We start from the raw sequence: 229307 nt of genomic DNA, 5'->3' as shown, positions 1-229307 counted from the left end.
CGGGTCCACATGCGAGCCTACGGCGAGATCGCGACGTCAGCGAGCCGCGCAGGCGGCCGGCCTTGCGGACCTCTCTGCCGAGAGTTACAACCGCGCGATACCGCACACGTGCAAAGCGCCAGCCGCTGTCAAGCCCCTGGGGTGGACAGCGGAAACCCCGGAACCTGCCGAACATGGATGACATGCCGCAGAAACTGCCAGAGCCGGCGAGGTCGCCGGCTGGTATCGATGCGCACCGGGAAGCCCGCTCCATCCATCAGCTGGTCCTCGAACCAGTCAGCGAGGGAGCGTGGCGGCTCTGTGACCGCGCGGTGGCGGCCAACCACGCGGGGAACGTCGTGGCCTACGTGGAAGTCGCGCCACCCGACGGGTTCGACGTCGTCTGGATCATCCCCGGTCATCGACCCGGCCGCTACCGCACGTTGGAGCAGGTCCTCACCGACGCGACCATGCTCCTCACCCGCCCGTCCGCCACCAAACCGATCCCCATCGCCCATCTCGCCCCATTCTCCACCTCCCGGACACGACAGCCCGACGCGCATCACATCAACCCCTCCGGCGGCTGAAGCCGGCGGCCGTTGCGCTGAGAACGCCCCCCGCGGATACGCGAGGGGCCTCCGTGACCCCCTTAGCAGTGCCGGCAGGGATCGTTGCGCGGCAGCTAGTCCTCCGGGCCTTGGCCGGCCCGGAATGCCTGCTCGTAGCGTCCAACGGCCTCTTCCAGGAGTTCTTCCGAGAGCCGGCCTACGGCCTGTATGTCGACCAGCAGGGGCTCATTGTCCGGCCCACGCCCCACAACGGTGCCGTCGAGCAGCCACGGGAACCGCTCGGGGTTCTTCTCCCGTAGCTGCCGATACTGGCAGACTTGGCGGGCGAGCCAGTCTCCGAGCGGCCTGGTCCACCAGCTCTCCGGATGTAGCGGGTTCACCGATAGGCCCGGCAGCTGCAGACCGCTTTCCGTGTCTATGCTCTGTTCCTGGCCGTCGTGCTCGGGCCCCTTTGAGTAGCGGACGTAGGTGGTCGCCCGCCCGCTCACCACGGCCTCCAGCTCAGTCAAGGATCGAATGATCGGAAGGGTCACCCTGCTCACGCTCCCGTCGGTCCGATTATTGGGATTCCTCGGCAGTGACGTGGTGGGGTTCCCCGACCGGCTTGGACTCGCTGGACCCGCGCTGTCGCAGGAAGATCGAGAACGCGATCATCGCGCCCACAGCGAGGAACTCGGACTGCCAGTTCTGCAGCGTCCGGTTCCAGAAGTCCGATGTGGCCAGATACTCCGCCCACCCGATCCCCTCCGGCGTGAAATCGACCACGTCTTCACCTTCTCTCGATCTGTCCTCGCAGACTGACCCACCTGCCCTCACCGCGCACCGCCCTTGACAAGGCTGCGTGATCGTCTGCCCGGCGCCGCCGGGACGGGGGCCTCGGCTCACGTTCACTTCCCACAACGCGCGGAATCCACCGCGGGGAAGCGGATCAAGTCGGCCCCTTTGAACAGCTGGCTACGCCTCGTCGCCGAACCCGTGCCACCCGGACGGAATGGCTGCGTCGTCGAGGGGTTGAGCCGGCGGCGGGGTGCGGATGAGTGAGATCTTCTCCTGCATGTATTCGACCGCCACCTCATTCGACGGCGGCGCGACATCCGAGTCGGTGGATTCAGCGACCATGTTGGTGGCCATGTTGAGGACGAAGGTCGCCTCGACCTCGTTGCCGTCCTGACCGATCGCCCGCACCGTGACCGTGTCACCGCTCTGCTGCGCGGCGAGGAGGCCGGCGTACTCGAGGAGAACATCAGCGGTCTCGTCGTCCAGGAAGACGGTCTTGTCCGCATAGGAGACGTGTTTCATCCCGCAAGGGTGGGCCGCCGCCGCCGAGGATGAGAGGTCATTGACACCCGCGACGGTCTGTGCGAGGTTCCCGCCGTGGCTGGCGTGGGCAGCGCCCCGAGCACACCCGCGCCTGGGCTGAGCCGGATGCCCCGGGGCTGGGTCTGCGTCAAGCCCCTCGGCGGAGCGGCGGGGTGCCTCGTAGACAGAACTCATGCCCGCTCCTGCCGCTTCGCTGGAACCTCCACCGCTCGCGATCGTCTCCGGCCGGGTGATCCCGGTTGCTTCTGCACCCATAGAAGAGGGCACCGTGCTGCTGCGCGGCGGCCGCATCGAGGCGGTCGGCGCCGACATCTCCGTCCCGTCGGATGCGGAGGTGATCGACGCCGCAGGCCGGTGGGTGCTGCCGGGATTCATAGAAGCGCACGCGCACGCGGGGATCCATGAGGAATCCAGCGGTGGTGCGGGCGACGACACCAATGAGTCCTCGGCGCCGGTTCTCCCGGGGCTGCGCGCGCTGGACGCGATCAACATCGAAGACCCCGGCTTCGACGATGCACTGCACGGCGGCATCACGACCGTGATCGTCAAACCTGGCAGCAGCAACGTGTTCGGCGGGCAGACGGTGGCGCTGAAGACCGCTGGTGGCCCTACAGTCGACGACCGCATCCTCAGCGACGCGGTCAGCCTGAAGTCGGCATTCGGGGAGAATCCCACGAGCGCGCACGGTGGTTCCGGCCGGACACCGATGACTCGGATGGGCATCGCGATGCTGATCCGCCAGACGTTAGAGGACGCACGGCACTACCGCGCCCGCCGGGATATCGCGGCCTCCGAGGGGGCGCCGTTCGCCGTGGACCTCGGGCAGGAGACGCTGGTCCGGCTTCTCGAGGGCGAACTCATCTGGGACGTGCACGCCCACCGGCACGACGACATCGCCTCCGCCCTGCGCATTGCGGAGGAATATGGACTGCGACTCGTGATCAACCACGGCACAGAGGCATACAAGCTCGTCGATCGCATCGCCGAGAGAGGACTGCCGGTGATCGTGGGGCCGACTCTCTCCGCCCGCACCAAGGTGGAACTGCAAGGTTCCCGCGCGTCCACACCCGCCGCGCTCACCGCCGCCGGCGTCCAGGTGGCGCTGATCACCGATCACCCGCAAGTGCCCATCCATCTCCTGCGCGTGCAAGCGGCCGTAGCGGTCCGTGCCGGTCTGGGCCGTGAGGACGCCATGCGCGCGATCACGAGCACTCCCGCCGAGATCTACGGCCTGCAAGACCGGGTGGGAAGCCTCCGACCAGGTGCCGACGCCGACGTCGTCATCTGGTCCGGCGACCCGCTCGACCTGCAATCCCAAGCGATGCACGTCATCATCGCCGGCCAGACGGCCCACCTTGCGGGCGGAGCCGCGTAACCTCCCAGCACGCACTGTGTTCCGGAAGCGCGGCCTGCCACTCAGGCACGCACGATGGCTGGGAACTCAGGGTTAAGAGAAGTAAATCGCATCGGCCAAGAAACCACGGCTGCGCACATCCGCACGGTGAGGCGTCCTCCAGCGAGCGTCGACGATTCAGTCATGAGGATGTCTGACGTATGGACGTGGCTCGCTCCTCGCGCCGGGTTGGTCATCTGTTGTCGGGGTGCCTCGGGTTGGTCCTCCTCGGGCGCGACCTGTCGATGAGTGGCATGCGAATCCGCCGCCGACGACCACTTGATGAGCTGACGGCGTGTGTGGTCTTCTGGCGGAATGTCGTTCTTTCCCACGGACCTCGAGATCTCCGAGCCTGAGCACGAGGACTTCGCTCCGCCGCCATGGTGGCAGACGCCCGAGGACGAGATCCCCTCGATCGCTGCCACCTCTCGGCTGCTAGCTGTGACCCATCACGTTGCGGTTGCGTTGATCGGCGCAGACGTCTATCGCAATGGGGTGGAGTTCCGTATCGAACGACGCCTGCGCAGGAACGGTATGCCCGCGCGCGAGTGGAACGAATCGATTGCCGTGTTTACCGAGCACTCGCCGTTCGGTGGTCGAGGAGTCGACCTGGGCCGTCTGCGCTACGGCCTGGTCCTCGGTGATGGCGAGCGGGTTCTGGATGACGCACCATACGCCGGCGGCGCTGACCCGATGTCACCGCCCGAAGGACACGCCTTGAGGCGCATGGGAAGCGAGTCCAGCGGCGGCCGCGGTTCGTTCACCGGCCGGGACCGGCTGTGGCTCTGGCCCGCACCTCCGGCCGGGCCGATCGATTTCGTGATGCAGTGGCCGGCGCTAGAAATCGACGAAACACGCGTCTTGATCGACGGTGACGAACTCATCGCACAAATCCCGCATGTCAAGCAGTTCTGGGAGTAACACCATCGCCCGAGACCGGGTCCCCTTGCGGCCTTCGCACGAATGCAAGGCGTGGGTGAGCCCGCGCTCAGGCGGTAGCCGGCGCCTTGTCGGTTGCCAAGGCGGTCGTCGCGGTGTTGGGCCAGGTGCGGGATGCGCGGCGGAAGAGGAGAAAGGAGATGCCCGTGAGGGCGATGACCATGACGGCGGCGGGCAGGCTGGCTTCGGTGCCGAAGTCCCCGCCGGTCAGCCAGGTGGGTGCACCGTCCGTGGGGCTGAGGTACATCAGCGAGGTGGACTTGGCGTCGATCCCGGAGACCTCGATGCCCCAGACATTGCCCATGACCCAGTTCCAGCCGGCGTGGATCCCGATGATGAGCCACAGCGAGTTCTGCCAGAACATGATCAGCGCTGCGGAGACGGCGTAGCCGAAGATCACGATGAACGGCAGGGGCCGCCACGGCCAGATGCCGTGAAGGACCGTGAACAGCAACGCCGGGAGAAGGATGGCCAGCCAGGCGGGGAAGCGAACCGCGTTGTTCTGGGTGAGGAACCCGCGGATGAGCACTTCTTCACTGCCACCCTGGACAATCGACGCCGCAACGAGCGCCACGACAAGCGTGAGAGACGGCAACCCGGTGAACGCGTCGTCCGGACCGTCGACGACTTCGTAGGCGCCGATCGCCCACAGGAACATGATCGGCGCCGAGATCAGCGCCGCTCCCACGAGGATGCCCACTAGGAGCTTCACAACGCCCGTGCCGGGCTTGCGGAATCCGAGCGTCTTGATGCTGCGGCGCTCGTACAGCCATACCCAGAGGAACACCGCACCGGCCATGAGTAGATCCGAGCCGAGCTCGACCCACTGCCCTTCAGCTGACCCGTCCTTCGGATCGAACACAGCGGTCAGTGCCGCGAGTCCGCCCACCTGCACGAGGAAGATGCACAGAACGGTGATGAGGTACGCCAGCCACGGGGCGGTGACCCGCTTCCCGGTGAAGGCGTCCTGGGCAAGCGGTGACTGCTTAAGAGACATCGCGGAGTCCGATCTGTGCGAGGGCAGGCGTCGCGCACCAGGGTAACGATCCAGCGAGCAAAGCGTCTCGATCACTTACGAGAACGGATGCCGGTCGCTGACCGAGCGCCACGGTGGTCTGTTTGTCGCCTGGCACCCGTCAGATCTGAACCCCTGCGTCGGCGTTGGCTGCCGTCGCGGGGCGCGCACCATCCGGCCACGCGGCCAGGCACACTTTGTTTCCCGACTGATCCGCCAGGATCCACGCGCTCGGTGCCTCGGAGTCGTCGACGATACGTCCCCCCGCCGCGACGGCCTGGGCAAGACGTGCTTCGATCTGGTCCCGCCCGAGGGACACATCGATGTGCATGGCGTGACGCAGCGACTTGGACGGATCGAGATCCTGCATCCACACCGTGGAACCTTGACCGAGCGGATCAATGCAGTTGTCCTCATGTAACGGCGCGTAGCCGAGCACGGCACGCCAGAACGGCAGGTCGATCACCGCCGGCTTCGCCGCAATCGCTACCTGGACCTCCTGCACCGCGTTGCGATCGGCGACGGCCCCCTGCTCGCGCGCAACCGCGGAGATCGCACGGGCCACGTCGAGATGGTCGCGCTCGGTACCCCACATCTCGCGAGTCAGCTTCACAGTCAGGCGATCGGACGTCGCGGTGAGCAGAGTGCGCGGCCCGAGCCCAGGCACTTCGGCCACCGCTGCCGCCAGACGCGCAGCGTCTCCAAGCGATGCCACCTTGAACACCGCGGTCGGACCGCCGTGCAGAATCGCCCAGTCGTCGACACCATCGCCCGACAGGAAGGCGAGCCAGCCGTCTTCACTCATGGCGATCACCCTACGCACACACCTGCCCACCAGGTAGTTGGGTCGCGCACCGGACTTTTCGCGGAGGAACGGAGGTCATTGACTTTTCGTCGCCGACGGTGTTCGGACCGCGACCTATGGGCGTACAACGGTCATGAACTCACTGACGCCTGGCGAATGGATCGCCCTCGCAACCCTGCTTCTCAACCTATGCGCCACGCTCATGCGCGAGGATGACCGTGACCGATGACGGGTCCGTCAGCGCGCGGTCGACGGGTATCAACATCCAACCGGTCAAGCCCGGGGGGAGGTCTTGCCGACCGCTACCGTGAGACTGCGACCGATCGCCTGTGAACACGATCGGCAGAAGGAGTGCGCAGTGGCTGACGCGCAGGCTGGTTGGTACGACGACGGTACGGGGACGATGCGGTGGTGGGACGGCCAGAGGCGACTCGTGAGCGGCGGCGGAGACCTGTCAGCCCTGACTTCCCCGCGAGGGTGCGGAGGAGTCAGCGGCTTCATCGTCATCGTCGGCGGCCAGCACCGCGATGGGCGGGATGCCGAGGAAGAGGGCAACGAACTTGCCCCAGGGTCCTACCGGATGCGAAGACTCGGGCATCGTCAACTCCTTCGTCGCAGTACCTCTGTTCCAAGCTAGCGCGTGAGTTCAGCGCTCGGTCGATCCCCGCGCGAAGGCGCATCGACCTCGCGTCTGGGCGCTGAAGAGAGCCTCCGCGTCGCAATTCTCTCGGCATACCTCTCGACAGGGTTATCGATCGACGACAACGCGAGACTGCGAGGCATCCTCGAATCACTTACTGCCCAAGCCGGCCTCACGCCCGCCAACATCGCGCAGCTCGTGGAGTGGATGTCGACACGTCGAGGGCGCACTCATCGAGCCATCGGCCGTGCCGCTCGACGCCAGGTACCGCCTTGCGCTCCGGAGTTCATACATCACGGCGGTCAATCAAGCACGCCCCCGCTGAAATCGAGGCACAGTGGATCCTCTAACGACTGAAGCAGACCGCGGGAGGGCCGTCGACCGCACGTTGATCGGCGACCTGATGATGTGGAGTCGTGAAGGTGAAGAATGAGCGGGTGCGGCAAGGCGCGGTTGGTCATGTGCGGTTGGTTGAGCATCTCGGCCGACCGGTCGTCGAGAAGCGGATGACCGACCCCGCTCGGCATGACACGGAAGTTCTCGCCCTTGGGGCGCTCGGTTGCACCGAGCTGCCGGTGCCGGAGCTCATCCAAGTCGACCGGGGATCGATCCTCATGACGCTCATGCCCGGCCAGCGCCTGGATAGTCTGACCCTCGACGCAAGACTGACGGGATTGGAGGCGTCGGCGACGCTGCTCCACCGGCTGCACGACCTGCAGCCACCACCCGGGCTACCGCCTGGCCCAGACGACGAGTCAATCGTTCGCCGTTACTCTGACGCCCCGGGCCCGCCGTTGCCTTTGCGAGTTCCGCGTACTGAACGCCTCACGTTCTGCCACGGCGACTGGACCGATGCCAACCTGCTGGCCATCGACGGCAAAATCACGGCGATCGTCGACTGGGAGCGAGCCCACCTGGGAGATCCGATCAGGGAGCTTTCCCGCGCAGCATGGGCCGCGTCACGGAAAGACCCCCGATCATTCGATCGCCTCGTCGAGCGGTACGGCGCGGACCCCGTGAAGGTCAGGGAGTGGCTCCCGATCCACGCCGCCGAACTGTGGCTCTGGTTCGCGGAGGCGGGGCCACCCGCGTATCTGGAGCAGCTCACCGCGGAACTCGAGAGCTGGCCACCCATCTGAGAACAACAACGCTCCAGACGCGGTCGCTCAGCGCTCTTCGCTCTGCCAGCTTTCCGAGCGCTCTCTGCCACTCTTTGCACACGGGACCGCGATCGTCGTCGGGCAGCCTCCTCATCGGCAAGACTCGCCGAAGCGCCTGATCGCAAAGGACCCTCGATGATCACTGTTCATCTTCGCTATGAGATCGATCCCGACAAGCTCGACGACTTCACCGAATACGGCCGGGCGTGGATCCACCTCGTCAACAAGCTCGGCGGAATCCACCACGGCTACTTCATGCCCAGCGAGGGCGACAGCGACGAAGCGTTCGCGTTGTTCACCTTTCCGTCGCTGGCCGAGTATGAGGTCTACCGGAACGCTTCGAAGACGGACCCGGAGTGTCAGGAGGCATTCGAGCTTGCACGACGAACCGGGTGTATCCGCCGCTACGAGCGTCGGTTCCTCTCGCCTGTGTTCGCTTAGCGGTGGTGCGTGAGTTGTCGCGGTTGGAGGCGATGCAATCGGACCTGGGATAGCTGCGCATCGGATAGCCAGGCCGATGAAATGCACGGTGGAGGCTCCCTTCTCGCGCCTGCCCCTAATCTCGTTTGCCGCCGTGTCGACGGACCGAACGGGCCCGCGATCACTGAGATCGTCGGAGCGGCGTGCTCGCCAAGAGTCAGACGCCAGCGACAAAGAGACTGCAGCGCACGCAGGTGCACGTTCGACGTGGGGCACGAGCGTTGAGTGGGGATCGCGATCTATAGAGAGATCCCGCGGGTATTCGAACCGTACATAAATGGGGCGGCTGGCTGCGCCGCTTGGATTCGTGCAGCCCGACGCAGTTCGGCTTCCACGGCTCGGACCGAGTCGTTGATGGTGACCTCTGTGGTCCCGCGGAGCGTCGTGTCGGCGAATTGCTGGCACGCCGCCGCGTCCGATCGACCGATCGCGATGGCCTCGTTGCGGTGTCGTCCGCGCGTGAGTCCTACGTGGAGACCGGCGGCGTCGACGTCGGGGCCGACGATGGCGGAGTCGGTGGTCGCGCGGAGCGCGTAGCTGCAGCGTCAGTGCCGCGTACTCGGCGTCCTGAAAGCGGTGCACCCGTCAGCAGCGGTGCGCACGTGAAAGCGGTGCAGCGGATGCTCGGACACGCGTCGGCCGCGATGACACTCGACGTCTATGCGGACCTCTTCGACGACGATCTGGACGCCGTTGCGGCTGCTCTCGATCGCGCCAAGCGCGCCACAGATGTTGTCAAAGTGTTGTCACGAGAAAGGGATCGAGAGTCCTGATGACTCTCGATCCCTTGTCCCGACTGGTGCCCCCGACAGGAATCGAACCTGCGACCTTTGGTACCGGAAACCAACGCTCTATCCCCTGAGCTACGGAGGCGTGCCGATTGAGACTACCATCCGGACGCCGCCGGCCCTGCCACGTCAGGGGGTCGGGGGAGTGTCGTCGAGGGGCGCGTCGGCGACGATCGCCGGCTGCTGCTCCATACGCTCGATCGCGGTCGCGACGCGGTCGGCGAGGTAGGCGTGGCCGTTCGTCGAGGGATGGTCGCGCCCGATGGGGCCCGTATCGATGACATCGAGGTAGTTGGCGTCGGTGATCCAGTCCTCCGCGATGGGGGAGATGTACCACCAGCCTCGCGCGCCGGCGAGCTCGCTGAGGTCGGCGTCGATCTCGCGCGTCGCATCCTGCACGGGCAGAACCTGCGGCGACGGGCCCAGGATCACGATGTCGGCGTCGGGGTAGCGGGCCTGAAGGGCGTCCCACGCGGCGGTGACAGCATCCCGATATCCGGTCGGATAGAGCCTGCGGTCGTTGATCGACCCCTCGACGATGATGAGGTCGGGGTCGAGCGCCGGGTCCAGCGCGTCGATGCGCTCGCCGTACGCGGGTCCGTCGAGGCCCGGCTTGAGGTAGCCGCTGCCGCGCACGCCGTTCACGACGGTCTCGACGCCGAGCTCGTCCGCCAGCAGGTACGCGAAGCCGAGCGTCGGCACGGTCGCCGCCGAGCCATACACCCACGAGTCTCCGAAGACGAGCACGCGCGCGCCCTCTTCCAGCACGAGCGGAGCCGGAGGGACGGATGCTGCGACCGCGGCCTCGCCCTTGGCGACCGCTGCGGGAGCCACCGGTTCGGGCGCCCCCCAGGGGCGGAGGACGGCCACCGCGCACACCGCAGCGACGGCCAGCGCGGCGCCCGCCAGAGGGAGCCACGGCCGCCGTGCTCGGGTGCGGCCGGGCGGGTGCATGTAGAGAGGGTATGTCATGCGTCGGCGAGGTCCGTTCACGGGGTGTGAACTGGGGAAATCAGGGGGCAGATCCTGAGGGTGGGAACCGCTTGCAGGGCACTCCCAGCAAGTGCGTGTCAACCCCGCGCGATCCTGTCCGCACGGCATGCGAGGATACTTCGGTGCAACGCGTCGTGACCGCTGAGATGGACCTCGAATTGGGGGCATCCGTCGACCTCATCTTCCAGATCGCAGCCGCTCAGGCGGTGCCGATCTCGAGCGAGCAGCTGACGTTCACGCAGGGCGATCGCGTGTACACGCCGACCGAGATCGTCGACCAGTCCGGCAGCCGTCTGCACCGCCTCACGGGCGAGCCCGGTCACCTTGAGATCCGCTACGAGGCGACCGTCGACGGGCAGGCCGCGAGCAACCGCACGAGCGACCTCGAGGCCATCACGTATCTTCGCCCGAGCCGCTACGCGCAGTCCGACGAGGTGTTCCAGCAGGCGCGTCGCCAGTTCAAGGGGCTGTCCGGCCACGACCTCATCGCCGCGGTCTCGGAGTTCGTCTCGACGAGCACCACGTACACTCCCGGCCTCAGCCAGGGCACCGACAGCGCGGTCACGACGCTGATGACCGGCCAGGGCGTGTGCCGTGACTACGCGCACGTCGTCATCGCGCTGCTGCGCGCCATGGACATGCCCGCCCGCTACGCCGCGTGCTTCGCGCCGGGGCTGCGCCCGATGGACTTCCACGCCGTCGCCGAGGCGTACCTCGACGGCGCCTGGTATGTCATCGACGCCACGCGGCTCTCGAACCGCAACTCGCTCGTGCGCATCGCCACGGGTCGCGATGCCGCGGACTGCGCGTTCCTCAGCTACCACGGTGGCTACGTGGGCCTCAAGCGCCTGCGCGTCGACGCGTGGGTGGTCCCCGAGGCCGCGACCCTCGACGGGCTCGACACTCTGCCCGAGGTGCTGCCGGAGGCCTCCGATCCCGCCGCCGACGACTTCGGCGCACTGGTGCAGATCTCCTGACCCGGGCAAGGGCCGCGCAGGCGGCGCCCGTAGACTTGACGGGCTATGAACCCCGAAGCCCTCTCCGCCGCCCTGCTCGCCGTCGTCGCCCCGCTCGCGGAGGCGCGACGACCCGGTGCTGCCGAGGGTCTCACCGCCGCCGATCTGCCGCTCGAGCGGCCGAAGAACCGCGATCACGGCGACTGGGCCTCGAACGCGGCGCTCAAGCTCGCGAAGGCCGTCGGCGCGAATCCCCGCGAGTTCGCCACCGACATCGCGGCAGGGCTTGCACAGGTCGACGGCGTCGCCGACGTCGAGGTCGCCGGACCCGGCTTCATCAACATCCGATTGGATGCTGCGGCCGCGGGCGCGCTCGCGAAGACCATCGTCGACGCGGGCGCGGCGTTCGGGACGAACGAGTCGCAGCGCGGCAACACCATCAACCTCGAGTTCGTGAGCGCGAACCCGACCGGGCCGATGCACATCGGCCACACCCGCTGGGCGGCGCTCGGCGACTCGATGGCGCGCCTGCTGCTCGCCAGCGGCGCGACGCTCGTCCGCGAGTTCTACGTCAACGACGCCGGCGCGCAGATGGATCGCTTCGGCCGTTCGGTGCTGGCCGCAGCCAAGGGCGAGCCGACGCCTGAGGACGGCTACCCGGGTTCGTACATCGACGACCTTGCGCAGCGCGTCGTCTCGGGGGTGCCCGACCTGCTCTCGCTCCCCGAGGACGAGCAGCTGCTGACCGCCCGCGACCGGGCGTACGAGCTGCAGCTCGGCGACCTGCAGGCGTCGCTCGAGAAGTTCAACGTGCACTTCGACGTGTTCTTCAGCGAGCGCACGCTCCACGCGAAGGGCGCGAACGGCGAGCCCAGCCTGGTCGACGAGGCGGTCGACCGCCTGCGCGAGCAGGGCCACGTGTTCGACGAGGACGGTGCGGTGTGGGTGCGCACCACCGACTTCGGGGACGACAAGGATCGCGTCATCCGCCGCTCCAACGGCGAATACACCTACTTCGCCGCCGACGCCGCGTACTACCTCAACAAGGGCGACCGCGGCTTCGCGCACAAGATCTACCTGCTCGGCGCCGATCACCACGGCTACGTGCACCGTCTCAAGGCGCTCGCAGGTGCCGCCGGCGACGACCCCGAGAAGGACATCGAGGTGCTCATCGGGCAGCTCGTCTCCGTCAACGGTGCGCGGCTGTCCAAGCGCGCGGGCAACATCATCGAGCTCGACGACCTGCGCGAGTGGATCGGCACCGATGCGCTGCGCTACTCGCTCGCGCGGTACCCCGCGGACTCGCCCCTGACGCTCGACCCCGAGATCCTCCGCAAGCGCACCAACGACAACCCGGTCTTCTACGTGCAGTACGCCCACGCGCGTACGCACAACGTGGCCCGCAACGCCCACGCTTCGGGCGTCGACCGCTCCGAGTTCGCCCCCGAGCTGCTGACGCACGAGACCGAGTCGGCGCTCCTCGGCGCGCTTCAGGAGTTCCCGCGCATCGTCGCGTTCGCCGCCGAGGTGCGCGAGCCGCATCGCGTGGCCCGCTACCTCGAGGAGCTCGCCGGGCTCTACCACCGCTGGTACGACAACTGCCGCGTCATCCCGCTCGGCGACGAGCCCGTCGAGCCGGTGCACCGCACCCGACTGTGGCTCAACGACGCCACCGGTCAGGTGCTGCGCAACGGGCTCGATCTTCTCGGCGTCACCGCACCGGAACGGATGTAGACATGGCCGCAGGCGACACGCAGGTCACCGAACCCCTTCCCGACGGCATGGTGCCGGCGACACCGCGGCGTTCGCGCCGCGTGTGGCCGTGGGTCGTGGCGTTCGCGATCGTCGCGGTGCTCGCGGTGGCCGCGTGGTTCGCGGCCGAGGCGATCGCCCGCCAGATCGTGACCGGCATCGTGCAGGACCAGGTGCGCACTCAGCTCTCGCTGCCGGCGGATCAGCAGATCGACGTCGGGATCGAAGGCGCCGTGCTCCCGCAGCTCATCGCCGGCACGCTGACCGAGCTGACGATCTCGTCCTATGACGTCACGATCGGCGGCCAGGGGTCCGACGCGCAGGTGACGGGAGACGTCTCGGTCGTCGCGCACGGCGTGTCCGTCCGTGACGGCGCCATCGCGAACGCGGACGCGACGGTGGTGCTCGACGAGCAGCAGCTGCGCGCACTGATGTCCAACGTCGACGGCTTCCCCGTCGACAGCCTCGGGCTGGCGGCGCCCAACGTCACCATGGAGGTCGACCTCACGCTGTTCGGCGCGACCGTCCCGGTCGGTGCGGCGCTCACCCCGTCGGCCGATCAGGGAGACCTCGTGCTCACGCCCGCGTCGCTGCAGCTCGGCGGCGCCGAGGTGTCGGCGGCACAGGTGCAGAAGACGTTCGGCCGACTCGCCGACGGCGTGGTGCGCGACTGGGACGTGTGTGTCGCGCAGTACCTGCCGGCAGGCGTCACGCTCACCTCCGTCGAGGTGACCGGTGACGTCCTGGTCGCCGACTTCGACGTCGACGGGGCCATCGCCACCGATCCCGCGCTCCAGGAGAACGGCACCTGCGCCTGAGATGGGTCGGGCGTCATACGGCGCGGGGGCCCGCAGCCGCGTGCCATAGACTGCTACCACCGCCAGGCACGTGACCCTTCCGGCCTGGCAGAGCCGCCCCCGGACTCCCGGACGGCCAGCGTCGAAGCTCCCACCGATTGGTCCCCGTGTCCGCCGACCCGCATACCCGTTCCGTCGCTCCCGTGTGGCTCGAACGCCCCGCCGACGCGAACGGGCTCCCCTCCGCGGTGTGGCCGGCGGCCGCGACCCGTGACGCCGACGGCGTGCTCGAGCTCGGCGGCATCCCCGCGACCGCGCTGCGCGAGCGGTTCGGGACTCCTCTCTACGTCGTCGACGAGGACGAGGTGCGTGCGACCGCCCGCCGCACCCTCGACGCCTTCCGCGCGGCGGCGGCGCTGCACGGGGTGCAGGCTCGCGTCTACTACGCCGGCAAGGCGTTCCTCAGCACCGAGGTCGTGCGCTGGGTCACGGAGGAAGGACTCGCGGTCGACGTGTGCAGCGGCGGCGAGCTCGCCGTCGCCCTCGCGGCGGGAGCCGACCCGGCGCGCCTGGGCTTCCACGGCAACAACAAGTCCGTGGCCGAGCTCGAGCGCGCCGTCGAGGCAGGAATCGGCTCGATCGTCATCGACAGCCTCATAGAGATCGAGCGCCTCGCCGCGATCGTCGAGCGCCGCGGAGCCAGCCAGGCCGTGCTGCTGCGGGTCAACAGCGGCGTGCACGCCGAGACGCACGATTTCCTCGCGACGGCCCACGAAGACCAGAAATTCGGCTTCACCCTGACGGATGCCCCGGCCGCTGCCGCCCGCATCCGCGAGCTCCCCGGGCTCGAGTTCGTGGGTCTGCACTGCCACATCGGCTCGCAGATCTTCGGCACCGCCGGGTTCGAGGAGTCCGCCTCCCGCCTCGTGGAGCTGCACGCCGAGCTCCGCGAGGGCGGCGAACTGCCCGTGCTGAACCTGGGTGGCGGCTTCGGCATCGCCTACACGTCCGCCGATGACCCGACGCCGATCGAGGCGCTGGCCCTGGGTATCGCGGAGGCCGTCGCGCGGCAGTGCGAGGTGCGCGGCATCCCGGTTCCGAATCTCGCATTCGAGCCCGGCCGCGCCATCGTCGGCCGCGCGGGGGTGACGCTGTACGAGGTCGGCACGACCAAGCCGGTGGCGCTCGAAAGCGGCGACACGCGCCTTTACGTGAGCGTCGACGGCGGCATGAGCGACAACGCGCGCCCGGCTCTGTACGGCGCCCAGTTCTCGGCCCGCATCGCGTCGCGCACGAGTGATGTCGAGCCCGTCCTCGCCCGGGTCGTCGGCAAGCACTGCGAGTCCGGGGACGTCGTGGTCGACGCCGAGTATCTGCCGGGCGACGTCTCGCCCGGCGACCTGCTGGCGGTCCCCGCCACCGGCGCCTACTGCTTCTCGCTCTCGAGCAACTACAACTACGTCCCCCGCCCGCCCGTCGTGGCGCTTCGCGGGGGAGAGGCACGCGTCATCGTGCGCGGGGAGACGATCGACGATCTGCTCGCCCGTGACGCCGGCCTCAGCACCGTGCACGACGGGCGTGAGTCCGCCGGCGCACCGACGGAAGGGAACGCATGACCGACTACCGCCGCCTCCGCGTCGCACTGCTGGGAGCCGGAGCCGTCGGCTCGCAGGTCGCCTCGCTGCTGCGACAGCACGCCGACGAGCTCGCCGACCGGGCGGGCGCGCGACTGGAGCTGGTGGGCATCGCGGTGCGCGACGTCGACGCGAAGCGCGACGTCGACCTGCCGCGCGAGCTCTTCACGACCGACGCGGACTCGCTCATCGTCGGCTCCGACATCGTCATCGAGCTCATGGGCGGCATCGAGCCGGCCCGCGAGTACCTGCTGCACGCGATCAACTCCGGCGCCGACATCGTGACCGCCAACAAGGCGCTCCTCGCGACGCACGGCCCCGAGATCTTCGACGCCGCCGACCAGGTGGGCGCCGAGGTCTACTACGAGGCGGCCGCCGCCGGTGCCATCCCGATCATCCGTCCGCTGCGCGACTCTCTCGCCGGTGACCGCGTCCAGCGCATCATGGGCATCGTCAACGGCACGACGAACTACATCCTCGACCGCATGGACACCGAGGGCGCCGAGTTCGCCGACGTGCTCGCCGACGCGCAGCGGCTCGGCTACGCCGAGGCGGATCCGACGGCCGACGTCGAGGGCTACGACGCCGCGCAGAAGGCCGCGATCCTGGCGAGCCTCGCCTTCCACACCACGGTGCCCCTCGATGCCGTGCACCGCGAGGGCATCACCTCGATCGACAAGTCGATGATGGATGCCGCGCGCCACGCCGGGTACGTCATCAAGCTGCTCGCCGTGTGCGAGCGCCTGACCGAGGCATCCGGTGAATCCATCTCGGTGCGCGTCTACCCGGCCCTCATCGACCGCGCGCACCCGCTCGCGAGCGTGCACGGCGCGAACAACGCGGTGTTCGTGCAGGCCGAGGCGGCCGGCAACCTCATGTTCTACGGCGCGGGCGCCGGCGGCGTGCAGACCGCCTCGGCCGTGCTCGGCGACGTCGTCTCGGCGGCGCGCCGCCACATCGCCGGGGGCGTCGGCGTGGGCGAGTCGACGCTCGCGAACCTTCCGATCGTCCCGGTCGGACGCGTCACCACGCGATACCAGATCACGCTCGAGGTCGACGACCAGCCGGGCGTGCTGGCCACGATCGCGGGAATCCTGAGCGAGGGCCGTGTGTCGATCGCGACCGTCGAGCAGACGGTCGTGGAGTCGGCCGACGGCGACAGCGGCGTGGCACGACTGGTGATCGGCACGCACAAGGCTCTCGAGCAGGACCTGAGTGAGACGGTGGACCGTCTCGCCGCGAGCGGCGTCGTCGAGCGCGTCGTCTCGGTGCTGCGTGTCGAAGGCAATTGAAGACTTTTCTGAAGGAGAACTGACATGGCACACGTTTGGCGCGGAGTCCTCCGCGAGTACGCAGATCGTCTGGGCGTCACGGATGCCTCGACCGTGGTCACCCTCGGCGAGGGCGGCACGCCGCTCCTGCCCGCGCCGGCGCTGTCGCGCCGCACCGGCACCGACGTGTGGGTGAAGTTCGAGGGCATGAACCCCACCGGCTCGTTCAAGGACCGCGGCATGACCGTCGCCGTCTCGCGAGCGATCGAGCACGGAGCGAAGGCCGTCATCTGCGCCTCGACCGGCAACACCTCCGCCTCGGCGGCCGCGTACGCCGCGCACGCCGGCATCACCGCGGCGGTGCTGGTGCCCGAGGGCAAGATCGCGATGGGCAAGCTCAGCCAGGCCGTCGCGCACAACGGGCGTCTCATCCAGATCCGCGGCAACTTCGACGACTGCCTCGAGATCGCGCGCGAGCTCGCCGACAACTACCCCGTGCATCTCGTCAACTCGGTCAACCCCGACCGCATCGACGGTCAGAAGACCGCCGCGTACGAGGTCGTCGAGCAGCTCGGCGACGCCCCTGACTTCCACTTCATCCCCGTCGGCAACGCCGGCAACTACACCGCCTACACCCGCGGCTACCGCGAAGAGGCGGAGGCCGGGGTCTCGACCCGCGTGCCGCGCATGTTCGGCTTCCAGGCCGAGGGCTCCGCGCCGCTGGTGCGCGGCGAGGTCGTCAAGCACCCCGAGACGGTCGCCAGCGCCATCCGCATCGGCAACCCGGCCTCGTGGGATCTCGCGCTCGAGGCCCGCGCGGCGACCGACGGGTACTTCGGCGCCATCGACGACGACCGCATCCTGGCGGCGCAGAAGCTCCTCGCGGGCGAGGTCGGCATTTTCGTCGAGCCCGCGTCGGCGATCAGCGTCGCGGGCCTGCTCGACCGCGTCGAGGCCGGCATCGTGCCGCAGGGTGCGCGTGTCGTGCTCACCGTGACCGGCCACGGCCTCAAGGACCCGCACTGGGCGCTGCGCAACGCCGACGGCTCGGAGGTCGAGCCCACTGTGGTCGACGCCACGACGTCGGAGGTGGCGTCCGTCCTCGAGCTGGCACCCGCGGCGGCGACCGCGTGAACGCAGCCGTCGCCCCGGCGCCGGGCCGCCGGGTGGTGGTGCGGGTGCCCGCGACGAGCGCCAACCTCGGACCCGGGTTCGACACCCTCGGCCTCGCGCTGAGCGTGTACGACGAGCTCGACGTCACGTCGCTGCCCGAGGGCGAGCTCGAGATCGAGGTCGAAGGGGCGGGTGCCGCCGACGTGCCGCGCGACGCGTCGCACCTCGTGGTGCGCGCGATCGCCTATGCCTACGAATCGGTCGGGCGACGGATGCCGGGACTCCGCCTGGTCGCCAAGAACGTGATCCCGCACGGGCGCGGCCTCGGTTCGTCGGGCGCGGCCGTCGTCTCCGGCCTCCTGGCGGCCAAAGGCCTGCTGGAGGGCGACGTCGAGTTCGGGCCCGACGCGCTGCTCGGCCTCGCGACAGAGCTCGAGGGGCACCCCGACAACGTCGCACCCGCGCTGTTCGGCGGCCTCACCATCGCGTGGGTCGACGAGGACGGTCCGCAGCACAAGAAGCTGCTCGTGCACCGCGGCGTGTCGCCGCTCGTCTTCGTGCCGTCGTTCACGATGTCGACGAAGCTCGCGCGGAGCCTCCAGCCGATGCACGTGCCGCGGGAGGACGCGGTCTTCAACGTCTCGCGCTCCGCATTGCTGATCGCGGCGCTCACGCAGAGCCCCGAACTGCTGCAGGCGGCCACGGAGGACAAGCTGCACCAGAACTACCGTGCGAGCGCGATGCCCGAGACCGACGGTCTGGTGCGTGCCCTCCGCGCCGCGGGCTTCGCGGCCGTCGTGTCGGGGGCGGGACCGAGCGTGCTCGTGCTCGCCGACGGCCCGGGGCGGCGCCTTGAAGCGGCCGCTCTCGCCGCGGCGGCGACCGACACCCCGTGGGAGGCGCTCATGCTCGCCGTCGACTTCAAGGGTGGTACAGTGAGGGAGTACGCGGAGGGTTCCACGTAAGACGTGAATCTGGCCTCCGTCGCAAATCTGCGAAACCACCGCACGGCATTCTGACCTGCCGACGTCCGCTGAGCACCCTCGCGGTCCCTCACCCCGTCGGCGGGTGTTTCGACAGGCGTGACAACTGTTCGAAACAGGCAGACGCCACCCGGCAGCGCCGTGCGATCGTGCACAATCGTTCGTTTTTCACAAGGGAGAACTCGTGGAGTCCATCTCCGAGATCCACGCCGACGTTCCGGCCGACGAGCGCGCGGAAGCGCCCGAGGGCGAGCTGAACGTCGACAGCATCGAGGCCTCGGCCGAAGCCGTGGCTGAGGAAGCCGTGATCGAGGCCGTCGTGGCCGAGGAAGTCGCCGAAGAGGCCGTCGAAGTCGCCGAGGCGGCGGACGCCGTCGCCGACGAGGCCGTCGTCGAGGCCCTCGCCGCCGAAGCCGTCGCCGAGGAGGCGGTCGCCGAGGCGATCGTCGCCGAGGAGTCGGGCGACCCCGCGGCCGCCGAGGCCGCCGAAGAAGCGGCCGAGGAGGCCGTTGCCGAGGCGATCATCGCCGACGCGATCGCCGAAGAGGCCGTCGCCGAGGCCGCGGTCGCGGACGCCGTCGCCGAGGAAGCGGTCGCCGAGGCCGTCGTCGCCGAGGTCGTGGCCGAGGAGGTCGTCGCCGACGCCGTCGCATCGGAGGCCGCCGCGGAGGCGCCCGCCGAAGCTCCGGCCGCGCCGGCCAAGGCCCCGCGCAAGCGCGCGCCGCGCCGCGCCAAGAGCACCGACGTCGCGCCGGTCGAGCCCGCCGCGGAAGCGCCCGCCGAGCCCGCCAAGGCCGACGCGCCCGCCGAGGCCGCAGCGCCCGAGGCCGCACCCGCCGAGGCCGGCGAGCAGGTCGCGGAGGAGGCATCCGTCCCCGCTGAGGCACCTGCCGCCGACGCAGAGGCTCCCGCCGAGGGCGAGGGCACCGAGCAGGCGGCGGAGGCCGAGGGCGCCGAGACGCCGTCCCGCAGCCGCAGCCGCAGCCGCAGCCGGAGCCGCAACCGCAACGCGCAGAACCAGAACGCTCAGAGCGGACAGAACGCCCAGGGCGGCCAGAACGCTCAGGGCGGTCAGAACGCTCAGGGCGGCCAGAACCAGAACCAGAGCCAGCCCGCCGCCGAGCCCGCCAAGGCCGACGCGCAGGAGGAGGAGCAGCCGGCCCAGGGGAACGGCCGCGGTCGTCAGCGCAACAAGCGCCGCAGCGGCCAGGCGACCGGTGACGAGTTCGAGACCGAGATCGGCGAGGACGACGTCCTCATCCCGATCGCCGGCATCCTCGACGTGCTCGACAACTACGCGTTCGTGCGCACCACCGGCTACCTTCCCGGCCCGAGTGACGTCTACGTCTCGCTCGGCCAGGTGAAGAAGTACAACCTGCGCAAGGGCGACGCCGTCGTCGGCGCCATCAAGCAGCCGCGCGAGGGCGAGCAGTCCAGCCGTCAGAAGTACAACGCGCTGGTCAAGGTCGACGCGATCAACGGCCTGTCGGTCGACGACGCCGCCGCGCGCGTCGAGTTCGGCAAGCTCACGCCGCTGTACCCGCAGGAGCGACTGCGCCTCGAGACCGCCCCCGAGAAGCTGACGCAGCGCATCATCGACCTCGTGGCGCCGATCGGCAAGGGCCAGCGCGGACTGATCGTCGCGCCCCCGAAGGCCGGCAAGACGATCGTGCTCCAGCAGATCGCCAACGCCATCGCGATCAACAACCCCGAGGTCCACCTCATGGTCGTGCTCGTCGACGAGCGCCCCGAAGAGGTCACCGACATGCAGCGCACGGTGAAGGGCGAGGTCATCGCCTCGACGTTCGACCGTCCCGCCGAGGACCACACGACGGTCGCGGAGCTCGCCATCGAGCGCGCGAAGCGCCTGGTCGAGCTCGGTCGCGACGTGGTCGTGCTGCTCGACTCGATCACCCGCCTCGGACGCGCCTACAACATCTCGGCGCCGACCTCCGGCCGCGTGCTCACCGGTGGCGTCGACGCGTCGGCCCTGTACCCCCCCAAGCGCTTCTTCGGCGCGGCGCGGAACATCGAGAACGGCGGCTCGCTCACGATCCTCGCCACGGCCCTCGTCGAGACCGGGTCCAAGATGGACGACGTCATCTTCGAGGAGTTCAAGGGCACCGGCAACAGCGAGCTGCGCTTGAACCGCCAGCTCGCCGACAAGCGCATCTTCCCGGCGGTCGACGTCAACGCGTCGTCCACGCGCCGCGAAGAGATGCTGCTGTCGCCCGACGAGGTCAAGATCACCTGGAAGCTGCGCCGCGCCCTGGCGGGCCTTGAGCCCCAGCAGGCCCTCGAGGTCGTGCTCGGCAAGCTCAAGGAGACGCAGTCCAACGTCGAGTTCCTGGTGCAGATGCAGAAGTCGATCCCGGCGCCCGCGAACGGGCACGGCGGTGGCCGCAGCCACGACCACGACAACAGCATCCGCTGACCCTCGATGTTCGAGTCAGTCAAGGGACTGATCGACGAGCACCGCGCGGTCCAGGAGGAGCTCTCGGACCCCGCGGTGCACGCCGATGCGGCGCGCGCCAAGCGGGTGAACCGGCGCTACGCCGAGCTGTCGCGCATCGTCAAGGCCCACGAGGACTGGGTGGCGGCATCCGATGATCTGGATGCCGCCCGCGAGCTCGCCCGCGAGGACGAGGCGTTCGCCGAGGAGGTCCCGGCGCTCGAGGCGAAACTCGCCGAGGCGCAGGAGCGCCTGCGGCGCCTGCTGATCCCGCGCGACCCCGATGACGCGCGCGACGTGATCATGGAGATCAAGCAGGGCGAGGGCGGTGCCGAGTCGGCGCTGTTCGCCGCGGACCTCCTGCGCATGTACCTTCAGTACGCCGCGTCGAAGGGGTGGAAGACCGAGCTGCTCGAGCGCAACGAGTCCGACCTCGGCGGGTACAAGGACGTCCAGGTCGCGATCAAGGGCTCCTCTTCCGACCCCGCGCAGGGCGTGTGGGCGCACCTGAAGTACGAGGGCGGCGTGCACCGCGTGCAGCGCGTGCCGGCGACCGAGTCGCAGGGCCGCATCCACACCTCGACGACCGGCGTGCTGGTGTTCCCCGAGGTCGACGAGCCCGAAGAGATCCACATAGATCCGAACGACCTGAAGATCGACGTGTTCCGGTCGTCAGGCCCCGGTGGTCAGTCGGTGAACACGACCGACTCCGCGGTGCGCATCACCCACGTCCCGACCGGGATCGTCGTCTCGATGCAGAACGAGAAGTCGCAGCTGCAGAACCGCGAGGCCGGCATGCGCGTGCTGCGGGCACGCCTCCTCGCCAAGCAGCAGGAGGAGCTCGAGGCCGCGGCATCCGACGCCCGCAAGTCGCAGATCCGCGGCATGGACCGCTCGGAGCGCATCCGCACGTACAACTTCCCCGAGAACCGCATCGCCGACCACCGCACCGGCTACAAGGCGTACAACCTCGACCAGGTGATGGACGGCGCCCTCGAGCCGATCATCGAGTCCGCGATCACCGCCGACGAAGAGGCGCGCCTCGCCGCCCTCGGCTCCGACGACTGACAGCTCGCGCCGAGACCGGGGCATCCGGCGACACCGAGCGCGACGCCACCCGCTTCCGACTCGCCTGGTGAGTTGGGGCGGAACGGGCATTCACCACCGGTGAGGCGTTGCGTTCGGGCTTCTCACGGCGCGATCTCGACGACCCGATCCTCGATCGTCAGTCCAACGAAGGAGCCCGAGGGAAGCGGCGCTGCGCGGGGGACGGATGCTGCGCCAGTAGGCTTCGAGCGTGCTCACGCTGCTCATCCGCGCATTGATCTTCCTCGTGTCGGCGGCGCTCGGCCTCATCGTGGCCGACCTGATCCTGGAGGGTTCTACCTGCATTGGAACGACTGGTGGGGGATCGTGCTCGCCGTCGTGATCTTCGCGGTGCTGCAGAGCGTGCTCGCTCCGTGGCTGCTCAAGATCACGCGGCGGCACGCCAATGCGCTCATCGGCGGCATCGGACTGCTGTCGACGTTCGTGGCCCTGCTCATCGCGGTGCTCATCCCGGCGGCGGGAATCGGCATCGACGGCCCGGTGGCGTGGATCATCGGAACGCTCATCGTATGGCTCGTGACGGCGCTCGCGACGTGGCTCCTGCCGCCGCTGTTCATCAAGAGCAAGGTGCAGGACCGCCGCGGCTGACGTCCCGTACACAGGGATTCCTCCCGATCCGCGGCGACCGCCTCACGCGGGGGGCTGGTGGGATGATGGGCGGTATGCAGATCGGCCGGGTGCCCCTCGTCGGCCGCCAGGCGGACCTCGACGCGCTGCGCGACGAGGTCGACGCCGTCGGCGCGGAAGGTCGCGCCGTCGTCGTGTCCGGCGACGCGGGCATGGGCAAGACCCGACTCCTGCGGGACTTCACCGAAAGTCTCGACGACGCGGTGGTCGTGCGCGGCGCATGCGTCGGCTCGGGTTCGGGTCCGGCGCCCCTGACGGCGATCACGGACCTCCTGCGCGACCTCGTCGACGCGCTCGGCGTCGACGCCGTGCGCGAGGCCGCAGGCCCCGGCGCCGATGCGCTCGGTGTGCTCGTTCCCGCTCTCGCCGACAGCCCCGGCGACGCCGAGCGGCTGGCCGACGTCGTGGTCGAGCTGTTCTCGCAGCTGGCCCGCACGCACCGGCTCGTCGTCATCATCGAGGACCTCCACTGGGCCGACAGCACCACGTGCGACATCGCCGCGCGGCTCGTGCGCCGGGCGGCGGCGCTGCCCCTCTTCGTTCTGCTCTCGTATCGCACCGACGACGTCGGGCGGGCCCACCCGCTGCGCCCCGTGCTCGCCGAGCTCGACCGCGCGCGCCTACTCACGCACCGGCCGCTCGCACGCCTCAGCCCCGCCGAGGTCGGCGCGCTCGCCACCGCCGTGCACGGCGACACGCTCGCACCGGGTGTGCTGAACGACATCGCCGCCCGCAGCGAGGGCATCCCGTTCTACGTCGAAGAGCTCGCGAGCTTCTCCGGCGCGCGTCTTCCGGTATCGCTGCGGGATGTCCTCCTGCTGAGATACGAGCGACTGGATGCTGAGGCCCGCCGCTTCGCGCGCGTGCTGGCCACCGGCGGGGTCGAGGTGGCGCACCCCGTCCTCCGCGACGTGTTCGACGGCGGCGAGGCGGCCCTCGAGGAGGCCGTGCGCAGCGCCGTCGACGCGCAGGTCGTCGTGATCCGCGACGATGCGTACGCGTTCCGCCACGCTCTCATGCAGGAGGCGGTGTACGCGGAGCTGCTGCCGACCGAGCGAACACGGCTGCACACGGCGTACGCCGTGGCCCTCGAGAGCTCCGCCCCCTCCGCCCGCGTGCTCGCCGACATCGCCCACCATTGGCGCGCGGCGCGGGTGCCCGACCGGGCGCTGACGGCGGGCGTCGCGGCGCAGCGCGCCGCGAGCGTCGCGTCGGCGTGGTCGACGGCGGCCGAGGCGGGGGAGCGGGTGCTCGAGCTGTGGGACTCGGTCCCCGACCCGGAGAGGATCTGCGCGATGCCGCGGGCCGAGGTGCTGCGACGAACCTCCGCCGCCCTGGTGTCGGCGAACCGCAACGATCGCGCCCTCGCGTTCGCGCGGGAGGCGGTCGCCCTGTGGCCGGAGGACGACGTCGTCGGGCGCGCGGCGATGCTCGGCGACCTCGCGACGATCGAGTTCCAGGCGGGAGTGTCGGACGGTGTCGAGAGCATCGAGCAGGCGCTCGCGATCCTCGGCGACGACCCGCGCCACGACGTGCAGCGCGCCGGTCTCCTGCTCAGCTCCGCGCGCGTCCACATGCTGAACGGCCGTCAGGCACGCGGCGCCGAGGTCGCCGCCCAGACACGCGCGACCGCCGAGGCGGCAGCCGCCGCGGGAGACCCGGCCGCGCGCGAGATCCTCGCGCAGGCGCTGCTCATCGCCGCGACCTGCCGGGCCAGTGTCGGCGACCCGGACGGTGTGAAGCTCTTCGAGGAGGCGCGCTCGCACGCGGAGGGGTTCGTCCGCGCGATGATGCGCTATTACATCAACTACTCGAACACCCTCATGCAGGTCGGCCGGTATGACGACGCGGTCGCCGTGGCGAAAGAGGGGATGGCGTACGGACGCTCTCACATCGCGGACCTCGGCCCCCTCGTGATGATCGAAGCCAACGTGATCGAGGCGCACATCTACGCCGGACGCCTGCGCGAGGCCGAGGAGCTCGGCGGACTGCTCCCACTGGTGGAACCCGGGCTGTACTCCGCATTCCTCCGGGAGCGGCTGGTCTGCCTCGCGATCTGGCGCGGGCGCATCGACGGCGCCGAGGCGGCGTTGGAGGCGGCGCGCCTCGAACTCGACCGGTTCGGCGCCTACGAGTACCAGACGCGATTCGGCATGGCGTACGACCTGGGAGAGCTGGCGCTCGCCCGCGGCGATGCGCGTGAGGCGCTGTCCCAGGCCCGCCTGGCGTGGGAGACGTCCGCCGGCGGCGTCCTCGCGCTGCCGCTGACCGCGGTCGCGGCCCGGGCCGTGGCGGCGCTGCGCGAACGCGGCGAAGACGCCGACATCGAGCCGTACCGCGCCGTGCTCGCCCGATTCGATGCCTGGCCCGTGACACCGCTCTGGGCGGCGGTGTTCGCCGCCGAGCTCGGCGAGGGCGAGTGGACCGCAGCGATCGACGCGACAGGACCCGCCTATATCCGCGCGTATGCGCGCGTGCGGTACGGCGAGGCGCTCCTGGCCGACGGCGAGCGCACCGGAGCACGCGAGGTGCTCGCGGCCGCCGCGTCGTACGCCGAGGAGATTGGTGCGGAGGGCCTCGCCACGCGCGCCCGCACCGTGATGACGGATGCTGGACTCGCAAGCGATGCTTCACGTTCGGCGCTGACCGCTCGCGAGGAGCAGGTTCTCGGGCTGGTCGCCGAAGGACTCAGCAACGGCCAGATCGCGGAACGGCTCTACATCAGCGTGAAGACCGTGTCGGTGCACGTGTCGGCGATCCTGCGCAAGCTCGAGGCGCCGACACGGACGGCCGCCGCCGCGATCTACCGCCGCAGCGCGGCGTAGGCCCGGCCGGACCCGGGCAGCGACGCGCGGCCGCAGGCCGCAGCATCCGTGTCCGGACGGTCAGATGTGGTACTCCGGCGTGGTCAGCAGTGCCCGGGTGTCGTCGCCGACGCGACGGGCGCGGGGCTTCGCGGGCACGCCGACGAGCACGCTGTCGGCGGGGGCGTCCTTGGTGACGACCGCGTTCGCGCCGACGACCGATCCTTCTCCGATCGTGATCGGGCCCAGGATCTTGGCTCCGGCGCCGACGGCGACACCGTCCTCGATCGTGGGGTGACGCTTGCCGCCCTCGCGCTGACGTCCGCCGAGGGTGACACCGTGATAGAGCATGACGTCGTCGCCGACCTCGGCCGTCTCGCCGATCACGACGCCCATGCCGTGGTCGATGAAGAAGCGGCGGCCGATCGTCGCTCCCGGGTGGATCTCGATGCCGGTGAGCCAGCGGGTGATCTGCGACCCGGCGCGGGCGGCGAAGCGGAAGTCCCGCGTCCACAGGGCGTGCCACACGCGGTGCGCCCAGATCGCGTGCAGTCCGGGGTAGAGCACGGCGATCTCGAGCCCGCCGCGGGCCGCGGGATCGCGCAGCTTCGCCGCGGCGACGTCCTCTCGGGCCCGAGCGAAGAATCCGATGCGTTCGTCGGTCATCTGGTCTCGGCCTCCGGCTCGCGCAGGTGCTCGTACAGAGCGGTGGACAGGTATCGCTCGCCGGAGTCGGGCACGATCACGACGATCCGCTGACCGGCGGCCTCCGGGCGGGCCGCGATCTGGAGCGCCGCCCAGACCGCGGCGCCGGCCGACATCCCCCCGAGGATGCCCTCGCGGGTGGCGAGCTCGCGCGCGACCCCGATCGCATCGTCGAACTCGACGTCGAAGATCTCGTCGACGACCGAGCGGTCGAGCACCTCGGGGACGAAGTTCGGCCCGATCCCCTGGATGCGGTGGCCGCCGGCGCGGCCCTCGGTGAGGACGGGGGAGTCCTTCGGCTCGACCAGGACGATCTTGACGTCCGGGTTGCGCTCCTTCAGCACCTGGCCGACGCCCGTGATCGTGCCCCCGGTGCCCGAACCCGCGACGAACCAGTCGACGCGGCCATCGGTGTCGCGCCAGATCTCCTCGGCGGTGGTCTTGCGGTGGATGGCGGCGTTCGCCTCATGCTCGAACTGGCGTGCGAGGACGGCGCCGGGAGTCTCGGCGACGATGCGCCGGGCGGTCTCGACCGCCTCGGTCATGCCCTTGTACGGGTCGGTCAGCACGAGCTCGGCGCCGAACGCCTTCAGCAGCGTGCGGCGCTCCTTCGACATGGAGGCAGGCATCGTCAGGATGACGCGATAGCCGCGCGCGGCGCCGATCAGCGCGAGCGAGATTCCCGTGTTCCCGCTCGTCGACTCGACGATCGTGCCACCCGGCGCGAGCTCTCCCGCCTCCTCGGCCGCCTCGACGAGCGCGTAGCCGAGGCGGTCCTTGACCGACGAGCCGGGGTTGTAGAACTCGAGCTTCGCGAGCACCTCCGCCCCGAGGCCATCGGTGAGCGCGTTGAGCCGAACGAGCGGCGTCTCACCGAACGCGGTCGTGATGTCGGAATGGATGCCGGGCACGTGGTGCTCCCTCGATCTCAGGCGGCGCGGACAGACGACGACGGCGCACCGGCGCCCGAACGGGTCGGGGTGGCCGGCGCGCCGTCGTGACGACTCAATCTTCGCGCAGATCCTCGTACAGCGCGGTCGACAGGTAGCGCTCGCCGAACGAGGGAACGATGACCACGATGTTCTTGCCGGCGGCCTCGGGGCGCGCGGCGACCTGCAGCGCGGCCCAGATGGCGGCGCCCGACGAGATGCCCACGAGGATGCCGTCCTGCGTGCCGACGGCACGCGCGGTCGAGATGGCGTCGGGGAATTCGACGTCGATGACCTCGTCGATGACACCCTGGTCGAGGATCGCCGGGACGAAGTTCGGCCCGATGCCCTGGATCTTGTGGGGTCCGGGCGTGCCCTTGGTGAGCAGCGGCGAGTCGGCCGGCTCGACGGCGACCACCTTGGCTCCGGGCACGCGCTCCTTCAGCACCTGGCCGACACCGGTGATGGTGCCACCGGTGCCGATGCCGGCGACGAAGTAGTCGATCTGGCCGTCGGTGTCGCGGATGATCTCCTCCGCGGTGGTCTTGCGGTGGATCTGGACGTTCGCCTGGTTCTCGAACTGGCGGGCGAGGATCGCGCCGGGGATGTCGGCGACGAGCTCCTCCGCCTTCGCGATCGCGCCCTTCATGCCGCCCGCGGGGTCGGTGAGCACGAGCTCGGCGCCGTACGCCTTGAGCAGGAGGCGACGCTCGATCGACATCGAGGACGGCATGGCGAGGACGACGCGGTAGCCGCGGGCGGCGCCGACCATCGCGAGCGCGATGCCGGTGTTGCCGCTCGTGGCCTCCACGATGGTTCCGCCGGGCTGGAGTTCGCCCGAAGCCTCGGCGGCGTCGACGATGGCGATGCCGAGACGGTCCTTCACGCTCGAGGCCGGGTTGTAGAACTCGAGCTTCGCCAGGACGTTCCCGCCGGCGCCGTTGGTGACGCGGTTCAGGCGTACCAGCGGCGTGTTGCCGAATGCGGACGTGATGTCGGGGTGAATGCCGGTCATATCGGGCCTTTCGCGGGTTCTCGGCTGATCGAGCACCAGCCTAGGGGGCGCGTTTTCCTGTGAGTCCTTCTGTGACGAAAGCGTGGACCAGCCCGGGTATCCTCGCGGGTCCCCGCCGGTTCGGTCCGCCGATCCGCGCGGCGATCACGGGCCCGCGCACGTCGCGCCGCCGGCCGGGGGAGTCGGCCTAGAGTGGATCGGTCATGGCTTCTCCCGACGCATCCCCCCTGCTTTCCGACGCCCTTCGGCGCGCCGCTGCGCGGCTGGCCCAGGTCGGCATCGCCGACCCGGCCGTCGATGCCGAGCTGCTGGCCGCCTTCGTGCTGGGCTCCGGGCGCGGGGGGGTGCAGGCCGCCGCCATCCGCGGCGACCGCCTCAACGCGCAGGACGCCGCCCGTCTCGACGAGCTCGTCGACCGCCGCGTCACACGCGAGCCGCTGCAGCACATCACCGGCACGGCCCCCTTCCGCCACCTTGAGCTGCGGGTAGGACCGGGTGTCTTCGTGCCCCGCCCCGAGACCGAGGTCGTCGCGCAGCTGGCGATCGACGCGCTGCGGGCCGCAGCATCCGACTCTCCCATCGCGGTGGATCTCGGCACCGGAAGCGGCGCGATCGCCCTCGCCATGGCGACCGAGGTGCCGCATGCCCGGGTGTTCGCTGCCGAGAACTCCGTCGATGCATTCGTGTGGACGAAGGAGAACTTCGCGCACGTCGGCGCCGACAACGCGACGCTCGCCTTCATCGACCTGGCGCACGCCTTCCCGGAGCTCGACGGCACCGTCTCGGTCGTGGCGTCCAATCCTCCGTATGTTCCGGATGCCGCGATCCCGCGCGATCCCGAGGTGCGCTTCTTCGATCCCCCTGCGGCGCTGTACGGGGGAGAGGACGGCCTCGACATCGTCCGCATCCTGAGCCGGGTGGGACTGCGTCTCGCCCACCCGGGAGGCATGATCGTGATCGAGCACGGCGAGTGGCAGGGAGAGGCGATCCGCGGGATCCTCGAGGCCGACGGCTGGCGCGCCGCCGCGACGCACCCCGACCTCACCTCGCGCGACCGCGCGACCACCGCGCTGCACCCTTGAGCGCGTCGCCGGTTCGGAGCGTTCGTCCGGGGCTTCGCAACTAGACTGGCGGGCGACATGTCCCCCATCTACGACTGCCGCGACGAGTCACAGCTGCTCACTGGCATGCGCCAGGCGCGCCAGGCCATCGGCCGCGGCGAGCTCGTCGTCATCCCCACCGACACCGTCTACGGCGTCGCGGCCGACGCCTTCGACCACGCCGCCGTCGCGCGCCTGCTCGCGGCGAAAGGCCGGGGTCGCCAGTCGCCGCCCCCCGTGCTCGTGGCCGGGCTCACGACGCTGCGCGCGCTCGTCGCCGAGGTCCCCGAGCCGATCGAGCGCCTGGTCGAGGCCTACTGGCCCGGTGGCCTCACCATCGTGCTGCCGTCGCAGCCGTCGCTGTCGTGGGACCTCGGCGAGACCCGCGGCACGGTCGCCGTGCGCATGCCCGCGCACCGAATCGCCCTCGAGCTCCTCGAAGAGACGGGGCCGCTGGCCGTCTCGAGCGCCAACCTCACGGGCATGGCGGCCGGCATCACCGCCGAGGACGCGGAGGGGATGCTGAAGGACAGCGTCGCGGTGTATCTCGGCGACGGGCCGTCGAAGACCGGCATTCCCTCGACGATCATCGACGCGACCAGCCTCGTCGTCGGCGACGAGCCGCGGGTGCGCGTGCTGCGGGACGGCGCGGTGAGCCGGGAGCAGCTCCGTGACGTGCTCGGCGACCTGCTCGAGCCCGACCCCGGCGCGGAGCCCGAGGCGGAACAGTCCGCTTCGGAGACGGATGCCGCGGCCGACGCGGCTGCGGCGCCCGAGGCGGCTGCGGCGCCCGAGGCGCCGGAACCCGACCGCTCGTGAAGCAGTACGTCTTCACGATCCTCCTCACGGCGGCCGTCACCTTCGTCCTGTCGTGGGCGGTGTGGCGACTCAGCCTGAAGTACAAGCTGTACCCCGGCATCCGCGAGCGCGACGTCCACAAGACCCCCACGCCTCGCCTGGGTGGCATCGCCATGTTCATCGGCGTGCTGGCGGCGTTCGCGGTGTCGTCGCAGCATCCGTATTTCTCCATCGTGTGGGCGCAGCCCCAGCAGATGTACGCGCTGCTCGGCGCGACCGCACTCATCGTCGTGATCGGCGTGCTGGATGACCTGTGGGACCTCGACTGGATGATCAAGCTGGGGGCGCAGTTCCTCGCCGCCGGCGTCATCGCCTGGTTCGGGCAGCTGCAGATCTACACTCTGCCGCTGGGCGGCATGACGATCTTCTCGAGCTGGGCGAGCTTCACCCTCACCGTGTTCTCGATCGTCGTCGTGATGAACGCGGTCAACTTCATCGACGGGCTCGACGGGCTGGTGGCCGGAGTCTGCCTCATCGCGAACGCCGTCTTCTTCGCCTACTCGTACATGGTGTTCCGCGACATCGGCTCGAGCAACTACTTCACGCTCTCGTCGCTGATCGCCGCCGTCCTCATCGGGGCGTGCATCGGGTTCCTCCCGCTGAACTGGAGCCCGGCGCGCCTTTTCATGGGCGATTCCGGTGCACTCATGCTCGGCCTCCTGATGGCGTGCTCGGCGATCTCGATCACCGGCAACTTCGACCCGGCGATGATCGCCGACAACGACGCCTTCGGCCGATCGCAGCTGCTGGGTGCATTCATCCCGATCCTCCTGCCGGTCGTCGTGGTGCTGCTGCCCCTGCTCGACTTCGGCCTCGCCGTGGTGCGGCGCATGAGCCGGGGCAAGTCGCCGTTCTCGCCCGACCGCAAGCACCTGCACCACCGCATGCTCGACATGGGCCACACCGACCGCGACGCCGTGCTCATCTTCTACGCCTGGACGGCGCTGGTGAGCCTGTCGGTGCTGCTGATGTACATCGGCACGACACTGCAGTGGCCGGGGGACTACCTCTTCGGCGTGTTCTACGGCATCGTCGGCATCGCCGCATGCCTCGTCGTCACCCTGCTTCCCTCGCGCCGCCGTCCGGCCACCGCGGCGCCGGCCTCCACCGAACCCGAGCCAGCACCCGAGCCCGATCCCGCGCCCGCACAGGAGGACGCCCGATGAGCACCAGCCCGAACCCCCGCACACCGGTCTCCAGCACCCCGATCCTGCGCACCGTGCTCATGTGGTCGGGCACGGTCACCGCGATCCTCGCCGTCGTCGGCGCGATCGTCGGCTTCCTCGTCGCGGGCACCACGGGCCTGTGGAGCGCGCTGGCCGGCGTGCTGGTCGCCGCGGTGTTCCTCGGCATCACCGGAGCGAGCATCCTCATCGCGAACCGCTGGTTCGGCGACCCGCTCTACGTGCCGATCTTCTTCGGCATCGTCATGGGCGGGTGGATCCTGAAGTTCGTCGTGTTCATCGTGATCCTCCTGGTCCTGCGCGGTCAGCCCTGGATCGAGCCCGCCGTCTTCTTCGTCGCGGCTGTCGTGAGCGTGCTCGCCTCACTGGCGGTCGACGTCGTCGTGATGGTGCGCATGAGGGTGCCGCACGTGAGCGATGTGGAGCTCCCGACCGACCCGGACGCGGGGGACAAGCGGGACGAGGAGTCCAGCGCGTCCTGATCCGCCACCGCGCGGATTCAGCGACCTCACAAGTTTGATAGGCTGAACGAGCGCCCGCCCACTCGCTTAGCGAGTACTTGCGGAGTGACGCTCATCGACCATCGTCGCAACGGTTCTCGACCGATGCCCCGAAGCTGGAGCCAGCGCTGTCTATTCATGCTGCGACCCTGATCGCCCCCTTTGCCACGGATGAACCGCCCGTCTTCCACGGGCCCTCGATCGATGAGTTCTTCCCTGAGGTCCTCTTCGAGCTGGCGGGTGTTCCGATCACCCGGATCCACCTCATCCAGTTCCTCGCCACGATCGCCGTCGTCGTGATCTTCTGGCTCGGCACGCGCCGCATGCGTGTCGTGCCGGGTCGCTTCCAGAGCCTCGTCGAGATGGGCCTGGACTTCGTCCGCGTCAACATCGGCGAGGACCTCCTCGGCAAGAAGGACGCGCAGCGCTTCCTGCCGATCCTCACGACGCTCTTCTTCATGATCCTGTTCATGAACATCACGGGCATCATCCCGTTCCTGAACATCGCCGGCACGAGCATCATCGCGGTGCCGCTGACGCTCGCGGTCGTGAGCTACGTCACGTTCATCTACGCCGGCATCAAGAAGAGCCCGAAGAACTTCTTCAAGAACTCCCTCTTCCCGTCGGGCGTGCCGTGGCCGATCTACATCATCGTCACGCCGATCGAGCTGATCTCGACGTTCATCATCCGTCCGGTGACGCTGACCCTCCGACTCCTCATGAACATGATGGTCGGCCACCTGCTGCTGGTGCTGTTCTTCGCGGCCACGCAGTTCTTCATCTTCGACATGGGCGGCTGGTGGTCGATCCTCGGCGCCGGCAGCCTCGCGTTCGGCTTCGTCTTCACCCTGTTCGAAATCCTGGTGGCCGTCCTCCAGGCCTACGTCTTCGCCCTTCTCACCGCGGTCTACATCCAGCTCGCGGTCGCCGAAGAGCACTGATACGGGACGGCGCTGCGTCCGGAAGACGCAGGGTCGCCCACAACCGAAAGGAAACACCCCCGTGGACGCAACTACGGTTCTCGCCGAGGTCTCCGGCTCCATCGCCACCGTCGGTTACGGCCTCGCCGCGATCGGCCCGGCCATCGGCGTGGGCATCGTCGTCGGCAAGACGATCGAGGGCGTCGCCCGTCAGCCCGAGCTGGCCGGCCGTCTCCAGGTGCTCATGTGGATCGGTATCGCCTTCACCGAGGCGCTCGCCTTCATCGGCATCGCGACCGGCTTCATCTTCGGCTTCTGATCGCCACACTCTCGTCTAAGGAGACAGGATGCTGAACGCTCTTGTCACGTACGCCGCGGAAGAGGGCGCCGAAGCGCACAACCCCCTCCTCCCCGCGTGGTACGACATCATCTGGTCGTCGGTGTGCTTCATCGTCATCCTGATCATCTTCTGGAAGGTCGCCCTTCCCCGGATGAAGAAGCTGCTCGACGAGCGCTCCGCAGCCATCGAAGGCAACATCGCGAAGGCCGACGAGGCACAGCGCAAGGCCGAGGCCGCCCTCGAGGAGTACACGGCGCAGCTCGCCGATGCCCGCAAGGAGGCCGGTGAGATCCGCGACGCCGCCCGCGAGGACGGCAAGAAGATCGTCGCCGAGGCCAAGGAGACCGCTGCGGCGGAAGCCGCACGCCTGACCACGACCGCGCACGCGCAGATCGAAGCGGAGCGCCAGACGGCTCTCGTGTCGCTGCGCAGCGAGGTGGGCACGCTCGCCCTCGACCTCGCCGGCGGCGTGATCGGCGAGACGCTCTCCGACGACAAGAAGGCTCAGGCCGTCGTCGATCGCTTCCTCGCCGAGCTCGAAGAGTCCGAAGGGGCCAAGGCGTAATGGGCAGCGCGACCACTCAGGCCCTGGCGACGACGACGGCGGCGCTGCGCGCCGCGTCGGGCGTCGACCTCGACGTGGCCGGCGAGCTGTTCGCCGTGGCGCGCGCCGTGGGCGACTCGTCGCAGCTGAGCGGCGCGCTCGCCGACTCCGCCGCGTCGCCAGAGGCCCGCCGCAAGGTCGTCTTCGACGTGTTCGGCAAGGCCGTCAAGCCTGCGACCGCATCGCTGCTGGCGACCGCCGTCGCCGAGCGGTGGTCCTCGTCCGACGATCTCGTCGACGGCATCGAGGAGCTCGCGGTGCGCGCCGCCGCGGTCGCCGACGCGAAGGCCGACGTCGAGGCCGAGCTGTTCGCGTTCTCGCGGACCGTGGCCGACAACCCCGAGCTCGAGCTCGCGCTCGGAAGCCGTCTGGGCGACGCCGCCGCGAAGGGCGAGCTCGTCGAGAAGCTCCTCGCGGGCCGCGCGAGCGCAGGGGCGACGCTGATCGCATCCTCCCTGATCCGTCAGCCCCGCGAGCGGCGCGTGCGGCAGCTGCTGGCGCGTGCCACGCGGCTCGTCGCCGACCAGCGCAACCGCGCGGTCGCGACCGTCGTGGCCGCGGCACCTCTCAGCGCGGCGCAGAGCCAGCGCCTCACGGCCGCTCTCACCAAGCGCTACGGGACGCCGGTATCGCTGAACACCATCGTCGACCCGACCGTGGTCGGCGGCGTGCGCGTGCAGATCGCGGACGACGTGATCGATGCGAGCGTCTCGTCGCGCCTGGCCGACCTCCGTCAGCGGCTCGCCGGCTGACACAGACTTCCCGCCCACGCGGAGATTTCGGGGCCGAGGCCCCTTGAACGAAGGAAAACAATGGCAGATCTCACTATCAGCCCTGATGTCATCCGTGACGCGCTGAAGGACTTCGTCGCCGCCTACGAGCCCACCGGGGCTGCGGCCACCGAGGTCGGCACGGTCGTCGACGCCGCCGACGGCATCGCCCACGTCGAGGGCCTGCCCGGTGTCATGGCGAACGAGCTGGTGACGTTCGAGGACGGCACCCAGGGGCTCGCGCTGAACCTGGACGAGCACGAGATCGGTGTGGTCGTCCTCGGCGACTTCGCCGGCATCGAGGCCGGCCAGCAGGTCACCCGCACCGGCGAGGTGCTCTCGGTGGCCGTCGGCGACGGCTACCTCGGCCGCGTCGTCGACCCGCTGGGCAACCCGATCGACGGCCTCGGCGAGATCGCCACCGTCGGCCGCCGCGCCCTCGAGCTGCAGGCGCCCGGCGTCATGCAGCGCAAGTCGGTGCACGAGCCGCTCCAGACCGGCATCAAGGCCATCGACGCGATGATCCCCGTGGGCCGCGGCCAGCGCCAGCTCATCATCGGCGACCGCCAGACCGGCAAGACGGCCATCGCGATCGACACGATCATCAACCAGAAGGCCAACTGGGAGTCGGGCGACGTCAACAAGCAGGTGCGCTGCATCTACGTCGCGATCGGCCAGAAGGGCTCGACCATCGCGGCCGTGAAGGGCGCCCTCGAGGACGCCGGCGCGCTGGAGTACACGACCATCGTCGCGGCTCCCGCCTCCGACCCCGCGGGCTTCAAGTACCTCGCGCCGTACACCGGCTCGGCCATCGGCCAGCACTGGATGTACGAGGGCAAGCACGTCCTCGTCATCTTCGACGACCTGTCGAAGCAGGCCGAGGCGTACCGCGCCGTGTCCCTTCTCCTCCGCCGCCCGCCGGGCCGCGAGGCGTACCCGGGTGACGTCTTCTACCTGCACTCGCGTCTGCTCGAGCGCTGCGCGAAGCTGTCCGACGAGCTCGGCGCCGGCTCGATGACGGGTCTGCCGATCATCGAGACGAAGGCCAACGACGTCTCGGCGTACATCCCGACCAACGTGATCTCGATCACCGACGGCCAGATCTTCCTGCAGTCCGACCTGTTCAACGCCAACCAGCGTCCCGCGGTCGACGTCGGCATCTCCGTCTCGCGAGTCGGCGGTGACGCCCAGGTCAAGTCGATCAAGAAGGTCTCCGGCACGCTCAAGCTCGAGCTGGCCCAGTACCGCTCTCTCGAGGCGTTCGCGATGTTCGCCTCCGACCTGGACGCCGCTTCGCGTCGCCAGCTCGCCCGCGGTGCACGCCTGACCGAGCTGCTCAAGCAGCCGCAGTACTCGCCGTACCCGGTGGAGGAGCAGGTCGTCTCGATCTGGGCCGGCACCAACGGCAAGCTCGACTCGATCGAGGTCGAAGACGTGCTGGCGTTCGAGCGCGAGCTGCTCGACTACCTGCGTCGCAACACGACGATCCTCGACACGCTGCGCGACACCAACGTCCTCGACGACGACACCGTCGCCGAGCTGACGAAGCGGACCGACGACTTCATCCTCGAGTTCCAGGCCGGCAAGGGCCAGGCCATCGGCAAGCCCGGCCACGAAGAGGTCGCGGCGGCGCAGGCGGACGACGTGAACCAGGAGAAGATCGTCAAGGGCCGCCGCTAAGGCGGGCCGGGGCTAGCACAATGGGCGCACAACTCCGGGTCTACAAGCAGAAGATCAGTTCTGCTCAGACGACCAAGAAGATCACGAAGGCGATGGAACTCATCGCGGCTTCGCGCATCCAGAAGGCGATGGCGCGTGTGCGCGCGTCGTCGCCCTTCGCGCGTGCCGTGACGCGTGCCGTCTCCGCCGTGGCGACGCACTCCAATGTCGACCACCCGCTGACCGTCGAACGCGAGACGATCCGCCGCTCCGCCGTCGTGATCTTCTCGTCCGACCGCGGCCTCGCGGGGGCGTTCAACTCGCAGATCCTCCGCGAGGGCCTCGAGCTCGCGCAGCTGCTGCGCGAGGAGGGCCGCGAGCCGGTGTTCTACCTCGTCGGCCGCAAGGCGGTGGGGTACTTCCAGTTCCGTCGCATGGAGAGCGCCGCGGAGTGGACGGGTGACACCGACACGCCGCACTTCACCACCGCCGAGGAGATCGCGGCGACCCTGCTCGACGCGTACGACCGTGGCGGCGAGGAGAACGGCGTCGACGAGATCCACCTCGTCTACAACCGCTTCGTCAGCATGATGACGCAGACGCCCGAGACCGTGCGCCTGCTTCCGCTCGAGGTCGTCGAGGCCGAGGAGTCGTCCTCCGCAGCGGTGTACCCGCTGTACGAGTTCGAGCCGGACGCCGAGACGGTGCTCGACGCTCTCCTGCCGGTGTACATCCAGAGCCGCGTCTTCAACGCACTCCTGCAGTCGTCGGCCGCCAAGCACGCCGCGACTCAGAAGGCGATGAAGTCCGCCAGCGACAACGCCGACAAGCTCATCACCGACTACACGCGCCTGCGCAACAACGCGCGCCAGGCCGAGATCACGCAGCAGATCGCCGAGATCGTCGGCGGCGCCGACGCTCTGGCGTCGGGCAAGTGACGCAGAAGACCACACGAAAGAGAAGAAGCCATGAGCCTCACCGCTGACAAGACCGAGACGGCGGTCGTCGGGCGCGTCGCCCGCGTCACCGGCCCCGTCGTCGACATCGAGTTCCCGCACGACTCGATCCCCGACATCTACAACGCGCTCAAGACGACGATCACGATCGACGGAGAGTCGACCGAGATCACCCTCGAGGTCGCTCAGCACCTCGGTGACGACCTCGTCCGCGCCATCTCGCTCAAGCCGACCGACGGCATGGTCCGCGGTCAGGAGGTGCGCGACACCGGCGGCCCGATCACGGTTCCCGTCGGCGACGTCACCAAGGGCAAGGTGTTCAACGTCACGGGTGACGTTCTGAACGCCGCTCCCGGCGAGACCATCGAGGTCACCGAGCGCTGGGGCATCCACCGCCAGGCGCCCTCGTTCGACCAGCTCGAGTCGAAGACCGAGATGTTCGAGACCGGCATCAAGAGCATCGACCTGCTCACCCCGTACGTGCAGGGTGGAAAGATCGGCCTCTTCGGCGGTGCGGGCGTCGGCAAGACGGTCCTCATCCAGGAGATGATCCAGCGCGTCGCGCAGGACCACGGTGGTGTGTCGGTGTTCGCCGGTGTCGGCGAGCGCACCCGTGAGGGCAACGACCTCATCGGCGAGATGGAGGAGGCGGGCGTCTTCGACAAGACCGCCCTCGTCTTCGGCCAGATGGACGAGCCGCCGGGGACGCGTCTGCGCGTCGCCCTCTCGGCCCTCACGATGGCGGAGTACTTCCGCGACGTGCAGAAGCAGGACGTGCTGCTGTTCATCGACAACATCTTCCGCTTCACGCAGGCCGGTTCCGAGGTCTCGACGCTGCTCGGCCGCATGCCCTCCGCGGTGGGATACCAGCCGAACCTCGCCGACGAGATGGGCATCCTGCAGGAGCGGATCACGTCGACGCGCGGTCACTCGATCACGTCGCTGCAGGCGATCTACGTCCCCGCCGACGACTACACCGACCCGGCTCCGGCGACCACGTTCGCGCACCTCGACGCGACCACCGAGCTGTCGCGTGAGATCGCCTCGAAGGGCCTGTACCCGGCCATCGACCCGCTGACGTCGACGAGCCGCATCCTCGACCCGCGCTACATCGGTGAGGACCACTACCGCGTGGCCACCGCCGTGAAGCAGATCCTGCAGAAGAACAAGGAGCTGCAGGAGATCATCGCGATCCTCGGTGTCGACGAGCTCTCGGAGGAGGACAAGATCGTCGTCGCCCGCGCGCGCCGTATCCAGCAGTTCCTGTCGCAGAACACCTACATGGCGAAGAAGTTCACCGGTGTCGAGGGTTCGACGGTCCCGATCAAGGAGACCATCGAGTCGTTCGACGCGATCGTCAAGGGCGAGTTCGACCACGTCGCCGAGCAGGCCTTCTTCAACGTCGGCGGCATCTCCGACGTCGAGGAGCAGTGGGCGCGCATCCAGAAGGAGAACGGCTGATCATGCCGCTCAAGGTGAGCCTCGTCTCCGCGGACGCGGAGGTCTGGTCGGGAGAGGCCTCGCTCGTCGTCGCCAAGACCGTCGAGGGCGAGATCGGCTTCATGACCGGTCACGAGCCGGTGCTCGCGATCCTCGCCGAGGGTCAGGTGCGCATCACCGAGACCTCGGGCACGAAGATCATCGCCAACGCGCAGGACGGGTTCCTGTCGATGGAAGGCGACGAACTCACGATCGTGGCCGGAAACGCCGCACTGATCTCCTGATCGACACGCATTCGCACTCGGCCGGTCCCTTCGGGGATCGGCCGAGTCGTTTCATCCGGAACCTCCGCCCCGAGCCGCACGGAGAATCATGCTGATCCTGTTGCCCCCGTCCGAGACGAAGCGCAGCGGCGGTACGGGCGCCCCGCTGGACGTCACGCGACTCGCGCTGCCCCAGTTGGCCTCGCAGCGCGAGGCCGTCGTCGCCGCCCTCGTCGCGCTCTCAGGCGACGAGGATCACGCGGCGCGCGTCCTCAAGCTCGGGCCGAAGCAACGCGACGAGGTGGCGGTGAACGCCGCGCTGCGCGAGGGGCCGTCGATGCCTGCGATCGATCGCTACACCGGAGTCCTCTTCGACGCGCTGGACGCGGCATCCCTGTCCGCCGCCGCTCGGCGCTGGCTCGGAGCGCACGTCATGGTGCACTCGGCGCCATTCGGACCGGTGGGGGCGCTCGACCGGATCCCCGCCTACCGCCTCGGCGCCGCGACGTCGCTTCCGGGCGTGCCGCCGCTGCGGCGCCTGTGGGGCACCGAGGTGACCGCGGCCCTCGCCGCGCTCGAGCCGCGTTTCGTGCTCGACCTCCGTTCCGAGGCGTACGTCGGGCTGGGCCCGGTGCCTGCGGACGTCAGGTCGCGGTACGTCCGCGTCGTGAGCGAGGGCGCCGACGGCGCCGTCCGCGCGCTCAACCACTTCAACAAGCACGCGAAGGGCGCACTCGTGCGCCGGCTCGCGGAGGATCGCCCGCGAATCGGGTCTGCCGCGGCTTTTCTGACATGGGCGGATGCTGCGGGCCTCCGCGTGCGGGAGACCGGCGCCGGCGAGCTCGAGCTCTTCGCCTGAGCTCTACGCGGTCGGCGTGCGCACCGCCGAGAAGCGGTTGCGGCGGCGCAGCGCGAAGCCGAGACGTTCGTACGCCGCGATAGCCCCGACGTTCGATGCCGCGGCGTGCAGCAGGGCGCGGTCGCCGCGCTCCTGGATATGGAAGGCGACGTCGAGCACGAGGCGCGACGCGAGGCCCTGACGGCGGTGGTCGGCGTCGACGGCGACAGCGCTGATCTCGGTCCAGCCCTCGGGGTGCAGGCGCTCGCCCGCCATCGCGATGAGGCGGCCGTCGCGGCGGATGCCGATGTACCGCCCCAGCTCGTAGGTGCGCGGTCGGAACGGACCGGGCTGGTTTCGCTCCACGATCGCGAGCATCTCGGGAGCATCCTGGGCGCCCAGGAGCACCGCCTCCGGGTCGGGGCGCGGTCTGAGCGCATCAGTCTCCACGAGCTGCACGCCCTCGCCCTGGCCGACGATCTCCCAGCCGGCGGGCACATCGCCGTCGTACCCGGAGAGCCCGATCTCAGCCCCCGGCCCGACGAGGTCGACGAGCGCCTGCCAGACCCCGGGCTCATCCCATGAGCGCACCGCGACGAAAGGCGCGACGTCTTCCGGGTAGCGGCGCACGAGGTCGCCCCCGATCGCGAACGACTCGTGCGGGCCGGTGAGCGAGTGCCACGGGGCGTTGTCGAGCACGTCGGCGTCGGCGTGCGGGGCGTCGAGGATGGGGGTGGGGGAAGGATCAGGCACCCGCCCACTCTGCGCCTGCAGCCCGGTCGCCGCAAACGGCGGGCGTCACCGCACGCAACACGCGGGCACGCCGCTGCGTCAGCGCTTCGTGTGCTCCGCAGTGCGCTCGGTGTTCTCGGCGATCGCGATCAGCGCGACGACCGCCTCGATGATGAACCTGAGCAGGATGATCGCGAGGAAGGTCACCACCGGCACCACGATGATCGTCGCGACGAGCCCCGTGATGCCCGCACCGACGTTCAGCCACATCAGCGAGATCGCGTTCAGGATCCCGCCGACGAAGTAGACGATGAACCCGATGGCGATCGCGATCAGGCCGACGAAGTAGAAGACGCTCGCGAGCCGCCGCGTGATGAAGGTGCGGAACGACAGGTCGAACAGCGCGGAGAAGAACCCTCGGCCGACGTCGTTCACCTCGCCCCGGATCGTCGGGACGCCCGTGTCGTCCGGATCGGCCGCGCGCGCGGCGTCGGCGGCGGACTGCGGCGGCAGCGGCGGGGGAGTCTGCGGAGTCTGATCGGTCATGGCGGCCCTTCGCTCGGGAGTTGTGCTCAGGCTATCCACCCGATGCATCGGGAGGCCATCCCCCGGAACCGCTCGCCAATGCTGACAGTCGGCTGAGAGCGTCGCTAGCATGTGTCGAGCGGAGCAGGGGCTCCGCGGGCGCGTGCCGACGCGTCCGAACCGACTCTCTCGGAGGTCGCTCCACAATGCTGATGGACTACTACGACGACGGCGGCGGAGTCGGGGCGCTCATCGCCTGGCTCGTCCTCGCACCATTCTTCTTCCTGCTCGCGATCGCCGGCTACGTGATCGGCTCGTGGTTCCTCATGAAGGTCTTCGACAAGGCCGGCGTGCAGGGCCGCTGGCGCGCCTGGGTGCCGGTCTACAACACCCTGATCTTCGTCAAGCTCGGCGACCTCAACCCGTGGTGGCTGCTGGTGCTGTGGGGAGGGGTCGCCATCCTCGGCTGGGTTCCGGTCCTGGGCTGGCTGCTCGGGCTCGCCGCCTTCATCTACACGCTCCTGGCCGCGTGGCGCGTGGGCCTGAAGCTGCAGAAGGAAGCCGTCTGGCTGATCCTGTACTTCTTCCTTCCCATCGTGTGGCTCGGCATCAACGCGTTCGACCGCTCGCGGTGGAACCTCGCGATCCCCGCCGCTCCGTGGGCCGGCAACTTCCTCGCCGACAAGACCGTGTGGTCGGGCGTTCCCGCCCAGGCACCGGCCGGCGGCTACCCGGCGAACCCCGCCACCACCCCCGGCTACGGCGCCCCTGCGGGCTACCAGCCCCCGGCCGGGTACACCCCGCCGCCCGCACCGCCCGCCGGCTACACGCCGCCGCCGGCTCCGTCGGCCGCGCCCGCGGCTCCGGTGCCCCCGCCCACTGCGCAGCCTCCGGCCGCCGAGCCGCCGGTGACGCCGCCATCCGCGGCCGAGCCCCCCGCGGCGACGCCTCCGGCGACCGAGCCGCCGGCGCCCGACGCGCCGAAGCCGTAGCACTGCTCGACAGCCCCTCGCCGATGGCGAGGGGCTGTCGTGTTGCGCGCGGGCGGCAGCATCCGTGTCCGGGGCTAGCGTGGAGGCATGACTTCGACTGTTCCGCTGCGCCGGGTCGGCGCGTCCGGCCTCCTCGTCTCCGCCGTCGGCCTCGGCTGCAACAACTTCGGCCGCCCCGGCACCCGCACCGAGACGCTCGACGGCACCCGGGAGGTGCTCGACGCCGCCATCGACGCCGGGGTGACCTTCCTCGACACCGCCGACATGTACGGCGGCGACCCCGGCCAGTCCGAGACGCTCATGGGGGAGGCGCTCAAGGGACGGCGAGACCAGGTCACCCTCGCCACCAAGTTCGGCCACCCCGGCCGCGACATGGGCTACCCGCCGTCGGGGGCGAAGGGCTCGCGGTCGTACATCCGGCGTGCGGTCGAGGCATCCCTCACCCGCCTGCAGACCGAGTGGATCGACCTTTACCAGCTGCACGTTCCCGACGACGACACACCGATGGATGAGACGCTCGATGCGCTCGGCGACCTCGTGCGCGAGGGCAAGGTGCGCTACATCGGGCACTCGAACTTCTCGGGGTGGCAGATCGCCGAGGGACACTTCACCGCCTTGATGCGGCACGGCGTGCCGTTCGTCTCGGCACAGAACCAGTACAGCCTCCTCTCACGAGGTGCCGAGAGGGACGTGCTGCCGGCGGTCGCGCGCTACCGCGTCGGCTTCTTCCCGTACTTCCCGCTGCACAACGGCCTGCTCACGGGCAAGTTCACGCGCGATGCCGCCCCCGCCGACACCCGCATCATCCGGCAGCGCCGCCACATCTACGACGACGCGCCATGGGACGCTCTCGAGGCGTATCAGGCGTTCTGCGAGGAGCGCGGGATCACCATGCTGCAGGCGACCTTCGGCTGGTTGCTGTCACATCCCGCGCTCTCGAGCGTGATCGCCGGCGCTACGAGTGCGGAGCAGGTGCAGGCCAATGCCGCGGCGGCCACCGCGTGGACGCCGACAGACTCGGATCTGGCGGCGATCGACGAATTCTTCCCGCCGGCCCGCGTCGCCCTCTGAGCGCCCGCCGCCGCGGCGAGCGGCGGTTCGCCGACGGCGTAGGCGCCGGACTGTCGGCGGCGTGCGCGGAGGCGTAGCGTCGCTTTCCGTGCGCGGTCCGTGAGAGCGGACGACTCCGCGCGCCGGAAAGGACCGTCGTGCTCGGAAAGCTCCTGGTGCGGTATCTGAGTCCCGCGTGGCCCCTCATCGTGGCGGTGGTGGTCTTCCAGCTCGCGCAGTCGATCGCGTCGCTGTGGCTGCCCACGCTGAACGCCGACATCATCGACAACGGCGTCGTGACCGGCGACATCCCCTACATCTGGTCGACCGGCGGCGTGATGCTGATCGTCAGCCTGGTGCAGGTCGTGTGCGCGATCGTCGCGGTGTACTTCGGGTCGCGCCTCGCGATGGGCATGGGGCGTGACCTGCGCGGTGACCTCTTCCACCGCGTCGTCGCGTTCTCGCAGCGCGAGGTCGGCCAGTTCGGGGCACCCTCGCTCATCACGCGGAACACGAACGACGTTCAGCAGGTGCAGATGCTGGTGCAGGTGTCGGCCACGCTCATGATCTCGGCGCCGATGCTCGCGATCGGCGGTGTCATCCTGGCCATCAGCCAGGACGTCGGCCTGTCGTGGCTGATGGCGGTCGCGATCCCGGTGCTGCTCATCATCGTCGGGCTGATCGTCTGGCGCATGGTGCCCGCATTCACGCAGATGCAGAAGCGCATAGACCGCGTGAACCAGATCATGCGCGAGCAGCTGAGCGGCATCCGTGTCGTGCGCGCGTTCGTGCGCGAGCGTGAGGAGCGGGCGCGCTTCGAGACGGCGAGCGACGACGTCAAGGCGACGGGCCTGCGCGCGGGCAACCTGATGGCGCTGATGTTCCCGGCCGTGATGCTGGTCATGAACGTCTCGAGCGTCGCGGTGATCTGGTTCGGCGCCTTCCAGGTGCAGAACAGCGGCGTGCAGATCGGCACGCTGTTCGCCTTCCTCACCTACCTCATGCAGATCCTCATGGGCGTGATGATGGCGACGTTCATGTTCGTCATGATCCCGCGCGCCGCAGTGTGCGCGAACCGGATCGGCGAGGTGCTCGAGACCGAGCCGTCGGTGTCGGCGCCCGTCGCCGCCGCATCCGCTCCCGCTCCCACCGGCCGCATCGAGTTCGACCATGTCGACTTCGCCTACCCGGGTGCCGAGGAGGCCGTGCTGCATGACCTCACCTTCACGGTGGAGCCGGGCACGACGACAGCCGTCATCGGGTCGACGGGCTCGGGCAAGACGACCCTGGTGAGCCTCGTGCCCCGCCTGTTCGACGTGACCGCGGGGAGCGTGCGCGTCGACGGCGTCGACGTGCGCGACTACGACCCCGACGAGCTGTGGACGCGCGTCGGACTCGTCCCGCAGCGCGCGTTCCTCTTCTCGGGCACCATCGCCTCCAACCTGCGGTACGGCGATCACGACGCGACCGACGAACAGCTCTGGGCGGCACTCGAGCTCGCGCAGGCCGCCGACTTCGTGCGGGCCATGTCCGAAGGGCTCGAGGCGCCGATCGCGCAGGGCGGCACGAATGTCTCGGGCGGCCAGCGCCAGCGTCTCGCGATCGCCCGCGCGCTGGTCAAGCGACCGGAGTCGTACATCTTCGACGACTCTTTCTCGGCCCTGGATCTGAGGACGGATGCTGCGCTGCGCCGTGCGCTCGATACGCACCTGCCCGACGCGACCCGCCTCGTCGTCGCACAGCGGGTCTCGACGATCCAGCACGCCGACCAGATCCTCGTGCTCGACCACGGACGCATCGTCGGCATCGGCACGCACGACGAGCTGGTGGAGTCCAACGACACCTACCGCGAGATCGTGGAATCGCAGCTCGCGGCGGAGGCGGCGGCATGAGCGGCCCTGGGCGGCCGACGCAGCGGATGCCGATCGGCCGCGGCCCCATGGGGCAGGCGATGGGGGGCGAGAAGGCGCGGAACTTCGGTCCGAGCGCGAAGCGCCTGCTTGCGATGCTGCGCCCGGACAGGCTGCTGCTTTTCGTGGTGCTCGTGTTCAGCATCCTGTCGGTCACGCTCTCGGTGATCGGCCCGAAGCTGCTCGGCGAGGGCACGAACGTCGTGTTCGCCGGCTTCATCTCGCTGCAGGTGCCGGCAGGCATGACCAAGCAGCAGGTCATCGACCAGCTCGTCGCGTCGGGCAACGAAGACCAGGCGAACATGATCGCGGCGATGGACTTCGTGCCCGGCGCCGGCGTGGACTTCGACCAGCTCGCCCGGATCCTGACCCTGGTGCTCATCGTCTACGTGTTCTCTAGCCTCTTCGGCTGGCTGCAGGCGCGCATCCTCAACGGTGTGGTGCAGCGCGGGATGCATCGGCTGCGCCTGCAGGTCGAGGACAAGGTGCACCGCCTGCCGCTGTCGTACTTCGACCGGGTGCAGCGCGGCGAGCTGCTCAGCCGCGTCACGAACGACGTCGACAACATCGGGCAGACGATGCAGCAGACGCTCTCGCAGGTCGTGATCTCGCTGCTGACGGTGATCGGCGTGCTCACGATGATGTTCCTCATCTCGCCGCTCTTGGCGGTCATCGCGCTCGTCACGATCCCGCTCACGATCTTCATCACGGTGCTCGTCGCCAAGCGCTCCCAGAAGCTGTTCGTGCAGCAGTGGAAGACGACCGGCGTGCTCAACGCCCGTGTCGAGGAGACGTTCTCCGGCCATTCGGTGGTGAAGGTCTTCGGCCACCAGAAGGAGGTCGAGGCGGACTTCCGCGCCGAGAACGAGGAGCTGTACCGCTCGAGCTTCGGTGCGCAGTTCCTGTCGGGCGTGATCATGCCCGCGATGATGTTCGTCGGCAATCTCGTCTACGTCGCCATCGCGGTGGTAGGGGGACTGCAGGTCGCCGCGGGGCTCATGTCGATCGGAGACGTGCAGGCGTTCATCCAGTACTCGCGCCAGTTCACGCAGCCGCTGAGTCAGCTGGGGTCCATGGCGAATCTGCTGCAGTCGGGCGTCGCCAGCGCCGAGCGCGTGTTCGAGCTGCTCGACGAGGAGGACCAGACGCCCGACGACGCCCCGGCCGACACCGCGCCGGAGTCGGCGAGCAGACTCGAGTTCGAGGACGTGTCGTTCCGCTACGTCGCCGACAAGCCGCTGATCGACTCGTTGACGCTCGCCGCGCGGCCGGGGAGCACCGTCGCGATCGTGGGCCCAACCGGCGCCGGCAAGACGACGCTCGTGAACCTCATCATGCGCTTCTACGATGTCGACTCCGGCCGCATCACGCTGGACGGCATCGACACGCGCCGTATGACCCGCGACGATCTGCGCGCACGAACCGGGATGGTGCTGCAGGACACCTGGCTGTTCGCCGGCACCATCCGCGAGAACATCGCGTACGGGAGGCCGGACGCGTCGGATGAGGAGATCGTGTCCGCCGCGAGGGCGGCCTACGTGGACCGCTTCGTGCACGCGCTTCCCGACGGCTACGACACGATGCTCGACGATGAGGCCACGAACCTCAGCGTGGGCGAGCGCCAGCTCATCACGATCGCCCGCGCGTTCCTCGCCGACCCGCGCATCCTCATTCTGGACGAGGCGACTTCGTCGGTGGACACCCGCACCGAGCTGCTCATCCAGCGCGCCATGTCGCGGCTGCGCGAGGACCGCACCGCATTCGTGATAGCCCACCGGCTGTCGACGATCCGGGACGCCGACCTGATTCTCGTGATGGAGGACGGCACGATCGTCGAGCAGGGATCCCACGGCGAGCTGCTCGCGCAGAAGGGTGCGTACTGGCGTCTCTACAACGCGCAGTTCGAGGGCGCGGCCGAGGAGGATGAGCCGGCCGACGTGCCGACGGCGCCGCAGTCGCCGCCCCCGACGACCGCGCAGATCGTGGTCGACGCCCTCGCCGAGTCCGAAGACGCGGTGGAGTAACCCACTAGGATGTGAGAACGCGGGGGCGAAGGGCTTCGGCGTATTCCGACGGGGAGGACAGGGCGTGCCCGAAGTTTCCACCCAGTCTCTCGCCGTCCCGGTTCCCGGTGGCGTGCTCGAGCTCTCCTGGGCCGCCGTAACCGACACCGGACGCCGTCGCGAGGTGAACCAGGATGCGATGTTCGCGTCGTATCCGCTCTTCGTCGTCGCCGACGGCATGGGCGGGCATGTCGGGGGCGAGATCGCCAGTGCCAGCACGATCGAGCGCCTCCACGCCGTCGCCGACAGCGGCACGGTGACGCCGAAGACGATCGAGAAGGCCCTCGCGCGCGCGGTCAAAGACATCGCGTCGCACCCCGAGGCCACCGATGAGGGGACGGGCACCACGGTGACCGGCGTGTTCCTCGACACGTCGGGGGATGCGCCCCACTGGGTCACGTTGAACATCGGCGACTCGCGCGTGTACCTGATGCGCGATGGCGCGATCGTCCAGATCACCACCGACCACTCCGTCGTGCAGGAACTCGTCGCCGCAGGACGCCTGAGTCCCGAAGAGGCCGAGAATCATCCCTATGGCAACGTCATCACCCGCGCCGTGGGGCCGAGCGACGGGGTCGAGCCCGACTACGTGCGCCTGGACGCGTTCGACGGCGACCGCTTCGTGATCTGCTCCGACGGGCTGACGAAAGAGCTCACCGATTACGGCATCCGCCATTTCCTCGAAGTGAACGCCGATCCGGCTGACGCGGTATCCGCGATGCTCGAGGCCGCGCTCGAGAATGGCGGCCGAGACAACATCACCATCATCGTGCTGGACGTAGCCCGCCGCGCCGACGGCGATTCCTCCACAGCCGAGGACTGACCCCGGCGATCCACAGATCTGGGCCGCGGCGACCCGTCGGGCGTCGGCGCGCGGTGGACTTGGCGCATGCGCTCGACCGCCCCTTCGACCTTCGCCACCAGTGGGATGCTCGACGATGAGCCGCTCGCCCTCCCCGCGAAGTGGACGCCGCCCCCGCGCCCGCCCCTGCCGGTGGTGGCCGCCATCGTGCCGGTGGTCGGCGCCGTCGCGCTGTGGCTCGTCACCGGTTCGCTCTTCTCCCTCTGGTTCGCGCTCCTCGGTCCGCTGATCGCCGCCGCGACCATGCTCGACGCACGGCGCGCCGCTCGTCGCGACGGCCGGCGCGCCGCAGCCGACGCCGTGCGCGCCCGTGAGCAGGTCGCTGCGGCGGTGGCGGCGCGACACGAAGGTGAGCGGGCGCAGCTGTGGGCGCGGCATCCCGATGTCGCCCGTCTCATCACGCGGGAGGGCGAGATCTGGCGAGGCGGCCGTGACGCGGCGCTCGTGATCGGCGAGGGCGAGCGCGCGAGCGTCGTCCGCGTGACCGGTGGGGACGGCGATACGGATGCTTCGGAGCTGCGTCGCCGCGCGGCTCGTCTCACGGGAGCACCGGTGACCCTCCCGCTCGCGGCGGGCGTAGTGGTCGTCGGCGGCGAGACGCTCGCCACCGCGGTCCAGCGGGCACTCGTGCTGCAGGCGTGCCTCGCGTTCGCCCCGGATGAACTGCGCATCCTCGGACCGCTGGGGCGAGGCCTCGACTGGATGGAAGCATTGCCGCACCGCGAGGGGCGAGGCGGATCGGCGCTCGCGGTCGTCGGACCCGGCGAGCTGGTCCCCGCGGATGCGGATCTGGTCATCGCGCGCGGCCGCTTCGGCGAACCGCTGCCGCCGCGGTGCCAGGCGGTGCTCACGATCTCGTCTCCGGACGTCGCACGACTCGAGCACGCCGGCGAGGTCGTGCCCGTGCGCGTCGAAGCGGTGGCGCGCGGGCAGGCGGAGCAGATAGCGGCCGAACTCTCCGCTCGAGCCGAGCACAGTCTCGGACTGCAGCGCGGGGTGCCCGAGCCGATCGCACTGGGTCCGCTTCTGGCCTCCCTTCCCGTGACACCGGGCGGGCTGGCCGCGGCGATCGGCGCGGACCGCGGCGAGCCGGTGATCGTCGACCTCGTCGCCGACGGACCCCACGCCGTCGTCGCAGGCGTCACCGGAGCGGGCAAGAGCGAACTGCTGATCACATGGATCCTCGCGCTCTGCGCGACGCATTCGACCGACGACGTCGCGTTCCTGCTCGCGGACTTCAAGGGCGGCACCGCGTTCGACGGGCTTGCCGGCGTGCCGCACGTCAGCGGGGTTATCACCGACCTCGACGGCTCGGGCGCCCGCCGTGCGATCGAGAGCCTGCGAGCCGAGCTGCGCCGTCGCGAAGCGGCGATCACCGCCGCCGGCGCCCGTGACGTCGGCGATCCTCGGGTGCGGCTGCCGCGGCTCGTCGTGGTGGTCGACGAGTTCGCCGCCCTGCTGGCCGACCACCCCGAGCTGCACGGGTTGTTCGCAGACCTTGCCGCACGCGGCCGGGCACTCGGCATCCATCTCATCCTCGGCACGCAGCGGGCGGCCGGGGTGATTCGCGACAACCTGCTGGCGAACTGCCCGCTGCGCATCAGCCTGCGCGTCACGGACGTGGCCGACAGCCGGGCGCTGCTCGGAACGGACGACGCCGCACGCCTGCCCGGCGGGCTCTCAGGGCGCGGGACGGCGTTCGTCCGTCGCGCCGGCGACGCCAGTCCGCGCCAGGTGCGCATCGCGCTGTCCGGTCCGGACGATGTGGCCGCTGCCGCGTTGCAGATCGGACACCGCGCCCCGAGTCGGCCCTGGCTGCCCGACCTGCCGCGGCAGATCACCCTCGACGAACTCGGGGCCCGAGCCGCGGCGGGTCGGGATGCACCCGCTGCCGGCGCCGTGCTGCTCGGGCTGGCCGATGAGCCCGAGCGCCAGCGGCAGCCGGTGGCTTTCCTGGGCGCGTCCGACCGCGGCCTGCTGGTGCTCGGTGGGCCGGCGTCGGGGGTGTCGAACGCGCTCGACGTCGTCGCGGCCCAGCTGGGCGGGGCCATGGTGCGCCTGCCGGCCCATCCGGAGGCGCTGTGGGACGCCGTCGCGGCGCTGCACGAGGAGCTGCCTCGCCGCGGTGCGGCGGTGCTCGTCGATGACCTCGACGCGATCGCGCTTCGTCTGCCGCCCGAGTACGCCCAGGTCGTCATCGAGCGGATCGAGGGCGTCGTCCGCCGGGCTGCGGACGCCGGCGTGCTCGTGGTGATCGGCACGCACCGGCTGACGGGGCCGGTGTCGCGCGTCGCCGAGCTCTTCCCGCGTCGGCTCGTGCTGCCGTATGCCACGCGGGTCGATCACGCATCGGCGGGCGCAGACCCTTCGACGTTCGATCCCTCCGCGCCCGCCGGGAGGGGACGGCTCGACGGGCGGACGCTGCAGCTCGCTGTCGCGCCGGCCATGATCCCCGAGCCGCTCGAGCCCCAGGCCGCCTGGATCCCCAGCACACCGCTCACCGGTGTTGTGGCCCGCCGCTCGCCGGCCGGTCGGCGCGCGCTTGCGGCCTGGTCAGCCCACGGACTGCGCGTGCTCGGCATCGATGACTATGTGGTGGATCCCGGTGCGGCGGCGAGCGGGCGCGTGGTCGTCGCGGGGGAGCCCGACGACTGGCAGCGACACTGGCGTCTGCTCGCCGACGTGCGCGGCGACCACGAGCTCGTGATCGACACGTCGTGCGCTGCCGAACTCAGGGTCCTCAGCGGATTCCGTGCGGTGCCGCCCTACTGCGAACCGGGCGCCGCTCGTGCGTGGCTGATCTCTGCGGGGGCCGATCCCGTCCGCATTGTCCTCCCGTCGTGAGATGTCCGGTCTGACCGTCGGGCCGACATGTTGACCGGCGCTTCTCGCACCCCATAGCGTCGGCCTGTGGCTACATCCCCGATCGATCTGCAACGGCCTGAGGGCAAAGGACTCGCCGCCGGCACGCTGGGACTCTGGGGTTCCACCGTCATCGGGCTCGCGTCGACCGCTCCCGTCTACTCGCTTGTGGCGACCCTCGGGTTCGTCGTGCTGGCGGTCGGTGCGCAGGCGCCCATCGCGTTCGTCATCGCGTTCATCCCGATGCTCTTCATCGCGTTCGCGTACCGAGAGCTCAACAACGACGTCCCCGACTGCGGCACCACATTCACCTGGGGCACCAAGGCGTTCGGGCCGTGGGTGGGTTGGATGGGCGGATGGGGCGTCGCCGTCGCCGGCATGGTCGTACTCGCGAACCTCGCGCAGATCGCCGGCATCTACTTCTGGGCGCTCGTGGACGGCATCGTCGGAAACCCCGATGACGCGCTGCTCGCCGACAACGTCCCCCTCGTGACCGCGACCGGAGTGGTCTTCATCGCGGCCATGACGTGGGTGAGCTGGCGAGGCGTCGAGATCGGCGAGCGCATCCAGAACGTGCTGCTCGCGATTCAGTACGTCGCGCTGGCGATCTTCGTCGTCGCCGCGCTGTGGCAGTTCTTCGCCGGCACCGCCCCGGACCCGACGCCGTTCGACTGGTCGTGGTTCAACCCGTTCGCGTTCACCGAGTGGAGCGGCTTCGTCGAGGCCGTCCTGCTGGCGCTGTTCATCTACTGGGGCTGGGACACGTGCCTGGCCCTCAACGAGGAGACGAAGGACCCCAAGCGCATCCCCGGCCGGGCGGCGTTGCTGACGACCGTGATCCTTCTGTTCACCTACGTCGGCGTGACGGTGGCCGCCATGATGTACGCCGGTCTCGGCGAGACCGGCACGGGCCTGGGCAACGAGGCGAACGCCGACGACTTCTTCCTCGCCATCAAAGACGGCCTGCTCGGGCCGCTCGGATGGGTGCTCGTGGTCGCGGTGATGATCTCGGCGATCTCCTCGACGCAGACGACGATCTTGCCGACCGCGCGCGGCACGCTCGCGATGGCCGCATACAAGGCGCTGCCCCGGCGCTTCGCCACGGTGCACCCGAGGTACAAGACGCCGTCATTCTCGACACTGGTCATGGGTGTGGTCGCGATCGTCTACTACGTCGGGATGACCCTGATCAGCGACAACATCCTGCAGGACTCGATCCTGTCGCTGGGCCTGGCGATCGCCTTCTACTACGCGATCACCGGCTATGCCTGCGTCTGGTACTTCCGGCGGGAGCTGTTCGACAGCACCAGGAACTTCTTCTACCGGTTCCTGCTCCCGCTGCTGGGATCGCTGATGCTCACCTACGCGTTCGTGCAGTCGGCCATCGACATGTACGACGTCGACTACGGGTACACCGTTCTGCTCGGTATCGGCGGCACGTTCGTGCTCGGCATCGGATCGTTGGCTTTCGGCGTGCTCCTGATGCTGCTCTGGTTCCTGTTCCCCCGGGCGAAGGCCTTCTTCCGAGGCGAGAGCCTCAACCGCGACACCCCGGTGCTCGTCCCCGAAGACCCGGCGGACTACGCCCGCTCGATCGACGGAGGACTCGTCTGATCGATGCGGCGCCACAGCCGCACTGCCGCCGGATCGGCATCCTTCAGGTGATCCTCGACCGTCCACACGTGTGGGTCCGTCATCACCCCATTCTCGGCCAGGGCGCGGACGCACGGCTTCGTCCCGCGCCTTCCGAAGCCCCGGACTCGCTCCGGAGTCCAGGGCTCCGGCCGTGCGTGTCGCTAGACCAGGGCGGCATCCAGCGGAGCGAGCTCGAGATCGTGAGCGGTCGCCACGCCCGCGTTGACCACGCGCCCACCCACCGTGTTGAGACCCGCCGCCAGCGCAGCATCCGCTCGGAGCGCTTCCTGCCAGCCGCGCCGCGCGATCTGGCGGACGTAGGGGAGCGTAGCGTTGGTGAGCGCCGACGTCGAGGTGTTCGGCACGGCGCCGGGCATGTTCGCGACGCAGTAGAAGATGCTGCCGTGCACCGGGAAGGTGGGATCGGCGTGCGTCGTCGGGTGCGTGTCCTCGAAGCAGCCGCCCTGGTCGACGGCGATGTCGACGAGCACCGAGCCTGGGCGCATGCGCGACACCATGTCGTTGGTGACGAGCTTCGGGGCCTTCGCGCCCGGGATCAGCACGGAGCCGATCACGAGGTCCGAGGCGGTGACCGCCCGGTCGAGGTCGAGCGGGTTCGACGCGGCGGTCTTGACCCGGCCCTGGAAGTGATCGTCGAGGTAACGCAGACGCTGAACGTTGGTGTCGAAGACGGTGACGTCCGCACCCATGCCCACAGCGATCACGGCGGCGTTGGCACCGGCGACACCGCCCCCGATGACGGTGACGGTGGCCGGCCGCGTGCCGGGCACCCCCGACATGAGCAGGCCGAGGCCTCCGGCTGAGCGCATCAGCGTCGCGGCGCCGACGGTCGGAGCGAGACGCCCGGCCACTTCGCTCATGGGGGCCAGCAGCGGGAGCCCGCCGCCGGGGAGCTGGACGGTCTCGTATGCGATCGCGGTGACGCCGTCGGCGACGAGGCGCTCGGTGAGCGGGCGATCCGCCGCGAGGTGCAGGTATGTGAACAGCACGAGGTCGTCGCGAAAGTAGCCGTACTCGCTCGCGATCGGCTCTTTCACCTTCAGGAGCAGCTCGGCACGCGCCCACACCTCGGCAGCATCATCGAGGAGCACAGCTCCCGCGTCGGAGTACTCGGCGTCCGGCATCGACGAGCCCTCGCCCGCGCCGCGCTGCACGAACACCTCGTGGCCGGAGGCCACCAGGTCATGCACGCCCGCGGGAGTGAGCGCGACCCGATACTCGTTGTTCTTCACCTCGGTGGGGACGCTGATCCGCATCGTGTGATCCTTTCCGCTCCGCCGTTGGAGCGCTCGGGCTCCTGGTGGGAGCGCCTCTAGAAGGCGGGGCGGATGGCCCCGACAGCCTGTCCGCCGCCGGTGACGGCCAGCGGAAGCCTCGACATCGTGTCGGCCACGTCCGGAGCGGCCAGGGCGCCGTGCCGCTCGAGCAGCCGCAGGGCGACGGCGGTGGCGGCGCGGCCGCTGCCGTCGAGCATCTTGAGCGCCACCGTGGTGCCGTTCGGGGCGACCATCACCATGACGCCCTCGGCGCCGCCCTTGGCGAACACGCCCAGCCGCTCGATGGCGATCGTGTCGGCACGGCCGGGGCCGTCGATGGTCCACGGGTCGGCCCGCACCGCCTCGACGAGGGCGCCGGCACTGCGGTGCAGGGCGAACGGGGACGTCGTCGACGAGTTGCCGATCCGGTGGATCGCGCGTGCGAGCCCGAAGAGGGTCATCGCGTAGACCGGGGCGCCGCAGCCGTCGACCGCGGTCGCGGCGACCTTCTCGCCGATCAGGCGCTCGACGGTCTCGCGGACGAGGATCTGCACCGGATGCTCCGGCGCGAGGTAGCCCTCGGGGTCCCAGCCGTTCACCACGCTGGTGAGGAGCATGGTGGCGTGCTTGCCCGAGCAGTTCATGCGGATGCGCGCCGGCTGGCCCAGCTCGCGAACCATCTCGTCGCGGGTCGCGCTGTCGCCCGGCCAGGCGGCGGGGCAGCCCAGCGCCTCTTCGCCGAGTCCGGCGATCGAGAGGATGTCGCGGACCACCGCGACGTGGCGGTCGGTGCCCGAGTGACTCGCGGTCGCCAGGCCCAGTCGCTCGCCCTCGAGCGGAGCGCCGGCCGAGAGGCACCCGAGCGCCTGCAGCGGTTTGAGGCTGGAGCGGGGGAGGATCAGGGCCGACGGATCGCCGAGCTTCTCGGCGATGGTGCCGTCGGGGGCGAGCACGAGGGCGATACCGGCGTGCCGGGACTCGACGAATCCGCTGCGTTCGACGACGGCGAGCTCGACGGCATCGGTCGCGGCGAAGGTCTGCGGCACCCCGACAGCCTACCGCCGGAGGGGCTCTGCGCCCGCATGACAGACTGTGCTCATGTGGGGCGAGCATCGATACTCCGTCCGGACGACGTGGAACGGCGACCGCGGCACCGGCACCTCTGGTTACCGGGATTACGACCGGGCGTCGACGATCGAGATCGACGGCAAGCCGGCACTGCTCGCCTCCTCCGACAAGCCGTTCCGGGGCGACCCGTCCCGCTGGAACCCCGAGGACATGCTGCTCGCGGCGCTCAGCCAGTGTCACCTGCTGTCGTACCTCCACGCGTGTGTGCAGGCGGGCGTGGTGGTCACCGGTTATGAGGACGAGGCATCCGGTCTGATGGTCGAAGACGGCCGCGGCGGCGGCGCCTTCCGAGAGGTCGTGCTGCGACCGCGGGTGACGGTCGCGGACGCGTCGATGACGGATGCCGCGACCGCGGCGCATGCGCAGGCCAACGAGTGGTGCTTCATCGCGAACTCGGTGAACTTCCCCGTGCGCCACGAACCCACGATCGCGGTCGCTCCGCCCGCTCGCTGAGCGGGCCCGGGAGCCGGCCGTGCGTCAGCGGCGCTCGTGGGGGAGGACCTGCTTGATGCGGTCGATGGTGTTGTGCGCGGGAACCTCGTTGTAGGCGTTCGCGAGCTCCTGGCCCGAGAGGGCGTGGATCGCGGCCATGATCTCGTCGGTCGCGAGCCGGCGGGCCTTGCCCGAGGTGGCGGGCCCGTGGTGGGCGAGATCGAGGGGCTCACCGAACCTGACGGTGATGCGGTGCTGGAACGACGGCTTCTTCGCGCCCACCGGCATCACCTTGTCGGTGCCGATGAGACCCACCGGCACGACGCGCGCCCCGGCCTGCAGCGCGAGGAACGCGACGCCCGTGCGGCCCTTGTAGAGGCGGCCGTCCAGCGAGCGCGTGCCCTCCGGGTAGAGGGCCACCGCCTTGCCGTCGTCGAGGAGGGCGCGCTGCTGGTCGAGCGCGTCGAGCGCCGCCTGTCCCGCGCCGCGCTGGACGGGGATCGCGCCGATCGAGGTGAAGAACCAGCGCGAGGCCGGCTTCTCGAAGTAGCTCGACTTCGCCAGGAAGTGGACGGGTCGCGGAGCGGCGACCGGGATGGCGATCGAGTCGATGAACGACAGGTGATTGCTGGCGAAGATGACCGGGCCCGACTTCGGGACGTTGGCCTTGCCCTCGATATGCGGGCGGTACACGATCCGCGCGAGGGGCGTGAGGATGCTGCGCCCCAGAGCGTACGTGAGGCCCATGCGGCGAGGCGCGGCCTCGGGGGACTGCGGCTCTTCCACCGTCTCGTCCGGGGTGTCTTCGGCGCCGGGCACGAGGTCGGAAGTCACCCGTAGAGGGTACTCCCCGTTGCATTCCGGTATCGGCATGCCGTTTCCCAGCGCGAACGGAGGAAAGATGCGAAAGGATGGAGCCTTCCCTTCCCCCTGACTCGAGGTTGTTCCGTGCGCATTCGCCCGTTCGCCGCCCTGTCCGTCGTCGCCGTGTCGACCCTGCTGCTTGCGGGCTGCTCCGGGTCGGCCGATCCGAACGCCACGCCCACGCCCACGTCGACCGCCTCTTCCGAGTGCCTGCTCGACGCCCAGCCGGGCGCGGACTCCGACGCGATCGAGGTCACGGGCAGCGGTGCGGATCTGGCGGCGACCCTCCCCGACACCCTCGCCTTCGAGGACGTCGAGCGCACGATCGTGACCGAGGGCTCGGGCGACGACGTCGTGTCGGGCGACCTCGTCAGCGGCTTCTACACCCTGTACGACGGCTCGACCGGTGAGGTCCTGCAGGATTCGTCTGACACCTCGGCCGACGACTCCGGCGCGGTCCCGATCATCATGGATCCGCAGCAGTACTCCCTGTTCGTCGCCGCCCTGGAGTGCGCGCCCGTCGGCTCGACGGTCGCGATGTCCATCCCGGGCAGCGCCTTCGGCGAGGGCGCGTCGCCGGTCGTGATCGTCGCCGAGACCACCGACTTCATCCCGACCAGTGCCGACGGCGCCGAGCAGGACCCGGTCGACGGCATGCCGACGGTCGAGCTCGACGACGACGGCGCGCCCACCATCACCGTGCCCGCCGAGGAGCCCCCGACCGAGGTGCAGATCGCGGAGCTCAAGAAGGGCGACGGCCCGGTCGTCGAGTCGGGTGACACCGTGTTCGTGCAGTACACCGGCGTGAAGTGGTCGGACGGCTCCGTCTTCGACTCGAGCTGGGATCGCGGCCAGCCCACGGCCTTCCAGACGACGGGCGTGGTCGCCGGCTTCCAGCAGGCGCTCGAAGGCCAGACGGTCGGCTCGCAGGTGCTCGTCGTGATCCCGCCGGAGTTCGGCTACGGCGCGAGCGAGGGCCACGAGCTGCAGGACGAGACCCTCGTCTTCGTCGTCGACATCCTCGGCGTGCAGCGCGCCGCCGCCCAGCAGTGACCCGAGGCGGCCCGCATCCGGCCCGGCGATAGGCTGGCCGGATGCGGCGCGTCCTCATCCTCGGCTCGACCGGCTCCATCGGCACACAGGCGCTCGACGTCGTGCGGGCCAATCCCCGGCGGTTCGAGGTGGTGGGTCTCGCCGCGGGATCCGACCGTCAGACGCTCGATGCGCAGGCCGCAGAGTTCGGCGTCGAGAGCACCGCGCTCGGCGCCGTCGAGGCCGAGCAGCTGGTACGCGATGTCGAGGCGGACGTCGTCCTCAACGGCATCACCGGCTCTGTCGGCCTCGGCCCGACCCTCGCCGCGCTCGAGACCGGTCGCACGCTCGCGCTCGCGAACAAGGAGTCGCTGATCGTCGGCGGCGACCTCGTCACGGCGCGCGCCCGACCGGGACAGATCGTCCCGGTCGACTCGGAGCACTCCGCCCTCGCACAGGCCCTGCGTTCAGGGGAGCGTGGCGAGGTCCGCCGGCTTGTGCTCACGGCATCGGGCGGCCCGTTCCGGGGCCGCACCCGCGAATCGCTCGAGAACGTCACCCCCGCCGAGGCCCTCGCCCATCCCACGTGGGACATGGGCCGCGTCGTCACCACCAACTCGGCGACCCTGGTCAACAAGGGCCTCGAGGTCATCGAGGCGCACCTCCTCTTCGCGGTGCCGTACTCCGAGATCGACGTCGTCGTGCACCCGCAGTCGATCGTGCACTCGATGGTCGAGTTCGTCGACGGCTCCACGATCGCGCAGGCCTCACCGCCCGACATGCGCCTGCCCATCTCACTCGGCCTCGACTGGCCCCATCGGGTCGCCGGCGTCGGCCGGCCGCTCGACTGGACCACGGCGACGTCGTGGACGTTCGAGCCGCTCGACGACGCCGCTTTCCCCGCCGTACGGCTCGCCAAGCAGGTGGGGCGCGCCGGCGGGACCTATCCCGCGGTGTTCAATGCGGCGAACGAGCAGGCCGTCGACGCGTTCCACGAGGGCCGACTCAGCTTCCTCGGCATCATCGATGTCATCGAGCGCGTCGTCGACAAGCACGACGCGCCCGACGCCCTCACCCGGGAGGCTCTCACCGACGCCGAGGACTGGGCGCGCCGCAAGGCCGACAAGGTCATCGCCGCAGCATCCTGATTACCGGAGACCGGGAGCGAGCGCTCAGGCCTCCGGGTAGACGGGGCGCAGGGGGTCGGAGGCCGGGGTCACGTCCTCCGGGTACGGCACCGGCCAGTGCGGCTCGGGCACGGGCCACCCCGCCTCGCGCAGCGCGCGACGGGCGAGCTCGCGTGCGGAGTACGGCGTGCGGACGCCGCGGATGTCGCGGTAGTCCTGGTGACCGGGGCCGGCCCAGAGGATGGCGTCGCCGTCGCCGACGAGGGCCACGGCCTCGATGATCGCGCGCTCGGGCGGCGAGTACTCATGGATCTCGGCATCCGGCTGTGCCCGCCGCGCCCCCTCGACGAGGGTCGCGCGGATCGAGTCCGGGTCCTCGTGACGCGGGTGGTGATCGGTGATGACCAGGATGTCGCTGCCCTGGACGCCGGTGCGGCCCATGTCGTGGCGCTTCGTGGCGTCCCGGTCGCCGTCGGCGCCGAAGAGCATCACGACCTTTCCCGGCGTGACGCGGCGCACGGCCGCGAGCGTCTTCTCGAACGCGTCGGGGGAGTGGCCGAAGTCGACGTAGACCGCGGGGCCGGTCTCGCCCGAGACGAGCTCCGTGCGCCCCGGCAGGTACGCCTCGATCCGGGCGCCGTCCAGCGCCGCGACCAGCCGCTCCCACGCGTAGCCGCCCTCGAGGATCATCACGATCGCGAGCCCGGCGTTGGCCGCCATGTGGCGCCCGATCACGGGGACGAGGGTGGTGAGCGTGCGTCCGTCGCGCGCGGTGAGGCGGAACTCGGTGCCGACCTGGCGCTCGTCGAGGATCTCGACCACCCAGTCGGCGGCGGCGGCGGCATCCGGATCCGAAGCCAGCGCGGGCGTGCCCACCGTCACGGTAGGCACCTCGCTGCGCGCCACGACCTCGGCGCCGGGCTCGGAGTCGACGCACACGACGGCGCGTCGCGCGCGGTCGGCGCGGAACAGCGGCAGCTTCGCCTCGAAGTACTCGCGCATGTCGGCGTAGTCGTCGAGGTGGTCGTGCGTGAGGTTGGTGAAGCCGGCGACGTCGAACACGATGCCGTCGACGCGGCGGCGGCTGAGCGCCTGCGCGCTCACCTCGACCGCGACGGCCTCCACGCCGCGTTCGCGCATGAGCGCGAGGAGGGCGTGCATCTCGTACGCCTCTGGGGTCGTGAGCCGCGACACGATGACCTGCCCGGCGATGTGGCGCTCGGCGGTGGACGACAGGCCGGTGGTGACGCCGATCTGCCCGAGGATGCCCTCGAGCAGGTGCGAGACGCTCGTCTTGCCGTTGGTGCCGGTCGTGCCGAACAGCGTGGGGAGGTCGTCGTCGCGGCCTGTGCTGTAGACCCAGGCCGACAGCTCGCCGAGGATCGCGCGAGGGTTGTCCACCAGCACCACGGGCAGCCCGCTCGCGGCGGCGGCGTCGGCTCCGGCAGCATCCGTCACGACCGCGACAGCGCCCTTCTCGGCTGCCGTCGCGGCGAACTCGGCGCCGTGGCGGTTGACCCCCTGCACCGCGACGAAGACGTCGCCGGGTCGCAGGTCGGCGGTCGCGAGTGTGAGACCGGTCAGCGTGGCGTCGGCGACGTCACCGCGGACGTCGACGGCGAAGCGTGCCGCGAGGTCTTTGAGCGAGTGAGTCGGCGGCGCGTCGGGACGCAGTACCGGGGGCAGGTTCGAGGGCGCGTCGGTCGGCATGGCGCATCCATCTTCGCACGGGGGCCGGTCGTCGAGCGGCGGGCGGCCCGCTCGCCCGACGACCGGCACGAGTTGCGATCAGGCCTTGCGGCGCCCCCGCACCAGCACGACCACGAGCGCCGCGATCCCCGCCGCGAGCCCGCCGACGGCGAGCCATCGGGCGACCGGGTCAGGGGAGGAGACGGATGCTGCGTCCCCGTCGTCGGCCCCCGCTGCGGCGCCGTCGTGCGTGGCGTGACCCGCGTCGTCGGCAGCGGCATCGCCGTGCCCGGTGTCGGCGTCGTCCGCCACGGCGCCGACCGTCACCAGCGGCGCAGGGGCGTCGAGGTCGTGCGGGTCCTCGCCCTCCTCGGCGATCTGCGTCCATGCGGTCTCGCCTTCGGCGCACGTCTGCGTCACCGGGAAGGCCGCAGTCGTGTCGGCGGCGCCCTCGGTGAAGAGCACGTCCATCGAGACGGCGGCCTTGAGGCCGTCCTCGACAGGCGTGTCGGCGGTGTACACGACCCGGGTCGGAACGCCGGCCGGGCCGAGCTCGCGCGTGATCGTCCACCCGCCCTGCACCAGGGGAGTCGCGTTGCCGACGCCCTCGGGGATCTCGATGGCGAGCGCGGTGGTGGGCGAGCCGTCGCAGCCATGCGAGAACGAGAATATGAGCGTCTGTGTGCTCCCGGCCGATGCCGTCTCGGGCGTGACGTGCACATGGGCGGACGCCGCGAGCGGTGCGCCGACCGCGAGTGCGAGGCCGGCGGTGAGGCCGATCACGGAGCGGCGGGTGCGGGGGGAACGGAAGGGGGAATCGGTCATCGCTGTCGTCTTTCGTCTGAGTCGTCGGCGGGATCGCCGATCGAGGCGCGCCGGCGGGAACCGGGCACGCGAGAGATTCCGGCGGGCGCATCGGGCGACGGCCGGCAGGGGGGTGGGGCGCGAGGCGCCGCTCAGACGAAGACGGGAGGACCGCGCCGCGAGACGTCCGACAGGACGATCCGCGCCGCGAGGAGCGCGCGGCCGGCGTGCCGAGGCGCCGACCGCGGCTGAGACGGCCGGGGCGCCACGGGGCGCAGGCGGGAGAACAGCGAACGGATGCCGCGGCCCAGGGCGCGCAGCATCCGTTCCCCGCCGTACAGCCCGGCGACGGTCGCGATGGCGGCGAACACGTGCGCGGCGAGCATGGGCGCATCGGGGACTACGAGGGCGCTGAGGTCGCCGCCGAGGCGCGTCACGTGGTGACCGTGGAGCGCGGCGGGATCGGCGTCTGCCGTGACGGCGAAGGCGACGTGGAACAGTGCCTGGCTCGCGAGCACGGTGGCGCCGATGCGCCAGGCCGAGAGCCGTCGGCCGACGAAGGCGACCGCCAGGGGAGCCGCGAGGATGCCGACCGCCGTCACGAAGGCGGGCGATGGGGCGCCGCCCCCGCCGAGGGTGTGTGCCGTGGCGGCCACGACGGTCGCGATCCACGCGGCGGCGGTGCCGCGCAGCGCGCGCACGTGGCGTGGGGTCACGGCTCCTCCTCGGGGTCGAGCCTACGGGAGGAGCGAGGCGCTCTCATGCCGCCTGCGGCGATCCGTCGTCACACCCAACTCAAAGGCTGGCGCGGGTACCGTGAGCGTGTGGAGATCCTCGCGTTCGTCATCGGTGTCGCCCTCATGGTCGTGGGCCTCGCCGTGTCGATCGCGCTGCACGAGCTCGGTCACCTGTGGCCGGCCAAGAAGTTCGGGGTGCGCGTCGGCCAGTACATGATCGGGTTCGGCCCGACGCTGTGGTCGAAGCGCTGGCGTGGCACCGAGTACGGATTCAAGGCGATCCCGCTCGGCGGCTACATCTCGATGGCCGGCATGTACCCGCCGTCGCCGCAGGCAGCCCGACGCGACGGACGCGCCGCCGGTGGCTTCTTCGCGACGATGGTGCAGGACGCCCGCGACGCGAACGACGAGACGCTGCAGGGTGAGGGCGACACGCACGTCTTCTACCGCCTGCCGATCCACAAGCGCATCATCGTGATGCTCGGCGGGCCGCTGATGAACTTCTTCTTCGCCATCGTGCTGTTCTCGATCCTGCTGACCGGCATCGGCATCCAGACGGCGACGACGGAGGTCGCGCGCCTCTCGGAGTGCGTTCCGACCGCCACCTCCGCCGAGTGCACCGACTCCTCTCCCGCGGCTCCCGCGGAGGCGGCCGGCATCCAGCCGGGCGACGTCATCGTCTCGATCGACGGGGAGCCGGTCGCCGACTTCACCGAGGCATCCGCCATCATCCGCTCCTCGCCCGGTGAGCAGCTCACCTTCGTCGTCGAGCGCGACGGCGGACAGCAGACGCTGCAGGTCACACCCGCGACGATCCAGACCGAGGTGACGGCCGCCGACGGCACGACCACCACCGAGGAGGTCGGATTCGTCGGCATCGGCCCGACCGTCGAGTACGTGCAGCAGCCGATCTGGGCAGGACCCCAGATGGCCGTTCAGAACGTGGGCGCGGTCGCGGGGATCATCTGGCAGCTGCCTGCCAAGGTGTGGCAGACCGGCGTCGATCTCGTGACCGGTCAGGAGCGCGACCCGAACGGCCCGCTCAGCATCGTCGGCGCGAGCCGCCTGTCCGGCGAGGTCGCGGCCGCCGATTCGCCCGTCCTCAACCGCGTCGCAGGCTTCCTGTCGCTGCTCGCGTCGCTGAACATCGCCCTGTTCGTGTTCAATCTCATTCCGCTCCTGCCGTTGGATGGCGGCCACATCGCGGTGGCGCTCTGGGAGGGCATCAAGCGGGTGTGGGCCAAGCTCTTCCGTCGCCCGCCGCCGAAGCCGGTCGATGCGACCAAGCTGGTGCCGTTGACGTTCGCCGTGTTCGTGGCGCTGCTGGTGATGGGCGGGGTCCTGATCCTCGCCGACCTCTTCAACCCGGTCACGCTCTTCTGACGCCCCGCGCACCGGCCGCGAAGAATCTTCTCTGGTCGTGTCGAAATCGGTCTTGTCCGTTCGCTGTAGGGATGCAACGGTTCCACTGACGAAAGGACACGACCGTGAAGTACGTGATCATGTTCACCTCCACCCCCGAGCTCGACGCCGCGGTGCCCGAAGAGCGCCGGCAGGAGGTCTACGGACGCATCTACGAGTGGTTCGGCACGAACGCCGACAAGATCGACGACTCGGGTGCGGAGCTGCACCCGGTGAGCACCGCGACGACGGTGCGCTCGGGTGACGACGGCCCCGTCGTCGCAGACGGGCCGTTCTCCGAGGCGAAGGAGGTCATCGGCGGCTTCAGCGTCATCGACGTGCCGGATCTCGACGCGGCGATCGATCTCGTCAAGACGTGGCCATCGCTGGAGCTGCCGGGAGTGGCCGTCGAGATCCGGCCGATGGTCGTCGACTACAGCCAATTCGAGTGATGTCCGGAACGGATGCTGCGGCCCCGCGCGACCCGGAACCTCCGGGCGGCGCCGGTGCCGCAGCATCCGATCCCGCACGTGCCGCCGCATCCGATCGACTCCTCGCCGGCGTCGTGCGCGAGGAGTCCGCGCGCATCACAGCGGCGCTGACCGTCTCGTTCGGCAGCTTCGATGTCGCGGAGGAGGCGGTCGCCGAGGCCGTCGAGGAGGCGCTCGGAGAGTGGCGGGGGCGGGGCATCCCGCCGAAGCCCGGCGCCTGGCTCATGCAGGCGGCGCGGCATAACGCCCTCGACCGGGTGAGGCGCGAGCGCGTTCTCCGTGACAAGGTGGCGCTGCTCGTGCCGGAACCGGGCGTCGACGGGCGTCCCGCCGACGAGCGGCTTCCCCTGCTCTTCGGGTGCTGTCACCCCGCGCTCGCACCCGACGCCCAGCTCGCTCTCACGCTGCGTGCGGTGTGCGGCCTCACGACCGCGCAGATCGCGCGGGCGACGTTCTCGACCGAGCCGGCGACGGGACAGCGGATCTCGCGGGCGAAGCGCAAGATCGCCGACAGCGGCATTCCGCTGCGGGTGCCCGAGGGGGCGGACGCCGCCCGACGACTGGACCTCGTGCTCACGATCGTGTCGGTGATGTACAGCGAGGCGCACTTCGTGGCGGGGGCGGATGCCGCGGCCGACCGCGATCTCGCCGACGACGCGCTGTGGCTTGCCCAGGTAGTCGCCGAGGCGCTCCCTCGTGCCGCGGAGGGCTGGGGGCTGCTGTCGCTGCTGCGCTTCCACCGCGCGCGGGAATCGGCCAGGTCGGTCGACGGGGACCTCGTGCTGCTCGCCGAGCAGGACCGGACGCGGTGGGACGCGACGCTCCTCGCCGACGCGCGAGAGGCGCTCGGGCGGGCGGCGCGCCTGCGGCGGCCGGGACGCTGGCAGCTGCACGCGGCGATCGCGGCGTGCCACGCGGATGCCGCCGACGCGGCGTCCACCGACTGGCTGCAGGTGCTCACTCTCTACGACATGCTGCTCGCGTACGACCGGTCCCCGGTGGCGCGGCTCAACCGGGCGGTCGCGCTCGCACGCGTCGAGGGCGCGGCGGCCGCGCTCGCCGAAGTCGACGCTCTCGAGGGTCCGCTCGCGCGCTCGCACCTGTGGCACGCGGTGCGAGCGTCGCTGCTGCGTGAGCTCGGCCGCGACGACGAGGCGCTCGCCGCGGACCTCCGCGCCCTCGAGCTCACCGCGAACGAGGCCGAGCGACGCCTGCTCGCCGCCCGCGCGGGCCGCTGAGCCGCAGCATCCGTCGTCGCTTCCTGGGTTTGGGGCGCACGGCGTGCGTTCGGGGCGCGCGACGTCCGCCCCGAACGATCGCGACGCGCCCCGAACCCCCAGGGCAGGGACGAGGGACGGCGCGCGAAGTCAGGCGGGGACGGGCGCGAAAGCCTGTTCGACCAGGCGCTGGAGGGTCGTCATTCCATCGCGCGAGAGGATCGACTCGAGGTGGCCCTGCACCGACGCGAGGCCGGGACCGCGCAGCGCATACACGTCGCCGGATGCGTCGGCGGCGATCTCGGCCTCGCCGACTTGGGTCGTCCCGGCCGGCACTCGGGCGGTGAAAGTGTTGTAGAAGCCGATCGACGCGGGCACGCCGAACACGTCCACGGATTTCTGCAGGCCCTGGTGGGGTGCGTCGAGCGGCGCGAGGTCGATGCCGAACGTGTCAGCCAGGATCTGATGGCTGAGGCACACCGCGAGGAGCGGCCGGCCGGCGGCGCGGCGGCGCGCGACGACCTCGCGCATGCGACGGATCCGGGGGCTTGCGGTGTCGCGCGGGTCACCTGGTCCTGGCCCCGTCACGAGGAGCTCCGCCTGGTCGACCTCGGCGTCGGTGACCTCGCTCCACGGCGAGATCTCGACGTCGAGCCCGAGGTGGCGCAGCTGGTGGGCGAGCATCGTCGTGAAACGGTCCTCGGCGTCGACGACGAGCGCGGAGCGTCCCTCGAACGGACCGGGCTCGCCCGACCCCTGCGGGTTGAGCCAGAACTCGGCGAGGCGCCCGTTGCGCGACGCGAGCAGCTCGGCGATCGCCGGGTCGTCGGCGAGGCGGCGCGGAGCATCCGTCGGGGCGTCCTCGTCGATCGCGGCGGCGGACTCCGCCTCGGTGTCGCGGGGGACGGCGCCGATCGCGCCGAGGACGCCGGCGGCCTTGCCGTGGGTCTCGCCGACCTCGCCGTACGGGTCGGAGTGCCGCACGAGCGTGGCGCCGACGGGAACACGCAGCCGGCCGTCCTGCAGGTACGCCGTGCGGATGAGGATCGGCGCGTCGAGGTCGTGAGTCGCCTCGCCCGCCGCGAGCGTGTCGCGGGGAGTGAAGAGCGCCGCGACACCCGAGTAGTAGCCCCGCGGGGTCGTCTCGTGGCGGGTGATGACGGTGCAGGCGTTCTGCATCGGGGAGCCGGTCACCGTGGGGGCGAACATCGTCTCGCGCAGGATGTCGCGCGGGTCGAGCCTGCTGCGGCCTCGCAGCACGTACTCGGTGTGCGTGAGACGCGACATCTCCTTGAGACGGGGTCCCGTGATGCGGCCGCCGTCGGAGCAGACGGCGCTCATCATCTTGAGCTCCTCGTCGACGACCATGAAGAGCTCCTCGGTCTCCTTCGTGGAGCGGAGGAATTCCGTGAGCGTCTCGGGGGTCGCGCCACCGGCCGGGTGGCGGAAGGTGCCCGAGATCGGGTTCATGGTCACGACGCCGTCGCGCGCACTGACGTGCGCCTCCGGGCTCGCACCCACCGCGACGTGCCCCGGCGTGACGACGGCGAACGTCCAGTACGCGCCGCGCTCGTGCTCGAGCAGAGCCCGGAACCATGTCAACGCGGCGGTGGCGGCATCCGTCGTCACTCCCGCCGTGAAGTCGCGACGGATGACGAAGTTCGCTCCCTCGCCGCGGCCGATCTCGTCGGCGATCACGCGCCGCACGATCTCGGCGTACTCCTCATCGGCGATGTCGAAGCCCGGATCGTCGAGGGCGACCGCGTCGGTCGGGAGCTGGGCGAGGGCCTCCTCACGGGCCAGCGAGGCGCGGCCGGTGACGACGAGGCAGCGCAGCGGTGCGCCGTCGTCGTGGCACTCGAACCCTCGCTCGCGCACCTGGCGGAACGGAACCAGCGCCAGCACCTCGCGCGGCGCGCCGGAGGCGTCATTGAGCGGGATGTCGGCGAGCAGGTCGACGTCTACGACGTCGCCGGTCAGCACTTCGACGGTGCGGTCGTCGCGCGCGATGAGCGCGAAGGGCCGACCGCTCGCGGCGAGGTCGGGAAGGGACGGGGATGCGGGCCCGGTCATGGTGCGTCGTCTTTCGTCGTGGGGCGGTGTCCCGTACGAAAAAGAAGACCGCCCCGTGGGCGGTCTGTGGTCGCGCGAACCCACCGCCTATGCGGTGAGCCACCAGGAGAGGTGCGCGGACATGCGCCGAACCTACCACACGCCTGATCGGGCGATCGGCCCCTCGGCGCCGGGTTACGCACCATACTGGGGCGAGCCCGTCTCCTCCCATCCCGCGCCGCGGAGGTGCGCCATGACCCAGCTGACGATGACCGAGCGCTCGCGCGAACCCGAACGGCCGGCGCGCCCGCGCCGGCGTGGTCCGTCGATCGCCGATCGCATCCGCAACATGGGGGAGCAGCGCACCGGCGCGCTCCTGCTCGTGCTGGCGACCGTCGTCGCGATCGTGTGGGCGAACATCTCCGCGTCGTCGTACCACGACTTCTGGGAGACCGAGCTGACCATCGGGTTCGGCGACATCCATCTCGAGTTCACGCTGCATGCGCTCGTCAACGACGCGCTCATGGCGATCTTCTTCTTCACCGTCGGCCTCGAGGTGCGTCGCGAGTTCGCGATCGGCGAGCTCACGAGCTGGTCTCGCGCGATGATCCCCGTGATCGCCGCCGTCGCGGGGCTGCTCGTGCCGGCGGCGCTCTTCCTCGCGATCGCGGCGGGCTCCGGCCAGGAGAATGCGTGGGGCGTCGTGATCTCGACCGATACGGCGTTCCTCGTCGGGGCGCTGGCCCTCATCGGGCCACGCGCCTCAGGGCGGCTGCGGGTGTTCCTCCTCGCCCTCGCCGTCGTCGACGACATCGGTGCGCTGAGCATCATCGCGCTCTTCTACACGGAGAACTTCACCCCGATGCCGCTCCTGGTCGCCGCCGTCGGGCTCGCGGGCATCTACTTCACCCGTTACGTGCGCCGCGGGCGCGGCCCGATCTACGCGACACTGTCGATCATCGTCTGGCTGGCGTTCCTCGCGTCGGGTGTGCACCCGACGCTCGCCGGGGTCGCCATCGCCCTGCTGATCCCGGTGTACCGGCCGAACCGCCGCGACGTGGAGCAGGCGCTCGAGCTCGCCCGCGTGTTCCGCCAGTCGCCGAACACCGAGTACGCGCGGCAGGCAGCGAACAGCCTGCGCGAATCGATCTCGATCAACGAGCGGCTGCAGTCGGCGTACTCCCCGTACGTCGCCTACGTCATCCTGCCGCTGTTCGCGCTCGCCAACGCCGGCGTCGAGATCTCGGGCCCGATCCTTGCGGCGGCGGCTCAGTCGCCGGTCACCTGGGCGATCATCGTGGGTCTGGTCGTCGGCAAGTTCGTCGGCGTCTTCGGGGCGGCCGCGATCATGAAGGTATTCAAGCTCGGGGAGTTCGGTCTCGGTCTCACGCTCGACCGCATCGCAGGCGGCGCGATGCTGTGCGGCATAGGGTTCACCATCTCGCTCTTCATCATCGATCTCGCCATCGACGACCCCGACGTGCAGAACGAGGCGCGCGTGGGTGTGCTCGCAGCATCGGTCCTGGCGTTCCTCCTGGCCGCCGTCATGTTCCGCATCTCCGACGCCCGGCGCCCCGACGACGACGGCGGACGCACCCTGGTGCGCCCGGTCGACCCCAAGCGCGACCACATCTACGGCGATGTGAACGCGCCGCTCACGATCGTCGAGTACGGCGATTTCCAGTGCCCGTTCTGCCTCAAGGCGTCGGGCTCGATCGAGGAGGTGCGGCGGGAGCTCGGCGACCGGCTGCGATACGTCTGGCGGCACGCTCCGCTCGAGCGGCAGCACCCGAACGCGCTCGCCGCGGCGGAAGCCGCCGAGGCGGCGAATCTGCAGGGCAGGCTCCCGGAGTTCTCGCGCAGCCTGTTCGCCGACCAGGATCACCAGCTGCCGTCCGACATCATCCGCCGCGCCCGCGAGCTCGGTCTCGACGTCGAGCGTTTCGAGGAGGACCTCAGCTCGCCGAAGGTCACCGAGCGGGTGCGCGACGACATGCTGGACGCCGAGGCCATGGACATCACCTCTGTGCCGACGTTCTTCATCAACGGCGTGCGCCATGTCGGACCGTACGACGCCCGCACGCTGATCCGCGCGCTCACCGGGTCGGAGTCGGCCGGGGCCGACACCCAGCCTGGGCCCCGCGCCGACGCGTAGTCGCGCCTGCGGCGCTCCACGCTTGGTCGCTCGGCCCCGTCCGCAAGCGGCCGGGCCTCACTCGCTGCGCGTAGGCTGTCAGACGTGCCAGCCGTCAACATCGGGATGCCCAAGGTCCCCGAAACGCTCGCTCCCCGTCGCAAGAGCCGCCAGATCAAGGTGGGCAAGGTGCTGGTGGGCGGCGACGCCCCCGTGAGCGTCCAGTCGATGACCACGACGCCCACCACGAACATCAATGCGACGCTGCAGCAGATCGCCGAGCTCACCGCTTCGGGCTGCGAGATCGTCCGTGTTGCGGTCCCGTCGCAGGACGACGCCGACGTGTTGCACATCATCGCGGCGAAGAGCCAGATCCCGGTGATCGCCGACATCCACTTCCAGCCGAAGTACGTCTTCCAGGCGATCGACGCCGGCTGCGGCGCGGTGCGCGTGAACCCCGGCAACATCCGGAAGTTCGACGACCAGGTCGGCGCGATCGCTGCGGCCGCGAAGGCCGCCGGGGTGTCGCTGCGCATCGGCGTCAACGCCGGCTCCCTCGACAAGCGCCTGCTCGAGAAGTACGGCAAGGCGACGCCGGAGGCGCTCGTCGAGAGCGCCGTGTGGGAGGCGTCCCTGTTCGAGGAGCACGACTTCCACGACTTCAAGATCTCGGTCAAGCACAACGACCCGATCGTCATGGTCAAGGCCTACCGGCTGCTCGCCGAGCGGGGCGACTGGCCGCTGCACCTCGGCGTGACCGAGGCCGGCCCCGCCTTCCAGGGCACGATCAAGTCGGCGACGGCGTTCGGCATCCTCCTCGCCGAGGGCATCGGCGACACGATCCGCGTCTCGCTCTCCGCGCCGCCGGCCGAAGAGGTCAAGGTCGGTCACCAGATCCTGCAGTCGCTGAACCTCCGCGAGCGCAAGCTCGAGATCGTCTCGTGCCCCTCGTGCGGCCGCGCGCAGGTCGACGTCTACACGCTGGCCGACAACGTCACCGAGGGGCTCAAGGACATGACCGTGCCGCTGCGCGTCGCGGTGATGGGCTGCGTCGTGAACGGCCCGGGCGAGGCCCGCGAGGCCGACCTCGGCGTCGCCTCTGGCAACGGCAAGGGGCAGATCTTCGTGAAGGGCCAGGTCATCAAGACGGTGCCCGAGGCCGACATCGTCGCGACGCTCATCGAAGAGGCGAACCGCATCGCCGACGAGATGGGCCCGGACGCCCCGGTCGGCACCGCCCAGGTCCTCACGTCCTAGAGGCGCCCGTGGTCACGGGGCGACGCGCCGGTCACGTCTCGCGCGCGCGTGGTACCGGCCCGCGATGACCGCTGAGGCCACTTTGAGCAGCGGCGCCTCGCCGAAACGGTAGTCCGCGCCGCGGACGAGGCGGGCCGCGAGATCCGGCCTCAGGCTCCACAGCTGCTCGCGGGCGACCGCGGCGTGGGGCGAGTTCGAGACGATCTTGATGGCGCCGGCGTGTTCGATGAGCGCCACTGCGTTCTCGATGTTCTGCTGCGTGGTCGCGCTCGTCGGATCGAGCAGGATCCGGCCGGCGTACCCCCGCTCGCGGGCGTAGCGCGCCATGAGGTCGGCTTCGGGGATGTCGCCGGCGACGCTGCCGCCGCAGAGCACCAGCACGCTCTCACGAGGACCCCGGCTCAGTGAACGCAGACCGACGCGAACGCGGTACCGGTTGACGAAGTTGGCGCGCCCGCCCCGATCGCGATAGCCCAGCACGACCACCGCCTCGATGCCCTCCGCGGCGGAGCCGTCGCCCAGCGCACGGTGCGAGGCGCGCCAGCTCACGTACTCCGCCCAGCCCAGGATGCCCAGGCCGCTCGCCGCTGCGACAGCCGTGAAGAGGGAGAGGGGGCGACGCACAGCCCCGACCCTACGGGACCGACGCCCGCTCGCATGGCAGGATCCGAGGATGCACGAGTCCCCGATCGAGGCCGCGCTGCCGCGGGCGGTCGGCGGCTTCGGCCGGATGTCGGTCGCGCAGCGCATGCTCGTGGACCGGTGGCTGCCAGGCGCCGAGGTCGTCGCGGATCTCAGCTGGAACCAGGTGGAGACCGTCGTGCTGCAGGTGCGCCACGACGACCGCACCCTCATCGTCAAGGCGGCAGGCGACTCCGATCACCACCTCGGCCGCGAGCTCGACGCCCACGAGGGCGGATACGTCGCGCCGTGGGCACGCGAGGGTCATGCGGCGAGGCTGCGGTTCGCCGACCGGAGCGCGCGCGTGCTGGTGCTCGACCGGCTGCCGGGCGAGCTGGCGTATCGCACCGCCTCCGGCGTCGACCCCGAGGTGCACCGTCGCGCGGGCACGCTGCTCCGCGGTCTCCACACATTGGAGACGCGACCGTCGAAGGGGACGGATGCTGCCGCCACACGCCGCGCGATCGCCTGGCTGGACTCGGCCCACGCGATCGCCCCGGACGTCGAGGATCGGCTGCGAACCGCGCTCGCCGCGCTGCCCCCGGTGGAGGCCGACCTCGTGCCGACCCACGGCGACTGGCAGCCGCGCAACTGGCTGGTCGACGGCGACGAGGTTCGGGTCATCGACTTCGGGCGCTTCGCCTTCCGCCCCGCCGGGACGGATTTCGTCCGACTGGCGGCGCAGGAGTGGCGTGAGAACCCCGCGTGCGAGACGGCGTTCTTCGAGGGCTACGGCCGCGATCCGCGGCATCCGTCCCACTGGATCCTGATGCGCCTGCGCGAGGCGATCGGCACCGCCTGCTGGGCGCACCAGGTGGGCGACACCGAATTCGAGGCGCAGGGCCATCGCATGATCAGCGACGTGCTCGAGGAGTTCGAGGGCTGATTCGTCGCGATCGCAGAGACGGGGCCCTGCCGCCGAACCGGGGTCGTGGACACCTGTCTGGGCAAGATCCCGGGTTCAGCGCGGGGCCCTGACACGACCCGGCGTGCAGGCATGGCATGATCCGAGGGTGTCCTCGCCCGCCGCATCCGCTCCGCCGGAGGCGCCCGCACCGCTGTCGCGCCCGATCGTCGCGGGGATCGTGACCTCGCTGGTCGGCGTGACGAGCTCGTTCGCCGTGGTGCTGACGGGGCTCGACGCCGTCGGCGCCACGCGCGCACAGGCGGCGAGCGGCCTCCTCGTGCTATGCCTCACGATGGGGGCGTCCGCGGTCCTGCTGGCGTGGCGCTATCGGATGCCGATCACGGTCGCGTGGTCCACGCCCGGCGCTGCCGTGCTCGCCGCCACGGGGGCGGTCGAAGGCGGCTGGCCCGCCGCGATCGGCGCGTTCCTCATGACCGCCGCTCTCATCCTGCTGACGGCGCTCTGGCCGCAGCTCGGTCGTCTCATCGCGCGGATCCCGCCGTCGATCGCGCAGGCGATGCTCGCCGGGGTGCTGCTCCCGCTGTGCCTCGCGCCGATCACCGGCCTGGTGCTGAACCCGTGGGGAGTCGTGCCGGTGCTCGTCACGTGGCTCGTGTTCGTGCGGGTCGCGCCACGGTGGGCGGTGCCGCTCGCGTTCGTCGCGGCATCCGTCGTGGTGGCGGTGGATGTCGCGGTCACGGGCGCGACGATCGACCCGGCGCTGCTCGTTCCCCGACTGGAGTTCACGGCGCCGACGCTCACCTTCGGCGCGGTGGTCGGACTCGCGCTGCCGCTGTTCCTCGTCACGATGGCGTCGCAGAACGTGCCCGGCATCGCGATCATGCGCAGCTTCGGCTATCAGGTGCCGTGGCGACCGGCGATGCTCGTGACCGGCGTCGGCACCGCTCTCGGAGCGACGGCGGGCGGGCACGCGATCAACCTCGCCGCGATCAGCGCAGCGCTCGCCGCGGCACCCGATGCCGATCCCGACCCGAAGCGGCGCTGGGTCGCCGGAGTGTCGACCGGTGCGAGCGGCATCGTGCTCGGCGGGCTCTCGGCGGCGCTCGTCGCGCTGGTCGTGGTGGCACCGGAGGCTGTCATCCCCGCGGTGGCCGGCATCGCGCTGTTCGGCGCCTTCGGCTCCGCGGTGCAGCAGGCGATCGACGATCCCGGGGAGCGGCTGCCGGCGGTGGTGACATTCCTCGTCGCCGCGTCGGGCGTCGCGATCGCGGGCGTGAGCGCCGCCTTCTGGGCCTTGGTCGCCGGACTCGTCGTTCGCGAAGTGCTCCATTTCGGACGCCGCTCCCGCTGATCGCGCCGAGGGCGGGTCAGCTGCGAACGCGCCGGGCGGCGCGACGGTGGATCGCCCCGTACGCGCCAAGGAGGCGCGGCACGACGACGTACACCGCGAGCGGCACGACGACTGCGGTGAGCACGAGCGCCCGCAGAACCGGGTGCCACGAGTCCGAGAACGGTGCCAGCGCCAGCATGCCGACCGAGACCAGGGGGAAGATGGCGAGCCAGGTCACCACGGCCCGCACGTGAACGGACGGCTGCGCGACGGGGGAGGAGGCCGGCATGCCCGGCGCAGTCGAAGAGGTCTCGTCGAGCGCGGTCGTATCGGTGGCGGTGTCGCTCATTGAAACTCCTGGGGATGGCGGCGAGGCGATGGAATGTTGCAAGCGCCGCGCGCCCGGGAGTATTCCGCGTCAGTGCAGCGCCCCGCCGGGAAGGGCGGTGTCGGTCGTGACGTCGAGACTCGTCCGCACCGCGATGTCGAGCGCACGGGCGATGTCCGAGAGGGGCAGGGTGGCAGCATCCGCCGACGGCGCATGCTCGGCAGACCAGGGGACGTGCACGAATCCGGCACGGGTTCCGGATGCTGCGGCCTCGAGCGCCGTGAAGAACACGTGGTTGCAGACGAAGGTGCCGGCCGAGTACGAGACCTCGGCGGGAATGCCGGCCGCGGCGGTGCGCCGTGCGATCTCCTTGACCGGCAGCGTCGCGAAATGGGCCGGAGCCGCGCCGGAGACGCTCGGCACATCGACCGGCTGATCGCCGTCGTTGTCAGGGATGCGCGCGTCGATCAGGTTGACCGCAACGCGCTCGATCCCGATCGCGGCGCGGCCGCCGGCGAGGCCGCTGGCGACCACGACATCGGGTCGATGCTCGGCGAGCAGTTCGCGCAGTCGCTCCGCCGCCCCCGCGAACGTGACGGGCAGCACGGCGGTGACGAGCGTCTCCGGCCCGTCCCAGCGCGATGCCACGAGGTCGACGGCCGCCCCGGAGGGGTTGGCGGCGTCTCCGCCGAAAGGCTCGAACCCGGTGAGCAGTGCAGTCGTCATCCGACCACGCTAAGCGGTGGGTTCGAGCAGGACGGTGCCCGAGGATACATCGACCGTCGTGAGACGCAGCCGCACGGTCGTGCCCGCGGCGGCGTCGAGTCCCGCGACCTTCGCGGTGACGGGCGGGTCTGTCAGCTGCACGCGGGCGCCGTCGCCTCGCATGCCGAGCACGACGGCATCGAACGCGTGACCCTCGTGACGGGAGAGCAGCGCCGCCTCGACGCGGTCGAGGGTCGCCGCCCCCAGCCGGTTCGCCACGCCGTCGCTGCGCGCCATGATCTTCGGCAGCGCGGGAAGGCTGTCACGCGCCCACGCGGGCACCTCCCGCGCATTGGCGAGGGCTTCGCAGATCACGAGCGACCAGCGGTCCACGAGTCGTCGCAGTGGCGCGGTGGCATGGGCATACGGTGCGCCGATCGCCGCCTGCAGACGGTCGACGGGCGGCGCCCCGTCGAACGTCACGTACGCCGCGCCGCGGAAGAGGCCCGCGGCGGCATCGAGGATCGCCAGCGCGGCGGGCGAGTCGCGCTCGAGACCGCGGAGGTAGTCGCCGTACGGAACACCGGCCGGCCACGGGATCCCCAGCGCCACGGTCTGTGCACGGAAGGCCGCCAGGTCGTCGGCCTCGGCCGCGGGCATCGTGCGGAGGATGCCGACACCGCCTCGGACCATGATGTCGGCCGCCGCCATGCCGGTCAGGAGCGAGACCTGCGCGTTCCAGTCCTCGACGGCGAGGGGCGCGTCGCGCTCGAGGCGGTACCCACCGTCGTCGGCGACGATGCGGGTCTCGGGCACGTTGAGGCTGGCACCGCCGCGCTCGGCTTCGCGAGCAAGTCGCAGCGGGCCGAACCACGCGAGAGCCTCGAGGCTCGGCGGAGCGGTGCCGCGTTCGATCGCCGCCTGCGCGTCGACGTAGCTCCACTGCGCGCGTGAGCGGATGACGGCCCTGCGCAGCGTCGTCTCGACAGGTCGTGCCCCGTCGTCGAGCACGAACCGCCACACGAACGCCCGCCGGTCGCGCTCAGGCAGCAGAGACGCGGCGTCTTCGCTGATGACGACGGGATGCAGCGGTATCCTGCCGTCGGCCGCGTACAGCGTCTGCCCCCGCAGCCTCGCCTGCGCGTCGACCGCGCCGCCCGGCGCGACGAATGCGGGCAGATCGGCGATCGCGTAGTGCAGCACGCCCCCGGTCGGGATGCGCTCGAGGTGGAGCGCCTGGTCGAGATCCGTGGATCCCGCGGGATCGATCGCGAGGAACTCGATGTCGCGGAGATCGTCGAGTCGCGCGGCACCCGGATCGGCCGCGACGGTGCGCGCCGCGTGCCGCGCCTCGGCCTCCACGTCGGCGGGGAACTCCGCCGGAAGATCAAGCTCTTCGCGCAGCCGGGCGAACGATTCGACGAGCTCGTCGTGGACGCGTGCGGGAGCGAGTCGCGGTCGGCGTGCGGGCACCCGATCAGTGTAGGCACCCGGCCGCAGGAGGGGCCGCGGACCCGCGACTCACCCGGCCGCAGCGGCGGTCATCACGGACGGAGCCTCGTCGAGAGTGCGGATGAGGCGCGCGGGCACCCCTCCGTACACCGCGCCCGGTGCGAGGTCGCGGGTCACGACGGCGCCCGCGGCCACCACCACGTCGTCTCCGATGGTCACGCCGGGCAGGACGGTGACATGCGCACCGAGCCACACCCGGTCGCCGATCGTCACGGGGGCGCTGCTGCGGCGGTGGGTCACCCCGGCGGGTCCGACCTCGTGGGAACTGGTGATGATGGTGGTGAACATCGCGATATGGCAGTCCACCCCGATGCGGATCGGAGCCACGGCCTCGAAGTAGCACCACACGTTCACCGAGGTGCGGGCTCCGATGTGGATATCGCGGCCGCCCGTGAAGGTGCAGCGGGACTGGAGCTTCGGCGTCTGCACGTCGAATCCCCGCATGCGCAGGATCGCATAACGTACGGCCCTCGGACACAGCGCCGAGCCGGCGACGCTGTTCGTGATGAACGACTTCCATCCCCACGACAGGTCCTGGGCGACGCTCCGGGCCAAGTCCCGGACGGTGGCCCCCTCCGCCATGATGTTGTCGCCGGTCACGGGGTCGCCTTTCCGGCGGAGCCGATCGGGGTGTCGTCGAGCTGGTCCTCGGGGGTGAAGGACATCCAGTCGATGACCATCTCGTTGACCACCGGAGTGGAGGCGTCCGGGTCGCCCGGCCAGTTTCCGCCCACCGCGAGGCTGAACAGCGCGTGGGTCGGAGCATCGAACACCCAGCGACCGGGGATGGGCACATCCCACTCCTCGACATCCATCACGATCTGGTCATCGATCGCCATGATGATCCGGCCCTCGTGCTTCTCGACCGTGTAGACGTGGAAGTCGTCCGCGAGGGGTACCGGCAGGTCGTAACCCTCGTCCAGCGACCACCTGTCCGTGATCCCGGTCGGGCCATGGAGGTGATGGGCGCTGCGGCTCGTGGTGTTGGGCGTCTCGATGATGTCGACCTCTCCTGCGGCCGGCCAGCCGACCCGGTCGACGTTGTCGCCCAGCAGCCAGAAGGCGGGAAGAAGTCCCTGGCCCTCCGGAAGCTTGATGCGCGCGGAAAGTCGCCCATAGGTGAACGACCACTTGTCGTGGGTGGTGATCCGGCCCGAGGACGGCTGGCTGCCGTCCTCGGGAACGGTGGCGGTGATCACCAGGTTGCCGTCGCCGTCGAGTGCGACGGCGTCCGCGGAGTACTCCTGCAGCTCGTTGTTCCCCCAGCCGCCACCGCCGGTCTGGATCGTCCACACATCAGGGTTCGGCTTCTCGCCGGCAGCGCCGTCGAAGTCCTCGAACAGCACCGAGTCGTCTCCGTACCGCGGCCCGAGGAAGGAGAAGCCGGTGAACCACCACACGCCGGCGCCGACCAGCACTATCGCGAGGATTCCAGCGGTGATGCCCAGGGTCAGCCGGCGGCGCCGTCGTCGCCGCGTCTGTGCGGCAGGGGCGGCGCTTGCGGGGTCGGTGCGAGGCGCGGTCGCTGTCACGGGAGGAGTCCCTTCGGGTCGTGGCGGAGGAGGTCGCACGCGGCGGTGACCGCATCGCGCTCCCACAGCGAGCTGTCGAAGCTCAGCGAGATATTGAGGCGACGGCGCAGCACCGCGGTGAGCGCTGTGATGCCGTTACGGCCCGCAGGGTCCACCGAGACCCGCACGACCGCGTCGTCCGACGCCCAGGGAAGCGGCTCGAGGGCTCGGAGGAAGCCCATGTCGCTGAGGGTTGGGCTCGCTGCGGCGGGGACCGTGGTCGGCGCGCGGCGCCGCCATGCCTGGGTGGCGAGGCCCGAGGTGAGGGCGGCGAGCGGACGCCCGACATGAAGATCCCGATGGAAGCGCGACCCTGCGACGTCGATGCCCTGCCGCACCGAGACCGGGTGGCCGACCACGAAGTTTGCGAGCGTCGATCGTCCGGAGGGCAGGTACCGGCGCAGGTCGACGAGGATCGCGCCCTCGTCCATCACCGGGACTCCCGTGCGGCGCAGCGCCTCGTGCAGGGCGAACATCATCGCAAGAGTCGGCGGCACGCGCCCTCTGCTCCAGTCGGCGAGATCGCGGAAGGTCGCAGCATCCATCGTCCCTGTCACGAGGTCCAGGCGGCCGCCTGCGGCGGGCACCGTCGGACCCGAGTACCCCGGACGAGCGTCGGCCCACCGATCCCGCAGCAGCGCGCCGAGGCGGCTCGCATGGCGCCCGTACGTTGCGGACAGCGCGGCAGGGAGGGGGTCGCGGTCGTCCGCGCTCGCGAAGACGGCCGGGGTGCCCCGTCCGGCGAGCGCGCCGGCGGTGAGCATCACGCCGAAGAACCCGTCGCCGAGCCGGTGATCGATGCACAGCGACGCCCGATCCTCGCCCAGGAAGACCATAAAGGGCAGGTCGGGCGCCACGATCTCGCGCAGCCGCGGCAGGCCCGCGTCGCCCGTGCGCTCCAGGGGCAGCGGCTGGACCATCCGCTCGGCCTGCTCGTCGAGCCGGCTGCCGTCGTAGCGCCAGCGGACGCCCTCGAACGTGCGACCCGCGCGCGCGTCGGCGCCCATCCCGATGAGCGCTCGCACGGCCCGCACCACGGTAGCCCGCTCGGGCACGATCAGCGGCGCGAGCTCGACGCTGATCCGCACGCCGTCCGAGAGCAGGTCCCTGCCGGGGATCCTCCCCGATGAAACGCCGACGCGCTGCGGCTCGACGGCGTCGTGCCGGGCGGGCGTCGGCGCGCGAGGCTCTCGTGCGATGACCACGGCTACACCATGTCCGTGGCTGCGGCCAGGTCGGGTGCGAACTCGAGCGGAAGGTCGAGGTCGCCGAACCACGTCGCGGCATAGTTGGTGAGCTTGCCGTTGGCGTTGTCTATCGCGATGACCCGCCTGCCCATCTGCAGAGCGATGAGCATCGCGTGCAGTCGATCGGTGATGATCGTCTCGCCGGGGGAGAGGAGCGCGACACCGGTCGCGAGCCGCTTGGACGCGTCGGCGAACCAGCGGTCGGTCGACCGGTTCATCGTGCGGGTCACCGCGCCCTCGAACACCGTGCGGCTCAACCGCTGCCGCAGTCTGTCGGCGAACGTCATGGCGGGCCAGTCGACCGCCGTCTCTATGCTGCCGGGGGCGGCGCTCTCATCGTCACGACGCAGCAGATGCACGACCGCGACGGAGGGCGCCGCCGATTCGAGGCGCCCCAGCATGTGCACGCTGTCGGGTGCGAGGATCACGTTCGGCACGAAAGCGCTGACCGCGGAGAACGAGACCCGGTCTCGCACAGCCATGCGCAGGCGGCGTCGCGGAGCCATTCGTGACGCGAACGCGCGTCGATCGGCATCCGACTCGAAGTGCACCGACTGCGGCTCCTGGATGAGCTCGATCCGCGGATCGAGGCGCTCGGCGAGGCGATAGCGATGCTCGCTGTGCTGCGGGTACAGCCCGCCGAAGTTGCCGCCGCCCTGGATGGCGACGGGCCACCGCGATTCATAGACCTTGGGCGAGATCGTGCGCCACGAGTATGCGGCTTCCAGGCTGATCCCCGCCTGGCGCCAGAACTCGGCCTGGCCGAGTGCGATCACGGAGTCGCCGATGTTCTCGTAGTCCGGGAAGTCGGTGAGCACGAGCCGGTCGATTCCCCGGTGCAGCGCAGACATCGCGATGTACGAACGGCGCTGCATCCTGCTGATCGCGTCGTCGGTGTGCGGCATGCGCGGGTTCGTGTTCTCGATCGGCAGCGTCACAGGGAGGCCTCCACGGTGCGGCGGCCGCCGCGCAGGCGGCGGGTGAGGGCGGATCGCAGCGACGAACGCGTCGCCGCGTCGAGGGCGATGAAGTAGTACAGGGTGATCGCCGCGATCGCCCAGACGGCGCCGATGACGGGGATCAGGGCGGGCGGCGGGTCGAGCAGGCTCACCATGACCAGCGCGGTGGCCAGCGGTGCCAAGGTTCCGAACGGCAGCAGCAGGCAGCGGATCGCGAAGTCCTTGACGGTGAGGTCCAGACGTCTCAGCGCGATCGCGATGTAGAAGGGCTCCAGCAGGAGGATCGGGAGGGTGAGCCCCCAGGCGATCCCGGTGAGCCCGGAGATCGCACCCAGCGCGACCGCGAGTGCCGTTCCGGTGACCGCCCAGATGGTGTGGAGCATCGCGTACCCGCGCACCGAGCCCTGCGCGGTGAGGATGGGGACCGCGAGAAGGTGGTTGTTGTTCGCGAACATGGACAGCACGAGGATCTGCGCGACGACGGCTGCGCCCACGCCTGACGGTCCCAGCCAGACGGTCATGATCTCGGGCATGAAGACGACCACGGGCACGAGGACGACCGTCATCAACATGTTCGCGTAGCTGGTGCCTCGAAGGTACATCTGGCCTATCGATGCACCCGCCGCACCGCCTTCGCGCATCGACGCGGTCGGCAGGATCGCCGTCGCGAGCGAGTTCGTCACCTCCTTCACGAGGAGGTAGATGCGCTGGCCCGCGGCGTACAGGGCGGTGTAGGCGATCGGCAGCATGAGAGCGGTGAGGATGCCTCCCACCTGCATGATCACGACGCCCGCGAGGCCGAGGACCATGAGCTGGGCCGACATGGCGAACAGCTCGCGGAACACGCTCCACCGGAAGTCTCTGGGGCGGGCGGTGAGCTGCGGCGCTCGTCGGCGTCGCAGGACATATGTCGCAATGCCGAATGCGAGGATGCCGAGCACATCCACCGCTGCGACGGCGACGATCCCGATCCCCGCCCAGCACACCAGCACAGTCAGCGCGATGCGGAACACGGCGAGGCCGATGAGGAGGTAGTTGACATCGTTGAGGCGCCCGATCCCGGTGAGGATCTGCCGATTCGCGGCGAACGACAGCAGGATGAACACGTTGGCGACGCCGAGGAGCGCAAGGATCCAGGCGGTACCGGTCAGTTCCGGACTGAACTGTGTCCGGGGGATCGTGAGGGCGAACACCAGCCCGCTTGCACAGGAGAGGATGACGGCGGCCGCGAGGAAGAACACATTGCTCGCCGCGGCGACCCGGCGCATGCGGGCGACGTCGTTGGAGGGGGCCGCTACTCCGATGAACCGCGTGGTTGCTCCGCCGACGCCGAGGTCCTGCTGGAACAGCGCGCCGACGGCAACGGTCAGCATGTAGAGGCCGTACGCCTCCGCGCCGAATGCGGCGAGAACCACCGGGAGCAGCACCACGTACGCGATCATCGACGCGAAGCGCGCCGCGTAGGTCGTGATGACCGCGCCCGCGATCCCTCCCGCGCCGGCGGCGAGGTCGGGCTGGGCGCGGTCCTTGCGCTGAGCTGCGGCGTCGACCGGGGTACGCATATCAGCCCTGCCCTGGGGAGTCGGCGCCGAGCGTGAGATCGAGGCGGTAGACGAGGGTCTCGTCCGACTCGTAGACCAGTTCCCAGCGGGGGTCATCCTCGAGGAAGCCCTGGAATCGGTCGAGCGCCCCGTCGGGGAGGGTGCCGTAGTACGTGCTGTACGCGCGCATCTGCTCCGTGATGACCACCAGGGCGGGACGCTGCTCCCACACCAGGCTGTCGGTGAGGCGTTCCACGCGGCGCGGGTCGGCGAACTCCTCGTCCTCCCAGCCGGGCCACGACGTCAGCCACATGTCGATTCCGCTGTCGAAGAGCTGGTTCGCGCGGACGAAGTCGACGTACTCCGCGACGATCCGGCCCGGGGCACCGGGTGCGACGCCGATCGTGAGGGTGGAGGGATCCTCTTCCGTGAGCACCTGGGTGGTCAGCCGAACGGATTCGGGGGTGACGAGGTTGGCGAACCATCCTCCGTACGACGTCTGGATCGACCCCAGGGCCACCGTGGTCAGAATGGCCGCGACGGCCACTTGCGCTGCGCCCCGGGCGCGAGCCAGCCCGCCGCCGAGCATGCGTGTGATGACGGGAGCGAGGATGAGCATGCATCCGGGGATCGAATAGAGGAAGACGCGGAACATCGCCTCGCCGCCATACCCCTGGCCCAGGAGGATCAACCCCGGGGAGAAGGCGACCACGGCCGGCACGGCGATGTCACGCCACCTCTCGCGATGGCGGATGAGGCGCACCGCGACGACCGCTGCCGTCGACACCCACACGAGGCCGGTGATCCCCCGTGCGATCCACGAGTTGACGACCTGTCCTATGCTCGGGGCTCCCAGCACCTCGTTGCGCGCCGACGGCGTCAGGATGTTGCTGAGGAAGTCGAGGTTGATGAGGTCTCCGAACTTCACCACGACCTCGAAGTGCAGGAGCAGGTAGCCGACCGCGATCGCGGCGAACACCGCGACGAGGTATCGAGGTCGCACGCGTCCGAGCAGCGTGAGCAGCAGGGTCGCCGCCAGAAGCCAGTACGGCGTGAGCTGATGCGTCACGACGATGGCGGCGAAGATCGGCACCGCGACCCACGAGGCCGCCCGGGTGCGGATCGACGCCAGCACCAGAGCGATCACGACGATCCCGAGGGCGAAGGCGATGGCCTGAGGCGAGAGGTAGTCCTGCCCGACCCAGTTCGCCAGGTGCGCACCGAACGCCGCGACCAGCGCGATCGGCGCGGCATATCCGTAAGTGCGGGCGAGGAAGAACACCGCCGCGGTGAACGCGAGCTGCGCACCGACCGCGAACCACTGCGCGATGACGATCGTCTCCGACCCCGTGATCGTGTTCATCCAGGCGATGAGCGAGAAGGCCCCCGGCCAGTTGTGGTAGATGTCGGCCGTCACGTCGACACTGCCGAAGCGCTGGATGTAGTCGATCGGACCGAAGTGCTTGTACGTCCACGAGTAGAGCGGCGCATCGGTCGACACGGCCGTGGGAAGACGCATCATCAGGACCGTCGCGACGAGCGCGGCCCCGGCCGTGCGGATCGCTCCGGACGCGATCGCGACGCAGAATGCGATGGTCGCCAGCGCGATCGACACCGGGAAGAGCGGACTGGCCGCCGGGATCAGCCCGAACAGGTTCCACGGGGCGTCGTGAAGGGTGGGGACGGCGAGCGCCCAGGCGACGACGGCCACGAGCAGCACGATCGCCGCGGGCTTCCCGCCACGACGCGTCGCCGGCCGGTCCGTCGCCGCGGGGGAGATGAGGCGCGGTTCGGTGACGGTCATGCGCCCCTCCTCGTGACGAACGTCGCCAGCGCACCCGCACACGTCGTGGCGGCCGCCGCGAGCAGCCATAGTGCAGGTGCCCACCATCGGAGGTTGACGGTCGCGGTCGTGAGGAGGATCACCGCCGACAGGCCGAGTGCGGGTATCACGATCGGCGCGAAGTGCGCCGGAAGGGGCACCCAGGCCCGCACGAGAGAGCCGGGGCCGATCAGGATGAAGATCGCCAGGAAGGCGAAGGACACCCCCGCGGCGGTGGGAAGGAGAGCGAGCAGACCGAAGAGGCCACCCAGAGCGGCCAGCACCGACCACAGCCGTCGATCGAGGGCGAGGTCGCGCGAGGGCGGCCCGGCGAACGTGCCGGCGTCGCGCTGCGCCCGCCGCTCGGCGAAGTAGGCCGCGGGGCCGCCGATCACGCTGGCCAGCTCGACCCGGCCGATTCCCTTCGACTCCCGCGACAGCGTGGCGGTCACCGTCGTCTCGTCCACAGATGCCATGGGCTTGTTGACCAGACGTGCGAGAGCTCGCGGCGATCTCGCGATGGCCGCGCCGACGGTGCGGGGATCCAGTGCGACGGTCACGGCCCAGGCGCCGAATCCGCGGCCATAGCCGACGGCCTGAGCCTCCAGCGCCGCCAGGTCGTCTCGGTGCCGGTGCCAGACGACGGCGGCCGGGTTGACCACGATCGCCTGCCCGTCATAGAGCATGCGGAGGAACATGTCGAGGTCCTCGCCGCCCTTCGTGCGGGTGCCGGCGCCCAGGGCGGTGTCGAAGCCGCCGAGGGCGAGCATGTGATCACGGCGTACGGCGAAGTTCGCACCTGTGCCGAACTCGCCGACGCAGAACGGGAACATCGGCAGGTCGTCCGGCGGATCGCTCAGCCGGAACGTGCGTGCAGCGGTGAGCTTCGACCAGCTCACGCGTGCGTCGAACCACGCCTGCACGGCATTGCGCAGCTCGCCGCTGGGCACGATCCCGCTCACGCATCCCACGTCGTCGCCCCGCGCGAATCCCGCCGCGATCGCCCACAGCCACTGCGGGTCGACGATCACGTCGTCATCGGTGTACGCGACGATGGTCGAGGATGCCGCCTTGAGCCCGGCGTTGCGAGCGTGCGACAGCCCCGCCTTGTCCTCCCGCACATAGCGGAACTCGGGGAACTCGCCTCTCAGCAGATCGCGGGTCGCATCGTCCGAGGGCGCGTTGTCGACCACGACGATCTCGGTGAGCGGGTAGTCGAGGGCACGGATCGCGCCGAGCGACTCCCGCAGGAGCGCGCCCCGATCTCGCGTGCAGACGACGACCGTGATCGGTTGCGGAGCCGGACGTGCCGCAGGCGGGACGGCGGGCAGGCGATCGACGGCCTCCACCACGGCGGCGGCATCCGCCTCGCCGTCCACGACGGGGACCGCGATGTATCCGCGGACCGAGCCGTGATCGCGCACCAGGAGTCTGGCGCGATCGAACTGGTCGCCCGATTCCAGCACGATGCGCTCGGGTGCGCGGGCGAGGTCGGATGCCTCGACGAGACCCACCCACGTCGCGACGGTTCTGTCGACCGCGCCGTGAAGCGGCATGGCCGGCGGGAGCGTGAGAGTCGTCATGCGGGTGCACCTTTCGAGGGGAGGGGCGCGGTGCGGTCGGGATGTGCGTGGCGGAGGCCGACGATGCCGATCACCGTCAGCACGAGCGCCGCGCACACGACGGCGGTCGACGCCCCCAGCGCCCCCCACCGGGGGACGAGGAGGAGGACGAATCCGCCCAGCGTCAGCAACCAGACCGCGTTGCCCACGAGCACCGGGCGCACGCGGTGCCGCGCGCGAGACAGTGCCGACCAGACGTCGTAACCGGGCCGAATCGCGCTCGCTGCGGCGAGGATCCCGACGACCGCCATTCCATAGAGGGGCGGATATCCCCGACCGAGGAGAAGGAACATGAGGGGAGTAGCGATCGCTGCCGCCGCGCCGAGAGCAGCCACCACGAGCGACACCTTCAGTGCGTAGGAGTGGGCGAGTTCGGCGGTGTGCGCGAATGCGCCGACCGCGCTGCGGGCGAGCGCGGTGGCCACCGCGACTCCCACGAGGTCGAGGGCGAGGCTGAACTGGAAGGCGATGGCGAAGATCGCTCCTTCCACGGGTGAGGCCAGCGTGGTCACGAGGAACGAGAGCGACAGCCCCGCACACATCACGATCCCGACGGCGATGGCGTTCTGGAAGGAGAACCGGCGGAATGCCCGCGCGAGGTCGTCGTCCCACCGTCGCACGGATCCCGAGAGCCGATCGTCGACTCGGAGCGCCCGCGGAATCAGCACCGCGAGACTCAGGGCCGTCATCGCGATCGCGGGCACGATCGTGGCGAGGACGAGGATGAGGGGCGTCGCCGGCGCGGCGACGGCGAGCAGCGCGAGCAGGCCCAGCTTCAGCAGGTTGGCCGATCCGTTGACGATGAGCGTCGCGCGCGCGTCGGAGGCGCCGGCGAGCGCTTGGGCTTGCAGGTTGAACAGCGCCCACGCGACGGAGCACGCCGCAACCGCGCAGACGATCCAGACCGGCGGCAGCGCCGACGGAAGAAGGCCGGCGACCAGCGCGCCCGCGCCGATCCCCAGCACGAGGGCCAGCACCGCGGTGGCGGCGAGCGCGCGTCGGAGCGTCTCGCGGGCGGCAGGCCCGCCGAGGGGGAGCATGACCACCAGTGCGCTGCCGGGTCCGTTGGACGCCAGGGCCGCGGCGGCCATCACTGCGGCGAGCACGGATGCCTCGATCCCGAGCTGGGACTGAGGGATCCACACGGCCGCGAGCAGCCAGAACACGAAGCCCGAGCCCGCCGTCGCTGCGTACCCCGACGCGAGCCACAGGGAGTCGCGCGACACGCGCGCGCGGACGCTCGCGGCCGGTGCGGTCCCGTGTGCGCGGGCGGGGACGGTCATACGCGCGCCCCGTCAGCGAGCGGCGACCGCGCGGCGCCCGGCCGCACCGCGGCGAGGCTGCCCCACACATATCCCGACGCGGCGAGCGCGAGTGACACTGCGATCGCGAACGCGGGCACCAGACCAGCGCGGCCGCGCCGCAGCTCTCGCCACACGCCGGCGGGAAGGATCCGCGTCGCGTACGCCGACTCCGCGGCGAGCGCGTCCTGCCGGCCCACGGTGCGTGCGATCCCCGCCTTCGACAGCCCCTCGCACCAGCTGCGGTGCGCGACATAAGCCAGCCGCACGCGGTCTGCGCTCACGTGATGACGCACGTTCGCCGTCGGAGCGTACAGGATGGCGTGCGCCGGGTCGGCCTGGCGCAGCAGGATGCACGCCTCCGTCTCCTCGCAGCCGATCGGGAGCGCGCCGATGCGGCCGGTGTCGGAGTTGAAGCCGCCGATGGTGAGGAGCGGCTCGCGGCGGAACGCCATCGAGCAGCCCATCACATTGCGGATGGGTCCCGCCTCGGGAAGACCGAGGTAGCTGCACCCGACGATCCACAGCAGCTCCTCCGGGAGCACCGCCGGTGCCGGCCCGGGCCAGATCGGGCTGGCGCTGCCGCCCACCGCGACCACGCTCGCATCGGCGAAAGGGGCGACGAGTGCTTCCAGCCACCCGGGTTCCGCCACGGCGTCGTCGTCGAGGAACGCGACGACCTCACCAGTGGCCACCTGAAGGGCGGTGTTGCGCCCGCCGGAGAGTCCGCGGGGAGCGGTGTTGGACAGGACGATGAACTCCGGCCAGCGGGAGCGGGCTCGCTCCAGCAGCTCATCGTTGTGGTCGACGACGAGGATCGTCTCGTGCGACGGGGTCTGCGCGGACAGCGAGTCCATCGCGAGCACGAGTTGGTCCCAGCGGTCGAGCGTGTACGCGCAGACGACGACGCTGACTGACATGGCTAGCCGGCCGTGTTGACCGATTCCTCGAGGACGGGGGCGGGTGGCGCGGAGCGGTTCGGGCTCGCGGTCGTCGCCTCGCGCACGGACGGCGAGAACACGGGCGTGGTGGCGCGACGGCGCGTGCGGCCCCACCGGTTGAGGCGCTCGTCGAGCACGGTGCGCAGCACGCGCAGACCGTCGCTCACGGCATTGAGGTTGCTTTCGCCGTGGATGCGCAGCAGCTCCACGCTGGGCACCTCCACGACGGTGAGACGGTTCTCGGCGAAGCGGCAGTTGAGCAGCGTCTCGATCTCGAATCCGTCGCCCCACAGCATCTCGCCCTGGGCGCCGGCGATGTCGGGCGCCGGCAGGTCGAGCGCGGGCACGATGCGGCGCCAGAAGGCGTTGTAGCCGTAGCAGAGGTCGGAATACCTGGTTCCCAGGAGCACGTTCGTCAGGAGGTTGAGGAACTTGTTGCCCAGTCGTCGATGGAACGTGATGTCCTCGCTGCCGCCGCCGGCCATGAATCGGCTTCCCTTGGCGACGTCGGCTCCGCCGATCAGCGCGTCGACGAAGCGGGGTATCTCGTCGGCATCCGCCGAGCCGTCGGCGTCGAACATCACGATGATGTCGCCGGTCGCGCGCTCGAACCCGCAGACCAGGGCGTTGCCCTTGCCTTTGCGAGTCTGGGTGATGACGTCGACCGAAGGGCGAACGCGCCGTGCGACCTCCTGGGAGCCGTCGACGGAGTGTCCGTCGACGACGATGATCTCGTGCACGTCAGGCAGGAGGGGGAGGACGATCTCGAGGTTCTTGGCCTCGTTCCGGACCGGAACGATGATCGAGACCCGCGGGGAGGAGAGAAGTGGATCGTTGGACATGTGACGCCCTTCCATGGGGAACGGTGGAGCGGTGATTGTCTGTCCGACGCCAACGGGCTGGTCGCACCCGTCGCGTCGATGCGGTCCAGCACACCCCGTGTGACTCCGATCCGCTCGTGGGGGGAGCGGATCCGGTGGGGCTCGGTTTGCCGATTTCGTTCTTCTTCGAGCGTGACCACGTGGTGTTTCCATCGCGTGAACGCGGCACTGGATTCGGGTTAACGAGGGCGATTTCGTGTCCCCTCTTCGGGGGACATTCCCAGGTGATGGCATAAAATGTCCTCCGTTAGGTGGACAAGAGCGGCGCCGGGCACCATGGAGCGTGATCTCAGGATCGGCGTTCAGAATGGCTGACGATCACCACCACCCCGAGCGCCGATCGCCTCGGGTCACTTCACTCTGGGGGCGAGGACACGTGGGAATCTCGAAGAAGACGGTTCCGCAAGCGAATGACATGTGCGCGTGTGGCCACGCGTTCGAAGCGCACGAGCACTACCGCAAGGGCACCGAGTGCTCGATCTGCGATGTGAAGGCGTGCTCGGCCTTCTCCGCAGCCACCGTCGCGGAGTACTCGAACGCCCAGTGACGCGGACGGTGAACCGGCGCCATGTCAGGGCGCTCGACGACATCGATGACGCGCTCCCGGCCTCGATCCGCCGGCATCACCCGCATGCTGGGCGCATGGGCTCGCTCTAGACTTGACCCTCGTGGTCACCCGTCTGTCGCACTTCTTCCTCCGCACCCTCCGTGAAGACCCCGCCGACGCCGAGGTCACGAGCCACCGGCTGCTCGTGCGCGCCGGTTACATCCGGCGTGCCGCCCCGGGCGTGTTCACGTGGCTGCCCCTCGGCCTGAAGGTCAAGGCGAAGATCGAGGCGGTCATCCGCGACGAGATGACGAACGCGGGCGCGTACGAGGTTCACTTCCCGGCGCTGCTGCCGCGTGAGCCGTACGAGGCGTCGGGCCGGTGGACCTCCTACGGTGACGGCATCTTCCGCCTGCAGGACCGCAAGGGCGCCGACTATCTGCTCGCGCCGACGCACGAGGAGATGTTCACGCTCCTGGTGAAGGACCTGTACTCCTCGTATAAGGACCTGCCTCTCACGATCTACCAGATCCAGGACAAGTACCGCGACGAGGCCCGTCCCCGCGCCGGCCTCCTGCGCGGCCGCGAGTTCACCATGAAGGACGCGTACTCGTTCGACTACACAGACGAGGGACAGGATGCCTCGTACCAGTCGCAGCGCGACGCCTACGAGCGGATCTTCCAGAAGCTCGGACTCGAGTACGTCATCGTCGCGGCTGACAACGGCCTGATGGGCGGCGCCCGGTCGGAGGAGTTCCTGCACCCGACGCCCGTCGGCGAGGACACCTTCGTCCGCTCGGCCGGCGGCTACGCGGCGAACGTCGAGGCGTACACGACGACCGCGCCGGATCCGATCTCGCTGGACGGCCTCGGTGCACCGGTCATCTTCGATTCCCCCGACACGCCCACGATCCAGACGCTCGTGGATCATTCGAACGCGCACCTCGACGCTCCCGTGCCCGGCATCGCGGGGCCGGCGACCGCCGACGCGACGGAGTGGACCGCCGCTCACACGCTCAAGAACGTCGTGCTCGCCCTCACGCACCTCGACGGCACACGCGAACTCGTCGTCGTGGGTCTTCCCGGTGACCGCGACGTCGACGACAAGCGTGCCGAGGTGGCCTTCGCGCCCGCCGCCGTCGAGGCGGCGACCGAGCAGGACTTCGAGAAGAACCCGCTGCTGGTGAAGGGCTACATCGGCCCCTGGTCCGAGACCGGTCCGGTGCTCGGCGAGGAGTCGGCGACCGGCATCCGGTTCCTGCTCGACCCCCGCGTCGTCGACGGGACGGCGTGGGTCACCGGCGCCAACATCGACCAGAAGCACGTGCACACCCTCGTCGCGGGCCGCGACTTCACGGGCGACGGATTAATCGAGGTGGCGAACGTGCGTCCCGGCGATCCGGCGCCCGACGGCTCCGGGCCGGTCGAGCTCGCGCGCGGCATGGAGATCGGGCACGTCTTCCAGCTCGGCCGCTTCTTCGCCGAGACGCTGGGGCTCAAGGTCCTCGACGAGAACGGCAAGCTCGTGACCGTCACGATGGGCTCGTACGGCATCGGTGTCACCCGCATCCTCGCGATCATCGCGGAGCTCAACAACGACGACAAGGGCCTCATCTGGCCCGCGTCCGTGGCGCCGTTCGATGTGCACGTCGTCGCGACGGGCCGGGAGCCGATCGTGTTCGAGGTCGCCGAGCAGCTGTCGGCCGACCTCGAGGCAGCAGGTCTCGACGTGGTCTACGACGATCGCCCCAAGGTGTCGCCGGGCGTGAAGTTCGGCGACGCCGAGCTCGTCGGCGTGCCGAAGATCGTGATCGTGGGCCGGGGCGCCGCCGACGGCCAGGTCGAGCTCTGGGACCGCCGCACCGGCGACCGTGAGGTCGTTTCGGCGGCGGAAGCGGTCGCTCACCTCATCGCACGCTGAAGCGAGCACCGCCGGCCGTCTTCCGAGGGCCGGCGGCTGACCGCGGCGGATCGCCGTGACGAGATCGTTCACGAGTCGTCCACCGAATTCAGGCTCGGCGTGGCACTCTGGGCGTCATGGGCCCCAGCGACACCGGAACCATCCCGCATCCCGTGACCGAGGAGCTCCGCGCGACGATCGCCGCCGCGGGCATCACCGAGAGCACCGACCTCGTGGCGCGCATCCTCGCGACCGGCATCGGACTGGGGATCGACGACACCGAGCGTCTCGACCTCAAGATCACGTCCGCGGCGCTCAGCGAGATGCGCGCCGCGTTCCGTCTGTTCGCTCCATACCGGGGCATTCCCAAGGTCACGATCTTCGGCTCTGCGCGCACGCTGCCGGACGATGCGCTGTACCGGCAGGCGTCGGAGGCGGCCACCGCCCTCGCCGAGCGCGGCTGGATGGTGGTCACGGGGGCGGGCCCGGGCATCATGCAGGCGGCTGCCGAGGGTGCCGGCCCCCACAACTCGCTCGGCGTCTCGATCCGCCTCCCATTCGAGGAGAAGCCGAACGCGATCGTCGGCGAGAACGCGCGCAACGTGGCGATGAAGTACTTCTTCACGCGCAAGCTCATGCTCGTGAAGGAGTCGAGCGGCTTCGTGTGCGTCCCCGGCGGCTTCGGCACACTCGACGAGATGTTCGAGCTGCTGACGCTGCAGCAGACCGGAAAAGCGGATCCCACGCCCATCGTCCTGCTCGATGCGCCCGGCGGCACGTTCTGGTCGGGACTGCGTCGCTTCGTCGACGACCATCTGCTGCCGTCCGGCGTGATCTCCCCGGGCGATTTCGATCGGGTGCTGGTGACCGACTCCGTCACCGCGGCAGTGGACGAGCTCACCGGGTTCTACCGCAACTACGACTCGCTGCGGTGGGTCGGCAAGCGGCTCGTGCTGCGTCTGAAGGCGGAGCCGACGGATGCTGAGGTCCAGGCGCTGAACGCCGCGTTCGGCGACCTTGTCACCGAGGGCGAGATCGAGCGGCGCGGGCCGGTCACGGTCGAGGTGGAGGACGACGACAAGCTCCACCTGCCCCGCCTGGTGCTGCGGCTGAACCAGTTCCGGGTGGGGGAGCTGCACCGCCTCATCCGGGCGATCAACGCGCTGGAGTCCGCGCCGGCCGCCTGACGTCTTGCACCTCGGACGCACGGTGGCCGCGGCATCCGCTCGATGAGCCCGTTCTCATGTCCTCGTCGCCGGCCGTTCACCTCGGGTTCCTGCCGGCGTCGCCCCACGGGACGAGGCTGGCGCCACCCACGCCAGCCCGCTGTCATGCATGCCGAGAGGACGCTCGTGAGCATCATCGAAGGATTCCGCCGTTCCCTGCCCATGGCCGACCACGCACGAGGCAAGCGCCTCGCCGTGACGTGCCAGTACAAGTGCGCCAACGCGTGCCTGGGTCCCGAGTGCAACTCGTCGCACAACGAGACGTTCCAGGAGGTCGCCTCAGCCGCGCTGTCGCGCCGTGCGCTGCTCGGACTCGGCGCGGCCGGCGCAGTCGCCGTCACCGTCGGCGGGCTGCGCGGGCAGACGCCGCTGTCGGGCCCGGGGTCGTCGGGCGTCGGGGGAGCAGGGGGGGCGTTTGCACGCCCCTCGGGTGGAAGCCTGCCGTTCGATCCGATCGCGCCCGTGAACCGTCTGGTCGACGAGTTCACCGTGCCGGCGGGCTACACCTGGCGGCCGATCATCCGCTGGGGCGACCCGCTCTTCTCGAACGCGCCGGTCTTCGACATCAACGCTCAGTCGCCCGCAGCCCAGGCTGTGCAGTTCGGCTACAACTGCGACTACCTCGACATCGTCGCCGATCCCAGCGGCAAGACGGGCGTACTGGTCAGCAACCACGAATACGTCAATCCCGAGATCATGTTCGCGCCCACCAGCGACCCCGCCGAGCTGCAGCGCCGCGGCGACATCTACAAGGCCGCGCAGGGAATGTCGGTCGTCGAGATCACCCGCAAGCACACCGGCGAACCGTGGTCGTACGTCGTCGACGGCAAGCGCAACCGCCGCCTCACGGTCGAGACGGTGTTCGAGCTCACCGGCCCCGCCGCGGGCAGCGACCTCGTGAAGACGGCCGCCGACCCCGAGGGGCGCTGGGTGCACGGCACGCTGGGAAACTGCGCCGGCGGCACCACGCCGTGGGGGACGATCCTCTCGGGCGAGGAGAACTTCAACGGCTACTTCGCCTGGGCCGCCGACACCGCCGCGCAGAAGCGCTACCAGGCGTCGCCGTCGACCTCCACCTCCACCGGCTGGGACAAGTACGATCCCCGCTTCGACGCGCACAATGCCGACTACGTCAACGAGCCGAACCGCTTCGGCTACATCGTCGAGATCGACCCGCAGGACCCGACCTCGACCCCGCGCAAGCACACCGCGATGGGCCGCTTCAAGCACGAGGGTGCCAACGTCATCGTTGCCGAGGACGGCCGCGTGGTCGCCTACATGGGCGACGACGAGCGCAACGACTACCTGTACAAGTTCGTCTCGAAGAACAAGATCTCGGGCTCACGCAAGAAGAATCTCGAGCTGTTGAGCGAAGGTGACCTGTTCGTCGCGAAGTTCTCCGGCAACTCGCCCGCCGGCGAGATCACCGGCACCGGAGCCCTCCCCGCCGACGGGAAGTTCGACGGGGGCGGGGAGTGGAAGGCCCTCACGCAGAACGGGGAGTCGGTCGTTCCGGGCTTCACCACGGAGGAAGTGCTCGTGTACACGCGTCTGGCGGCGGATGCTGTCGGCGCGACCAAGATGGACCGACCGGAGGACGTCGAGCCCAGCCCCAAGACGGGCAAGGTCTACCTCGCGCTGACGAACAACTCGGCACGCTCGGTGGCGACCCTCAACGAGGCGAACCCCGTGACCGGGAACCGCTACGGGCACGTCGTCGAGCTGACCGAGACCGCCGGGCAGGCGGGCACGACGTTCGGCTGGAGCATCCTTCTGCTCTGCGGCGACCCGGCGGTGTTCGCCAACTCGTACTTCGCCGGCTTCCCGAAAGAGCTCGTCTCGCCGATCTCCTGCCCCGACAACGTCGCGTTCGACTCGGCGGGCAACCTCTGGATCTCCACCGACGGGGCCCCGAGCACGATCGGCTACAACGACGGTCTCTTCCTCGTGCCGCTCGAGGGCGCCGAACGGGGGCACGTGCAGCAGTTCCTCTCGGTGCCCCGCGAGGCCGAGACCTGCGGCCCGGTCATCCACGACGAGGAGGGCCTCGTTTTCGTCGCGGTGCAGCACCCGGGTGAGGGCGGCACGTTCGCGGCGCCCACATCGCTCTTCCCGGACTACGGCTCGAGCGCGGCAGGGGCTGTGGCGACCGCGCCGCGCCCCTCTGTCGTGCAGGTGTACCGCGGCTGACGCCCGTCACGGAGTCGAAGCACCGCCCCGCCTGGTTCGTCCAGGCGGGGCGGTGTCTTCGATGCACTCCGCGAGCGAGGTCGCCACCATGAGCAGGATCGAACCCGTGACGGCGAGACCCTCGGACGCCGTGAACGCGGCGACGGACGCGGCGTCGGATTCAGGGCGGACGTCAGCAGCTGACCCTGCCGTGCGACATGGTGTCGTCGGGGGTGTCCCTCGTCACGAGCGCCTTGAGCATGCCCGCCGCGGTGACCAGCTTGCCGTGCCGGGGCTCCCAGAACTCGCATTCGACCGGCGTGACCCTCAGCAGGACGATGCCCGGCGTGTCGAGCCCGTCCTCGAACCAGATGTCGAGGCTGGGGGAGTACAGCTCCTTCATCTTCGCCTCGTCGCGGACGACTTCCGCGCGGCCGGCGACGGACACATACCGGTGTCCCTTCGAGTCGAGGTACGACAGGCCGACGTCGTGCTGTGGATCGGCCTGGCTCTCCGCGACCTTGGCCGTGCCGGCGAGCGTGAAGAACCAGATGTCGCCGTGCTCGTCCATCTGGCGCGTGCTCATCGGGCGGCTGACGAGGTTCCCCGACGAGTCGCGGGTGGTCAGCATCGTGAAGTCGATGTCTTCGACGAGTTCCTTGACCCGCGCGATCGCTTCGGGGCCGGTGACGAGATCTTCCTCTGTATCGGTCATGCCGCCAGCTTCCGTCGCGTGCGGGAGACGCGCCAGGGCATTGACAGCGCGGATGCCGCACCATACCTCCGCCCGCCCAGCGGCGGATTGCTCACATCCGCGCGAAGCGTGCGCGGGCGACGGTGAAGGCGGCGTATGCGAGGAAGCCGACGCCGATCGTCCAGGCGAGCGCGGGGCCGAGGGGAAGGGCCAGCATGGCGTCGACGGCGCCGTCGAGGCTGCCCGCCGTGTCGGCGTCGGTCAGGAACGCGGAGACGGTGAGCAGCGCGCCCAGACTGAACAGGGCGACGCCCTTGGCGACGAAACCCGACACCCCGAGCACCATCACCCACCGCCCTGGCGCGCCGTCCGGAATCCTCATGCGCGCGCGGAAGCTGCGCCGCACGCCCATCGCCACGAAAGCGATGCCGGCGATCGCGATGACCAGGCCGATGCCCGCCAGGACGATGGAGCCACCCGGTACGCGCAGCAGGGCGCGGCTGGCATGCTCGGCGGTCTGGTCGGCGTCCGGTCGGGCGCCGATCGCCACGGCCGCCGAGATCAGACCCAGCGCGAGGAACACCGCGGCCTGCCCCCACTCGGCGAGGCGGCGTCCCCATTTGCGAGCGGCCCCCTTCGTATCGCCCGACCGATCCCGGGCCAGAAGCCCCTCGGCGGCGTGCCACACCCCGAGCGCGCACAGCCCGATCGCGATGAGCCACAGCACGACGAATCCCGCAGGCGCAGCCGCAACGGCCTTCATCGCGCCCGCCTGGTCTCCTTCGCCCTTGCCGCCCGACGCGATCACGATCACGATGACGCCGATGAGTGCGTGGATGAGGGCGTTCGCCACATAGCCGGCGCGGGCGACGACCTCGAAGACGCTGCTCGACTCCGCACCGAGGGCGAGCTGCTTCGCGTTGCTCTTCACTCGCCCACCCGCCGTCATCCCCCTCACGCTAGACGGCTGCCGCGCCGCTCGCGGGGGCTTGACGGCGGCCCGCATCCGTTCCTCCCAGAGAGGCGGTCCTATCTTGGGGGGATGATCCGCGAGGGCCGTCGACCGTCGGCGACCGGCTGGAGCATCGTCCCCCGCCTGGTGCGAGGGGCCCCTCCGGTCGTGCTCGTCGTCGTCGGCGCGCTCTCGCTCCTCGTCGGCCTCCTCATCGTCACGCGGCCGCTGACATCCCTCGTGCTGCTGACCGTCTACGTCGGGCTCAGCGCGGTCTTCTCCGGGGTTGCGCGCCTGTTCGCCGCGCCCGAGACGCCCCTGTGGTCTCGAGTGATGTTCGGCGGCCTGTGGATCGCGCTGGGCCTCGCGATCCTCTTCGGTCTCGGCCGCACGCTCGAGCTTCTGCCCGGGATCATCGCCGTGCTCCTCGTGCTGGGCGGCCTGGCGTCGCTCTACGACGCGGTGTCGCGCGGCAGTGCGAGCCAGCGTGTGCTCGCCGGGGTGTGGGGCGGCACCCAGATCGCGTTCGGCGTCCTGTCGTACGCGTGGCCCGACGTCACGGTCCTCCTGGTCGCCGTGATCTTCGGTGTGCGCACGATCGTGTTCGGGGCGACGCTGCTGGTCCGGGCGGTGCGCGCCTTCGTGGAGGGAAGGCGTTCCGTGCCGGCGACGGGGCTGCCCGCAGCATCCGTCCCCGCATCCGCGTCCCCGAGACGCCGCCGGGCCCGCGCCGCATGGCTGGCCGCGGGGCGCTACGCCCTCTCGGCGCTGCTGGTGGGGCTGGCGATCGGCGGGTGGTGGGCGAACTCGTGGTTCGAGGACGGCGCCCAGGTGGTGGACGCGTTCTACGACCCGCCCGACGTCGTGCCGTACGACCACGGGCGTCTGATCCGCAGCGACGACTTCTCGGGTCAGAAGCCCGCCGGCGCCGATGTGCGCCGCATCCTGTACACGACCCGCGACGCGAACGGACAGCCGGCGGTGGCCAGCGCGCTCGTGATCATCCCCCAGGACCCGCCCCCCGGCCCGCGACCGGTCGTGGTGTGGAACCACGGCACCACCGGCGTCGCGCGAGGGTGCGCGCCGAGCCTGCGCGACGCGTCGGCGACGAAGTGGGCGATCCCGGGACTCGACCGCGCGATCGCCAACGGCTGGGTGGTCGTCGCTTCCGACTACTCGGGCCAGGGGGCGCCCGGCGTGTTCCCCTACCTCATCGGCCGGGGCGAGGCGCGATCGTCGCTCGACGCCGTGATCGCGGCTCGGGAGCTCGAGGGCCTCACTCTTTCGAGCCGGACCGCCGTCTGGGGGCACTCGCAGGGCGGGCACGCGGCGCTGTGGACCTCGCAGATCGCCGAGGAGTACGCACCCGAGCTCGACGTGCGCGGCACCGCGCTGCTCGCGCCGGCCGCCGAGCCTGTCGCGCTCGCGGAGGAGCTCACCAGCGGCGACGCGAACGCCCTGCTGTCCATCCTCATCTCGTGGGTGCTCGTGCCGTACGCCGACACGTACGACGACGTCGACCTCACCCGCTACATCGCACCGGGCTCGGAGGCGATCGTCCGTGAGATGACGCAGCGCTGCCCGACGGAGCCCGGCGTGATCGTCTCGGTCGCGACCGCCCTCGGCGTCTCGGAGGACCGCCCGCTGTACGTCGGCGACCTCACGGCAGGGGCGCTGGGCCGCCGCCTCGACGACAACACGCCGAAAGGTCCGTGGACGCAGCCGGTGCTCATCGCCTGGGGCGACGAGGACGAGGTCATCCCGCCCCACCTGCAGAAGGAGCTCGTCGACCGCCTGTGCGCGGACGGGAACCAGGTGCGCACCCTCGAGTACCGGGGTTACGACCACCTGCGCACGCTGCTGCCGGGGTCGCACTTCGTCCCGGTCCTCATCGAGTGGACCGAGGCCCGGTTCCGCCGATCCGACACGCACGTCGACGACTGCCCGAGGCTGTGATCGAGGCGCGCCCGGGGCGGCGCCTCGGGGTGCCGCGCGACGTGGAGCGCGCTCGCAGAACCGCCGGGCGCGGCATCCGGTAATGTTGGAGGGTTCCGGCGCGCGTCGACGTGCTGGTGAGAGCTGAATACGGAGGCCACTGTGGACATCGATCTCGGACTGCTGCGGACTGTCGAGCGCGAGAAGGAGATCCCCTTCGACGAGCTCGTGCGCATCATCGAACAGGCGATCCTGACCGCCTACGCCAAGCACACCTCGCCCACCGGCGAGCTGCCGGCGGGGGCGCGCGCGGAGCTGGACCGCAAGACCGGTCACGTTGCCGTGTTCATCCCGCTGCTCGACGAGGAGGGCGCCGTCGTCGGCGAGGAGGAGTCGACCCCCGAGGACTTCGGCCGCATCGCCGCCTTCGCGGCCAAGCAGGTCATCAGCCAGCGACTTCGCGACATCGCCGACGACGCTGTGCTGGGGGAGTTCCGTGGCAAGGAGGGCGACATCGTCGCCGGCATCGTGCAGCAGGGACCCAACCCGCGCATGGTGCACGTCGACCTCGGCACCGTGGAGGCGATCCTCCCTCCCGAGGAGCAGGTGCCCGGCGAGGACTACGCGCACGGCGCGCGCCTGCGCGTGTACGTGACCTCGGTCGCGAAGGGCACCAAGGGCCCGCAGATCACCGTCTCGCGGACGCATCCGGGACTCGTCCGCAAGCTGTTCGCGCTCGAGGTGCCCGAGATCCCCGCGGGTCTGGTCGAGATCGTCTCGCTCGCGCGCGAGGCCGGCCACCGCACCAAGATCGCCGTCAAGGCCAACGACCCGTCGATCAACGCCAAGGGCGCGTGCATCGGCGAACTCGGCCGTCGTGTGCGCGCCGTCACCGAGGAGCTGGGGGGCGAGAAGATCGACATCGTCGACTACGACCCTGAGCTCGCCAAGTTCGTGGCGAACGCGCTGTCGCCCGCGAAGGTGACGTCGAGCTTCATCCTGGATGCCTCGAACAAGGCCGTGCGCGCGCTCGTGCCCGACTACCAGCTGTCGCTCGCGATCGGCAAGGAGGGCCAGAACGCCCGCCTGGCCGCGAAGCTCACCGGCGCGAAGATCGACATCCAGCCGGACTCGATCCTCGAGGAGGGGTGACCGGGGGCGGCCCCGGTCGCCGAGTCCCCAGCCTGGGCGTGTAGAATGATCGCTGTACGAACGTGCGTCGGATGCCGCACGCGTGCTCCCCGGTCCACCCTCCTCAGGGTGGTCTCCATCGATTCCGTCCTCGTCGTCGACGAGCGCGCATCGATGCCCGGAAGAGGCGCGTGGGTGCACGAGACGCGGGAGTGCGTGGATGCCGCGATTCGGCGCCGCGCCTTCGTGCGGGCATTGCGTGTGTCAGGCCCGCTTGACACGCAGACCATCGAACAGCACATACAGCGAAAAGGCTGAACGGCTATGGAAACAAAGTGAACGGCTCGAAATGAGACCCGTCCGCCAATAACGGTCTGCCCTGTCCGGGGTGGACCCAGACAGGAGAATTTGTGGCTGCCAAACCACGCGTGCACGAGATCGCTTCCGAGCTCGGCGTCGACAGCAAGGTCGCGCTCGAGAAGCTGAAGGCGCTCGGCGAATACGTCAAGAGCCCCTCGTCCACCATCGAACCCCCCGTAGCGCGCAAGCTCCGCGCTGCACTCGAAGCCGACGGCGCGGCCAAGTCCGCTGACGGCGCGCCCGCTGCGGCCAAGCCCGCCGCGGCACCCGCTGCACCTGCGGCCAAGCCCGGCGCGCCCGCTGGTCGTCCCGGCCCGGCTGCGAAGCCCGGTCCGGCGCGTCCTGCTGCTCCGGCTGCCCCCTCGGCTCCGGCGGCGAAGGCTGCACCGGTGGCCCCGGCTGCGCCGGCGGCCAAGGCCCCCGCTGCTCCGGCCCCGGCCGCTCCCGCGGCTCCCGCCGCGAAGGCGCCTGCTGCTCCGGCCACGCCCGGTGCGCCCAAGCCCGGCCCCGCGTCCGCGACGCCGCAGCCGCCGCGCCCGGGCGGCACGCCGCGTCCCGGCAACAACCCCTTCGCCTCGTCGCAGGGCATGGGCCAGCGTCCCGCCGGCCCGCGTCCGGGCAACAACCCGTTCGCTTCGGCGCAGGGCATGGGCCAGCGCCCGAGCCCCGGCAACATCCCGCGTCCCCAGGCTCCGCGTCCGGGAGCTCCGCGCCCGGGCGCTCCGCGCCCCGGTGGTGCCGGCCGGCCCGGAGGCGGCGGTCGTCCCGGCGCTCCGTTCCAGCAGCGCCCCGGCGGCCCCGGTCGTCCCGGCGGTGCCGGCGGCGGCTTCCAGCGTCCCGGCGGCGCGCCCGGTGCGGGCGCACCCGGCGGCTTCGCGGGTCGTCCCGGCGGTGGCGGCGGTCGTGGCCGTGGTCCCGGCGGTGGCACCGCCGGTGCCTTCGGCAAGGGCGGCGGCAAGTCCAAGCAGCGCAAGTCGCGTCGGGCGAAGCGGCAGGAATTCGAGATGCGGTCGGCGCCCGTCGTCGGCGGCGTCAACGTCCAGAAGGGCAACGGCGAGGTCATCCGCATGCGCCGCGGCGCATCGATCGCAGACTTCGCCGACAAGCTCGAGGCCCTGAACGGTTACACCGTCCAGCCCGGAACGCTCGTGACGATCCTCTTCAACCTCGGCGAGATGGCCACGGCCACCGAGTCGCTGGACGAGGCCACGTTCGAGGTGCTCGGCGCCGAGCTCGGCTACAAGATCCAGATGGTCTCGCCCGAGGACGAAGACAAGGAGCTCCTCGAGGGCTTCGGTCTCGACCTCGACGCCGAACTGGAGGCCGAGAACGAGGAAGACCTCGAGATCCGTCCTCCGGTCGTGACCGTCATGGGTCACGTCGACCACGGTAAGACGCGACTGCTCGACGCCATCCGCCAGACCAACGTGGTCGCAGGCGAGGCCGGCGGCATCACGCAGCACATCGGTGCGTACCAGGTCTGGACCGAGCACGACGGCATCGACCGCGCCATCACGTTCATCGACACCCCGGGTCACGAGGCGTTCACCGCCATGCGTGCCCGTGGTGCGCAGGTCACCGACATCGCGATCCTCGTGGTCGCGGCCGACGACGGCATCATGCCGCAGACGGTGGAGGCCCTGAACCACGCGCAGGCGGCGAACGTGCCGATCGTGGTCGCGGTGAACAAGGTCGACAAGCCCGACGCCAACCCGGCCAAGGTGCGCCAGCAGCTCACCGAGTACGGTCTCGTGGCAGAGGAGTACGGCGGCGACGTGCTGTTCGTCGATGTGTCGGCTCGCCAGAACACCGGCATCCAGGAGCTCCTGGACGCCGTGCTGCTCACGGCCGACGCCGGTCTGGATCTCACGGCGAACCCGAACAAGGACGCGCGCGGTGTCGCGATCGAAGCGAAGCTCGACAAGGGTCGCGGTTCGGTCGCCACGGTGCTCATCCAGTCCGGAACGCTGCGCGTCGGCGACGCGATCGTCGCGGGCACGGCCTACGGCCGCGTGCGCGCGATGATCGACGAGAACGGCGACCCGGTCGAGGAGGCATACCCCTCGCGTCCGGTGCAGGTGCAGGGTCTGAACTCGGTGCCGCGAGCCGGCGACACGTTCATCGTGACCGAAGAAGACCGCACGGCCCGCCAGATCGCCGAGAAGCGTGAAGCGGCCGAGCGCAACGCCCAGCTGGCCAAGGCCCGCAAGCGCATCTCGCTCGAGGACTTCACCCGCGCTCTCGAAGAGGGCAAGGTCGAGTCGCTCAACCTCATCATCAAGGGCGACGTGTCGGGTGCCGTCGAGGCGCTCGAGGAGTCGCTCCTCAAGATCGAGGTCGACGACTCCGTCCAGCTGCGGATCATCCACCGCGGCGTCGGCGCGATCACCGAGTCCGACATCAACCTGGCGACGATCGACAACGCGATCGTCATCGGCTTCAACGTCCGTCCCGACACGAAGGCGCGCGAGCGCGCCGCCCGCGAGGGTGTGGACGTCCGGTTCTACTCGGTCATCTACAACGCGATCGACGATGTCGAGCAGTCGCTCAAGGGCCTGCTCAAGCCGGAGTACGAAGAGGTCCAGTCGGGCGTGGCCGAGATCCGCGAGGTGTTCCGTTCGTCGAAGTTCGGCAACATCGCCGGTGTCATCGTCCGCTCGGGCACGATCACGCGCAACGCCAAGGCGCGCGTCATCCGCGACGGCGTGGTCATCGCCGACGGCCTGGCTATCGAGTCGCTGCGCCGCTTCAAGGACGACGTCACCGAGGTCCGCACCGATTTCGAAGCCGGTATCGGCCTCGGCAAGTACAACGACATCCAGGTGGGCGACGAGATCGAGACCACCGAGATGGTCGAGAAGCCCCGCGCGTAATCCGCGCAACGTGAGGGGCGTCCTGCATCGTCAGGGCGTCCCTCACGCTTCGAAAGGAGCATCATCATGTCTTCGGAACGTCAGGCCCGTCTGGGCGACCGCATCCGCGTGATCCTGGCCGAGAGGCTCGAGAAGGGGCTGCGCGACCCGCGTCTGGGTTTCGTCACGATCACCGACGTCCGCGTCACCGGTGACCTGCAGCACGCTTCCGTGTTCTACACGGTGCTGGGCTCCGCCGAGGAGCGCGCGGATTCCGCCAAGGCGCTCAAGGCAGCGACCGGGATGCTGCGCTCCGAGGTGGGCAAGCACCTCAATGTGCGCCTCACCCCGTCGCTCGAGTTCATCCCCGACGCGATCCCCGAGAACGCGGGGCACATCGCCGACCTGCTGCGCGAGGCGCAGGAGCGGGACGCCGCGGTCGCGGGTCTCGCCGCCTCGGCGACGTACGCCGGCGACGCAGACCCGTACCTCAAGCCGCGCGAGCTCGACGACGACGAGTGACCCACTGAAGGGGCGGACCGTTATGACGGTCCGCCCCTTCGGCGTTCTCTGCCGCGCGGCGGCCCACCTCGACCTTGACCTCCTTGCCAGGGAGAGGGGCACCTGCGCCGGACGAGTCGGAGTCGACCACCCCGTCCGGGTCAGCTCGCGATGCGCGAGTGGCGGGCGACGGCGTCGTCGATCGTGTCGATGACGCCGGCGGTGCCCGGCGATGCCGCGATCTCCGCGGCCATCTCCACCGCGCGCAGCCGGTAGGACGCCTCCCCGATGACCTCGCGGACGGCATCCCGGATCCTGGTCGGTGACGGCCGCCGCGTGCGCAGACTGATGCCGACGCCCGACCACTGGACGCGAGCTGCGACCTCGCTCTTGTCCTCGCCACCCGGCGCGACCACGATCGGCACTCCGTGCCGGAGCGCGAACTGCGTGCCGCCATAGCCGCCGTTGGTCAAGAAGACCGACGTTCGAGGCAGGAGCACGTCGTAGGGCAGGAAGTCGGCCACTCGCACGTTCGAAGGCATCTCGCCGAGCGCATCCGCCGGTGCGCCTCCCGTCGCGACGACGACCAGCACGTCCTCGTCGGCGAGGGCGCGCACGGCGGGCCGGATCAGGTCGTCCATCTCGTTGTTGGCCAGTGTTCCCTGGGTCACGTGCACGATGGGGCGCCGGTGTTCCGAGACCTCCGGCCACCACGCGGGAACCCGGTGGTGATCGACGCTGCTCTCGGCGATCGGTCCGGTGAAGCGGACGACCGTGCTCGCATCGGGGCGCGGGTACTCGAAGGAAGCGACGGTGCACTGGGCGACGGCATCCGCCCTGCCGACCCACCCCAGGCCTGAGCCCGCTCTCGTGGCTCCGACGGTTGCCCGGCGCACCTCGTCGCCGGCGCGGCGCGCGCCCCGGAGGATGACGCGCTCTTCGAACCAGGTCAGGACCGCGTTCCGGGCACGCCCCGGCCACCCCGCCCGCGGTGTGAGCCCGAACCCGAAGGGCGGCACGTCTCTGCCGGGAAGATTGAGCGGGATGATCCCGGCCACCACGATGGCGGGCCGCTCGCGGGCGGGGAGCAGGGTCATCACCGCGCCGGCAGCGAGAGTCGGGTCGGCCACGACGGCGGCCGACGGGTCTGCCCGGAGGAGGTCCTGGATCGCACGGTATTGACCCACGCCGGGCCTGGTGAACACATGCTCGACGTAGAACCCCACGCCCCGGACGGGCGAGAGTCGCGCCAGCTCGGGAAACGTCTTCAGCAGATCCCGATCGTCGAAGTCTGCGTCCGCGGGGAGCGCGACGTGCGTGGCGCCCGTCGCCGAAACGGCATCGCGGAAGCGCGTGCCGGTGAGGAACCGCACGTCGTCGCCCCGCTCGACGAGCCCTCTGGCAAGCGAGAGGAGGGGCACGACATGACCGTGGATGGGAACGCTGGCAATGATGATGGAGGCCATTGCGACTCCGGCAGGTGAGGTGATCCCGCTGCTGTGGGCGTCACCGCCGCACGTGCCCCAATATTCCCCCATACGTACTGCGACCGCCAGTGGCGCCGGCGGTGACTCACGCCGGGAGCCGCAGCATCCCGTCGTCTGCCTCGGCGAGGCCGTCCGCGATGAGCGAGTCGATGGCGCGGTCGCGCTGCAGCGCGTCAGGCCAGTCGGGCACGACGTCGGCCAGCGGCACCGCGTGGTTCGCGGCATCCCTCAGCGTCCTCAGCACAGCCCCGCGTGCCTGGCGGTCGCTGCCCTCGTAAGGCGCCTGCTTGCGGCGTTCGTCTCCCGTGTCAGGGCGACCGACGGCGAGCCAGGCGCAGCGATCGCTGAGTGGACAGACGTCGCACCGGGGGATCCGCGCGGTGCAGACGGTCGCTCCGAGCTCCATCGCCGCGGCGTTGACAACGGCGGCAGTTGTGCGGTCCTCGGGCAGGATCGCGTTCATCGCGGCGAGGTCGCGACGCGATGGCGGCCCCGGCTGCGACCGGCCCTCGATTGCGCGCGCCAGCACGCGTCGTGTGTTCGTGTCGACCACGGGGTGCCGGTCGCCGTAGGCGAAGACGGCGACCGCCCTCGCGGTGTAGTCGCCGATGCCGGTGAGCGCGAGCAGCGCGTCGATGTCGCTCGGAACGACCCCGTCGTGGCGGTCGCGGATCTCGACCGCGGCGCGGTGCAGCCACAGCGCCCGTCGCGGGTAGCCAAGGTTCGCCCACTGCCGCACGGCATCGGCCGGGGCGGCCGCCGCGAGATCGGTCGGAGTCGGCCACCGTGCGAGCCACGCCTCGAGGTGCGGGATGACGCGGTACACGGGCGTCTGCTGCAGCATGAACTCGCTCACGAGCACGCCCCATGCCCCGAATTCCGGCTGCCGCCAGGGAAGGTCGCGGGCGTTCGCCCGGTACCACTCGACCAGTGGTGCGGCAAGGTCGGGCATGCGTTCCAGCTTAGGTCTGGGGGACGGGCCGACGGCCGTGGCGTCGGATCAGAGGAGATCTGCGAGCCAGAGGGCGATCCCGGGCCGAGTCTCCTCTGATTCGCAGATCCCCTCAGATCCGCGAGCCCGTGTCGGTTCCTTCACATGAGGCCGGTCGCGCCGGTTGTCCACCGGGCGTGTGCCACGGGCGCGACGGATCGGCCGGCACGCGCAGACTCGCCGGATGACACGCACAACGGATGCCTCCACCGCCGGCACGCCTCGCGGCCGAGTGGTGCGCACGTCGACGTTGATCGACGACGGTTGGAGCCGGCACATGATCCGCCGGGCGTTGGCCGACGGCGGCCTGGTGCGCCTGCGCAAGGGGTGGGTGGCCACGCCGGACGCCGACCCGTTCCTCGTCTCCGCCGCCCGAGCGGGCGTGGTGCTGAGCTGCGTGACGCAAGCGCGCCGCCTGGGGCTGTGGGTGCTCCACGAAGGGGCGCCGCACGTCGCGGCACCGTCCCACTCCGGCGCCGTGCGCCCGGCCGGCGCCCACGTGCACTGGGCGAAACCGGCCGTGCCTCGGCATCCGGATCACCTCGAGGACCCGATCGAGAACGTGCTGGTCCTCGCGGCCGGTTGTCAGCCGTTCGAGCGTGCGCTCGCGATATGGGAGTCCGCGCTCAACAAGTCGCTCGTCGGTCCGGAGGTGATGCGCCGATTGCGCCTTCCCCCTGCGGCACGCCGGATTCTCGAGGTGGCCACTCCGTGGTCGGACTCGGGGCTCGAGTCCTTCGTGCCGCCACGACTGAAGTGGATGCGGCTGCCGGTGCGACCTCAGATCTGGATCGCCGACCGGCCAGTGGACTTCCTGATCGGCGAGCGGCTCGTGCTGCAGATCGACGGTGGCCATCATGTCGGGGCGCAGCGGGAGAAGGACATCGCCCACGATGCGCTCCTCACGCTGATGGGGTACCACGTGATCCGCGTCGGCTACCACCGGGTGATCCATCGTTGGGAGGAGGTGCAGGACCTCATCATGCGGGCGGTGGCGCAGGGCCTCCACCTGGCGCGATGACAGTGATCCGTCGCCGTCGCGGAAGAGGAGATCCGCGGATCTGAGGATGCATGCGGCGGAGGGCTCCTCGAAACTGCCGATGTCCTCGGATCCGCCCCCGCGAGGTCACCGCAACCAACCGCACAGGCGGGGCACGACGTCGGTCGGCCGTAGGCTGGGAGCATGCGCCTGCCCGTCACTCCGACCACGACGCTGTGGCGCGAACTGCGCGACCGGGTGCGACGACGCTACCCCGCGGGACGGGTCATCGTCGCGATCGACGGGCTCGACGGCGCGGGCAAGACGGTGTTCGCCGATGGCCTCGCGGAGGTCTTCGCCGAGACGGGGGACGCGGTGTTCCGCGCCGGCATCGACGGCTTCCATCGCCCCCGCGCGGAGCGCTACGTCCGAGGGCGGCGCAGCCCCGAGGGCTTCTACCGCGACTCCTACGACTACGCGACGTTCCGCCGTGTGCTCATCGATCCGTTCCGCGACGGCGCACAGACCGCCGGGACGACCGGCTTCCAGCTCTCCGCGTTCGATGTGGCGCGCGACGCGCCAGTCGAGTCGCAGTGGGTCACCGCCCCGTTGGACGCGGTGCTCGTCGTCGACGGCATCTTCCTGCATCGTCCTGAGCTGCAGGACCTGTGGGACTGGTCGGTGTGGCTCGAGGTTCCCTTCGAGGTCTCTTACGCCCGCATGGCGCTGCGCGACGGCTGTGATCCCGACCCCGATGCGCCGTCGAACGCGCGGTACCGGCAGGGGCAGGAGATCTACCTGAACGAAGCGCGGCCGCGGGACGCTGCATCCGTCATCGTCGACAACGTCAATCTCGCGCACCCGCGGATCATCGGGCGCAGCTGATGGCGGCGCCCGGAATCCTGCTGGTCGACAAGCCCGGCGGCATCACCTCGCACGACGTCGTCGCGCGCGCCCGGCGCGCGCTGGGCACGCGCAAGATCGGCCACGCCGGCACGCTCGACCCGATGGCCACCGGCCTGCTGGTCCTCGGCGTCGAGGGCGCGACGCGCCTGCTCACGTTCGTGGTCGGGCTCGACAAGACCTACGACGCGACCATCCGGCTCGGGGTCGCGACCGACACCGACGACGCCGAGGGCCAGGTCGTCTCCCAGACGGATGCCGCATCCCTCGACGCCGTCGCGATCCGCGGCGCGATCGCCGCCCTGACCGGACGCATCTCGCAGGTGCCGAGCACCTATTCGGCCATCAAGGTCGACGGGCGCCGCGCGTACGATCTTGCCCGGGCGGGGGAGGACGTGCAGCTCAAAGCGCGGGAAGTCACCGTGTCGCGGTTCGAGGTGCTCGCCGAGCGCCGGTCGGCGGGCGTCGTCGACCTCGACGTGGTGGTCGACTGCTCGAGCGGCACCTACATCCGCTCGCTCGCGCGCGACCTCGGCGCCGCCCTCGGCGTCGGGGGGCACCTCACGGCGCTGCGCCGCACCCGCATCGGGCCCTTCGAGGTGGCGTCGGCCGCCGGCGTGGACACGCTGGCCGATGTCCCGCTGCTCGATCCCGCGGTCGCGGCCGCCGCCGTCCTCGGCCGGCTCGACGTGACCGCGGACGAGGCGCGCGACCTCCGCCACGGCAAGCGGCTCCTCGGCGCGGCCGGGCGACTCCTTGTGAGCCCGACCGCCGCCATCGACCCCCGCGGCGCGCTCGTCGGCATCGTGGAGCGACGCGGCGCCGACGTCAAGAGCGCCATGAACATGCCCGAGGAGGCCACCCGATGATCCTGTGGTTCACGATCGCCCAGGTCGTCGTCGCCGTCGCGGCGGGCGTCTTCTGCGTCATCGCCGGTCTCGCGGGACGCCGCCCGAGCGACTGGACCGTCGGTTCGCTGGCCCTCGTCGAGCTGCTGCTGCTCGTGCAGGTCGTGATCGCGATCATCGCGCCGTTCGCCGGCAATCCGCCGTCGGGCAGCCTGCTGGAATTCTGGGTCTACCTCGTCTCGGCGGTGCTGCTTCCGTTCGCGGCCGTCGCCTGGGCTCTGCTGGAGCGCAGCCGCTGGAGCACGGTGATCATGGGCATCGCGGCCCTGTCCATCGCGGTCATGGTGTGGCGCATGCACGTCATCTGGACCGTGCAGGTCGCGTGACGAAGCCGTGGCTCGGTGACACGAACTAAACTCGTCTGGTTATGTCGACCACTCCCGCCCGCCCCCGTATGACCGGCATCGGCCGCGTGCTCGTGATCGTCTACGCGATCATGGCCCTCGGTGCCACCGGTCGATCCTTCGTGCAGATCGTCGAGCGCTTCGACGAGGCGCCGGTCGCCTACACGCTGTCGGCGCTCTCTGCGGTGGTCTACATCGTCGCGACGCTCGCCCTCGTGTTCGCGGGCCGTCGCGGATGGTACGTGGTCGCGTGGGTGGCGATCGTGTTCGAGCTGGTCGGCGTGCTGGTCATCGGAACCCTGAGCCTCGTCGTGCCGGAGCTCTTCGCGCACCCGACGGTGTGGTCGTGGTTCGGCCTGGGCTACCTCTTCGTGCCGCTCGTGCTGCCGTTCCTCGGCATCTGGTGGCTGGCGACCCATCATCCCGCCGAGGCGCAGACCCCCGCACCCGCGGCGGTCGCGTCGTGATCGTCTTCCGCGACCCCGCCGAGGTGCCCGCGGGCTTCGGTCCCTCCGTCGTCGCGATCGGCAAGTTCGACGGGGTGCACTCCGGACATCGGGCGGTCATCGATCGGGCGAGAGTGGATGCTGAAGCCTCCGGTGCACGCGTCGTCGCCGTGACGTTCGACCGCAACCCGCTGGCGCTGCTGCGCCCCGAGATCTGCCCGGACAGCCTGGTGGGTGTCGAACAGAAGCTCCGCCTGCTGGCGGACGCGGGCGTCGACGCCACGCTCATGCTCACCTTCGACCGCACGCTCGCCGATCTCGGAGCGCGGAAGTTCGTCGAGCACGTGCTGGTCGGTGCACTCGGAGTGCGGATCGTCATGGTCGGCGCGGACTTCCGCTTCGGGCGCGGCGGTGCGGGCGATCCCGGACTGCTGCGGGAGCTCGGCGCCGAGTTCGGCTTCGAGGTCGACATCGTCGACGACGTCCGAGCGATCGACGCCGGCCGGCGCGTCTCATCGACCTGGGTTCGCGAACTGCTCGACGTCGGTGACGTGGCGGGGGCGACGCGTCTGCTGGGCCGTCCGCATGCGGTGCGCGGCGAGGTCGTCCATGGGCTGAAGCGCGGCCGTGAGCTGGGCTTCCCGACTGCGAACCTCTCTCCTGATCTCGAGGGCTTCGTGCCCGCCGAGGGTGTCTACGCCGGATGGCTGGTGGACGAGGGGATGCCTCGGGACGGGGCATCCGAGCCGCGCAGCAGCGTTCGGTACCCCGCGGCGATCAGCATCGGCACGAATCCCACGTTCGATGATGTGGTCGTGCGCCAGGTCGAGGCGTACGTGCTCGACGAGACCGACCTCGACCTGTACGGACACGTCGTCGAGATCGAGTTCGTGGCGCGGATCCGGGGCATGGTCGCGTTCGAGGGGATCGAGCCGCTCATCGCGCAGATGAGCGACGACATCGAGCGCGTGCGACGCGAGCTGACCTGACGAGCCGGGTGGCGGCATCCGTCCGCTCGTGTGCTCTCCGCACCCGTAGACCGGCGCGCCCGCTCGCCCCTACGATCGAGGCGTGCACGCGCTGGTCCTGATGGCCGCCGATGCGGCGGCCGACGATTCCGTCAACCTGTGGGGCGCCCTCGGGTGCGCGGTCGCATACTCCGCCTCGTTGCTGGCGACCCTCGACGCGTTCGCGGATCTCATCCTCGCGCGGGGCGATTCGCCGGCAGGGCGGCTGACGCCGGGCATGGGCATGAAGTTCGCGTCCAAGCTCATCGCGGCGGCCATCGCGGTCGTGTCGGCGGCGATCGTCCTCGCGCTCGACGACAACTGGTTCGCGTTCACGACGCTGTCCATCGCGTTCGTCGTCGTCGTGGGCATCGGCGTCATCGTTCTGCTGCGCCAGCCGAAGGTCACCGTCCGGCCGCCGGCGAGCACCGGCGGCTGAGGCATCCGTTCCGGTTCCAACTCCGGCGGGGTGCTCATCTGAGCAAACTCTGTGCAGATGTTGGCGCAGGCGGGTGGACTGTGTCAGCCTGGAGGGGACGACGAAGGGAGAACCGTGGACGCCGTCGACGAGCTTCTCTCGATTCGAGCCGCCGAGCTGTACTACGAGGAGAACCTCACGCAGGAGGAGATCGGCCGGAACCTCCAGATCACTCGATGGAAGGTCGGCCGTCTGCTCACCCAGGCGAAGGAGGAGGGGTTCGTCCGCATCGAGATCCTCCACTCCCGCGCGCGCCGGCCGCAGCTCGAGCGGCGTCTGCGCGACGAGCGCAGTCTGACCGACGCCGTCGTGGTGTCGCGCGCCGGCGTCCGCAGCGAAGACGAGCTCCAGCAGCGGGTGGCCCAGGCCGCCGCCGACTATCTGGCCGCGATGCGGCCGCACCCGCCCGTGCTCGGTGTCAGCTGGGGGCGCACGCTGTCGGACGTCGCACATCACCTCCGCGACGGGTGGTCGCAGGGCACCGATGTCGTGCAGATCAACGGCGGCGTCAGCATGAGCCAGCGGCCCGGCACCGCCGCGGCGACCGCGGTGAGCATCGCGCAGAAGGGCGGGGGCACCGCTGCGCTGCTGCCGAGCCCGGCCATCCTGGAGCGGCGTGCGACCAAGGAGGCGATCGAGGACGACCGCGTCGTTGCCGGCGTACTCGACGCGGCGCGCTCCGCGAACGCCTATCTCTTCAGCGCGGGCCCCGCCGACCACGGCTCCGTCCACGTCGACAGCGGGTACCTCACGACGGCCGACATCGACCGGCTCGTCGAGGCGGGTGCGGTCGGCGATGTCGTCGGGCGGTACATCACCGCCGACGGACGCATCGCCGATGACGAACTCGATGCCCGGACCGTGGGTGTCTCGCTCGACGACCTGCGTCGCGCCGATGTCGCGATCTGCGCGATCGCCGGCACCCCCAAACGCGCGATCGCGTCCGCGGTCGTCGCGTCGCGCCTGTGCACCGTGCTCGTCACCGACGAATCCACGGCGCAGCACCTTCTCGACGCGTGAACCGCGGCATCAGCATCCCCTTTCCGAACCCCAACGAAAGCCAGGTCAGGACATGTCAGGCACCTCCATCGTGACGCTGCCCGAGCGGGCCGTCGAGCTGCTCGGCGGACAGCCCGACGACACCACGCTGCGGCGCTACCTCCACGGGCTGTCCGGCGTCGACGCCGTCGGCCTCGAGCAGCGCGCCGCTGCGCTCGGCACCCGCTCGATCAAGACCACGTCGAAGGCGTGGGCACTCGACAAGATCATCGAGCTCATCGACCTCACCACCCTCGAGGGCGCCGACACGCCCGGCAAGGTGCGCTCGCTCGTCGCGAAGGCGCTGAACCCGGATGCCTCCGACCCGACCTGTCCGCGCGTCGCCGCCGTCTGCGTCTACGGCGACATGGTGCCCTACGCCGTCGAAGCGCTGGGCGCCGCGCACGGCGACCCGGACGACGGGGGAGTGAGCGTCGCGGCGGTCGCCACCGCCTTTCCGAGCGGACGCGCCTCGCTCGACATCAAGCTCGCCGACACCGCCGAGGCCGTCGCCCACGGCGCCGACGAGATCGACATGGTCATCGACCGCGGGGCGTTCCTCGCGGGTCGCTACGGACTGGTGTTCGACCAGATCGCCCGGGTCAAGCAGGCGTGCCGGCGTGAGGACGGCACCTACGCGTCGCTCAAGGTGATCCTCGAGACCGGTGAACTCACCACCTACGACAACATCAAGCGCGCGTCGTGGCTCGCGATCCTCGCGGGCGGCGACTTCATCAAGACCTCGACGGGCAAGGTGCAGCCGGCGGCGACCCTGCCGGTGACGCTGCTCATGCTCGAAGTCGTGCGCGACTGGCACCGTGCCACGGGGGAGAAGGTCGGCGTGAAGCCGGCCGGCGGCATCCGCACCTCGAAGGACGCCATCAAGTACCTCGTCACCGTGGCCGAAACCGTCGGCGAGGAGTGGCTGCAGCCGCACCTCTTCCGGTACGGGGCATCCAGCCTCCTCAACGACGTGCTCCTGCAGCGTCAGAAGCTGAAGACCGGGCACTACTCCGGCGCCGACTACGTGACCATCGACTGACCCGGGAAAGAAGACATGAGTTTCCTCGAATACGCACCTGCCCCCGAGTCCCGCGCGATCCTGAACCTCCGCGAGGAGTACGGGCTGTTCATCGACGGCGAGTTCCGACCGGGGTCGGGCGAGTCGTTCGCCACGATCTCGCCCGCCGACGAGAAGCACATCGCCGCCATCGCCTCGGCGAGCGACGCGGATGTCGACGCCGCCGTCGCCGCCGCGCGTCGCGCCTACGACAGGACGTGGTCGAAGATGAGCGGCCGGGATCGCGGCAAGTATCTCTTCCGCATCGCGCGCCTCGTCCAGGAGCGAGCGCGCGAGCTCGCGGTGGCCGAGAGCCTCGACAACGGCAAGCCCATCAAGGAGAGCCGCGACGTCGACGTGCCGCTGGTCGCCGCCTGGTTCTTCTACTACGCCGGCTGGGCCGACAAGCTCGACTACGCCGGGCTGGGCGCAGACCCGCGCTCGCTGGGCGTCGCCGGGCAGGTGATCCCGTGGAACTTCCCGCTGCTCATGCTCGCGTGGAAGATCGCCCCGGCGCTCGCCGCGGGCAACACCGTCGTGCTCAAGCCCGCCGAGACCACGCCGCTGTCGGCGCTCATCTTCGCCGAGATCCTGCAGCAGGCCGATCTGCCGCCCGGCGTGGTCAACATCGTCACGGGCGCCGGCGCGACGGGCGCGGCGCTGGTGCGGCATCCCGATGTCGACAAGGTCGCGTTCACCGGCTCGACCGCCGTCGGCCGCGAGATCGCGAAGGCGGTCGCGGGCACCGACAAGAAGCTCACCCTCGAACTCGGCGGCAAGGCCGCGAACATCGTGTTCGAGGACGCCCCCATCGATCAGGCCGTCGAAGGCATCGTCAACGGCATCTTCTTCAACCAGGGGCACGTGTGCTGCGCCGGCAGCCGCCTGCTCGTGCAGGAGTCGATCCACGACGAAGTCGTCGACCGGTTGAAGGACCGCCTTTCGACGCTGCGCCTCGGCGACCCGCTCGACAAGAACACCGACATCGGGGCCATCAACTCGCGCGAGCAGCTCGACCGCATCCGCGAGCTCAGCAAGGTCGGCGAGGAGGAGGGCGCCGAGCGCTGGAGCGCGGACTGCGTGATCCCCGACAACGGCTTCTGGTTCGCGCCGACGATCTTCACGAACGTGCAGGCGAGCCACCGCATCGCCCGCGACGAGATCTTCGGCCCGGTGCTGTCGGTGCTCACGTTCCGCACGCCGGCGGAGGCCATCGAGAAGGCCAACAACACCCCGTACGGCCTGTCGGCCGGCATATGGACCGACAAGGGCTCACGCATCCTCGCTGTCGCCGACCGCCTGCGCGCGGGCGTCGTCTGGGCGAACACGTTCAACCGGTTCGACCCGTCGTCGCCGTTCGGCGGCTACAAGGAGTCGGGCTACGGCCGCGAGGGCGGCCGCCACGGACTGGCCGCGTACCTCAAGGGCGCAGCATCCGTCGACTCCGCCGCCCGGGTCAATGCCGGCCGTTCGAAGAAGGAGGTCTCGGCATGAGCACGCGACTCACCGTTCCCAAGACGTACAAGCTCTACATCGGCGGCGCCTTCCCCCGCAGCGAGTCGGGCCGGACGTACGAGGTGGCGACCCCGAAGGGCGACTTCCTCGCGAACGCCGCGCTCGCCTCCCGCAAGGACGCCCGGGATGCGGTCGTCGCCGCCCGTGGCGCCGTGAAGGGCTGGTCGGGGGCGACCGCGTACAACCGCGGCCAGGTGCTGTACCGGGTCGCCGAGATCCTCGAGGGCCGTCGCGCCCAGTTCGTCGACGAGATCATCCAGCAGACCGGGGTCTCCGCTGCGGTGGCCGCCGCCGAGGTCGACGAGTCGATCGACCGCTGGGTCTGGTATGCGGGCTGGTGCGACAAGTACGGCCAGGTCGCCGGCAACGGCAACCCGGTCGCCGGCCCGTACTTCAACATCTCGGTGCCCGAGCCGACCGGCGTGGTCGGCATCATCGCTCCGCAGGAGACCGCGCTCGTCGGTCTCGTGTCGGCCATCGCGCCCGCGCTCGTGACGGGCAACTCGGTGGTCGTGGTCGCCTCGCAGCGCTACCCGCTGTCGGGCATCAGCCTTGCCGAGGTGCTCGCGACGAGCGACGTGCCCGGGGGAGTCGTCAACGTGCTGACCGGCTCGCCGGCCGAGATCGCGCCGTGGCTCGCCTCGCACCCCGACGTGCACGCGCTGGACCTGGTCGGCGCGGGCGACCTCGACTGGATCGATCTTCAGATCGCGGCGGCCGAGACGCTCACGCGGGTGCTCCCTCCCGAGAACGGGACGGATGCCGCGGCCCCGAGCCTCGCCCGCATCACCGCCTTCACCGAGACCAAAACGGTGTGGCACCCCAAGAGCCTGGTGTAGCAGCGCGGGACGGCGGACTGCCGGAGCGGAACGGATGCCTGGCCGAGGCATCCGTTCCGCTCCTTTCCGTTCTTTGACCCTCACCTCGCCATGACGAGACCTCGCAACAGCACGGTGGTCGGCTGTCGGCGGGTGCTATCGCCCGTTCTCCCGCCCCGTTGTGGGGCGCCATCTGCTCTGCCATAGTGAGGCCCACGCGGAATGCACGCGATCAATGGTGATCGAGGAGCAGGCCATGACCCTCGCCGAGTCCCGCCGGCCACATCGTCCGATGCGCGTCGTGCGCATCGTCCACCGCGGCGCGGGAGTGCTGCTGTGGCTGTGGGTGATGGCGAGTGTGCCCCTGTACCTCTACGAGCAGAACGGCGCGATCACTGTCGAGGGATGGCTCGAGATGTGGCAGGTCGAAGCTGAGGGCGGCGGACCGGCGAACGTCGCGTTCTTCCTCGCCCTTACCGTGATGGTCGCAGGACTCGGGGTGGCGCTGCTCATCGATCTGATCCGTCGCAGGCGTCGGCCCTTCAGTCGTGCGGGCTCCCCGCGGGGATGGCTCTATCTGGCGCATCGTTGGCTGGGTGCGGCGTTCGCCGTGACACTCGTGGCGTATCTCGCCACACGGCTGGGAGCCGGCGCCGCGCCACTGCCACTCGGTTGGGCATGGCTGGTCCTGCTCATGCTGGTAAATGTGGTCGGGGCCGGGGTGTTCATCGTCTGGGCCGTCGGTGCGACGCGGCGTAGGGGGGCGAAGCCGCACGCCCGCATCACCGCTAACGAGCCCGGCGAGCAACACATCGGGCGGTAGCACCGCGAAGGGGTGATGAGGTGACAGCGCGTTCCGGTGTCGACACCACGAACCGCTGAGGGATCGCTCAGCCCAGTTCGAGGCCGCCCCACTGGCCCGGCTCGCGGAGCTCCCCGTAGTGCACGTCGACGTCGTGCGCCGACACCGAGGCCACGCACGCGAGCAGTGACAGGGTCGGATAGCCGTGCGGGCGGTTGTCGCGGATGATCGCCCCGTCGTCGGTGGGAGGGAGTTCGGCGGAGCGCTCGAGCACCTCGACCCACGGCATCCACCATCGTCCGTCCGTCGCGGGTGCGGTGGCCTGGAACTCGCCCAGCCACCGCACGATGCGTGGCGTTGCGCTGTCGTCGACGTCGTCGTGGGCGATCATATGCGTGCCGGGCTCGAGTTCGGTCGTGCGCAGAGTCGCGCCGTCCCAGGTGAGCACGCGCGCGTGAGGGCCCTCGACCTCGACCAGGTTGAAGCCGTGCGTCGCGGGCGCGCCGGCAGGGGAGCGCCCGGCGACGGCGTCGAGCACGATGCTCCCACGGGAGACGAGCTCGGACTCGGGGCGCGTCGACTCGTCGGCGCGATTGAGGAGCACGGCCAGGCGTCCGGCAGCCGGGTCCGCCGCGAGCCATGCTCCGCCCGCGCGCACGTCGCGCACGCCCACGACGCCGTCGTTGGCCTCGGGCCACCAGCGGCCGAGCGGGTTCCACGGCCGGGCAGGGTCCTCGTCGCGGATCGCGAGCACTCGCGTGGGCTCGTCCGCCGATTCGGGGACGCGGATCACGACGGTGCACATGCGGGGCTCCTCGGGTGGTGTCGTCCGGTGCGGGACCGGGTGTCGGGCAGTCGTGCCAAGATCGGAGGGTGTTCGTCGTAGTCGGGGTCACCGGTGGCATCGCCGCCTACAAGACGGTTCAGCTCGTGCGTCTGCTGGTCAAAGCCGGCCACGAGGTTCACGTCGTTCCCACGGAGGACGCACTGCGGTTCGTGGGGAAGCCGACGTGGGAGGCGATCAGCCGTCAGCCCGTGACGACCTCCGTCCACGACGACGTCGCACGCGTGCGTCACGTCGCGCTCGGACAGGCGGCCGACCTCGTGATCGTGGCGCCCGCGACGGCGAACACCCTGGCGAAGATGACCGCGGGACTCGCGGACGACCTCCTCGGAACGACACTACTCGCCACCACGGCGCCGGTCGTCGTCGCGCCGGCGATGCACACGGAGATGTGGCGGCATCCCTCGACCGTTCACAACATGGCGGTCCTCGGCCAGCGCGGTGTCATCGTGGTGGGCCCTGAAGAGGGGGAGCTGACCGGCGGCGACAGCGGGCCGGGGCGGATGTCGGAACCCGAGGTCATCTTCGACGCGGCGCTCGCCGCGGCCGAGGGTGACGCCGGCGATCTGCGCGGACTGCGAGTCGTCGTGAGCGCGGGAGGCACGCGCGAGCCGATCGACCCCGTGCGCTACATCGGCAACCGTTCCAGCGGACGGCAGGGCGTGGCGCTCGCGCTCTCCGCCGCGGAGCGCGGGGCGGACGTCGTGCTGGTCGCCGCCCACGTCGACGACGGCGTGCTGGCTGCGGCATCCGCTCGTCCAGGTCTTCGTGTCGTGCGCGCCGGCACCGCGGCCGAGCTCGGCACAGCGATCGCGGCCGAGGCGGAACGGGCAGACATCGTCGTGATGGCCGCGGCTGTCGCCGACTACCGCGTGGCCGAGGTGTCGCCGCTCAAGCGCGCCAAGGAGTCCGCGCCGGTCGGGGGGATCACGCTCGACCTCATCGAGAACGATGACATCCTCGCGGGGCTGGTCCGCAGTCGCCGGGAGGGGCAGACGATCGTCGGCTTCGCGGCAGAGACTCCCGGCGACGGTGAGACGCTGCTCGACCGCGGGCGCCGCAAGGCCGCGCGCAAAGGCGCCGATCTTCTCGCGGTGAACGAGGTCGGCTGGTCCAAGGGATTCGAGGCGACAGACAACGCCGTCACGATCATCAGTGCCGACGGCGAGGTCATCGGCGCCCGGCGCGGGTCCAAGGATGACGTCGCGGAGGCGCTCTGGGACGCCGTCCGCATGGTGCGTGAAAGCCGAGCCAAAACAGAGTAACGAATAGGTAACGGCGCATGTAGAGTGGTCCGCACCACGTCGACGAGGACGTGGGGAACGACCCCCGGGAGGACATGCCCGATGCCCTACACCGCGGCCTCCGATCGCCCCCGCGACCGGATTCACGCTCTGTCCGTCATGGGCGTTCTCGCGACCGCGAGCCTGGTGATCGCCTTCCTCGGCGCCACTCCCGCGCGCGTGAGCTCGCGGGAGCTCATGGGCGATGAGCGCACGCCGGGGGCGGCCGCGTTCATCGCCAGCCATCGCGGGGGAGCGGCGACCGCGCCGGAGAACACGCTGCCCGCCATCAGCGCGGCTCTCGCGGGCGGGTTCGACTACGTCGAGGTCGACGTCGCCCTCACCGCCGATCGCCACCCCGTGCTCATGCACGACAAGACCGTCGACCGCACGACCGACGGCCATGGCCGGCTGGCCGCGCTGACGCTCGCCGAGGTGAAGGCGCTCGACGCCGGCGCGTGGTTCGACCGCGCCTACGCCGGCACGCCTGTCCCCACCTTCGTGGAGTTCCTCGATGCCCTCGCCGCCACCGAGGGTCGGGCCATCGTTGAGATGAAGGGCCAATGGGATGCCGCGGCCATCGATGCCGCCGTCGCCGAGGTGGCCGCGCGGGGCCTCGAGCGTCGAATCGTGTTCGCGAGCTTCGACGCACGTACGCTCGCGCTCGCGGCGGCCGGGTCGGACGTGCTGTCGCGGCTGCTCATCCTCAAACAGCTCCCTTCGGACGTGGTGAGCGCCGTCGCCGAGGCCGGCGCGCGCGGCGTCGTCGTGAACCGCAAGGCCGTCCTCGCGCGGCCGGGGATCGTCGACGAACTGCACGCCGTGGGCGCGCGCGTCGTCGTCTACACGCTCAACGACGACTCCCAGTGGGATGAGGTGACGGCCCTCGGTGTCGACGGCATCGTCACCGACGACCCGCATACGCTGTCGGAGTGGCAGAGCGCGTACGCGGGCCCGTGACTGCGGTGACCGTGCGCGCGGCGTGGCCCGCAGCATCCGTCCTTCCGCCTCGTTAGGGTCGAAAGCGCGCCGCCTTCCGCCTGCGGCGGCGCGCGAGAGGTGGCGTGGGAATGGTCGTGCAGAGCCGGTTGACACGGATCGTGATCGGGTGCGTCGCGCTCACCGCCCTGGCTACGGTCGTCACAGGATGTCGACCCGAATCCCCGGCTACTCCGTCGGGCAGCCCCACGAGCACGACGCAGGAACAGACGCCGGACCCGTCGGTCAGCCCGACCGAGACAGACAAGCCCGCGGCCGGCTTCGAGGTGCCTGGCGCCTGCGAGGAGATCTACTCGGCCGCGATGCTCGCTCAGCTGCAGTCGGCGAACCCGCCTCTCAACGACCCCGGCGTGACGATGCTGTCGACGGAGAACGCCGATCTGCTCGAGATCATCCACAGCGGAGCGCCGACGCTGCGGTGCTCGTGGGGTCAGCCGAGCGAGTACGGGCTCGCGACCAATGTGACCGCGATCGACGCCGGCCAGGAGGAAGCCGTGCTCGCCGCGCTGCCGCAGGCGGGCTTCGGCTGCGAGCCGCTGGGGGGCGGCACCGTGTGCCGCATCGAGCAGAAGGGCGTGACGCTCGACGACGAAGAGTACACCCGCGGCGAGACGCACTACGTCGGTGGCGGCGGGCTCGTGACGACCGCGTGGATCAACTTCGCGCCCGAGGGGTACACCGAAGACATCGTGGCGACCCTCTGGGGCTGAGTTCCGCGTTCTCCCGCGCCGGATTGCCCCGTTCGAGGGCCCGTTCCCCTAGAATGGTGCGTGGGAAAACCCGTTGACGATGCCGCAGCTCGCAGAAGCGAGTGCCCGCGACCGCCGGCGGCGAATCCCTGATCCCGCGTTCGCGACGGCGTTCGCGCCGCCCGCGGGAGCACGCAGAACCATCGGTGACATCCGATCCCCGCCGGACTCCCTATCCGGCACTCACGCTCAGGAGGAGCATGCCGACCACGGCACCCGCCCAGACGGCGCAGCGTCGCCGCAAGTCCTCGTCCGCGCGCCGCGACGACGAGGCCCCCATCATCCCGATCCTCGCCCGCAAGGTGCGCGAGGTCGAGGCCAAGGCCCAGCGCGGCAAGCTCGGGCCCACGAACCGCGTCAAGTTCCAGGTCATCGCATTCCTGGTGCGCGAGGAGCGCGCCCGTGTGAAGAGCGACACGGAGCTGACGGATGCTGCGCGCGCCGAGCTGCTGAAGCGGCTCGACGGGGTCGCCACCATCCTCGCGAAGACGGCCGCGCGCGACACGTCGCTCATCCAGCTGCTCGAGGTCGACCAGGCCACCTCTCCTGTCGCGCGGCGCATGCGACGCGACTGGCTGCTCGAGTCGGGGGCCGAGCTGGCGCCCGACGAGCTCATCATCACCGACGTCGCGCCGGTCGTGGCGCCGGTCGTGCCCGCCGCGCTCGCCGAGCGTCAGGTGGTGCCGCCGCAGGTCGAGGCCCGCCGCGACTCCAACCCGTTCCTCGCGCCGGATCTCACGATCCGTGCTCCGAAGCAGACGCCGCGCCGCCGCCTCGACAGCTGGGAGCTCATGGGCCCGCTGTACAAGGCATTCGAGACAGGCGCCGGCGGTGCGACCGCGTCGATGGAGCTTCCGCCTGTGCCGGAGTTCGACCGCCTGTCGCCCAAGGGCCTCGAGGTGATGCCGCACCAGTCGAGGTTCCTCGAATCCGTGCGCGCGGGGCACCGCACTTTCCTCCTGGCCGACGAGCCGGGCCTCGGCAAGACGGCGGAGTCGGTGCTCGCAGCATCCGTCGCGAACGCGTACCCGCTTCTCGCGGTCGTGCCCAACGTCGTGAAGATGAACTGGGCACGCGAGGTGGAGCGCTGGACGCCCCAGCGACGCGCGACGGTGATCCACGGTGATGGCGAAGGCATCGATGCGTTCGCCGACGTGTTCATCGTCAACTACGAGATCCTCGACCGTCACCTCTCGTGGCTCGGCTCGATCGGCCTCAAGGGCATGGTCGTCGACGAGGCGCACTTCATCAAGAACCTCACATCGCAGCGTTCGCAGAACGTGCTGGCGCTTGCGACGCGCATCCGCGAGCAGGTGCCCAACCCGCTGCTGCTCGCTCTCACGGGCACGCCCCTGATCAACGACGTCGAGGACTTCGACGCGATCTGGCGCTTCCTCGGTTGGACCACTGGTGAGAAGCCCGGTCCGGTGCTCATGGAGAAGCTCGACGAGACGGGGCTGACCCCCGCCGACAAGGCCTTCTACCCAGAGGCCCGCGACGCGGTCATCTCGATGGGCATCGTCCGGCGCAAGAAGAAGGATGTCGCGGCCGACCTGCCCGACAAGCTCATCGCCGACCTCCCCGTGGAGCTCGACGACGAGTTCGGCCGCTCGATCCGTCAGGCCGAGCGCGAGCTGGGCGAGCGGCTCGCCGCGAAGTACCGGCGCATCATCGAGGCGCGCGGGGACCGCGGCTACGGCCCCGGCCACATCGACGAGGACATCGTCCGTCTCGTCGCGCACAACGAGCTCGAGGAGTCGAAGGCCGCCGGCACGGGCTCCGAGAACGTCTTCACCATGGTGCGCAAGATCGGCCAGGCCAAGGCCGTGCTCGCCGCAGACTACGCGGTGCAGCTGCAGCGCTCGGTGGGCAAGGTCGTCTTCTTCGCCAAGCACATCGACGTCATGGACACCGCCGAGGCGCACTTCGCCGCCTCGGGGCTCAAGACCGTGTCGCTGCGCGGCGATCAGGCCACCTCGGCCCGCCAGCAGGCGATCGACGCCTTCAACAACGACCCCGAGGTCGGCATCGCGGTCTGCTCGCTGACCGCGGCGGGCGTCGGCGTGAACATGCAGGCATCCTCGAACGTCGTGCTCGCCGAACTGTCGTGGACGGCCGCGGAGCAGACCCAGGCGATCGACCGCGTGCACCGCATCGGCCAGGACGAGCCCGTGACCGCGTGGCGCATCATCGCCGCGCACACGATCGACACCAAGATCGCCGAGCTCATCGACTCCAAGCAGGGGCTGGCCGCCCGCGCGCTCGACGGCGAGCAGGTCGACCCGCAGTCGAGTGACTCGGTGCAGCTCTCGGCGCTCATGCACCTGCTGCGTCAGGCGCTCGGCGCCGCGTAGCGTCCGATTCGCACGAGGGGCGGCGGTGCGGTCTCGCACCGCCCCTCGTCGCGTCCGTCGGCGCGACCGCGGCCGTTGCGCGCGACCGCGGCCGTTGCGGGCGACCGCGGCCGTTGCGCGCGACGTCGGCACGCAGGGCGGCGAGCGGCGAGCGCCACGAGAACGATGTCTGGGAGCGGGTCGCGGACTGACCCGGCCATGGCCCGGCGACCGCGTGTGGCAGGGCGGCGCTTCCGGCACTAGTGTCGGGGGAGGCAGCGACGCCGACCCTCTTCACCGACCCGACAGCGAGGAACACAGCAATGAAGATCGGCATCCTGACGAGCGGCGGCGACTGCCCCGGGCTCAACGCGGTCATCCGCGGTGTGGTGCTCAAGGGCACGACCAACTACGACCTCGAGTTCGTCGGAATCCGCGACGGCTGGCGTGGCGTGGTGGACGGCGACTTCTTCCCGCTCACTCGTCACGAGGTGAAGGGCCTGTCGAAGATCGGCGGCACGATCCTCGGCACCTCGCGCACGAACCCTTACGAAGGCCCGCGCGGCGGCGCCGAGAACATCGCCAAGACGATGTACGGCCACCGCCTCGACGGCATCATCGCGATCGGCGGCGAGGGCACCCTGGCGGCGGCGAACCGCCTGTCGAACGACGGAATCAACGTGCTCGGCGTTCCGAAGACGATCGACAACGATCTCCGCGCCACCGACTACTCCTTCGGCTTCGACACCGCCGTCAACATCGCGACCGACGCCATGGACCGCCTGCGCACGACGGGCGACTCGCACCAGCGGTGCATGGTCGCCGAGGTGATGGGCCGCCACGTCGGCTGGATCGCGCTGCACGCCGGCATGGCTGCGGGCGCCCACGCCATCTGCATCCCCGAGGTGCCGATGTCGCTCGACGAGATCACCGCGCTGGTCTCCAAAGCCCACGACCGCGGCCGCGCGCCCCTCGTCGTCGTCTCGGAGGGCTTCACCCTCAAGGGCATGGACGAGGCCTACAGCGACAAGGGTCTCGACGCCTTCAACCGCCCGCGCCTCGGCGGCATCAGCGAGATCCTCGCGCCCGAGATCGAGCGCATCACGGGCATCGAGACCCGTGCGACGGTGCTCGGTCACATCCAGCGTGGCGGCTCGCCCTCCGGATTCGACCGTGTGCTCGCGACCCGCCTCGGCCTGCACGCCGCCGACGCGGTCGTCGACGGTGCATGGGGTCAGATGGTCGCCATGCGCGGTACGGACATCGTGCGCGTCCCCTTCGCCGACGCCCTCGGCGAGCTCAACACGGTTCCGCTCTACCGCTACGAAGAGGCCGCGGCGCTCTTCGGCTGACCCTCCGGCGCGCTGCGTCTCGCCGAACCAGGAAATTGCCGCCGAGACCGAGGGCGTTGTCCCCGGTTTCGGCGCGGATCCCCTGTTTCGGCGTGCGGTATGACGGATGCCTCGGCCCGCGGCATCCGTCCGCACCCCTGACGCGGGGCGGGCGCGCGTGCCACGATGGCGTCGTGGCTGGGGTCGCCGTGAGTCCCGTGCTGATCGGACGCCAGGCGGAGTTCGACGCGGTCCGCGGCGCGCTATCGGACGGGCGAGCCGGCGTGCCGCGCGCGGTGGTGATCCGCGGGGAGGCGGGGATCGGCAAGACGCGGCTCGTCGAGGAGGCGATCAGGTCGTTGCGCGCGGAGGCGTCGCCGGACGACCCGCCCGTCGTGGTGGCGACAGCGCAGTGCGTCGACGGGGGCGATGTCGCGCCGCCGTTCCATGCGCTCCGCGGCCTCGTGCGGGACCTCAGAGTTGGCGTGGGGGACGGCCTGCTCGACGTCGTGTCGACGTCGCCCGGCGCGGTGCGCACTCTGGCGGTGCTGGTTCCGGAGCTTGCGGAATCGTCTGCGACGCCGACACGCGAACCGGTCGAGCCCTCGTCGGACATCATCTCGGACACGATCGAGATGGTCGTCGAGCGCTTGAGCGAGCGGTTCCACGTCGTGATCGTGGTCGAAGACCTTCACTGGGCGGACGCCCTCACCGCGTCGTTCGCCACGATTCTCGCCACCACGTTGCGCGGCCGTCACATCACACTGGTGCTGACCTACAGGCCTGACGAGCCGGCGACCCGGACCACGCTCTCGGCGGTGGTGGCGCTGGAGGGCCGGCGCAGCATCCCGCACATCGAACTGGAACGGCTGTCCGCGGACGACGTGGGTGGCCAGATCGAGGCGATCGCGCCGGGTCGGTTCTCGCGGCCGGCGACCGACGCGATCGCCGCGCGCAGCGGTGGTGTGCCGTTCTTCGTCGAGGAACTCGTCGCGCTCGACGGAGAGGCGCTTCCGGGCGCTCTGCGTGATCTGCTGCTGCTGCGATACCGGAGCGCCTCGCCGCAGGCACGGCACCTGATCGAGGTGCTGTCCGTCGGCGGTGACGACGTCGACCACGACGTCCTCCTGCGGGTGACCGGAGCGGACCCCGCGCTCCTCGAAGACGGTGTCCGGGAGGCGCTCGACCGCGGGATCATCGCGGTGTCGGCGACCGGGTACCGGTTCCGGCACGCGCTGCTGCGGGAAGCGGTCTACGCCGACGTGCCTCCGGGGGCGCGCCGCGACGCGCATCGGTCGTACGCCGATGCGCTCGAGCACCGGGCCGGCGCGTCGTTCTCGGCCCTCGCCGCCGTCGCCGAGCATAGGGCGATGGCAGGGGATCTGTCCGCGGCCTTCGACGCAACGATCCGGTGCCTCGCTCAGCCCGGAGCCGAACTCGCTCCGTCCGTGACTGCGGCGCTCTGGCGCCGCCTCGCCGACTGGTGGGACGTCGTTCCCGACGCGGATGTCCGCGCCGGCGGCGCGTCACGGATGGAGGTGCTGCGGCGCGCGGGCGAGGCGCTCTGGCACGCCGGAGACTACGAGGAGGCGCGGACGGTCGTCAGGGCCGCGCTCGCGCTTCCGGAACCGAGTGATCCCGTCGAGCGCGCCGCCGCGCTGTGGTGGCTGGTGCTGTGCGAGGGATGGATTACGAACCGGGCCGACGAAGACGCTCTCGCCGAAGCAGAAGGGCTGCTTACGCACCGCGAGGAGCCCGCTGCCCGCGCGCTGCTCGCACTCGTCCGAAGCCTGCTCGGTCGCCACGAGATCGATGCCCTGCAAGCGGCGGTCGCGATCGCTCGCGACGCGGAGGATCCCGCGACGCTCGCGATCTGCCTGACGAACCTCGCCGGGCGGTTCGCGTTCGAAGGCGAGCTGGATCTCGCCGCCGCTGCGGCGCGGGAGGCGCTCGCGGTGGCGGATGGGGCGGTGGAACGGCACCGCGCTCGGATGCTGCTCGCCGACGTCGCGTTCTTCGAAGGTCGTTACGAGGGGGCGCTCGAGATCTACGCCCTGATGCTCCGCGAGGCGCTCGACGCCGGACGGGAGCGTGGTCATGGCGCGGTCGCCATGCTGCTGATGGGTCAGGTGCTCCTCCCGCTCGGCCGCGTCGACGAGAGTGTGGCGCTGGCGCGCCGCGCCCTGCAGCTCATGACGGTGCCACTCGACCGTTCGAGTGCGCTCCGCATCCTCGCCGAGGGCGACGTGTGGGGCGACCGGCTGGAGGCCTACGCCGAAAAGCGTCGGTTGGTCCGCGAGGAGATGCCGGAGGTCTTCGACGTGCCGGACGAGGACGCCGGGTGGCGGCGGCTCGACCTCCTCGAACGACTGGTCCGGGTCTCGGACGAGCACGACGACCGCCGCAAGCTCGCGCTGCTCTCTGGCGCTCTCGAGCTCGAGACGGTCCTGCGCGCCTCCGAGACCCAGTCCTGGGTGCGTCCATGGGCACTTCCGCTGCGAGCCTGGCTGGTCGCGGAGGCTGACGGGGTGCAGGGCATGAACGCCTCTATCGACCGCGGCGTCGCCGACGTCCGTGAAGAGGCCGAGGCGGTCGCCTCCGCGCTCGCGGATCGTGGGGCGCTCACTCCGCTCGTCGCCTGCGTGGCGGCGGAGCTCGCGGCGGATGCCTGGCCCCCGGCCCACGTGGCCATGTGGAGGGCGGCGCTCGCCGAGGCGCGCGTCGGAAACGGACTGCCTGTCCAGTTCGTGCACCTCGCCCGGCTGCGGCTCGCCGAGGCGTTGGTCGCGTCCGGCGACCGGGCTGGTGCTGAGGCGGCGCTCGCGGAACTGCGGGAACAGGCTCCGGCGACGGGTGATGCGCTCGTCGTGCGGTGGGCCGACGAGCTCGCGGCCCGCGCCGGCCTTGCGAGCGACCCGGGCACGAGGGTCGCGTCGCTCACGGAACGCGAGTCACAGGTTCTCGGGCTCGTAGCCCGAGGCATGAGCAACGCGCAGATCGGCCGGGCGCTGTTCATCAGCCCGAAGACAGCGTCGGTCCACGTCTCATCGATCCTCCTGAAGCTCGGCGTGGCCAACCGCACCGAGGCCGCCGCCTTCGCCCGCGACACCGGTCGCTGACCTGACCGGGGCCCCGGTCGCGTGGTACCCCAGACGTCCGGCCGAGACCGAGGGCGTCGTCCCCGGGCTCGGCCGGAACCCCCTGGTTCGGCGCGCCGCCGGCTCAGGCGTCGGCGACGCCGAGCACGTCCAGAAGCCACGCCAGCTCGAAGGCGCGCTCGCGCCACGCGTTGTAGCGGCCTGAGACGCCGCCGTGGCCGGCGACCATCTCGCACTTGAGCAGAGCGTCGGCGCCGACTTCGCGCAGGCGCGCGACCCACTTCGCAGGCTCGACGTACAGCACGCGGGTGTCGTTGAGCGACGTGACGGCGAGGATCCTCGGGTACGCAGCATCCGTCCGCACGTTCTCGTACGGCGAGTACGACTTCATGTACGTGTAGACGTCGGCGTTGTGCAGCGGGTCGCCCCACTCGTCCCACTCGATCACCGTCAGCGGCAGCGACGGGTCGAGGATCGTCGTGAGCGCGTCGACGAACGGCACATCCGCGAGCACGCCGGCGAACAGCTCGGGCGCGATGTTGGCGACCGCGCCCATCAGCAGCCCGCCGGCGGAGCCGCCTTCCGCGACGAGTTGGGACGCCGTCGTGTATCCGTTGTCGATGAGGTGCAGCGCGCTGTCGACGAAGTCCGTGAAGGTGTTGCGCTTGTTGAGGAGCTTGCCGTCCTCGTACCACTGCCGGCCCATCTCGCCGCCGCCGCGCACGTGCGCCACCGCGAACACGACTCCCCGGTCGAGCTCCGACAGCCGCGGCACCGAGAACCCGGGCTCGATGGAGTGCTCGTACGAGCCGTAGCCGTACAGGTGCATCGGCCGTGGCGCGAGGCCGGCGTCGCCGAACGAGCGCTTCCACACGAGCGAGATCGGGATCTGCGTACCGTCCTGCGCTGTCGCCCAGACGCGCGCCTGGGCGTAGTCGTCGGGCTCGTAGCCGCCCAGCACCGGCTGGCGCTTGCGCAGGTGCAGTTCGCGCGTGGCGACGTCGAGGTCGTAGACCGTGCCGGGCGTGACGAACGAGCCGTAGCCCAGGCGCAGCAGCGGGGGAGCCCACTCGGGGTTGCCGCCGGTGCCCACGGAGTACAGCGGTTCGTCGAACGCGATCTCGTCGACCCCGCCCGTCGCGTAGTCGAGCAAGCCGAGGCGTGCGAGGCCGCCGCGGCGGTAGCCCACGACGCCCCAGTCGCGGAACGTCGAGACGCCGAGCAGGCGCTCGCCGGGACGGTGCGGGATGACGACAGAGCGGTCGCCGGAGGGATCGGATGCTGCCACCCGCACCAGCTCGAAATCCAGGGCTCCGTCGTTGTGGAGGATGAAGAGGACGTCCTCGCCGTCGACGACGGCGTGCTCCGAGTCGTACTCGACGCCCTCGGTGCGCGGCCACACCACGCGCGGCTCGCCACGGAGGTCGTCGGCATCCAGGAGCCATTCCTCGGAGGTGATGGACGAGCCGAGGCCGATCACGAGGTAGCGGTCGCTGCGGGTGAACCCGGCGCCGACCCAGAACTTCTCGTCAGGCTCGTGGAAGAGCTTCGCGTCGCCCTGGACCGGCGTGCCGAGCTCGTGCAGCCACACGGTGTCGGGCCGCCACGCGTCGTCGACGGTGGTGTAGACGATGAACCGGCCGTCAGGGGAGAAGGTCGCGCCGGCGAACGTGTCGGGGATCTCGTCGGGGAGCTGTTCGCCGGTGGCCAGGTTGCGCACGCGCACGGTGTAGCGCTCGTCGCCCGCGACGTCGACGCCGTAGAGCATGAGCGTGCCGTCGTTCGACACCTCGAAGCTGCCGAGCGAGAAGAACTCGTGGCCCTCGGCCTCGACATTGCCGTCGAGAAGGATCTGCTCGCCCGGTACCTCGATGTCCGGGGACAGCTCGGGCGGCGTCCAGTCCTCGGCGGACGCGAGCGGAGCCCGGCACTGGATGCCGTACTGCTTGCCCTCGAGAGTGCGCCCGTAGTACCACCAGTCGCCGCGCCGGGTCGGCACCGAGAGGTCGGTCTCGAGAGTGCGGCCCTTGATCTCGCCGAAGATGCGCTCGCGCAGACCCTCGAGGTGTGCGGTGCGCTGCTGGGTATACGCGTTCTCGGCTTCGAGGTGCGCGATGACGGCGGCGTCCTCCTTCTGGCGGAACCACTCGTAGCGGTCTTCGACGTCATCGCCGTGATGCGACCGGACGGTGATCCTGCTGTCGGCGACGGGCGGACGGATGCCGGCGACAGGGGTGGACGGAGAGGGTGCGGAGTCGCTGAGAGTCACCGTTCCACGCTAGTCGCCTCCGAGTTGACCGTCAGGGTCGCCGATGTAGGATTCTTCCTGGCCGGTTGCCGGTACCTGAATCCTTGGTGAACTGTTCGTTCGTCGCGCCGATCTCGTCGGCACACCCCTCTCCACTCCTCCTCCCCGAAAGCGAACGGTGGAAACCGCAACCCTCATCATCGTTCTGGTGATCGCGCTCGCGCTGTTCTTCGATTTCACGAACGGCTTCCATGACACCGCGAACGCGATGGCGACGCCGATCGCGACCGGCGCGCTCAAGCCCAAGACCGCTGTACTCCTCGCCGCCGTCCTCAATCTGGTCGGCGCATTCCTGTCGACGGAGGTCGCCCAGACGATCTCAGGCGGCATCATCAATGAGGATCAGATCTCGGCGAACATCTTCCCCGAGATCATCCTCGCCGGCCTCATCGGCGCCATCACGTGGAACATGCTCACCTGGCTGCTGGGTCTTCCCTCGTCGTCGTCGCATGCACTGTTCGGCGGCCTCATCGGCGCGACGATCGTCGGCGTGGGCGTCACGGCGGTGAACTTCGGCGTCGTGATGTCGAAGGTGATCCTGCCGGCGTTCATCGCGCCGGTCACGGCCGGTGTGATCGCGTTCACCGCGACGAAGCTCGCCTACGTGCTCACGCGGCGCTACGACAGCAAGCCCGACGGGCGCGACGGGTTCCGGTTCGGCCAGATCTTCACGTCGTCGCTGGTGGCGCTCGCCCACGGCACGAACGATGCGCAGAAGACGATGGGCATCATCACCCTCCTCCTCATCACCGCGGGCCTGCAGTCGGCCTCGAACCCCGAGCCGCAGACCTGGGTCGTGTTCGCGTGTGCGATCACGATCGCGCTCGGCACCTACATGGGCGGCTGGCGCATCATCCGCACGCTCGGCAAGGGTCTCACCGAGGTGAAGCCCGCGCAGGGCTTCTCCGCCGAGGCGTCGACGGCGTCCACGATCCTCGCCTCGAGCGCACTGGGCTTCGCGCTGTCGACCACGCAGGTCGCGTCCGGCTCGGTCATCGGCTCGGGCCTCGGACGCCGTGGCTCGCAGGTGCGGTGGCGCACCGCCGGCCGCATCATGGTGGGCTGGATCCTCACGCTGCCTGCGGCCGGTGCCGTGGGGGCGGCTGCGGCACTCATCGTGGTGTGGCTCCCCGTGTGGGGCGTCATCATCGACGCCGTCCTCGCGGTCGCGATCATCCTGGCGCTCTTCCTGCGCTCCCGCCGCGATGAGGTCACCGCGTCGAATGCGATGAGCGAGGTGGCCGACTCCGGTCGCGCCGTGAAGGTCAAGCGCAACCCGCCGCCCACACGCCGCCAGCGTGCCATCGCGCGCGAGGAGGCGCGCCGGGTCGCCGCGGCGGAGATGGCGGCCAAGAAGGCCGCCAAGGCAGCCGGGCGATCCGAGAACCGGCCGAAGAACGGAGGCCCGCGATGACCATCAACTGGCTCGCCTTCGTTCAGGTTTTCGTCGCGGCGTTCACCTCTGCTGTCGTTGTGGTCGGTTTCTACGCGCTGGGGCTCCGGCTGCTGGTACGTGCGGGGCGTCCTCCCGTGGTCGCCCCGGCGGAGTTCACCGACGCCATCACCGTCATCTCCGAGAAGGAGGCGCGGCGCGCCGAGAAGGCCGCTGCGAAGGCGGCGAAGCGCAACCCGCTCACCGAAGGGCAGAAGCGCTTCGCGCTCGTCGGCGCATACGCGTGCTTCGCTGTCTGCGCCGCGGCGGTGCTCGGCGGCCTGCTTCTCATCGTCTTCAACCACTGAGGAACCCGAAGCCCCCCGTTCCGCGGGCCAGATCCATCAGTCTGATATCGGCCGACCTGGCGCGGGTATCAGCCTGATATCAGGGTCCTTGACGGAAACCGGCGCGGGTTTCACAGTGTCGTCATGGACCTCCGCGTGCTGGGGGCAGTGACTCTCGACGACGGCCGGATCGCCCTCGCGCCTCGTGATCGTCTCGTGCTGGGCGCGCTCGCGGCGCGGATCGGGAGAGCGGTCACGCTCGAGTCGTTCGCGACCGCGGTCTGGGGGGACGCGCCCCCCGCTTCATGGTCGAAGGTGATCCCTGGCTGCATCATGCGACTGCGGCGGCAGCTGCCCGCGTCCGCGATCGAGACGACGGCGGCGGGGTACATGCTCGCGCCCACCGCCGTCGACCTCGACGCCGCTCGATTCGAGCAGTTCATCGAGCGCGGGTCGCGGCTGCTCGAGATGGATGAGCCGGATCGCGCTGCCCATTCGTTCTCGCAGGCCCTCGGCCTCTGGCGAGGACAGCCCTTTTCCGAGCTGGCTGATTGGGAGCCCGCGCGCATCGAGGCCGATCGGCTCGACGAGATCCGCCTCGCCGCGGAGGAATCTCTGTTGGAGGCGCGGCTGCAGTCGGGAGACCTGATCGACGCAGCTGCTGAAGCGCGTGCCCGGGTGGCGGAATCGCCCATGCGCGAACGCCGCTGGGTGATCCTCGGTCTCGCACAGTATCGCCAGGGGCGCCAGGCGGACGCCCTGGCCACGATCCGTCGTGGACGAGAACTGCTCGCCGCCGAGCTCGGCCTCGACCCGTGCGTGGAACTCGCGACCCTCGAGCAGGCGATCCTCCGGCAGGATCCCGCACTGCAGTCCTCTGCCGTGTTCCGAGCGGGGAGCGCCGACTGTCCGTACTTCGGTCTCCCGCCGGCGGGGATGGACGACGGGGAACGGTACTTCGGTCGCGAAGAGGAGCTCGACCATGCACTTCAGGAGCTCGAGCGGCACGCCGTGCTCGTCGTCTCGGGATCCTCCGGGGTCGGCAAGTCTTCCTTCGTTCGTGCGGGGATCGCCGCGCACCTCGCGGCGCAGGGCAGGCGCGTGACGATCGTCACCCCCGGCGAGCGACCTCTGGAGATGCTGCGCGGACTCGCGGCGCACGATTCCGAGTCTCTGCTGATCGTCGACCAGTGCGAGCAGGCGTTCGCCATCGACGACTCGGACCAGACTCGCCAGTTCTTCGAGGAGCTCGGTCGACTGGTGTTCCAAGGTCCGCTCGTGATGGCGATCCGCGCGGATCGGCTGGGCGATCTCGCCGACCACCACGGCTTCGCGGGCCTCATTCAGGCGCACCTCATGATGCTGGGTCCGCTCGCGGCCGACGGCCTGCGCGCGGTGATCGAGAAGCCCGCGCGGCAGGCGGGACTGATTCTCGAGCCGGGGCTGGTGGAGGTGCTGGTGCGTGATGCCGACGGGCGCAGCCTGCCCCTGCTCTCGCACGCGCTGTATCAGGTCTGGCAGCGACGCGAGGGACGGGTGCTGAGTATCGACGGCTACCGCGCCTCAGGGGAGATCGACGGCGCCGTCGCCCAGACCGCCGAGGAGATGTTCGCGGACCTGCGGGGCGACGAGGCGCGGCTGGTGCGCGACATCCTCCTGCGACTCGTCGAGCCTTCCCGAGACGGCGGCGTCATCTGTCAGCGGGTGAGCCGCGCGACCGTCGCGGTGGATGGGGCGCACGCGCGCGTGGCCGAACGATTGGTGGATGCCCGGCTCGTGACCAGCGACGAGGACTCCTACCAGCTCGCGCACGAGGCCGTCGCCCGCGAATGGCCCCGTCTGCACGAGTGGCTCGCCGACGACGTCGAGGGGCAGCGAACCATGCGTCATCTCAACGCCGCGGCGACCGCGTGGGAGGAGATGAGGCGACCCGACAGCGAGCTCTATCGTGGGGGCCGACTGGGCGCGGCGGTTCAGTGGCGAGAGTCGGCGCGGCCGGTGCTCGCACCGGTGGAGGTCGCGTTCCTGGACGCCTCGGTCCAGCGAGAGGCGGAGGATCTCGACGCGACACGGCGTCAGCTGCAGAGGGAACGACGCTCGGTCCGGCGTCTGCGATGGCTGGCCGGAGCGACGGCGGCGCTCGCAGTGGTCGCGCTCGCGGCCGGTGCCCTCGCGGCGGTGCAGACGTCGGAGGCGAACAAGCGGGCGGTGATGGACGATGCGCGGCGGGTTTCCGCGCTCGCCCTCGCAGAGCCCGTTTACGAACGCGCACTCCTCTTGGCGGTGGAGGCGATCGGTCTGTGGGACGCGCCGACGACACGAAGATCTCTCCTCGATGTCATGGGCCGCAGCCCGCGCATCGCGAGCGTGACGCGATTGAGCGATGGCATGGGCATCGAGACGATGATGCTCGGCGCCGACGATTCCATCGCGCTGGTCATCGACGACACGATCAGCGCGAGCGTCGTCGATCTGGAGAAGGGGATGCAGGTCGCGTCGGCGGACGTGGGGGGAGCGATCGTCCTCGACGCGGCGGAGGGACCGGGCGGGCGGATCGCGCTGAGCGTGATGCAGGGCGATTGCGGTGGCTCCGGCTGGTGCGAAGCACCTGACCTTCGCACGCTCGACTCCTGGGGCCCCCGAACTCGCGAGCTGACCTTCCCCGAGTTCGACTCGGAGGTGCTCGACATCGAGTACTCGCGGGACGAGTCGCTGGCGGCGATCATCGCGCCCCTTCCGTGGGCGGCCGAGGGCGCGAACGTCGCGATGTGGAGGGTGAACGCACCGGACGAGGCCTTCATGCTCCACCTCCCGCGAGCGGGCACCAATCCCGGACCCCCGAGCTGGGCGGACTCGTTCGGAAGGGTGCGGTTCTCCGCCGACGGGACGAGGCTGTACGCGAGCGGATTCGGTCCTACCGCCGTGTTCGACACCGCGAATGGCGCGCTCATCGACGAGATCGAAGGGGACGGGCTGCTCGCAGTGAACCCCCATGGGCAGACCCTGCTCGTCAGGCAAGGTCGCCACGCGGCGCGCATCGTCGACCTGGCGGATCCGGCTCGATCGCGGCTGCTCCAGATGGACGACCCCGTCGTGGACGGCGCGTTCAGCCCTGACGGCACCCACGTCGCGACGATCGCGGGTGACCGCGCGCTGGTCTGGCGCACGAGCAACGGAGACCTCGAGGAGGTCCTCGACGGCCACCTCGACACCGTGCGTGCCGTGGCGTTCCTTCCGACGGGCGAACTCGTGACGGCAGGCAAGGACGGGGCGCTGTTCACGTGGATCCTGGACGATTGGACCGAGTCGTTCCATGTGGTCAGAGGTCTCGACGGCCTGCCCCTTCCGGACGACGAGCGCACCCTCGTCTACGACCTCCCGGAAGGCGGCCGCGTGAGGGTCTCTGCAGACCCCGACCTCTGGGTCCAGCGAGCCTGTGCCGTCGCAGGGCGCGGCCTGAGCGCGCAAGAGTGGCATGACGTCTTCGCTGATCGGCCGTACGAACCCGCCTGCGCGAAGGACACTCGGTCCGCGTTGCCCCAATAGACTCGCCGCATGGACGCGGCATCCGTGCAGTTCGGTCAGTACCCGCCCGCCAGACGCACGCTGCTGCACGTGAGCGACACGCACCTGCTCGCGGGCAACGTGCCGCTCGGCGGCCGTTTCGACACCGCGGCGAATCTCGCCCGTGCCCTCGAGGCGGTCGAGGCCACCGGCATCCATCCCGATGCCATCGTCTTCACTGGCGACCTGACGGATCTCGGCGAGCCTGACGCGTACGCGGCGCTGCGCGCTGCGGTGGAGCCGGTCGCGGAGCGACTCGGCGCGCCGGTGGTGTGGCTCGCCGGCAACCATGACGAGCGCCCGGCGCTTCGCCGCGACCTGCTCGGGCTCGAGGCCACGGAAGAGCCCGTCACGGGAGTCTGGGATCTCGGGGGACTGCGGCTCATCGGCCTCGACTCGACCGTCCCCGGCTGGCATCACGGCGACCTCGACCACGGGCAGCTCGAGTGGCTGGGCCGCGAGCTGGCGACGCCGGCACCGCTCGGAACGATCCTCGCGCTGCACCATCCGCCGCTGCCGTCGCACGTGCCGCTGTTCGACATCCTGGAGCTGCGCGACCAGGGAAGGCTCGCCGACGTGATCGCCGGCACCGATGTGCGCGCGATCCTCGCGGGGCACCTGCACTACTCCACGAGCGGCACGTTCGCGGGCGTCCCGGTGAGCGTCGCCGCGGCCACCTGCTACACGATGAACCTCGCGCGCCCCGCGGTGGACGTCAACGGCATGGACGCCGGCCAGTCGTTCCACCTCGTGCACGTGTACGACGACACGATCACTCACGCCGTCGTGCCCGTGTCCGAGGCGCCGACCGGCGACGTCTTCTCTGCGGAATGGGTCGAGCGGATGTCGCGGCTCACGCCCGAGGAACGGCTCGAGGCGTTCTCACGCAAACGGCCCTGACGACACCGTTCAGGTCGCCACGCTGCGACCGCCGCGGTGTACGTGACGGCGGAGCCGGGTGTACGCCGTGTACACCCCGGTCGACAGGCACCGCGAGTAGGCTCGAAGCATCCCCGCACACCGCTGTGAACGACCCACGAGGACTGCAACACATGGCTCTGGACGCAATGACGCGAACTCGCATCGAGACCGACTCCCTGGGATCCCTCGAGATCCCCGCCGACGCGTACTGGGGCATCCACACCGCCCGTGCGCTGGAGAACTTCCCGATCTCGAAGAGGCCGATCTCGGTCTACCCCGACCTGGTGCGGGGGCTCGCGATGGTGAAGCAGGCGTCGGCCCGGGCGAACCGTGAGATCGGCGTTCTCGACCCCGCCAAGGCCGATCTCATCGACCGCGCCGCACAGCTCGTCATCGACGGCGACTTCCATGACCAGTTCGTCGTGGGCGTCATCCAGGGCGGCGCCGGCACATCGACGAACATGAACGCGAACGAGGTCATCACCAACATCGCGCTCGAGCTCGCCGGCCGGCCCAAGGGCGACTACGCGTTCCTCTCGCCGATCGACGACACCAACCGCAGCCAGTCGACGAACGACGTCTACCCGACCGCGATCAAGGTCGGCCTCGGCCTGGACCTCAAGACCCTGCTCGAGGAGCTCGACCTGCTCCGCCGAGCGTTCCTCGCGAAGGCCGTCGAGTTCCACGACGTTCTCAAGGTCGGCCGCACCCAGCTGCAGGACGCCGTGCCCATGACGCTCGGCCAGGAGTTCCATGGATTCGCCACGACGCTCGGCTACGACCACCAGCGCCTCACCGAGAACGCCTACCTCCTGTACGAGATCAACATGGGGGCGACGGCGATCGGCACTGGGATCACCACGCACCCGTCGTACGCGCCTGCGGTGCTGCGCCACCTGCGCGAGATCTCGGGGCTCGACCTCGCCACGGCCTCCGACCTGGTCGAGTCCACCAGCGACACCGGCTCATTCATGTCGTTCTCGGCGTCGCTCAAGCGCAACGCGATCAAGCTGTCGAAGATCTGCAACGACCTGCGCCTGCTCTCGTCCGGGCCGCAGGCCGGGTTCGGCGAGATCAACCTGCCCGCGCGGCAGGCGGGCTCCAGCATCATGCCCGGCAAGGTGAACCCGGTCATCCCCGAGGTCGTCAACCAGGTCGCGTTCTCGGTGGCCGGCGCCGACCTCACCGTGACGATGGCGGTCGAGGGCGGCCAGCTGCAGCTCAACGCGTTCGAGCCGGTGATCGCGCACTCGATCTTCCAGTCGATCACGTGGCTGCGGCAGGCGATGTACACCCTGCGCGTGAACTGCGTCGACGGCATCACCGCGAACCGCGAGCAGCTCGGCGCCATGGTCGGCTCGTCGGTCGGCGTCATCACGGCGCTGACACCGTTCATCGGCTATGCGGCGGCCGCGGCGCTGGCGAAGACCGCCCTGCTCACCGGGCGCGCCGTCGCGGACCTCGTCGTCGAGGCCGGCCTCATGTCGCGCGACGAGGTCACCAAGCAGCTCTCGCCCGCCCGCCTGTCGGGGCTGGAGACCGTCACCGCCGCGATCCCGGTCGTGGGGGCTCCCGAGGAGGTCGTCGAGGAGGCTCGGGCGGACACGCGCTGAGCCGGTTGCCGCGGGCGGCTCCCGATCGATAGCGTCAGGGAGACTCGAACGAAAGGCGAGAAATGACCGATCCGCAGAACCCGTCGGCACCCGAGCCGCCGCAGCAGCCCGCGTCGCAGCCCACTGCGCCGCCGCCGGCCGACGCGCCGGCGCCTCCCGCCGCCCCCGCACCGGGGTACACCGCCCCCGCGGCGCCCGGGTACGCGGCGGCTCCGCCGGCGTACTCTGCGGGCGCGCCCGCCTACAGCGCCGCGCCGCCGGCGGCGTACGGCGCGCCGGCCGGCGCGCCCGTTCCGGGCAAGACGCTCGGCATCGTCGCGTTCATCCTGTCGTTCTTCGTGCAGCTGATCGCGCTTATCCTAGGCATCGTCGCCCTCGTGCAGAGCCGCAAGGCCGGAGCCAAGAACGGCTTCGCCCTCGCCGCCATCATCATCTCGGCTGTGCTGATGGTCCTCGGCATCATCCTGTTCTTCGCCCTCGTCGTGCCGCTCCTCACGTTCTCGGCGGAGGTGCTGCAGGCGTGCCAGGCGGTGGATTTCTCAGGCACCGTCGAGGTGCGCGGCCTCCCCGTCGACTGCTCGACGGTCTCGCGCTGACCGATCCCGGCGGCGGGCTGCTCCACGGAGCGCCCGCCGTCGCCGTGTGCCGGCGGCCGGGAGCGCCAGGGCCCGCGGCCGCGGCGCGCCTCAGCCGAGGATGCGGCAGTGCGTCGTGAGAGCCCCGATGCCGTCGATCCCGACGGTGACCGTGGAGCGGTCGCGCAGGAACACCTGCGGATCCCGCGAGTAGCCGGCCCCGCCGGGGCTGCCCGTCGAGATGAGCGTTCCGGGCAGCAGCGTCGCCGACTTCGACAGGTGCGAGATCAGCGTCGCGACCGGACGCACCATCTGACCGGTGGTCGCATCCTGCAGCGTGGTGCCGTCGAGCACCGTCCAGATGTGGAGGTCCTGCGGGTCCGGGATCTCGTCCGCGGTCACCACGAACGGACCCGTCGGCGTGAACCCGTCGAAGGACTTGCAGCGCGACCACTGCGCCTCGGAGTACTGGATGTCGCGTGCGGTGATGTCGTTGACCACCGTGTAGCCCCAGACGTGGTCGAGGGCGTCCTCGGGGGCCACGTCCTTCGCGGGGGTGCCGATGATGACGCCGAGCTCGGCCTCGTAGTCGACCGACTCGCTGAGAGATCGTGGCCAGATCGTGGTGTGGTCGTGACCGGCGAGGGAGTTGGGCCAGAGCACGAACACGGTCGGCGTCGAGTCCGTCTTGAGTCCCAGTTCGCTGGAGTGCGCCGCGTAGTTGAGCCCGATCGCGAGGATGACCGGCGGCGCGAGGACGGCGGACGCGAACCCCATCGCGTCGAGCGGATGCCGCGTCCCGTTGCCTGCGGCATCCCCCACGCGGGCGAGCATGTCGTCGCCGCCGGCGATGAGCTCTTCCAGTACCCGCGGCGCTCCGTCGAACAGCTCGGCGACGATCTCCACGTCGTCGCCGTCGACCAGGGCGAGCCTCGGCTCGCCCGACCCCGGTGGCACGACATGGGCGAAGCGCATGCCCCCAACCTAGCCGCCGGGGTGCGCGAACGGGCCGTCCACAGCTCGTATGACGGGTGAGCGTCGTGCACCCTAGGCTGTGCGCATGACGCTCGACCCCGGTGCTTCCCGTCCCCGGCCCTCGCTCACGCCGCCGGAGTTCGCTTCCGCACTCGCCCAGCCGCGCATCGCCGCGCCCGCGGCGATCACGCCGCCGGCGACGTCGCCCGCACCCGTGCCGGTCCCCACCGGCGCTGCCTCTCGTCGCGGACGCAGCGCGTCGGTCTGGATCATCGGCGTCCTCGTTCTCGGGCTGGCAGTGCTGGTGGCGTACTTCCTCAACGCACTCGGACCCGCCGCGTCGCTCCTCGGGATGGTGCTCGCTGTCGTGCCCCTCGTCGGTGTGCTGTTGGCGCTGCGGATCGTGGACCGGTGGGAGCCCGAGCCGCGGGGACTGCTCGTCCTCGCCATCGCGTGGGGCGCGATCGCCGCCGTCGCCATCGCGCTCGGCGTCGACCTCGTGCTGTCGATGGTGTTCGGGCCGGCGACCACCGGTGCTCGCGAGGTGCTGCAGACGGTCGTACAGGCGCCGGTGGTCGAGGAGTTCGCCAAGGGGCTCGGCGTCTTCCTCATCTTCGCGACCGCCCGGCGCGCGTTCGACGGCCCGGTCGACGGCATCGTCTACGGAGCACTCGTCGGAGCCGGCTTCGCGTTCACCGAGAACATCCAGTACTTCGCGGTGAGCTTCATCGAGGGGGGAGCGGCCGAGACCACCATGACGTTCTTCCTCCGTGGGATCCTCTCGCCGTTCGCGCACGTCATGTTCACGAGCGTCACCGGTTTCGCTCTGGGTCTTGCTGCGCGGCGCGGGCTGTCGGCCGCGCAGGCGATCGGACCCGGGCTGCTCGGGCTCGCGGGCGCGATCGCGCTGCACGCGTTCTGGAACGGCTCGGCGATGTTCGGCGACTTCTTCTTCCTGTACCTCACGCTGCAGGTGCCGCTGTTCATCGGGTTCATCCTCGGCATCGTGGCGCTCAGGCGGGAGGAGTCGCGCCTCACCAGGCGCCGGCTCGGCGAGTACGCGGCCGCGGGGTGGTTCACTCCGCAGGAGGTCGACATGCTCGCGACGTCCGCCGGGCGCAGGGCTGCGCTCGCGTGGGCGCGGACGCTGCGAGGAGACCGTACCGCCCTCATGAGGACCTTCATCACCGATGCCACGGCCCTGGCCGCGAGCCGTCAGCGGGCGATCTCGGGGCGGGATCCGCACGCGGCGGCGGAAGAGCGTGACCTGCTTGCGAAGACCGCGGCGACCCGGGCGGCGATGTTCGCGCCGTAGGCGCGGAGCGTCGCCCGCGAACAAAGACTCAGCGCTCGGTGCCGCGGCGATGCCTGCGTGTCTACCGAGCGCTGAGTTGGTCTGCCCCCAGCATGCCGGGGGCCTGGCGCGGGTGTCAAGGGAACGCGGGCGGTTCCCCTGACGGCGAACTCGCTCGGCGTGCGCGGGCTCCGGATGGTTGGATGGAGGCATGACTGACGACCGCACCAAGCCCGAGATCGACGCACCCGCCGGCCCGGCTCCGGCCGACCTCGTCGTCCGCGACATCGTCGTGGGCGAGGGCGCCGAGGCGAAGCCCGGCGACACCGTGACCGTCCACTACGTGGGCGTCGAGTACGAGAGCGGCGAAGAGTTCGACTCGTCGTGGAACCGCGGGGAGAGCATCCAGTTCCCGCTGCGCGGCCTCATCCAGGGCTGGCAGGACGGCATCCCGGGCATGAAGGAAGGCGGTCGCCGCGAGCTCGTCATCCCGCCGCACCTCGCCTATGGCCCCGCCGGCGGGCACTTCCTCGGCGGCAAGACGCTGATCTTCGTCATCGACCTCATCAAGGTCGGCTGACCCAGAGCGATCGAGAGGGGACGGGTGCGCGGCATCCGTCCCCTTCGTCATGTCGGCGTGTGAGAGACTTTCCATTCACGGGAATAGATCCGCGAGCCCCGCGCGTTCCACCCCGTATGCCGGCGCGAGCCGGCAGCCACCGGACCCCCAGACGAAGGACGACCATGACCGACACGACCACGATCGACGTTCCCGGCTACAAGGCGGGCACCTGGGTGCTCGACCCCGCGCACAGCGAGGTCACCTTCAGCGTGCGCCACATGATGATCTCGAAGGTGCGCGGCACCTTCGGCATGAAGAGCGCGACGCTGATCGCCCCCGCGAACCCGCTCGACGCCCAGGTCGAGGCGTCCGTCGATGTCACCTCCGTCGACACCAAGGACGAGGGCCGCGACAACCACCTGCGCTCGGCCGACTTCTTCGACACCGAGAACCACCCGACGATGGAGTTCCGCTCGACCGGCGCGCGCGTCGAGAACGGCGAGTTCCTCGTCGACGGCGACCTGACCATCCGCGGCATCACCAAGCCCGTCACCTTCGAGTTCGAGTTCGGCGGCTTCGGCACCGACCCGTGGGGCAACTACAAGGCGGGCGCGACGGCCAAGACGGTCGTCAACCGCGAGGACTTCGGCCTCACCTGGAACGCCGCGCTCGAGACCGGCGGCGTGCTCGTCGGCAAGGACGTCACGATCACGCTCGACCTGCAGGGCGCCCTCCAGCAGGACTGACGCGCACCAGCGACGAAGAGCGGATGCCTCGCCCCGAGGCATCCGCTCTTCGCATGTATGCGGGAGGTTCAGACGCGCGGGCGTCGGCGCAGCCGGTCCTGCGCGAGCAGGATGCCGAGGAACACGACGAGCGCGCCGACCGGCTCGTTCCACGTCACCGTCTCGCCGAGGATCACGATGCCGAGGATCACGCCGACGACGGGGGTGATGTAGGTCACGGTCGAAGCCCGAGTCGGCCCCCACGCACGCACGGTGTTCTGGTTCCACACGTACGCGATACCGGTGCCGAGGCACCCGAGCAGCAGCAGGCTCGCCACGATCGGGATGTCCAAGCGCACCGGCGTGAGTACGAGGATCGGTGTGAGCATCGCCATCACGACGGCCGCCATCGCGATGTAGCCGAAGGTGAACGCGAGCGCCGACATTCCGGTGTTCGAGACGAAGCGCCGCATGTAGGCGAAGCTGAAGCCATAGCTCGCGGTGGCGCCGAGGATCGCCAGCTCTGCGACCAGGCTCCCGTCGAACGCGATGCCCTGCCATGGCGCGATGATCACGACGACGCCCAGGATCCCGACGCCGATGCCGATGACCTGCAGCGCCTTCAGACGCTCCACCCGGAACACGAGCCACGCCATGATCGCGGTCATGATCGGGGTGGTCGCGTTGAAGATGCTCGCGACGCCCGAGCTGACGTGCTGCTGCGCCCACGAGAAGAGCAGGAACGGGATGACGCAGAACGTGAGACCGAGCACCGTCAGGTGCGCCCACACCGTGAGGCGGCGGGTCATCTGCTCGCGCCGCAGGAGCACGAGGACGCCGAGCGTGAGAGCTCCGAGGAGGATGCGCGTCCACGCGACCTGCGCCGGCGAGATGCCGGTGAGCGACACCTTCATGAAGAGGAAGCTCGCACCCCACACGATCCCGGCGAGCACGAACTGCACCGTGATCCACCGGGGGGACGGCAGTCTCTCCGCGCGCACCGCGGGGGGAGGAGTTCGAGTCGAGGTCACGGAGGCCACGGTACGCTCGCCCGCCGACGCCGGAGGCCGCGCCGCGATGCGACGTCTGAAATCCGCCGATGTGCGGCGGTCACGCTACGGCGTGACTTCCACGCGCTTGATGCGCGCGCTGTGGCCGCGAAGGATCGTCACGCGGCTCGGCGCCACCGCGAAATGCGCCGCGAGAGCGCGGACGACGCCCTCGTTCGCGGCGCCGTCGACGGCGCGCTCCCTCACGAAGACGACGAGTCCGTCGTCGTCTTCGTCGACCCGCGGTCCGCGTCGGCTGCCCGGTTTGACGCGGACGGTGTACTGCATGCGTCCGAGCGTACCTGGGCTTGCAGGCGGCCGGTTCGCCGGGGCATCCGTTCGCTGGTAGACTCTTCAGGTTGCCGTTGGATCGGCCGCGGAGAAAGAGAGCTCGCACATCGGGTGACGGGCACCGCGCAACAAGCAGAGAGGGGATCACCTATGGCACTGGAAGCAGACGTCAAGAAGGCGATCATCGAAGAGTACGCGACGCACCCCGGTGACACCGGATCCCCCGAGGTGCAGGTCGCGATGCTGACGCAGCGCATCAAGGACCTCACCGAGCACCTCAAGGAGCACAAGCACGACCACCACTCGCGTCGTGGGCTGTTCCTGCTCGTCGGTCAGCGCCGCCGCCTGCTGGGTTACCTGCAGGACATCGACATCAACCGTTACCGCTCGCTCATCGAGCGCCTCGGTCTCCGTCGATAAGGCATCGACCAGCGTTCAATCGCGCAAAACATTCTTGGAAGGCCTCCCCACGGTGTGGGGAGGCCTTCACCTTTGCCGGGGAGCGGATGCTGCGCCCCGGGTGAAGCCGAGCGGCACGTGCGAGACCGGGTCGAGGCCCGTCAGCGTGACCCATCCCTCGGCGAGGTAGGCCGCATCGGTGCCCGGCTCGGGGGTGTTCGGCAGATCCTCGACCGCGAGCCGGATGTGGCCCACGTCCCGTTCGCTGAGCGTCGTCTGCACGATGCCGAACGGTGCGAGCGACGCCTCGATCACGCCCCGGCTCGTGGGGGTGTTGGGAACGTTGAGGTTCACCACCGTTCCCCGCGGGCGCGCGAGCAGGAATGGCACCACATCGAGCGCTACAGCGGCCGCCGCGTCCCAGTGGAACGCGGTGGGGTTCATGCCGACGTCGAGCGAGACCGCGGCGCCCCACGCGCCGTTCAGTCCGCCCGTGAGCGCCGCGCCGACGGTGCCGGAGTGGAGGATGGCGCGGCCGACGTTCGCGCCATGATTCACTCCCGACAGCACGAGCTCTGCCGGATCGCCGAATGCGCCGTGGGCGGCGATGAGCGCGACCAGGCCGGGACCGCCGCGCACCGCGAAAGCGGGGATGCCGTCGAGCCGCGGCAGCCGGCGCTCCTCGATGGCGATGCGGCCGTCCTCCTCGGCGGCGACGATCGAGGCGCTCGAGCCGCTCGACTGCCGCATCGGGGCGGCGACCGTCACATCGAGCCCGGCGTCTCGCGCGGCTGCCGCGAGTGCGTGGAGACCGGGGGCGTCGATGCCGTCGTCGTTGGTGATGAGGGTGCGGGTCATCGCGGCACCTCCGCGTCGGGCGGCCGCGGGTCGGCCAGTGCGGCCAGCCCGTCCGGGCTGACATGACCGGTGACGGGCTGGGTGACCCCCGCCGCGGAGTTGTCGACGAGCTCGCGGACGGTCACCGACTCGCGCAGCTGTTCGATGGTCTCCGGATCGCCCGTGCCGAGGCCGTGCCTCGTGACGTTGAGCGCACCCGCCGCCGCGCCGGTGACGACCGCCTCGCGCACGGACTCACCGCGCGCCAGCCCGGCCGCGACACCGGCCGTGAGGGAGTCTCCCGCGCCGCGCATGTCGGCCACCTCCATCCGCGGCGACTCGACCTCGACGAAGCCGTCGGAGTCCAGCAGCAGGAGCGGCTTGCTGCCGCGCGACACGATGACCGCGGCAGCGCCTCTGCGGTGCAGGTCGCGCATGGTCGCGAGCAGCGCGGCGGGGGAGCCGTCGACGAGCAGGCCGTCCGCGACCAGTTCCTCCTCGCTCACCTTCAGCACGTCGACCCCGCCTTCCAGTGCCGCCACGAGCCGCTTGCCGGCCAGGTCGACGACGACCTTCGCTCCGCCCCGGCGCAGGTCCGCCGCCAGACGGCGGTACGTGTCGGCGGGAAGCGTCTCGCCGCCGGCGGGGCCGCTGAGGATCACGAGACCCGATTGCAGGCCGTCGCGGAGGGCGACGCCGTACAGCTCGTCGAGATCGTGGCGCGCCAGCGGCTCTCCCTCGCTCTCGGCGACGATGCGCCGTTCGCCGCCCCGGCGGTCGTGCACGTACGCCGACGCCTTGCCCGGCCGTTCGACCCCCACGACCGTCAGACCCTCGTCTTCGAGCAGGTGACGCAGCATCCGTCCGATCTCACCCGTGAGGGTGCAGCACATCGTGACGGAGGCGCCCAGCCCCACCAGCATGCGGGCCTGCCACACGCCCTGCCCGCCGGCGTGCAGGTGGATGTCGGGCTCGCCGTCGTGCTCCTCGACGGTGACGGTGAGCGTCGGGGACGGTGCGAAGATCGTGACGTCGCTCATGCTTCGACGCTAGGCGGGCACCGGTGCGGCCGCGAGCCCCTTGCGCACGCCGCGGGGGTGGTGCAGGCAGGTCAGGCGGATGCTTCGGCCCGGGCGGCGACGAGATCCGCGTGGTGGATCCCTGCGACGTCGGGGTGCGCGCGCAGGCGCGACTTCAGGGCGTTCTCACCATAAAGGGCGTGGATCGGATTGGATGGATCCTGCGTGACGCCGCGCGCCTGCGCCGCCAGCTCGGCCGGCAGCTCGATGAGCGGCAGGCGCTTGTCGAGGGCCGGGTTGAAGAAGAACGGCACCGAGATGCGGTCGTCAGGGTAACGCGGCGAGATCACGCGGTGCTTGGTCGCGATGAGGTACCCCTGCGTCGCGTACTCGAGCAGCTCGCCGATGTTGACGACGAAGGCGCCGGGCACCGGGGGAGCGTCGACCCACTCTCCGTCGCGCTCCACCTGCAGACCTCCCTTGCCGGGCTCGACCCACAGCAGCGTCAGCACGCCCGAGTCCTTGTGCGCGCCGACACCCTGCTGCGGCGTCGGGTCCTCCTTGCCCGGGTAGCGCACGATCTTGATGAGCGTCGAGGGCTCGCCGAAGTGCTCGTCGAAGTAGCTCTCGGGGGCGCCGAGCGACAGCGCCCACGCACGCAGCAGCTTGCGGGCGACCCCCGACAGGTGGTCGTGCCACTCCGAGACCACCTCGCGGAGCTCCGGCTGGGCGCTCGGCCACAGGTTCGGGCCGATGAGCCGCGAGAAGTCGGGGGCGTCTTCGTCGGTGATCGCTTCGCGCTCGGGGCCGATGTCGATCTGCTCGCGCCAGTCGACCTTCCCCTGCGTCCGTTCGCCGCCGACCCGCGTGTAGCCGCGGAAGTGCGGGCTGTTGACATTCTCGATCGCGAGCTTGTCGGCCTCGGGGAGGGCGAAGAAGTCGCGAGCGGCCTGGTGCAGGCGGGCCTCCAGCTCCGGGGAGACGCCCGTGCCGGTCAGGTAGAAGAAGCCGACGTCGTGGGTCGCGGCGCGCAGGTCGTCGCGGAACTGCGCGGCGGCCTGCGGGCCCGCGTCGAGCCGGGAGAGGTCGAGGATCGGCAGGTTGAGGTCGGTCATGGTGCGAGAGTAGGCCGAGGATGCAGCGTCCGCCCGTTTGTTGCGCACGGTTAAGCCGGGGCCGCGGAAGCGTCCGCAGCCCCGGCTGGGAGTCGCGTCAGGAGCGCGCGAAGAAGGCTCGGATGTCGTCGACGACGAGCTCGGGGACCTCGAGCGCCGCGTAGTGGCCGCCGCGCTCGAATCGGCTCCAGTGCACGATGTTCGTGTTGTCGCGCTCGGCGAACACCTTGATCGTCTGGAAGTCGTCCTTGAACACCGCGACACCCGTGCGCGCGTCGCTCACGCGGGGCTCGGCATCCGCCAGGGCGTTGTCGCGGTACGCGCGGCTCATCCCGGCCGAGGCGTTGGCGAACCAGGCGACGCTGACCTCGGTGAGGATCGCATCGAGCGGGACCAGCGACGTGCCGTTGCCGAACGAGTTGAACAGCTCGGCGTACGCGAGTGTCCCACGGGGGAGTCCGACAGCGCCGCGGCGATGGTCTGCGGGCGGGCGGCGTTCATGGTGTTGTATGCGCCGACCGACTGGAACCACTGCATGTGCTCGAGCGCAGCGTGATCCTGCGGCTTGAGGCGCTCGAACTCGGCCGGGTCGCCCGAGGGGAAGGAGAACAGCTGGAGCACGTGCAGCCCCAGGAATCCCGCGGGGTCGATGAGGCCCAGCTCGCGGGCGACCATCGCGCCGTTGTCGCTGCCGTGGATGCCGTAGGAGTCATACCCGAGGCGGCGCATGAGCGTGTCGTATGCGGCGGCGACGCGCGCGGTGGTCCAGCCGGCCTCGGCGACCGGCTGGCTGAAGCCGAAGCCCGGCGCGTCGGGCACGACGACGTCGAAGGCGTCCTCGGCGCGGCCGCCGTGCGCGACGGGGTCGACGAGGGGCGCGATCATGTCGAGGTAGTCCACGAACGAGCCGGGGTAGGTGTGGGCGAGCAGCAGCGGCGTCGCCCCCGCGTGCGGCGAGCGCACGTGCACGAAGTGGATGGTCTGCCCGTCGATCTCGGTGGTGAAGTGCGCGAACTCGTTCATCCGCGCCTCGGCGGCGCGCCAGTCGAAGCCGTCGCGCCACCGCGCGACCGCTTCGGCGAGGTAGCCGTTCGGCGTGCCCGAGTCCCAGTCGTCGGACGGTGCCGGCTGCGGCAGCCGCGTGCGCGCGAGGCGGTCGGCGAGGTCGTCGAGGTCGGTCTGCGCGATGTCGATGCGGAAGGGGCGGATGACGGCGGTGGGGGTGGTTGCGTTGTCCATGTCTTCGACGTTATGGTCGAATCAGGCAGGTTATCTTCCTGATATCTGAACCGGTGGCCGGAAATCCAGATCGGTGGTGTGCCGAGCGACATGGCCGACACATCCGCGCGGATGCTCGCGCTGCTGGCCCTGCTGCAGGGCCGACCACGGTGGCCCGGTCCCGAACTGGCCGCACGCCTCGACGTCTCGGTGCGCACGATCCGCACCGACATCGAGCGCCTGCGCTCCCTCGGCTATCCCGTCGAGGCCGAGCGGGGCCGTGCCGGGTCGTACCGGCTGGCGGCGGGCGGAAAGCTGCCGCCCCTGCTGCTGGACGACGAGGAGGCCGTCGCCGTGGCCATCGGGTTGCGCGTGGCCCGCGGCGTCGCCGGCGTGGACGAGGCGGGCGCCCGCGCGCTCGCGAAGCTGCTCCAGGTGCTGCCCGAGCGACTGCGGCCGACCGTCGACGCGGTCGCGGCGACGATCGACAGCGGGCCCGAGAACGTCGGCACCGACGCGCCCGACCCCGAGGTCGACTCACAGGTGCTCGCCGCCGTCGCTCACGCCGTGCACGCCGGGGAGTGGCTCCGCTTCGACGATCGAGGCACCCCGCGGCGTGTGGAGCCGTACCGACTGCTCAGCTGGCAGCGCCGGTGGTACCTCGTCGCGCGCGACCCCGACACCGAGGAATGGGAGACGTTCCGGCTGGACTGGATCCAGCCCCGCATGCCGACGCGGCGACGCTTCGACCCCGTGCCCGTGCCCGGGGGAGACTTCACGGACTTCGCTCTGCGCTCGATCGCGGCCGGGGGATGGAACGTGCACGCGCGACTGCGGATCGCGGCGCCTGCCGAGCAGGTGATCGCGCGTATCAATCCGACGGTCGGAGTGGTCGAGGCGGTGGACCCGTCGACCTCGGTGCTTGTCACGGGTGCCGACAGCCTCGAGACGATCGCCGCTTACATCGGGATGCTGGGCATGGACTTCACGGTGGACTCGCCCGCCGAGCTCCTGCCGCACCTGCGGCGTCTCGCGGAGCGCTATGCGCGTGCCGTGGACTGACGGGTGATCCGAGGTCGTGTGCGCCCGCACGCGACCGCCGGGTCCGCGCGGTTCGTCCTAGCCGTTCTGGCGCGGGTCGGGTCGTGGCGGCCGGGGGTCTTCCCGGGGCCGGCGCGAGCCCGTGGGATCGTTGCGCCGCCCCTCACGGCGCGCGAGGGTGCGATCGGCGAACAGCCACGTCGGGCGCGGCTCGACCAGCGGACGGAAGATGCGGCGCACCGGCTTCGTCGCGAGCCCCAGCGCGATGAGCACGGATCCGACGATCACGAGCGGCAGCCAGAGCCAGGTCGGCTCGGCGTTGCGCAGGAGGCCGTTCTCGCGGAACGGGTACAGCACGAACGAGTGCAGGAGATAGACGTACATCGTGTACTGGCCGAAGTGCGTCCACCAGTGCGTGTCGCGCGGCACGAGTGCGAAGAACGCCGTCGACAGCACCACGGCGATGACCATGAGCGCGAGACGCACGCCGCCAGCCCACCACTGCGTGCCGCCGATCGACGCGTAGTTCTCGTCGTAGAACAGCCACTCGCGCAGGTTCATCGCGCGCCAGTCGTCGACGAAGAACCACGCCGCCCAACCGGCGACGGCGAACAGTCCGAGACCGCCGGCGACCACCCACCAGGGACGGCGGTCGAGAAGGCGCAGCCGCGCCACGACGTCGTGCTCGCGCAGCCACCAGCCGAGCGTGAAGAACGGCAGCAGGCCCAGCGTGCGCGACAGCGAGAACGTCGAGCCGATGTTGGGCAGATAGCCGGCGCCGATCGAGATCGCCACCGTCCACAGCAGCGGCCAGCGCAGCAGGGCGAGGTAGGGGAGCACGAGCCGGAAGATGCCGAGCGCGAGCAGGAACCACAGCGTCCAGGAGGGCTGGGTGATGTTGGGGTTCGCCTGGCCCTCGACCAGCCACTTGGTCAGGGTCCACAACCCCTCGAAGACGAGGTACGGCACCAGGATGTCGGTGATCACGCGCGCCATCTGCGTCTTGGTCGGCGCATCCGACTTCGAGAAGTAACCGGAGATGATCGCGAATGCGGGCATATGGAACGCGTAGATCACCAGGTAAAGCCCCAGCGCGATGTCGGAGTCGTACGTGAGGCGCTGCACCGCGTGGCCGAGCACGACGAACACGATGCACGCGAACCGCGCGTTGTCCCAGAACGGCGTGCGTCGCCGCGGACGGGCGATGGATCCCGTCGGGGTCGGGGTCGTCGCCGTGGGCGGAACGCTGCTGCCGGTCATGGTCACCTCTCGCCGGGGCGCAGACCAGACTAGCCGCCGCGCGCCGCGACCCGCTGGCGCCCGACACCGAGTCCCACGCTGTCTGAGTGCGTCTACGGGCGTGGGGACGGCGGCCACATCGACTACGCGCCGCGTCAGAACGAGCTCGACGGTCGTCCCGAGCGGTAATCTCGCAGGCGCGATGACGACGATCGACGACGCGCTGCAGCGCGACCAGGCCATTGCCGACCTCGACTGGCATGTCTTTCCCACCGGCACCGTGCGCGACGTGTTCCGCGCCCCCAGTGGCGGTCTCGCGCGCGTGCGCCTCGGCGACCCCGACGCGCCGAGGGTCGTGCTGGTGCCGGGCGTCGCGGGATCCAAGGAGGACTTCGTCCTCCTGTTCCCGCTGCTGGCGGCCGCCGGCTATCGCGTCGAGTCCTACGACATCGCCGGGCACTACGAGTCGGCCGCCGCCGGCCCGCAGCACCTCGACCCGCCACGGGCTTCGTACGACTACGCGCTGTTCGTCGGCGACCTGCTCGCGATCCTCGAGGAGGCCGGCCCCGCGCACGTTCTGGGTTACAGCTTCGCGGGGCTCGTCACCGAGCTCGCGCTCGTCGCGCGCCCCGACCTCTTCCTGAGCCTCACGCTGATGGCGGCGCCCCCCGCGACCGGGCAGGTGTTCCGCGGGGTGAAGCACATCGGGCCGATCTCCGACATGTCGCCGCACCGCGCAGCGGGGCTCATCCTGTGGGGCATCCGCTACAACCTCAACCGCACGCCTCCCGGGCGCATCGCCTTCGTCCGCGAGCGCCTGGGCATCACGGGGCGCGCCTGCATCGACGACGTCATCGGCCTCATGATGGCGACGCCGGACTTCGCCGACGCGGTCGCCGCCGTCGACATCCCGAAGCTCATCGCCGTCGGGGAGCAGGACCTCTGGCCTCAGGCGCAGCACGATGCCTATGCCGCGCGGATCGGCGCGCGCGTCGCGATCTACCCCACGGGCCACGCGCCCTGCGAGACGGCCCCGCACCAGCTCGCGCGCGACATGCTGCAGCTCTTCGCCGACGGGCGACGAGAAGGCGGATAGCGGGGTTCAGCATCCGTCTCCCGCACTCGCCGGATCGGGGCCGCCATCCATTCCGACACGGGCCGGAATAATCTTGGAGCGCACACGTTGCACGAGATACATTCATTTGCATGGATTCGCACGACGGAGAACCCGCACGGCGAAAGAGCGGAGAAGCGATCGTGAGCGAGAGCACCACGTGGTCGGGTATGCAGTTCGGCATCTTCACGGTGTCCGACATCACCCAGGACCCGACCGACGGCACCACGCCCAGTGAGGCGGAGCGGATCAAGGCGACCCTGAGGATCGCGAAGCACGCCGAGGAGGTGGGCCTCGACGTCTTCGCCCTGGGCGAGCACCACAACCCGCCGTTCTGGTCGTCGTCGCCGACCACGACCCTCGCGTACATCGCCGCGCAGACCGAGCGCCTCATCCTCTCGACGGCCACGACGCTCATCACCACGAACGACCCGGTGAAGATCGCCGAGGACTACGCGATGCTGCAGCACGTGTCGGACGGCCGCGCCGACCTCATGATCGGTCGAGGCAACACCGGCCCGGTGTACCCGTGGTTCGGCAAGGACATCCGCCAGGGCCTGCCCCTCGCGATCGAGAACTACAACCTGCTGCACCGCCTCTGGCGGGAGGACGTCGTGGACTGGGAGGGCCAGTTCCGCACCCCGCTGCAGGGCTTCACTTCGACTCCCCGCCCGCTCGACGGCGTCGCGCCGTTCGTGTGGCACGGCTCGATCCGCACGCCCGAGATCGCCGAGCAGGCCGCGTACTACGGCGACGGCTTCTTCGCGAACAACATCTTCTGGCCGAAGGAGCACTACCAGCGCCTGATCGCGCTGTACCGCCAGCGCTTCGCGCACTACGGCCACGGCACGCCCGAGCAGGCGATCGTCGGGCTCGGCGGGCAGGTCTTCATGGCGGCGAAGTCTCAGGACGCGGTGACGCAGTTCCGCCCGTACTTCGACAACGCGCCGGTGTACGGCCACGGCCCGTCGCTGGAGGACTTCAGTGAGATGACCCCGCTCACCGTGGGCTCGCCGCAACAGGTGATCGACCGCTACGCCGCCATGCGCGAGACGTACGGCGACTACCAGCGCCAGTTGTTCCTCATGGACCACGCCGGCCTGCCGCTCAAGACCGTGCTCGAGCAGCTCGACATCCTGGGCGGTGAGGTGGTTCCGGTGCTGCGCAAGGAGCTGCAGAAGAACCGTCCGGCGGGTGTTCCGGATGCCCCGACCCACGCGAACCTCGTGGCCGCGAAGTACGGCGACGAGGCGCCGCGCCAGGCCATCCCCGGCGCGAACCGCGGTGACAACCTCGTGGGCGCGAGCCCCTACCAGGACAGCCCCGCCCCGGCGGGTGCCGCGTTCGGCCTCGGCCGGAAGGAGGCGTGAGATGACCACCTCAGCGCGCCGCATCGCGGTGGTCTCGGCCGGCCTGTCGAACCCGTCCTCGACCCGCATGCTCGCCGACCGCCTCGCCGCCGCGACGGCGAAGCAGCTGTCCGAGCGCGGTATCGAGGTCGAGGTGGACGTGTTCGAGCTGCGCGACTACGCGCACGACATCACGAACAACCTCCTGACGGGCTTCGCACCGCCGGCCCTCGAGTCGGTGATCAACGCGGTCGTCTCGGCGGACGCCGTGATCGCTGTCACTCCGATCTTCTCGACGAGCTACTCGGGGCTCTTCAAGTCGTTCATCGACGTGCTCGACCCCGACGCACTCACCGGCAAGCCGGTGCTGATCGGCGCGAACGCGGGCACCGCCCGGCACTCGCTCGCGATCGACTACGCAATCCGGCCGCTGTTCACATACCTGCACGCAGAGCCCGTGTCGACAGGCGTGTTCGCCGCGTCGAGCGACTGGGGCTCGTCGGCCGACAACGTGGCGCCGCTCGGGGAGCGCATCGACCGCGGTGCCCGGGAACTCGCGGACGCCATCGCGCGGCGCCAGCCCGCGACGGACTCCGACCCGTTCGATCCCGCCAACTACCTCGGTGAAGGCCGTTCGTTCGGTCACCTGCTCGGCGGTCTCGCGGGGGAGTAGTCGTCAGCCGAGAACGACATCCTCCGGTTCGCGGAGAGGGCGCCACGCGCTCTCTCCGCGAACTGCCGTCTGGGCGAGCACGTCCGCGTCGACGAGGGCCCCGAGGTCGGCACCCGACATCTCCGCGATGTCGGCGATCGGCACCTGGAACGTGCGGAAGGAGCCGAGCGTCGGCACGGCGAGCACACCGCGGCTCAGGTCGATGAGCTCCGACTGGTCCAGCACGAAGCCCGCGGCGGCGAGCCGGGGCACGCCGTCCTCCCGCGTCGTCCAGGTGGCGACCTTGAAGAACCGGCGCGGAACACGGATGCCCCGGTAGGGCGGGTCGTCCTCGGCCAGCACCGGTGCGGTGAAGACGCTGATCCGCTCGTCGGTGGTCTCGGCGAACTCGAGCACGTGGTCCTCCAATCCGAGCCAGAGCTCCTTCGACTGGTTGAACCCGCTCGCCTGCGGCGCCGCGTTCGAATAGGTGAACGTCGCCTCCGTCGCCCGCCTGGCCTCTTCCTCGGTGCCCCACCCGGGATCGCGGCGGCGCACGAGATGCCCCCGATCGAGGTCGTTCGACGAGTAGACGGCCGGGCCGGCCTGCTCTGTTGCCGGGATCCGGGGATCGAGATCCCATTCGCCCGTGCGGGGCAGATCCTGCAACGCGGCGCCGTCGATGTTCACTCCGGTCACGGCCGCGAGCCGGCGCTGCGGATCGAGCAGCACGGTGAACCGCGGGTAGGTCAGCTCGCGCACCTCGCGCCCGTCAGCAGGACGGGGGAGCGGGAGCGGGATGCCGAGGAAGCCGTCGTCGTATCCGTTCGAGGTCACGTCTGCCACCGCCCCATCATGCCGTGGTCGGGCGACATCGCCGGCCCGCGGTCATTCGCCCTCGGCCGCCCGCCTCGCGCCGAGCCGCCGGGCGAGAACCGCGTCGATGGCGAGCCCGAGGCCGACCGCGAAGGCCACAGATACGGCGACGGCGACGACCGGGCCGCCGGGGACCACCGCAGCGACGACGGCTCCCACCAGGGCCTGGTATGTCGCCCACGCGAGTGCGGCGAGTCCCGCCACCGCGAGGTATCGCGGCGCCGTCAGGCGCGTCGCACCCGCCGTCAGATTGATCGCGAGCCGCGCGAACGGGATGAACCGCGCGGTGAACAGCACGACGGCCGACCGGCGCTCCAGGCGCACCCGCGCCCACGCGACGGCGGCCTGTGCGCGTGACGTGCGCATCCACCGCCACCGCTCGAGGCCGATGGTCCGCCCGACGACATAGCATGCCGCATCGCCCATGAGCGCGGCAGCCGCGGCGACGAGCACGATCGCCGCGAGCGCCGGCTCGCCCTGCGAGACGGCCAGCGCACCCAGCGCGGTGACGGCCGCCTCGCCTGGGACCACCACGAGGAAGGCGTCGCCCAGCACGAGCACGAACAGCAGCGGCAGCGCCCATGCGCTCGACGCGACCGTGGTCAGCAGGTTCTCGACCATGTCTCCTTGGTAGCCGCCCGCGGTGAACGGCGACCGAACGGGGCACGTCCGGTGACCCGCCGCGGTGCATCCGGTGAACTCTTGCGCACGGAGGCCGGTTCGCGGCATCCGTGCTCGTCTGTCACGTCACCCTGGAGGCGTGAGAGTCGCACTGCTCGCCGAATCGTTCCTGCCCCACATGAACGGGGTGACGGGGTCGGTGCTCCACGTCCTGCGTCACCTGGCCGCGCAGGGACACGAGACCCTCGTCATCGCACCCCGCGCCGGCGAGATCACCGCCGATCTCCACGGCGCCCGCACCGAGCTGCTGCGCTCGGCGCCGCTGCCGTCGTATCCCGAGGTGCGCGTCGTGTTCGCGCGCGCGGCGCGGCTGACCGCGATCCTCCGTGGGTTCCGGCCGGATGTCGTGCATCTGGCATCCCCGTTCGTGCTCGGGTGGCAGGGGCTCGCGGCGGCCGACGCACTGCGCGTGCCGACCGTCGCGGTGTACCAGACCGACGTCGTCGCCTACGCGGAGAAGTATGGGATGCCCCAGGCCGCGGCGCTCGTCGGCCGGCACGTCAAGCGCCTGCACCGGCGGGCGACCCTCACCCTCGCACCCTCGACGGCGTCGCTGCGCCAGCTCGAGGACCTGGGCGTGGACCGCCTGCGCCGATGGGGACGGGGCGTCGACGTCGAGCGATTCGGCCCCGAGCGTCGCAACGACGACTGGCGTGCCCGGATCGCGCCGGACCAGACGATCGTCGGCTATGTCGGCCGCCTCGCACCCGAGAAGCAGGTCGAGGATCTCGCCGCGCTCGCCGGGCTCTCCGGCACCCGCCTCGTGATCGTCGGCGACGGACCGGCGCGAGCGGCGCTCGAGCGCGTGCTGCCCGGCGCCGTGTTCACGGGCCACCTCACCGGCCCCGCCCTCGCCGAGGCGCTCGCGAGCTTCGACGTGTTCGTGCATCCCGGCGAGAGCGAGACGTTCGGTCAGACGATCCAGGAGGCGCTGGCGAGCGGCGTGCCCGTCGTGGCGACCGGCGTCGGCGGCCCCGTCGACCTGGTGCGCTCCAGCGTCGACGGCTGGCTCTACCGCCCCGGCGACCTCGGAGACCTGCGTGCGCGCGTCGCCGACCTCGCCGGCGACGCCGGCAAGCGCCGAGCCTTCGCGGCGGCGGCCCACGAATCGGTGCGGGAGCGCACCTGGAGCGCCGTCTGCCGTCGCCTGGTGGAGCACTACGACGAGGCGCGGATGCTGCGCCCCATCGACGACGCGCAGCCACAGCGCGCGGCGACCCGGCCGGAGGTGCTGACGCCTGCGCCGCGCCGCTCGTGGTCGCGGTTCGTCGCACTCGGCGACTCCATCACCGAGGGGCTGTGCGACGCCTCGCGCATGCCGGTCGGGCAGTACCGCGGCTGGGCGGATCGCCTCGCGCAGCTGCTCGCCCACGCCGGGGGCTCCGGCGAGCCGTTCCGCTACGCGAACCTCGCGGTGCGCAGCCGCAGGGTGCGTCACGTGGTGAGCGAGCAGGTGCCCGAGGCCCTGGCCCTCCGGCCGCAGCTGGTGTCGATGCTCATCGGGGCCAACGACCTCGTCTCGCGCAGTGTCGACCCGGTCGCCGTCGCCGGCGACCTCGAGCGGGCCGTGCGCGAGCTGCGCGGCGCCGGCATCGACGTGCTCCTCGTCACGCCGTTCCTCCCGCGGCGCCGTCCGGCGCGGCTGTTCGCGCGCCGGTTCGCGGTGTTCTCGTCGGAGCTGCGGCGCATCGCGGCGGCCACGGGTGCGGTGCTGCTCGACACCGACGCGTTCCTCGACGAGGGCGGCCTCCCGGCGATCGGCGACCTCGATCTCTGGGCCGACGACAAGGTGCACCTGCGCCCCCGCGGTCACCGGTACCTCGCTTACCGCGCGGCTGAGGCGCTCGGCGTGCCCGATGCCGAGGCGCTCGGCGAGCTCGACGCCAGCCTGCACGCCGACGACGATCCGGTGCTGCCGGGCACGTGGCTCCGCCGCGATGCCCTGCCCTGGGTGTGGCGGCGCCTGCACGGCCGCACGGCCGGCGACGGGCTCGTCGCCAAGCACGCCGACTACGTGCTCATCGGCGGTCCGGGCGACGTGCCCGCCCGTGCGCACGCCGGCTGAGCGTCCTTTCAGTCCGCGTCGCCGATGGTGCGGCGTGCCAGGAGGGCGGCCGCGAAGAAGCAGAGCGCGCCGATACCGGTGCCGAGATCCGCCCACAGCGGGCTCAGCAGCTCGCCGGTCGAGGGCACGACGAACGCCGCGACCGCCGAGACGCCGAAGGCGATCGACCCCAGGAGGTTGAGACCGGTGCCATGCCACGTGCGGGCGTCGCGGTCCCACAGTGTTCCCCGGTCCTTGGTCGCGACCACCGCCAGCACGCTGGAGACGAGGAACGCGGCCGAGCCCCACGCGTCGGGCCGCCAGCCCGCGCCGACGTAGCTCGGATCGGTGATCGCGGCGATCAGGGCGGCGGCGGTGGAGACGTTGAAGAGGAGCGTTCCGGCGAATTGGATCGCCGCCGCCCACCAGTCCGCGCGATCCGCCGGGTTCATGCGGGCGTCGGGCGTGCGGCGACCGCTGAGCAGCAGCTGGATGAGCCCCGCGGTCGTGAAGAAGATCGACCCGGCGAAGAACGTCGCGTTCGCGCCGACCGGCCCCGCCCACGCGGCGTACGCCGGGACCACGCCGATGAAGAACAGCGCCGATCCGACCGCGAAGCCCCAGGACTCCCGTCGGAGTCGCCGGATCCGCCGCGCGGTCGGGTCGAGCGGTCGCCGGGCACTCAATGGTGGAAGGCGGCACCGATGCCGGGGTGCGGCATGGGGCTGTCGAGCGAGTCGAGGAATTCGGTCTCGCTGCGGATGTCGTTCATCAGGTCCTCGGCGAGGTCGCGGCTCAGTCCGTTGCGGCACACGATGCGCATCACCGTCTGATCCGACAGCTCGCCCGAGAGCGGATACGCGGGAACGAGCCAGCCCTTGATCCGCAGCCGCTCCGACAGGTGATACAGCGTCCACTTGTCGGTGTGGCCCGGGGTGAGCCGCCAGGCGAACACGGGGATGTCGGTGCCGTCGCTCAGCAGCTCGAACGCGTCGAGCTCGGCGACCGCCGACGAGAGGTACACGGCGACGTCCTGCGAGGCCTGCTGGATCGCCGTGTAGCCGGCGCGGCCCAGGCGCAGGAACCGGTAGTACTGCAGCAGCACCTGGGTGCCCGGCCGCGAGAAGTTGAGCGCGAAGGTCGGCATCGATCCGCCCAGGTAGCTCACCTTGAAGACGAGGTCGTCCGGCAGCGCCGCAGCGTTGCGCCACACCACCCAGCCCACGCCCGGATATACGAGTCCGTACTTGTGACCCGAGGTGTTGATGGACTGCACGCGCTCCACCCGGAAGTCCCATTCGAGGTCGGGCTGCAGGAACGGCGCGACCATCGCTCCCGAGGCGCCGTCCACATGCATCGGGATGTCGAGACCCGTCTTGGCCTGGATCTCGTCGAGCTTCGCGGCGATGGCCTTCACCGGCTCGTAGGCGCCGGTGTACGTGACGCCCACGATCGCCACCACGCCGATGGTGTTCTCGTCGACGTAGTCCTCGAGCCCGGTGCCGTCCATGAGCGGGTGCTCCGCCGTTACGGGGATCAGTCGCATCTCGACGTCGAAGTAGTTGCAGAACTTCTCCCAGCACACCTGCACCGCCGAGCTCATGATGAGGTTCGGCTTCTCGGTCGACTTCCCGGCGGCGCGACGCGCGTGCTGCCAGCGACGCTTCAGCGCGAGGCCGCCGAGCATGCACGCCTCCGACGAGCCGATGGTCGAGGTGCCGATCACATCGTCGTCGTCGGGCACGTTCCACAGGTCGCCGAGGATGCGCCAGCAGCACTCCTCGATGGCGGCCGTGGCCGGATACTCGTCCTTGTCGATCATGTTCTTGTCGGCGGACTCCACGGCGAGCCGGCTGGCGTAGTCGTCCATCCACGTCCCGACGAATGTCGCGAGATTCAGCCGCGCGTTGCCGTCGAGCATCGTCTGGTCCCGGATCACGCGGTATGCGGTCTCGGGCAGCATCTCGGCGTCGGGGATGACGTTGTACCTCGCGGTCGTCGCCTCGCCGGCTCGGGTGAAGGTCGGCTGAAGCGCCTCGTCCTGGTACATTCATCCTCCATCGCTGGGCGGACCGGCCGCGCCGCTGCGCGTCGGAGTCTGCGATGACGGTCCACCGCCCCCGGTCGGTCCCTTCGGTGCCGAAGCTATACCGATCGGGCGCCGCCGTCATCCCTCACATCGCGTGAGAGAGCGATGTCCGGTCTCTGCTCACTTACGGGACGGACGGATGCTGCGCCCACGCGTACTCCGACTCGGGCCGGCCGCGCGTGCCATACCGGGCGGCGCGGTGAGCGCGGCCCTCGGTCACGAGGTGCTCGAGGTAGCGGCGGGCGGCCACCCGCGACATCCCCAGCCGCTCTGCTGCCTCGGCGGCCGAGACCGGGCCGTGCTCGCGCACCTCGTCGCTGATCCGCGCGAGCGTGTCAGCCGAGAGCCCCTTCGGCAGCGCGACGGGCGTCGCCGGCCGGAGGGCTCCGAGGAGCGCATCGATCTCGGCCTGTGTGGGCGCGCCTGCCGCCTGGGCCGCGCGCCGCCGGAACTCGAGGTACTGCTCCAGGCGCTCGCGGAAGACCGCGAAGGTGAACGGCTTCACGAGGTACTGTGCGACGCCCAGCGACACCATCTGGCGGACGACGTCGGCGTCCCGGACTCCGGTGATCGCGATGACGTCCACCGTTGCCCCTCGCGCCCGCACGTGCCTCAGCACATCGAGGCCGGTGCCGTCCGGCATCGTGACGTCCAGCAGCACCAGGTCGACCTCGTCGCCGAGCTGCAGGACGGCGTCGATCGCCGCACGTGCGCCCGTGCACTCGCCGACCGCTTCGAAGCCGTACAGGCGCGCGAGATAGTCGCGGTGCAGTTCCAGGGTGAGCGCGTCGTCATCGACGAGGAGCACCCGGATCATGGCACACTCGCCGGCAGGGTCACCACGAAGGTGGTGGGGTCGTCGCGCAGCTCGATCTCGCCGCCTGCGCTCGTCACGATGGAGCGCACCAGCGCGAGGCCGACACCTCGCCCCTGGGCTCCGCCGGGCTTCGTGGAGAACCCGTGCTCGTAGATGCGCTCGCGCAGCGGCTCCGGCACTCCGGCGCCGCTGTCCGACACCTCCACCTGCAGCCCTGCGGGGGAGGAGGCCGTCGACCTGAACGCCACGCGCACCCAGCGCGGCGCGTCTGCGGCGGCCGCAGCATCCATCGCGTTGTCGATGAGGTTGCCGACGACGGACACCGCGTCGACGGCCGTCAGTACGCTGCGGGGCGCGTGCGGGTCGATCTCTGCCGACCACTCGATGCCGCGCTCGCGCGCCTGCGCGGCCTTGCCCAGCAGCAGCGCGCCCACCGTCGGGTCGCCGCCGCGGCGTGCGGCGACCTGATCGACGAGCTCCTGAGACTGCCGCGACGTCTCGGTCAAGATCTCGATCGCCTCCCCGGTGCGGCCGAGTTCGAGCAGCGACACAGCGGTGTGCATGCGGTTGCCGTGCTCGTGCGTCTGCGCCCGCAGCGCCTCCCCGAGCGTGCGGACCGACTCGTACGACGCGACGGCGTCGCGGATCGTCCCGGCGGGAAGGTCGCCCGCGACGCGCCGCGTCGTGCGGCGTGCGAGCCATGCGCCGACGAGGCCCGCCGCCAGCAGCGCGAGTGCGATGGACACGACGAAGGGCAGGCGAGGAAGGATCTTCGACCAGATGCTGCCTATGGTGACGCCGACAGAGACCCAGCCGACCAGTTCGCCGTCGACGGTGACCGGCACGATCGTTCGCACCGAGGGCCCCAGGGTGCCGGTGAACTCCTCGGTGAAGACGCGCGGCGTGCTCGGGATCGTGCCCAGGTAGTGGCGGCCGACCTCGGCCGGGTCGCGGTGGCTGACGCGGATGCCGTCGGGCGTCATGATCGTGATGAAGTCCAGCCCCGTTCGCGTCATCACCTCGGCGGCGAGAGGCTGCAGGGTCTCGGAAGGCTCCGGCGCCCTCAGGGACTCCGCGACCTCGGGCAGGGATGCCAGCGACGCCGCGACGGCGCGCGTCACCTCCTCCGCCTCGCTCCGTTCGGAGCGCTCCGCGTCGACGACGAGCACGGCGGCGAGGGCTGTGACGATCACGGCGGCGGTGAGCGCGACGGCGACGAACACGCGCGATGCCGCGCTGCCCTGCTTCGTCCTCGCCGACATGGCTCTCCTCATCGATGCCGCCGCCTCCATCCTCGCCCGTGGAGGGCGGTGCGAGGGAGCCCTGAGACGGGACCAATACGACCGTAAATCGCCCTCGGCGCGGTCGGCGCGCACGCTGTCTGACACGCCGCACACTCGAGCGGCACGCGGAACACCGCCGCTTCATCCCGCAGGAGGCAATGATGGCTCTCTCGACCCGCACCACGTCCTTCACGCTCCCCGGCTTCAACTGGAGGCGCGGCAAGCAGGCGTGGGACAAGCACACCTGGCTCTACCTCTCGGTCATCGCCGCGGTCGTCCTCGGGGCGATCGTCGGCCTGGTCTGGCCCGACGTCGGCGTCGCCCTCAAACCGCTCGGCGAGGGCTTCGTCGCCCTCATCAAGATGATGATCGCGCCGATCATCTTCTGCACGATCGTGGTGGGCGTGGGCTCCATCGCGAAGGCGGCGACGGTCGGCAAGATCGGCGGCCTCGCACTGCTGTACTTCATGGTCATGTCGACGTTCGCGCTCGCCATCGGCCTAGTGGTCGGCAACCTGCTGCACCCGGGCGAGGGTCTCAACATGGCGAACGCCACCTACGAGTCCACCGCCGAGGCCAAGACCACGCAGGAGTTCATCCTGGGCATCATCCCGACGACGTTCTTCTCCGCCTTCACCGGCGAGAGCGTGCTGCAGGTGCTCTTCATCGCGCTGCTCGTCGGCTTCGCGCTGCAGCAGATGGGCGACAAGGGCGCGCCGATCATGAACGCGGTCAAGCATCTGCAGGCGCTGGTGTTCCGCATCCTGGGCATGATCCTGTGGCTCGCGCCGATCGGCGCGTTCGGCGCGATCGCCGCGGTCGTCGGCAACACCGGCATCGCCGCGATCTGGGCGCTCGGCACGCTGATGATCGCGTTCTACATCACGTGCGTGGTGTTCATCGTCGGCGTCCTCGGCACGCTGCTGTACGTCGTGACGCGCGTGAACATCTTCAGCCTCATCAAGTACCTCGCTCGCGAGTACCTGCTGATCGTCGGCACGTCGTCCTCCGAGTCGGCCCTTCCGCGCCTCATCGCGAAGATGGAGCACCTCGGGGTGTCGAAGCCGGTGGTCGGCATCACCGTGCCGACCGGCTACTCGTTCAACCTCGACGGGACCGCGATCTACCTCACGATGGCGTCACTGTTCATCGCGAGCGGCATGGGGGCCCCGATGTCGATCGGCCAGCAGATCGGCCTGCTCGTCTTCATGATCATCGCGTCCAAGGGAGCTGCGGGTGTCACGGGCGCCGGCCTCGCGACTCTCGCGGGCGGTCTGCAGGCGTACCGCCCCGACCTCGTCAACGGCGTCGGCGTCATCGTCGGCATCGACCGGTTCATGTCGGAGGGCCGCGCCCTCACGAACTTCACCGGCAACGCTGTCGCGACGGTGCTGATCGGCACCTGGACCAAGGAGTTCGACGCGGCCCGCGCCCGCCGCGTCCTGGCGGGGGAGCTGCCGTTCGACGAGACGACGCTGTCGGGCGACGGCCACGACGGGATGTCGCCCGCCGCGGACGCGGTCGGCGTGCAGGGTCTCGAGGAGGCCGCGATCACCGAGGCGGAGGCCAAGGAGCGTCGCGCTCGCGAGCGCGACGAGCTGCTCTCACGCTGAGCGCGAAAGCGGGCGGGCGCGGGTGTCGAGCCCGCGCCCGCCCGTTCAGTCTTCGGGGCCGATCTCTCCTGCCTCGATCGCCGCCTCTCGCTCCTCCAGCTCCAGGTCGTCGACGTCCTCCTCGACCGCCTCGAGCGGGTCGATGGTCGGTGGCGGCAGCTCGAACTCCACCCCGTCGTCGACGGGCACGTCTCGTTCGTCGTCGGGGATGCGCTCCCGGAAGTCGCTCATGGCCGCCTCACGATCATTCCTCGCCGTACGGCGGGAGTTCGTTCGCCTCGTCGTCCTCCAGAGGAGGAGCCTCGTCCGAGCCGTCGAGGTCGGGCAGCTCGTCGGCCTGATTCGAGATCTCGTGGAACGTCGGGTCGAAGACCATGACCTTGCTCCTATCCGCTCTTGCGACGGAACTCGCGCTTCGTGACGGCCCCGTGCGTGCCGTGGATCGCCGAGTCGGCGTCCATGTGGGACTCGCCCTGGCGGTGGTTCGCGTTCTTCTTGTCGAGTGCTTCCTTGAACTTTCGCTTCATCTCATCGGATGCCGCAGACGCCGGCTTCTCGTCGGTGCTCATGACCCCCACCCTAGGCGCGGCATACGACGCCCGCCAGGGTGGGGGTCATCGGGCGCCCTGCTGATAGGCTTGGGAAGGTTGCCGTGTGGCAACCGCCCAATTCCACATGTGAGCACTGTGCTTCATATGGGCACTGTGGAGCAGGCCGGCAGGAAGCTGGTCCCCTGTGGTGGATTCCCCGCCGGCCGACGTCGGGTGGTCTTCTACTGGTGACCAGCGCTGGCGAACCCCGCGGCACTCCCGCGCGCCGAGATCTGCGTGTTCCTGCTCCTTCGCACAAGCTCGTGCGCGAAACGCGCGTGCGAGCCTAAACAAAGAAGGAGAGACCTCTTGGAAGGTCCTGAAATCACCGCCGCTGAGGCCGTTCTCGACAACGGCCGCTTCGGCACCCGTACCGTCCGGTTCGAGACCGGACGACTCGCGCAGCAGGCACAGGGTGCCGTCGCCGCGTACCTCGACGAGGAGACGATGCTCCTGTCGGCGACCAGCGCCGGCAAGTCGCCTCGTGAGGGCTTCGACTTCTTCCCGCTGACCGTCGACGTCGAAGAGCGTTCGTACGCGGCGGGCAAGATCCCCGGTTCGTTCTTCCGTCGCGAGGGCCGTCCCTCGACCGAGGCGATCCTCGTGTGCCGTCTCATCGACCGTCCGCTGCGCCCGTCGTTCGTCGACGGCCTGCGCAACGAGGTGCAGATCGTCGTCACGGTGCTCTCGATCGCGCCGGGCGAGTTCTACGACGCGCTCGCGATCAACGCGGCCTCGCTGTCGACGCAGATCTCCGGACTGCCGTTCTCGGGCCCGATCGCCGGTGTGCGCCTCGCGCTCATCCCGGGTCACGGCGAGCACGCAGACCAGTGGATCGCGTTCCCGACGGTGACGCAGCTCGAGGAGGCCGTGTTCGACCTCATCGTCGCCGGTCGTGTCCTGCCCGACGGCGACGTCGCGATCATGATGGTCGAGGCCGAGGCCACCGAGCACAGCTGGAACCTCATCAAGGCCGGCGCCACCAAGCCCAGCGAAGAGATCGTCGCAGCGGGGCTGGAGGCCTCGAAGCCGTTCATCAAGGAGCTCGTCGCCGCGCAGAACGTCGTGGCGAACGCCGCCGCGAAAGAGATCCAGCCCTACCCGGTCTTCCCGCAGTACAGCCAGGAGGTCTACGACTTCGTGGCCGGCCGCGCGTACGACCAGCTCGTGCCGGTGTACCAGATCGCCGACAAGCAGGAGCGTCAGAACGCCGACGACGCGATCAAGGAGGCCGTCAAGGCCGAGCTGCTCGCGGCTGTCGAGGCGGGCGAGCTCCCCTCGGTCGCGACGCTCGAGTTCAGCGCCGCCTACAAGTCCGTCACGAAGAAGATCGTGCGCGGCCGCATCCTCGCCGAGGGCGTCCGCATCGACGGACGTGGCCTGGCCGACATCCGCCCGCTCGACGCCGAGGTGCAGGTCATCCCGCGCGTCCACGGCTCGGCGATCTTCCAGCGCGGCGAGACCCAGATCCTGGGTGTCACCACGCTGAACATGCTCAAGATGGAGCAGCAGATCGACTCGCTGTCGCCGGTCACGAGCAAGCGCTACATGCACCACTACAACTTCCCGCCCTACTCGACCGGTGAGACCGGCCGCGTGGGCAGCCCGAAGCGTCGCGAGATCGGGCACGGCTTCCTGGCCGAGCGCGCGCTCGTGCCGGTGCTGCCGAGCCGCGAGGAGTTCCCGTACGCCATCCGCCAGGTGTCCGAGGCGCTCGGGTCCAACGGCTCGACGTCGATGGGCTCGGTCTGCGCCTCGACGCTGTCGCTGCTGAACGCGGGTGTGCCGCTGCGCGCCCCCGTCGCCGGCATCGCGATGGGTCTCGTGTCGGACGAGGTCGACGGCCAGACGCGCTACGCCGCGCTGACCGACATCCTCGGCGCCGAGGACGCCCTCGGCGACATGGACTTCAAGGTCGCCGGAACGAGCGAGTTCGTCACCGCCATCCAGCTCGACACGAAGCTCGACGGCATCCCGTCGTCGGTCCTCGCCGCCGCGCTGACGCAGGCCAAGGACGCACGCCTCACGATCCTCAACGTGCTCAACGCTGCGATCGACGGCCCGGACGAGATGGCGCCGACCGCCCCGCGCGTGATCAGCGTGCAGATCCCGGTCGACAAGATCGGCGAGCTGATCGGCCCGAAGGGCAAGACGATCAACGCCATCCAGGACGAGACCGGCGCGCAGATCTCCATCGAGGAGGACGGCACCGTCTACATCGGCGCGACCGACGGCCCCTCGGCCGAGGCCGCACGCGCCCAGGTCAACGCGATCGCCAATCCCACCAACCCGGAGGTCGGCGAGCAGTTCCTCGGAACGGTCGTCAAGATCGCGACGTTCGGCGCGTTCATCTCGCTCCTGCCCGGCAAGGACGGCCTGCTGCACGTCAGCGAGGTCCGCAAGCTCGCCGGCGGCAAGCGCGTGGAGAACGTCGAGGACGTGCTCTCGGTCGGCCAGAAGCTGCTCGTCAAGATCACGAAGATCGACGACCGCGGCAAGCTCTCCCTCGAGCCCGTGCTCGAGGAGGCCGCCGACCAGGAGGGTCGCGCCGCGGCCAGCGAGGGTCCCGAGGGTCCCGCGGAAGGCTGAACGTCACCGTCGCCGTCCGGCTCGTCCGGTCGATGATCTCGGATGCCCGTCCCCGCGAGGGGGCGGGCATCCGTCGTCGGTCGTCCGGTAGGCGCACCGCCCGCGCCGTCCGCCGTTCGGGGGACAGACGCCTGAGGGAACAGTGCTCCGTGACCAAAGCGTTATGTAATGTTCGTCCTTAGATCGCCTCAGTGAACGGCTCCGTGTCCGGACTGGCCTACCCTGTGTGTAAGCGCCGGGGGGCGCGCACAGTGATCACGACATTCCCCAGGGGATTCGTGAGGGGGTGGCACATGGCTTACTTCGGCGTTGACTCGACGCTCCCATCGTCGAGTCCGGATTCCGCACCCGCGTCCGGCGGCGTCCTGCGCGGCCCGCACCCCTCCGCCCCGATCCCGGTGCAGGGCCCCTCCATCGGCAGCAACCTGCGCGTCGCACTCGGCGAGAGCGGCTCGCACATCTTCCCGCTGATCCTCGGCGCCGCGGAGTTCGGGTGGAACGTCGACCTCGAGTCGAGCCACGCGATCCTCGACACCTATGCCGAACTGGGCGGCAACGCGGTGCACACCGCCGACAGCTATTCGAGCGGTCGCAGCGAGCACATCATCGGCCAGTGGCTGCATTCGCGCGGTCTCCGCGACGACATCGTGCTCGCCGTCCGTGTCGGCGGCCATGCCGACAACCCCGGTCTGGGCCCGGTCAACCTCGTGCGGGCTGTCGAGGCCTCGCTGAACCGCCTGCGCACCGACCGCATCGACGTGCTCTACCTCGATGCGACGACAGACCGCGCTTCATCGCTCGAGGACACACTCGCGACCGCGGAATGGCTCGTCGAGACCGGCAAGGTGCGCTCGCTCGGTGCCATCGGCTACAGCGCCGCGCAGCTGGTCGAGGCGCGCATCTTCGCGTCGGCGGGCTACCCCCGCATCACGGTGCTCGACGTTCCCTTCAACGTCCTGCGCCGTCACGAGTTCGACGCCGATCTGCGCCTCGTCGCAGGGGCGCAGGGCATGGCCGTGACGCCGTCCCACGCGCTGGAGCACGGTTTCCTCGCGGGCAGGCAGCGCTCGAAGATCCGCGGGGCCCTCTCGGTGCGCGGAGCGCAGCTCGCGGCGAACCTCAACCGGCGGGGGAGCCGCACGCTGCGCGCGCTCGACGCCGTCGGCGCCGAGCTCGGCGTGCCTGATGCGGCGGTCGCCGTCGCGTGGCTCCTGTCGCAGAAGCTCGTCACCGCGCCTATCGTGAACGCGTACGCGCCGCAGCACGTCGAGGAGCTCGTCCAGGGCGTCGGCGTCCGCCTCAGCCGCGGGCAGCTGTCCGATATCGCGCGCGCCTCGGTGTAGTCACCGCCCGTATGGGACTCGCCGTCCACAGGCAGTGAATCGCTGCGACGACGTGTCGTAGGGTGGAGGAAGTGCCTTCCCCAGGCACGCGATCCCCGACGGAGTGAACTGCGTGACGCACTACATCTACCTCGTGCGGCATGGCGAACATCAGGATGCCGAGCACGGACTCGTCGACGGACCCCTGTCGCCGCGCGGACGCCGCCAGGCCGCGCTGCTCGCCGACCGGCTCTCGGGCGTGCCCTTCGACGCGCTGTGGCACTCGCCTCTCGAGCGGGCCAGCCAGACCGCTCGCGCGGTCGCCGAGCGGATGCCCTCGCTCACGCCGGAACCGTCGGCGCTGCTGTTCGACTGCGTGCCGACCGGCATGACCGACGAGACGCCCGCCGCCTTCGAGCCGTTCTTCGGCTCGGTCACCGAGGCCGAGATCGAGGCAGGGCGTGCGCAGATGTCGGATGCCGTGAGCGAGTTCCTGGCGCGCAAGCGCGGTGAGGTGCACGAACTCCTGATCACGCACAACTTCGTCATCGCGTGGTTCGTGCGCGAGGTGCTGCAGGCCCCCGACTGGCGCTGGATGACGCTCAACCAGGCGCACTGCGGACTGACGGTGATCGCGCAGAAGCAGGGCCGCCCGTGGACCCTGCTGTCGCACAACGACCTCGCCCATCTGCCCGTCGAGCTGCGGACCGGCCTTCCTGAGGTCTACCCCGTCTGACCGGCGCTCAGAGTGGTTTCCCGAACCATCGGGACGCGTTCGGGTTGTCGTTGTAGGGCTCGATTGCGACGAACCCGGTGCGGGCGTAGAGCGCGCCTGCGGCTTCGAGCGAGTGATGCGTGTCCAGGACGAGCTCGGCGGCGCCGAATCCGCGCGCGCGCTCCATGAGGTCCTCGACGAGCAGCCGCCCCCAACCGCGTCCGCGGGTGACCGGCCTCAGGTACAGGTGCTTCAGCTCGTACCGCGTGCCGAGCGGACCCTCGGGGACGAGCCGGATGCCGCCGCAACCCTGTGCGACGCCCTCGTCGTCGTCGAGCACGACGAAGACGCCGGCGGGCGGCACGAAGGCCGCCGGGTCGGGGAAGGTCGTGCGGTACGCGACGCCCTGTTCGGCGAAACCTTCGGTGCGGGTCCGGAAGTACTCGGCGAGGAGGGCGTGGGCGTCGGGCGCGTCGACGGGGGAGGGGCGGAGGGTCACCACGCCTCCAGCCTAGGCGCCCGCCACGGTCCCGCCGGCCCGGCCGGTCGCGGGGCCGCCGCCTAGGATGGAGGCATGACGACACGCGTGGCCATCGTCGGCGGCACCGGAAAGCTCGGCGCGATCATCCGCGACGTGGTCGAGGCAGAACCCGGTTTCGAGGTCAGCGCGGTGCTGTCGTCCCGTTCGGAGCTGTCGGAGCTCGAAGGCGCCGACCTGGTGGTCGACGCGTCGACGCCCGCGGTCTCGATCGACGTCGTCCGCGCCGCGATCGAGCGCGGCATCAACGTGCTCGTCGGCACCTCCGGGTGGTCGGCCGAGCGGATCGCGCTGGTTCGCCCGCTCGTCGACGCCGCCGGCACGGGGGCGGTCTTCATCCCCAACTTCTCACTGGGCTCGGTGCTGGGCTCTGCTCTCGCCGCCGCGGCGGCGCCGTTCTTCCCGTCGATCGAGATCGTCGAGGCGCATCGTGAGACCAAGATCGATTCGCCGAGCGGCACGGCAGTGCGCACGGCCGAGCTCATCGCCGCTGCGCGCGACGGAGTCGGCCCGGTCGAGTCGCCCCACGTCGACCAGCGTGCCCGAGGTCAGCAGGTCGCGAGCGTGCCGATCCACTCGCTCCGCCGCCCGGGCGTCGTCGCCCGCCAGGAGACGATCCTCTCGGGGGCGGGGGAGTCGCTCACGATCGTGCACGACACCGTCGAGCCCGCGCAGGCCTACGGTCCCGGCATCCGTCTCGCCCTCGCTGCTGCACGCGACGCCTCGGGTGTCGTCGTCGGCCTCGACAGCCTGATCGACATCGGCGTCGGCCGCCGTGCCGCCGAGCCCGACGGCCGACCCGTCGACGAGGGCGGAGTGCCCGGCCAGGTCGCCCGCGCGACCGGCGCATGAGCGCCCGAATCGGCGTCGCCGTCATGGCGGCGCTGCTCGCGCTGTACATCGTGCTCGTCGGGCAGCGCGCGTGGCTTCTGCTGGTCAGCGGTGACCCCGTCGGCGTCGCGATGGGCGCCGCTCTCGTCGTGCTCCCGCTCATCGCCGCGTGGGCGCTCGGGCGTGAGCTGTGGTTCGGGGTGCGCGCGCAGCAGCTCGGCACCCGGCTCGAGGCGGAGGGTGCGCTCACGCAGGACGAGGTCGCAGTGCGTCCGAGCGGGCGTGTGCTGCGCGAGGATGGCGACGCCGTCTTCCCCGCGTACCGCGCCGAGGTCGAGGCGCACCCCGACGACTGGCGAGCGTGGTACCGGCTCGGACTCGCCTATGACGCCGCCGGGGACCGGCGGCGCGCGCGGGAAGCCGTGCGGGCGGCCATCCGCCTCGAGAAGACCGACCGCCTCGCCTGAACCCGCGCAGGATCAGGCTGCTGCAGGCACGGCCGCCGCGACCGCGTCCTCGACCGTCGGGTTCGAGAACACGAAACCCGACTTCTCGAGAGCCTCGGGTGCGACGTGGGCGTCGGCGGTGAGGATCGCCTCGGTGGCGTCCGCACCGAGCACGAGCTTCATGCCCCACACCGGCGCGCGCAGCAGGAACGGCCGGTTCATCCGCACCGCGAGGGCGAACCCGAGGTCGTTCGCCGTGGCGCGGGTCGGCCCCGAGAGGTTCACCGGCCCGGTGAGGCGGGCGTCGATGACGTGGCGGATCGCCCGCACCTCGTCCTCGAGCGAGATCCACGGCCACGCCTGCGTTCCCCGGCCTATCGGGCCGGAGAGACCGAGGCTGGTCAGAAGCATCAGCGGCTTCAGCACGCCGTCGGGGTGCACGACCGGCGCCGTGCGGAGCACCGAGACCGCAGCATCCGTTCCCGCGCCGAAGGCCGCACCCTCCCACTCGCCGCACAGGTCCGCGAGGAACGACTCGCCGCGAGCCGCGTTCTCCGTGAGCACGGCCCCCGGGCGTGAGCCGTAGTAGCCGACGGCCGACGCCGACACGAAGTGCGGGGCACCGGTGCCGAGCTCCCGTACCGCGCGGGCGAGCGCACGCGTCGGCGCTATGCGCGACCACAGCAGGGTGCTCTTGTACCCCGACGTCCAGGGGAATCGCCCGATGCTCGCGCCGTTGAGTCCGATCACGGCGTGGGCGCCTTCGAGCACCGCCGGATTCAGGGGCTCGCCCGTGGTGAGCCATTCGACCTCGTCGGCGACCTCTGCCGGGCGGCGGACCAGCCTGGTCACGGCGATGCCGTCGGCGCGGAGGCTGTCGACGAGCGCCCGGCCGATGAGGCCGGACGCGCCGGCGACGACGATCCGCCGACCGCCGTCATCGCCCGGAGGGCCTTCAGGCAAGCGTGGCCTCGATCGTGATCTCGATGCCCGCCAGGGCCTGCGAGACGGGGCAGCCGGCCTTCGCGCTCTGGGCGAGTCGCTCGAAGTCCTCGGGTTCGAGTCCCGGCACCACGGCATTGACGTTCAGGTGGCTGCCGGTGATGCCCGTGCCCGGCTTGAACGTGACCGAGGCGGTCGTGTCGATCGACTCCGGGGGAGTGCCGTTCTCCGCGAGAGCGAGCGAGAAGGCCATGCTGAAGCACGACGCGTGCGCGGCGGCGATGAGCTCCTCCGGCGTCGTGACCGACGTCGAGCCCTCGCTGCGTGCCTTCCAGTTGACGGGGAAGGTCCCGAGGCCGGAAGACACGAAGGTGGTCTCGCCGGAGCCGTCGAACAGACCGCCCTTCCATACCGTTGTTGCTTCGCTCGTGACGGTCATGTGGGCCTCCTCGCTGGCGGGGCGCCCGCGTGCCGGGCGTCTCGCGCCAGCCTATGGCGTCCGGTCGCCGCACCGCGATGGGTTGACACCGGATGCTGCGCCCCTCGGGCCTGGGAACGGCCGAGGCGGCGTCAGGCCGAGGCCGGGCGTGCGCGGCCCACGATGCCCGCGCGCTGCAGCAGGAGGTACAGCTGGCAGCCCAGGCAGAGCCCGAAGACGGCGTTGAGGAACGCCGCGACGAACGCCGCGGCGGCGGCGATGGTGAGCGCCCACGGCACGCCGAGCAGCTGCAGGACCAGGCCGAGGGCCGAGACGAAGAGGCCCACCCCCTGCGCGAAGCGCGGCGGCCGCGGGTCCTCGAGCTCGGTCGGGGCGGTCAGACGCGGTGCGACGACCGTGCGGAACAGCACACCCCACGGCGCAGTGCGGGGTGAGAGGACGCCCCACAGGAACAGGAGGGTCGTCACGAGCAGCAGCAGGAAAGCGGGGTCGAGGAACCGCTCGGCGACGCTCGCCGACGTGATCGCCCAGCCCTCCGCGGCCTGGGCCGTCGACAGCCCGGTGAGGCCGAGGAAGACGTCGATGAGGAGGAGCAGCGCGGTGATGCCCGCCGCGAAACGCGGACCTCGGGGGTCGATGCCGTGCAGGGGCGCAGCATCCGTTCGGTCAGACACTGGCGTCCTCCGCGATCAGGCGGTTGAGCTCGAGCTCGAGCACGTCGCGCCCGGGCGCTCCGCCGAAGCGGGTCTGCACCACGCCGTTGCGGTCGAGGACGAGCGTGGTCGGGGTTTGGAGCACGTGGAAGTGCTTGGCGATGTCGGGGCGGTGGGTGAGGTCGACATCGAGGTGGCGCACGCCCTCGTGGTCGTCGGCGATGGCCGCCAGGGTGCGGTGCACACCGGGGCAGCGGGAGCAGAGCTCGGTGCTGAACTGCAGGAGGGTGGCGACTTCGCCGAGTCCGTCGGCGCCGAGGCGGTGAGGCTCGATGACCTCGTGCTCGACATCGCGGCGGGCGCGGGACTGACGCCAGTTCAGGAAGACACCGAGGGCCACCGTCGCCGCGAGGAGCGCGGCGAGGGCGATGACGGCGCCGACGAGGTTCACAGCAGATGAGGCTAACCCCTTTCACCTGAATGGAGGCCGAAACGGCGAAAAATGACACGATGGATGTCACCCGAGGCGGGCCGCGGTGTCGGCTTTGGGCGGCGCGGGCACGGCCCCGATGTCGCGGGCCGCGGGTATCGTGGCAGCCGTGACGACGCCGATCCCGACCCCGTACGAAGACCTTCTGCGCGACGTGCTCGAGCACGGCACCCACAAGGACGACCGCACCGGCACCGGCACGACGAGCGCGTTCGGCCGGCAGATCCGGTTCGACCTGGGGCAGGGCTTCCCGCTCATCACGACCAAGCGGGTGCACTTCAAGTCGATCGCGTACGAGCTGCTGTGGTTCCTGCGCGGTGAGTCCAACGTGGCGTGGCTGCAGGAGAACGGCGTCACCATCTGGGACGAGTGGGCGGACGCCTCCGGCGAGCTCGGCCCCGTCTACGGTGTGCAGTGGCGGTCGTGGCCGACCCCGTCGGGCGATCACATCGACCAGATCGCGCTCGTGCTCGACCAGATCCGCGTGAACCCGGATTCCCGTCGGCTCATCGTGTCGGCGTGGAACCCCGCCGACATTCCCGACATGGCGCTCGCGCCCTGCCATGCGATGTTCCAGTTCTACGTCGCCGACGGCAAGCTGTCGTGCCAGCTGTACCAGCGCAGCGCCGATCTCTTCCTCGGCGTTCCGTTCAACATCGCGTCATACGCGCTGCTGACGCTCATGGTGGCCCAGCAGGCGGGGCTCGAGCCCGGCGACTTCGTGTGGACAGGCGGTGACTGCCACATCTACGACAACCACATCGAGCAGGTGCGCGAGCAGCTCACCCGCCACCCGTATCCGTACCCGACACTGCGCATCGCGCGGACGCCCGAGTCGATCTTCGGGTACCGCTACGACGACTTCGTGCTCGAGGACTACCAGCACCACCCCGCGATCCGCGGGGCGGTCGCCGTATGACGGCCCCGATCGGCCTGATCTGGGCGGAGGCGCACGACCGGGTGATCGGTGCCGACGGCGGAATGCCGTGGCACGTGCCGGAAGACCTCGCCCACTTCAAGGCGCTCACCCTCGGCGCGCCGGTGGTGATGGGCCGACGCACGTGGGAGTCGTTCCCCGCGCGCTTCCGCCCGCTGCCGGGACGCCGCAACATCGTGATCACCCGGCAGGACGACTGGACGGATGCCGGCGCCGAACGTTCCGGATCGCTCGAGGCCGCGCTGGCCCTGGCAGACGAAGGGTCGCCCGAGCGCATCTGGGTGATCGGCGGTGGGCAGCTGTTCCGTGAGGCCATCGACCTCGCCGACCTCCTCGAGGTCACCGAGCTCGACGTCGCCGTCGAGGGAGACACCCTCGCGCCCGACCGCTCGGACTGGGCCACCGTCGCGACGGACCCGGCCGAGGGGTGGCACACCTCGGGTTCCGGCATCCGTTACCGCTTTCTGCGACTGGTGCGACCGGCGGAGCGCGGCGCGCACTGACGCGGCAATAGGCTGGCGCGCATGGCGAAGACGGCCCTCATCACCGGTGCGAGTTCGGGTCTCGGCGCGGAGTACGCGCGTCAGCTCGCGGCGAAGGGCGCACATCTCGTGCTCGTCGCCCGCGACCGGCAGGCGCTCGAGCAGCTCGCGGTCCGGCTGCGGTCGGCCTACGGGGTGGAGGTCGAGGTCCTCGCGGCGGACCTGTTGAAGCGCCGCCAGCGCGAGCGCGTCGAGGCGCGTGTGGCCGATGAGAGCCGTCCGATCGAGATCCTGGTGAACAACGCCGGGTTCGGGCTCGCGCTGGCGTTCGAGCGCAACGACATCGACGACGAGGTCCGCCACCTCGAACTGCACGTCGAGGTGCCCATGCGCCTCACGCACGCCGCCCTCGGCGCGATGCTCGCCCGCGGCCACGGCCGCATCATCAACGTCGCGTCGGTGGCGGCGTTCATCCCGCGGTCCACCTACGGTGCCTGCAAGGGGTGGCTCGTGAGCTTCAGCCGGTGGGCGAACGGCCGCTACAGCCCGCGTGGCGTCACGGTGACGGCGGTGTGCCCGGGCTACACCCACACGAACTTCCACGAGCGCCTCGGGCTGCCGCCGGGGCAGGAGGGCATCCCCGACGGCCTGTGGCTCGACGCCCGCGAGGTCGTGGCCGAGTCCCTGCGGGACGCCGCTCGAGGGCTCCCGGTGTCGATCCCGTCGCTGCGGTACAAGCTGCTGGTGACGCTCGCCCGCTTCGCCCCGCCCTCGGTCGCCGCCCGCATCGGCGAGCGGGGGCGCTGACGCGGGCCGTCAGCTCACCGGCAGGTGGCGCGTGCGGCACATCCCGCGGGGCCGACAGGGAGGCAGCCCGGGAACGGGGGGAGGCCGTCGAGCCGATACCCTGAATTCATGACGCATACGGGCAACCCCTTCGGACAGGTGCTCGTCGCGCTCGTCACCCCTATGACGGCCGACGGCGAAGTCGACTGGCCCGCTGTCGAGAAGCACATCGACGACGTCATCACCGCGGGCGCCGACGGCATCGTCGTCACCGGCACCACGGGTGAGACGTCGACCCTCACCGACGCGGAGAAGATCCGCCTCGTCGAGGTGGGAAAGGATGTCGCCGCCGGCCGCGCCAAGATCATCACGGGTGGCGGCTCGAACGAGACCGCGCACGCGATCGAGCTGTACAAGGCGAGCGAGAAGGTCGGCGCTGACGGCATCATGATCGTCACGCCGTACTACAACAAGCCCACGCAGGCCGGCATCCTCACGCACTTCCGGCTGGTCGCCGACGCGACCGATCTGCCGGTGATCCTGTACGACATCCCGGGCCGCACCGGCGTGCCCATCCGCTACGAGACGATCCTGCGCCTCGCCAAGCACCCGAACATCCTCGCCATCAAGGACGCCAAGGGCGACTTCAGCGAGGTGAGCCGCGTGCTCAACCAGACCGACCTGATGTACTTCTCGGGCGACGACGCCAACGTGCTGCCGCACCTCGCGATCGGGGCCACCGGCCTCATCGGCGTCACCGCGAACATCGCGGCCCAGCCGTACCGAGTGATCGTCGACGCTGTGAACGCCGGCGATCTGAAGACCGCGACCGCCGCGCATCAGCAGCTCGAGCCGCTCGTGCGCGCCGTGATGACGCACGTGCCCGGCACGGTGTCGGCGAAGTACATCCTCCACGGCCTCGGCCGCATCGGGAGCCCCCGCGTGCGGCTGCCGCTGGTCGGTCCGGAGGAGTGGGAGGCCGCCAAGATCGAGGACGAGCTCGCTCTGGTGAGCGAGGTTCCCGGCGCCGACTTCTCGAACTTCCGCCCCGACCGCAACGCCGCCGCCGGCGGCGCGCTGCCGAAGGTCTCGGGCACCACGAGATGACGAATCGCGCCGTCGCCGAACGGTCGACGGCGCGCAGATGACGGGTGTGCCAGCGCCCGGAGGAGGCTTCGCAATGCCCACCACCCCGTACGACCCGCCGGAGCTTCCGGCAGGGACCCTCCGGATCGTCCCGCTCGGCGGTCTCGGCGAGGTCGGCCGCAACATGACGGTGTTCGAGTACGGCGGCAAGCTCCTCGTCGTCGACTGCGGCGTGCTGTTCCCCGAGGAGCACCAGCCTGGTGTGGACCTGATCCTCCCCGACTTCGAGCCGCTCAAGAAGCGCCTCGACGACATCGTCGGCGTCGTGCTGACGCACGGCCACGAGGACCACATCGGTGCGGTGCCGTACCTGCTGAAGCTCAAGAGCGACATCCCGATCATCGGATCGGGGCTGACGCTCGCGCTCACCGAGGCGAAGCTCAAGGAGCATCGCATCAGACCGTACGGCCTCACGGTCGCGGAGGGGCAGAGGGAGAACCTCGGCCCGTTCGAGCTCGAGTTCGTCGCGGTGAACCACTCGATCCCCGACGCCCTCGCCGTCGCGATCCGCACCCCCGCGGGCCTCGTGCTCGCCACCGGCGACTTCAAGATGGACCAGCTCCCGCTCGACGGCCGGCTGACCGACCTGCGTGCGTTCTCGCGGCTGGGGGAGGAGGGCGTCGATCTCTTCCTCGTCGACTCCACCAACGCCGACGTTCCGGGCTTCACGCCCCTCGAGCGCTCGATCGGTCCGGTGCTCGACCAGGTGATCGGCAAGGCGCCGCGGCGGGTCATCGTCGCGAGCTTCTCGAGCCACGTCCATCGCGTGCAGCAGGTGCTGGATGCGGCCGCGGCGCACGGGCGCCGCGTGGCTCTCCTCGGGCGCAGCATGCTTCGCAACATGACGATCGCCGAGGACCTCGGCTACCTGCACGTGCCCGAGGGCGTGCTCATCGACTACAAGAAGGCGCGGGACCTCCCCGACGACCAGATCGTCTACATGTCGACGGGTTCGCAGGGCGAGCCGATGGCCGTGCTCAGCCGCATGGCGAACCTCGACCACGCGATCGAGCCGGGTCCGGGCGACACCGTCATCCTGGCGTCGAGTCTCATCCCGGGCAATGAGAACGCCGTGTACCGGGTGATCGACGGGCTGACGAAGCTGGGCGCGAACGTCGTGCACAAGGGCAACGCCAAGGTGCACGTGTCGGGCCACGCCGCGGCCGGCGAGCTGCTCTACTGCTACAACATCCTGAAGCCGAAGAACGTGCTTCCCGTGCACGGCGAATACCGCCACCTCATGGCGAACGCGCGTCTCGCCCAGGACACCGGCATCGAGGCGGAGCGCACGATCCTGGCCGAGAACGGCACGGTCATCGACCTGAAGAACGGAGACGCGCACGTCGTCGGCCAGCTCGACCTCGGCTTCGTCTACGTCGACGGGTCGACCGTCGGGGAGATCACGGATGCCGACCTCAAGGACCGCCGGATCCTCGGCGAAGAGGGGTTCATCTCGGTGATCGTCGTCGTCGACGCCTCGACGGGCAAGGTCATCTCCGGGCCGGAGGTGCACGCCCGCGGATTCGCCGAGGACGACGCCGTGTTCGAGGACGTCAAGCCGAAGATCGCCGCGGCGCTCGCCGAGGCCGCCAAGTCCGGCGTCCGCGACCAGCACGCGCTGTCGCAGGTGGTGCGGCGCACGATCGGCCGCTGGGTCAACCAGTCGCTGCGTCGCCGGCCCATGATCGTGCCCCTCGTGATCGAAGCGTAGCCAGATCGCCATCGGAGGAGTATCGAGGCGTAACGCGGGGGCCGTACGATCGGCGTCGTGGCCTCCTCGTTCCGCATCCGCCCCGCCGTGTCCGCCGACGGCGTGTTCCTCGGCGACATGGTCGTCGAGGCGGCGAACTGGCGCCAGGGCGGTGCGAAGCCTCGTCACGAGGTGATCGGCGGCACCGACCACCGACGCTACGTGGCCGGCTGGATGCGGCCGGGCGACGCCGGCTTCATCGCCGAGGACGCCAACGGCGAGCCGGTGGGCGCCGCCTGGTACCGGATGCTGCCGCGCGACGATCCGGGATTCGGCTATGTCGGAACCGGGGTTCCCGAGCTCATCATCGGCGTCCGCCCCATCTGGCGTGCCCACGGCGTGGGCCGGGCGCTGCTGCAGCGCCTGTGCGAGCATGCGGGGGCGCAGGGCTTCGCGCGCATCAGCCTGAGCGTGGAACGGGACAATTTCGCGTCGACGCTCTACCGCAGCGAGGGGTTCGCGGTCACCCAGAGCGGATCGGGCCGCGACACCATGGTCAAACGCCTGCGCTGAAGCATCCCTCGTTCCGGCCCGTCGCGACGCGCCCGGCCTGCGGCCGCAGGGCGGCGTGGTTGCGGGCAAATGTCGCGGTGTCGGCCTACCGTGGGGGAATGGCCAGGAGCTCAAGCCCGACCAGCCGGTCGCGCGCGTCTTCGAGCGCGTCGACGAACGCGCGTTCCGGCGCGTCCTCGTCTGCGCGCAAGCCCGCGGCCGCCAAGCCGGCACCCGCACCCAAGCGCTACGTGAACGAACCCGACCGTCCGCCGATCGTCGTTCGCGCGTGGATGGGCCTGGCGCACGCCACCGGCGGCCTCTTCCGCGCGTTCGGTCCCGAGGCGCTCGAGAAGGACCAGCGCCGCGACGGCTTCCCGTTCCTCCTCGTGCTGCTCGCGATCGCCGGCGCGGTGAACGAGTGGTTCTTCATCGGCAGCGAGGTCGCGAAGACCATCAGCGCGTACACCGTGGGCGGCCTCATCGGCCGCGAGGCGTTCGTCCTGCCCGTGCTGCTGCTCATGCTCGCGGGCTGGATGTTCCGGCATCCGTCGTCGGTGCACGACAACGGCCGGGTCGGCATCGGCTTCGGCCTGCTCGTCCTCACGATCGCCGGCTTCTGCCACGTCGCCGGCGGCCGCCCTCAGCCGAACCAGGGGCTCCCCGCCCTAAGCGAGGCGGGCGGGCTCTTCGGCTGGATGCTCGGCGAGCCGCTCGCACTCGTGCTCACCGACGTCGGCGCGTACATCGTGCTGTCGCTTCTGGCCGTGCTCAGCATCCTGATCATCACGAAGACGCCCCCGAACCGCATCGGGCGCCGCCTGGGCGAGCTGTACGCCTGGATGTTCGGTGCCGAGCCGCGCGAAGAGAAGGCGACGGCGGATGCTGCGGCCCCGGCCGCTTCGGAGGACGAGGGCGACTCCTCGCTGCCGTTCTGGCGCCGCAACAAGACCGGGCGCGAGAAGGACCCGGAGGTCGGGCTCGGCTCGCAGGACCTCACCGAGCTCCTCCCGGCCGGTTCGTCACAGGGCGGGTTCGAGCAGGCCATGACGCCCCCCGTCACCCCGCCTCCGGCGCCGGCGACCGACGCGCTCACGGAGGTCATCGACCCCGCGGTGCTGTCGGCAGCGAAGGCCGCGACCTCGTCGCGCACGTCCCTTCGCGACGACGCCGAGGTCATCGAGGACGACGGCACGCTCCCCGGGCTCGACGGCATCGGCTCGGCCGCGGAGATCGACTCGCCTTCCGCACCGTACCGGCTGCCCTCGGTCAACTCGCTCGCCGCCGGCTCGCCACACGTGGCCCGTTCGCAGGCCAACGACGACACCGTGCGGGCGATCACGAGCGTGCTCGACCAGTTCTCCGTCGACGCGCGCGTGACCGGCTTCTCCCGCGGACCGACCGTGACGCAGTACGAGATCGAGCTGGGCCCCGGGGTCAAGGTGGAGCGCATCACCGCGCTCACCAACAACATCGCCTACGCGGTGGCCTCGAACGAGGTGCGCATCCTCGCGCCCATCCCGGGCAAGAGCGCCATCGGCGTCGAGATCCCCAACACCGACCGCGAGATCGTGACGCTCGGCGACGTGCTGCGCTCGCCCACGGCGACCAGCCAGACCCACCCCATGACGATCGGCGTCGGCAAGGACGTCGGCGGCGGGTACGTCGTGGCGAACCTCGCGAAGATGCCCCACCTACTGGTCGCCGGCTCGACCGGCTCGGGCAAGTCCAGCTTCGTCAACTCGATGATCACGAGTCTGCTGATGCGGGCCAAGCCCGCCGATGTGCGCATGGTGCTCATCGACCCCAAGCGCGTCGAACTGACGTCGTACGCGGGTGTGCCGCACCTCATCACACCCATCATCACGAACCCGAAGAAGGCTGCCGAGGCGCTGCAGTGGGTCGTGAAGGAGATGGACATGCGGTACGACGACCTCGCGTCGTTCGGCTTCCGTCACATCGACGACTTCAACAAGGCCGTGATGGCCGGCGAGATCACGCTTCCGCCGGGAAGCGAGCGCGTCCTCAAGCCGTATCCGTATCTTCTCGTGGTCGTCGACGAGCTCGCCGACCTCATGATGGTCGCTCCCCGCGACGTCGAGGACTCGATCGTGCGCATCACGCAGCTCGCGCGGGCCTCGGGCATCCACCTCGTGCTCGCGACCCAGCGGCCCTCGGTCGATGTCGTCACGGGCCTCATCAAGGCGAACGTCCCGTCGCGTCTGGCGTTCGCCGTGACGAGCGTCACCGACTCCCGCGTCATCCTCGACCAGCCCGGCGCCGATCGCCTGATCGGCCAGGGCGACGGTCTCTTCCTGCCGATGGGTGCCTCGAAGGCGCTCCGCGTGCAGGGCGCGTGGGTGAGCGAGAAGGAGATCGAGGAGGTCGTCAAGCACGTCACGCACCAGGCGCGGCCGGAGTATCGCGCCGATGTGGCGGCGGTGGCCGAGAAGAAGGAGATCGATGCCGACATCGGCGACGACCTCGAGCTGCTGCTGGCTGCCGCGGAACTCGTCGTGTCGAGCCAGTTCGGCTCGACGTCCATGCTCCAGCGCAAGCTGCGCGTCGGCTTCGCGAAGGCCGGGCGCCTGATGGACCTCCTCGAATCGCGCGAGATCGTCGGCCCCTCCGAAGGGTCGAAGGCCCGCGACGTGCTGGTGACGGTCGAGCAGCTGCCATCGGTGCTTGCGCGGCTGCGCGGCGAGGACGTTCCCGACGAGGCGCCCGCTCCCGCGGCGCCGGCTGCTGCGGCGGCGGACGACCGCTATGGGACGGATGCCGTGGGCTCGCAGTACGACGGCTACCCCGTTGTCGACGGCGACGAGGGCTCCGAGGACGCGTGGGGTCTCACCGGTCGCGACTGACCCGCCGTACGGCGCGGCTGCCGCCGCACCGCGACGGCACGCGCCGATAGGCTCGGGGCCATGGCGATCCCCCGGCAGCTGCCCAACGCGATCACGATCGTGCGCATCCTGTGCGCGCCGGTCTTCCTGTGGATGCTCCTGGCCGATGCGGGAGCGGACGGCGCCCTCCGGTGGTGGGCAGCCGTACTCTTCATCGTGGCGATCGCGACCGACGGGATCGACGGCTACCTGGCGCGCAAGTACGAGATCGTCACCGACCTGGGCAAGCTCCTCGACCCGATCGCCGACAAGGTGCTCACCGGCTTCGCGTTCATCGGGCTGTCGATCCTGGGGGAGCTCCCGTGGTGGATCACGATCATCGTGCTCATCCGCGAGATCGGCATCACCGTGTACCGGTTCATGGTGGTGAGCGACCATGTGCTCGCCGCGGCCTGGATGGGCAAGCTCAAGACGCTCGCGCAGGGTCTCGCCCTCTCGCTCGCCCTCCTGCCGCTGTGGACGCTCGTCGGGGAGTGGATCTTCTGGGTCAACGGCGCGCTCATGACGGTCGCGGTGATCCTCACGATCGCGAGCGGCATGGACTACATCGTGACCGAGGTGCGCGCGGCGCGCGCCAAGCGGAGGGACGCGTGACGAATGCCTCGCCCCTCGGCGCTGCGGTGCTGCGGGCGCTCGATGCACGAGGCTGGTCGATAGCCGCGGCGGAGTCGCTGACGGGCGGACGCGTCATCGCGACCCTCGTCGATGTGCCCGGGGCGTCCGCGCACGTGCGGGGCGGCATCGTCGCGTATGCGACGGACGTCAAGGCGAGCCAGCTGGGAGTGGATGCCGATCTGCTGGCCGCTCGCGGCGCGGTCGACGCGGAGGTGGCCGTGCAGATGGCACAGGGCGTCCGCCGCGCCCTGCGGGCCGATGTGGGCATCTCGACGACCGGGGTCGCGGGCCCCGGCGCGCAGGAGGGCAAGCCCGTCGGCACCGTCCACATCGCCGTCGTGACCCCCGAAGAGACCGCGGTGTCGTCCCTCGAACTGACGGGAACGCGCGACCAGATCCGCACCGGGACGGTGCAGAGCGTGCTGGAACTGACGCTCGCCGTGGTGGGAGGCATCCGTCATCCGTGACGACGCGTGCGGGAACAGATGGTGTTTCGTCTCGGTTACATTCGGAGATTCCCACCCATTGCCCAGTTCCCGGGATTAGATTGGCATCATCGGGTGCTGTACTGTGGGGCACCCGGATGACGGTGGAATCAGAAGTGAGGAGGGGCCCTGATGATCCTGGTACGTCAAGAGATCGGCGAAGTGCTTCGTGATTTCCGCCAGCAGAAGGGTCGTACCCTCCGGCAGGTCGCGAGCCGCGCGAGCGTGGCGCTGGGCTACCTGAGCGAGGTGGAGCGCGGTCAGAAAGAGGCCTCGAGCGAGATCCTCGCATCGGTGGCGGAGGCGCTCGACGTTCCGATCTCGATCATCATGCGCGAGGTCGGCGACCGTATCTCGGTCCTCGAAGGCCTGCAGACCTTCCCCGACGTCGTCCCCGACGACCTCGTCGCGTCGGTCGACGCCGAGCTGTCGCTGCGCTGACAGCGCTGCTGTCTCCCTATGCGTCGCAGCGAGTTCAACCGTGCGGTGAGCGATGAGTTCGGGCGGCGCGCGAACGCCGTCGTGACGGATCTCTACCTGTCCAAGGTCGGCGGCCGCACGGCCGCCGAGGCGATCGAAGCCGGTGTCGACCCGCGCGAGGTGTGGCTCGCGCTGTGCGAGGAGCTCGACGTCCCCGCTGAGCGCCGCTACGGCGTCGGGCGACTGGAGCCGCGGCGCCGCTGACTGGCCGGCGCGTGCGTCCCCGGTGGCCCGCGGTTCCGGCGTGTCATCGAAGAAGTGTTCGAGATCCGCGTAGGCTCCTGCACAGCAGGTGTCGAGAGCGTGTTTTCCACGCACCGGGAAGGAGCGAAGACGGATGTCGGAGCCCCTCCCTAACGTGAACAGCGTCGAACGACACCTCACGCCTTGTCGCAGCATCCATCCCACCGGGGCGGAGCGCGACAGCCTACAGGCGACGGAACGCGAGTACAGAGGAGCACGTCATGCCATCACCCGTTGACCGCGAGAAGGCCCTGGAGTCGGCCCTCGCCCAGATCGACCGGCAATTCGGGAAGGGTTCGGTGATGCGGCTCGGCAGCGACGAGCGCGCTCCCGTCGAGGTGGTGCCCACCGGCTCGATCGCCCTCGATGTCGCGCTCGGCATCGGCGGCCTCCCGCGTGGTCGCATCATCGAGATCTACGGACCGGAGTCGTCGGGTAAGACGACGCTGACCCTGCACGCGATCGCCAATGCGCAGCGTGCCGGCGGCATCGCGGCGTTCATCGACGCGGAGCACGCCCTCGACCCCGACTACGCGCAGAAGCTCGGTGTCGACATCGACGCGCTGCTCGTCTCGCAGCCCGACACGGGAGAGCAGGCGCTCGAGATCGCCGACATGCTCGTCCGCTCCGGCGCGATCGACCTCATCGTGATCGACTCCGTCGCGGCGCTCGTGCCCAAGGCCGAGATCGAAGGCGAGATGGGCGACTCCCACGTCGGTCTCCAGGCGCGCCTCATGTCGCAGGCGTTGCGCAAGCTCACCGGTGGTCTCAACCAGACGAACACCACGATGATCTTCATCAACCAGCTCCGCGAGAAGATCGGCGTGTTCTTCGGCTCGCCCGAGACCACCGCCGGCGGTAAGGCGCTCAAGTTCTACGCGTCGGTGCGTCTCGACATCCGTCGTATCGAGACCCTGAAGGACGGCGCCGAGGCGGTCGGAAACCGCACGCGCGTCAAGGTCGTCAAGAACAAGATGGCGCCGCCGTTCAAGCAGGCCGAGTTCGACATCCTCTACGGCGTGGGCATCTCGCGCGAGGGCAGCCTCATCGACTTCGGGGTCGAGCACGGCATCGTCAAGAAGTCCGGCGCCTGGTACACCTACGAGGGCGAGCAGCTGGGGCAGGGCAAGGAGAACGCCCGCAACTTCCTCATCAAGAATGCGGATGTCGCGGCCGAGATCGAGACGAAGATCAAGACGAAGCTCGGCATCGGTGTGCCCAAGGGCACAGGCGAAGTGGCGGACGAGCTGGCGGCGCGCCGCCCGGCCTGATGGTCCGCTTCGTCGACAGCGGGGGCGAATCCGACGCCGAGAATGACGACGGCCTCGCCCCCGTGACATCGCTCTTCGGCAACCGCGGCGCGCGGACCTACCCGAAGACGGCGGCCGATGTCCGCCAAGAGCTCGAGGATCGCATCCCCGAGCGTCCCGAGACTGCGCGGGATGCCCGTCCCATCGATCTGTCCACCGAGCGGACCGCCCGAGCCCGCCCCGGGGGGCGTCGCGGTGAAGGGCAGGTCGCCGGCGGCTCCTCCACCGCTGCCGACACAGCTGAGCTCGGCCTGCTGAAGAAGCTGCGCGCCCGTCAGCTCTCCGTCTCGGAGGCGAAGACCTATCTCGGCCAGTTCGAACTCGCCGGCGAGGGGGTCGAGGCGATCCTCGACTCCTTCCTCGAGCGCGGCTATCTCGACGACGCACGGCTTGCGGAGCAGGTCGTCCACGCCGGGGTCGACCGCAAGGGCCAGGGGCGGCAGGCGATCTCGCAGAGCCTCGCGAAGCGGGGCGTGCCCCGCGATATCGCCGATGCCGCGCTCGCGGAGCTGCCCCACGACGACGCCGAGCGTGCGCTCGAGTTCGCGCGATCCAAGGCGGGCTCCATGCGTGGGCTCGAGAGGGACGTCGCGCTGCGCCGTCTCGCCGGCCAGCTCGCGCGCCGCGGCTATGGCGGGTCGGCAGCCCTCGGGGCCGCGCGGCAGGCGCTGGACGAATCGATGCGCCCCTCCGGGCGCGTGAGGTTCGACTGACGCTGAGGGTGCGAGCGTACGCCGAGGTGCGGTGCCGCCCGCCGCTAGGGTGAGCAGATGCTCACGAAGTTCCTCGTCGATGAGGCGCAGCTGTCCGACCTCGTCGCACCCGTAGGGCGCCTGTCGTCCGCCGAACCGCTGTCGGGTGGGATGTTCGCGACGGCGTTCCGGCTCCACTTCGATGACGGACGTCGCGCGGTCGCGAAGATCGTGGGCGCCGACACCTCGCGCCTGCTCACATATGAACGCGGCCTCCTCGGCACCGAGGCGCTGACGTACCGCATGCTGGAAGACAGCGGCGTTCCGGTGCCCCGCGTGCTCCACACCGATTTCAGCCGGAAGCTGCTCGACGCCGATCTGGTCGTAGCCGAGCACCTTCCCGGAGTGTCGTGGTTCGGCCGTGAACTCGATGAAACGCAGACCGCCGTCGTGCGACGCAACCTCGGCGCCGTCATGGCGAGCCTGCACCGGGTCGAGGCGCCCTCGTTCGGGTACCCGGCGCCGGACGCCGCACTGGGCGCCCACACCTGGCGCGAGGCCTTCGTGCTCATGATCGAAGCGGTCCTCGCCGACGCGGAGCGGTGGCAGGTCCCCCTGCCCGCGGAGCGGGTGCGCGCGGCGGTAGCCCGGCACTCCGACGCACTCGACGCCGTCACGCGCGCCGCCGTCGTGCACACCGACCTCTGGGAGGGCAACGTCTTCATCGACCCCGAAACCCTCGACATCGTCGGGATCATCGACACCGAGCGAACGCTGTGGGGCGACCCGCTGCACGAGCTCGTGGGCGCCGACCAGTTCGGCACGGGCGAGCCGAACGCCGACCTGCTGTGGGGCGACGCGACCGCCGGCGGTGTGCTCGCCCGCGAGCTCGCCTCGCCGAGCGGGCCGACCCGCCTGCAGCTGTCGCGCCTGTATTTCTCGCTGGTCCTCACCATCGAACCGACGATGCGCGGCTACGAGGGCGAGTGGGTCGTCGGCTACGAGAAGGATGCGCGCGCCAACGTCGACCTCGCACTGGAACGGCTCGAGGCGATTCCGACCGCCTCCTGAGCTGCGTGGGACGCAGCATCCGCTCGCAGCCTCCGCGGATGCGGACGGCTCGTAGAATGGCGGGATCATGTCTTCCCCTTCCGCCACCCCGACTCTCATCGCGCCGTCTGCGGCCGCGCACGACGTCGACGGCCGCGCCCGCACCTACGAGGTGCGCACGTTCGGCTGCCAGATGAACGTGCACGACTCCGAGCGCCTCTCCGGCTCGCTCGAGAGCGCCGGCTACGTCCGCGCCGAGGCGGGCGAAGAGGCGGACGTCGTCGTCATCAACACCTGCGCCGTGCGCGACAACGCGGCCGGCAAGCTCTACGGCACGCTCGGTCACCTCAAGTCCCGCAAGGACAAGCACGAGGGCATGCAGATCGCCGTCGGCGGATGCCTCGCCCAGATGGACAAGGACGCCGTGCAGCAGAAGGCGCCGTGGGTCGACGTCGTCTTCGGCACCCACAACATGGGGTCCCTGCCCAGCCTGCTGGAGCGGGCGCGCCACAACGGCGAGGCCGAGCTCGAGATCCTCGAGGCTCTCGAGATCTTCCCCTCGACGCTGCCCACCAAGCGCGACAGCATCTACAGCGGCTGGGTCTCGATCTCGGTCGGCTGCAACAACACGTGCACGTTCTGCATCGTGCCGAGCCTTCGCGGCAAGGAGAAGGACCGCCGCCCCGGCGACATCCTGAACGAGATCCGTCTGCTCGTCGACGACGGCGCGATGGAGGTCACGCTGCTCGGCCAGAACGTCAACTCGTACGGCGTCGAGTTCGGCGACCGTCGGGCCTTCGGCAAGCTGCTGCGCGCCGCCGGCGAGATCGAGGGCCTCGAGCGCATCCGCTTCACGAGCCCGCACCCGGCCGCGTTCACCGACGATGTCATCGACGCGATGGCCGAGACGCCCGCGGTCATGCCGCAGCTCCACATGCCGCTGCAGTCCGGCAGCGACCGCATCCTCAAGGCGATGCGCCGGTCGTACCGCAGCGAGAAGTTCCTCGGCATCCTCGATCGCGTCCGCGAGAAGATGCCCGACGCGGCGATCTCGACCGACATCATCGTGGGATTCCCCGGTGAGACCGACGAAGACTTCGAAGACACCATGCGGGTCGTCGAGAAGGCGCGGTTCGCGAGCGCCTTCACGTTCCAGTACTCGATCCGCGAGGGCACGCCGGCGGCCACCATGCCCGACCAGGTGCCCAAGGAGGTTGTGCAGGAGCGCTACGAACGCCTCGTCGCGCTGCAGGAGCGCATCTCACTGGAGGAGAACCAGAAGCAGCTCGGCCGCGAGCTGCAGGTGCTCGTCTCGACCGGCGAGGGCAAGAAGGACGCCGAGACCCACCGTCTCACCGGTCGCGCGGAAGACAACCGGCTCGTGCACTTCGAGGTCCCGGCGGGCTCCGAGATCCCGCGGCCCGGCGACGTCGTATCGGTCGTCGTGACGCACGCCGCGCCGTTCCACCTGCTCGCCGACTCCACCGACGCTGCGCCACTGCGCATCCGGCGCACGCGCTCCGGCGACGCGTGGGATCGCTCGCAGGCGGAGTCCTGCGGCATCCCGGCACCCGCGGGGGATGCCTCGACGGGCGCGCCGCGCGCCGTCTCGCTCGGTCTGCCGACGCTGCGCATCGGCGTCTGATCCTTACGTGAGCACCCCGGCCGAAGACGCTGCGGCGAACCCTCGCCTGTGGGCGATCGTCGGCGCGACGGGGACGGGCAAGACCGCGCTGTCGCTTGATCTCTCCGAAGCCCTGGCGGCCCGTGGCCGCCCTGCCGAGATCGTGAACGCCGACGCGATGCAGCTGTACCGCGGCATGGATATCGGCACAGCCAAGCTTCCCGCGGGGGAGAGGCGCGGCATCCGTCATCACCTCTTCGACGTGCTCGACGTCACCGACGAGGCGGCGGTCGCCTGGTATCAGGATGCTGCGCGCACCGCTATCGGCGAGATCCACGGTCGTGGCGCCGACGCGGTGCTGGTGGGCGGGTCGGGGCTGTATGTGTCGAGTGTGCTGTTCGACTTCCGCTTCCCGCCGCGGGACGAGGCGCTGCGTGCCCGGCTCGAGGCGGAGCTCGAGGAGCACGGGCCCGGAGCCCTCTATGCCCGCCTGCGCGAGCAGGACCCCGCGACGGCCGCCAAGGTGGATCCGCGCAACGGCCGTCGGATCGTGCGCGCGCTCGAGGTGCTCGAGCTCGGTGAGCGCACACACGGCGCGACGCTGCCCGATGAGCCGGTGCTCTGGCACGACGGCACGCGCATCGTCGGCGTCGCGGTGCCGCGCGCCGAGCTGGTCGCCCGTCTTGACGCACGCGTCGAGACCATGTGGCGGGACGGGCTTCTCGACGAGGTGCGAGGGCTGCGCGAACGCGGTCTCGAGCGCGGCGTCACGGCTCGCCGCGCGATCGGCTATGCACAGGCGCTCGCGCAGCTGGCAGGCGAGATGACCGAAGCCGAGGCGATCGCCGAGACGCAGGCGCTGACGCGCCGCTACGCCCGACGCCAGGTGTCGTGGTTCAAGCGCTACGACGAGCTGCGCTGGGTGGATCCCGCAACGGATGCCGCAGCCCTGGCAGACTCGTGGTCATGAGCATCGCGATCCGGGCCTTCGATCTCCCCGACACCGAGGCCGTCGTCTCGCTGTGGCAGCAGACAGGGCTCACACGCCCATGGAACAACCCCTACCAGGACATCCGCCGCAAGCTCTCCGTTCAGCCTGAGCTGTTCCTCGTCGCCGTCGACGACCGGACGATCGTCGGCACGGTGATGGCCGGGTACGACGGCCACCGCGGCTGGCTCTATTACCTCGCGAGCGCGCCCGAGCGGCGTGGCGAGGGGATCGCGCGAAAACTCGTCGCCCAGGCCGAGGAGCTTCTCACCGATATGGGCTGCCCGAAGGTGCAGCTGATGGTGCGGCCTGAGAACGGGATCGCCCGGGGGTTCTACGACGCGCTCGGCTACGAGCCGTTCGAGACGTGGAACACCGGCAAACGTCTCATCGCCGACTGACGGGAAGTTGCGCGCGGTCCGCGAGCGGCTCGGCGGCGACGCGGTCCTGCGCGTACAGCGCCCATAGGCGGGCACGTAGACGCCGGGCGACGCTGCGCGTGCCGCGCCGGTCCGGGCCGAGATCGGGAGGCGGCGGCGGGGGCGGCACCGCGATGCGCATCCGCTCCGTGTCGTCGAGGGTGTGGCGCACGTCGATGTACTCACCGCCGGGCAGGCGCACGATGCGGCCCGTCTCGTAGCCGTGGTCCAGAAGCTCACGGTCCTTGCGCTGCAGGCCCAGGCACACGCGGCGCGCGACGGAGAAGGCGATGAACGGCCCGACGACGAGGGCGCACTGCAACGACAGGATCACCTGCTCGAGGCTCACGCTGAAGACCCCTGCGATGACATCGGCGCCGCCTGCGGCCCACAGCACGCCCGCGAACACCAGGCCGGCCACGCCGATCCCGGTGCGGGTGGGCGCGACCCGCGGCCGATCGAGGACGTCGTGCTCGCCGCGGTCGTCGATCACCCATGCCTCGAGGAACGGGTAGAGCGCGACGACGACGAAGAAGGCGCCGACGACGGCCAGGGGTGCCAGGATCGCGAGTGTCCATGTGCGGCCGAGCCACTGGATCTCCCACCCGGGCGGCACCAGTCGCAGGGCGCCGTCCAGGAAGCCGGTGTACCAGTCGGGCTGGCTGCCGGCGCCCGCGGACCCCGGGTCTGCGGGACCGTGGAGCCAGATCGGGCTCACCGTCACGGTGGCGCCGATCATCACGAGCAGAGCCGTCACGACGAGGAACAGTCCTCCTGAGCGGGCGGCTGCGGTGGGGATGAGCGGCAGTCCGTCGTGCGCCGCGCCGTGGCCTCCCGGGAACCGAGCGACCCCATGCCGCGACAGCGCGACGCCGCGCAGGGCGACGAACAGCAGGAGTGCCACGGGGAAGACCACGGTGTGAAGCGGATAGAGGTTCTCGATGATGCGGCCCGGGAACGGTCCGCCGAAGAGGACCGTCTTGAGCGCGGTGCCGACGACCGGGATCCCGAGCATGATGCCCTCGACGATGCGCAGCCCCGTTCCGGAGAGCATGTCGTCGGGCAGGGCGTAGCCGCTCCAGCCCGTCGCGAGCACGGTGATGAACGCGAGCAGCAGCAGCACCCACATGGCGCGGCGCGGCCGCCGGAATCCGCCGGTGAAGAAGGTCGTCATCAGCTGCACGACGATGGACGCGGGAAGCAGCAGCCCCGCCCAGTGGTGCGACTGCCGCAGCAGCTGCCCGCCGGGCACGTCGAACGTCACGCGCATCGTCGATGCGAACGCCTGCGAGACCTCGACGCCGTGAAGCGGCGCATAGGAGCCGCCGTATGTCGTGGGCTCGCCCGAGGGCGTGTAGAAGAACATGAGCAGCACGCCTGTCACAGTCACCACGACGAGCGCAGCGGCCGACACCACTCCGAACAGGCTCGTCCAGTGGCTCGCGGCGCGACGTCGCCGCAGTCCGGCCCAGACCTCATCGATGCGATGGCCGAACACGCGGGTCCGCGCCATCCGTTCGGCGAGCCGATCGGTCGCCGAACGCCGCCGCACTGTCTTCGCCTGGTGCCGATCCGTCTCGATCGCGCTGCCGTGCACGCCGCCTCCTCATGTAGCTCTCACTCATAAGACACCGGCACGCAGCGGAGTGTGACGCGTCGCCGCATGCTGGGTCGGGCCAGGCCGGCGCCCCCGATCACGCCCGTAGACTGGTGCGATGCCGCAGACGATCGCGTTCACCAAGGGCCACGGCACCGGCAACGACTTCGTGATCGTCCCCGACCCCGACGGCGTGCTCGACCTCAGTGACGACCAGGTCGCGGTGCTGTGCGACCGGCGCTTCGGGATCGGCGGCGACGGCATCCTGCGCGTGGTGCGCGCGAGCGCGATCGACGAGGGCGCCGAGGCGGCAGCTTCCGGAGCCGAATGGTTCATGGACTACCGCAACGCCGACGGTTCGAAGGCAGAGATGTGCGGCAACGGCGTGCGGGTCTTCGTGCGCTACCTCGTCGATGTCGGCTGGGCGGATCTGGACGGCACGCCCCTCAAGGTCGGCACCCGCGCGGGCATCAAGACGGTCACCCGCAGCGACCGCGGCTATGAGGTCGACCTCGGTCCGTTCGTCGTCGACGAATCCGGAGTGCTCGTCCGCACCCGCGGCGGGGGCGCACCGCGACCCGGCGTGGGCATCGACGTGGGAAACCCGCATGTCGTGGTGGCGCTGCCCGACGACGCGGAGCTCGAGGGGCTCGACCTGGCGGCGCAGCCGCTGCTGCAGCCCGAGCCGCCCCATGGCGCGAACGTCGAGTTCGTGGTTCCCAGCGACCCGCTCGTGCACGACGGCGTCGGCTCGATCCGCATGCGGGTGTTCGAGCGCGGAGTCGGCGAGACGCTCAGCTGCGGCACCGGTGTCGCGGCGGCGGCGCTGGCGGTGCGGCATTGGGCCGGACCCGCGGCACCGGATCACTGGGTCGTCGAGGTCCCGGGCGGCACGCTGGGCGTACGGATGCCCGAGGTCGACGGCGAGCGGCACGTTCTGCTGTCAGGCCCCGCGACCCTCGTCTATACGGGCGAGGTCACCCTCGCGTAGAGGGCGATCACACCCGGGCCTGCAGGCTCCCGGAGACGGCGTCAGAGCGAGGACAGGTCGGGCAGGTCGATCGGCTCGCTGGGCGGCGAGCCGTGACGGCGCACCTTGAGCACGCGGAAGCCGCGAGCCGTCGCTGCGCGGTGCACGCTGAAGCGACGATCCAGCGTCGCGGCGAGCCAGCGCTGCAGGGAGTCGGACCCGAGGTTGCGCTGCACCACGAGCCACGCGTCCGCCCGCTCGTCGAGCCGGGGCAGCCAGCGCTCGAGCAGACCGTGCAGCTCGTTCTTGCCCACGCGGATCGGCGGGTTCGACCGGATCGTGCGGAACTGGATGTCGTCGGGAACATCATCGGGCAGCGAGGCGTTGACGTTGTCGAGCCCCAGTGCTTCGGCATTGCGGCGCACCAGGTCCAGCGCTCTTTCGTTCACGTCGACGGCCCACACCGTCGCGTGCGGTGCATCGAGTGCGAGGCTGAGTGCGATCGGTCCCCACCCGCACCCGAGGTCCAGGAAGTTCCCGCTCGCCGGGGGCGGGGGAGTGTTCGACAGGAGCACCGCGGTTCCCGAGTCCACGTGATCGGGGCTGAAAACGCCCCCGGCGGTCGTGACCTCGAGATCGCGACCGGCGAGTGTGACCCGGATGCGGCGCAGATTCTCGGGGCTGGCGGGCGTCGCACTGAAATAGTGGTCACTCCCCATGGCTGATGAGCCTAGCGGAGGCGCTCGGCCTAGCGGGAAGCTAGAATTCACGGATGCTGCGAACCGGCCGATCATCGCCGGAAAACGGCATCCACGGCAACAAGCAAAGGAACACATGACGGATACCACGACACCCCAGAGCACCGACGAGACGCCGGTCGACCCGGTGGATCGCGTGCTGGCGCGCGCCGAAGCGCGCTCGGGGGTGCACGTCTTCGGAGCCGCCCAGGCGCTCCAGGACGAGGCCACGATCGGGCGTGCCGACACGGACGGTGAGCAGTGGGATCGCGAGGAGCGCGCAGCGCTCCGGCGCGTTCCCGGGCTCTCCACCGAGCTCGAAGACGTCACCGAGGTCGAGTACCGGCAGCTGCGCCTCGAGAACGTCGTTCTCGTGGGCGTGCACGCGCAGGGCGAGACGGAGGACGCCGAGAACTCGCTGCGCGAGCTCTCGGCACTGGCGGAGACCGCGGGCGCCGTCGTTCTCGACGGCGTGCTGCAGCGGCGTCCCCACCCGGACCCCGCGACCTACGTGGGTCGGGGCAAGGCGGAGGAGCTGCGCGACATCGTCGCCTCGGTCGGCGCCGACACCGTGATCGCCGACACCGAGCTCGCGCCCAGCCAGCGCCGCGCCCTCGAGGACGTCGTCAAGGTGAAGGTGATCGACCGCACGACCGTGATCCTCGACATCTTCAGCCAGCACGCGAAGAGCCGCGAGGGCAAGGCCCAGGTCGAGCTCGCCCAGCTCGAGTACCTCCTGCCGCGCCTGCGCGGCTGGGGTGACTCGATGAGCCGCCAGGCCGGTGGTCAGGTGGGCGCAGGCGGTGCGGGCATGGGCTCGCGCGGTCCCGGTGAGACGAAGATCGAGCTCGATCGTCGGCGCATCCGCACCCGCATGGCGCAGCTGCGCAGGCAGATCCGGGACTTCGCGCCCGCACGCGACGCCAAGCGCGCCGAGCGCAAGCGCAACACGATCCCGTCGGTGGCGATCGCCGGGTACACCAACGCCGGGAAGTCGTCGCTGCTCAACCGCCTCACGAGCGCGGGCGTGCTCGTCGAGAACGCCCTGTTCGCGACGCTGGACGCCACCGTGCGGCGCACCGAGACCGGCGACGGCCGGATCTACACGCTCACCGACACCGTCGGCTTCGTGCGGAACCTGCCTCACCAGCTGGTGGAGGCCTTCCGCTCGACGCTCGAAGAGGTCGGCGACGCCGACGTCATCGTGCACGTCGTCGACGGCTCGCACCCTGACCCGGCCGCCCAGCTGGCGACGGTGCGCGATGTCATCGGCGATGTGGGCGCGCGCGACATCCCGGAGATCATCGTCTTCAACAAGGCCGATCTGATCGACGACGACGCCCGCATGCTGCTGCGCGGACTCGAGCCGAAAGCAGTGTTCGCATCCTCCCGCACCGGCGAGGGGATCGACGAACTGCGGGCCCTCATCGAGGACACGCTGCCGCTGCCGGCCGTCGAGGTGCGAGCGCTCGTTCCCTACGACCGCGGGGATCTGGTCTCGGCGATCCACGAGCAGGGCATGATCCTGTCGCAGGAGCACGAGGAGGGCGGCACCGCCGTGCACGCCCGCGTGGGCGAGCACCTCGCCGCGCGTCTCGCTCCTTTCGCGGTCTGAGACCCGGAGCCGCCGTCCGAGCCGCTAGTCGAGCTCGAGCGGCGGCACTCCCGGTGTCTCGAAGCCGAACACCTGGCCGAGGAACGCGAGCTCGGCCTCCATCGTCCGCACGAGCGTCGTGGCGCTGCGGAACCCGTGGCTTTCTCCCTCGAACGCGAGGTAAGCGTGTGCGACCCCGTTGGCGGCGAGGGCGTCCCGCACCGCCTCGGACTGCGACGGCGGCACCACGAGGTCTTCGAGACCCTGCTCGATGAGCAACGGGGTCCGAAGCCGATCGAGATGCGACAGCGGCGACCGCTCGACGTACAGTGCCTCGGCCTCGGGAAGCGGTCCGACCATGCCGTCGAGGTAGCGGGCTTCGAAGTCGTGCGTGTCTTCGGCGAGCGTGCGCAGGTCCGCGACGCCGTAGCGGCTGATGCCCGCGCCGAACGCGTTCGAGTTCGTCAGGGCGCAGAGCACCGTCCATCCGCCCGCGGAGCCCCCCGCGATCGCGAGCCGGCGCGGGTCGGCCGCGCCCGACTCCGCCAGCCCGCGCGCTGCGGCCACGACATCGTCGACGTCGACGACTCCCCATTGCCCGAGGAGGCGCTCGCGGTAGGCGCGGCCGTAGCCGCTCGAGCCTCCGTAGTTGACGTCGAGCACACCGATGCCCCGGCTGGTGAGGTAGGCGATCTTGCCGGATGCCGCGCCGCCGACGTGATCGGTCGGCCCGCCGTGCACGAACACCACGTACGGGGGCCGCTCGTCGTCGGGCCCCGCGACTGCGGGGTTGGCCGGCGGATAGTCGAACGCGTGCACCGGGCCGTGCGGACCGGGCACGGTGATCGCCCGGGAGCGAGGCATCCACTCGGCGCCCCACGGGGACGCACCACCGACGAGGAGTCTTGTGGTCGCGGGCTCGTCGACGTCGACGTCCCACAGCCCAGCGCCGCCGGGACCTGCTCCCGAGAGCAGCACGCGCGTGCCGCGGGCGTCCTCGATCGACAGGCGCGTCACCGCGTCCACCGGCACCGTGCGGCGGCCGCCGGCGCCGTCGTGCACCACGAGCTCGTCCGATCCGTTGGTCTGCACGGCGACGATTCGGCCGTCGTCGAGCAGTGTGAACCACCGTGTGCCGAGCACCCAGAGCGGACCACCGGTGTCGGCATCCACCTCCGCCAGCGGCTCGTGACGCAGGTCGGCGGTGAGCCGCAGCCGCCACAGGTTCCACCGGCCGGTGGGGTCGTCGGCATAGAGCAGGTCGTCGTCGTCGATCCACTCGGGCTGCAGCGGCGAGGACCCGCCGCCGGCGACGGTGGTCCACTCCGGCCCGTCGCCGCCCTGCAGCCTCCCGACGCGCAGCTCCGCGCTGTCCCAGGCCATGTGCGGGTGATCCCAGGCGATCCAGGCGAGGCGCGTGCCGTCGGGCGAGAGCACGGGGTGGGCGACGAAGTCGCTGCCGCTCGCGAGCGAGTTGAGGTGCGCAGCATCCGTCCCACTGCCGTCCAGGGGGATGCTCACGATGTCGCGGGCGGGTACGGCGGTGCCGCGGGTGTGGTCCTCGCGAACCGCGAGGAGCTGGTCGTGCTGCAGCGTCAGGCCGCCGAAGCGGACGTCGCCGGCGTCGGGCGTCAGAGGGCGGGGTTCGCCGCCCGGGTCGAGCCGCCAGACGCGCTGGTCGGTCTTCTCGACGAAGTACAGCACGCCGTCGTCGTCGGCGGTCCACGAGCCGCCGCCGTACTCGTGCACGCGCGATCTGGCGCTCCAGGGTGCGGCGAGCACATCCCTGACGGCTCCGGATGCTGCCCGCCGCCGCACGGCGGAGCGGCCGCCCTCCTCGGGCACCGACTCGCCCCACCACACCTCCGGGTCGCCTGCGCCGACGAAGCGCGCGCCTTCCAGCCGGGGCGAGGCGGCGGAGACGTCTGCGGCCGAGATCGGTGAAGGCCAGCTGCCGTAGGGGAGCACGTCGGGTGTCGTCACGAGAACCACGGTACGACGAAGCCGGCGGGCGTCGCGATCGAAACACAACGTCACAGGTGACACGGCGAGGGTGGGCTCCGCTACCGTGGACGCATCGTCGCCCGGTCGTCCTCACGGACGCCCCGAACCTCGGGGGCCCGGGCAGGAGCGACAGCCGAGCCCGGCACCCGCCCGCGATGACACCCCTTTCGCCGCTGTGGTGGAGGGAGGTGCCGCGGCCGCCCGGGCCTTCCCGTACGGCTCAGCCCTGTCCGCCGATCCCTGAGAAGCAGGCCATGTCGATCGACCTGAGCACTCCTCCCGTGCCGATCTCCTTCGAGGTGTACCCGCCGCGCTCCGACGCGGGCTTCGCCGCCCTCCACGAGACCATCCGCCACCTGGCGTCCGTCGACCCCCGGTTCATCTCGGTGACCTATGGAGCGGGCGGCTCCACCGGCGGTCGCTCGCTCGAGCTGCTGACCCACATCCTGCGCGAGACCCATGTCGAGCCTCTCGCGCACCTCACGTGCGTCGGGAACACCTACGCCGGCGCGAACACGCTGATCCGGGAGTTCCTGGATGCCGGGATCACGAGCTTCCTCGCGCTGCGCGGCGATCCGCCGGCCGGCGTGTCGGAGGACGAGGTCTTCCTCGGCGATCTCGACAGCGCGGCGCAGCTCGTCCAGCTCATCGACCGGGTGCAGGCGGAGCGCGAGCCCTACAGCGAGGCGCCGATCCCCGGCGTGCCCGGTGCCGTTCGACTCGCGGAGCGTCCGAAGGTCGACATCGCGGTGGCGGCGTTCCCCAACGGCCACCCGCGGTCGCGGCATCCGTTCGAAGACATCGACGCGCTGCTCGCCAAGCAGGCGGCCGGTGCGACGCTCGCCATCACGCAGCTCTTCTTCCACGCCGACGATTACCTGGCGTTCGTGCAGCGCTCCCGCGAGGCCGGAGTGACGATTCCCATCCTCCCCGGCATCATGCCGATCACGTCGCCCACGCGACTGCGTCGCGTGCTCGAGCTGACCGGGGAGCAGCTGCCGGCTGAACTCGCCATCGCGCTCGACATCGAGCCCACCGCCGAAGGTCAGCGCCAGGTCGGCGTCGCTCACGCCGCGCGCCTGGCCCGCGAGGTCGTGGACGGCGGCGCCCCCGGTGTCCACCTGTATGCATTCAACAACCACGACACGGTTCTGGACGTGCTGCGTGAAGCCGGGGTGCTGCACCCGGCGACGCGAATGCCCGACGCCGTCCGCTGACCCGGACGCCGCGATCCGCCGGGTGCCCGACGGGTCTCGTCGGCGACCCCGAAAACCCCCCAGTTCGAGATGAAGGAAGAAAGAGAGAGCACGATGACCGAACCCCGAGCCACCTTTCCCCACGGCACGATCCTCGGCTACCCCCGCATCGGGCGCCGCCGCGAGCTCAAGCGCGCGGTCGAGGCGTACTGGTCGGGAAGCACCGACGCCGAGACCCTTGAGCGGACCGCGGCCGACCTGCGCCGCGCGACGCGCGAGCGCCTCGCTCAGCTCGGTCTCGGCCGCGACGACTCGTCGATTCCGGAGTCGTTCTCGTTCTACGACCAGGTGCACGACGCCGCCGTCACGGTGGGGGCGCTGCCCGAGCGCTTCGCCGCCCTGCGCGATGCCGACGGCGGCGTCGGACTCGATGCGTACTTCACCGCAGCGCGCGGCGCGGGCGAGGACGCCCCCCTCGAGATGACCAAGTGGTTCGACACGAACTACCACTACCTCGTGCCCGAGATCGGCCCGGAGACGGTCTTCGCCCTCTCCAGCGACCGCTTCGCGCGCCAGGTGGCCGAGGCGAAGGCGGAGGGCTACACGGTGCGCCCGGTGCTCGTGGGCCCGGTGACGCTGCTCGCTCTCGCGAAGGCGACGGATGCTGCGCCCCGAGGCTTCGATCCGCTCAGCCGGCTCGACGACCTCCTCCCGGTGTACGCCGAGCTGCTCTCCGCACTGCGCGCGGCAGGTGCCGAGTGGGTGCAGCTCGACGAGCCTGCGCTGGTGAGCGAGAGCCTGCCGGCGGAGCCGGCGGCGCTGGCGGATGCCGCGTCCCGCGCGTACGCCGCACTGGGCGTTCGCGGGGACCGGCCGGCGATCCTGGTCGCGGCCGGCTACGCGCAGCTCTCGCCCCAGGCCTGGACGGCGCTCGCCGCGGCTCCGGTCGAGGCCGTCGCCCTCGACCTCACCCGCGGGGCGGTGCCCGAGGCCGTGCCGGGCCTCGACCGCAAGACCCTCGTGGGCGGTGTCGTCGACGGCCGCAACGTGTGGCGCGGCGACCTCGAGGCCGCGTGGGAGCGACTGCAGGCGCTGAGCGTGCTCGGCGCATCGGAGGTCAGCGCGGGGACCTCGACCTCGCTTCAGCACGTGCCGCACGACGTCGCGGACGAAGCCGCGCTCGACCCGCGGCTCGCGTCGTGGCTCGCCTTCGCCGATCAGAAGGTCGGGCAGGTGGTGACGCTGGCGACCGGTCTGGTCGACGGGCGCACCTCCATCGCCGGAGAGCTGGCCGCAGCATCCGCCGCCCTGGCCGATCGGCAGAGCGCACCCGGCGTGCGCGACGGGGCGGTGCGCGAGCGGGCCGCGGCGCTGGGCGCCGGCGACTTCGAGCGCGGCGACTACGACGCCCGCGTCGCGGCGCAGGACGCCGAGCTCGCACTCCCCGTGCTGCCCACCACCACGATCGGGTCGTTCCCGCAGACAGGCGACATCCGCCGTGCCCGCGCCCGCCACGGCCGGGGCGAGATCGACGCCGACGAGTACGAGCGGTTCCTGCGTGACGAGATCGCCCGTGTCGTGACCCTCCAGGAGGACATCGGGCTCGACGTCCTCGTGCACGGCGAGGCCGAGCGCAACGACATGGTGCAGTACTTCGCCGAGAATCTCGACGGGTTCGCGGTGACCGAGAACGGCTGGGTGCAGTCATACGGCTCACGTGCCACGCGCCCGTCGATCCTGTGGGGCGACGTGTCACGGCCGGCGCCGATCACGGTGGCATGGTCGACGTTCGCGCAGTCGCTGACCGACAAGCCGATGAAGGGGATGCTGACGGGCCCGGTGACGATCCTGGCGTGGTCCTTCGTGCGCGACGACCAGCCCCTCGCCGAGACGGCGAACCAGGTGGCGCTCGCGCTGCGGGACGAGATCGCCGACCTCGAGGACGCAGGCATCCGTGTCATCCAGGTCGATGAGCCTGCGCTCCGGGAGCTCCTCCCGCTCAAAGCAGCCGACCAGCCCGCCTACCTGCAGTGGTCGGTCGGCTCGTTCCGCCTGGCGACCGCGGGAGCCGCGCCGGCGACACAGGTGCACACGCACCTGTGCTATTCGGAGTTCGACGTGGTCATCGACGCGATCGCGGCTCTCGACGCCGACGTGACGTCGATCGAGGCGGCCCGCAGCCGCGGAGAGGTGATCGGCGACATCGCGACCTCGGGCTTCGCGGCCGGCATCGGCCCGGGCGTCTACGACATCCACTCGCCGCGCGTGCCGACGGTCGGCGAGATCACCGACCTCCTCGACCGTACGGTCGCCGAACTCGCACTGCGGCGCGTCTGGGTCAACCCCGACTGCGGGCTCAAGACCCGCGGGTACGACGAGACGGTCGCCTCCCTGAAGAACCTCGTCGAGGCGACCGAACTCGTCCGTGAACGCGTGGAGGTCGGCCTCTAGGCGCGCGGGTTCTCGACGGATGCCTCGGCCGGCGCGGATGCGTCGGCCGAGGCATCCGTCGTCTCGGGGATGACCTCCGTGGTGTTCGCGTCGTCCACGACGACCGTGTCGGCGTCGATCACGAGGGTGTCGGCGTTCCCATCGGCGTCTTCGAGCACGGCCTCGTCAGCGACCACCACCTCGTCGGGGCGGACCTGCAGCAGCTCCAGGATCCACGTCACGACCAGGGCGACGATGAGCACGAGGAAGATGTCGCCTGCCGACAGCGGTCGCAGCGCGAACAGCCAGATGACGGCCAGGACGATGATGAGCGTGCGCACCAGGGTGCGGTAGCGGTAGAGCCAGACGCCGAAGCGCCCGGTGCGGAAGCCGTGGCTCGAAAGCTGACGGCGCGCCGACGAGTTGAGGCTGCCGATGGCCTGGCGTGAGCGCACGGCCGGCGCCCAGCGTCCGGCGAACCAGCCGAGGATCGCGATGACGACGCCGAGCAGCACCGCGATGGCGGCGGTCTGCTGCATCGCGCCGACGAGGCTCTGGTAGACGACGTCGAGAGCCGTGGCGGAGAGTCCGAGCTGGACGGCGGTCTGCCCGATGACGGGGTAGCCGACGGCGAACGCCAGCGCCAGCGCGCCGCCGCCGAGCGCGAAGCCGATGCCCGAGCCGAGTACGGCCGTGCTGCGTCGGCGGGCGATGAGGATGCCGAGCACGAACAGACCGATCGTGATGATCGGCAGCCACCAGCCGAGCGCCGTGGCCAGCGCGTACGTCGTGCGGATCGTGACGAGGGTCTCACCGGTGCCGATGATGACGACCTTGTCGACGGCCGGGATGAGCTGGGCGATGCCGACGCCGCGGTCGATGAGGTTCTCCTTGACGCGCTCGACGATCGCGCCCAGCTGGATGCCGAGACCCTCGTCGCTCATGACGACGATGCCGCCGCCGTCGGATGTCGCCGCCGCGGTGAGCGCGCGGTGAGCCGCGCGTGTGGCCGCCGTCCACGTGTCGGCGAAGGCGTCCGACTCGACGACGCGCGTCACGGTCTGCGTGAGGAGGTTCTCCAGACCCTGCGCCGCCGGTGCCTGGAGCAGCTGGAGCGCCTGCGAGGCCCGCGGCGGCAGGCCGAGCTGGTCGATGCCGTCGAACACGTTCGCCGTGAGCTCGCCGAAGTCGACCTGCGCCTGGACGGCCTCGACCGTCTCGTCGATGATCATCTGCTGGACCGCGGGATCGTCGGCGAGCGGGGCGAGGGTCTGCACGAACGCCGACTCGTCGACCAGCTCCAGCCGCGCCCACGCGGTCACGATCGAGATCGGGACGAGGATCGAGGCGATCACGATGCACAGCGCGGAGAAGAACGCGCGCCACCCGCTTCCCGCCGGACGGTTCGCCGTCCTGCCGGTGGCCGGCGCCGAAGCGGCGCCCGCCCGAAGGACGGCGTTCTCCGCCTCCAGCGCGTCGAGGCGGGCCTGAAGGTCGGGAACGTCGGGCGAGGGCGTCACAGCGGTCATTCCACCCTTATAGCGCGTCGCGAGGGTGCTCACCACCTCCGGAGTCGCGCGATTCGTGCGAAACCGCGTCAGACCGCGCGCAGGACCGCGACGACCTTGCCGAGCACGGTGGCATCATCGCCCAGGATCGGCTCGAACGCGGAGTTGCGGGGGAGAAGCCACGTGTGACCGTCGCGCTGGCGGAACGTCTTCACCGTCGCCTCGCCGTCGAGCATGGCCGCGACGATCTCGCCGTTGTCGGCCGTGGCCTGCGACCGCACCACGACCCAGTCGCCGTCACAGATCGCGGCGTCGATCATCGACTCGCCGGAGACCTTGAGCATGAACAGGTCGCCCTTGCCGACGAGCTGGCGGGGGAGAGGGAAGATCTCCTCCACCTGCTGCTCGGCGGTGATCGGAACGCCTGCGGCGATACGGCCGACCAGAGGCACGAGCGCGGCGTCGCCGACCGACGGCGTGGCGTCTGCGGGGCTCTCGGTGGCCGTCCCGGGCAGATCGATGAGCACCTCCATCGCGCGGGTCTTGCCGGCGTCGCGTCGCAGATAGCCGCTCAGCTCGAGCTGGTTGAGCTGGTGCGTGACGCTCGACAGCGACTTGAGGCCGACCGCATCGCCGATCTCCCGCATGCTGGGCGGGTAGCCGTGGCGGGCGATCGAGCGCTGGATCACTTCGAGGATCGCGAGCTGCTTGTCGCTCAGGCTCTTGCGCCGGCGGGTCTGGGGCTTCTCTCGCCCGGCCGCGTCGCTCATCTTCCGGCTCCGTCCTGCGCTCGGCCGCCGAGCGCTGTTTCTTCGAATGTCGGAGGCCCGTGGTGGGGTTCTCGTATCGAAACCGTATCCGGATCCCACGCGATGAGGGGGCAGCCTCACCGCGTGTCGCGTTCGAGAGATCGAAGCCCGAATCGGATATTGACATCGTACAGACTCGAAGATAGCTTCGGAAGAGAGGTTCGCATTCTCCGCTCCCGGCCGAGTGGAGAATGCGAATCTCTCCCCATCAGGAGGAGACGAGCATGACCGCCATCGACTTCACGACGTCCGTCCCGTCGCCGGCCCGCGCTGCCGGGGCGGCAGCCGAGCGCGCAACGCGCGCGGTGGCGGGGCGATCCACGCGCCTGCGCCTGACTGTCCGCGGCCGTCGCGTGCTCGCCGTGCTGGCGGCGCTGCCCGCGGTCGTCGCTCTGAGCGTGGCGGTCCTCGGCGGCGGCGCCGCGCTCGCCTCCCGTGACGCGGGCGCGCCGGCAGGGTCGTTCACGACGGTCACCGTCGCGCCCGGGGAGTCGCTGTGGACGATCGCCGAAGACGTCGCGCCCGACCGCGACCCGCGCGACGTCGTCGACGAGCTCGTGCGACTGAACGCCCTCGAGACCGTCCTCGTCCAGGCGGGGCAGCGCCTCGCGATCCCGGCGGCCTACGACCGCTGATCCCGAGGTGCGTCGCGGGGCGTCACGCGGCGGGAGGGTCATGACCGGCGGGCCTACCATGGGATGGGTGAGTGCACGTCTCGAAGACCTCCCCATACGCGCCGATCTCCGGGGGCAGCAGCCCTACGGTGCCCCGCAGGCACCGCTTCCGGTCGCCCTCAACGTCAACGAGAACACGCATCCGGTTCCCGCCGAGGTCGCCGACGACATCCTCGACTCGATCGCTCTCGCGCTGCGCGACGTCAACCGGTACCCCGACCGCGAGTTCACCGCGCTGCGCGAAGGCTTCGCGGACTATCTCGGCCACGGCCTCACGCGCGACCAGATCTGGGCCGCGAACGGCTCGAACGAGGTGCTGCAGCACATCCTTCAGGCCTTCGCGGGGCCAGGTCGCACCGCCTTCGGATTCACGCCCACATACTCCATGTACCCGCTGCTCACCCGCGGCACCGGTGCCGAGTGGATCTCGGGAACCCGATCGGCCGGCTACACGATCGACGCGGAAGACGCGGCATCCCAGATCGCCGATGCCTCGCCCGATGTGATCTTCCTGTGCGCGCCGAACAATCCGACGGGCACCCCGCTCGGGCTCGACGTCGTCGAGGCGGTGTACGAGGCGAGCGACGGCATCGTCATCGTCGACGAGGCGTACTTCGAGTTCGCCCCGCACGACGAGCGCTCGGCCTTGACGCTGCTGCCCGGTCGTGAGCGCCTCGTCGTCTCGCGCACCATGAGCAAGGCGTTCGCTTTCGCCGGCGCCCGCGTCGGCTATCTCGCCGCGGACCCCGCCCTCATCGACGCGCTGCGGCTCGTGCGCCTGCCGTACCACCTCAGCACGCTGACCCAGGCGGCGGCGTCCGCCGCACTGCGCCACGCTCCGGTCATGCTGGGCATGGTGGACGAGATCGTCGCCCAGCGCGACCGCATCTCGGCCACGGTGGAGGCGCTCGGCTACACGCCTCACGAGTCGTGGACGAACTTCGTGCTGTTCGGCGGCGTGGCCGACCCGGCCGCGACCTGGAAGGCGCTCTACGACGAGGGGGTGCTCATCCGTGACGTCGGAATCCCCTCGCACCTCCGGGTCACCGCGGGCACCGAGGACGAGACCACCGCGTTCCTCGACGCCCTCGCCTCGGTAGGATCGGCGGCATGAGCGCCGCACCACGTACCGCCTCGCTGCGCCGGGCGACGAGCGAGTCGACCGTCGAGCTCGAGCTCGACCTCGACGGCACCGGCCGCAGCCGCATCGACACCACGGTGCCGTTCTTCGACCACCTGCTGACGGCGTTCGCGAAGCACTCGCTCACCGACCTCACGGTTCGCGCGTCGGGCGACACCGACATCGACGCCCACCACACCGTGGAAGACATCTCGATCGTGCTCGGCCAGGCGATCCGCGAGGCGCTCGGCGACAAGTCGGGCATCTCGCGCTACGGCGACGCGCTCGTCCCGCTCGACGAGGCGCTCGCGCAGGCGGTGGTCGACATCAGCGGCCGTCCCTACCTCGTGCACACCGGCGAGCCCGTCGGCTTCGAGCACCACCTCATCGGCGGCCACTTCACCGGCTCGCTCGTACGTCACACTTTCGAGGCGATCGCCTTCAACGGTGCACTGACCGTGCACGTGCGCGTGCTGTCGGGTCGCGACCCCCACCACATCGCCGAGGCGGAGTACAAGGCCTTCGCCCGTGCGTTCCGCCAGGCGAAGGCACTCGACCCGCTCGTCGAGGGCGTTCCGAGCACGAAGGGCGCGCTGTGACCGCAAGCGCTCCGCCCGAGCGGGAGAAGCCGCTCGTCGCCGTCCTCGACTACGGATCAGGCAACGTCCACTCCGCGGTGAAGGCGCTGGTCGCGGCGGGCGCCGACGCGCGTCTCACCTCGGATCGGGGCCTCATCATGGACGCGGACGGGCTCTTCGTGCCCGGCGTCGGCGCATTCCGCGCCGTGGCCGAGGCGCTGCGCGCGAGTCGCGGCGACGAGCTCATCGAGCGCCGCCTCGCCGGCGGGCGTCCGGTGCTCGGCGTATGCGTCGGCATGCAGGTCTTCTTCGAACGCGGCGTCGAGCGCGGCGTCGACACCGAGGGAATGGGTGAGTGGCCCGGCGTCGTGACGGAGCTCGACGCCCCCGTGCTGCCGCACATGGGCTGGAACACGGTCGAGCCCGGTGAAGGTTCGCGCCTGTTCCGCGGCATCGAGCACGAGCGCTTCTACTTCGTCCACTCCTTCGGCGCACAGAAGTGGCTGCTCGACGTCCAGCCGCCCTTCCCCGAGCCCGTGCTGACCTGGTGCGAGTACGGCACGCCGTTCCTCGCCGCGGTCGAGAACGGTCCGCTGTCCGCCACGCAGTTCCACCCCGAGAAGTCGGGGGATGCCGGCATCCGGCTCCTCACGAATTGGATCGACGGCCTCAGCGGGGCTACCCTCTGAGACCGTGCCGTCTGCGGGAGCGCGTGTTCCCGCGAGCCGCCCCACAGCTTCCCCACGTCTGAGTCAGGATCCATGAACGATTTCGCGTCCACTCCCAAGCTCGTCCTGCTGCCCGCCGTCGATGTGGCAGACGGCAAGGCCGTCCGCCTGACGCAGGGTGAGGCAGGCACCGAGACCAGCTACGGCGATCCCGTCGATGCTGCCCTGGACTTCGCGCGGCAGGGCGCCGAGTGGATCCACCTCGTCGATCTCGACGCGGCGTTCGGTCGTGGCAGCAACGCCGGCGTGCTGCGCAAGGTCATCAGGCAGGTCCGCGGCGTGCAGGTGGAGCTCTCCGGCGGCATCCGAGACGACCGGACGCTCGAAGCCGCGCTCGAGAGCGGCGCGTCGCGCATCAACCTCGGCACCGCGGCGCTCGAGAACCCGGAGTGGGCGGCCGATGTCATCGGTCGCTACGGCGACGCGATCGCCGTCGGACTCGACGTACGAGGCACGACTCTCGCCGCGCGCGGCTGGACGCGGGAGGGCGGCGACCTGTGGACGGTGCTCGACCGCCTCGAGTCGGCCGGCTGCAGCCGCTACGTCGTCACCGACGTCACCAAGGACGGCACTCTCAAAGGCCCGAATCTCGACCTGCTGCGCGAGCTCACCACCCGCACCCCGAAGCCCATCGTCGCCTCGGGCGGCGTGTCGAGCCTCGACGACATCGCGGCGCTGCGCGACCTCGTCCCGCTCGGCGTCGAGGGCGCGATCGTGGGCAAGGCGCTGTACGCCGGCGCCTTCACGCTCGCCGAGGCGCTGGATGTCGCCGGACACTGATCCGCACGGCGCCCGCCACGGCCATGGGCACGGCGGCGACTCCGCCGGCGTCCCGTGGGAGGGTCGCAGCTTCCAGGCGAACCCGCACGCCGCCGACGACGGCTCCGCCGATCCGGCGCTGCTGGCCGCGATCACCGCGTTCCGGGCGGGCGCCGGCGGGCAGCGCGAAGTGGTGGACGCCTACCGTGCGGCGCGGCTGCTGATCCCACTTGTCGCAGAGAAGGGCGACCACGCCATCGGGGCGCACGGCCTCGAGGTCGACAAGTCGCAGGAGCTCTCCATCGTCACGGTGGCCGCTCCCGACGGTCGTCGCGTGCTGCCGGTGTTCACATCCGTCGACACGATGAGGCGATGGGATGCTGCGGCCCGGCCGGTTCCGGCTGACGGCGTGCGCACCGCCCTGTCGGCCGCGGCCGATGACACCGACCTCATCGTGGTCGACCCGGCCTCGGAGACCGAGTTCGTCATCCGCCGACCGGCCGTGTGGGCGATCGGCCAGGGGCAGCCCTGGGAGCCGAGCTTCCTGTCGCCCGAGGTGTTCGCCGGCCTCCAGGCGAGCATCGGCGGCGAGCTGTCGGTCATCGACCTGGCGGTGGAGGCCGGCGACCCCGACGCGCGCCTGCGCGGCCCCGAGCTCGTGGTGCGCCTCCAGCTCATGGACGGCCTCGAGAGGCCCGAGCTCGACGCGGTGCTCGCGCGTCTGGCCAAGCGCTGGGCAGCCGACGACCGCATCGCCGTCCTCGTGGACTCCCTGACCGTGAAGCTCGTCCGCGGCTGACGTGGCCCTTGCGCCTCGACGTGTGGGGGCGGAGGATCGGCCAGCGGAGGTAGATCCCATGACCCACGGCCCGCACGGCGAATACGGCGCAGTTCTCCACGTCGCGCATCGGCACGCGATGGCGTGGCTCGATTCCGTCGACCAGCGGCCGATCCGCCCGGATCTCGACGTCGACGGCGTCCACGCACGCCTTCCGCAGGAGCTGCCGGAGGACGGGATCGACCCCGTCGCAGTGATCGAAGAGCTGGCCGAGGCATCCACTCCGGGCCTCATGGCGATGGGATCGCCTCGCTTCTACGGCTTCGTCATCGGCGGAACGTACCCCGCCGCGCTCGCGGCCGACTGGCTCGTCACCGCGTGGGATCAGAACACCGGTTCCCGCCAACCGACGCCCGCGACCGCGGCGGTGGAGGAGGTCGCGGCGGCCTGGCTCCTCGAGCTGCTCGGTCTGCCTGCCCGCAGCGGCGTCGGGTTCGTGACCGGTGCCACCATGGCCAACTTCGGCTGTCTGGTCTCGGCGCGCGACGCCGTGCTTCGCGGCGCCGGCGCGGATCCGGTCGAGGGGATTCAACGCGCGCCCTCGGTGCGGTTCCTCGCCGGCGACGCCGTGCACACCTCGATGGTCCTCGCCGGCCGACTCGCGGGTCTCGGCGCGCCGCAGACGGTCGGGGCTGACGATCAGGGCCGGATCGATGTCCGGGGCCTCGAGCGCGCCCTCGGCGACGGCGAGGGTCCCGCGATCGTCGCCCTGCAGGCAGGCGACGTGCATTCCGGTGCGTTCGACGACTTCGCGGCGGCCGTCGAGATCGCGCACCAAGCAGGCGCGTGGGTGCACGTGGACGGGGCGTTCGGCCTATGGGCCGCCGCCAGCCCGCGGCTGCGGCAGCTGGTCGGTGGGCTGGCCGATGCGGATTCGTGGGCGACCGACGCCCACAAGACGCTGAACGTTCCCTACGACTGCGGCGTCGCGATCGTCCGTGACGAAGCCGCGATGAACGCGGCGCTCGGGGCTCACGCCGCTTACCTGCCGAGCGTCCAGAGCGTCTCCGATCCCTACGACCGCACGCCCGAGCTCTCTCGCCGGGCGCGCGGCGTGACGGTGTGGGCGGCGCTGCGTTCGCTCGGCCGTCAGGGCGTCGTCCGTCTGATCGACGGGCTGACGGATGCCGCCACCGCCCTCGCCGACGGGCTCCGGGCGATTCCGGGACTCGAGGTGCTCAACGACGTCGTGTTCACGCAGGTCTGCCTCGCGGCGGGGGACGACGCGTCGACGGCAGCGCTGGGGGAGTGGCTCCGGGCGGAGGGGACGGTCTGGGCGTCATCGTCCACCTGGCGCGGCCGCACGGTCGTGCGCTTCGCGGTGAGCAACCGCGGCACCGACGGCGAGGCCGTCCGCCGCACGATCGACGCCGTGGCGCGCGGAGCCGCTGCGCTCGGAGTCGGCGGGCAGTCCGCCAGGCCCCGCGACGAGCAGGTCAGGTGACCGGGCCGGTCCACTTCTCGCCGGGCCCCTTGCCGATCGGGTCGGGGATGACCGAGGCCTCGCGGAACGCGAGCTGCACCGAGCGCAGTCCGTCGCGAAGCGAGCGGGCATGCATATCGCTGATCTCGGGGGCGCCGGCGGTGATGAGCCCGGCCAGCGCGTTGATGAGCTTGCGTGCCTCGTCGAGGTCGGTCTGCGTCGCGGGGTCGTCCGCCAGTCCCACCTTGACCGCGGCGGCGCTCATGAGGTGCACGGCGGCCGTGGTGATGACCTCGACGGCGGGCACGTCGGCGATGTCGCGCGATGCGGAGGCGGCCGCTCGCTCCTGTTCCTCCCAGCGGGCCTGACGCTCAGCATCCACCGCCGTCGTGCTCGCCTGATCGCCGTCCTGGTCTCGAATCGTGTCCACGCCGTTCTCTCTGATAGACTGCTGCGGTCTCCGGTGCGTTCTGCACCGGATCGGAAAGTGGATCACATCCCACCCGCGCTTGCCGTTCCAGGCTACCGGGTCATGCACTCCGCCCCGACCGTTCCGCGGCCGGGGTAGCCGCCGGGGCGACCGGGCGGGAACTCCATCACCGGAGAGGGTGCAGGAAGTCGGCGCTTGAAGCGTCTGACGGGTGGAGTGGATCTTCCTCCGCCCGCGATACGAGAGCGTGTCGCGGTGGTCCAGCCCATATACCCAAGGAGTTCCGCATCAGCGATCCCCGCACCAACGACCGCATCCGCGTGCCCGAGGTCCGCCTCGTCGGCCCGAACGGAGAGCAGGTCGGCGTCGTCCGCATCGAGGTGGCGCTGCGCCTGGCCCAGGAGGCCGACCTCGATCTCGTCGAGGTGGCCCCGAACTCGAAGCCGCCCGTGGTCAAGATCATGGACTACGGCAAGTTCAAGTACGAGGCTGCGCAGAAGGCCAAGGAAGCGCGTCGCAATCAGGCGAACACCGTCCTCAAGGAGGTCCGGTTCCGCCTGAAGATCGAGGCCCACGACTACATCACCAAGCTCAAGCGCGCCGAGGGCTTCCTCCAGTCCGGCGACAAGGTCAAGGCGATGATCCTGTTCCGCGGTCGCGAGCAGTCGCGTCCCGAGCAGGGTGTGCGCCTGCTCCGCAAGTTCGCGGAAGACGTCGCCGAGTTCGGCACTGTCGAATCGAATCCCACGATCGACGGCCGCAACATGGTGATGGTGGTCGCACCGCACAAGAACAAGTCCGAGGTGAAGACCGAGCAGAACGCTCAGCGCGCCGCGAACAAGGAAGCTGCCCGCTCCGCCCGCAGCGGCGGCGCGACGCAGGCCGGTGCTGCGGCCGCAGCGGCCGAGGCCCCCGAGGCCGACGCCCCGGCCCCCGCCGCCGAGGCAGCCCCGGCCGAGTAAGGCCCCACAGACTCCCGCACCGCGGGATACCGACTCCCGCCTGGGCGGGAAGTGAAACGAAGGAAGAAGAGATGCCGAAGCAGAAGACCCACTCGGGCGCCAAGAAGCGCTTCAAGGTCACCGGCAGCGGGAAGCTCATGAAGCAGCAGGCGAACCTTCGCCACAACTTCGAGGGCAAGCCCACGCGCCGCACCCGTCGCCTGTCGCAGGAGCAGGTCCTCGCCCCGGGCGACGCCAAGGTCGCGAAGAAGCTCCTCGGCCGCTGACGCGCGCCGACGCAAGTTAGGAACATCAAGAAATGGCTAGAGTCAAGCGGGCCGTCAACGCCCACAAGAAGCGTCGCGTCATCCTCGAGCGCGCCTCGGGTTACCGTGGCCAGCGTTCGCGCCTGTACCGCAAGGCGAAGGAGCAGGTCACCCACTCGCTCGTCTACGCGTACCGCGACCGTCGCAAGCGCAAGGGCGATTTCCGTCGCCTCTGGATCCAGCGCATCAACGCCGCCGCCCGTCAGAACGGCATCACGTACAACCGCTTCATCCAGGGCCTCGGCCTCGCGGGTGTGCAGGTCGACCGTCGCATGCTGGCCGAGCTCGCGGTGAACGAGCCCAAGACGTTCGCGTCGCTCGTCCAGACCGCCAAGAACGCGCTGCCCGAGAACGTCAACGCTCCGAAGAGCGCCTGACACGCGGCATCCGTCGTCTCGACAGGGGCGTCCTCCTCACGGAGGGCGTCCCTTTCGCCGTCAGTGCCCGAGCGGGTCGCGGAGCGCGTGACGGGGGGACGGATGCCGCGACCCTAGACTGATGCCGTGCTCGAGAACCCTCGCTCTCCGCGTGTCCGCGCCGTCGCGAAGCTGACGAAGCGCAGCGCGCGTCAGGAGACCGGACTGTTCCTGCTGGAGGGTCCGCAGGCGGCGCGCGAAGCGCTGGCGTACCGGCCCGAAACCCTGGTGGAGATCTTCGCCACTCCGACCGCGCTCGACAAGCATGCCGATGTGCGCGACGCCGCGAGGGATGCCGGCCTCGAGGTCGTGTACACCACCGAGGCGGTCCTCGACGCGATGGCCGACACCGTGACGCCGCAGGGCATCGTCGCAGTCGCCCGCCAGTCGCCCACATCGCTGCGCGAGGTGTTCGCCGCCTCGCCGCGCCTCGTCGCGATCTGTGAGGAGGTGCGCGACCCGGGCAACCTCGGCACGATCATCCGCGCCGCCGACGCCGCCGGTGCGGACGCCGTCGTGCTCACGGGCCGCACCGTCGACCCGTACAACCCGAAGGTCGTGCGTGCGACCACCGGGTCGCTCTTCCACGTGCCCGTCGCGGTCGGAGTCGATCTCGCGGCGGCCGTGGAGAAGGCTCACGCCGCCGGGGTCCGGGTCATCGCCGCGGACGTCGGGGGAGGGGACTTCCTGGCATCGCGCGGCGTCCTCGCCGAGCCCACGGCGTGGCTCTTCGGCAACGAGGCGCGCGGGCTCGAAGGGGAGGCGCTGGCCTTGGCCGACCTGTCGCTGCGGCTCCCGATCTACGGCGCAGCCGAGTCGCTGAACCTCGCCACCGCAGCGAGCGTCTGCCTGTACGAGACGGCGTTCGCGCAGCGCGCGGCGGGGTGAGCGGAGGCCCGGTTCCGGCGCTGTTACAACACGGTAAAGACGCGGGCTACCTCTGGCACCCCGTCGGAGCGCACCTCTATGGTGAGGCTATGACGTCCGACGACAGTGCGCCGCGAACCAGCAACATCTCGGTTCGCCGCGGTGACCCGCTGGTCCAGATCACCAACGTCCAGAAGCACTACGGCGACTTCCAGGCGCTGCAAGACATCGATCTCACCGTGAACCGCGGCGAGGTGGTCGTCGTCATCGGCCCGTCCGGTTCGGGCAAGTCGACGCTCTGCCGCACCATCAACCGGCTCGAGACGATCACGAGCGGAACCATCACGATCGACGGCAAGGAGCTGCCCAAAGAGGGCAAGGCGCTGGCCGCGCTGCGAGCCGATGTCGGCATGGTGTTCCAGTCGTTCAACCTCTTCGCGCACCTCACGATCCTCGACAACGTGACGCTGGGGCCCATCAAGGTCAAGGGCATGAAGAAGTCCGAGGCCGAGGCGCTGGCCCGGCGCCTGCTGGATCGCGTCGGGGTCGGCCATCAGGCCGGAAAGCTGCCCGCCCAGCTCTCGGGCGGACAGCAGCAGCGCGTCGCGATCGCCCGCGCGCTGGCGATGGAGCCGAAGGTCATGCTCTTCGACGAGCCGACGAGTGCCCTCGACCCCGAGATGATCAACGAGGTGCTCGACGTCATGGTCGGCCTCGCGCAGGACGGCATGACCATGATCGTCGTCACCCACGAGATGGGGTTCGCCCGAAAGGCCGCCGACCGCGTGGTCTTCATGGCCGACGGTCAGATCGTCGAGGAGGCGACCCCCGAGGAGTTCTTCACGAACCCGCGCTCCGACCGCGCGAAGGACTTCCTGTCGAAGCTCCTCACCCACTGACGTCCGCGCCTGCACCGGCGCGGCGACCGAAGAAACACACGGAACGGACCTGGAGGATCACATGCGAAAGCTCAGGATGGGCGGCGCGCTCGCGGGTATCGCGATCGCGGCGCTCGCGCTGACGGCGTGCAACAGCGGCACGCCCGGCGCCACGTCGACTGATGAAGGCGACGCCGGCGACGAGGAGACCTCGAGCACGCCCTGGGAGGTGGCCACCGACGTCAGCATCGAGGGCAGCCCCACGTTCGACGCCATCTCCGAGCGCGGCTCGGTGAAGGTCGGTGTGAAGGAGGACCAGCCCGGGCTCGGCTACCTCGACCCCACCACCGGTGAGCGCACCGGCTTCGACGTCGACATCGCGCGCTGGATCGCTGCGTCGCTCGGCTACGACGAGGACCAGATCGAGTTCACGGCCATCCCCTCGGCCAACCGCGAGCAGGCCATCGTCAACGGCGACATCGACTACTACGTCGGCACGTACTCGATCACCGACAAGCGCAAGGAGCAGATCTCCTTCGCGGGTCCCTACTTCATCACCGGCCAGGGTCTGCTCGTCGCCGCCGACAATGACGAGATCGAAGGCCCCGAAGACCTCGCCGGCAAGAACGTCTGCTCGGCGACCGGCTCGACCTCGATCCAGCGGATCAAGGACGAGTACCCGGAAGCCACCACCACCGAGTTCGACACGTACTCGCAGTGCGTCGAGCAGCTCAAGAGCGGCCAGGTGGATGCGGTGACCACCGATGAGGCGATTCTCATCGGCTACGCCGCGCAGGACCCCGACGCCCTCAAGGTGGTCGGCGAGCCGTTCAGCGAGGAGCGCTACGGCGTCGGCATCCAGAAGGGCGACACGGCGTTCGTCGAGTTCGTCAACGAGATGTTCACCGATGGCGGCGACACGTGGGAGGCGATCTTCGAGAACAACCTCGGCGCCGCCGGCGTCGAAGGCGAACAGCCGGACGTCGATCCCGTCGACTGACAACCCACGGTGGCGGCATCGGGGGCGACCCGGATGCCGCCACCGCATCCGAGGAGGAGGACGCGCGGGTGAACATCATCACGGACTATCCCGACCTGTGGCGCGACGCGCTCGTGGGCACGCTCGTGCTGTTCTTCGGCGGCGCAGTGATCGCACTGATCCTTGGCGTCATCGTGGGAGCGATGCGCGTGTCCCCGATCCCGGTGGCCCGGGCGGTCGGGACGGTCTATGTGAACTGGATCCGCAACACACCCCTCACGCTCGTGATGTTCTTCTTCGCGTTCTGCGTGCCGCTCCTGCTGCCCGGTCGGGCGAACTTCCTCGTGCTGGCGGTGTGGGCCCTCGGCATCTACACGGCCACGTATGTCGCGGAGACCATCCGCTCCGGTATCAACACCGTTCCTGTCGGGCAGGCAGAGGCGGCGCGCGCGATCGGCCTGACCTTCGGCCAGGTCATGTCGCTCATCGTGCTTCCCCAGGCGGCGCGCTCGGTCATCCCGCCGATGATGAGCGTGTTCATCGCCCTGCTGAAGAACACGACGGTCGCTGCGGGCTTCTCGGTCGTCAACCTCGGCAACATCCGCGCCGAGATGAGCGAGAACGGCGAGAACCAACTCCTCACGATCGTGTGGGTCATGGTGTTCTTCGTCGTGATGGTGCTGCTGCTCGCCTGGCTCCAGCGAGTACTCGAGAACCGATGGAGGGTTGCGCGATGAGCTCGGTCCTGTATGACGTCCCCGGTCCGCGGGCCATCATCCGCAACCGCATCCTCGGCGTGATCACGGTGCTGGTCGTGCTCGCCGTGCTCGGCTGGGTGCTGTGGCGCTTCTGGGTGACCGGGCAGTTCAGCCCTGAGAAGTGGTACGCCTTCACCTTCACGCGCATCTGGGAGCAGTTCGGGCTCGCGACCCTGCGCACACTGGCGGCATTCGCCGTGGCTTCCGTCGGCGCCCTCATCCTGGGCTTCGTCCTCGCCATCGGCCGCCTGTCGGATCACGCCTGGATCCGGATGCCCATCGCCGGCATCACCGAGGTGTTCCGTGCCATCCCCGTGCTGATCTTCATGATCCTGCTGTACTACGGCCTGCCGGTGATCGGCATCAAGATGTCCTCCTACTGGGCGGTCGTCATCGCACTCATCGCGTACAACGGCTCCGTGCTCGCTGAGGTCGTCCGGGCCGGCGTGGAGTCGCTGCCGAGAGGACAGAGGGAGGCGGGCTACGCGATCGGCCTTCGCAAGGCCGGCGTGATGCGGCTCGTCCTTCTGCCGCAGGCCATCCGCGCGATGATGCCCGTGATCATCGCCCAGCTGGTCGTCACCCTCAAGGACACCGCGCTCGGGTTCATCATCACCTACCCCGAGCTGCTGTACTTCGCCCGCCTGCTCGGATCCAACGCGGTGCTCGGCTCACCGCTGATCCCGGCAGCGCTCGTCGCCGGCGCGATCTACGTCATCCTCTGCCTCGCCCTGTCGTACGTGGCGTACACGGTCGAGAAGCGGCTGCGTCGCTCGCCCAAGACCGGTGGTGTGGCCGGCGCGGGCATGGGTCCCGGCCCGGCGAATGCGCCGACGACCGACACGGAGCTGATCGCGGCCCAGAAGGGCATCGGCAAGTTCGATGCGGGCAGCACCGCCTGAGGCCGCGCATCGGGCGGAGCAGGTCACTGCCCGTCGGTAGACTCGTCTCTCGTGTCCGACGCTCCCGAAACCACCGAGATCACGCCTGAGGCGGTGAACGCCGCCGTCGACGCCGCCCTCGAGGCCATCGCGGCCGCCGGCGACACCGCAGCGCTGAAGGCCGCCCGCTCCGCGCACGCCGCCGAGGGTTCGCCGCTGGCGAAGCTCAACGCGCGGCTGCGCGACGTGCCGAACGACAAGAAGGCCGAGTTCGGCAAGCTCGTGGGCCAGGCCCGCGGTCGGGTGAACCAGGCGTTCGCCGCCCGCGAGGAGGAGCTCGCCGCGGCCGAGACGGCCGCGAAGCTCGACGCGGAGCGCGTGGACATCACGGCCCTCGCGGCCCGCGCGCGCGTGGGGGCGCGGCATCCGATCTCCCTCCTGCAGGAGCAGATCGCCGACATCTTCGTCGGGATGGGCTGGGAGATCGCGGAGGGCCCCGAGCTCGAGCACGAGTGGTTCAACTTCGACGCCCTGAACTTCGACGTCGATCACCCCGCACGTCAGATGCAGGACACGTTCTTCGTCGACCCGGTGGAGCGCCACCTCGTGATGCGCACCCACACCAGCCCGGTCCAGGTGCGCTCGATGCTCGAGCGGGACCTGCCGCTGTACGTGCTCTGCCCGGGCCGTGTGTACCGCACCGACGAGTTCGATGCGACGCACCTGCCTGTCTTCACGCAGTTCGAGGGCATCGTCGTCGACAAGGGCATCACGATGGCACACCTCAAGGGCACGCTCGACCACGCCGCGAAGGTGCTGTTCGGCGCAGAGGCCAAGACGCGCTTCCGCGCGAACTTCTTCCCCTTCACGGAGCCGTCGGCCGAGCTCGACCTGTGGCATCCGACCTTCAAGGGCGGCGCCCGATGGATCGAGTGGGGCGGCTGCGGCATGATCAACCCGAACGTGCTGCGGGCTGCGGGGATCGACCCGGAGGAGTACTCGGGCTTCGCCTTCGGCATGGGCATCGAGCGGACGCTGATGTTCCGCAGCGACGTTCAGGACATGCGCGACATGGCCGAGGGTGATGTCCGCTTCAGCGAGCAGTTCGGAATGGTGGTCTGATGCGCGTCCCGCTCTCATGGCTTCGTGAGTACGTCGACGTCCCGGCGGACGCCTCGCCGGAGGACGTCCTCGCCGCGCTCGTGCGCGTCGGGTTCGAAGAGGAGGACGTGCACCGCTTCGAGCTGCAGGGCCCGATCGTGGTGGGCGAGGTGCTCGATTTCGTCGAGGAGCCGCAGTCCAACGGCAAGACGATCCGATGGGTCCAGGTGCGCGTCGCACCCGACGGCGAGACCGCCGCGGACGGCGGCGACGCGGTGCACGGCGTCGTGTGCGGTGCGCGCAACTTCTTCGTCGGCGACAAGGTCGTGGTGACGCTGCCCGGCGCGGTGCTCCCCGGCCCGTTCCCGATCGCCGCGCGCAAGACCTACGGCCACGTGTCGGACGGCATGATCGCATCCGCCCGCGAGCTGGGTCTCGGCGACGAGCACAACGGCATCCTGCGTCTCGTCGAGCTCGGCATCGACGCGCCCGTCGGCACCGACGCCATCTCCCTCCTCGGCCTCGACGATGTCGCCGTCGAGATCAACGTGACCCCCGACCGCGGCTACGCCCTGTCGATCCGCGGCGTCGCCCGCGAGTACTCCCACTCGACCGGCGCGGCGTTCCGCGACCCGGCCGACCGCGCGTGGGAAGAGCTGGCCCCGGGCTCGGGCTTCCCGGTCAGAGCCGACGACCTCGCTCCGATCCGCGGCCGCGCGGGCGTCACCGAGTTCGTGGCGCGCGTCGTGCGCGACGTCGACCCCACCAAGCCGACCCCCGCGTGGATGATCGCGCGCCTGTCGCTCGCGGGCATCCGCTCCCTCGGCATCCTCATCGACATCACCAACTACGTGATGCTCGAGCTCGGCCAGCCGATCCACGGCTACGACCTCGACAAGCTGCAGGGCGGCATCACGGTGCGCCGTGCGACCCACGGCGAAAAGCTCGAGACGCTCGACGGCAAGGTCCGCACGCTGGACGTCGAGGACCTCCTCATCACCGACGAGTCGGGGCCGATCGGCCTGGCGGGCGTCATGGGAGGCGGCGCCACGGAGATGGGTGACACGACCCGCAACGTGCTCATCGAAGCGGCCACGTTCGACACGGTGTCGATCGCGCGCACGGCCCGCCGGCACAAGCTGCCGAGCGAGGCATCCCGTCGTTTCGAGCGCGGCGTCGACCCGCTCGTGCCTTTCGTCGCCGCGCGTCGCGTCGCCGACCTCATGGTCGAGTACGCCGGCGGCACCAGCGACGACGAATACGGCGCGGCGCTGTTCGCCGAGGTGTTCATCCCCGGCATCGACCTGCCGCCGACGTTCGTGCAGCACCTCATCGGCGTCGACTACACGCCGAGCCAGATCGAGGCCGCGCTGCGGCTCATCGGCTGCGAGGTCGTGGAGGCCGAGGACGACGCGGCCGGCTGGCAGGTGATCCCGCCATCGTGGCGTCCCGACCTCACCGACAAGTGGACGCTGGCTGAGGAGGTCGCCCGCATCGAGGGTTACGACCGCATTCCCTCGGTACTGCCCACGCCGCCGTCGGGCCGCGGCCTCACCGCCGCGCAGCAGGGCCGGCGTCGCGTGGCGAACGCGCTCGCCGCCGCCGGGTTCGTCGAGACCCCTTCGTTCGGGTTCACCACCGAGGAGCAGAACGACCTCCACGGCTCGCCGTCGGGGGAGCACCTGCCGAGCGTGAAGCTGGCGAACCCCCTCGACGGGCAGGCGCCGTTCCTTCGTCGCTCGCTCGTGCCCGGTCTCCTGCAGGTCGCACATCGCAACGTGGCGCGTGGCCTCACCGACCTCTCGCTCTTCGAGACGGGCGTCGTGTTCCTTCCGAAGCCGGGTGTGCAGTACGGCACGCCGTTCGTGCCGCCACTGGCGGTGCGACCGGATGCTGCGACCCTCGCCGAGCTCGATGCCTCGATCCCGCCCCAGCCCCGCCACGTCGCCGTGCTGCTCACGGGCAGCCTCGTGGCGAAGCAGCCGGGTGTCGCGCCGGTGACGGCCGAGCTCGCCGATGCGCTGGACGCGGTCCGCACGATCGCCGCGGCAGCGGGCGTCACGATCGACGTCGCACAGGGCCGGCGCGCCGCGCTGCACCCGGGCCGCACCGGCGTGCTGACGGTGGCCGGCACGGAGGTCGGGTACGTCGGCGAGCTGCTTCCGGCGGTGGCACAGGCATCCGATCTTCCGGGTCGGGTGATCGTCGCCGAGCTCGATCTCGACCTCGTGCTCTCGCTCGCAGGTGAGAAGGTCGTCGCGGCGTCGCTGTCGGGCTTCCCGGCCGCGACGCAGGACGTCTCGCTGGTGCTCGGTGTCGACGTCCCGGCGGCCGAGGTGCGCGCCGCGCTCGTCGCGGGCGCGGGGGAGCTGCTCGAGTCCGTGCGCCTGGTCGACGACTATCGCGGACAAGGTGTGCCCGACGGCGAGAAGAGCCTCACGTTCGCGCTGCGCTTCCGCGCCCCCGATCGCACGCTCACCGCCGCCGAGGCCACGGAGGCGAAGCTCGCGGGCGTGGCCGTCGCGACCGAGCGTTTCGGAGCGACGCTGCGCGAGTAGCATCCGTATCCCGGCGCGTCTGGTTGGGTGGAGCCATGACCGACGTACTGGTGCTGGGCGGGACGGGCTGGCTGAGCGGGCGCATCGCCGAGCGATGGGCGGATGCCGGCGCCGCCGTCACGTGCCTCGCCCGAGGCGGACGCGACGCACCGTACGGCACCACGCTCGTCGTCGCCGATCGCGACGACCCGGACGCGTACGACGAAGTCCGGCGCCGTGACTGGGACGCGATCGTCGATGTGTCGTCGAACCCCGACCACGTCGGGGCGGCTGTGGCGGCGCTGGGGGAGCGCACGCGCCACTGGACCTACATCTCGAGCGCGTCCGTGTACGCCGCCGACGACGTGCCGGGCGCCGACGAGACCGCCGACCTGCTGACGCCCGCCGGCCCCGATGAGGACGAGGACTACGGCCGCGCGAAGGTGCGGGCCGAGGCATCCGTCCGCTCGGCTCTCGGGTTCCGCGCGGCGATCGTGCGTCCGGGACTCATCGTCGGGCCCGGTGACCCGACCGACCGGTTCGGGTACTGGGTGGGCCGGTTCGCCCTTGCGGGTGCCGACGACGTGCTGGTGCCCGATACCGCCGAGCGGGGTGCGCAGGTGATCGACGTCGACGACCTCGCCGAGTTCGTGCAGTCGGTCGGCCGTGAGCGATGGACCGGCGTCGTGAACGCGGTCGGCGATCCGCTCACCCTCGACCGGCTCTTCGCCGAGGCGCGCGAGCTCGCGCGGCACACGGGATTCCTCGTCGCCGCAAACGACGACTGGCTGCAGCGGCACGAGGTCGCCTACTGGATGGGGCCGCGATCGCTCCCGCTGTGGCTGCCCGCCGACATGCGGGGATTCTGGACCCGTTCGAACTCCACCTACCGACTGCTCGGCGGCCGCCTGCGCCCGCTCCGCGAGACCCTGGACCGTACGCTCGCCGATGAGCGGGAGCGCGGCCTCGAGCGCGGGCGGCGCGCAGGGCTCACGCGTGCCGACGAGCTCGCGCTCCTGTCCTTGCTCGGCCGCCCCCGCGCGGTGTGACGCCTGGCGAGGCATCGATTTGCGGATGCCGCGGCCCGGCCGCTATCGTCGGCGCATGCCTTCGGCGACCCAGGGACTCTCGACGCTCGTTCCGAGCGCCGCTCCCGCGCGCCGACGCCGACTCCGCCTCTCCGTGAGCCTGGGCGAGCGCCGACTCTAGGCGACCCCGCACGCCGTCCTGTCATGGACCGTCGCGAGTGGGCGTCGCCGTCTCCGGCCCTCAGCCCCAGACTCTAAGGTGGAATCCATGACATATTCGGTCGCCGTCTCCGGCGCATCCGGCTATGCGGGCGGCGAGATCCTGCGGATCCTCGCCGCGCATCCCGACGTCGAGATCCGCACCGTGACCGCGCACTCCAACGCGGGACAGCCGCTCATCCAGCACCAGCCGCACCTGCGCTCGCTCGCGCACCTGACCCTGGCCGAGACCTCGCCCGAGGTGCTCGCCGGCCACGACATCGTCTTCCTGGCGCTGCCGCACGGCCAATCCGGGCAGTACACCGATGCGCTCGGCGATACGCCCCTCGTCATCGACGCCGGGGCCGACCATCGCCTCGAGTCGGTCGCCGACTGGGATCGGTTCTACGGCGGCGATTTCCACGAGCCATGGGCGTACGGCGTTCCCGAGCTTCCGGTGGCGGGCGCGAAGCAGCGCGAACGGCTGGTCGGCGCATCCCGTATCGCTGCTCCCGGGTGCAACGCCTCCACGGTGAGCCTGAGCCTCGCGCCGGGTGTCGCGGCCGGCGTCATCGACCCCTCCGACATCGTGTCGGTGCTCGCCGTCGGCCCCTCGGGAGCGGGCAAGAGCCTCAAGACCAACCTGCTGGCCGCCGAGATCCTGGGCACGGCCAATCCCTACGCCGTCGGCGGCTCGCACCGGCACATCCCCGAGATCCGGCAGGCGCTCGCGGCCGCGCGCCCGTCGAACGCCGAGCGCGCGACCGCAGACGAAGGCATCCGCATCTCCTTCACGCCGGTCCTGGTGCCGATGTCGCGGGGCATCCTCGCGACCTCCACGGCGCCGATCACCCCGGGCGCGACCGACGACGAGATCCGCGGCGCGTGGGAGGCGGCGTACGGCGACGAGACCTTCGTGCAGCTGCTGCCCGCCGGCCAGTTCCCGCGCACGGCTGACGTGCTCGGAGCCAACACGGCGCTGATGGGTCTCGCGATCGACCGCGCAGCGAACCGCGTGATCGTCGTGACGGCCGTCGACAACCTCGTCAAGGGCACGGCCGGAGCCGCCGTGCAGTCCATGAACATCGCGCTGGGACTCGCCGAGGGCACCGCGCTGAGCGTGAACGGAGTAGCGCCGTGAGCGTCACCGCGCCCCAGGGATTCGAGGCGGCGGGCGTCGCCGTGGGACTCAAGTCGACCGGCAAGCCCGATGTGGCCGTCGTCGTCAACCGCGGACCGCTCAAGGTCGGCGCCGCGGTGTTCACCAGCAACCGCGCGAAGGCGAACCCGATCCTCTGGTCGCAGGAGGTCATCCGCGACGGCGTGGTGGAGGCGATCGTCCTCAACTCCGGCGGCGCGAACTGCTTCACCGGCTCCTTCGGCTTCCAGACCACGCACCAGACCGCCGAGAAGGCGGCGGAACTGCTCGACGTGAGCGCCGGTGACATCCTCGTCTGCTCCACCGGGCTCATCGGCACCGGAGACGAGGTGTTCCGGGCGAAGGTGCTGGAGGGCACCGAGCGGGGCATCGCCGGGCTGTCCGCCGATGGCGGGGAGGCGGCATCCCTCGCCATCATGACCACCGATTCGAAGCCGAAGCGCGCCGTCGCGACCGGCGACGGCTGGTCGATCGGCGGCATGGCGAAGGGCGCGGGGATGCTGGCGCCCGGCCTCGCGACGATGCTCGTGGTGATCACGACCGACGCCGTGCTCGACTCGACGCAGGCCGACGCGGCGCTGCGTGCCGCCACGGGGCGCACGTTCGACCGACTCGACTCGGACGGCTGCATGTCGACGAACGACCAGGTGACCCTGATGGTCAGCGGCGCGTCGGGCGTCACCCCGGACGCCGACGCGTTCGCCGCGGCACTCGCCGACGTGTGCCAGGACCTCGCCCGGCAGCTGCAGGGCGATGCGGAGGGCGCCAGCCACGACATCACGATCGAGGTCGTCAACGCCGCGTCGGAGGAGGACGCCGTGGAGGTCGGCCGCTCGGTCGCCCGCAACAACCTCTTCAAGGCCGCGATCTTCGGCAACGACCCGAACTGGGGCCGCGTGCTCGCCGCGATCGGCACGACGCAGGCCGCGTTCGACCCCTACGACGTCGACGTCTGGATGAACGCCGTGCGCGTGTGCAGCGCCGGCGGCCCCGACGCCCCGCGAGAAGCCGTCGATCTCACGCCGCGAGCGACCCACCTCGTGATCGACCTCAAGGTCGGCGCGGCGACGGCGACGGTCCTCACGAACGACCTCACCCACGACTACGTCCACGAGAACAGCGCTTACTCCTCATGACCGACCTGCAAGAGACCGATCCCGGCGAGGCCAGCGCCCGGGCCGTGACCCTCATCGAGTCGCTGCCCTGGCTCAAGCGCTTCCGCGACCAGATCGTGGTGGTGAAGTACGGCGGCAACGCCATGGTGTCGGAAGAGCTGCAGGATGCCTTCGCCGCCGACATCGCCTACCTGCGCTATGTCGGGGTGAAGCCCGTCGTCGTGCACGGCGGCGGCCCGCAGATCTCGTCCATGCTCGACCGCCTCGCCATCCCGAGCGAGTTCAAGGGCGGCTACCGCGTCACCTCGACCGAGGCGATCTCGGTTGTGCGCATGGTGCTCACCGGCCAGATCAACCCGCAGCTCGTGTCGAAGATCAACGCCCACGGCCCGGTCGCCACCGGGCTCAGCGGCGAGGACGCGGGCCTCTTCGGCGGCCGTCGCCGCGGCGTCGTCATCGAGGGCGTCGAGCATGACCTGGGCCGCGTCGGCGACGTGGTCGAGGTCGACCCGCAGCCGGTGCTCGATCAGATCGAAGCGGGCCGCATCCCGGTCGTCTCGAGCATCGCCCCCGACCTCGACCACCCAGGACACTCGCTGAACGTCAACGCGGACGCCGCAGCGTCCGCTCTCGCCGTCGCACTCGGTGCGGCGAAGCTCGTGGTGCTCACCGATGTCGCGGGGCTGTATGCCGACTGGCCCAACCGCGACTCGCTCGTGTCGCACCTGACCTCGACGGAGCTGAAGGCGATGCTGCCGAAGCTCGAGTCGGGGATGATCCCGAAGATGGCGGCGTGCCTGGAGGCGGTCGAAGGCGGCGTCGAGACCGCGGCCATCATCGACGGGCGGGTGCCGCACTCGGTGCTCGTGGAGATCTTCACCAGCAAGGGAATCGGAACAGAGGTGGTGCTCGGATGACGTGGCAGGACGATGCGGGGCGCGACCTCGTCAAGAGCTTCGGTGCTCGCATGCAGATGTTCGTGCGGGGCGAGGGCTCCTATCTGTGGGACGCCGACGGCAAGCGATACCTCGACTTCCTCGCGGGGATCGCGGTCGATTCGCTCGGCCACGCCCACCCGGTGTTCGTCGACGCGATCTCGACCCAGGCCGCGACGCTCGCGCATGTGTCGAACTACTTCGCCACGCCGCCGCAGCTGGCGCTCGCCGCGACGCTGAAGCGTCTCGCCGGCACCGGCGACCAGGGGCGTGTGTATTTCGGGAACTCCGGCGCCGAGGCCAACGAGGCGGCGTTCAAGCTCGCCCGACTCCACGGCGGCTCCGAGCGGCCCCGCATCCTCGCGCTCACCGACGCGTTCCACGGCCGCACGATGGGCACGCTGGCGCTCACCGGCAAGCCGTACATGCAGGAGCCGTTCCTCCCCATGACCCCGGGCGTCGAGTTCATCGACTCGACCATCGAGGCGCTCGAGGCGGCCATCGACGACCGCGTGGCCGCGCTGTTCGTCGAGCCCGTCAAGGGCGAGGCCGGCGTGCTGCCGCTTCCCGAGGGCTACCTCGCCGCGGCACGCGAGATCACAGAGCGCCACGGTGCGCTCCTCATCATCGACGAGATCCAGACGGGCGCCGGCCGTACGGGGGAGTGGTTCGCCTTCCAGCACGAGGGCATCACCCCCGACGCGATCACCGTCGCCAAGGGCATCGGCGGAGGTTTCCCGATCGGCGCCCTCATCACCTTCGGCGCGGCGAGCGACCTGTTCTACCCGGGCACGCACGGCTCGACGTTCGGCGGAAACGCGCTCGGCACCGCCGTCGCGGGCGCCGTGCTCGGCGAGATCGAGCGGGCAGAACTCGTGCGCAACGCCGCCGAGCGCGGCGCACAGCTGCGAGCGGCGATCGAGGCCATCGATTCGGACCTGATCGACGGATGCCGCGGCTCGGGCCTGCTCATCGGTGTCGGGCTGAAGCATCCTGTCTCGAAGGCCCTCGTCGCCGCCGCGCAGGAGCACGGCCTCGTGATCAACGCGCCGAACGACGAGACCATCCGCCTGGTCCCCGCCCTCACGATCGGCGACGTCGAGATCGACGAGTTCATCGAGCTGTTCACCGCATCGCTGCGCACGGTCGAGGACGCGCTCGTGCTCGATGCTTCGACCCAGCTCGGCGCGAGCACGGAGGTTCCCGCATGACCCGGCACCTGCTGCGCGACGACGACCTGACGCAGGCCGAACAGGACGAGATCCTCGACCTCGCGGTCTCGCTCAAGAAGGACCGCTGGAAGCTCAAGCCGCTCGAGGGCCCGCAGACGGTCGCGGTCATCTTCGACAAGTCGTCCACGCGCACCCGCGTGTCGTTCGCGGTCGGCATCGCCGACCTCGGCGGCTCGCCCCTCATCATCTCGACCGCGAACAGCCAGCTCGGCGGCAAGGAGACGCCGGCCGACACCGCCCGCGTCCTCGAGCGCCAGGTCGCGGCGATCGTCTGGCGCACGTATGCGCAGGCGGGGCTCGAGCAGATGGCGGAGGGCACACGCGTGCCGGTCGTCAACGCGCTGAGCGACGACTTCCACCCCTGCCAGCTGCTCGCGGACCTCCTCACCATCAAGGAGCACAAGGGCGAGCTGGCAGGGCTCACCCTCTCGTTCTTCGGCGACGGCAAGTCGAACATGGCCCACTCGTACGTGCTCGCCGGTGTCACAGCCGGCATGCACGTGCGCGTCGCGTCGCCGGAGGCGTACGCGCCGCGCGACGACGTGATCGCGGACGCCGACCGCCGCGCGGCCGAGACCGGCGGCTCCGTGACCCTCTACACCGACCCGAACGAGGCGGCGGCCGGGGCCGACGTGATCGTCACCGACACGTGGGTGTCGATGGGAAAGGAGGAGGAGAAGCTGGAGCGCCTGCGCGACCTCGGCGGGTACAAGGTCACCCAGGAGCTGATGGGGCTCGCGAAAGACGATGCCATCTTCATCCACTGCCTCCCCGCTGACCGTGGCTACGAGGTCGACGCCGAAGTGATCGACGGCCCGCAGAGCGTCGTGTGGGACGAGGCGGAGAACCGCCTCCACGCCCAGAAGGCTCTGCTCGTCTGGCTCCTCCGCCAGGACTGAGAGCGCCCGGGTCGGTGAGCGCGCGAGGCACGAGTGAGACCGAGCGTTCCTCGCCGCGTGCCGACGGCTGGCTCGCCACCCGCTGGGAACGCCTGAACGGCCCCTCGCGCATCGGAGGGGTCGATCTCGCGCGCGGTCTGGCGGTGCTCGGCATGTTCGCCGCGCACCTGCTCTGGATCACCGAGCCCTTCGACGTGCTCGACCCGGACACGTGGGTCGCGGTGGTGTCCGGCCGTTCGTCGATCCTGTTCGCGACGCTCGCGGGCGTCTCGATCGGGCTCGTGACGGGAGGACGGATGCCTCTGCCCGCCGCCGACATGGTCACGGCGCGGGGCCGGCTCGCCGTGCGGGCGGCACTGCTCTGGGTACTCGGCATCCTGCTCATCGCCACCGGAGTGCCGGTGTTCGTGATCCTCCCCGCGTATGCGCTGATGTTCCTGCTCGCGCTGCCCCTGACGTCGCTTCCGGCGCGCGTGCTGCTGCCGCTCGCCGGAGCGCTGGCGCTGGTCCTGCCGTTCGTGCAGGTCTTCCTCGACGCGCTCCCGTTCTGGAGATCGCCCCTCGGGGAGCCCGTGTCGCTCGCCCTCGGCTGGCACTACCCGTTCACGACCTGGATCGTGTTCGTGCTCGCCGGGCTCGGCGTCGCGCGCACCGGCGTGACGCGGCTGCGTGTGCAGGTGTGGCTTGTCGTCGCCGGTGGGCTGCTCGCCGCACTGGGCTATGGGCTGGGCGCCGCGACCGGCTCCGACCCCGAAGCCGAGGCGGCGTCGTACCTCGGAGCCCTGTGGACCGCCCGGCCGCACTCCACGGGCCTTCTCGAGGTCATCGGCTCGGGGGGCTTCGCACTCGCCGTGCTGGGGGCGTGCCTGCTCGCATGCCGCACGTTGCTCGTGTGGGTCGTGCTGCCGCTGCGGGCCGTCGGCGCGATGCCGCTGACGGCGTACACGCTGCAGCTCGTGATCTGGGCGGTCGTCGCGGGCGCCCTGCTCGCCCGCGTCGGCGACCTCACCGGCTTCCGGGCTCTCGAGCCCTTCTGGCCGCTCACCCTCGGGACCATCGTGCTGTGCACCGCCTGGGCGCTGCTCGTGGGCCGCGGCCCGCTCGAGACGCTGCTCGATCAGGCGTCGCGCTTCGCCGTCCCGGGGGACCGCTCCCGCTGATCCTCCAGGCGGCGTGGGATGCAGCATCCGTCCGCCTGGCGCTGATGGGAAGGGGATGGGGGACGACACAGCGGCGGTGAGGCCGGTGGCGCGTCGGTAGGCTGGTCGAGTGAGTGAATCGAAGGGCGACGGCACCAACGAAGGCGCACTGTGGGGAGCCCGTTTCGCGACGGGACCATCCCCCGAGCTTGCCGAACTGAGCCGATCGACCCATTTCGACTGGGATCTCGCGCTGTACGACATCGCCGGTTCGCACGCCCATGCGACGGCCCTCGCCGCGGCGGGGTATCTCACCGCCGACGAAGAGCGCGCCATGCACGAGGGCCTCGACGAGCTCGCGCGAGGCGTGACCGACGGGACGCTTCGGCCCGCGGCATCCGATGAGGACGTCCACGGCGCTCTCGAACAGGCGCTGATCGGCGTCGTCGGCACCGAGCTCGGCGGCAAGCTGCGCGCCGGCCGCAGCCGCAACGACCAGATCGCGACGCTCGTGCGCATGTACCTGCTCGACCACTCGCGCACCATCGCGCGGGAGATCCTCCGCCTCGTCGATGCGCTCGTGGCGCAGGCCGACGCGCACCCCGACGCGATCATGCCCGGTCGCACCCACCTGCAGCACGCGCAGCCCGTGCTCCTCGCCCACCACCTGCAGGCCCACGCGTGGCCCCTCGTGCGCGACCTGGAGCGCCTGCGCGACTGGTCGGCGCGTGCGGCGGTGTCGCCGTACGGCGGAGGCGCGCTGGCGGGTTCGACGCTCGGGCTCGATCCGCAGCTCGTCGCACGCGAGCTCGGTCTCGACCGCCCGGCCGAGAACTCCCTCGACGGCACGTCCTCGCGCGACGTCGTCGCCGAGTTCGCCTTCGTCACGGCGATGATCGGCATCGACGTCTCGCGCTTCGCCGAGGAGATCATCCTCTGGAACACCCGCGAGTTCGGCTTCGTGACGCTCGACGACGGCTACTCGACCGGATCGAGCATCATGCCGCAGAAGAAGAACCCCGACATCGCCGAGCTCGCGCGCGGCAAGGCGGGGCGGCTGATCGGCAACCTCAGCGGGCTGCTCGCGACCCTCAAGGCCCTTCCGCTCGCGTACAACCGCGACCTGCAGGAGGACAAGGAGCCGGTTTTCGACTCGGTGCGCACCCTCGAGACCGTGCTGCCCGCCTTCGCTGGCATGGTCGCGACGATGCGCTTCCACACCGACCGCATGGCGGCGCTCGCGCCGCAGGGCTTCTCGCTCGCGACCGACGTCGCCGAGTGGCTCGTGAAGCGGGGCGTCCCGTTCCGCGACGCGCACGAGATCTCGGGCCACCTCGTCCGGGTATGCGAGGAGAACGGCCTCGAGTTGCACGAGGTGTCGGATGCGCAGCTGGCCGGCGTCTCCGAGCACCTCACGCCCGAGGTGCGCGAGGTTCTGAGCGTGGAGGGATCTGTCGCCAGCCGCACCGGCGTCGGCGGCACGGCACCGGTCCGAGTCGCCGAGCAGCGGGCGGAGCTGGTCCAGCGCGTGCAGGACGCCGCGCACTCTCTCGGCCTCTAGCCCTCAGCCGCGATGAAGCCTCGCGGTCACCAGATCGCGAGGCGCACCAGGGCCGCGACGACGCACGCCCACACCAGGCTGGCGAGCGTGCCGATGATGAAGCGCTCGCGCGCTTCCGCGCTCGCAAGCTCCGAGAATCGGCCGATGCCCTTGAGTGCCACGACCACGGCGATGGCCTCGGGGAATCCCGCCACGATGCCGAGTGTCACCGCCACCCGCTCGAGGTAGCCGATGGTGGTTCCGCCGCGCATCACCTCGCGCACGGCCCCCTCGCCGGCGACGGCGCCCGGCAGAGCGGGAGCGCGCAGGAGGATGCCGCCGTTGTCGCCCTCTTCGACGCGCCCGTGGCTCGCGATCTCGAGGATGCGCCGGGTGATCGGGTTGCCGCCGAGCGCGCCGAGCGCCGTTCCGAGCATGGCGATTCCGAGGCCGAGCAGGAGCGGCACGTTCACCGGCGACACCGTCACAGCGAGCAGGCAGAGCACGACGAGCACGGCCGCGACGACGAGCGGGACGGTCGTCGGCTTGCGAAGACTGATGACCACCAGCACGAGCGCTGCGCAGAGTGCGAGGAACAGGAAGATCGTGAGCGCGGCGACGAGGATCACGTCCGGGAAGGCCATGGCGTCAGTCTGGCACGGGCCCCGGACTCAGCCGGGCGAGCACGCGGGCGAGCGCGGGCACGGCGGCCTCCTCGGTGCGCAGACCCGCCGCCTTCACGCGCAGGCTCACCGCTGCCTCCGAGATGCCGAGGCGTTCGGCGGCTTCGCGCTGCGTGATGCCTTCCGCGAGCAGGTCGTAGACCTCCCACCCCTCGGCCGTGCGCCGGTCGCGCAGCTCCACCAGCAGGCGCACGAGCGCCTCGGCGTCGGCCCCGCCGTCGGGCGCAGTGATGGCGACGCGGGTGGCGGCCTTCTTGGCACGATCGACCGCGTCGCGCGCGTTCACGAAGGCCTCGCCGCGCGCGGCCCGGACGCTGTCGGGGAGGGGCGACTCGACCTCGCCGACGCCGACGCCGACGCTCCACTGACCCGACCGGGTCAGGTCGAGCACGATCGCGAGGAGCGCGTCGGCGTCGCCGACCGCGACCTGCACTTCGTCGCCCGCTGTGCGTTCCGGGGCCAGCGCGAGCCCGTTGCCCCCGTGCGCGCGGACGGAAGCCACGGCGGCCGGCACGAGGTCGGCGCTGCTGCGACTGTCGCGCTGATCGCTCGTGATCACATACATGGACTGCCCTTATGTATAGGAGCTTGAGTCTGCGGTAGTTTAGCCTCAAAGCTTCAGTAGCACAAGTCTCGAAGCTAAAGACATCATCAATTAAGTCTAAGAGCTGGAGTTTGTCCGCCTGTAGCCGCATCGTAGAGCGCAGGCGACACGGACGCGCGGGACGAGGCATCCGTCGCTGATAGCCTGGCGGGCGTGTCTGAAACCGTCGTGAGCGCGACCGCGCCCGCGATCGACCCCTCGTTCGAGAACGTGTGGGACGAGATCGTGTGGCGTGGGCTCGTGCATGTGTCCACCGATCAGGAGGCGCTGCGCGCCCTTCTCGCCGGGGACCCGATCACGTATTACTGCGGCTTCGACCCCACCGCACCGAGTCTGCACCTCGGCAACCTGGTCCAGCTGCTCACCATGCGCCGTCTGCAGCTCGCCGGCCACAAGCCGCTCGGGCTCGTCGGCGGCTCCACCGGCCTCATCGGCGACCCGCGTCCCTCGGCCGAGCGCACGCTCAACACCAAGGAGACGGTCGCCGAATGGGTCGGCTACCTGCGCTCCCAGGTCGAGCGGTTCCTGAGCTTCGAGGGCGACAACGCCGCGCGCATCGTCAACAACCTCGACTGGACGGCGCCGTTGAGCGCGATCGACTTCCTGCGCGAGATCGGCAAGCACTACCGTGTGGGCACGATGCTCAAGAAGGACGCCGTCGCGGCGCGCCTCAGCTCCGAGGCCGGCATCAGCTACACCGAGTTCAGCTACCAGATCCTGCAGGGCATGGACTACCTCGAGCTGTACCGCCAGTACGACTGCGTGCTGCAGACGGGCGGCAGCGACCAGTGGGGCAACCTCACCAGCGGCACGGACCTCATCCACCGCGTCGAGGGCGCGCACGTCCACGCGATCGGCACGCCGCTGATCACCAACAGCGACGGCACCAAGTTCGGCAAGAGCGAGGGCAACGCCATCTGGCTGGACCCCGCGATGTGCAGCCCGTACCGGATGTACCAGTTCTGGCTGAACACCGACGACGCCGATGTGATCCAGCGCCTCAAGATCTTCACGTTCCTCACGCGCGCCGAGATCGAGGAGTATGAGCGCCTCGTGGCCGATGAGCCGTTCCGCCGCGCCGCGCAGAAGCGCCTCGCCCTCGAGGTCACCGCGTTCGTGCACGGGACGGATGCGGCTGCCGCCGTGATCGCGGCCTCCGAGGCCCTCTTCGGCCAGGGTGACCTGGCCGCGCTCGATGCGACCACCCTGCGACACGCGCTCGAGGAGCTTCCGAACGCGTCGGTGCCGGCGGGGACGAACATCCTCCAGGCGCTCGTCGACACCGGGCTCGTGGCGAGCCTCTCGGAGGGCCGCCGGGCGATCGCGCAGGGCGGCGTCTCGCTCGACGGCGCGAAGGTGGACGACGACTCTGCGGTCGTGACCGGCGGATTGCCCGGCGGGGTGTCGGTGCTGCGGCGCGGCAAGAAGACGCTCGCGGGCGTGTTCGTCGGCTGACGCGGGGCTGGTGCGCGGCCGCCGCGACGACGGAAGGGTGACGGATGCCGTTCACGCCCAGTCACGCCGTCGTCGCGCTGCCGTTCATCCGCACGCCGCTCGTCCCGGCCGCGATCGCCGTCGGCGCGATGACGCCGGACCTGCCACTCTTCGTGCGGGGACTGCCGCTGCACTACGGCGCGACCCACTCGTTCGCGTGGCTGCCCGCGACGGTCGTCGTGGCGCTCCTGCTGCTCGTCGTGTGGCGGTGCGTGCTGCGCCCGGCGGCGCGCGAGCTCTCGCCGCGGTGGCTCGCCGCGCGGCTGCCGGGGGAGTGGGACGCCGGAGCCGGTCGGAGTCTCCGCGAGACGTTCGCGATCGTTCCGGGTCCGCCCTCACGCGTGTCGTGGAGCGGGATGCTGCTGCTCGTCGCCTCCCTCGTCATCGGGGTGGTGAGCCACATCGTGTGGGACCTCTTCACGCACGAGGCCCGGTGGGGCACGGAAGTGGTCCCTGCTCTGGCCGCTGAGTGGGGTCCGCTTCGAGGCTTCAAATGGCTGCAGCACGGCTCGAGCGTCCTCGGACTCGCCATCATCGCCGGCTGGCTGCTGTTGTGGCTCGTGCGACGGGAAGCGGAGGCATCCGTCGTTCGCACGCTGCCTGGATGGGTGCGGTGGGGCTGGTGGGCGTCGCTGCCCGCCGTCCTCGTCGCGGCCTGGGTGTGGGGGCTCGCGGTGTACGGCGGGCTCGACGCCGGGTTCACGGCCGCCCACCTCGGTTACCGGGTGCTTCCGCCGGCCTGCGCCGTCTGGGGTGCGGTCACGGTGGCGGCGTGCATCGCGGCCCAGGTCAGGCGCACGCGCTCGGTCACGGCACGCTGAACAGGAGGGTCGCACGATACCGCTCCCGGCGGGGTGGAGCCAGGGGCTCGGCGGCGCGCAGCGGACGAACGTACCGTGCCGACATGGACGTGGAACGGCCCGGCGCCGAGAAGTGGGTGCCTTCGGGCGCCGACGTGGATCGCCTGCGCGAAGCGGTGCAGGGATGTCGCGGGTGCGAGCTGTGGCGCGATGCGACACAGGCGGTATTCGGGGACGGCGAGGCGCCCGCGCGGATGATGCTGGTCGGGGAGCAGCCCGGCGACAAGGAGGACCTCGCGGGCGAGCCCTTCGTAGGACCGGCCGGGCGCGTCCTCGCGCAGGCACTCGACGAGGCGGGCATTGCGCGTGATGGGATCTACCTCACCAACGCGGTGAAGCACTTCCGGTTCGAGCAGCGCGGGAAGCGCCGGATCCACCAACGGCCCGATGCCGGGAACATCGCGGCGTGCCGCCCGTGGCTGGAGGCGGAGTTCGCGGCCGTCGACCCGGCCGTCGTCGTGTGCCTGGGGGCGACGGCTGCCCGTGCCGTCCTGGGCAGGGTGGTGAAGATCGGCGCCGAGCGAGGGACGCCGCTCGAGAGCGAGGGCAGGACCGTGGTGGTCACGATCCATCCCTCCGCGGTCTTGAGGCTGCGGGACTCGTCGGAGCGAGGGGCCGCCATCGCCGGTCTCGTCGCGGATCTGCGACTCGCGGCGGAGAGCCTCCGCGGTGCCGGAGCCGTGTGATCTCGCGGACCCAGGGTCGCGACACGCCCGGGACGCGGGGTGGATTCGACGTGTGGTGCGGGGTGGCGTAATGTTCTTGTTGTTCGCCCCAAAGGGTAGAGCGGAAGGCCTCTGGGTCTGGCTCCCCTCAAGTAGTGGACAGCCTCCCGCATATGAGATCTGGTTTCCGGGTCGTCCGCTTGTCGGTTGTGTGGGGGACTCGCCTGGAGGGCGCCGGTCAGTTTGACGGAGTCGCTCCCGCGAGGTAGGATAGTGAAGTTGCCCAGCCGGGGCGCGGGTCGTGGGATTCGTTGCTGGTTGGTGCGTCCGATCTTTGAGAACTCAACAGCGTGCACTTGTCAAATGCCAATTTTTTCTCTGTCGACCAGTTTTCTGGTTGGTGGGGGTCTTTTTGGATCAATTCATGGATGTCAGTTTGATATTCGTTTTTGGTCATGGTTGAACTCGCTGCTTTCTCGTCGTTTTCCCGGCGGGTGGTGGCTTTCATTTTTTTATGGAGAGTTTGATCCTGGCTCAGGATGAACGCTGGCGGCGTGCTTAACACATGCAAGTCGAACGGTGAAGCCCCGCTTGCGGGGTGGATCAGTGGCGAACGGGTGAGTAACACGTGAGCAACCTGCCCTGGACTCTGGGATAAGCGCTGGAAACGGCGTCTAATACTGGATATGAGCTCTCATCGCATGGTGGGGGTTGGAAAGATTTTTTGGTCTGGGATGGGCTCGCGGCCTATCAGCTTGTTGGTGAGGTAATGGCTCACCAAGGCGTCGACGGGTAGCCGGCCTGAGAGGGTGACCGGC

Annotated in this window: 213 protein-coding genes, 1 tRNA gene, 1 rRNA gene and 3 pseudogenes; 146 read left to right on the top strand and 72 right to left on the bottom strand. The window is 70.4% G+C overall.

All coding sequences use genetic code 11. The features are described 5' to 3' along the window. Nucleotides 1-173 precede the first annotated feature (173 nt). Nucleotides 174-566 (top strand): hypothetical protein, encoded by a 393-nt coding sequence (locus JNB61_RS09520; RefSeq protein ID WP_220339443.1) that lies wholly within the window; start codon nt 174-176, stop codon nt 564-566. 95 nt (nt 567-661) lie between these two features. Here the strand turns inward: JNB61_RS09520 and JNB61_RS09515 are convergent, their stop codons facing one another. From JNB61_RS09515 to JNB61_RS09505, 3 genes and pseudogenes are all read right to left on the bottom strand, one after another. Further along, on the bottom strand, nt 662-1081 hold the full coding sequence (locus JNB61_RS09515; protein WP_308289087.1) for a DUF6098 family protein: 420 nt from the start codon (nt 1079-1081) through the stop codon (nt 662-664). Nucleotides 1082-1106: 25 nt separating this feature from the next. Next, a pseudogene (locus JNB61_RS09510) lies at nt 1107-1289 on the bottom strand (DUF6766 family protein); the annotation flags it as partial. A gap of 213 nt (nt 1290-1502) precedes the next feature. After that, nucleotides 1503-1847 (bottom strand): hypothetical protein, encoded by a 345-nt coding sequence (locus JNB61_RS09505; protein WP_220288130.1) that lies wholly within the window; start codon nt 1845-1847, stop codon nt 1503-1505. A 193-nt stretch (nt 1848-2040) separates the two neighbouring features. On the opposite strand from JNB61_RS09505, the gene JNB61_RS09500 reads away from it, so the two are divergent. Beyond that, a complete protein-coding gene (locus JNB61_RS09500; RefSeq protein ID WP_220339442.1) occupies nt 2041-3243 on the top strand; it encodes an amidohydrolase in 1203 nt (400 codons plus the stop codon). 333 nt (nt 3244-3576) lie between these two features. Then, a complete protein-coding gene (locus JNB61_RS09495; RefSeq protein WP_220339441.1) occupies nt 3577-4182 on the top strand; it encodes a hypothetical protein in 606 nt (201 codons plus the stop codon). A 67-nt stretch (nt 4183-4249) separates the two neighbouring features. Here the strand turns inward: JNB61_RS09495 and JNB61_RS09490 are convergent, their stop codons facing one another. The 3 genes from JNB61_RS09490 to JNB61_RS09480 all read right to left on the bottom strand — a co-directional run bounded on the left by JNB61_RS09490 (nt 4250) and on the right by JNB61_RS09480 (nt 6618). After that, a complete protein-coding gene (locus JNB61_RS09490; RefSeq protein ID WP_220339440.1) occupies nt 4250-5197 on the bottom strand; it encodes a CPBP family intramembrane glutamic endopeptidase in 948 nt (315 codons plus the stop codon). Between the two features lie 139 nt (nt 5198-5336). Continuing rightward, nucleotides 5337-6020, bottom strand: a complete 684-nt coding sequence (locus JNB61_RS09485) for a VOC family protein (RefSeq protein WP_220339439.1) — start codon at nt 6018-6020, stop codon at nt 5337-5339. Between the two features lie 454 nt (nt 6021-6474). After that, the gene (locus JNB61_RS09480) at nt 6475-6618 is read right to left on the bottom strand and encodes a hypothetical protein (protein WP_220288128.1); all 144 of its coding nucleotides are present in this window, start codon (nt 6616-6618) and stop codon (nt 6475-6477) included. Nucleotides 6619-6660: 42 nt separating this feature from the next. Here JNB61_RS09480 and JNB61_RS20640 point away from each other — a divergent pair, with 42 nt between their 5' ends. From JNB61_RS20640 to JNB61_RS09465, 4 genes and pseudogenes are all read left to right on the top strand, one after another. Beyond that, complete coding sequence (locus JNB61_RS20640) at nt 6661-7017, top strand: HTH domain-containing protein (protein ID WP_374226636.1); 357 nt, start codon at nt 6661-6663, stop codon at nt 7015-7017. A gap of 59 nt (nt 7018-7076) precedes the next feature. Beyond that, on the top strand, nt 7077-7799 hold the full coding sequence (locus JNB61_RS09475; RefSeq protein ID WP_220339438.1) for a phosphotransferase family protein: 723 nt from the start codon (nt 7077-7079) through the stop codon (nt 7797-7799). 156 nt (nt 7800-7955) lie between these two features. Continuing rightward, on the top strand, nt 7956-8261 hold the full coding sequence (locus tag JNB61_RS09470) for an NIPSNAP family protein (RefSeq protein WP_220339437.1): 306 nt from the start codon (nt 7956-7958) through the stop codon (nt 8259-8261). Between the two features lie 626 nt (nt 8262-8887). Next, a pseudogene (locus JNB61_RS09465) lies at nt 8888-9073 on the top strand (site-specific integrase); the annotation flags it as partial. A 24-nt stretch (nt 9074-9097) separates the two neighbouring features. Here JNB61_RS09465 and JNB61_RS09460 read toward each other — a convergent pair. Together JNB61_RS09460 and JNB61_RS09455 are read right to left on the bottom strand one after the other, a co-directional pair. Beyond that, nucleotides 9098-9173: transfer RNA gene (locus tag JNB61_RS09460), tRNA-Arg, on the bottom strand. Between the two features lie 44 nt (nt 9174-9217). Continuing rightward, a complete protein-coding gene (locus JNB61_RS09455; protein ID WP_223214743.1) occupies nt 9218-10042 on the bottom strand; it encodes an SGNH/GDSL hydrolase family protein in 825 nt (274 codons plus the stop codon). Nucleotides 10043-10203: 161 nt separating this feature from the next. Between JNB61_RS09455 and JNB61_RS09450 the strand changes: the two genes are divergently transcribed. The 12 genes from JNB61_RS09450 to JNB61_RS09400 all read left to right on the top strand — a co-directional run bounded on the left by JNB61_RS09450 (nt 10204) and on the right by JNB61_RS09400 (nt 25598). Beyond that, on the top strand, nt 10204-11058 hold the full coding sequence (locus tag JNB61_RS09450; protein ID WP_308289086.1) for a transglutaminase-like domain-containing protein: 855 nt from the start codon (nt 10204-10206) through the stop codon (nt 11056-11058). 45 nt (nt 11059-11103) lie between these two features. Further along, nucleotides 11104-12771, top strand: a complete 1668-nt coding sequence (argS, locus tag JNB61_RS09445; protein WP_220339435.1) for an arginine--tRNA ligase — start codon at nt 11104-11106, stop codon at nt 12769-12771. A gap of 2 nt (nt 12772-12773) precedes the next feature. After that, nucleotides 12774-13607, top strand: coding sequence for an LmeA family phospholipid-binding protein (locus JNB61_RS09440; protein ID WP_220339434.1), 834 nt, complete (start codon nt 12774-12776; stop codon nt 13605-13607). Between the two features lie 146 nt (nt 13608-13753). Beyond that, nucleotides 13754-15202 (top strand): diaminopimelate decarboxylase, encoded by a 1449-nt coding sequence (gene lysA / locus JNB61_RS09435; RefSeq protein ID WP_220339433.1) that lies wholly within the window; start codon nt 13754-13756, stop codon nt 15200-15202. Beyond that, complete coding sequence (locus tag JNB61_RS09430; RefSeq protein ID WP_220288122.1) at nt 15199-16512, top strand: homoserine dehydrogenase; 1314 nt, start codon at nt 15199-15201, stop codon at nt 16510-16512. Before lysA ends, JNB61_RS09430 begins: the two co-directional genes overlap by 4 nt. Nucleotides 16513-16536: 24 nt before the next feature. Continuing rightward, nucleotides 16537-17625: a threonine synthase gene (gene thrC, locus JNB61_RS09425; RefSeq protein ID WP_159845338.1), complete on the top strand. Its 1089-nt coding sequence runs from the start codon at nt 16537-16539 to the stop codon at nt 17623-17625. Further along, the gene (gene thrB, locus JNB61_RS09420) at nt 17622-18569 is read left to right on the top strand and encodes a homoserine kinase (protein WP_220288121.1); all 948 of its coding nucleotides are present in this window, start codon (nt 17622-17624) and stop codon (nt 18567-18569) included. The genes thrC and thrB overlap by 4 nt, the downstream gene beginning before the upstream one ends. A gap of 322 nt (nt 18570-18891) precedes the next feature. Further along, nucleotides 18892-21021, top strand: a complete 2130-nt coding sequence (rho, locus tag JNB61_RS09415) for a transcription termination factor Rho (RefSeq protein WP_445299350.1) — start codon at nt 18892-18894, stop codon at nt 21019-21021. A gap of 6 nt (nt 21022-21027) precedes the next feature. After that, nucleotides 21028-22107, top strand: a complete 1080-nt coding sequence (gene prfA, locus JNB61_RS09410) for a peptide chain release factor 1 (protein WP_220339432.1) — start codon at nt 21028-21030, stop codon at nt 22105-22107. A 229-nt stretch (nt 22108-22336) separates the two neighbouring features. Next, a complete protein-coding gene (locus JNB61_RS20255; protein ID WP_262927505.1) occupies nt 22337-22468 on the top strand; it encodes a hypothetical protein in 132 nt (43 codons plus the stop codon). Then, a complete protein-coding gene (locus JNB61_RS09405; protein WP_223214742.1) occupies nt 22453-22734 on the top strand; it encodes a hypothetical protein in 282 nt (93 codons plus the stop codon). Before JNB61_RS20255 ends, JNB61_RS09405 begins: the two co-directional genes overlap by 16 nt. A gap of 74 nt (nt 22735-22808) precedes the next feature. Then, nucleotides 22809-25598, top strand: coding sequence for a helix-turn-helix transcriptional regulator (locus JNB61_RS09400; RefSeq protein ID WP_220339431.1), 2790 nt, complete (start codon nt 22809-22811; stop codon nt 25596-25598). Between the two features lie 60 nt (nt 25599-25658). On the opposite strand, the gene epsC is transcribed toward JNB61_RS09400, so the two are convergent. The 3 genes from epsC to cysK (JNB61_RS09385) all read right to left on the bottom strand — a co-directional run bounded on the left by epsC (nt 25659) and on the right by cysK (JNB61_RS09385) (nt 28226). Beyond that, nucleotides 25659-26243 (bottom strand): serine O-acetyltransferase EpsC, encoded by a 585-nt coding sequence (gene epsC, locus JNB61_RS09395; protein ID WP_220288117.1) that lies wholly within the window; start codon nt 26241-26243, stop codon nt 25659-25661. Then, nucleotides 26240-27193, bottom strand: a complete 954-nt coding sequence (gene cysK, locus JNB61_RS09390; RefSeq protein WP_220339430.1) for a cysteine synthase A — start codon at nt 27191-27193, stop codon at nt 26240-26242. Before cysK (JNB61_RS09390) ends, epsC begins: the two co-directional genes overlap by 4 nt. Nucleotides 27194-27287: 94 nt before the next feature. Next, the gene (gene cysK, locus JNB61_RS09385; protein WP_159845318.1) at nt 27288-28226 is read right to left on the bottom strand and encodes a cysteine synthase A; all 939 of its coding nucleotides are present in this window, start codon (nt 28224-28226) and stop codon (nt 27288-27290) included. A gap of 203 nt (nt 28227-28429) precedes the next feature. Between cysK (JNB61_RS09385) and prmC the strand changes: the two genes are divergently transcribed. The 13 genes from prmC (at nt 28430) to JNB61_RS09320 (ending at nt 39679) form a co-directional block, all read left to right on the top strand. Continuing rightward, nucleotides 28430-29308 carry a peptide chain release factor N(5)-glutamine methyltransferase gene (gene prmC / locus JNB61_RS09380; RefSeq protein WP_220339429.1) on the top strand — a complete coding sequence of 293 codons (879 nt, stop codon included), beginning with the start codon at nt 28430-28432 and terminating at the stop codon, nt 29306-29308. Between the two features lie 57 nt (nt 29309-29365). After that, on the top strand, nt 29366-30145 hold the full coding sequence (locus JNB61_RS09375; RefSeq protein WP_220339428.1) for an L-threonylcarbamoyladenylate synthase: 780 nt from the start codon (nt 29366-29368) through the stop codon (nt 30143-30145). After that, nucleotides 30142-31350 (top strand): MraY family glycosyltransferase, encoded by a 1209-nt coding sequence (locus JNB61_RS09370; protein WP_220339427.1) that lies wholly within the window; start codon nt 30142-30144, stop codon nt 31348-31350. The genes JNB61_RS09375 and JNB61_RS09370 overlap by 4 nt, the downstream gene beginning before the upstream one ends. After that, a complete protein-coding gene (locus JNB61_RS09365; protein ID WP_220339426.1) occupies nt 31347-31850 on the top strand; it encodes a hypothetical protein in 504 nt (167 codons plus the stop codon). The genes JNB61_RS09370 and JNB61_RS09365 overlap by 4 nt, the downstream gene beginning before the upstream one ends. A gap of 167 nt (nt 31851-32017) precedes the next feature. After that, nucleotides 32018-32809, top strand: a complete 792-nt coding sequence (gene atpB, locus JNB61_RS09360; RefSeq protein WP_222855330.1) for a F0F1 ATP synthase subunit A — start codon at nt 32018-32020, stop codon at nt 32807-32809. A gap of 61 nt (nt 32810-32870) precedes the next feature. Beyond that, nucleotides 32871-33107, top strand: a complete 237-nt coding sequence (gene atpE, locus JNB61_RS09355) for an ATP synthase F0 subunit C (protein ID WP_159845304.1) — start codon at nt 32871-32873, stop codon at nt 33105-33107. Between the two features lie 28 nt (nt 33108-33135). Further along, a complete protein-coding gene (locus JNB61_RS09350; protein ID WP_220288112.1) occupies nt 33136-33693 on the top strand; it encodes a F0F1 ATP synthase subunit B in 558 nt (185 codons plus the stop codon). After that, on the top strand, nt 33693-34484 hold the full coding sequence (locus tag JNB61_RS09345) for a F0F1 ATP synthase subunit delta (protein ID WP_220288111.1): 792 nt from the start codon (nt 33693-33695) through the stop codon (nt 34482-34484). Before JNB61_RS09350 ends, JNB61_RS09345 begins: the two co-directional genes overlap by 1 nt. Nucleotides 34485-34544: 60 nt before the next feature. Next, nucleotides 34545-36182, top strand: coding sequence for a F0F1 ATP synthase subunit alpha (gene atpA / locus JNB61_RS09340; protein ID WP_220288110.1), 1638 nt, complete (start codon nt 34545-34547; stop codon nt 36180-36182). A gap of 20 nt (nt 36183-36202) precedes the next feature. Further along, nucleotides 36203-37099, top strand: coding sequence for a F0F1 ATP synthase subunit gamma (locus JNB61_RS09335; protein ID WP_159845293.1), 897 nt, complete (start codon nt 36203-36205; stop codon nt 37097-37099). A gap of 30 nt (nt 37100-37129) precedes the next feature. Further along, nucleotides 37130-38578, top strand: a complete 1449-nt coding sequence (gene atpD, locus JNB61_RS09330) for a F0F1 ATP synthase subunit beta (RefSeq protein WP_159845290.1) — start codon at nt 37130-37132, stop codon at nt 38576-38578. Between the two features lie 2 nt (nt 38579-38580). Continuing rightward, nucleotides 38581-38841, top strand: a complete 261-nt coding sequence (locus JNB61_RS09325; RefSeq protein ID WP_159845287.1) for a F0F1 ATP synthase subunit epsilon — start codon at nt 38581-38583, stop codon at nt 38839-38841. 88 nt (nt 38842-38929) lie between these two features. Continuing rightward, nucleotides 38930-39679, top strand: a complete 750-nt coding sequence (locus tag JNB61_RS09320; protein ID WP_220288109.1) for a YaaA family protein — start codon at nt 38930-38932, stop codon at nt 39677-39679. 3 nt (nt 39680-39682) lie between these two features. Here JNB61_RS09320 and JNB61_RS09315 read toward each other — a convergent pair whose 3' ends face one another. Both JNB61_RS09315 and JNB61_RS09310 read right to left on the bottom strand, forming a co-directional pair. Continuing rightward, the gene (locus JNB61_RS09315) at nt 39683-40411 is read right to left on the bottom strand and encodes a GNAT family N-acetyltransferase (RefSeq protein WP_220339425.1); all 729 of its coding nucleotides are present in this window, start codon (nt 40409-40411) and stop codon (nt 39683-39685) included. 78 nt (nt 40412-40489) lie between these two features. Beyond that, nucleotides 40490-40936 (bottom strand): DUF4282 domain-containing protein, encoded by a 447-nt coding sequence (locus JNB61_RS09310; RefSeq protein ID WP_159845278.1) that lies wholly within the window; start codon nt 40934-40936, stop codon nt 40490-40492. 191 nt (nt 40937-41127) lie between these two features. Between JNB61_RS09310 and JNB61_RS09305 the strand changes: the two genes are divergently transcribed. The 7 genes from JNB61_RS09305 to JNB61_RS09275 all read left to right on the top strand — a co-directional run bounded on the left by JNB61_RS09305 (nt 41128) and on the right by JNB61_RS09275 (nt 52268). Further along, entirely contained in the window at nt 41128-41907 is a 780-nt protein-coding gene (locus JNB61_RS09305; protein WP_220339424.1) for a DUF5684 domain-containing protein, read from the top strand. 87 nt (nt 41908-41994) lie between these two features. Next, complete coding sequence (locus JNB61_RS09300) at nt 41995-42978, top strand: aldo/keto reductase (RefSeq protein ID WP_220339423.1); 984 nt, start codon at nt 41995-41997, stop codon at nt 42976-42978. A 137-nt stretch (nt 42979-43115) separates the two neighbouring features. Then, on the top strand, nt 43116-44849 hold the full coding sequence (locus JNB61_RS09295) for an ABC transporter ATP-binding protein (protein ID WP_220288105.1): 1734 nt from the start codon (nt 43116-43118) through the stop codon (nt 44847-44849). Beyond that, nucleotides 44846-46891 carry an ABC transporter ATP-binding protein gene (locus JNB61_RS09290; protein WP_374226635.1) on the top strand — a complete coding sequence of 682 codons (2046 nt, stop codon included), beginning with the start codon at nt 44846-44848 and terminating at the stop codon, nt 46889-46891. The genes JNB61_RS09295 and JNB61_RS09290 overlap by 4 nt, the downstream gene beginning before the upstream one ends. 64 nt (nt 46892-46955) lie before the next feature. After that, nucleotides 46956-47753, top strand: a complete 798-nt coding sequence (locus JNB61_RS09285; protein ID WP_220339422.1) for a PP2C family protein-serine/threonine phosphatase — start codon at nt 46956-46958, stop codon at nt 47751-47753. Nucleotides 47754-47819: 66 nt separating this feature from the next. Further along, nucleotides 47820-50636 (top strand): FtsK/SpoIIIE domain-containing protein, encoded by a 2817-nt coding sequence (locus JNB61_RS09280; protein WP_220339421.1) that lies wholly within the window; start codon nt 47820-47822, stop codon nt 50634-50636. A 66-nt stretch (nt 50637-50702) separates the two neighbouring features. Continuing rightward, nucleotides 50703-52268, top strand: a complete 1566-nt coding sequence (locus JNB61_RS09275; protein ID WP_220339420.1) for an APC family permease — start codon at nt 50703-50705, stop codon at nt 52266-52268. A 182-nt stretch (nt 52269-52450) separates the two neighbouring features. Here the strand turns inward: JNB61_RS09275 and ald are convergent, their stop codons facing one another. Then, entirely contained in the window at nt 52451-53566 is a 1116-nt protein-coding gene (gene ald, locus JNB61_RS09270) for an alanine dehydrogenase (RefSeq protein ID WP_220288101.1), read from the bottom strand. Nucleotides 53567-53622: 56 nt separating this feature from the next. Beyond that, a complete protein-coding gene (locus JNB61_RS09265) occupies nt 53623-54612 on the bottom strand; it encodes an asparaginase (RefSeq protein ID WP_220288100.1) in 990 nt (329 codons plus the stop codon). Nucleotides 54613-54664: 52 nt separating this feature from the next. On the opposite strand from JNB61_RS09265, the gene JNB61_RS09260 reads away from it, so the two are divergent. After that, nucleotides 54665-55147: an OsmC family protein gene (locus JNB61_RS09260; protein ID WP_220288099.1), complete on the top strand. Its 483-nt coding sequence runs from the start codon at nt 54665-54667 to the stop codon at nt 55145-55147. A gap of 24 nt (nt 55148-55171) precedes the next feature. Here JNB61_RS09260 and JNB61_RS09255 read toward each other — a convergent pair whose 3' ends face one another. Further along, nucleotides 55172-55873, bottom strand: a complete 702-nt coding sequence (locus JNB61_RS09255) for a lysophospholipid acyltransferase family protein (protein WP_159848818.1) — start codon at nt 55871-55873, stop codon at nt 55172-55174. Between the two features lie 201 nt (nt 55874-56074). On the opposite strand from JNB61_RS09255, the gene JNB61_RS09250 reads away from it, so the two are divergent. Together JNB61_RS09250 and dxr are read left to right on the top strand one after the other, a co-directional pair. Further along, on the top strand, nt 56075-57043 hold the full coding sequence (locus JNB61_RS09250) for an FKBP-type peptidyl-prolyl cis-trans isomerase (RefSeq protein WP_220288097.1): 969 nt from the start codon (nt 56075-56077) through the stop codon (nt 57041-57043). A 41-nt stretch (nt 57044-57084) separates the two neighbouring features. Continuing rightward, nucleotides 57085-58170: a 1-deoxy-D-xylulose-5-phosphate reductoisomerase gene (gene dxr, locus JNB61_RS09245; RefSeq protein ID WP_220288096.1), complete on the top strand. Its 1086-nt coding sequence runs from the start codon at nt 57085-57087 to the stop codon at nt 58168-58170. A gap of 24 nt (nt 58171-58194) precedes the next feature. Here the strand turns inward: dxr and JNB61_RS09240 are convergent, their stop codons facing one another. From JNB61_RS09240 to JNB61_RS09230, 3 genes are all read right to left on the bottom strand, one after another. Continuing rightward, nucleotides 58195-59859 carry a Mur ligase family protein gene (locus JNB61_RS09240; RefSeq protein ID WP_220288095.1) on the bottom strand — a complete coding sequence of 555 codons (1665 nt, stop codon included), beginning with the start codon at nt 59857-59859 and terminating at the stop codon, nt 58195-58197. A gap of 78 nt (nt 59860-59937) precedes the next feature. Further along, nucleotides 59938-60663, bottom strand: a complete 726-nt coding sequence (locus JNB61_RS09235; protein WP_220339419.1) for a YcnI family copper-binding membrane protein — start codon at nt 60661-60663, stop codon at nt 59938-59940. 131 nt (nt 60664-60794) lie between these two features. Beyond that, nucleotides 60795-61358 (bottom strand): hypothetical protein, encoded by a 564-nt coding sequence (locus tag JNB61_RS09230; RefSeq protein WP_220288093.1) that lies wholly within the window; start codon nt 61356-61358, stop codon nt 60795-60797. A 108-nt stretch (nt 61359-61466) separates the two neighbouring features. On the opposite strand from JNB61_RS09230, the gene JNB61_RS09225 reads away from it, so the two are divergent. From JNB61_RS09225 to JNB61_RS09215, 3 genes are all read left to right on the top strand, one after another. Then, nucleotides 61467-62762 (top strand): M50 family metallopeptidase, encoded by a 1296-nt coding sequence (locus JNB61_RS09225; RefSeq protein ID WP_220339418.1) that lies wholly within the window; start codon nt 61467-61469, stop codon nt 62760-62762. Nucleotides 62763-62866: 104 nt separating this feature from the next. Beyond that, on the top strand, nt 62867-63232 hold the full coding sequence (locus JNB61_RS09220; RefSeq protein ID WP_159845233.1) for a YciI family protein: 366 nt from the start codon (nt 62867-62869) through the stop codon (nt 63230-63232). Continuing rightward, complete coding sequence (locus JNB61_RS09215) at nt 63232-64509, top strand: RNA polymerase sigma factor (protein WP_220339524.1); 1278 nt, start codon at nt 63232-63234, stop codon at nt 64507-64509. The genes JNB61_RS09220 and JNB61_RS09215 overlap by 1 nt, the downstream gene beginning before the upstream one ends. Before the next feature lie 129 nt (nt 64510-64638). Here JNB61_RS09215 and JNB61_RS09210 read toward each other — a convergent pair whose 3' ends face one another. Beyond that, entirely contained in the window at nt 64639-66561 is a 1923-nt protein-coding gene (locus JNB61_RS09210; protein WP_220339417.1) for an anthranilate synthase family protein, read from the bottom strand. Between the two features lie 232 nt (nt 66562-66793). Here JNB61_RS09210 and nhaA point away from each other — a divergent pair, with 232 nt between their 5' ends. Both nhaA and ispG read left to right on the top strand, forming a co-directional pair. After that, complete coding sequence (gene nhaA / locus JNB61_RS09205; protein WP_220288090.1) at nt 66794-68695, top strand: Na+/H+ antiporter NhaA; 1902 nt, start codon at nt 66794-66796, stop codon at nt 68693-68695. Between the two features lie 84 nt (nt 68696-68779). Continuing rightward, a complete protein-coding gene (ispG, locus tag JNB61_RS09200) occupies nt 68780-69931 on the top strand; it encodes a flavodoxin-dependent (E)-4-hydroxy-3-methylbut-2-enyl-diphosphate synthase (protein WP_201448798.1) in 1152 nt (383 codons plus the stop codon). 12 nt (nt 69932-69943) lie between these two features. On the opposite strand, the gene JNB61_RS09195 is transcribed toward ispG, so the two are convergent. Then, the gene (locus JNB61_RS09195; protein ID WP_308291238.1) at nt 69944-70555 is read right to left on the bottom strand and encodes a YdcF family protein; all 612 of its coding nucleotides are present in this window, start codon (nt 70553-70555) and stop codon (nt 69944-69946) included. A gap of 49 nt (nt 70556-70604) precedes the next feature. On the opposite strand from JNB61_RS09195, the gene JNB61_RS09190 reads away from it, so the two are divergent. Together JNB61_RS09190 and JNB61_RS09185 are read left to right on the top strand one after the other, a co-directional pair. Continuing rightward, the gene (locus JNB61_RS09190) at nt 70605-71498 is read left to right on the top strand and encodes an aminoglycoside phosphotransferase family protein (protein WP_220339415.1); all 894 of its coding nucleotides are present in this window, start codon (nt 70605-70607) and stop codon (nt 71496-71498) included. 127 nt (nt 71499-71625) lie between these two features. Beyond that, entirely contained in the window at nt 71626-72831 is a 1206-nt protein-coding gene (locus tag JNB61_RS09185) for a benzoate/H(+) symporter BenE family transporter (RefSeq protein ID WP_220339414.1), read from the top strand. A gap of 16 nt (nt 72832-72847) precedes the next feature. On the opposite strand, the gene JNB61_RS09180 is transcribed toward JNB61_RS09185, so the two are convergent. From JNB61_RS09180 to JNB61_RS09115, 14 genes are all read right to left on the bottom strand, one after another. Then, nucleotides 72848-73159, bottom strand: a complete 312-nt coding sequence (locus JNB61_RS09180; protein ID WP_220288086.1) for a hypothetical protein — start codon at nt 73157-73159, stop codon at nt 72848-72850. 69 nt (nt 73160-73228) lie between these two features. After that, nucleotides 73229-73864, bottom strand: a complete 636-nt coding sequence (locus JNB61_RS09175) for a pyroglutamyl-peptidase I (RefSeq protein ID WP_220288085.1) — start codon at nt 73862-73864, stop codon at nt 73229-73231. A 9-nt stretch (nt 73865-73873) separates the two neighbouring features. Beyond that, entirely contained in the window at nt 73874-75316 is a 1443-nt protein-coding gene (locus tag JNB61_RS09170; RefSeq protein ID WP_220339413.1) for an RNB domain-containing ribonuclease, read from the bottom strand. Between the two features lie 48 nt (nt 75317-75364). Then, a complete protein-coding gene (locus JNB61_RS20390; protein WP_308289082.1) occupies nt 75365-75955 on the bottom strand; it encodes an acyltransferase in 591 nt (196 codons plus the stop codon). Continuing rightward, complete coding sequence (locus JNB61_RS09160; protein ID WP_220288083.1) at nt 75952-76887, bottom strand: glycoside hydrolase family 16 protein; 936 nt, start codon at nt 76885-76887, stop codon at nt 75952-75954. The genes JNB61_RS20390 and JNB61_RS09160 overlap by 4 nt, the downstream gene beginning before the upstream one ends. Next, nucleotides 76884-78131 carry a hypothetical protein gene (locus JNB61_RS09155; RefSeq protein WP_220339412.1) on the bottom strand — a complete coding sequence of 416 codons (1248 nt, stop codon included), beginning with the start codon at nt 78129-78131 and terminating at the stop codon, nt 76884-76886. The genes JNB61_RS09160 and JNB61_RS09155 overlap by 4 nt, the downstream gene beginning before the upstream one ends. 2 nt (nt 78132-78133) lie before the next feature. Then, entirely contained in the window at nt 78134-79111 is a 978-nt protein-coding gene (locus JNB61_RS09150) for a polysaccharide pyruvyl transferase family protein (RefSeq protein ID WP_220288081.1), read from the bottom strand. Beyond that, the gene (locus JNB61_RS09145) at nt 79108-80694 is read right to left on the bottom strand and encodes an oligosaccharide flippase family protein (protein WP_220288080.1); all 1587 of its coding nucleotides are present in this window, start codon (nt 80692-80694) and stop codon (nt 79108-79110) included. Before JNB61_RS09145 ends, JNB61_RS09150 begins: the two co-directional genes overlap by 4 nt. 1 nt (nt 80695) lies before the next feature. Then, complete coding sequence (locus JNB61_RS09140) at nt 80696-82477, bottom strand: hypothetical protein (RefSeq protein WP_220339411.1); 1782 nt, start codon at nt 82475-82477, stop codon at nt 80696-80698. Continuing rightward, nucleotides 82474-84078: a glycosyltransferase family 2 protein gene (locus JNB61_RS09135; protein ID WP_220288078.1), complete on the bottom strand. Its 1605-nt coding sequence runs from the start codon at nt 84076-84078 to the stop codon at nt 82474-82476. Before JNB61_RS09135 ends, JNB61_RS09140 begins: the two co-directional genes overlap by 4 nt. After that, nucleotides 84075-85400 carry a lipopolysaccharide biosynthesis protein gene (locus JNB61_RS09130; protein WP_220339410.1) on the bottom strand — a complete coding sequence of 442 codons (1326 nt, stop codon included), beginning with the start codon at nt 85398-85400 and terminating at the stop codon, nt 84075-84077. The genes JNB61_RS09135 and JNB61_RS09130 overlap by 4 nt, the downstream gene beginning before the upstream one ends. Next, nucleotides 85397-86338, bottom strand: a complete 942-nt coding sequence (locus tag JNB61_RS09125) for a glycosyltransferase family 2 protein (protein WP_220339409.1) — start codon at nt 86336-86338, stop codon at nt 85397-85399. Before JNB61_RS09125 ends, JNB61_RS09130 begins: the two co-directional genes overlap by 4 nt. A gap of 2 nt (nt 86339-86340) precedes the next feature. Beyond that, complete coding sequence (locus JNB61_RS09120; RefSeq protein WP_159845189.1) at nt 86341-87201, bottom strand: glycosyltransferase family 2 protein; 861 nt, start codon at nt 87199-87201, stop codon at nt 86341-86343. Nucleotides 87202-87693: 492 nt separating this feature from the next. Then, a complete protein-coding gene (locus JNB61_RS09115) occupies nt 87694-87864 on the bottom strand; it encodes a hypothetical protein (RefSeq protein ID WP_220339408.1) in 171 nt (56 codons plus the stop codon). Between the two features lie 44 nt (nt 87865-87908). On the opposite strand from JNB61_RS09115, the gene JNB61_RS09110 reads away from it, so the two are divergent. The 3 genes from JNB61_RS09110 (at nt 87909) to JNB61_RS09100 (ending at nt 93103) form a co-directional block, all read left to right on the top strand. Then, entirely contained in the window at nt 87909-89708 is a 1800-nt protein-coding gene (locus JNB61_RS09110; protein ID WP_220339407.1) for a proline--tRNA ligase, read from the top strand. Between the two features lie 116 nt (nt 89709-89824). Then, a complete protein-coding gene (locus JNB61_RS09105; RefSeq protein WP_220339406.1) occupies nt 89825-90874 on the top strand; it encodes an LOG family protein in 1050 nt (349 codons plus the stop codon). 201 nt (nt 90875-91075) lie between these two features. Further along, complete coding sequence (locus JNB61_RS09100; protein WP_220339523.1) at nt 91076-93103, top strand: PhoX family protein; 2028 nt, start codon at nt 91076-91078, stop codon at nt 93101-93103. 172 nt (nt 93104-93275) lie between these two features. Here the strand turns inward: JNB61_RS09100 and JNB61_RS09095 are convergent, their stop codons facing one another. Both JNB61_RS09095 and JNB61_RS09090 read right to left on the bottom strand, forming a co-directional pair. Continuing rightward, on the bottom strand, nt 93276-93797 hold the full coding sequence (locus JNB61_RS09095) for a pyridoxamine 5'-phosphate oxidase family protein (RefSeq protein WP_220288073.1): 522 nt from the start codon (nt 93795-93797) through the stop codon (nt 93276-93278). A gap of 91 nt (nt 93798-93888) precedes the next feature. Beyond that, nucleotides 93889-94707, bottom strand: a complete 819-nt coding sequence (locus JNB61_RS09090) for a DUF1206 domain-containing protein (RefSeq protein WP_308289081.1) — start codon at nt 94705-94707, stop codon at nt 93889-93891. 111 nt (nt 94708-94818) lie between these two features. On the opposite strand from JNB61_RS09090, the gene JNB61_RS09085 reads away from it, so the two are divergent. The 5 genes from JNB61_RS09085 (at nt 94819) to rbfA (ending at nt 101528) form a co-directional block, all read left to right on the top strand. After that, complete coding sequence (locus JNB61_RS09085; RefSeq protein ID WP_220339405.1) at nt 94819-96684, top strand: lipase family protein; 1866 nt, start codon at nt 94819-94821, stop codon at nt 96682-96684. Between the two features lie 141 nt (nt 96685-96825). Next, on the top strand, nt 96826-97815 hold the full coding sequence (nusA, locus tag JNB61_RS09080) for a transcription termination factor NusA (protein WP_159845172.1): 990 nt from the start codon (nt 96826-96828) through the stop codon (nt 97813-97815). Between the two features lie 45 nt (nt 97816-97860). After that, nucleotides 97861-98112 (top strand): YlxR family protein, encoded by a 252-nt coding sequence (locus tag JNB61_RS09075; protein WP_159845169.1) that lies wholly within the window; start codon nt 97861-97863, stop codon nt 98110-98112. A 92-nt stretch (nt 98113-98204) separates the two neighbouring features. Beyond that, nucleotides 98205-101027 (top strand): translation initiation factor IF-2, encoded by a 2823-nt coding sequence (gene infB, locus JNB61_RS09070; RefSeq protein WP_308291237.1) that lies wholly within the window; start codon nt 98205-98207, stop codon nt 101025-101027. 66 nt (nt 101028-101093) lie between these two features. Continuing rightward, nucleotides 101094-101528, top strand: a complete 435-nt coding sequence (rbfA, locus tag JNB61_RS09065; protein WP_116193889.1) for a 30S ribosome-binding factor RbfA — start codon at nt 101094-101096, stop codon at nt 101526-101528. Between the two features lie 140 nt (nt 101529-101668). On the opposite strand, the gene JNB61_RS09060 is transcribed toward rbfA, so the two are convergent. Together JNB61_RS09060 and JNB61_RS09055 are read right to left on the bottom strand one after the other, a co-directional pair. Then, nucleotides 101669-102928, bottom strand: coding sequence for a glycosyltransferase (locus JNB61_RS09060; protein WP_220339404.1), 1260 nt, complete (start codon nt 102926-102928; stop codon nt 101669-101671). 151 nt (nt 102929-103079) lie between these two features. Continuing rightward, on the bottom strand, nt 103080-103946 hold the full coding sequence (locus JNB61_RS09055; protein WP_220339403.1) for an A/G-specific adenine glycosylase: 867 nt from the start codon (nt 103944-103946) through the stop codon (nt 103080-103082). Nucleotides 103947-104169: 223 nt separating this feature from the next. Between JNB61_RS09055 and JNB61_RS09050 the strand changes: the two genes are divergently transcribed. The 12 genes from JNB61_RS09050 (at nt 104170) to JNB61_RS08995 (ending at nt 114304) form a co-directional block, all read left to right on the top strand. Beyond that, nucleotides 104170-105006, top strand: coding sequence for an endonuclease domain-containing protein (locus JNB61_RS09050; protein ID WP_220288068.1), 837 nt, complete (start codon nt 104170-104172; stop codon nt 105004-105006). A gap of 162 nt (nt 105007-105168) precedes the next feature. Continuing rightward, a complete protein-coding gene (locus JNB61_RS09045) occupies nt 105169-105849 on the top strand; it encodes a uridine kinase (RefSeq protein WP_220339402.1) in 681 nt (226 codons plus the stop codon). Continuing rightward, nucleotides 105849-106736 carry a tRNA pseudouridine(55) synthase TruB gene (gene truB / locus JNB61_RS09040; RefSeq protein ID WP_220339401.1) on the top strand — a complete coding sequence of 296 codons (888 nt, stop codon included), beginning with the start codon at nt 105849-105851 and terminating at the stop codon, nt 106734-106736. The genes JNB61_RS09045 and truB overlap by 1 nt, the downstream gene beginning before the upstream one ends. After that, nucleotides 106733-107101: a hypothetical protein gene (locus JNB61_RS09035; protein WP_220339400.1), complete on the top strand. Its 369-nt coding sequence runs from the start codon at nt 106733-106735 to the stop codon at nt 107099-107101. The genes truB and JNB61_RS09035 overlap by 4 nt, the downstream gene beginning before the upstream one ends. 41 nt (nt 107102-107142) lie before the next feature. Next, nucleotides 107143-107586 (top strand): hypothetical protein, encoded by a 444-nt coding sequence (locus tag JNB61_RS09030; protein WP_159845153.1) that lies wholly within the window; start codon nt 107143-107145, stop codon nt 107584-107586. After that, complete coding sequence (locus JNB61_RS09025) at nt 107583-108554, top strand: bifunctional riboflavin kinase/FAD synthetase (protein ID WP_220339399.1); 972 nt, start codon at nt 107583-107585, stop codon at nt 108552-108554. Before JNB61_RS09030 ends, JNB61_RS09025 begins: the two co-directional genes overlap by 4 nt. An 82-nt stretch (nt 108555-108636) precedes the next feature. Continuing rightward, entirely contained in the window at nt 108637-109011 is a 375-nt protein-coding gene (locus JNB61_RS09020; protein ID WP_220339398.1) for a hypothetical protein, read from the top strand. A gap of 114 nt (nt 109012-109125) precedes the next feature. Continuing rightward, complete coding sequence (locus tag JNB61_RS09015) at nt 109126-110070, top strand: sugar-binding transcriptional regulator (protein ID WP_220339397.1); 945 nt, start codon at nt 109126-109128, stop codon at nt 110068-110070. Nucleotides 110071-110122: 52 nt separating this feature from the next. Further along, nucleotides 110123-111130, top strand: coding sequence for a deoxyribose-phosphate aldolase (deoC, locus tag JNB61_RS09010; protein WP_159845142.1), 1008 nt, complete (start codon nt 110123-110125; stop codon nt 111128-111130). Between the two features lie 15 nt (nt 111131-111145). Continuing rightward, nucleotides 111146-112642 carry an aldehyde dehydrogenase family protein gene (locus tag JNB61_RS09005; protein ID WP_220339396.1) on the top strand — a complete coding sequence of 499 codons (1497 nt, stop codon included), beginning with the start codon at nt 111146-111148 and terminating at the stop codon, nt 112640-112642. Then, on the top strand, nt 112639-113502 hold the full coding sequence (locus tag JNB61_RS09000) for an aldehyde dehydrogenase family protein (RefSeq protein WP_220339395.1): 864 nt from the start codon (nt 112639-112641) through the stop codon (nt 113500-113502). The genes JNB61_RS09005 and JNB61_RS09000 overlap by 4 nt, the downstream gene beginning before the upstream one ends. A gap of 235 nt (nt 113503-113737) precedes the next feature. Further along, on the top strand, nt 113738-114304 hold the full coding sequence (locus JNB61_RS08995; RefSeq protein ID WP_220288061.1) for a hypothetical protein: 567 nt from the start codon (nt 113738-113740) through the stop codon (nt 114302-114304). A gap of 67 nt (nt 114305-114371) precedes the next feature. Here the strand turns inward: JNB61_RS08995 and JNB61_RS08990 are convergent, their stop codons facing one another. Next, entirely contained in the window at nt 114372-115088 is a 717-nt protein-coding gene (locus tag JNB61_RS08990) for an NRDE family protein (protein WP_220339394.1), read from the bottom strand. Between the two features lie 68 nt (nt 115089-115156). Here JNB61_RS08990 and coaBC point away from each other — a divergent pair, with 68 nt between their 5' ends. The 6 genes from coaBC (at nt 115157) to JNB61_RS08960 (ending at nt 124941) form a co-directional block, all read left to right on the top strand. After that, a complete protein-coding gene (gene coaBC, locus JNB61_RS08985; protein ID WP_220339393.1) occupies nt 115157-116392 on the top strand; it encodes a bifunctional phosphopantothenoylcysteine decarboxylase/phosphopantothenate--cysteine ligase CoaBC in 1236 nt (411 codons plus the stop codon). Between the two features lie 81 nt (nt 116393-116473). Further along, complete coding sequence (locus JNB61_RS08980; protein ID WP_220339392.1) at nt 116474-117370, top strand: glycerophosphodiester phosphodiesterase; 897 nt, start codon at nt 116474-116476, stop codon at nt 117368-117370. A gap of 110 nt (nt 117371-117480) precedes the next feature. Continuing rightward, the gene (locus tag JNB61_RS08975; RefSeq protein WP_220339391.1) at nt 117481-118119 is read left to right on the top strand and encodes a hypothetical protein; all 639 of its coding nucleotides are present in this window, start codon (nt 117481-117483) and stop codon (nt 118117-118119) included. Between the two features lie 239 nt (nt 118120-118358). Continuing rightward, entirely contained in the window at nt 118359-120512 is a 2154-nt protein-coding gene (locus JNB61_RS08970) for a DEAD/DEAH box helicase (RefSeq protein WP_159845118.1), read from the top strand. Between the two features lie 302 nt (nt 120513-120814). Beyond that, complete coding sequence (locus tag JNB61_RS08965) at nt 120815-121843, top strand: ATP-dependent 6-phosphofructokinase (RefSeq protein WP_220288056.1); 1029 nt, start codon at nt 120815-120817, stop codon at nt 121841-121843. A gap of 173 nt (nt 121844-122016) precedes the next feature. Further along, nucleotides 122017-124941, top strand: coding sequence for a helix-turn-helix transcriptional regulator (locus JNB61_RS08960; RefSeq protein ID WP_220339390.1), 2925 nt, complete (start codon nt 122017-122019; stop codon nt 124939-124941). Nucleotides 124942-125044: 103 nt separating this feature from the next. Here JNB61_RS08960 and JNB61_RS08955 read toward each other — a convergent pair whose 3' ends face one another. Then, on the bottom strand, nt 125045-127189 hold the full coding sequence (locus JNB61_RS08955) for a S9 family peptidase (protein ID WP_374226634.1): 2145 nt from the start codon (nt 127187-127189) through the stop codon (nt 125045-125047). A gap of 157 nt (nt 127190-127346) precedes the next feature. Between JNB61_RS08955 and JNB61_RS08950 the strand changes: the two genes are divergently transcribed. The 6 genes from JNB61_RS08950 (at nt 127347) to JNB61_RS20045 (ending at nt 135641) form a co-directional block, all read left to right on the top strand. Further along, nucleotides 127347-128642, top strand: coding sequence for an inorganic phosphate transporter (locus JNB61_RS08950; protein WP_159845110.1), 1296 nt, complete (start codon nt 127347-127349; stop codon nt 128640-128642). Then, nucleotides 128639-128968, top strand: a complete 330-nt coding sequence (locus tag JNB61_RS08945) for a peptidase (RefSeq protein ID WP_220288055.1) — start codon at nt 128639-128641, stop codon at nt 128966-128968. The genes JNB61_RS08950 and JNB61_RS08945 overlap by 4 nt, the downstream gene beginning before the upstream one ends. A 123-nt stretch (nt 128969-129091) precedes the next feature. Next, nucleotides 129092-132493, top strand: coding sequence for an nSTAND1 domain-containing NTPase (locus JNB61_RS08940; protein ID WP_220339389.1), 3402 nt, complete (start codon nt 129092-129094; stop codon nt 132491-132493). 9 nt (nt 132494-132502) lie between these two features. Continuing rightward, nucleotides 132503-133411 carry a phosphodiesterase gene (locus JNB61_RS08935; protein WP_220339388.1) on the top strand — a complete coding sequence of 303 codons (909 nt, stop codon included), beginning with the start codon at nt 132503-132505 and terminating at the stop codon, nt 133409-133411. A 152-nt stretch (nt 133412-133563) separates the two neighbouring features. Then, complete coding sequence (locus tag JNB61_RS08930; protein WP_159845099.1) at nt 133564-135045, top strand: aspartate ammonia-lyase; 1482 nt, start codon at nt 133564-133566, stop codon at nt 135043-135045. Nucleotides 135046-135107: 62 nt separating this feature from the next. Continuing rightward, on the top strand, nt 135108-135641 hold the full coding sequence (locus JNB61_RS20045; protein ID WP_223214739.1) for a DUF4190 domain-containing protein: 534 nt from the start codon (nt 135108-135110) through the stop codon (nt 135639-135641). Between the two features lie 90 nt (nt 135642-135731). Here JNB61_RS20045 and JNB61_RS08920 read toward each other — a convergent pair whose 3' ends face one another. Further along, the gene (locus JNB61_RS08920) at nt 135732-136595 is read right to left on the bottom strand and encodes a fumarylacetoacetate hydrolase family protein (RefSeq protein ID WP_220339387.1); all 864 of its coding nucleotides are present in this window, start codon (nt 136593-136595) and stop codon (nt 135732-135734) included. 85 nt (nt 136596-136680) lie between these two features. On the opposite strand from JNB61_RS08920, the gene JNB61_RS08915 reads away from it, so the two are divergent. The 3 genes from JNB61_RS08915 (at nt 136681) to JNB61_RS08905 (ending at nt 139197) form a co-directional block, all read left to right on the top strand. Beyond that, nucleotides 136681-137910: a PrsW family intramembrane metalloprotease gene (locus JNB61_RS08915; RefSeq protein WP_220339386.1), complete on the top strand. Its 1230-nt coding sequence runs from the start codon at nt 136681-136683 to the stop codon at nt 137908-137910. A gap of 190 nt (nt 137911-138100) precedes the next feature. Beyond that, on the top strand, nt 138101-138469 hold the full coding sequence (locus JNB61_RS08910; RefSeq protein WP_159845091.1) for an FKBP-type peptidyl-prolyl cis-trans isomerase: 369 nt from the start codon (nt 138101-138103) through the stop codon (nt 138467-138469). A 164-nt stretch (nt 138470-138633) separates the two neighbouring features. Then, the gene (locus JNB61_RS08905; RefSeq protein ID WP_220339385.1) at nt 138634-139197 is read left to right on the top strand and encodes a YceI family protein; all 564 of its coding nucleotides are present in this window, start codon (nt 138634-138636) and stop codon (nt 139195-139197) included. Between the two features lie 68 nt (nt 139198-139265). On the opposite strand, the gene JNB61_RS08900 is transcribed toward JNB61_RS08905, so the two are convergent. Next, nucleotides 139266-140207, bottom strand: coding sequence for a DMT family transporter (locus JNB61_RS08900; RefSeq protein ID WP_220339384.1), 942 nt, complete (start codon nt 140205-140207; stop codon nt 139266-139268). Nucleotides 140208-140291: 84 nt separating this feature from the next. Beyond that, a complete protein-coding gene (locus JNB61_RS08895) occupies nt 140292-140513 on the bottom strand; it encodes a DUF167 domain-containing protein (RefSeq protein ID WP_220288051.1) in 222 nt (73 codons plus the stop codon). A gap of 153 nt (nt 140514-140666) precedes the next feature. Here JNB61_RS08895 and rpsO point away from each other — a divergent pair, with 153 nt between their 5' ends. Beyond that, on the top strand, nt 140667-140936 hold the full coding sequence (gene rpsO, locus JNB61_RS08890; RefSeq protein ID WP_005048780.1) for a 30S ribosomal protein S15: 270 nt from the start codon (nt 140667-140669) through the stop codon (nt 140934-140936). Nucleotides 140937-141002: 66 nt separating this feature from the next. Here rpsO and surE read toward each other — a convergent pair whose 3' ends face one another. The 4 genes and pseudogenes from surE to JNB61_RS08870 all read right to left on the bottom strand — a co-directional run bounded on the left by surE (nt 141003) and on the right by JNB61_RS08870 (nt 145125). After that, nucleotides 141003-141773: a 5'/3'-nucleotidase SurE gene (gene surE / locus JNB61_RS08885; protein WP_220339383.1), complete on the bottom strand. Its 771-nt coding sequence runs from the start codon at nt 141771-141773 to the stop codon at nt 141003-141005. Then, entirely contained in the window at nt 141770-142792 is a 1023-nt protein-coding gene (locus JNB61_RS08880; RefSeq protein ID WP_220339382.1) for a 1-phosphofructokinase family hexose kinase, read from the bottom strand. Before JNB61_RS08880 ends, surE begins: the two co-directional genes overlap by 4 nt. 71 nt (nt 142793-142863) lie before the next feature. Continuing rightward, nucleotides 142864-143886: an isopenicillin N synthase family dioxygenase gene (locus JNB61_RS08875; protein WP_159845078.1), complete on the bottom strand. Its 1023-nt coding sequence runs from the start codon at nt 143884-143886 to the stop codon at nt 142864-142866. A 97-nt stretch (nt 143887-143983) separates the two neighbouring features. Beyond that, nucleotides 143984-145125, bottom strand: a pseudogene (locus JNB61_RS08870) (epoxide hydrolase family protein). Nucleotides 145126-145215: 90 nt separating this feature from the next. Here JNB61_RS08870 and JNB61_RS08865 point away from each other — a divergent pair. Then, the gene (locus tag JNB61_RS08865) at nt 145216-146166 is read left to right on the top strand and encodes a helix-turn-helix transcriptional regulator (protein WP_220288047.1); all 951 of its coding nucleotides are present in this window, start codon (nt 145216-145218) and stop codon (nt 146164-146166) included. A gap of 57 nt (nt 146167-146223) precedes the next feature. On the opposite strand, the gene JNB61_RS08860 is transcribed toward JNB61_RS08865, so the two are convergent. Next, nucleotides 146224-147405, bottom strand: coding sequence for an acyltransferase family protein (locus tag JNB61_RS08860; protein WP_220339381.1), 1182 nt, complete (start codon nt 147403-147405; stop codon nt 146224-146226). 181 nt (nt 147406-147586) lie between these two features. On the opposite strand from JNB61_RS08860, the gene JNB61_RS08855 reads away from it, so the two are divergent. From JNB61_RS08855 to JNB61_RS08845, 3 genes are all read left to right on the top strand, one after another. After that, nucleotides 147587-148480 carry an alpha/beta fold hydrolase gene (locus JNB61_RS08855; protein ID WP_220339380.1) on the top strand — a complete coding sequence of 298 codons (894 nt, stop codon included), beginning with the start codon at nt 147587-147589 and terminating at the stop codon, nt 148478-148480. A 188-nt stretch (nt 148481-148668) separates the two neighbouring features. Then, on the top strand, nt 148669-149868 hold the full coding sequence (locus tag JNB61_RS08850; RefSeq protein WP_159848782.1) for an LLM class flavin-dependent oxidoreductase: 1200 nt from the start codon (nt 148669-148671) through the stop codon (nt 149866-149868). A 1-nt stretch (nt 149869) separates the two neighbouring features. Continuing rightward, nucleotides 149870-150520 carry an FMN reductase gene (locus tag JNB61_RS08845; RefSeq protein WP_159845069.1) on the top strand — a complete coding sequence of 217 codons (651 nt, stop codon included), beginning with the start codon at nt 149870-149872 and terminating at the stop codon, nt 150518-150520. A gap of 3 nt (nt 150521-150523) precedes the next feature. On the opposite strand, the gene JNB61_RS08840 is transcribed toward JNB61_RS08845, so the two are convergent. Continuing rightward, a complete protein-coding gene (locus tag JNB61_RS08840) occupies nt 150524-151345 on the bottom strand; it encodes a DNA/RNA non-specific endonuclease (RefSeq protein WP_220339379.1) in 822 nt (273 codons plus the stop codon). 42 nt (nt 151346-151387) lie between these two features. Beyond that, nucleotides 151388-151996 carry a DedA family protein gene (locus tag JNB61_RS08835; protein WP_223214736.1) on the bottom strand — a complete coding sequence of 203 codons (609 nt, stop codon included), beginning with the start codon at nt 151994-151996 and terminating at the stop codon, nt 151388-151390. Nucleotides 151997-152135: 139 nt separating this feature from the next. Between JNB61_RS08835 and JNB61_RS08830 the strand changes: the two genes are divergently transcribed. Continuing rightward, entirely contained in the window at nt 152136-154121 is a 1986-nt protein-coding gene (locus JNB61_RS08830) for a glycosyltransferase (protein WP_220339377.1), read from the top strand. An 8-nt stretch (nt 154122-154129) separates the two neighbouring features. On the opposite strand, the gene JNB61_RS08825 is transcribed toward JNB61_RS08830, so the two are convergent. The 4 genes from JNB61_RS08825 to JNB61_RS08810 all read right to left on the bottom strand — a co-directional run bounded on the left by JNB61_RS08825 (nt 154130) and on the right by JNB61_RS08810 (nt 158268). Then, nucleotides 154130-154786 carry a hypothetical protein gene (locus tag JNB61_RS08825; protein ID WP_223214735.1) on the bottom strand — a complete coding sequence of 219 codons (657 nt, stop codon included), beginning with the start codon at nt 154784-154786 and terminating at the stop codon, nt 154130-154132. Continuing rightward, nucleotides 154783-156150 carry a glutamate decarboxylase gene (locus JNB61_RS08820; RefSeq protein ID WP_220288041.1) on the bottom strand — a complete coding sequence of 456 codons (1368 nt, stop codon included), beginning with the start codon at nt 156148-156150 and terminating at the stop codon, nt 154783-154785. The genes JNB61_RS08825 and JNB61_RS08820 overlap by 4 nt, the downstream gene beginning before the upstream one ends. Nucleotides 156151-156313: 163 nt before the next feature. After that, entirely contained in the window at nt 156314-157006 is a 693-nt protein-coding gene (locus JNB61_RS08815) for a response regulator (RefSeq protein ID WP_220288040.1), read from the bottom strand. Continuing rightward, the gene (locus JNB61_RS08810; protein WP_220339376.1) at nt 157003-158268 is read right to left on the bottom strand and encodes a sensor histidine kinase; all 1266 of its coding nucleotides are present in this window, start codon (nt 158266-158268) and stop codon (nt 157003-157005) included. The genes JNB61_RS08815 and JNB61_RS08810 overlap by 4 nt, the downstream gene beginning before the upstream one ends. A gap of 182 nt (nt 158269-158450) precedes the next feature. Here JNB61_RS08810 and JNB61_RS08805 point away from each other — a divergent pair, with 182 nt between their 5' ends. Then, on the top strand, nt 158451-159902 hold the full coding sequence (locus JNB61_RS08805; protein WP_220288038.1) for a cation:dicarboxylate symporter family transporter: 1452 nt from the start codon (nt 158451-158453) through the stop codon (nt 159900-159902). 45 nt (nt 159903-159947) lie between these two features. On the opposite strand, the gene JNB61_RS08800 is transcribed toward JNB61_RS08805, so the two are convergent. The 3 genes from JNB61_RS08800 to JNB61_RS08795 are packed head-to-tail and all read right to left on the bottom strand — an operon-like array spanning nt 159948 to nt 160471. Then, entirely contained in the window at nt 159948-160133 is a 186-nt protein-coding gene (locus JNB61_RS08800) for a hypothetical protein (protein ID WP_159845049.1), read from the bottom strand. Between the two features lie 13 nt (nt 160134-160146). Next, nucleotides 160147-160278: a hypothetical protein gene (locus tag JNB61_RS20250; protein WP_262927504.1), complete on the bottom strand. Its 132-nt coding sequence runs from the start codon at nt 160276-160278 to the stop codon at nt 160147-160149. 10 nt (nt 160279-160288) lie between these two features. Continuing rightward, nucleotides 160289-160471, bottom strand: a complete 183-nt coding sequence (locus JNB61_RS08795; protein WP_109211870.1) for a DUF5302 domain-containing protein — start codon at nt 160469-160471, stop codon at nt 160289-160291. A 330-nt stretch (nt 160472-160801) separates the two neighbouring features. Between JNB61_RS08795 and JNB61_RS08790 the strand changes: the two genes are divergently transcribed. From JNB61_RS08790 to JNB61_RS08780, 3 genes are all read left to right on the top strand, one after another. Continuing rightward, the gene (locus JNB61_RS08790; RefSeq protein WP_159845048.1) at nt 160802-163081 is read left to right on the top strand and encodes a polyribonucleotide nucleotidyltransferase; all 2280 of its coding nucleotides are present in this window, start codon (nt 160802-160804) and stop codon (nt 163079-163081) included. A 293-nt stretch (nt 163082-163374) separates the two neighbouring features. Further along, nucleotides 163375-164424 (top strand): aldo/keto reductase, encoded by a 1050-nt coding sequence (locus JNB61_RS08785; RefSeq protein WP_159845046.1) that lies wholly within the window; start codon nt 163375-163377, stop codon nt 164422-164424. Between the two features lie 112 nt (nt 164425-164536). Beyond that, nucleotides 164537-165139 carry a histidine phosphatase family protein gene (locus tag JNB61_RS08780; protein ID WP_220339375.1) on the top strand — a complete coding sequence of 201 codons (603 nt, stop codon included), beginning with the start codon at nt 164537-164539 and terminating at the stop codon, nt 165137-165139. A gap of 7 nt (nt 165140-165146) precedes the next feature. Here the strand turns inward: JNB61_RS08780 and JNB61_RS08775 are convergent, their stop codons facing one another. Beyond that, nucleotides 165147-165620, bottom strand: coding sequence for a GNAT family N-acetyltransferase (locus JNB61_RS08775; RefSeq protein WP_220288037.1), 474 nt, complete (start codon nt 165618-165620; stop codon nt 165147-165149). A 72-nt stretch (nt 165621-165692) separates the two neighbouring features. Here JNB61_RS08775 and JNB61_RS08770 point away from each other — a divergent pair, with 72 nt between their 5' ends. Both JNB61_RS08770 and JNB61_RS08765 read left to right on the top strand, forming a co-directional pair. Beyond that, nucleotides 165693-166508, top strand: a complete 816-nt coding sequence (locus JNB61_RS08770) for a 4-hydroxy-tetrahydrodipicolinate reductase (protein ID WP_159845039.1) — start codon at nt 165693-165695, stop codon at nt 166506-166508. Then, a complete protein-coding gene (locus tag JNB61_RS08765) occupies nt 166505-166954 on the top strand; it encodes a hypothetical protein (protein ID WP_220339374.1) in 450 nt (149 codons plus the stop codon). Before JNB61_RS08770 ends, JNB61_RS08765 begins: the two co-directional genes overlap by 4 nt. Before the next feature lie 12 nt (nt 166955-166966). On the opposite strand, the gene JNB61_RS08760 is transcribed toward JNB61_RS08765, so the two are convergent. The 4 genes from JNB61_RS08760 to JNB61_RS20035 all read right to left on the bottom strand — a co-directional run bounded on the left by JNB61_RS08760 (nt 166967) and on the right by JNB61_RS20035 (nt 169418). Further along, entirely contained in the window at nt 166967-167896 is a 930-nt protein-coding gene (locus JNB61_RS08760; protein ID WP_222855299.1) for a TIGR01777 family oxidoreductase, read from the bottom strand. Then, nucleotides 167889-168314: an OsmC family peroxiredoxin gene (locus JNB61_RS08755; protein ID WP_045297285.1), complete on the bottom strand. Its 426-nt coding sequence runs from the start codon at nt 168312-168314 to the stop codon at nt 167889-167891. The genes JNB61_RS08760 and JNB61_RS08755 overlap by 8 nt, the downstream gene beginning before the upstream one ends. Before the next feature lie 131 nt (nt 168315-168445). Further along, a complete protein-coding gene (locus JNB61_RS08750) occupies nt 168446-168988 on the bottom strand; it encodes a DUF4395 domain-containing protein (protein ID WP_220288034.1) in 543 nt (180 codons plus the stop codon). Beyond that, the gene (locus JNB61_RS20035; RefSeq protein ID WP_220288033.1) at nt 168981-169418 is read right to left on the bottom strand and encodes a TlpA family protein disulfide reductase; all 438 of its coding nucleotides are present in this window, start codon (nt 169416-169418) and stop codon (nt 168981-168983) included. Before JNB61_RS20035 ends, JNB61_RS08750 begins: the two co-directional genes overlap by 8 nt. Before the next feature lie 118 nt (nt 169419-169536). On the opposite strand from JNB61_RS20035, the gene JNB61_RS08740 reads away from it, so the two are divergent. From JNB61_RS08740 to JNB61_RS08660, 17 genes are all read left to right on the top strand, one after another. Then, nucleotides 169537-170376 carry a thymidylate synthase gene (locus tag JNB61_RS08740; RefSeq protein ID WP_220339518.1) on the top strand — a complete coding sequence of 280 codons (840 nt, stop codon included), beginning with the start codon at nt 169537-169539 and terminating at the stop codon, nt 170374-170376. Next, nucleotides 170373-170897: a dihydrofolate reductase gene (locus JNB61_RS08735; RefSeq protein WP_220339373.1), complete on the top strand. Its 525-nt coding sequence runs from the start codon at nt 170373-170375 to the stop codon at nt 170895-170897. The genes JNB61_RS08740 and JNB61_RS08735 overlap by 4 nt, the downstream gene beginning before the upstream one ends. A 21-nt stretch (nt 170898-170918) precedes the next feature. Further along, nucleotides 170919-171683, top strand: a complete 765-nt coding sequence (locus tag JNB61_RS08730; RefSeq protein ID WP_220339372.1) for an SDR family NAD(P)-dependent oxidoreductase — start codon at nt 170919-170921, stop codon at nt 171681-171683. A 108-nt stretch (nt 171684-171791) separates the two neighbouring features. Continuing rightward, a complete protein-coding gene (dapA, locus tag JNB61_RS08725) occupies nt 171792-172769 on the top strand; it encodes a 4-hydroxy-tetrahydrodipicolinate synthase (RefSeq protein WP_220288030.1) in 978 nt (325 codons plus the stop codon). Between the two features lie 73 nt (nt 172770-172842). Then, the gene (locus JNB61_RS08720) at nt 172843-174519 is read left to right on the top strand and encodes a ribonuclease J (RefSeq protein WP_220339371.1); all 1677 of its coding nucleotides are present in this window, start codon (nt 172843-172845) and stop codon (nt 174517-174519) included. A gap of 57 nt (nt 174520-174576) precedes the next feature. Next, nucleotides 174577-175071 carry a GNAT family N-acetyltransferase gene (locus JNB61_RS08715; protein ID WP_220339370.1) on the top strand — a complete coding sequence of 165 codons (495 nt, stop codon included), beginning with the start codon at nt 174577-174579 and terminating at the stop codon, nt 175069-175071. A gap of 98 nt (nt 175072-175169) precedes the next feature. Further along, nucleotides 175170-177914, top strand: a complete 2745-nt coding sequence (locus JNB61_RS08710; RefSeq protein ID WP_220339369.1) for an FtsK/SpoIIIE family DNA translocase — start codon at nt 175170-175172, stop codon at nt 177912-177914. A 60-nt stretch (nt 177915-177974) separates the two neighbouring features. Beyond that, nucleotides 177975-178547, top strand: coding sequence for a CDP-diacylglycerol--glycerol-3-phosphate 3-phosphatidyltransferase (pgsA, locus tag JNB61_RS08705; protein ID WP_220339368.1), 573 nt, complete (start codon nt 177975-177977; stop codon nt 178545-178547). Next, entirely contained in the window at nt 178544-179035 is a 492-nt protein-coding gene (locus JNB61_RS08700) for a CinA family protein (RefSeq protein ID WP_220339367.1), read from the top strand. The genes pgsA and JNB61_RS08700 overlap by 4 nt, the downstream gene beginning before the upstream one ends. A gap of 150 nt (nt 179036-179185) precedes the next feature. Next, nucleotides 179186-179494 (top strand): helix-turn-helix domain-containing protein, encoded by a 309-nt coding sequence (locus tag JNB61_RS08695; RefSeq protein ID WP_018172206.1) that lies wholly within the window; start codon nt 179186-179188, stop codon nt 179492-179494. 18 nt (nt 179495-179512) lie between these two features. Further along, nucleotides 179513-179737 carry a DUF3046 domain-containing protein gene (locus tag JNB61_RS08690; RefSeq protein ID WP_159844997.1) on the top strand — a complete coding sequence of 75 codons (225 nt, stop codon included), beginning with the start codon at nt 179513-179515 and terminating at the stop codon, nt 179735-179737. 260 nt (nt 179738-179997) lie between these two features. Continuing rightward, nucleotides 179998-181047, top strand: coding sequence for a recombinase RecA (gene recA, locus JNB61_RS08685; RefSeq protein WP_159844994.1), 1050 nt, complete (start codon nt 179998-180000; stop codon nt 181045-181047). After that, the gene (locus JNB61_RS08680) at nt 181047-181799 is read left to right on the top strand and encodes a regulatory protein RecX (protein WP_220339366.1); all 753 of its coding nucleotides are present in this window, start codon (nt 181047-181049) and stop codon (nt 181797-181799) included. Before recA ends, JNB61_RS08680 begins: the two co-directional genes overlap by 1 nt. Before the next feature lie 57 nt (nt 181800-181856). Beyond that, nucleotides 181857-182849, top strand: a complete 993-nt coding sequence (locus JNB61_RS08675; RefSeq protein WP_220339365.1) for a phosphotransferase family protein — start codon at nt 181857-181859, stop codon at nt 182847-182849. A 67-nt stretch (nt 182850-182916) separates the two neighbouring features. Next, entirely contained in the window at nt 182917-184473 is a 1557-nt protein-coding gene (gene miaB, locus JNB61_RS08670) for a tRNA (N6-isopentenyl adenosine(37)-C2)-methylthiotransferase MiaB (protein ID WP_220339364.1), read from the top strand. Between the two features lie 7 nt (nt 184474-184480). Continuing rightward, a complete protein-coding gene (gene miaA, locus JNB61_RS08665) occupies nt 184481-185422 on the top strand; it encodes a tRNA (adenosine(37)-N6)-dimethylallyltransferase MiaA (protein WP_308291236.1) in 942 nt (313 codons plus the stop codon). Beyond that, the gene (locus JNB61_RS08660) at nt 185419-185841 is read left to right on the top strand and encodes a GNAT family acetyltransferase (RefSeq protein WP_220339362.1); all 423 of its coding nucleotides are present in this window, start codon (nt 185419-185421) and stop codon (nt 185839-185841) included. The genes miaA and JNB61_RS08660 overlap by 4 nt, the downstream gene beginning before the upstream one ends. On the opposite strand, the gene JNB61_RS08655 is transcribed toward JNB61_RS08660, so the two are convergent. Then, nucleotides 185828-187456 (bottom strand): cytochrome b, encoded by a 1629-nt coding sequence (locus JNB61_RS08655; protein ID WP_308291235.1) that lies wholly within the window; start codon nt 187454-187456, stop codon nt 185828-185830. The genes JNB61_RS08660 and JNB61_RS08655 overlap by 14 nt on opposite strands. A 118-nt stretch (nt 187457-187574) precedes the next feature. On the opposite strand from JNB61_RS08655, the gene dapF reads away from it, so the two are divergent. After that, a complete protein-coding gene (gene dapF, locus JNB61_RS08650) occupies nt 187575-188447 on the top strand; it encodes a diaminopimelate epimerase (RefSeq protein ID WP_220339361.1) in 873 nt (290 codons plus the stop codon). A gap of 41 nt (nt 188448-188488) precedes the next feature. Here the strand turns inward: dapF and JNB61_RS08645 are convergent, their stop codons facing one another. Next, nucleotides 188489-189145 carry a class I SAM-dependent methyltransferase gene (locus JNB61_RS08645; RefSeq protein WP_220339360.1) on the bottom strand — a complete coding sequence of 219 codons (657 nt, stop codon included), beginning with the start codon at nt 189143-189145 and terminating at the stop codon, nt 188489-188491. 115 nt (nt 189146-189260) lie between these two features. Between JNB61_RS08645 and hflX the strand changes: the two genes are divergently transcribed. Continuing rightward, nucleotides 189261-190778, top strand: a complete 1518-nt coding sequence (gene hflX / locus JNB61_RS08640) for a GTPase HflX (protein WP_159844973.1) — start codon at nt 189261-189263, stop codon at nt 190776-190778. 24 nt (nt 190779-190802) lie between these two features. Here the strand turns inward: hflX and JNB61_RS08635 are convergent, their stop codons facing one another. Then, nucleotides 190803-192740, bottom strand: coding sequence for an alpha/beta hydrolase family protein (locus JNB61_RS08635; protein ID WP_220339359.1), 1938 nt, complete (start codon nt 192738-192740; stop codon nt 190803-190805). A gap of 275 nt (nt 192741-193015) precedes the next feature. Here JNB61_RS08635 and JNB61_RS08630 point away from each other — a divergent pair, with 275 nt between their 5' ends. Then, nucleotides 193016-193978 (top strand): methylenetetrahydrofolate reductase, encoded by a 963-nt coding sequence (locus JNB61_RS08630; protein WP_220288017.1) that lies wholly within the window; start codon nt 193016-193018, stop codon nt 193976-193978. Nucleotides 193979-194071: 93 nt separating this feature from the next. Next, a complete protein-coding gene (metE, locus tag JNB61_RS08625) occupies nt 194072-196408 on the top strand; it encodes a 5-methyltetrahydropteroyltriglutamate--homocysteine S-methyltransferase (protein WP_220339358.1) in 2337 nt (778 codons plus the stop codon). On the opposite strand, the gene JNB61_RS08620 is transcribed toward metE, so the two are convergent. Further along, nucleotides 196405-197916 (bottom strand): hypothetical protein, encoded by a 1512-nt coding sequence (locus tag JNB61_RS08620; protein WP_220339357.1) that lies wholly within the window; start codon nt 197914-197916, stop codon nt 196405-196407. The two genes, metE and JNB61_RS08620, sit on opposite strands and share 4 nt — an antisense overlap. A gap of 68 nt (nt 197917-197984) precedes the next feature. Next, a complete protein-coding gene (lexA, locus tag JNB61_RS08615) occupies nt 197985-198665 on the bottom strand; it encodes a transcriptional repressor LexA (RefSeq protein WP_159844959.1) in 681 nt (226 codons plus the stop codon). Nucleotides 198666-198928: 263 nt separating this feature from the next. On the opposite strand from lexA, the gene JNB61_RS08610 reads away from it, so the two are divergent. The 7 genes from JNB61_RS08610 to JNB61_RS08580 all read left to right on the top strand — a co-directional run bounded on the left by JNB61_RS08610 (nt 198929) and on the right by JNB61_RS08580 (nt 204845). Beyond that, nucleotides 198929-199339, top strand: coding sequence for a LysM peptidoglycan-binding domain-containing protein (locus JNB61_RS08610; protein WP_159844955.1), 411 nt, complete (start codon nt 198929-198931; stop codon nt 199337-199339). Between the two features lie 58 nt (nt 199340-199397). Continuing rightward, the gene (locus tag JNB61_RS08605; RefSeq protein ID WP_220339516.1) at nt 199398-200492 is read left to right on the top strand and encodes a histidinol-phosphate transaminase; all 1095 of its coding nucleotides are present in this window, start codon (nt 199398-199400) and stop codon (nt 200490-200492) included. Then, nucleotides 200489-201097, top strand: a complete 609-nt coding sequence (gene hisB / locus JNB61_RS08600) for an imidazoleglycerol-phosphate dehydratase HisB (RefSeq protein ID WP_220288014.1) — start codon at nt 200489-200491, stop codon at nt 201095-201097. The genes JNB61_RS08605 and hisB overlap by 4 nt, the downstream gene beginning before the upstream one ends. Beyond that, nucleotides 201094-201765 (top strand): imidazole glycerol phosphate synthase subunit HisH, encoded by a 672-nt coding sequence (hisH, locus tag JNB61_RS08595; RefSeq protein ID WP_220288013.1) that lies wholly within the window; start codon nt 201094-201096, stop codon nt 201763-201765. Before hisB ends, hisH begins: the two co-directional genes overlap by 4 nt. A 72-nt stretch (nt 201766-201837) precedes the next feature. Further along, on the top strand, nt 201838-202584 hold the full coding sequence (gene priA / locus JNB61_RS08590) for a bifunctional 1-(5-phosphoribosyl)-5-((5-phosphoribosylamino)methylideneamino)imidazole-4-carboxamide isomerase/phosphoribosylanthranilate isomerase PriA (protein ID WP_159844944.1): 747 nt from the start codon (nt 201838-201840) through the stop codon (nt 202582-202584). Next, complete coding sequence (locus tag JNB61_RS08585) at nt 202568-203362, top strand: SseB family protein (protein ID WP_220339356.1); 795 nt, start codon at nt 202568-202570, stop codon at nt 203360-203362. The genes priA and JNB61_RS08585 overlap by 17 nt, the downstream gene beginning before the upstream one ends. Nucleotides 203363-203420: 58 nt before the next feature. After that, entirely contained in the window at nt 203421-204845 is a 1425-nt protein-coding gene (locus tag JNB61_RS08580) for a pyridoxal phosphate-dependent decarboxylase family protein (protein ID WP_220339355.1), read from the top strand. Here JNB61_RS08580 and JNB61_RS08575 read toward each other — a convergent pair. Then, nucleotides 204838-205206, bottom strand: coding sequence for a DUF1844 domain-containing protein (locus JNB61_RS08575; protein ID WP_116196754.1), 369 nt, complete (start codon nt 205204-205206; stop codon nt 204838-204840). The two genes, JNB61_RS08580 and JNB61_RS08575, sit on opposite strands and share 8 nt — an antisense overlap. 368 nt (nt 205207-205574) lie before the next feature. On the opposite strand from JNB61_RS08575, the gene infC reads away from it, so the two are divergent. The 18 genes from infC (at nt 205575) to argH (ending at nt 224204) form a co-directional block, all read left to right on the top strand. Beyond that, complete coding sequence (gene infC / locus JNB61_RS08570) at nt 205575-206216, top strand: translation initiation factor IF-3 (protein WP_308289076.1); 642 nt, start codon at nt 205575-205577, stop codon at nt 206214-206216. Nucleotides 206217-206287: 71 nt separating this feature from the next. After that, nucleotides 206288-206482 carry a 50S ribosomal protein L35 gene (gene rpmI, locus JNB61_RS08565; protein WP_159844935.1) on the top strand — a complete coding sequence of 65 codons (195 nt, stop codon included), beginning with the start codon at nt 206288-206290 and terminating at the stop codon, nt 206480-206482. Between the two features lie 32 nt (nt 206483-206514). After that, a complete protein-coding gene (gene rplT, locus JNB61_RS08560) occupies nt 206515-206898 on the top strand; it encodes a 50S ribosomal protein L20 (RefSeq protein WP_159844933.1) in 384 nt (127 codons plus the stop codon). Nucleotides 206899-207024: 126 nt separating this feature from the next. Then, a complete protein-coding gene (locus tag JNB61_RS08555; protein ID WP_220288010.1) occupies nt 207025-207825 on the top strand; it encodes a TrmH family RNA methyltransferase in 801 nt (266 codons plus the stop codon). Nucleotides 207826-207914: 89 nt separating this feature from the next. Further along, the gene (locus tag JNB61_RS08550) at nt 207915-208703 is read left to right on the top strand and encodes an amino acid ABC transporter ATP-binding protein (protein WP_374226633.1); all 789 of its coding nucleotides are present in this window, start codon (nt 207915-207917) and stop codon (nt 208701-208703) included. A gap of 61 nt (nt 208704-208764) precedes the next feature. Then, nucleotides 208765-209682, top strand: a complete 918-nt coding sequence (locus JNB61_RS08545) for a glutamate ABC transporter substrate-binding protein (RefSeq protein ID WP_220288009.1) — start codon at nt 208765-208767, stop codon at nt 209680-209682. A gap of 68 nt (nt 209683-209750) precedes the next feature. Continuing rightward, complete coding sequence (locus tag JNB61_RS08540) at nt 209751-210398, top strand: amino acid ABC transporter permease (protein ID WP_220288008.1); 648 nt, start codon at nt 209751-209753, stop codon at nt 210396-210398. Next, nucleotides 210395-211321 carry an amino acid ABC transporter permease gene (locus JNB61_RS08535; protein WP_220288007.1) on the top strand — a complete coding sequence of 309 codons (927 nt, stop codon included), beginning with the start codon at nt 210395-210397 and terminating at the stop codon, nt 211319-211321. Before JNB61_RS08540 ends, JNB61_RS08535 begins: the two co-directional genes overlap by 4 nt. 51 nt (nt 211322-211372) lie before the next feature. Next, on the top strand, nt 211373-212422 hold the full coding sequence (gene pheS, locus JNB61_RS08530) for a phenylalanine--tRNA ligase subunit alpha (RefSeq protein WP_220339354.1): 1050 nt from the start codon (nt 211373-211375) through the stop codon (nt 212420-212422). Then, on the top strand, nt 212422-214959 hold the full coding sequence (gene pheT, locus JNB61_RS08525; RefSeq protein ID WP_220339353.1) for a phenylalanine--tRNA ligase subunit beta: 2538 nt from the start codon (nt 212422-212424) through the stop codon (nt 214957-214959). Before pheS ends, pheT begins: the two co-directional genes overlap by 1 nt. Nucleotides 214960-214994: 35 nt before the next feature. Beyond that, nucleotides 214995-215987, top strand: coding sequence for an NAD-dependent epimerase/dehydratase family protein (locus JNB61_RS08520; protein WP_220339352.1), 993 nt, complete (start codon nt 214995-214997; stop codon nt 215985-215987). 247 nt (nt 215988-216234) lie between these two features. Then, a complete protein-coding gene (argC, locus tag JNB61_RS08515) occupies nt 216235-217305 on the top strand; it encodes an N-acetyl-gamma-glutamyl-phosphate reductase (RefSeq protein ID WP_220339351.1) in 1071 nt (356 codons plus the stop codon). After that, nucleotides 217302-218459, top strand: a complete 1158-nt coding sequence (gene argJ, locus JNB61_RS08510; RefSeq protein ID WP_220288002.1) for a bifunctional glutamate N-acetyltransferase/amino-acid acetyltransferase ArgJ — start codon at nt 217302-217304, stop codon at nt 218457-218459. Before argC ends, argJ begins: the two co-directional genes overlap by 4 nt. Beyond that, on the top strand, nt 218456-219355 hold the full coding sequence (gene argB / locus JNB61_RS08505) for an acetylglutamate kinase (protein WP_159844903.1): 900 nt from the start codon (nt 218456-218458) through the stop codon (nt 219353-219355). Before argJ ends, argB begins: the two co-directional genes overlap by 4 nt. Next, on the top strand, nt 219352-220584 hold the full coding sequence (locus JNB61_RS08500; RefSeq protein WP_220339350.1) for an acetylornithine transaminase: 1233 nt from the start codon (nt 219352-219354) through the stop codon (nt 220582-220584). The genes argB and JNB61_RS08500 overlap by 4 nt, the downstream gene beginning before the upstream one ends. Then, nucleotides 220581-221504, top strand: coding sequence for an ornithine carbamoyltransferase (gene argF, locus JNB61_RS08495; protein WP_159844898.1), 924 nt, complete (start codon nt 220581-220583; stop codon nt 221502-221504). Before JNB61_RS08500 ends, argF begins: the two co-directional genes overlap by 4 nt. Nucleotides 221505-221518: 14 nt before the next feature. Then, nucleotides 221519-222664, top strand: a complete 1146-nt coding sequence (locus JNB61_RS08490) for a heparan-alpha-glucosaminide N-acetyltransferase domain-containing protein (RefSeq protein ID WP_308291234.1) — start codon at nt 221519-221521, stop codon at nt 222662-222664. Between the two features lie 109 nt (nt 222665-222773). Further along, entirely contained in the window at nt 222774-224204 is a 1431-nt protein-coding gene (gene argH, locus JNB61_RS08485) for an argininosuccinate lyase (protein ID WP_220339349.1), read from the top strand. A 26-nt stretch (nt 224205-224230) separates the two neighbouring features. Here the strand turns inward: argH and JNB61_RS08480 are convergent, their stop codons facing one another. Next, nucleotides 224231-224827: a hypothetical protein gene (locus JNB61_RS08480; protein WP_159844893.1), complete on the bottom strand. Its 597-nt coding sequence runs from the start codon at nt 224825-224827 to the stop codon at nt 224231-224233. 4 nt (nt 224828-224831) lie between these two features. Next, the gene (locus JNB61_RS08475) at nt 224832-225431 is read right to left on the bottom strand and encodes a DNA-binding protein (RefSeq protein WP_220339348.1); all 600 of its coding nucleotides are present in this window, start codon (nt 225429-225431) and stop codon (nt 224832-224834) included. A 192-nt stretch (nt 225432-225623) separates the two neighbouring features. Here JNB61_RS08475 and tyrS point away from each other — a divergent pair, with 192 nt between their 5' ends. From tyrS to JNB61_RS08460, 3 genes are all read left to right on the top strand, one after another. Continuing rightward, nucleotides 225624-226925 carry a tyrosine--tRNA ligase gene (gene tyrS / locus JNB61_RS08470; RefSeq protein WP_220339347.1) on the top strand — a complete coding sequence of 434 codons (1302 nt, stop codon included), beginning with the start codon at nt 225624-225626 and terminating at the stop codon, nt 226923-226925. A 44-nt stretch (nt 226926-226969) separates the two neighbouring features. Continuing rightward, nucleotides 226970-227785, top strand: coding sequence for a DUF4184 family protein (locus tag JNB61_RS08465; protein ID WP_220287996.1), 816 nt, complete (start codon nt 226970-226972; stop codon nt 227783-227785). An 83-nt stretch (nt 227786-227868) separates the two neighbouring features. Next, nucleotides 227869-228510, top strand: a complete 642-nt coding sequence (locus tag JNB61_RS08460; RefSeq protein ID WP_220339346.1) for a UdgX family uracil-DNA binding protein — start codon at nt 227869-227871, stop codon at nt 228508-228510. A gap of 217 nt (nt 228511-228727) precedes the next feature. Here the strand turns inward: JNB61_RS08460 and JNB61_RS08455 are convergent, their stop codons facing one another. Then, the gene (locus tag JNB61_RS08455) at nt 228728-228997 is read right to left on the bottom strand and encodes a hypothetical protein (RefSeq protein ID WP_220339345.1); all 270 of its coding nucleotides are present in this window, start codon (nt 228995-228997) and stop codon (nt 228728-228730) included. 3 nt (nt 228998-229000) lie between these two features. Here JNB61_RS08455 and JNB61_RS08450 point away from each other — a divergent pair. After that, nucleotides 229001-229307 (top strand): 16S ribosomal RNA (locus tag JNB61_RS08450); the annotation flags it as partial.

The sequence above is a fragment of the Microbacterium ureisolvens genome (genome assembly GCF_019511645.1).
GTDB lineage: Bacteria > Actinomycetota > Actinomycetes > Actinomycetales > Microbacteriaceae > Microbacterium > Microbacterium ureisolvens_A.
This window is presented reverse-complemented; position numbering and strand designations above follow the sequence as displayed.

Excerpts from the sequence above, each read along its gene's own strand:
- JNB61_RS09520 (WP_220339443.1), top strand. The coding sequence starts at position 174 with ATGGATGACATGCCGCAGAAACTGCCAGAGCCGGCGAGGTCGCCGGCT.
- JNB61_RS09505 (WP_220288130.1), bottom strand. The coding sequence starts at position 1,847 with ATGAAACACGTCTCCTATGCGGACAAGACCGTCTTCCTGGACGACGAG.
- JNB61_RS09500 (WP_220339442.1), top strand. The coding sequence starts at position 2,041 with ATGCCCGCTCCTGCCGCTTCGCTGGAACCTCCACCGCTCGCGATCGTC.
- JNB61_RS09495 (WP_220339441.1), top strand. The coding sequence starts at position 3,577 with ATGTCGTTCTTTCCCACGGACCTCGAGATCTCCGAGCCTGAGCACGAG.
- JNB61_RS09490 (WP_220339440.1), bottom strand. The coding sequence starts at position 5,197 with ATGTCTCTTAAGCAGTCACCGCTTGCCCAGGACGCCTTCACCGGGAAG.
- JNB61_RS09485 (WP_220339439.1), bottom strand. The coding sequence starts at position 6,020 with ATGAGTGAAGACGGCTGGCTCGCCTTCCTGTCGGGCGATGGTGTCGAC.
- JNB61_RS09480 (WP_220288128.1), bottom strand. The coding sequence starts at position 6,618 with ATGCCCGAGTCTTCGCATCCGGTAGGACCCTGGGGCAAGTTCGTTGCC.
- JNB61_RS09470 (WP_220339437.1), top strand. The coding sequence starts at position 7,956 with ATGATCACTGTTCATCTTCGCTATGAGATCGATCCCGACAAGCTCGAC.
- JNB61_RS09455 (WP_223214743.1), bottom strand. The coding sequence starts at position 10,042 with ATGCACCCGCCCGGCCGCACCCGAGCACGGCGGCCGTGGCTCCCTCTG.
- argS (WP_220339435.1), top strand. The coding sequence starts at position 11,104 with ATGAACCCCGAAGCCCTCTCCGCCGCCCTGCTCGCCGTCGTCGCCCCG.
- JNB61_RS09440 (WP_220339434.1), top strand. The coding sequence starts at position 12,774 with ATGGCCGCAGGCGACACGCAGGTCACCGAACCCCTTCCCGACGGCATG.
- JNB61_RS09430 (WP_220288122.1), top strand. The coding sequence starts at position 15,199 with ATGACCGACTACCGCCGCCTCCGCGTCGCACTGCTGGGAGCCGGAGCC.
- thrC (WP_159845338.1), top strand. The coding sequence starts at position 16,537 with ATGGCACACGTTTGGCGCGGAGTCCTCCGCGAGTACGCAGATCGTCTG.
- prfA (WP_220339432.1), top strand. The coding sequence starts at position 21,028 with ATGTTCGAGTCAGTCAAGGGACTGATCGACGAGCACCGCGCGGTCCAG.
- JNB61_RS09400 (WP_220339431.1), top strand. The coding sequence starts at position 22,809 with ATGCAGATCGGCCGGGTGCCCCTCGTCGGCCGCCAGGCGGACCTCGAC.
- epsC (WP_220288117.1), bottom strand. The coding sequence starts at position 26,243 with ATGACCGACGAACGCATCGGATTCTTCGCTCGGGCCCGAGAGGACGTC.
- cysK (WP_159845318.1), bottom strand. The coding sequence starts at position 28,226 with ATGACCGGCATTCACCCCGACATCACGTCCGCATTCGGCAACACGCCG.
- prmC (WP_220339429.1), top strand. The coding sequence starts at position 28,430 with ATGGCTTCTCCCGACGCATCCCCCCTGCTTTCCGACGCCCTTCGGCGC.
- JNB61_RS09375 (WP_220339428.1), top strand. The coding sequence starts at position 29,366 with ATGTCCCCCATCTACGACTGCCGCGACGAGTCACAGCTGCTCACTGGC.
- JNB61_RS09365 (WP_220339426.1), top strand. The coding sequence starts at position 31,347 with ATGAGCACCAGCCCGAACCCCCGCACACCGGTCTCCAGCACCCCGATC.
- JNB61_RS09350 (WP_220288112.1), top strand. The coding sequence starts at position 33,136 with ATGCTGAACGCTCTTGTCACGTACGCCGCGGAAGAGGGCGCCGAAGCG.
- JNB61_RS09345 (WP_220288111.1), top strand. The coding sequence starts at position 33,693 with ATGGGCAGCGCGACCACTCAGGCCCTGGCGACGACGACGGCGGCGCTG.
- atpA (WP_220288110.1), top strand. The coding sequence starts at position 34,545 with ATGGCAGATCTCACTATCAGCCCTGATGTCATCCGTGACGCGCTGAAG.
- JNB61_RS09335 (WP_159845293.1), top strand. The coding sequence starts at position 36,203 with ATGGGCGCACAACTCCGGGTCTACAAGCAGAAGATCAGTTCTGCTCAG.
- atpD (WP_159845290.1), top strand. The coding sequence starts at position 37,130 with ATGAGCCTCACCGCTGACAAGACCGAGACGGCGGTCGTCGGGCGCGTC.
- JNB61_RS09325 (WP_159845287.1), top strand. The coding sequence starts at position 38,581 with ATGCCGCTCAAGGTGAGCCTCGTCTCCGCGGACGCGGAGGTCTGGTCG.
- JNB61_RS09320 (WP_220288109.1), top strand. The coding sequence starts at position 38,930 with ATGCTGATCCTGTTGCCCCCGTCCGAGACGAAGCGCAGCGGCGGTACG.
- JNB61_RS09310 (WP_159845278.1), bottom strand. The coding sequence starts at position 40,936 with ATGACCGATCAGACTCCGCAGACTCCCCCGCCGCTGCCGCCGCAGTCC.
- JNB61_RS09305 (WP_220339424.1), top strand. The coding sequence starts at position 41,128 with ATGGACTACTACGACGACGGCGGCGGAGTCGGGGCGCTCATCGCCTGG.
- JNB61_RS09300 (WP_220339423.1), top strand. The coding sequence starts at position 41,995 with ATGACTTCGACTGTTCCGCTGCGCCGGGTCGGCGCGTCCGGCCTCCTC.
- JNB61_RS09290 (WP_374226635.1), top strand. The coding sequence starts at position 44,846 with ATGAGCGGCCCTGGGCGGCCGACGCAGCGGATGCCGATCGGCCGCGGC.
- JNB61_RS09280 (WP_220339421.1), top strand. The coding sequence starts at position 47,820 with ATGCGCTCGACCGCCCCTTCGACCTTCGCCACCAGTGGGATGCTCGAC.
- ald (WP_220288101.1), bottom strand. The coding sequence starts at position 53,566 with ATGCGGATCAGCGTCCCCACCGAGGTGAAGAACAACGAGTATCGGGTC.
- JNB61_RS09260 (WP_220288099.1), top strand. The coding sequence starts at position 54,665 with ATGTGGGGCGAGCATCGATACTCCGTCCGGACGACGTGGAACGGCGAC.
- JNB61_RS09255 (WP_159848818.1), bottom strand. The coding sequence starts at position 55,873 with ATGGGCCTCACGTACGCTCTGGGGCGCAGCATCCTCACGCCCCTCGCG.
- dxr (WP_220288096.1), top strand. The coding sequence starts at position 57,085 with ATGCGGCGCGTCCTCATCCTCGGCTCGACCGGCTCCATCGGCACACAG.
- JNB61_RS09240 (WP_220288095.1), bottom strand. The coding sequence starts at position 59,859 with ATGCCGACCGACGCGCCCTCGAACCTGCCCCCGGTACTGCGTCCCGAC.
- JNB61_RS09235 (WP_220339419.1), bottom strand. The coding sequence starts at position 60,663 with ATGACCGATTCCCCCTTCCGTTCCCCCCGCACCCGCCGCTCCGTGATC.
- JNB61_RS09215 (WP_220339524.1), top strand. The coding sequence starts at position 63,232 with ATGTCCGGAACGGATGCTGCGGCCCCGCGCGACCCGGAACCTCCGGGC.
- JNB61_RS09210 (WP_220339417.1), bottom strand. The coding sequence starts at position 66,561 with ATGACCGGGCCCGCATCCCCGTCCCTTCCCGACCTCGCCGCGAGCGGT.
- nhaA (WP_220288090.1), top strand. The coding sequence starts at position 66,794 with ATGACCCAGCTGACGATGACCGAGCGCTCGCGCGAACCCGAACGGCCG.
- JNB61_RS09190 (WP_220339415.1), top strand. The coding sequence starts at position 70,605 with ATGCACGAGTCCCCGATCGAGGCCGCGCTGCCGCGGGCGGTCGGCGGC.
- JNB61_RS09180 (WP_220288086.1), bottom strand. The coding sequence starts at position 73,159 with ATGAGCGACACCGCCACCGATACGACCGCGCTCGACGAGACCTCTTCG.
- JNB61_RS09175 (WP_220288085.1), bottom strand. The coding sequence starts at position 73,864 with ATGACGACTGCACTGCTCACCGGGTTCGAGCCTTTCGGCGGAGACGCC.
- JNB61_RS09145 (WP_220288080.1), bottom strand. The coding sequence starts at position 80,694 with ATGCGTACCCCGGTCGACGCCGCAGCTCAGCGCAAGGACCGCGCCCAG.
- JNB61_RS09140 (WP_220339411.1), bottom strand. The coding sequence starts at position 82,477 with ATGACCGTCACCGAACCGCGCCTCATCTCCCCCGCGGCGACGGACCGG.
- JNB61_RS09135 (WP_220288078.1), bottom strand. The coding sequence starts at position 84,078 with ATGACGACTCTCACGCTCCCGCCGGCCATGCCGCTTCACGGCGCGGTC.
- JNB61_RS09130 (WP_220339410.1), bottom strand. The coding sequence starts at position 85,400 with ATGACCGTCCCCGCCCGCGCACACGGGACCGCACCGGCCGCGAGCGTC.
- JNB61_RS09125 (WP_220339409.1), bottom strand. The coding sequence starts at position 86,338 with ATGTCAGTCAGCGTCGTCGTCTGCGCGTACACGCTCGACCGCTGGGAC.
- JNB61_RS09120 (WP_159845189.1), bottom strand. The coding sequence starts at position 87,201 with ATGTCCAACGATCCACTTCTCTCCTCCCCGCGGGTCTCGATCATCGTT.
- JNB61_RS09115 (WP_220339408.1), bottom strand. The coding sequence starts at position 87,864 with ATGCCGGCGGATCGAGGCCGGGAGCGCGTCATCGATGTCGTCGAGCGC.
- JNB61_RS09105 (WP_220339406.1), top strand. The coding sequence starts at position 89,825 with ATGGGCCCCAGCGACACCGGAACCATCCCGCATCCCGTGACCGAGGAG.
- JNB61_RS09100 (WP_220339523.1), top strand. The coding sequence starts at position 91,076 with ATGGCCGACCACGCACGAGGCAAGCGCCTCGCCGTGACGTGCCAGTAC.
- JNB61_RS09095 (WP_220288073.1), bottom strand. The coding sequence starts at position 93,797 with ATGACCGATACAGAGGAAGATCTCGTCACCGGCCCCGAAGCGATCGCG.
- JNB61_RS09085 (WP_220339405.1), top strand. The coding sequence starts at position 94,819 with ATGATCCGCGAGGGCCGTCGACCGTCGGCGACCGGCTGGAGCATCGTC.
- JNB61_RS09075 (WP_159845169.1), top strand. The coding sequence starts at position 97,861 with ATGATCGCTGTACGAACGTGCGTCGGATGCCGCACGCGTGCTCCCCGG.
- rbfA (WP_116193889.1), top strand. The coding sequence starts at position 101,094 with ATGTCTTCGGAACGTCAGGCCCGTCTGGGCGACCGCATCCGCGTGATC.
- JNB61_RS09055 (WP_220339403.1), bottom strand. The coding sequence starts at position 103,946 with ATGCCCGACCTTGCCGCACCACTGGTCGAGTGGTACCGGGCGAACGCC.
- JNB61_RS09050 (WP_220288068.1), top strand. The coding sequence starts at position 104,170 with ATGACACGCACAACGGATGCCTCCACCGCCGGCACGCCTCGCGGCCGA.
- JNB61_RS09045 (WP_220339402.1), top strand. The coding sequence starts at position 105,169 with ATGCGCCTGCCCGTCACTCCGACCACGACGCTGTGGCGCGAACTGCGC.
- truB (WP_220339401.1), top strand. The coding sequence starts at position 105,849 with ATGGCGGCGCCCGGAATCCTGCTGGTCGACAAGCCCGGCGGCATCACC.
- JNB61_RS09035 (WP_220339400.1), top strand. The coding sequence starts at position 106,733 with ATGATCCTGTGGTTCACGATCGCCCAGGTCGTCGTCGCCGTCGCGGCG.
- JNB61_RS09030 (WP_159845153.1), top strand. The coding sequence starts at position 107,143 with ATGTCGACCACTCCCGCCCGCCCCCGTATGACCGGCATCGGCCGCGTG.
- deoC (WP_159845142.1), top strand. The coding sequence starts at position 110,123 with ATGTCAGGCACCTCCATCGTGACGCTGCCCGAGCGGGCCGTCGAGCTG.
- JNB61_RS09005 (WP_220339396.1), top strand. The coding sequence starts at position 111,146 with ATGAGTTTCCTCGAATACGCACCTGCCCCCGAGTCCCGCGCGATCCTG.
- JNB61_RS09000 (WP_220339395.1), top strand. The coding sequence starts at position 112,639 with ATGAGCACGCGACTCACCGTTCCCAAGACGTACAAGCTCTACATCGGC.
- JNB61_RS08995 (WP_220288061.1), top strand. The coding sequence starts at position 113,738 with ATGACCCTCGCCGAGTCCCGCCGGCCACATCGTCCGATGCGCGTCGTG.
- JNB61_RS08990 (WP_220339394.1), bottom strand. The coding sequence starts at position 115,088 with ATGTGCACCGTCGTGATCCGCGTCCCCGAATCGGCGGACGAGCCCACG.
- JNB61_RS08980 (WP_220339392.1), top strand. The coding sequence starts at position 116,474 with ATGCCCTACACCGCGGCCTCCGATCGCCCCCGCGACCGGATTCACGCT.
- JNB61_RS08975 (WP_220339391.1), top strand. The coding sequence starts at position 117,481 with ATGGTCGTGCAGAGCCGGTTGACACGGATCGTGATCGGGTGCGTCGCG.
- JNB61_RS08970 (WP_159845118.1), top strand. The coding sequence starts at position 118,359 with ATGCCGACCACGGCACCCGCCCAGACGGCGCAGCGTCGCCGCAAGTCC.
- JNB61_RS08965 (WP_220288056.1), top strand. The coding sequence starts at position 120,815 with ATGAAGATCGGCATCCTGACGAGCGGCGGCGACTGCCCCGGGCTCAAC.
- JNB61_RS08945 (WP_220288055.1), top strand. The coding sequence starts at position 128,639 with ATGACCATCAACTGGCTCGCCTTCGTTCAGGTTTTCGTCGCGGCGTTC.
- JNB61_RS08940 (WP_220339389.1), top strand. The coding sequence starts at position 129,092 with ATGGACCTCCGCGTGCTGGGGGCAGTGACTCTCGACGACGGCCGGATC.
- JNB61_RS08935 (WP_220339388.1), top strand. The coding sequence starts at position 132,503 with ATGGACGCGGCATCCGTGCAGTTCGGTCAGTACCCGCCCGCCAGACGC.
- JNB61_RS08930 (WP_159845099.1), top strand. The coding sequence starts at position 133,564 with ATGGCTCTGGACGCAATGACGCGAACTCGCATCGAGACCGACTCCCTG.
- JNB61_RS20045 (WP_223214739.1), top strand. The coding sequence starts at position 135,108 with ATGACCGATCCGCAGAACCCGTCGGCACCCGAGCCGCCGCAGCAGCCC.
- JNB61_RS08920 (WP_220339387.1), bottom strand. The coding sequence starts at position 136,595 with ATGCGCTTCGCCCATGTCGTGCCACCGGGGTCGGGCGAGCCGAGGCTC.
- JNB61_RS08915 (WP_220339386.1), top strand. The coding sequence starts at position 136,681 with ATGACGCTCGACCCCGGTGCTTCCCGTCCCCGGCCCTCGCTCACGCCG.
- JNB61_RS08910 (WP_159845091.1), top strand. The coding sequence starts at position 138,101 with ATGACTGACGACCGCACCAAGCCCGAGATCGACGCACCCGCCGGCCCG.
- JNB61_RS08905 (WP_220339385.1), top strand. The coding sequence starts at position 138,634 with ATGACCGACACGACCACGATCGACGTTCCCGGCTACAAGGCGGGCACC.
- JNB61_RS08895 (WP_220288051.1), bottom strand. The coding sequence starts at position 140,513 with ATGCAGTACACCGTCCGCGTCAAACCGGGCAGCCGACGCGGACCGCGG.
- rpsO (WP_005048780.1), top strand. The coding sequence starts at position 140,667 with ATGGCACTGGAAGCAGACGTCAAGAAGGCGATCATCGAAGAGTACGCG.
- surE (WP_220339383.1), bottom strand. The coding sequence starts at position 141,773 with ATGACCCGCACCCTCATCACCAACGACGACGGCATCGACGCCCCCGGT.
- JNB61_RS08880 (WP_220339382.1), bottom strand. The coding sequence starts at position 142,792 with ATGAGCGACGTCACGATCTTCGCACCGTCCCCGACGCTCACCGTCACC.
- JNB61_RS08875 (WP_159845078.1), bottom strand. The coding sequence starts at position 143,886 with ATGACCGACCTCAACCTGCCGATCCTCGACCTCTCCCGGCTCGACGCG.
- JNB61_RS08865 (WP_220288047.1), top strand. The coding sequence starts at position 145,216 with ATGGCCGACACATCCGCGCGGATGCTCGCGCTGCTGGCCCTGCTGCAG.
- JNB61_RS08860 (WP_220339381.1), bottom strand. The coding sequence starts at position 147,405 with ATGACCGGCAGCAGCGTTCCGCCCACGGCGACGACCCCGACCCCGACG.
- JNB61_RS08855 (WP_220339380.1), top strand. The coding sequence starts at position 147,587 with ATGACGACGATCGACGACGCGCTGCAGCGCGACCAGGCCATTGCCGAC.
- JNB61_RS08850 (WP_159848782.1), top strand. The coding sequence starts at position 148,669 with ATGCAGTTCGGCATCTTCACGGTGTCCGACATCACCCAGGACCCGACC.
- JNB61_RS08845 (WP_159845069.1), top strand. The coding sequence starts at position 149,870 with ATGACCACCTCAGCGCGCCGCATCGCGGTGGTCTCGGCCGGCCTGTCG.
- JNB61_RS08835 (WP_223214736.1), bottom strand. The coding sequence starts at position 151,996 with ATGGTCGAGAACCTGCTGACCACGGTCGCGTCGAGCGCATGGGCGCTG.
- JNB61_RS08820 (WP_220288041.1), bottom strand. The coding sequence starts at position 156,150 with ATGTACCAGGACGAGGCGCTTCAGCCGACCTTCACCCGAGCCGGCGAG.
- JNB61_RS08815 (WP_220288040.1), bottom strand. The coding sequence starts at position 157,006 with ATGATCCGGGTGCTCCTCGTCGATGACGACGCGCTCACCCTGGAACTG.
- JNB61_RS08810 (WP_220339376.1), bottom strand. The coding sequence starts at position 158,268 with ATGTCGGCGAGGACGAAGCAGGGCAGCGCGGCATCGCGCGTGTTCGTC.
- JNB61_RS08805 (WP_220288038.1), top strand. The coding sequence starts at position 158,451 with ATGGCTCTCTCGACCCGCACCACGTCCTTCACGCTCCCCGGCTTCAAC.
- JNB61_RS08800 (WP_159845049.1), bottom strand. The coding sequence starts at position 160,133 with ATGAGCGACTTCCGGGAGCGCATCCCCGACGACGAACGAGACGTGCCC.
- JNB61_RS20250 (WP_262927504.1), bottom strand. The coding sequence starts at position 160,278 with ATGGTCTTCGACCCGACGTTCCACGAGATCTCGAATCAGGCCGACGAG.
- JNB61_RS08795 (WP_109211870.1), bottom strand. The coding sequence starts at position 160,471 with ATGAGCACCGACGAGAAGCCGGCGTCTGCGGCATCCGATGAGATGAAG.
- JNB61_RS08785 (WP_159845046.1), top strand. The coding sequence starts at position 163,375 with ATGGCTTACTTCGGCGTTGACTCGACGCTCCCATCGTCGAGTCCGGAT.
- JNB61_RS08770 (WP_159845039.1), top strand. The coding sequence starts at position 165,693 with ATGACGACACGCGTGGCCATCGTCGGCGGCACCGGAAAGCTCGGCGCG.
- JNB61_RS08765 (WP_220339374.1), top strand. The coding sequence starts at position 166,505 with ATGAGCGCCCGAATCGGCGTCGCCGTCATGGCGGCGCTGCTCGCGCTG.
- JNB61_RS08755 (WP_045297285.1), bottom strand. The coding sequence starts at position 168,314 with ATGACCGTCACGAGCGAAGCAACAACGGTATGGAAGGGCGGTCTGTTC.
- JNB61_RS08740 (WP_220339518.1), top strand. The coding sequence starts at position 169,537 with ATGTCGCGGGCCGCGGGTATCGTGGCAGCCGTGACGACGCCGATCCCG.
- JNB61_RS08735 (WP_220339373.1), top strand. The coding sequence starts at position 170,373 with ATGACGGCCCCGATCGGCCTGATCTGGGCGGAGGCGCACGACCGGGTG.
- JNB61_RS08730 (WP_220339372.1), top strand. The coding sequence starts at position 170,919 with ATGGCGAAGACGGCCCTCATCACCGGTGCGAGTTCGGGTCTCGGCGCG.
- dapA (WP_220288030.1), top strand. The coding sequence starts at position 171,792 with ATGACGCATACGGGCAACCCCTTCGGACAGGTGCTCGTCGCGCTCGTC.
- JNB61_RS08720 (WP_220339371.1), top strand. The coding sequence starts at position 172,843 with ATGCCCACCACCCCGTACGACCCGCCGGAGCTTCCGGCAGGGACCCTC.
- JNB61_RS08710 (WP_220339369.1), top strand. The coding sequence starts at position 175,170 with ATGGCCAGGAGCTCAAGCCCGACCAGCCGGTCGCGCGCGTCTTCGAGC.
- pgsA (WP_220339368.1), top strand. The coding sequence starts at position 177,975 with ATGGCGATCCCCCGGCAGCTGCCCAACGCGATCACGATCGTGCGCATC.
- JNB61_RS08695 (WP_018172206.1), top strand. The coding sequence starts at position 179,186 with ATGATCCTGGTACGTCAAGAGATCGGCGAAGTGCTTCGTGATTTCCGC.
- JNB61_RS08690 (WP_159844997.1), top strand. The coding sequence starts at position 179,513 with ATGCGTCGCAGCGAGTTCAACCGTGCGGTGAGCGATGAGTTCGGGCGG.
- recA (WP_159844994.1), top strand. The coding sequence starts at position 179,998 with ATGCCATCACCCGTTGACCGCGAGAAGGCCCTGGAGTCGGCCCTCGCC.
- JNB61_RS08680 (WP_220339366.1), top strand. The coding sequence starts at position 181,047 with ATGGTCCGCTTCGTCGACAGCGGGGGCGAATCCGACGCCGAGAATGAC.
- JNB61_RS08675 (WP_220339365.1), top strand. The coding sequence starts at position 181,857 with ATGCTCACGAAGTTCCTCGTCGATGAGGCGCAGCTGTCCGACCTCGTC.
- miaB (WP_220339364.1), top strand. The coding sequence starts at position 182,917 with ATGTCTTCCCCTTCCGCCACCCCGACTCTCATCGCGCCGTCTGCGGCC.
- JNB61_RS08660 (WP_220339362.1), top strand. The coding sequence starts at position 185,419 with ATGAGCATCGCGATCCGGGCCTTCGATCTCCCCGACACCGAGGCCGTC.
- dapF (WP_220339361.1), top strand. The coding sequence starts at position 187,575 with ATGCCGCAGACGATCGCGTTCACCAAGGGCCACGGCACCGGCAACGAC.
- JNB61_RS08645 (WP_220339360.1), bottom strand. The coding sequence starts at position 189,145 with ATGGGGAGTGACCACTATTTCAGTGCGACGCCCGCCAGCCCCGAGAAT.
- hflX (WP_159844973.1), top strand. The coding sequence starts at position 189,261 with ATGACGGATACCACGACACCCCAGAGCACCGACGAGACGCCGGTCGAC.
- JNB61_RS08630 (WP_220288017.1), top strand. The coding sequence starts at position 193,016 with ATGTCGATCGACCTGAGCACTCCTCCCGTGCCGATCTCCTTCGAGGTG.
- metE (WP_220339358.1), top strand. The coding sequence starts at position 194,072 with ATGACCGAACCCCGAGCCACCTTTCCCCACGGCACGATCCTCGGCTAC.
- JNB61_RS08620 (WP_220339357.1), bottom strand. The coding sequence starts at position 197,916 with ATGACCGCTGTGACGCCCTCGCCCGACGTTCCCGACCTTCAGGCCCGC.
- lexA (WP_159844959.1), bottom strand. The coding sequence starts at position 198,665 with ATGAGCGACGCGGCCGGGCGAGAGAAGCCCCAGACCCGCCGGCGCAAG.
- JNB61_RS08610 (WP_159844955.1), top strand. The coding sequence starts at position 198,929 with ATGACCGCCATCGACTTCACGACGTCCGTCCCGTCGCCGGCCCGCGCT.
- JNB61_RS08605 (WP_220339516.1), top strand. The coding sequence starts at position 199,398 with ATGGGATGGGTGAGTGCACGTCTCGAAGACCTCCCCATACGCGCCGAT.
- hisB (WP_220288014.1), top strand. The coding sequence starts at position 200,489 with ATGAGCGCCGCACCACGTACCGCCTCGCTGCGCCGGGCGACGAGCGAG.
- priA (WP_159844944.1), top strand. The coding sequence starts at position 201,838 with ATGAACGATTTCGCGTCCACTCCCAAGCTCGTCCTGCTGCCCGCCGTC.
- JNB61_RS08585 (WP_220339356.1), top strand. The coding sequence starts at position 202,568 with ATGTCGCCGGACACTGATCCGCACGGCGCCCGCCACGGCCATGGGCAC.
- JNB61_RS08580 (WP_220339355.1), top strand. The coding sequence starts at position 203,421 with ATGACCCACGGCCCGCACGGCGAATACGGCGCAGTTCTCCACGTCGCG.
- rpmI (WP_159844935.1), top strand. The coding sequence starts at position 206,288 with ATGCCGAAGCAGAAGACCCACTCGGGCGCCAAGAAGCGCTTCAAGGTC.
- rplT (WP_159844933.1), top strand. The coding sequence starts at position 206,515 with ATGGCTAGAGTCAAGCGGGCCGTCAACGCCCACAAGAAGCGTCGCGTC.
- JNB61_RS08550 (WP_374226633.1), top strand. The coding sequence starts at position 207,915 with ATGACGTCCGACGACAGTGCGCCGCGAACCAGCAACATCTCGGTTCGC.
- JNB61_RS08545 (WP_220288009.1), top strand. The coding sequence starts at position 208,765 with ATGCGAAAGCTCAGGATGGGCGGCGCGCTCGCGGGTATCGCGATCGCG.
- JNB61_RS08535 (WP_220288007.1), top strand. The coding sequence starts at position 210,395 with ATGAGCTCGGTCCTGTATGACGTCCCCGGTCCGCGGGCCATCATCCGC.
- pheT (WP_220339353.1), top strand. The coding sequence starts at position 212,422 with ATGCGCGTCCCGCTCTCATGGCTTCGTGAGTACGTCGACGTCCCGGCG.
- JNB61_RS08520 (WP_220339352.1), top strand. The coding sequence starts at position 214,995 with ATGACCGACGTACTGGTGCTGGGCGGGACGGGCTGGCTGAGCGGGCGC.
- argC (WP_220339351.1), top strand. The coding sequence starts at position 216,235 with ATGACATATTCGGTCGCCGTCTCCGGCGCATCCGGCTATGCGGGCGGC.
- argB (WP_159844903.1), top strand. The coding sequence starts at position 218,456 with ATGACCGACCTGCAAGAGACCGATCCCGGCGAGGCCAGCGCCCGGGCC.
- JNB61_RS08500 (WP_220339350.1), top strand. The coding sequence starts at position 219,352 with ATGACGTGGCAGGACGATGCGGGGCGCGACCTCGTCAAGAGCTTCGGT.
- argF (WP_159844898.1), top strand. The coding sequence starts at position 220,581 with ATGACCCGGCACCTGCTGCGCGACGACGACCTGACGCAGGCCGAACAG.
- JNB61_RS08480 (WP_159844893.1), bottom strand. The coding sequence starts at position 224,827 with ATGGCCTTCCCGGACGTGATCCTCGTCGCCGCGCTCACGATCTTCCTG.
- JNB61_RS08475 (WP_220339348.1), bottom strand. The coding sequence starts at position 225,431 with ATGTATGTGATCACGAGCGATCAGCGCGACAGTCGCAGCAGCGCCGAC.
- JNB61_RS08465 (WP_220287996.1), top strand. The coding sequence starts at position 226,970 with ATGCCGTTCACGCCCAGTCACGCCGTCGTCGCGCTGCCGTTCATCCGC.
- JNB61_RS08460 (WP_220339346.1), top strand. The coding sequence starts at position 227,869 with ATGGACGTGGAACGGCCCGGCGCCGAGAAGTGGGTGCCTTCGGGCGCC.
- JNB61_RS08455 (WP_220339345.1), bottom strand. The coding sequence starts at position 228,997 with ATGAAAGCCACCACCCGCCGGGAAAACGACGAGAAAGCAGCGAGTTCA.